Origin of the sequence: Microbulbifer sp. A4B17 (assembly GCF_003076275.1) — a bacterium.
In the GTDB taxonomy this organism is placed as follows: Bacteria; Pseudomonadota; Gammaproteobacteria; order Pseudomonadales; family Cellvibrionaceae; genus Microbulbifer.
Window position 1 is genome coordinate 692,501 of sequence record NZ_CP029064.1, and the last position, 230,686, is coordinate 923,186.

A 230,686-nucleotide genomic window follows, 5' to 3' on the forward strand; every position below is an offset into this window, starting at 1 on the left:
CGCCGGAAGACCAAGGGTTCCTGTCCAACGCTAATCGGGACAGGGTTAGTCGACCCCTAAGGCGAGGGCGAAAGCCGTAGTCGATGGGAAACAGGTTAATATTCCTGTACTCGCTATTACTGCGACGGAGTGACGGAGAAGGCTAGGCCAGCATGGCGATTGGTTGTCCATGTTTAAGGTTGTAGGCTGGGGACTTAGGCAAATCCGGGTCCCTAAGGCTGAGAACTGATGACGAAGCCCACTTAGTGGGTGAAGTGGTTGATGCCCTGCTTCCAGGAAAAACTTCTAAGCTTCAGGTAATAGTGAATCGTACTCTAAACCGACACAGGTGGTCAGGTAGAGAATACCAAGGCGCTTGAGAGAACTCTGGTGAAGGAACTAGGCAAAATGGTACCGTAACTTCGGGAGAAGGTACGCCGGTTTTGGTGATGGGACTTGCTCCCTAAGCTGAGGCCGGTCGAAGTGACCAGGTGGCTGCGACTGTTTATTAAAAACATAGCACTCTGCAAACTCGTAAGAGGACGTATAGGGTGTGACGCCTGCCCGGTGCCGGAAGGTTAATTGATGGGGTTAGCTTCGGCGAAGCTCTTGATCGAAGCCCCGGTAAACGGCGGCCGTAACTATAACGGTCCTAAGGTAGCGAAATTCCTTGTCGGGTAAGTTCCGACCTGCACGAATGGCGTAACGATGGCCACGCTGTCTCCACCAGAGACTCAGTGAAATTGAAATCGCTGTTAAGATGCAGTGTACCCGCGGCTAGACGGAAAGACCCCGTGAACCTTTACTACAGCTTTGCACTGAACTTTGAGCCTATTTGTGTAGGATAGGTGGGAGGCTTTGAAGCAGCGACGCTAGTTGTTGTGGAGCCGTCCTTGAAATACCACCCTGGTATGTTTGAGGTTCTAACTCTGGTCCGTTATCCGGATCGAGGACAGTGTATGGTGGGTAGTTTGACTGGGGCGGTCTCCTCCCAAAGAGTAACGGAGGAGTACGAAGGTGCACTCAGCATGGTCGGAAATCATGCAATGAGCATAATGGTATAAGTGCGCTTGACTGCGAGACAGACATGTCGAGCAGGTACGAAAGTAGGTCATAGTGATCCGGTGGTTCTGTATGGAAGGGCCATCGCTCAACGGATAAAAGGTACTCCGGGGATAACAGGCTGATACCGCCCAAGAGTTCACATCGACGGCGGTGTTTGGCACCTCGATGTCGGCTCATCACATCCTGGGGCTGAAGCCGGTCCCAAGGGTATGGCTGTTCGCCATTTAAAGTGGTACGCGAGCTGGGTTTAGAACGTCGTGAGACAGTTCGGTCCCTATCTGCCGTGGGCGTTGGAGATTTGAGAAGAGTTGCTCCTAGTACGAGAGGACCGGAGTGAACGAACCTCTGGTGTTCCGGTTGTCACGCCAGTGGCATTGCCGGGTAGCTATGTTCGGACGGGATAACCGCTGAAAGCATCTAAGCGGGAAGCCTCCTTCAAGATAAGATCTCCCTGAGGCCTTGAGCCTCCTGAAGGGCCGTGGAAGACTACCACGTTGATAGGCTGGGTGTGGAAGCGTTGTGAGGCGTTGAGCTAACCAGTACTAATTGCCCGTGCGGCTTGACCATACAACAGAGATGGTTACTAACGACTAGCGAAGCTAGCGGATTGTGAGTTAGAGACATATGATCGCTTGCGGTGTATTACTACAGATTGTTTTACCGACTTATTTGGGGTTATCGCCGGTCAACAACATGACCGAGGCAAACAGCGATAACGCGGCAGGCCAAGCACATTGCTTATAAGACCAACGCCAACCCAAGCCAGTTTGCCTGACGACAATAGAGTTGTGGAACCACCTGATCCCTTGCCGAACTCAGAAGTGAAACGCAACATCGCCGATGGTAGTGTGGGGCTTCCCCATGTGAGAGTAGGTCATCGTCAGGCTTCTAATCCGAAAGGGCCACCCAACAGGGTGGCCCTTTTTTTATGGCTGAAAAAAATGATTAAAAAAATAAAGCCCTCAACAAAAACACAAATAGAAAAATAATTAAAAATTAATTTTTGCGGTCTGATTTGAATTTGAAAAAATCAGATAAATTAAAAATAAATAAGAAAAAAACAAAAAATAATCCCAGCTGATTTAACCGGTCTGCCACTCGAAAAAATAAACCGCTAAAAATAGGTATTTAAGCTGACTTCCAGCCAACTCTTCCAGGCTTTACTCAAAAAATGACTCAGTAAAAAGCAAATTAAAAACAAGAAAAAGTACCGCTACCACTCCCGCCAAAAATTAGAATTAGCCCAAAAAACTATCGGTGATTTTTTAGTCGTTATATTAAATCCCTGTAACCACGGGCCCTGTAGCCCATTTATTAAAGTTATACACAAGTCTATCCAGCCTTTCTGTTAATAACGCAAAGCTGTGGAAATCCACGCAAAAAGTGCTGCTTTTTTACTCGCCTCTACTGCAGCCAAGGAAACATGGGGCTGGCAAGGGATATCCCGGAGTTATACACAGCTCTATCCATGGTTTCTGTTGGTAACAAAGGCGCCATAAAACAGCCATCAGTTATTAACAGAGTCATGGGCGATAAATCTGTGGATTACTGTGGCTGATTGGTACGCCAGTGTGTGGGAGATAAACCGTTGGGGATAAAAAAGCCCCACTGGGTGGGGCTTTTAAATATATCTGGATGACTTATTTAGTCAGTGGCTGTAGGTACCCGGCCCAAGTCCCCTTCCATCTCTGTGGTCAGGAAAGACATTACAACCCAGGCTGCAACATTCTGGCGCAGGTTCTCGGGGTCGACTTTGTCCAGGGTATCGTTGGGCGTATGGTGATAATCGAAGTAATCGCTACCGTCCTGGTAAAGGCCGAAGGCTGGAACACCACGCGCAACAAAGACACTGCTGTCTGGGCCACCGTAGGACTGGTTATTACCACGCTCTATGCCCAGTGGCGCCAGGAGTTGCATCATCTGGTCTGCAATATCAAACTTACTTTCCGGAAGACGGGTATCGAAACGCCAGATTTTTCCAGCTCCAAAGTCGGACTCGGAAATAGCAATAATATTGTCGAGTTCGTTTGAGTGAGCCTCAAGATATTGTTTGGCGCCCACGAGTCCAATTTCCTCCGCACCAAAAAGAACAACGCGCAGAGTACGTCGAGGGCGCTGGGGCAGTTCTCCAATTAGGCGTGCGGTTTCCATGACAATAGCGACACCGGCACCATCATCAAGTGCACCGGTGCCCTCATCCCATGAATCCAGATGTGCCCCGATAATCATGACTTCTTCCGGCTTTTCGCGACCGGTAATTTCGCCGATGACATTAAAGGAAGGACCATCAGCCAGGCGTTCTGCTTCCACGTCAAGTTTTACCTGGACAGGCTTACCACGCTTGAGCATAGCCTCGAGAAGGTTTGCATCAGGGGCTGAGAGCGCGAGCGCAGGAACTGGGTTTTCTACACCATCAATAGACATCATGCCGGTATGGGCGAATCGATCTGAGTCGGTGCCGACAGAGCGCAACAGCATGGCTGCAGCTCCTTTCTCAGCAGCTGCGCGCATACCCATTTTTCGACCTTGTGCCGCAGGGCCGTAACCGTCTCCGGTACGGGCTCTTTCCATACGCTTATTAATGAAAGCGATTTTTCCTTTTACTTTCTCGACTGGGGCCTTTAACAAGGCTTTCACATCGGGGAACTCGATAATTTCCGCCGTTAATCCACCTTCAGGAGTTGCAGCGCCATAGCCGAGAGAGGAGACTACCAATGGCTGGGGGAAAGGGGCTATCACTTCGGCGTGTGCATGGCCACGAATCCATCGGGGTACTTCAATTTGCTCGGTATAGACTCTATCGAAACCAAATGCTTTCATTTTCTCCTGTGCCCAGGTAACGGCTCTTTCATCCCCCTCAGTGCCTGTCCGACGAGGTCCAACCTCGACAGTGAGTGACTCGACAATACTGTAGGCGTCGGAGCTTTCCAGTGCCCGGTCACGGAGCACTTCTGCCACCGAGAGGTCCTCTTGGGTCAGCGGAGCTGCCTGGGCTATGCTCAATGCCATGGTAGTGATCAGTCCCCCGGTCAGGGAAAGCAGTGGTTTCAACATCGGTCTATCCTTTGTTAACACTTTTCGGTCTTAAGCTTTTGGCTCGTTATTTGGGGAGGATGCAATTAGTTGCTCGCGAATACCACGTAATTTTTGCAGGCCTTTCTCCGTAAATAAATAGGGGGGGTCACCAGTATATTCGCTGTCCTCAATACTGAGGCAGAGTTGCCGCATCTCTTCGAGTTTTGGATCGTGCCGCATTGGGCAGGCGAGGAGCGCTCGCCATTCACTATCGCTGGCTTGTCCGGTGATTACGTCTTCGAGGCCCTTAACAAAACTGCCTCTATCCATTCTAAATCTAGGTCTGCGCAGGTGCATTAACACCCAAACGACAATGACAAAGGCAATAAAAGAAAGAAAGAGCGTTGCCAGCCAGGTCACAATATCACTCCTCCATTAACAGTTTTATCGCCACAGCAATGGTGGCAATAATGATTACTGGTTTGATAATACTGGCTCCTCTCGCGATGACGAGGTTAGAGCCGAGTCGGGCTCCCCCAACCTGAGCGAAAGACATAGCGACAGCGAGCAATAGAAAAATATGTCCCCCAGCAATAAAAATAAGCATCGAGGTTACGTTGGTAGCGAGCACAATGGGTTTCGTTGACGCTGTGGCTGCCCGCATATTGTAGCCGAGCAGGGCTGCGAAGGCGGCTGCACAGATAGAGCCCATACCAGGGCCAAAGAAGCCTCCATAATAGCCGAGTCCACCACCGACAATCAGGTTGAAGGCAAAATTACTGATTCTGGGTTTGGAATCAATGTCGGAAATACGAGGAGACAGGACAAAGTAGAGGGCTATGGCAATAAGTAGAACTGGCAGAATGATATCGAGTCCGGCCTCCCCCAGGGAAGCGACTGTCAAAGTACCTAGGCAAGAACCGATAACTGCGGCAATCAGTCCCGGCCAGATAGGGCGTAAGTTAAGCTGGCCTTTTTGAAGGAAATTGATGGTGGATGACAGTGTGCCAAAAACACTTTGAAATTTGTTGGTACCGAGTGCATCAAGCGGGGGGATGCCGGCCCAGAGCAAAGCAGGGAGGGTGATTATTCCCCCTCCCCCGGCAATCGCACTGACAAAGCCTGCAGTAAAAGCGATTGCTGTCAGTATCAGGTAAGTATAAGTAGGAAGATCGCTACTTAGCTGTATCACGAGTGGACTGGTTACCCCCTTCGAGATTATCTTGGTTGTCGTGATGATATCCCTGGTACTTGTTAAAGCGCTTTTTAATCTCAGCCATATCCTGATCCAGATTCCCGGTAGGCTGGTAAAGGGAATCAATGCAAATACGCTTATTGGGAAAGTCCCAGGCAACAAGTAAAATGGGAACTTCGGCGGTATAGGCAATTCTCAAAAATCCATTTTTCCATCGCCCTACTTTTTTGCGGGTACCTTCTGGAGTAATTCCCACCCACATTTTTTCATTTTCCCGATAACTCGAGGCAACTTGTAAAGCGATATTACTCGCTGCGCGTCTATCGGTAGGGATGCCTCCAAGCCACATAAATAGTCGTTTGAACGGAAAGAAAAAAGCTTCCTTTTTCATAAGCCAGGAAATCTTAATGCCCAGGGCCAAAATAAATGGCATGGCAACCACAAAATCCCAATTGGATGTGTGAGGAGCCAAAGCTACCATTACTCTCCTTTCTGAAGGAATTTCACCATCCATCCGCCAGCCGAGCATCTTGATCATCAATTTGCCAATGGCTTTGGTAACGCGATTGCCTAAGCGAGGTACTTCAGTTGGTACTTCAGTAGGTATTTCTACAAACTGACTCATTATTTGCCTCTTTCTTACTGCTGCAACACTAAGGTTCCAGCACAAGTATTTAACCTTGTCGCTTTAGTGTTCCCGCGTGGCATAAAAGCGAATATCTGGGTAACGCTCTTCTGCCAGTTGTAAATTAACACGTGTCGGTGCCAGGTAGGTCAGGTGCCCGCTGCCATCAAGAGCCAGGTTGGTACTGGCTTTGCGCTTAAAATTATCCAACTCCTTGGCACTTTCACTATCTACCCAGCGAGCGGTATTCACATTAACGTTTTCGTAGATGGCCTCTACCTTGTATTCGTCTTTTAATCGATAGGCGACTACTTCGAACTGTAGTACACCAACCGCGCCTACGATAATGTCGTTGTTATCCAGTGGAAAAAATACCTGTGTAGATCCCTCTTCAGAAAGTTGCTGAAGCCCTTTCTGTAATTGTTTTAATTTGAGAGGGTCTTTCAAGCGTATACGACGGAATAGTTCCGGGGCGAAATTGGGTATCCCAGTAAATTTCAGTGCTTCACCTTCGGTAAATGTATCGCCGATCTGGATAGTACCGTGATTGTGTAATCCGATAATATCGCCGGCAATAGCCTCTTCCACATGAGTGCGGTCGCCAGCCATAAATGTTACTGCATCAGCAATTTTCACATCTTTGCCAATACGAACATGCTTCATTTTCATACCGCGATTGTAGGTGCCAGAGCAGACACGCATAAAGGCAATCCTATCGCGGTGTTTGGGGTCCATATTGGCTTGGATTTTAAAAACAAAACCAGAGAATTTGTCTTCGTTGGGCTCCACCTTCCTCTCTTTGGTTTCCCGAGACTGGGGGGATGGTGCCCACTCAACGAAACCATCGAGCATCTCTCTTACGCCAAAATTGCCCAGAGCCGTGCCAAAAAATACCGGGGTCAATTCACCTGCAAGGTAAGCTTTCAGGTCAAATTCATGAGTGGCCCCGCGAACCAGCTCAATTTCTTCCCGAATATCTTCGGCGTACTCGCCAAGTAGTACGTCAGCCTCAGCAGAGTCCAGATCTTTAATTTGAATATCATCGGGAATTCTGTGGCCCTGACCTTGGGAGAATACATGGATAGTATCTGTATAGAGGTTATAGACCCCCTTGAAATCTTTCCCGGAACTCAGAGGCCAATTAATAGGGGCAGCCTGGATATTCAGAACTTCTTCAATCTCATCCATTACCTCGATCGGGTCGCGAATATCCCGGTCGAGCTTGTTGATAAATGAGAGAATCGGTGTGGTTCGCAAGCGACACACATTCATCAATTTGATGGTGCGGTCCTCCACACCTTTGGCCCCGTCAATCACCATCAGTGCTGAGTCGACAGCAGTGAGTACGCGGTAAGTATCTTCAGAGAAGTCTTCGTGTCCCGGTGTGTCCAGCAGGTTTACGGTTCTCTCTTTGTAGGGGAACTGCATGACGGAAGAGGTAACGGAAATTCCGCGCTCCTGCTCCATTGTCATCCAGTCGGAGCGTGCATGGGGACCTTTTTTCCCCTTCACGGAACCTGCTTGCTGGATGGCATTTCCGAACAAAAGCAGTTTTTCGGTCACGGTAGTTTTACCGGCATCCGGGTGGGAAATGATAGCGAAGGTGCGGCGGCCGGCAAAGCCTGCCAGGGAAGAACTTTGACCCATACTTTAAGATTCGATCACTGGATATTCGAGAAAAATAGGGGCGTATTATACACGCAGGCGCTGTTCCGAGGGTGGGGTATACTGCGAAATTGGACTTACCAGTTTACCAGCTTGACGAATAGAGTCATGTCAATGGGCTGAGTTGCCAGCCAAGCTGGCACACCTGGACAATTTGCTCAAATCCATTCGGATTCGATCTATCGAGACCACCCGCCATTAGGGTGCGCTAAGCGATGTAGTCGCAAACTCAGTAAATGAAAGGGGAGAGGTTATGAGCCGTGAGCGTTTACAGGCATTGCGGGAAGAGTTGCAGCGGCAGGATGTCGATGCTTTTTTGGTGCCCCGTGCCGATGAATATCAGAATGAAAGTGTACCTGCGGCAGATGAACGGCTTCCCTGGCTCACGGGCTTTACTGGCTCTGCGGGAATGGCCGCAGTAGGCAGTCGGGAAGCGGCGTTATTTGTGGATGGGCGCTATACCCTACAGGCACAACAGCAACTCGGTGACCAGCCCATTGAGTTAATGAGTCTCAGCTACACAGCAATTATAGAGTGGCTGTGTAGTCAGTTAGATGCCGGGCAGTGTCTGGGGTATGACCCGCGACTCCATACTGAGCCCGGATTGGCACTGATAAAGAAGCGACTGGCTGAGAGGGACATTCAATTACAGCCGCTAGAGCAGAGTCCTATTGATGCTATATGGGATGACCGCCCTGCGCCGCCTTGTGGACCCGCTCGTCCACACCCCTTTACCTTTACTGGTGAGCATTCCAAAGAAAAACGTCAAAGGGTTGCGAGATGTCTCACGGAAAAACGAGCTGATGCATTATGGCTGCCAAATCCCGAAAGTTGCGCCTGGCTTTTTAATATACGTGGAGGGGATATTCCACACTTACCAGTAGCCTTGGCTAACGGGATACTTTACCGGGATGGCAGTGCCACTCTCTATCTGGGTGAGGGTGCTGTGGGGGAGGCGCTGATTGAGCACTTGGACAAGGATGTAAGTCTAGTAGTGAGTAAAGTGGAGTTATTTGAAAAGATTAAGCGCCACCACGTCAACAAAATATGGGTAGATCCATTGATCAGCAATTGCTGGACCTTGCAGCAACTGCGGGCATTGGATATAGAGCTTTTGTTGGAGGGAGACCCGGTTACTGAAGCCAAGGCCTGCAAGAATGCGGTTGAGCTGGCGGGTAGCCAGGCCGCCCATGAAAGGGATGGTGCCGCGGTTTGCGAATTCCTGTCAGAAATACCTGACCAGGTTGCAACAGGGAATTTTGATGAGCTCTCGGCGGTAAAGCTGCTGCGGAGCAAGCGGGAAGCGCGCGAGGGGTTTCAGGGCAATAGCTTTGAGACAATTTCCGGCTATGGGCCGAATGGGGCCATTGTACACTACAGGGTAAGCCCTGAATCCAGTTTGCCAATAAAGTCAGAGGGTCTGTACCTGTGCGATTCTGGTGGCCAATATCCAGATGGCACCACTGATATTACTCGAACTGTTGCACTGGGTGAGTTTCCGCACTCAGCAAAAGAAAACTTTACCCGGGTTTTAAAGGGACATATTGCGATAGCGACTTTGCGTTTCCCCAGAGGTACTTGTGGAGAGCAGATTGATGCGATTGCACGACGCGCGCTGTGGGATGTGGGGTTGGATTATGCCCATGGTACCGGTCACGGTGTCGGTAGTTTTTTAAGTGTCCACGAGGGACCGCAACGGATCGGTAAAGTGACAACCGGCGTTTCGCTTCAGCCAGGTATGATCGTTTCAAATGAACCGGGCTTTTATCTCACGGGTCAGTACGGTATTCGTATTGAAAATCTGGTGTTCGTTAAAAAGAGCGAAAACTACCCAGGTTTTCTTGAGTTTAAAGAGCTTACCTTGGCACCGATTGACCGCAACCTGATTGATGTAGAGCTACTTACTAAAGCTGAGAGGGAGTGGTTAAATCGCTACCATCAAAGAGTGCGGAACGTGATTACTCCGCTGGTGAGCGAAAAAACTGCTGAGTGGTTAAAGTTGGCCACCGAGGCTTTGTGAGATCAAGCCTGGGGGCTTTGCCCCCAGGCTCCCTAAACTTAATTTATTTCAAACTTATAACCTGCTCCGTATACGGAGTGAATCAATTCTTTCTCGGGCATAAGTACTGATATTTTCTTGCGTACTTTTTTGATATGGCTATCAATAGTGCGATCACTGATTACGCGGTAATCGGAATAAATACGGTCCATTATTTGTTCGCGGGAAAAAATTCGGCCAGGCTCGCTGTAGAGGAGATCAAATAAGTGGAACTCCAGTGCTGTGAGATTGGCGTCTTTGCCTCCGATTCGCAATTGTCCAGTATTTCTGTCTAGTTCTATTCCGTTGGTTTCGACACTATCCTGTTGTGGTCGACGGCGCAATACCGCCTTTACCCGAGCGACAAGTTCCCTGGGGCTATAGGGTTTACAAACGTAATCATCGGCTCCAGACTCGAGACCACGTAAACGATCGGGCTCCTCAATTTGTGCAGTCATAATAATAATCGGGACATCGTTACCTTTCTGGCGAATGTCTTCGCAAATTTCCATTCCATGTTTTCCGGGTAACATCAGGTCGAGAAGGATCAAATCCGGTTTCATCGACTCTACTTTTTGAATGACCTGATTGCCATCAGAAATGATCTCGGCCTGATAGTCGGCAGCATGAAGATAATCCAGTAGTAGGTGTGCAAGCTCGGTTTCATCTTCGACTATTAATATTTTGGCGCTCATAACTTCCTACCATTTAATCCTTTGGCTTAGGGGTAAAAAAATACTGATCTCGAGACCGCCCATGGTGGACGGAGTTGCAGAAATGCTACCCTCGTGTGCTGTAACAATGTTTTGGCAAATTGACAGCCCCAATCCCGCACCGCCGGTTTCCCGGCTGCGCGAACTGTCTGCCCTGTAGAGGCGCTCAAACAGGTGAGGTATATCAGCACTGGCAACACCGGGTGCGGAGTCGGCCAAAGTGATAATGGCTGTTCGGGCTTCACAGCGCGCGGCTATTTTAAGTTGACCATCACTATCGGTGTAGCGCAGGCTGTTGGTTAACAGATTGCTAAATAACTGGTTGAGGCGCGCTTCATCTGCGTAGACCAGCTTGTCTTCCGATAGCTGGAGGTCACTGCTTAAGTGAATATTTTTCTGGTCGAATGGAATTTCAAAGTCTTCGATAACACCTCGCAGAACTTTTACCAGAGAAATGTCAGATTTGCAGTAACTCAATGCCCCGGCGTCTGAGAGCGACAACTCATAGAGGTCATCTATCAGGCGACTCAACTGCTGAATTTTGCTGTGCAGTATGCGCAGGTTCTCTGGTGAGGCTGATCTGACACCATCCTGAATGGCTTCAATCTGCCCCTTTAATACCGCTAGAGGTGTTCGCAGTTCATGTGAAATATCTGCCATCCATCGGTTTCGAGCGTGCTCATTCGCCTCCAAAGTTGCGGCGAGACGGTTAAAGTCAGCACTTAACTGGCCCAGCTCATCTCTTTGCTCTATATCGATGCGGGTTTTGAAATTGCCTGATGTCAGCTGGGATGTCGCTTCAGTCAGCTTGCGGATAGGTCTTACCAACTGCCAGGCAAGTGGCAGAGCGATTGCCAGTGCCAGAATAAAGGTGGCAATAGAAATAAGTGCAAAGGTTCTCGATTGCTCTTTTACAAATCCTACTGCCAAGTCATCATCCAGCACCGGTAGCGGATTGATGGCCAAGTAGCCAACGGTTTCTCCATTCACCACCAGTGGTTGCATGGCTATATTCTCAGATCCTGAATAGTAGCCAATTACAGACCTTTTCTCCTTGTCCAACAGGACTAGGCGACCGATGAGTGACTTGCCCACGCTGTGCTCGGGCGGATGCTCAGGTGGATGGCGGGGGCCCCTCATACCGGGTGGTGGAAAAGGTGGGGGTGGCAAATTCTCGAAGTAGCTGGGCATCACGCGCCTGTGCATTCTTTGCCAGCGCATACTATTGCCACGCATGGATTTCCAGCTTCCCTCACTGGCGTAGATATCCTGCAACTCCTCGACCAGGTCGTCCACCTCGCGCAGCTCCTGGGACTGAATATAGTTCATAAAGCCCTGGTCAAAGCTCCACTGAAAGAATACGAACATTCCGCCAACGGTAATAGCCGTAGTCAATAAGAAAGCGAGGCTGAGTTTATAGCGAATATTTAACGACATAGCCGATAGCTTGGACTCCAGTAGCCTGATTTCACAGTGGTCTTTGGGTGCATCTTACTGTGCCAGCGTTCAGGAAATGCCGGCCAGAAGAATAAGCCTACACTTAGTGCAAATATCAGGGCAAACTTTTGACGCTCAAGGCGCTTGGTTACATGAGGGTGGGGAGCGGATTGAGCCGGATTATCCAAAGCTGTCTGTTGGGGCCCCATGGCTTTAGTGGGTAATTCCTGTAGCTTTTTACCTATTGCAGCTAACTGGGTTTCAGAGAAGGAACTACTATCGGATCTCTATAGTAGTTTGAGAGATATTATAAACGATAGCGTTTGAAGGGGGTTGATAGGGCATTCCGATCAAAAATTTTTATTATTTTATATAACAGCGAAGTATAAGGAATGATCTGTCCCCGAAGGTAGCGCACAAAAGTGCATGAAATGTGGATGACTGGTTGGAGATATTTTAGATCACATATATTTTTCTGACTTTTTCATGTGTTTGTGCTGAGTTCAAAGGCTTTAGTCTATGGCTATGGTGAGCCGGATAAAGATTAACACCACTACTTTTTAGTGAAAAATCTGGTAAGCCTTCAATAGAGCGGTAGCCAATTAGAAATTTATCCTTCTCGATAGTGATTCGAGGGGGGGCTGACTAATTCCGTATTATCTTTGAGCCTCCTGAAGACTGCAGATGTCAGGCACAGCTCGCACGAATGGCCAGCCCTTTGCTGGAGCGGCAATACGCAGCTGAGATCTTCGACCCCCACTCTGTGAGGATATCAGAGCGATCCAGGCTGTGTGTTGCTGCTCTGAAATTTCTGGATATTCCTGCGATGTCACGCTCACGCCTTGACTGTGAATCGCTCTGAAAGCCAGAAGCATCATGAAATTATTCAGAGGCTCCTGAAATAGTCTGTTTGCAATAATTCCCGTTTTTAACTAGTTGTTTGGCCCACTAACTTTGGCAATTGCTTTGTTGCCTCCGATAGGTGATGTTGAAAAGCGGTGAAGAACCAGTTCTTTCTTGTCGAGTTGTACAAATAAAGTTGCCAATATCCGTTTTCCACCACGACTCCAGGTACTGTGATCATGGGCATTGAGTGTTACTGTTACCTGGTTAAAGCCGGGTTTTAGTAATTTTCCGGGAATATGTAAATCCGGGCCATAAAGCCGCTGGATCTTTTCGCCATTGATATAGAGGTGGGCGTGTCCTTCCAAAAACTGCTCAGAATCATCATTGGCATAGCGAGGTGATTCCAGTTCAAATCGATCGTAGTCTATATGGAGGTTATAGCCCGACATATCGTCGCGACTCATATCCAGTTCGATTCTGGGTGCGGCAATATGCAGAGGTATCTCTATCACCGGATGCTGATCGCCGTTGTGACCCGCGTGGGGATTCGGCTGTGCCGCCTGCGCGACCATAGAGGCTGAAACAATCCAGGCCAAAGACCCAACGATAAAGAACCTATGCATTTTCATTTAACACTTACTCCCAGGTTTGGATATGAGCTAGCGGCCAACGGTGGTTGAGCACCGGTTAACGATAGTTTGGTCATCCAGTTTGCCGGCAAAACGCGGCCCGAATGTATATGGGAAAACAGGAATCAACTGACCGCTACTGTCTTGTGTTACGGTCAAGTGATAGTGGTAGCCTCGCTCACTGTCAGTGTGTCCATTAAACTGATCCAGGTATTCACCACCTTGCGCAGTCAGATTCTCATCCCAGTAGTAATCCTCATAGAAAAAGCCAGCCGGAGTATCGAACTCGTTGCCGGATTGAGAAGTGTAACTACCACTGGTAGTAGGGCCGGTGTTATTGGTATCGGTGACACCACGATCAATATCGTATTCATCCACAAGCAGGCAGCTGCGCTGACCGGCAACACCACATCCGCTGTCTGAGCGGGGGTCATCGTAGTCCCGGATTGCCCAGCTGCTTTTAGCCAGCACACCTATGTCCTCCCAGGGGCCATAAATCGCGTAGCCATCGGCAGTATAGCCGTAGATAGGGGAGTGGCCATCGGCGTTATCACCTGCAATTTCTGCCAGGCAGTCACTGTAAAAGTGGTGGTGGTAGTCACCGTTAGCCGCATGGCCGCCACAGATGTCTACGTCGTAAACCTCCGCTACAGGAGCTAAAGTGTGCCATGTATTATTGACGGACTGCCCATCGCTCCATTGGTAAATTGAAGTCCCGTTAACCCAATAACCCTGTACTCCCAGTCCGGTTTCACAGGTTTCCGTGGAGGCCTCCGGTTCTGTAGGAATATAGCCAACATGAGAGACATTTTCGGGGCAGACTGGGCCTGGGGGCCAGAAACCGTAGCCAGCTTCTGAGCCGCAACTGGAATTACTGCGATAGCCAATGTCCTGGCCAAAGCTAACAATTTCTCCGGTCTGCACCAGGGGGTAGCCATTGACAAAATCAGAAGAGGCTTTTGGACGATTAACGAGAGAGTCCAATATCTCCTGGGTTATTTCAATTTGATAATCTGGAATACCGGTTGCAGATACACGGGTATATTCCTTTCCGGAAACTGTAACGGACTCGACACTCTGCACATTTACCAATACCTGCTGGTTGCTATTAGTCTCATAAATGTAAGGTGCACGTTCGTCGTTTGAATTGATGATCCAGGTTGTATCAGAGGTTTCTGTTGTTAAGCTATCTTCTTCATCAGAAGCTGTGGAGTTATCTTCGCCAACTTCTGAAGTGGCGTTTTCACCATTATCCGATGTGTTATTGGTTTCATCGATAGTAGTTTCTGTTGAAGTATCTACTGTAGTATCTGATTCTGCTGCGTTTTCATCTTCAACCGTATTGTCGTTTGAATTGGCAGTGGCATTCGCAGAGTTGTTTCTGGTATTTCCTGAATCTGTTGAATTATCGTTTTGCCAATTTCTTCCGTCGTTATTACGAACAGGTACTTCCCTAACCGAACGTTGATCGTTGTTATATCCCGAGTTGGGGCTAGGTTGAGCGACAACACTTGCTGCAGTTAGCAAGGTTATTGAGCCAGCAAGAAAGTACCTGTTAATTTTCACGAGAAGGTTACCTCAATTTATCTTTATTGGTTACCGCCCCACTGTTGTTGAACATCTGTTGACAACAGTTTGGTCATCCAATTTTCCGTAAAAGCGCGGTCCAAAAGTGAAGGGGAAGGCGGGGATTAATTGTCCATCGCTGTCGACAGTGACCGTAAGGTGATAATGGTATCCTCTTTCATCATCCGAATGGCCATTGTACTGATCTAAATAGACTCCTCCTTGAGCGGTAAGTTCTTCATCCCAGTAATAATCTTCGTAGAAAAAACCAGCGCTTGTTTCAAATTCATTTCCTGAGGGCGATGTATATGAATCACTGGTAGTTGGGCCTGTATTAGAAGTGGTTTCCATCCCTTGGGAAATATCGTATTCATCGACTAATAAACAGCTTCGTTCACCAGCAACACCGCAGCCGCTTTCGGATGAGGCATCATCGTAATCTCGAATTGCCCAACTACTTTCTGCTAATTCAGCTTCGCTCTCCCAGGGGCCATAAATTGCATAGCCATCGGCGGTGTAGCCGTAAATTGGAGAGTGGTTGTCACCAATATCGCCAACCATTTCTGCAAGACATTCACTATAAAAATGGTGGTGATAATCGCCGTTTGCCGCGTGGCCACCGCAAATGTCAACATCGTAGACTTCGGCGAGAGGAGCGAGAGTATGCCAAGTATCATCGACACTCATCCCGTCACTCCACTGATAAATAGAGGTTCCGTTTACCCAGTAACCCTGTACTCCTAAACCGGTTTCGCAGCTATCGGTTGCAGGTTCAGGTTCAACGGGAAAATAGCCGACATGGGAAACGTTTTCAGGGCAAACGGGCCCAGGTGGCCAAAAGCCATAGCCGGCCTCTGCACCACATGAAGAATTACTTTGATATCCAATATCCTGTCCAAAGCTGACAATATCACCAACACTTACATAGGGACTGCCGGTTAAAAAATCAGACGATGCTTTTGGGCGCTCCAAGAGTGCATCGAGAATAGTTTGTGTAATTTCGATGGTGTAATTTGGGATGCCCGTTGCAGATACAACAGTGTACTCTTTACCGTCGACAGTTTCCGAGTCAACGCTTTGAACATTTACCAGTACTTGTTCATTACTGTTATCTTCATAGATGTAAGGCGCTCGTTCATCGTCAGTATTTAGAATCCACACTCCGCTGTCGGTGCTTGAGCCTGAGCTGTCATCTGCTGAGTCGTCATCATCACCGGAATCTGAGCTGCTATCGCTAGTATCCTCAGTTGTCGTATCTGATGAGTCAGATGAAGAGCTGCTGCCTCCACCGCATGCCTGTAGTACACCAGAGAGCAATACCAGTGATATTGCATAAGGCAAAATGGACTTTCGGTCCGTGTCAAAAATTTCCGTTAATTTCATAGCACACCGTGAATTAGGAGGTGGGATTAGATCTGAAACTAGCGTACAAAAGTGGAGAAAATGTGGATAAATATTGACCTGATTCGCAGTGGGATTAATTTGTTTGACCTTTTTGTTTGCTTTGTGCGTAAGTTCAATGGGATGGATTTTTTTTCAATATCAAAAGTTAAACATTCAGTTGTTGAAAAACTTTTTATTTTGTTACGGATTCTTAGCTTATTTAAATTCGGTGAAATACTATTCTTTCGATAATGGCTGGTGACTGAAAAGTCCGGCAGTCGGAAGGTAATATTTTTGAAGTCAGCTATTTGAAAATAGAGGTTTGGTTTCCATGGTCGTATTCGCAAGAGCAGCCAGTCGGGAAATTACAATCGGTCCCAGACTGGGTTGGGGCTCATAAGTGATTACTTTTTTGCGTGCTACATAGGCGGTGGGCCAGGGGGAAAACCCCCGCCGACTTCATCGGAGCAAACATTCACAATTGTCTGGTCATCAAGCTTGCCGTAAAAGCGTGGCCCAAAGGTGTATGGAAATGATGGGGTCAGCTGCCCCTCACTATTTAATTCCACGGTTAGGTGATAGTGATAACCCCGCTCACTGTCACTGTGTCCATTGTATTGATCCAGATAAGCGTCCTCCTGGCTGGTCAAATTGGAGTCCCAGTAAAAGTCTTCGTAAAAAAATCCGCTGATGGTTTGAAAAAGGTTGCCTGATGGGGAGGTGAAAGTATCGCTGGTACCAGGCCCAGGTTCGGTAATTGGCGTTGTGCCCTTTGATAGATCGTATTCATCGACCAGTAAACAGCTGCGCTCGCCGGCAACCCCGCAGCCACTAAAAGAGTCGGCATCCTCATAATCTCTAGTGACCCAGCTGCTTATTGCAAGTACGCCATCGGCCTCCCAAGGGCCATAAATGGGGTAGCCATCGGCGGTAAACCCATAGATGGGGGAGTGGCTATCTCCAGTGTCTCCAACCAAGTCGGCCAGGCAATCGCTGTAGAAGTGATGGTGATAGTCTCCCCGAGCAGCGTGTCCACCACAAATATCAACATCGTACATCTCAGCGACCGGTGCCAGAGTGTGCCAGGTGCCATCGACAGACTGCCCATCGCTCCACTGGTAAATAGAAGTGCCATTGACCCAATAGCCCTGTGACCCGAGTCCACTCTCACAGGTTTCTTCTGACTCTTCGGGCTCGGCTGGGAAATAGCCGCTGTGGGAAACATTTTCCGGGCAGACCGGACCCGGTGGCCAGAATCCAAAACCTGCTTCGGCATAGCAGGTATGTGGATTGCTGCTAAAGCCGATATCCTGGCCAAAACTCACGATATCACCAATTTGTACCGTGGGGCTGCCATAGACAAAGTCGGTGTTCGCCTTGGGACGATTGATTAGCTCGTCGTAGACAGCGGTGGTGATTTCAATTTCATAATCCGGGATGCCGGATGCAGTGACTTGAGTGTATTCCCTGCCGTCGACAGTGACAGTTTCGACAGTTTGTACATTGACCAGTACCTGCTCATTACTATTACTTTCGTAGATGTAGGGCGCGCGCTCACCGTCGGTGTTTAGTACCCAGGGGCTGCTGTCATCGTCAGTATCGTCGTCAGAAGGGGGTGGATCTGAATCGTCATTGTCACAACCTGTTAAAGGCGTACAAGCCAGAAATATTGTCAGTGCACTGATTAATAGGGTGCGGGTTTGAAGGGGGGAAGTCTCCTGAATCCTCATCGAATCACCATCCATGTTTCGCAGTAAGAGAAGAAGGCGGGCTATGCTGCTGTCTGCCGGGGTTTGGAGGAATTTGAAGTTATCGGCAAAAATGGGAAGTAATGTGTACGCTGCCCGTTAAGGCACTGATTTCCTTGTGTTGTGTTTTTGGGGGTGGTGGATAGATATGGGCCGAGTCAGGAGTGATTCGGCCCACAGATCGATCAGTTGGTTGACAGCTCGGGGCTGGTTGTTGTCTCTGCTGTGCGCTGGTGCGTATCGCGGCGCAGCCACCACCAGGAAACAAAGCCGAGAATCAGGTTGGATGCTGCTGTAGCGACAAACAGGCCGGTCATGCCCCACAGGCTGTTTCCAATCCAGGCCAGGGGGAGGTATAGGCCCAGTACCCGCAGGAAAGAAATGACGGTTGCAGGCAGCGGTTTTCCTAGCCCATTGAATGCGGCATTGGCAGACATCACAAAGCCGTACCCGGCATAGCTGAGAGGTACCAGGGTCAGGTAGGCAACAGCGACGGCGAGAACTTCGGTGGAATCACTGAACAGACTTACGATAGGTTCTGCAACAAAGTAGAGAAGCACAGCCAGTCCCGCTCCAAATACCAGGCAGAATCTTGCCAGTACGCTCACGGTTTCCCGCAGGCGGTCGGTCTTTTCCGCCCCGGCATTCTGTCCCATAAAGGGGCCAACCACGGAGGAAAGCGCGTAAAACACAATGAGTGCCAGGGGTTCTACCCGGAGTGCTACCCCCAGGCCCGCGACGGCGTCTTCGCCGTGCACGGCAACGAGTGCAACCACAACACCGCCCGATACGGGAATAATGACATTGGTAAGCACAGCCGGAAGCCCGACAGCCAACACTTTGCGCCAGGATGCGAGGAGGCCGCTCAGCCGCCATTGTGGGGTTGTCATCAGGTGTTCTTTTTTGATGACGAAGTAGAGTGCAGCAATAAAGCTCAGGGCACGCACGATAATCGTAGCGATAGCTGCTCCCTGGAGCTCAAGTCGGGGAAAGCCGAAAAGCCCAAAAATCAAAATGGGGTCCAGAATCAGGTTCAGCAGGGCTACCGCCACCATAATACGGCCGGTTACCGCACTGTTACCAATGGCGCGAAGAGCGGCGAGCGCGACGGTCGGGACAATGACAAAGATGGTTCCCAGATACCAGGGGATCATGTAATCGGCAATAAGCGGAAGCATATCGGGGCCGGCGCCCAGCAGCTCAAATAGAGGGCGCATGGTGGCCAGGCCGATTGCAGTAATCACAATAGCAATCAGCAGTGCCAGTACAGATGCGTCGGTTACCAGGCGGCGAACGTTCTTTATATCCCCAGCGCCGTAAACCCGGGCCACAGCCGAAGAGGTACCTGCGCCGAGACCGATAGCAAAGCTGTTTATGGCCATCACTACAGGGAAGGTAAAACTCATCGCCGCCAGGGGGCCATCGCCCAGCTGGGAGACAAAATAGGTATCGGCGATATTAAAGGACATGGCAGCGAGAATGCCCCAGACCATGGGTAGCGCCAGTCTCTGTAAGTGACTTGAAACTGAGCCTTCCAGCAGTGAGGGGCTGCTTTTTGATAGAGACATGTATAACTCTTGTCAATCCAACGAGGGGTTGGGAAGTCGGGAATAGTGTTACAGGGCAGGAGTGGCTGCCTGCCGTTCAAGGCCTTGCCGGTAAGGCGGGAATTCTGAACGAGAGACTCATTCTACGACTGAGTGTCATTCAGAGCGAGACTCATGAGTACAGCGTCCTCGCGCATGCCATTTTGCGCGGGGTAATAATTTTTGCGTATCCCGTCTTCAGAGAAACCCAGTTTGCGATAGAGGGAGCGCGCAGCGAGATTGGATACCCGCACCTCGAGCAAAACTCGCTCAATTTCGCTGGGCAATTCCGTTTTCACGCTGCTCAATAATGCCTCGGCGAGGCCCTGTCGGCGTCGCGCTGGGGATACGGCAATATCCAGGATTTCTGCCTGGTCAAACAGGCTAATGATCACGCAACAGGCGATAATGTCATCGCCTTGGATCAGGACCCAGCAGTAGTGGCCGGCGCTGAGACTCTGCTGGTATTGGGCTTCACTCCACGGATGACTGTGGGCACTTTTTGCCAGCTGGGCCAGAGAGGCACAGTCGTCGGCAACGGCGGAGCGCAACTGTAGCTCAGTGTAATGTAAACAGGTCATTCTGCGCGGGTTTCAGTCGGGTAACTAGTGCGCAACAGATTCCACAGGGGGCGTTTTAGTTCGGGGGCTCGCAGTAGTTGCGAGAGGCTGGGCATACTAATTAAGCGGGCCTTCTGCCATTCGACAACCTGGCTTTCCAATGGGATCGGAGTGCAAAAGTCTTGAGCTTCACTGCCCATCAGCCAGATGGATTTAACCGGCATACGGGAATAAGAGGCCTCCAACCAGCTGGAGAATGTATCGCGAGCCTGTGAGGCGTCTTCGGCAGGACCAAAGCGATTTTCTGTTAAAGGCCATTGCAGGCGCTCCTGTTGCCGGGGGAGCTGGTGCCAGTGCAAGGCGCGGAGAATATTGTTGAATAGGGCTTCCAGGGGAAGAGCTGCACCGGGCTCGTGGCTGTCCACGGCCAGGAGTTCCTCCCCAATACGCCAGCAGTTCAAAACAAAAGGTTTAACACTGTGCTGGGGGGGGGCAACAGGAGACGGTGTGACTGCAACCGTCTCTTGTGGGCGTTTTGTCTGGTCGGTGAGAGCGCTTATTTCATCTAGCACACGGGCGTTGTGCTCTGGATTCTGCACCGGCTGGGTAATTATTTGATCTGCAGAGTGGGGCAGCGGGTTGTGAGCTATTCCACTTGCAGTTGGAGGCTGCTGGGGCCCAGCAGCCTCTTCGGCGGGAGGCAGTTCTGCCTGGCGAGGATCGGGTGCGAGTGGCAATACGAATCGGGGCACATAGCTTGGAACCCCAAGTACTGATAAATATTCCGCTCGCTGAAGCTCGTTCACTTATACGCCCTGTTTCTTACTCTCACTGCTGGCGAGCAAGTTTAACGCATCCATGTAGGCTTGTGCTGAGGCAATCAGGATGTCTGTATCCGCGCCAACGCCGTTGACCAGGCGGCCGTCCTTCTCCAGGCGCACTGTGACGGACCCTTGGGAGTCTGTGCCCTGGGTGACCGCATTTACAGAATAGAGTTTTAAATCGGCGCCGCTGTTTACCAGCTGTTCAATAGCTTTAAAGGTGGCGTCTACGGGTCCGCCGCCACTGGCTTCAGTCTGCCGGGGCTCTCCGTCAATAGTGAGGCTGACAAAGGCCTGGGGGGCTGAGCCGATTTTGGTGCGCACATCCAGGTCGCTCAGTTGGAATCGCTCCACCGGAGACTCACCTCCGCTCACCAGAGAGTGCAGGTCTTCGTCAAAGATCTCATGTTTCTTGTCGGCGAGGTCTTTAAAGCGGGCAAACACCTGCTGGAATTCTTCGGTATCGGCGAAATCTACCCCCAGATCTTCGTAGCGGGCGCGGACGGCAGCTCGGCCGGAGTGTTTACCGAGAACCAGCCGGTTTTGACCCCAGCCGACATCTTCAGCGCGCATGATTTCGTAGGTCTCGCGGTGCTTCAGAACACCGTCCTGGTGAATACCGGACTCATGGGCAAATGCATTAGCGCCGACAATGGCCTTGTTGGGTTGCACCGGGAATCCGGTAATCGAGGACACCATTCTCGAAGTGGGCACGATGTGGCTGGTATCCAGCCCTGTTTCTACCGGGTAGAGATCCTGGCGGGTTTGTACCGCCATAACGATTTCTTCCAGGGAGGCATTACCGGCGCGTTCTCCCAGGCCATTGATGGTGCACTCCACTTGGCGCACACCATTCATCACGGCCGACAGGGAGTTGGCAACGGCGAGGCCCAGGTCGTTGTGACAGTGAGTTGAAAAGATAGCTTTGTCGGAGTTGGGAACGTTTTCGATAACGCGGCGGAACATAGCCCCATATTCTTCCGGTTCTCCGTAACCAACGGTGTCGGGAATATTGATAGTGCCGGCCCCTGCTGCGATAACCGCTTCGATGATGCGATACATAAATTCCGGTTCAGAGCGGCTGCCATCCTCGAGGGAGAATTCCACATCGTCGGTAAAGTTGCGCGCTGTTTGAACCGCTTTCACTGCCTGCTGCAACACCGCTTCCGGTTCCATTTGCAGCTTGTATTTCATATGGATTGGAGAAGTGGCAATAAATGTGTGGATACGCGAGGCGTTGGCATTCTTCAGGGCTTCGCCAGCACGCACGATATCGGCATTGATCGCTCGGGCAAGGCTGCAAACCCGTGATTCGGTAACGGCTTCAGCGACAGCCTTGACCGACTCGAAGTCTCCGGGACTGGCAATCGCGAATCCAGCCTCAATGACATCGACACGCATTCTCTCGAGCATGCGGGCGATACGAATTTTTTCCTCTCTCGTCATAGAGGCGCCAGGACTCTGCTCACCATCGCGCAGAGTGGTATCAAAAATGACTAACTTATCTTTTTTAGTGCTCATTTTCGTTTGTTCTCCTTATTTGCTTTGAGGCTAAACAGGGGGCCTTGCCGCTGTCTATGCATCGCTCAAATAAAGTTTGGAATTCTGTTGGGGGTGGGGGGGAGAAAAATTATATGCCGCGCAGGGGCAGTCGCAGCGAGAAAGCTAGGGCAAGAAAAGACTGGTGCTGAGTGATAAATGGAATCTTCATATACAACAGTTTCCGCGTTAGGTCGGATTTAGGGCATTATGAAGCGGAATTAACTTAAAGGTCAATGTGCATCCTAATATTGGCGTATAATTTTTCTGTTTTGTTATATTGTTTTCGATTTGGCCGGTTTTATGGTGTTTTTATCCTGGTTTTTAAGGGCGGCCCCACTGAAGCTTTCAATGGGGCCCGCTATTAAGGGGTGGTATCGGTCAATTTATGCAGAAACTGCCACAGGTCTCCGTGAAGTTGCTCCACCTCGCTGCGGCTGATACGGCTGCTGTCCAGCTGTGATTTCACCCACTCTCTGGCTCTTGGTTTAAGGGCAAGGCCTTCCTCTGTCACAGTGATCAGGGTTATCCGTTCATCCAGATTGCTGCGGCGACGTTTGACCAGGCCGTTTTGCTCCATTCGCTTAAGCAGCGGGGTCAAGGTGCCGGAATCCAGCATCAGCCTCTGCCCCAGTGCACTGACGCTCTGCTCTTCTTCCGATGGCGCTTGAGTGTTGGACCACTCCCACAACACCATTAAAACCAGATATTGCGGATAGGTGATTCCCAACTCTTTTAGCATCGGCTGGTAGGCGCGGGTCATGGCTCGCGATGCGGCGTAGAGGGCAAAACACAGCTGACGGTTCAGTGCCAGCTCGCCGGAATCGTCATCACAGACAACCATCAGAGCATTTGCTCGATTTCTGCTTCCAGGGATGCCGGTGCATCCTTTGGTGCGTAGCGTTTAACATCCTCGCCATTCTTGCCGATCAAGAACTTAGTGAAATTCCACTTAATGCCTTCGGTTCCCAATAGGCCCGGCGCACGTTTCTTGAGCTCCACAAACAGTGGGTGAGCTTCATCGCCATTGACGTCCAGCTTGGCGTAGACGGGAAAGCTGACTCCAAAGTTCAGTTCACAAAACTCCTGAATCTCCTCATCGCTACCGGGTTCCTGCTTGCCAAATTGATTGCAGGGAAAGCCCAGGACGGTAAATCCACGGTCTTTGTATTTTTTGTATAAATCCTCCAGACCCGCGTATTGCTTGGTAAAGCCACACTTGCTGGCTGTATTAACAACTAGCACCACCTTGTCTTTGTAATCGGCAAGAGTGGTCTTTTGCCCATCAGCGGTTTGCACGGGGATTGAGTAGAGATCGGTCATTGGGAGAGCCTCGACGGTTTGTATTTTGCTAAATTTAGTTGTGCGCAATCTTTTTTGCAACCGCTTTATTTGGGAGTAGCCCTTTTGCAGGCTTTATTATGAGAATGATTACCAATTATATTATGCGCCAGATTGATAAAACCCTTTTGCAATAACAGTAAAGGATTCTCCATGCGCCTCACCCTACACTTGGCCCGCCTGCTAGTGGCGCTATTGGCCATTACGGTTCTACCCGTCCAAGCCCAGGCCTCCGGCCTATCTGAGCAGGAATTGCGCCAGCTGATGCAGATGGCAGAGTACATCGGTGTGGATTACCCGGAAGCGGTGGCAGACGGGGAGATCATTAGTGACGATGAGTTTGCAGAGATGCAGGAGTTTGCTGAGGTGCTGATCGATCGCGGCGCCCAACTGCAAGAATCGCCCGAAGCGGCGATGATCCGCACCGAGGCGGATGAGCTGCAAGCGGCGATTCTTCGCAAGGCCAATGTGCAGGAAGTGCAAACGCATACCGCCAAGTTGCGTCAGGGACTCCTGTCTATCGCCCCCGCGCTGTCTCTGCCCACTGCATTGTCGAGTGTGGATGAAAGTCGCGCTATCTACCAGGCGCAGTGTGTCACCTGCCATGGTATCGAGGGTAAAGGGGATGGCCCCTTGGCAGCACAGTTGGAGCCGGCGCCGACAAACTTCTACGAGTTGGAGCGCGCTGAAAATCGCTCCCTGCTGGGCCTTTACGATGCTATCAGTAACGGTATCGATGGCACTGCAATGACCGCCTTCAAAAACCTGAATGAGCAGCAACGTTGGTCCCTGGCATTTTATGTTGGCGGCCTGGCTTTCCAAGGTGAAGTGGGGGAGGGCGAAGGCGCTGAGCCGAGCTTGCAGGATATCGTGATGTACAGTCCCAATGTGCTGCAGAGTGATCGCCCGGAACTGTCCGGCGCGGCAGTTGCTTCCCTGCGTGCCGACCCCACACCCTTCTTTGCTGGTGAAGAGAGCCTCGGCGCCCAGCCGATTGAGATAGCCCGTGCGCAACTGGAAAAGTCCTTGGTGGCCTACCAGGAAGGTAACTACGATCACGCTCGCACCCTGGCTATTAGTGCCTACCTGGACGGTTTTGAGATGGCGGAGAGCTCTCTGGATTCCCTCGACGCCGATCTACGTAAAGCCACTGAACGGGAGCTGCTCGGGCTGCGCAGTCAGCTGAATGTCGATAGTAACCCTGAGCAAGTCAGGGCTCAGGTACAGGTAATTCTTGAGCAACTGGGGCGCGCCGAATCTTTAATGCAGGAGACAACTCTCTCTGCGGGTGCACTATTTATTGCCAGCTTGGTGATTCTTCTGCGCGAAGGTCTCGAGGCGCTGCTGGTTGTGATTGCACTGACAACGATCCTGGTAAAAACCGGTCGTCGCGATGCGTTGAAATTTGTTCACTTCGGTTGGATCAGCGCCGCGGTCGCAGGTGTTGTTACTTGGGTTGCCGCACAGAGTTTGGTTTCCATCAGTGGCGCCAGCCGGGAGGTTATGGAAGGGGTCGCAGCGCTTCTGGCCGCAGTTGTGCTCTTCTATGTAGGTTTCTGGATGCACAGTAAGACCCAGGCCGATCAGTGGCAGCAATATATCCATAACAGCATCAACCGCAGCCTTAGCGCTGGCGCCCTGTGGGGCATCGCCGGTCTCGCTTTTGTCGCTGTGTACCGCGAAATTTTTGAAACCATCCTCTTCTACCAAGCTCTACTGGTGCAAACAGCTTCCAGTCAGTACAGCGCCCTGTGGGGTGGTCTCGCTGCCGGTGCGATATTGCTGGTTGTGTTGGGCATTGCTTTTGTGCGCTTCTCTGCTCGCTTGCCTATTGGCAAGTTCTTCTCCATGACGACCTATTTATTGTTGGCGTTGTCATTTGTTCTTGCGGGCAAGGCAGTCGCGGCACTGCAAGAAGCGGCGTGGATTGCGATTTCCCCGCTGCCGGTAAATCTCAGCTTCGACTGGTTGGGTATCTACCCGACTTGGCAAGGTGTTGGCGTTCAGGGGGCGATACTGCTTGTCGCTCTGTGGTTGCTACTGAAAGGCGGCCGCTCAGATTCCAGTTCCGCTAAAGCAGCCTAAATGGCCTTCGGGTACCCGCAACTCTGTGGGTACCCTATTTTTAATAGCCTGCCCCTGATTATTCCCTCTTTATTCGGCACCCTTCAGGTTATCGGATAGCAATTCTGGAGAAATTTCTGAAAGTGGTATTGGGTTGCCAGCCTGAACTATTGTCTTTAGATTTCGTTTATAGCCAAACGAACCTTGGATCGATAGAGGGATAAGTGGCAATGATGTGCTTTGAAAATTTTCCTTGAGCAGCGTGACAAGCTCTGTAATTTCTTTCCTGCTATTTTCTTCGATCAGGATGCACAGAATATCCCTGTTTGCCTCTGCCTCATGAATCGCATTGTGCTTTCTCTTGAGTTCTGAAGCTTCGACTTCATAGTAGTTTTTGGGGAAATAGTCACTTTTGCGTAAAAGTGCATGAAGCCTAGGGCTGTTAGTAATGGCGTCGCTGGGGATAAAGCGAACCTTGCGTTGCGTTGCCCCGCTAACAATAAATGGGGTTAGCAGGTTAGAGTAGCGAGCAATTAGAAGTGCTGAACCTTCGCTAGGGATTTGCTCAATCCCCTCGTATTTCGTGCGCCTGGGCAGGATATAGGTAAGCCAAGAAAGGGTATCAAATAACATTTCCGGCATTCGAAGAAGCAGGAGTACTAAAAGGGCGAAATTTAGTACGGCCAGCAGGGTAAATACCTGGGGAATTGTCATTCCCACAGGTCCGAGTAGCCCAATAATAGCAAAAGAAATAATGACTACAAATACGGCATTAAGGACATTATTGACAGAAATAACCTGCGCGCGAATTTGTTCTGCTGTTCTTTCTTGAATAACAGTGTATAGCGGAACGATAAATATACCGCCGGCTATACCGAGAAAAGTTGTGATAAATAGGATGATAAATCCACCATCACTCTGTAGAAACTGGATGAGGGATGCGTTGGAGAGCATTTGATAATCGCCCGATAGGATACCCAACCAAAGTCCTGCCACAGTCATACCCAGCCCACCGACTGTAACCAATCCCAGCTCAATACGCCCGCGGGACAGGCTTTCACACATCAGTGAGCCAGTTGCAACGCCAACTGTCAGGCAGCAGAGGAGTATCGTGATTATTGGCTCACTGGCGCCAAGTACATTTCTTACATAACTGGGAACCTGGGTTAGGTATGCAGTGCTAAATAACCAGAACCAGGAGTTTGCAATAATTGCGTAAAACACCGTGGGCGTTTTAATCACTTCCCGCATGATTCTCAGAGTTTGGCTAATGGGGTTCCAATCTATTTTCAAGTTGGGAGCTGAGGAAGGAGCTAGGGGAATTGCCCTACTGGCGAGATAGCCAAGTATGGCGACAGTGACCATCACCAGGCTCAGATATAAAAGCCCAGGTTTTCCCTGGCCCACATCACCGGCTAGGAGGGTGCCGACAATTGTTCCAACCAGTACTCCGGAAAAGGATGCAACCTGAGCTAAACCATTTCCTCCGAGTAATTCTGATTGCTTTAGGTGCTGAGGTAAGATGGCATACCTGACGGGGCTAAAGAAGGCTGTGTGGGTGGCAAAAAGTATCAATACAATGAAGCTTAAAACCCGGTCATCAGTGAGTAGTGCAATGGCCCCGAGGACACCGATTAGTATTTCGGCGGCTTTAATAATTCTAATGACACGACCCTTTTCATACTTGTCAGCCAATTGTCCAGCGGCTAGTGAAAATAGAAAATACGGTATGACATAGAGGCTACTGGCGAGGTTAATCAGTGTATTGGCTTCTGCTTTGGCTAAATGAAATGCCAGTATGACTAGCAGGGAGTTTTTAAACAGGTTGTCATTAAAAACACTGCTTAAAAGTGAGAGAAACAGTGGCATAAAGCGGCGACTGGCGAGGAGCTTGAACTGGTTGCTTTGAGCCATGGTTAGGCCTTCGTCCCTGTGCCGCCCTGGAGTGATTGAAGTATTTACCGATTCATTATCGGAAATGATACGTGCCGCTCTTAGCAGCTATGTATTTCGATTCTCGCTATCAGAATAGGTGATAGGAATGATTTAAGGAGGGGCTGACGTCGTGAGACAGGTGAAGAATTTATGTGCCTACCAGTGAAGTAGGCACATATCCTTGTCGGTTAAGAAAATGGTAACTAACGTCTCTCTCCGCGCAGGCCTAATACCTGGCGGTATAGAGCTTCTGCTTTGGCACTGGCTGCTTCAACAGGCCTGCCGGCAACGACGCTGACCCGCGACCAAAAGCGCTTAGGCAATGTGGTGAAGGCATGGCCGTCTTTATGACTGAAAAAGCTTCCCCAGAGACCCTGGAGGGCCATAGGAATAACGGGTACAGGGGTTCTTTCCAAAATCTTTTCTATACCAGCTTTAAATGGCTGTAGCTCGCCATCTTTGGTCAATTGCCCTTCGGGGAATATGCAGAGAAGGTCTCCGTTTTTTAGTCCCTCCTCAATCGCTTTAAAAGCCTGTTCATACCCCTCAGGGTCTTTCTGCTTGGAGCAAATTGGAATTGCCCGGCCAGTTTTGAAGACGAAGTGCAAAATTGGGATTTCATAGATGGGCTTGTACATAATAAAGCGGATAGGGCGGCGGACAGCGCCAGCGAGCAGTAGTGCGTCGACATAACTCACATGATTACAAGCGATTAGGGCTGGTCCCTCAGCAGGTATCTGTTCAAGCCCTTGGTGCTTTACCCGGTACATAGTGTGGGAAAGAGCCCAGATCAAAAAGCGCATCGCAAACTCTGGTACTTTGGCGAACACAAAAATGGCGACTGCCGCATTCATCAGTGCAATAACAAGAAAGAACTGCGGTATGGTCGCACCCAGCATATTGAGGAACAGAATTCCAAGTAGAGCCGAAACCACCATGAAGAGGGCGTTCAAAATATTGTTTACGGAGATAATTTGTGCACGAATTGTCGGGTCGGATCGGTCCTGGATCATGGTGTACAGAGGAACGATGTAAAGCCCCCCAAACATCCCCAGTAGCACCAGACAACTGAGAAGAGAGTATGCCCCGTCAGTACTTAGAAATGCAGTAAAGCTGGCTTCATGGAGTTCAGTGAAGTTCCCTCCGACAATACCCAGGGCGATGCCACTTATGGTTAGTCCAGCAGCGCCAACAGGCACCAGGCCAAGTTCAATAAATCCACTGGAGAGGCGCTCGCAGATTAAGGACCCAATGGCAATACCAATGGTAAAACTGCACAGCAGCAATGTAACCACTGACTCACTGCCACCTAGGACATTCTTGGTAAAACTGGGAATTTGTGTCAGATAGGCTGCTCCCATTAACCAAAACCAAGATATTCCAATAATGGAGTAGAAAATTGAGGGAGTATCCGCGCTGGCACGGAGTATTTTATGGGTTTGAGTAATGGGGTTAGGGTTTATTTCAAGGTTGGGTGTGGGGGCTGGTGCTGCAGGGATTGAGCGGCTGGCCATGTATCCCAGGGTAGCCGCTCCCATAATTACCAGGCCTAAGTAGAGGATTCCCTGTTGCCCCTGGCCTGTGAGGCCAGCGAGTAGGCTGCCGACAATCGTTCCCGTCAAAATGGCCACAAATGTCCCCATTTCTACCAAAGCATTGCCGCCTATCAATTCAGAGCGCTTTAAGTGTTGCGGGATAATCGCGTACTTCACCGGGCCAAAAAAGGCGGACTGTATGCCCAGAAGAAAGAGAACGGTCAAACAGAGTGAGTTGCTGCCGCTAAATAGGGCAAAAACACCAAGTGCACCTATACAGATCTCTCCCAGTTTAATCCAACGTATTAACCTTCCCTTGTCGTATTTGTCTGCGATCTGACCGGCTGAGGCAGAAAATAAGAAAAAGGGAAGAATAAACAAACCAGCAGCCAGGTTAATTAATGCATTCGCTTCGCTTTCCATCAGGCGAAAGGCGATCATGACAATTAGAGCATTTTTATAAACATTGTCGTTGAAGGCGCCCAGGAACTGGGTGCAGAAGAACGGCAAAAAGCGGCGGCTAGTGAGAAGATGAAACTGAGACTGGTTAGCCATTGGCAACTCTCTTCTTATTTAAGTGGGCTAATGGTAAGTCATAGTGCCGGCGGGAGGTATCCCCTGTTAGAGATGGGTAAATCTGTGTAATGCGGGGGGATGGAGAGTGGAGGCAGGAATGATTCAGGGGAAACCTGGCCGCATGGGCGGCCAAGTGGAGGGTACCGGTTTACCAGACAGTTACTCTTTCCTCTTCAGGCAGGTACATGCCGTCGCCTTCCTTAATATCGAATGCTTCGTAGAAGGCATCGATATTAGGTAAAACCCCTTTTACTCGATACTCAGCGGGAGAGTGGCTATCCACCTTCAAACGGCCACTGAGGGCTTTATCACGCATCTTGCTGCGCCATACTTGAGCCCAGCCCATAAATACCCTCTGATCGCCGGTAAAGCCATCAATGACAGGTGCTTCCTCACCGTTTAAGGACATTTTGTAAGCCTTGTAGGCGATACCAAGGCCGGACAGGTCCCCGATATTTTCACCGAGGGTAAGCTCTCCATTGATGTGCTCACCTTCCAGCGGCTCATAAGCGTTATATTGAGAGACTAATCTGCTGGTTAGCTTTTCAAAATTGTTGCGATCGGAGTCGGTCCACCAGTTGTTCAGGTAGCCGCGTCCATCAAATTTACTGCCCTTGTCATCGAATCCGTGCCCAATTTCGTGTCCGATAACACCGCCGATACCGCCGTAATTAACCGCATCATCTGCGTTCATATTGAAGAATGGAGGCTGCAGGATAGCCGCAGGGAACACGATTTCGTTCATGGCAGGGTTGTAGTAAGCATTCACCGTCTGAGGGCTCATACCCCACTCGCCGCGATCAATCGGCTTGCCCAGCTTACTGCGATCATAGGAGGACTGAAACAGGTTGGCCGCCAGTACGTTTCCTACTAAATCGTCGGCTTTAACAGTTAAATCGCTGTAATCACGCCACTTGTCCGGATAACCGATTTTGGTAGAGAAATTACTTAGCTTGAATAGAGCTTGCTTTTTGGTGTCTTCGCCCATCCATTCGAGGGACTCAATAGAGTCGCGGTATGCGGCCTTGAGGTTGTCGACCAGTACAATCATGCGCTCTTTAGCTTCGGGCGGGAAGTGCTTTTCTACATAACGCTTGCCTACCAGTTCGCCGACAGAGCCATTAACGAATTCCACTCCGCGTTTCCAGCGAGGTTCCATCTGCTCTATACCGTGAACAATGGTGCCGTAAAAGCCGAAACGCAGTTGTGCAATTTCGTCGTGCATGTAGGGCGCCATTGCATTGAGTACTTTGACTTTCAGGTAGCGCTTCCAGGTTTCGATATCAGTATCGGCAATAATCTTATTGACTGCTTCCAGGTACTCAGGTTGGCCAACAATAAAGCTATCGGCCTTTTTCAGTTGTGCTTTGGCCAGGTAGCTGTCCCAGTCCACAACGGGCATCAGCTCTTTAAGTTCGGCAACAGTTTTCTTGTTGTAGTACTTTTCTGGGTCCCGGTTGTCTACTCGGCTTCGGTGGTGTTTTGCCAGACTCTCTTCGAGTTTAAAGATTTTGTCAGCGAAGTCGCCGCTCTCTTTGAGACCCGCCAGGTTTTGCAGGTCAGTTAGGTAAGTAATATAGGCTTCGCGGAGCTTCTTGCTTTTTTCTGTATCTTCGAAGTAATAGTCGCGGTCAGGGAGTCCGAGGCCTGCCTGCCACAGGAAGGTCATGTAGTTTTCTACTTGCTTGAGATCCTGCCAGATACTCCCACCAAATGGCACATCATAGCCGGCGATATCTGCGTAGGCGAAGTAATCGGTGAGATCTTTGCGGGTTTTAATCGCATCGACTTTAGCGAGCTCACCAGAAACTGCCGAAAGGCCTTTCTTCTCGATCAGCTTTTCATTCATAAAGCTGTTGTAGAGGTCGCCAATCTGCTTGGCATCGGCGTTCTTGGCCTCTTCTCCAGCCTCCATAATCAGAGCTTTTACCCTTTCGGTACTTTGATCTCTGAGAATAGAGAAACCGCCCCAGAGGGACTTGTCTGCAGGGATCTCAGTATTCTTTAGCCAGGTGCCGTTTACATAAGCAAAGAAGTCGTCTTGAGGCCGCACACTGGTATCCATTGCGCTCAGGTCTATGCCTGAGGAAAGCTGCACCTGCTCAGCAGTCGCTTTACTGCTGGAGGAGTGGTCATGAGCTACTGCAGCAAGGGGAATCTGGGTTCCGATCAGGGTGCCAGCGATAGCCATTGGTAATATTAATTTTTTCATCTTTGCTCTTTTGGCTGAATGTCCGCAGAGCATACTAAAAGCAGCGGGTGAGTGGGGGCAAGAGGACTGCGCCTAGCAGGGGATGGTGTGCGTTGGGGCGAGTTAAACCAAGCCCCGCAAGGCGGGGCTTGGGGCAATGTGTCTTGCTAGTCTGGCAAGCGAAATGTAATAGGAACAGAAAAGTTATAGCTATCGGCACCCAATTGTGAAGGAACACCAGGGTAGGGGCCAGCTCTGCGAACGGCAGCCTGGGCTTCCCGGTTAAGGCTTGAGAAACGGGACTCCTGAACTGGCTGGATATCTATCACCTCACCTCGTGAATTAATAGTCACATTAAGACGCACACTGCCTTCCTGGCCGCGCTCTTGGGCCCGCTGAGGGTAGCGGATATAGCGGAAGGTGTGGCGCAGCAAGCTGGAGTGATAGATCTGGCGTGCCAGGATCATGTCAGCAGTCAGAGGGGCCTCTTCTTCCTCTTCCATCATACTTTCTGTATCCGCAGCTATCATGGTCCCGTCTTCCGGGGGTACCGTAATCAGCTCGATTTCTTCCTCTGCTTGCACAACAGCGGTTGTGCTCTCCTCACTAGCTCCCTGAATGCCATCAGTTTCAGTTACAACTGCTGCAGGGGCAGTTGCGGCAAGAGCTAGAGTGGGAGGGGGTAGGTCGGCAATTTCAAGAGTCGGCTTTGGTGTTGCAGCAGGTGATTCGGCCGGTGCCTCTTCAGCAGCGATAGCTTCCTCCTGATTGATTTTCTTGAGCTGCAACTCTGCGATACGCTCGCTGGTTGGAGCCAGGGACTCGAACGTGGTTACCAGGCTACCTGAGACCTGACCGGCGGACAGCAATCCATCTTTAAAATCTGTGGAGGGGGGGACGGAACCAATCCAAGCACGTAGCAAGGTATTGAAAAAGTCCGGGTCGGCAATCTCCCCTAATTGAATACTGTTGAGAGAGATAGTTGTCGAGCCCGTGTCTTCGGCAAACTCAATACTCAACTGATCACCATGAGTAAAGCGGCCCTTAAACAGGTTGGCAAAGGTCACCATATTTTCTGCCTGGCTGCTCAGCGTATCTCCGCGGTTGTTAATCGCAATGGCTTCCATCCACTGATTGCGGAATCGGCGTGCGGGGAGGCTTTTGGTAACAACACGGACCTCCAACCGCCTGGGAATGTTGTTATCTAGTAGTGTCGAAGGCTCTCGGGTCAGGTTTTCCGAGTAGATTGCAGCGATATAAATGTCTTTATTAAATTGTTTTTCTAGTGCAAGACCGTTTAAAAGTGGTGCAGCTTTTGCAGTGAGAGCAAATGTAAACACCCAAAGAGAGAGGACAATTTTTATCGATTTCATTGTTCTACGGTGTCTGAGTAGCAGGAGCAAAATGTTCTGCTAAGTAAGAATTCCGGGGCCCCAACCCCAATGCACACAAGTCAGATTAAAAAGTGCGCGCCCAAAGCTTGTGGGAGTACAATGTGCTACCCACTACGCCTAACTCTACTGTAACTGGAACGGAGTTCAACCCTGATAGGGTCAGACTGTCCCCATTCGTCCAAGATAAAGGCTTGGTAAAGAAACGATTGTCACACTTAGAAACAGGTGTGATAGGTCGATATCGTTTAGAATGGCGATTTGCAGAGTTGCTTAGGCCACGCTTTGCGAGAAAATGGAATAGTTTTCACTAAATTTGAATTGTGCATGGAAATCAAACCCCTTAGTGAGTATCCACGGGATGCTGTGGATCGTCTTCTCAATGTCATCCATCTGTTTCGAGATATTCGTGCATCCAGTGAGTGGCAGTACGATGTGTTGCTCAAACGCTCCCGGTTGGTCAGTCTTCAACCGGGAGAACAGCTGTTGCGTGCTGGTGATGTGGATCAGTGGGTCTACTTTTTACTGCGTGGAGAGTTGCATGTGAAAGTAGACAATTCGGCTTCTGAAGAGGTGCCGGGGAACGAGCGCCCCCTTGCCGTGATACGCCCGGGTGAGCTATTTGGCGATTTGTCGATGCTGTTGGCGGAGCCGCGCAGTGCCGATGTTTTCGCTGCGCACGGTAGTCTGGACACTCAGGTGCTCGGCGTTGATTGTACGCTGTTTGGCGATTTGGAGAACTTATCACTGTTGCAGCTGCCGGCAAAACTGGTGTTCTACCGCAATATGGTGCATTCATTGCGCTGGAAGCTCGAGGTCTATCGCTCCAAGTACCCCGCACACCAGTTGGCAAATAGTCATCGAAAATTGAAGCTCTACACCGGTCCCAAAAATTGCCGGGAGGAGCTGCTGGCCCTGGCGCAGCAGGCAAAGGCACTGGCTCAAATCCTTCTCGACTGGAATGCGGAATTTGGTTCTGGAGAGCTGGTTGATGATGAGTCCGATATGCTTGGATTTCTGGAGTCGATGTTGTCGTAACGACTCTCCTCAAATTGAAAAGGGCGGGAAAGTTATCTTCTCGCCCATGACCGTTTCCCTCTCTCATTCTACATATGCTTTTTTGGTACAAATGTGCTCATTTTCTATGAATGTGTGAATTATCTGCGTGTTTCAGTCTAAATCTGTAGATCGCTCATATACTCCATTTACTCCATAGCAGCCGCGTGTTTTTAGGTGAAATGTGGATAGAGCACGGCGTAGCATTTTTAGAAACAGGTGTGCTGTGTAAAAATCACACTGATTTAAACGATTATCGCAGATCCCTCCAGCAGGATTTCAAAACTCTTTTCGCGATAGTGCACCACTGCCCAACAGGTTTAGAAAGTTATGAATGTATTGGCATCGATCTGGTCTCGGCGCAATTATCGAATGGCAATTATTGTTTCGGTGATCGCTGTCTTGTGGCTGCTGAGCGGGCAGTTGTTTTCTGGTGCGGAGGATAAGCAGCCAGAACCGAAAGTTGGATCTGCCACCAAGCCTGAGTCAGAACTCAGAATTCAGGCGCAGGTTATTGAATCGAGGTCCTACCCCACTCAGGTGCTTGTGAATGGACGTACTGAGGCAAATCGGAGTGTACGTTTGCGCGCTGAGCTGGACGGTATTATTGCAGCGCTCCCGGTTGCAGAGGGACAGACAGTCACGGAAGGCCAGATTATCTGTGAAATCGAAGCCGAGGATCGTATCGAGCAACTGGACTTGGCCGAAGCCGCGAAACACAAAGCAGAGTTGGATTTTGTCGGTGCTGAGCGACTCAAGAAAAAAGGACTGCAGTCGGATACAGCCATGGCTCAGCAACAAGTGGAACTGGCTCGAACCAAAGCGGAATACACTCGCGCCAAGGTGACGGTGGATAAACTGAAAATTCGCGCACCATTTGATGGTGTAGTGAATAGCCGAGCGGTGGAATTGGGAGATTTTATTCGCCGGGGAGAAGAGTGTGCGACCATTCTCGACCTGGACCCTATCTTGATTGTTGGAGAGGTGTCCGAGGACCAAGTGGGGAGCCTTGTTGCGGGTGGGCCGGCCCGAGCCCAGTTACAAAGAGGGCTATCGGTAGACGGATACCTCCGTTATATCAGTCAACAGGCACAGGAAATTACCCGGGCTTACCGAGTGGAGGTGGCAGTAGATAATCCAGGAAATCAACTTCCCGGGGGATTGAGCGGCCAGCTGGCACTCCCAACCGGCGAAGTTACAGCCCACCATATTAATGCCTCCCTGCTCACACTGGATGATAGCGGCGAGTTAGGAGTGCGGACTCTCAACGATGAAAACCGGGTGCAATTTATCAATGTCTCACTGGTAGGGGATGGCGATGGGGGTGTCTGGGTTTCCGGACTGCCCAATTCCGTAACCCTGATTACAGTGGGGCAGGAATATGTCACTGCAGGGGACTTGGTTCGAGTGGAAATGCTGAAAACCGGGGAAGAATTCTCCCGGGAGAGCCAGCCGGCGGAGAGTTTTCCAACAGAGCCGGTTGAGATGACTCCGGCATCCGAAACCGTTGTGAGTCCCGAGGGTGGGTCACGATGAGCTTACTTGAGAGTGCGATTCAAAGAAATCGCAGCACTATTTGCCTGATGTTGCTGATTGTTTTAGTCGGCATTGTCGCGCGCGCAGCGATGACCATTGAGTCTAGCCCCGAGGTGAACCCCCCCTTTGTTATTGTGCAGGTTACTCACGAGGGAATTTCTCCGGAGGATGGTGTACGCCTGCTGGTTCGCCCTCTGGAAAAAGAAATTCGCGCGGTGGAGGGGGTAGTCGAGGTCATTGCAGTCGCCCGGGAGTCCCTTGTTTATATCGTGGTTGAATTTGATTCTGCCATTGGTGTGGATGATGCTGTCGATGACATTCGCAATGCGGTGGAGCGAGCCAGGGCGGAGTTGCCTCGGGACGCCGATGAACCCACTGTGGAAGAAGTATCGGCACAACCTTTCCCAACCATTGTGGTTACCTTATCCGGCGAGCAGGCCAAAGAACGGGTTTTATTACGCACTGCCGAATTACTGAAGCGGAAGATCGAGAGTATTCCCGAAGTGCTTAGCGCTGACCTCCATGGCAATAGGGAGGAAGTGGTTGAGGCGGTGATTGATCCGGTGCGATTGGAGCACTATCAAATCACCAGTGCAGAGCTTATCAATGCGGTGTTGGGTAATAACTTATTAATTCCCGCAGGGGAGCTGGAAACCAATAGAGGCCGCTTTTCAGTAAAAGTACCGGGGTTGATTGAAACCGCTCAGGATGTCTATGACATCCCGCTCAAGAAATCCCGTGATGGCGTTGTGACTCTGGGTGCCGTCACTGATATTCGCAGAACCTTTAAGGATGCTGTGAGTTATACCAGCATCAATGGCCGCCCGGGGCTCGCGATTAATGTAGAAAAACGCAACGATGCCAGCTCTGTCGATGTAGCGGATAAGGTTCGGGAGGTTGTACAGGCTGAAATCGGTGTACTGCCACAGGGTATTACTGTCGAGTTTGTCTTTGACCAGTCCGGCTTTGCACGGGATATGGTCAGTGAGATGCAGGGAAATATTCTGACAGCAATGCTGCTGATAATGATTATTGTCGTTGCCGCTCTCGGTTTCCGATCGGGAATTCTGGTGGGGCTGGGAGTGCCCTTCTCTTTGCTGTTTGGCTCCATCATCACCTGGTATCTGGGTTACTCCTTTAACTTTATGGTGATGTTCGGGATGCTGCTGGCTCTCGGTATGTTAATTGATGGGTCCATTGTAATTACCGAGTTTGCCGATCGAAAAATGGCCGAGGGATTATCAGCAAGGGAGGCCTATATTGCATCCGTTAGCCGGATGTTCTGGCCGGTGGTTGCTTCAACGGCGACTACCCTCGCAGCATTTTTGCCGATCATGTTGTGGCCCGGGGTAGTGGGGGATTTCATGCGCTACCTGCCCGTTACAGTATTTGCTGTATTGGCGGGCTCGCTTCTCTACGCTCTATTTTTTGCCCCTGTCCTGGGCTCTCTGTTTGGCAAGAGCGCAATGGATGCCTCTACCCGTAACTATTTGAGCCAGCTGGAAGATGGGTTGCCTCGGGCTCTGCCCGGAGTTACCGGATGGTATGCCCGACTTATTGAGACGGTACTAAAGCGCCCACTAAGCGGGTTCCTCACGACCATCGCCATACTGGTAGCTATCTTTATCGGTTTTATCAATTTTGGTGCGGGAGTTGAGTTTTTCACCGACACAGAAGAGCAATACGGTAATGTGGAAATTAGGGCCCAGGGCAATCTGTCCATGGAGGAGAAAAAAGCCCTGGTGGTGCAGGTTGAAAGAGCCGTTCTCAGTGTTCCCGAAGTCAGGATAGCTCATACCACAATTGGTTCTGGGGGAATTTCTGGTAACACTGACCGCTCTCCTGACCAGATTGCCAATATGTTGGTCGAGCTTTATCCCGCGGAAGAGCGTGAACGGCGCAGCCGCGATATTTTTGAAGATATCCGTACGCGCACCGCAGATTTTGCCGGAATTAAAGTAACGGCAAATGTGATGGAGGGTGGGCCGCCGGTAGGAAAGGATATTGTTCTGGAGTTGCGCAGCCAGAATTACGAGCAACTATTGCTGGAAACCTGGCGACTACACCGCGCAATGGAGGAAATTGGTGGGTTGAGAGATATTGTAAACACCGCTCCACTACCCGGTATTGAATGGGAAGTGAAAGTTGATCGTGCCAAGGCCGCACTGTATGGCGCCGACCTCACTGAAGTTGGTAGAGCGGTGCAGTTGGTTACCAATGGCGTTCGAGTTGCAGAGTATCGACCCGATGATACCGATGAAGAAGTAGATATACGTATCAGATACCCAAGAAGTGCCAGAGGTATAGCTGCACTCGATCAGCTAAAAGTGAATACTGCGCAGGGTACGGTTCCCATCAGCAGTTTTGTGCACACAGAAGCCATGCCCAAAGTCGATAAGATTGAACGAATCGATGGAATTACCCGTATGCAAATTAAGGCTGATGCACAAGAGGGGGTTCTGCCGGATGACAAAGTGAAAGAGATAAGGAAATGGCTGCAGAGTAACCCGGTAGATAACAGAGTTGAGCTGTTATTCCGTGGAGCCGATGAGGAGCAGAGTGAGTCTTTTCAATTCCTGGGGATAGCCTTTATTCTGGCCTTGTTTTTAATGTTTATTTTGCTAGTGACCCAGTTTAATAGCTTTTATCAGTCCTTGTTAGTTCTCTCCTCTGTGATCATGTCCACCTTGGGGGTGATGTTTGGCCTGCTCATAACACAGAGTACTTTTAGTGTGATTATGACTGGGGTAGGTATTGTGGCCTTGGCTGGGATTGTGGTGAACAACAACATCGTACTGATAGATACTTATAACTTTGTGCGAAAAAATGAACCGAGTCTCACGCCAGCTGAGGCTGTGGTAAAGGCATCGACGCAGAGGTTGCGTCCGGTCTTTTTGACAACGGCGACGACGATCCTCGGTTTGTTACCTCTAGCATTGGGAGTCAGTGTGGATATGGTTGGGCGTAATGTCGTTGTCGATGGGGTGATAGCCTCTTTTTGGGTGAAGCTTGCCAGTGCTATCGTTTACGGACTTACCTTTTCCACCTTACTGACTTTATTGGTCACTCCCATTATGTTGGTGCTACCGGGTCGTTCCAACAAGAAGGTGAATCCAGAGGGAGCTATTAAACCGATAGGAAGTTAGTAATCGATGAAGGAGTACCCTAGCACATAATTAGTGATCACATTTTCCGGGGGCTTAAGCCCCCGTTTTTATAGCGGGGGGGTTATGAATAAGGATCAATGGCCCGTTGAGGTTTTAGAGCGCTGCGGACAGCTACAGTCGAGCCTCAAGGGTCCTTTCAGGGATTTATTACGAGAGCATCAATTACCGGACGATTTCTTTCCTGTACTCGGTCAAACTTTTCTTCCACTGGCTGTTTGGTTACTAAATCGCTTTAAGCGCAGTAATCCGTTAGTGATTGGCATTAGTGGGGGGCAGGGCACCGGTAAATCTACATTGGCTGATGTGTGGCAGCGTATTTACCAGGAAATGGGTTATCGCTGCTGTACTTTGTCTCTGGATGATATCTATTTAACCATGGAGCAGCGCCGGGACCTGGCCGCAAAGATACACCCTTTACTGGAGACTCGTGGTGTGCCCGGAACTCATGATATTGACTTGGGAATCAATACTCTCAAGGCTCTGTGTTCAGCTGGCAAAGACTCGGCTATTACTTTGCCTAGATTTGATAAGGGGTGTGATGATCGCATAGCTGAGCGTTTGTGGCCCGTATCCAAAGGGGAAATGGATATTGTTTTATTCGAAGGTTGGTGTCTCGGCGCTAAACCTTCATTTGCTTCTGAAGTTCCATTAAATGAAATGGAATACAGAGAGGATCTTTCTGGTGAGTGGCGAAACTATGTAAATCAGCAGCTCGCAGGTGCTTACCAAGACCTTTTTTCACTCATTGATGTATGGGTTATGCTCAAAGCGCCGAGCATGCAATGCATTGTTGAGTGGCGCAAGTTGCAGGAGCACAAACTCAGGGCTCGTTCGGGAATGGGAATGACAGATCAGCAGGTTATGCGGTTCGTACAACACTATGAAAGAGTGACGCGGAATTTACTAAAGGATATGCCAAGCTGGGCTGATTGCGTTATTGAGTTGGGGGAAGATCATCAGGTAAAGGATGTGAAACTGAGAGCAGAGCGCTCCCGGTGAGTTTAAACCCTGGCTTCGCCAGGGTTTAAACTGGCTGAATAAATCAGCTTTGATTGAGCGCTGGCTTACTTAGCCTTGGGCGGACGACCGCGACCACGCTTCACAGGAGCAGCTTCAGTTGTTGCTGCGGCTGCGGTTTCTGCTTTTTTGGGGCGCCCTGGCTTTTTCTTTGCGGTTTCCGCTTTTGCTGGGCGACCGGGCTTCTTTTGTGCGGATTCTGCCTTTGGTGGGCGACCGCGACCGCGTTTTACAGGAGAAGCTTCAGTTGCTGCGGCTGCGGTCTCTGCTTTTTTGGGCCGACCTGGCTTTTTCTTTGCGGTTTCCGCTTTTGCTGGACGACCGGGCTTCTTTTTGGTTTCAGTGGTATCTTTTTTGGGGCGGCCAGGCTTTTTCTTAACTTCTTCGGTCTTAGCTGGACGACCGGGCTTCTTCTTAGCAGCGGTAGCTTTCTTCTTATCAGCAGCAGCGGCTTTTTTAGTGGCAGCGGCAGCTTTCTTCGCTTCGGTAGCGGCTTTCTTCTTCTCGACAGCTGCCAGTTTCTTGGCTACAGCAGCTTCTTCTTTAGCAACGATCTTAGCTACTTGAGAAGCCAGCTTGTTGGCAGCTTTGATTTCAGCCAGTTCATTCTTGGCTTCAGTTGCTGCAGTTTTGGCTTCAGTTGCAGCAGTTTTAGCTGCGGCAGCGGCTTCACGCGCTTTTTTCAGCTGCTGCTGTTGAGCAGCAGTTTTTTTCTTAGCTCTAACAGTCGCTACTTTATCCTGAGTAGTTTTTGCTTTAGCAGCAGCCTTCTTGGCACTGTTTGCCAATTTCTCGGCATTGGCAGTTGCGTCCTTTTCCTGTTTGAGGCGGGCGCTTTCCAGTTTAGCGGTAAGGGAGCGCAGCTCCGCTTCCAGTTTTGCGACGTCGCTGGTAGCGACTTGTGTAGCTTTTTTAGTAGCCATTTAAATATCCCTGCAAAATGAATTGTTTTAGTAAGTGGGGGCATTCCTATCAATTATTCTCAGCCATCTTTAACGGAAATTTGCACCGTTTAAGATGTTTGTTTTCGGCAGAAAACAATTGATAGTGAGTCCCCCCAAGCTAGCGGCGCTAATTGCAGCTTATTTGTATACCTAATTGCAAGTCCTTTGGATGGTTTTTTTCTATTTAATGTAAAAAAAATGTCTTTTTTTTACATATTTTTCAGTTAAGGGCCATTCGAACTGTGTTTTTGATCTTTCGGGGAACTTGAAAGCGCTCACTACAAGTGATTCTTTATTGCCAATATTCGCTGTATCAAATCAGGATCTATGGCGTTAAATAGTTGAGTAAATTTGTAAGTTTTATGAACCTGTTGGTTTAGTTGTTTTGACTTTTGCACTTGGAGTTTGTTTGCTGATGATAGTTTCGCGTGGTTGGTTATCAGCGGGCTTGATTAACAAAACTTAACTGCATGCTTTCACTCTCACGAGTTCACAAGCAGTTATCCAATAGCTGGTTTTGTTATCCAATGTATACGTGATATTCGCATTGGGGAAGCTGAATGGTGTCAAGTTGTTAGCGATAGCGTGAATCCTTTTTTGGTACCTCTGGTCTCTATAAGGAATTAAAACTGCGTACATACATCCATTTAGTGTAAGTAAAGCGCCGTATTTAAGTACTAACCACTCGTAGGTTGCTTCACGCTTGATAGTTGGTTATAGGCCTATTCCAATACTGCGGCCAGGTTTACTTTTGTACGATGACCAGTGGATCAGTGACAAACCATGTTACATCCAAGTGCTTATGAGGATGGGCTTGTGTTTGTTTCTGGTTTCCACTTTGAGGTCTTTTAAAGTATTGCGAAAGCGAGCGCTTGGTCCCAATTCTTGTAGTTTTGCTATAGCGTGACATCGCTGGTTGCTATTACCTGTGTTGGCGAGGTGTAGCTGGCCAGATGAATGTGTTATCAGAAGTAATTTGGATGAAGATTCACTTATAACCAGGCTTATTGATATTTTTATGGGCAATAGTTCTGTTTGAGTTTGATTTGTAATTGAAGGCAGCTTTTAAAAAGACTAGCGATGGGGCTTTAGTTGAGCCCAGTAACAGGGTACACCTGCTACTGGGGATGTATAGAAGTTGTCTATAAGGTTTATAGTGGGCCGTAGGGCAAGTAGCGATTATTGGAATTCTGGCGAATCCATAACAGCTGCTCTTTCGTTAATGGGGTAGAGCGTTTCTTGAGTACTTTGGCTAGAGGGATCACTGCGGACTCAGCGCCAGCATCCCAGCCGGGTAGTTTCATCTCTGCCTGGGTAAAGAAACGGATCAGTTGCCATAGTTGGGTGCTGCTCCAATTCTCACTTTCCTCAATCCAGTGTTGAGCGGGGAGGCGAATAAGTGTTGAGGGCACCGTTTTAATAACTTCTATTGATTCATTGAAAGGTTTATCTGATTCAGCAATTTCGATAAGTCTGAGTAACTGCTCCCGGTTGAACTCGTCTTTGGTTTCATTTTGTGGGCCACTTACCTGTGGCTCCCAGGCTCCTACGCTCATACTTACTCCTTATAAGGGTCCAGTTTCTTCTTGCATTATAGCGAGGAGGAAAACGTTCTGGGGGAACATACCGTAGATAACAATGCATAAAGGGGGTCTAAGTTGGTCGGTAATATCACAGTGAATCTACATGGTTTGCCCCTGAGGGATTTTAGAGTCCCGAGCTGCGATAACAGGGACTAAACATGCGGGAAAATCAAATATATAGGTTTTCATTTGAGATACTATAGAGGAGACTCTTAATGTTGAGGTCCAAATGGAATTTATAGCTAAAGCGCTGCCGGCGACTAAGCGTGTGGCTCTGGTAGCCCACGATAACCGCAAAGATGCCATGATCCAGTGGTGCCTTAGGCACCGCAATTTGCTCAAACAACACCAGTTAATAGCTACGGGTACCACTGGTGGGAAAATAGAGGATGCAACGGGTTTAAGTGTTGAGAAGCTCTTAAGTGGTCCCTTGGGTGGGGATCAGCAACTTGGGGCGAGGATCAGCGAGGGGCAGGTGGATATACTGATATTCTTCTGGGATCCCTTTGAACCCATGCCTCATGACCCGGACGTCAAGGCATTGCTACGTATTGCTGCAGCTTGGAATATCCCTGTGGCTTGTAACCAGAGCAGTGCGGACATGATGGTACAGTCACCATTAATGAACCAGGCTTTTGAGCATGAAGTGCCTGACTATCACAGCTATCTAGCAGGGCGTTAGTCGGAATTTCTGCTTAAAATTTGATCTTTCTTGCTGGTTCAATTCTGTAACTTATTGATTTTTAAGGTTTATTTATCTGGATTGATGCTCGCACTTGCAATGCTTGCGAAATCGCGGCAATCTTGCCCACCAGATTAGACCGGTCAATCCGGCACCCATGATATTTGAAAATTGCACGGTGTTTTATGAGTAGACGACGCGGAAAGGCCGTAGAAGAAGAAAAGGCGGATATCGACCTGACGCCCATGTTGGACGTTGTGTTTATCATGTTGATCTTCTTTATCGTGACTGCTTCATTTGTTAAAGAGAAGGCGTTGGACGTAAATGTGCCTGATCCCAATGATACTAACGAAGCTCCGCCAAATGATGATATGCAGAATATTCTGTTGATCGTTAGTGCAAATGATGAAATTACCCTTGCGGATGGTAGCCGTATCGACAGCCGTGCAGTTCGAGCTCGTATCGCTCAGATGTATGCTGAGAACCCGCAGGCAATGGTAATTGTACGTGCGCACAACAAGTCCAGTGCGGACACTTACGTACAGATTGCAGACGCAGCGAAGGAAGTGAGCCTGGGTATTCAGGTGTCCCTGGTACCTTACGAGGACTAAGTTTCCCGGTGAGTTACGCACGCTTAAAAAGCCAGCAATATGCTGGCTTTTTTCGTTTGTGAATTATGATTTTGAACTGGTCATAAATTGGGGTATTTAAGTACCCCTCAAATGGAATCTGATATCAGAATTCTGAACGAATTGCCCAGAGATCGGGGAAAACGGGTCTAAATAGGGTTCCCTGTAAATAACCTACCCCGCTTGAGCCACCAGTCCCCATTTTCCTACCAATTGTTCGCTCGACCATTTTTACATGTCGGTAACGCCACTGTTGTAACGAAGTATCGATGTCCACCAGAGCCTCACAGATTTCACTTACCAGTGGATCATTCCGATAGACATCGATCAGTATTTTCTGGACGGCTGAAGAAGGCTCCGCAACTTGGCTAAAATCCCTTTCAAGCTCAGTAGTGGGTACCTTATGCCCCTCGTGAACCAAAAAGTTTAGGAAAGCGTCCCAAAGGGTCGGCGCCTCAAGGCGCTTCATCAAGCGCTGGTAGTGCTCTGAGCCAGGGGTATAGTTTTCCAGTTTTTTCGGGTCCTTGGCTCCGTAGAGAAATTCCAACTCGCGAAACTGGTACGACTGAAAACCACTAGCTGTGGATAGTCGATCGCGGAAAGACATAAACTCCAGTGGGGTGAGGGTTTCCAGGATATCGACCTGTTGAATTAATGTACGATAAATTGTGTCGACACGTTTTAGCGTATGCAAAGCGCGATTGCGATCCCCTGCGTTGAACAGTCGCACCAGGAAGTCCAGTTCATGCAGCATTTGCTTGAACCAGAGCTCGTAGCTTTGATGAATAGTAATGAAAAGTAGTTCGTCGTGCTCGGGGCCATCGGAAAGGGGTTTCTGGCACTGCAAAAGCTCGTCTACTTTTAGGTAAGAGCTATAAGTTATTGTCATAGTCAGCTGCTTCCTGAGTGTGTTTTGACCAGTTACAAAATAATGCTCTCTTTAGCCGGTATGGATCAAAACAAAAGTTACGGCAAAGTGATTAATATTGGACCCATTATAAAGCCCGGAGCTCTTTGAATGGAAAACCCTGCACAAAACTTACGTGTCAATGGTTCTCGCCTTTGGAATAGCCTGATGGAAATCGCTGAGATAGGTGCGACTCCTGCGGGCGGGTGCAATCGCCAGGCCCTAACTGACGAAGATGGCGAAGGGCGTGACCTTTTCGTACGCTGGTGTCGAGATATAGGCTGCGAAGTCAGGGTGGACCGGATGGGTAATATTTTTGCCCGTCGCCCAGGAGCAGATAACAGTTTGCCTGCTGTGGTGACCGGCTCCCACCTGGATACGCAACCAACGGGTGGCAAATTTGACGGTGTATATGGCGTACTTGCCGGGCTGGAAGTTCTGCGCACATTAGAAGACCAGAGTATCAGGACCAAGGCTCCCTTAGAGGTGGTCGTATGGACCAATGAGGAGGGGGCACGTTTCTCTCCTGCAATGGTGGGCTCAGGTGTTTGGGCTGGGGAATTCAGTCTGGAGTATGGACACAGCCGTGCGGATAAATCCGGTATCACTATCGGAGAAGAACTGGAGCGGATAGGCTATCTCGGTACTGAGCCAGCTCAGCCGAGAGCGATCAAGGCATCATTTGAAGCCCATATTGAGCAGGGCCCAATTCTAGAGAAACAGGACCAGGTAATTGGTGTTGTAACGGGAGTTCAGGGCATTCGTTGGTATGACGTTACTTTTTACGGGATGCCCTGCCATGCCGGCCCAACCCCGATGGAGGATCGCCGCGATCCCGTTCAGGCAATGTCTATTCTGTGCGAACGTCTGTATCGCGAAACCCGGGAATACTCAGGAGATGCGCGTATGACTTGTGGGGACTTAAAGGCGGCGCCGGGTAGTCGCAACACAGTTCCTGAAGAGGTTGTACTGGCACTGGACCTCCGTCACCCCTTACCTGAAGGGTTAAACCATCTGCACGAATCTCTGTATAAAGCGGCTGAAAAAGTGCAGGAAGAAACAGGAACCAGAATCGATATTCGCGAAGAGTGGTATTCGCCCCCTGTAGCTTTTGATAAACATTGCATCAATGCAGTCAGCAGTGCTGTGCAGACTCTGGGGTATAGCAACCGCAAGATGGTCTCTGGTGCTGGGCACGATTCCGTCTACGTATCTCGGGTTGCCCCTGCGTCTATGATTTTTGTGCCTTGTGAAGGAGGTCTTTCACACAATGAGGCAGAGTCGGCCGAACCGGATCATCTGGAGGCGGGTTGCAATGTGTTGCTCCATGCAATGTTGAATAGTGCGGAATTGGCTTAGGTAGTGAAAGAGACGGTGTTTCTGCCACTTGCCGGCGTCGCACTGTCTTTGCTTTGGCATAGTTGATAATAAGTTGGAATTGAGACGAATGGGTAATTTTAGTTTGAAGCACCGTCAAGATAACGGTGGCACGGTACCCCTGACAGAGTGGGGGATGGATTCTGAATACGGTGTACTTCGGGATGTTTTGATCGGTCCTGTGGATAACTTCAGTTGGCGTACCGGTAATGCCAGTGCACGACGCGCTGAGCGTCTTGGAATGAAGTTTGATCACAAGGTAGCCGCAGCACAACATGGAGAAATGCTCGATGCTTATCGCCATGCAGGAGTGAATACACATTTAATTCCAGCTGACAGCACTTTGCCCTATCAAATTTATGGACGTGACTCTTCGGTGATGACTCCCTGGGGTCCTATAGTGACTCAGATGTTCAGTCCTTGGCGCCGTGGTGAGTGGGCGCCCATTGTGAAGAAGTATGCAGAGCTGGATATTCCGATCTACGACATTATTACAGCGGGTTCCCTGGAGGGAGGGGATTTTATGGTGCTAGAGCCCGGCGTCATTCTGTGCGGATATTCCGGCGAACGCACCAGTCCGCAGGGGTTTGAGCAGATGAAAAGCTGGGTGGAAAAAGAGGGTTGGGAGGTTAAAGGTTATCAATTCGATCCATTCTTCCTTCATATCGATGTGATGGTTGCCATGCTTGCGGAAAAATTGGCGGCAATTTGCGTCGATGCTGTTGAACCAGAGCTGGTTCAATGGTTTAAGAGCCGCAATATAGAAATCATCGATATCCCATTCCCGCAGGTACTGGAACTTGGGGTGAATGTTGTTGCCCTGGGTAATGATCGGGTGATGTTGCCCAAGGCGAATACCGGCCTGGCAGAGAAGTGTCGCGCCCATGGCCTGGAAGTGATCGATCCAGATATATCGATGATTACCCCCGGTGGTGGTGGTGTTCATTGTATGTGTCAGCCACTGCGTCGGGATTCAGCCAACAAAGGCTGAGTAACTGTTACAGGCGATCGGTAGAGACCGGCCGCCGGTGGTCGGGTTAATCCCGTCAACGAAAGTGGTTGATTAGGGACTCGCGCCTCTTGCAGTAGCGGTTAATATGAATCGCCTGAAATAGGTGGCTTGCAGCTAATGAAACAGTAATTTTCGCTGAAGCCCCAAAATTAGGCTGCAGTGAGTGGCCCGACCTACTTCTTACCCCGGAGAACATTATGCAAAGCGAATGTGCGGAGATTCAGGCTCAGCTCAAGGACCGTATCCTCGAAATTACGATAAACCGGCCCGGGCGCAAAAATGCCCTGACTATGGCCATGTATACCGAGATGGCAGGGTTGCTGAATAGTGCAGCTTCTAATCCAGACGTTCGTGTTGCGATCATTACTGGAGCAGAAGGTATATTTACCAGCGGCAATGATCTGACAGATTTCCTTGGCGGCTCTGCTGAAGGGGAAGAGTCTCCCGTATTCCAGTTTATGAGTGCTCTTTACCATTTTCCCAAGCCGGTGGTTGCTGCAGTGAACGGTCCGGCGGTAGGTATTGGCACTACGATGCTTTTACATTGTGACCTGTCTTTTGCAGGAAACGATGCCATGTTCCAGATGCCTTTTGTGGATCTGGGGTTGTGCCCAGAATACGGTTCCAGCTATTTGCTTCCGCGTATTGCCGGTCATGCCAAGGCTTCAGAATTACTGCTACTAAGTAAGCGTTTTAGCGCCCAGGAAGCGGTTGAAATCGGTATTTGTAATGCAGCGGTCGCACCTGAGGAGGCGATAGTGCGAGCCCGTGAAGCTGCAGCTGAGCTGGCCAAAAAAGCCCCGGCAGCTGTTCGCTTAACCAAGCAGTTACTGCGTAGAGCGACCCAAGAGAAAGGGTTGGAGTTTATTCAGGATGAAGGTCGTTACTTTAAGGAACGCCTTGCTTCTGATGAATTTAAGGAGGCTGCTACAGCCTTTATGGAAAAGAGGCCGGCAGATTTTTCCAAGTTTAATTGAATAAAAAAGGCCGCATCATGCGGCCTTTTTTATTGGAATCAACTTTTTAGTGACTCCTGCGCCCTCGGGAAAGGTAGTCGACGGCTTTATCCGGGTGATCGGTAAAGAGGCCGTCAATACGCAGCTGGTATACGGCGAAATGAAGGAAATGCTCGAAGCTATCAAACTCTTCGGGGACCTTGCCTTTATCGGCTCGGAAAGTATAGGGATGAACTTCTAGTTGTCTGCGGTGTGCTCGGCGGACAACACCATTGGCCCTCGGTTGACCATCTTCTACTTCCATCAGCATAGGATACCAGGGGCCAATCCCATTTGCGTAGGTGGCGATTTTACGCAATCCGCCCTGCTCCAACATCCAGTCGTAATTGTATTTTTCGATATTTCCATTGACTTCAATCAGTTTTTCACCCCAGTCAGTGGCTGCAATTAACTGAACTAGCGATAGATCCATTCCCATGGAGGGCATCAGTTCATATTTAACACGTTGGAGTTCTTCCGCATCAAAGCACTGAAAGAAAACCTTTTGATTGCGGTTGGTATAGCCGTATTTCTTTAACGTTTGCAGAGCTATTGAGGCAATATCTTTACCTTCCCAGTGGTGGAAGTAGGGCTTTTTAATTTCTGGATAGATACCAATATCGTAGCCCAGAGAACGGTTAAGTCCCTGGATCAATTCCAGTTCCTCTTCAAAGGTGGACAGCCTGAAACTGGACTTCCATATTGGAAACCTTTCAGGGTATTTTGCTTGTAGTCCATCCTCACTATCTACAAAGGGTTCTGATACCTGAAGCTGCTTCAGCTCAGCGAGAGTAAAATCAATGGTATAGAAGTGGCCGTCAGTACGAGCACGCTCTGGAAAAACCTCAGCGACATTAGTTACGCTGTCGAGGTAAATATCGTGCATTACGATCAAGTGGTCATCTTTACTGAGTACCAGATCTTGCTCGATATAGTCTGGACGCATACCGTAAGCCAGAGCTTTGGATTCTAGGGTGTGCTCAGGCAGATAGGCAGAGGCACCTCTATGAGCCACCACAATAGTTTGTTTATTTCTGTGATCAATATTGTCAGCGCAGGTTAGTGTCGCAGCTACAGAAAAGCCAATCAACACTAATGAGAGAAGCTTTTTAAACATATAGAAAACGCCCTTGATGAGTTGTGGGCACTTTCTAGCAAATAAATGTGACAGGGAGATAAAGGGATACAATAGCTTGGCCGAGTCGGGATTTGAGGAGCTCAACTATTGCAGCCTTTAAGTCCCTTTGAGTGATCGCAGAATTATTCAGAGACTTTTTCGTTTATCTAATCGATATCATGTATGGCTAAGTGCTTTAATTTCTACCTTCTTGAAGCTTAGCTCTGAAGGCTGCACTGCTTTCTTCTTGAATTTTCTTGAATTCTGATAATTGTTGGTCAGTTAGTATGGCAGACATTTTATTAAGAACAGACTCTTTGATAGCGGCCATTTCTTTGGCCATTTGACGCTTTTCGCGAAAACTCATCTTTTGAAGAGCGCCTCCGGGACTTTCTATATTGATGCCATACTTTGCAAGTACTTGACCGCGTTCTTTATAGCTTGCTTCCAGAATCGGCGTGATTTTTTCTACCTGCTCTTCAGAAAGGTTGAGTCTGGCTTTGGTTGTCTCCAGGCGCTCCGTAAGTTGGACGTCGCGATCATTCTCTGCCCAAACTGCAGTGTTTGTGGAAATAGCAATTATTGCAGTGATTACCAAACTGAATAACTTCTTCATTGTGACTTCCTCGTTAATGATTAAATACCGTTACTGTGAGGGGTATGGTAGTGGTTACATTGTAAACAAGTGCCATTCGGTGTAAAAAAGTGTTAATTTCCTGTTAACCCCCTCACATGAACTGAAGCATTTCTGGGTATCCATAGACAGATGTTTCTACACATGATGATTCTAGACAATTCTGGATGTTCTGGTGCCGAGAAAAGTCGATAAAAGACTGGAGATGAAGGCCTGATACTCAGTAAGGCCTAACGAGCAAGCGGACCTCGGATCAACCGGTGACAAGGAGTCAGTCAAGTTAGTCGGTACGGTAGAACGAAGAAGGTTAATGAAAAATGGCGCTCTGTGTCGGGCTTGGCTTTGACTTATAGTGTAGCCCGGAACTGTTGGCCAAAGCACTTGTCTGGAGCCTTGGTGAAGAAGGTAATCTGCAATATAGCCTGGGCGTTCCAGCACTGCTCGGGTGCTGAGCATTTGTAGGCAATAATTTTTCAGTGCTGTGCAAAATTGGGGGTAGCTCAATGCATGTAAACGCTGACTGTTTATGTCTTGTCGCTTTACTATGAGTGCCCCCTTTGCTTGCCAGGTTTTATACGGTTGCTTCGTGAGGCCATAGGTAGTCAGAGTAAGCTTCCCTAAGGTCTTTTTTACTGACTTTACCTGTGGCCGTATGGGGGATCTCTTGAACAATGACACAATCGTCGGGGATCCACCAGTTGGCAAAATGCCCTTTAAAGGATGCCAGTATCTCCTCAGTTTTTACCATTTTCCCCTCGGAGGGAACAACGATAAGGAGAGGGCGCTCAGCCCATTTTTCATGAGCAACCCCAATGACGGCAGCTTCTGCCACTCCCGCCTGTGTCATGGCAAAATTTTCCAGCTCAATAGAGGAAATCCACTCGCCGCCTGACTTGATTACGTCCTTGGTACGATCGGTGATAGTCAGGTAGCCGTCAGCATCAATCGTAGCAACGTCTCCAGTATCAAACCAGCCGTCCTCAGTAAGCGCCGACTCATTGGATCGGTAATAGCGCTCACAGACCCAGGGGCCACGTACCTGTAGAGCGCCAAAAGCCAGTCCGTCTTGTGCCAGCGTATTCCCCTCGGGATCTACAATTCGCATCTCAACCCCAAAACCCGGTCGGCCTTGCTTGAGTCTGAGGGCCTGTGCCTCTTCTTTGGGGAGCTTTCCAGGTATGCGGGCATTGTAGGTTCCCAGTGGGCTCATTTCCGTCATGCCCCAGGCGTGATGGGTGTAAACCTCATGCTTTTGTTCGAACTCCTCCATGATACTCCAGGGGCATGCCGATCCACCGACAACTACTCTATTAAGGCTGGGTAGGGTCTCTTCACTCTCTCGAAGGTATTTAAGCAGTGCAAGCCAAACCGTTGGAACGCCGGCAGCGATAGTAACGGATTCCTTTTTGATTAATTTACTCAGTGTTTCTCCGCATCCCATTTTGGGACCAGGCAATACGAGCTTTGCTCCAACGGCCGGCGCCGCATAGGGTATCGACCAGGCGTTGACATGAAACATGGGAACAACGGGCAATATGGCTTCATCTCTCCTGATCGCAAAGACATCAGGCATCAGTACGCCGTAGGTATGCAGCATAAGTGAGCGGTGGGAATAGAGTACTCCTTTGGGATTGCCTGTAGTACCGGACGTGTAACAGAGTGCTGCTGCAGATTCTTCTTCTAACTCCGGCCAGTGGAATTCAGAAGGCTCTGCTGCAATCAATGTTTCATAGCAGTAAACATTGCTCAAAGTAGTGTTGGGCATATGTGCTTTATCAGTCAGCACAACGATACCTTGTATGGACCCCAGGTGTGTTGCCAGGGATTCGATTAGGGGCATAAATAGTGGATCAATAAACAACCATCGGTCTGCGGCGTGCTCAATAATATAAGATATTTGTTCAGGAAAGAGCCTGGGGTTAATGGTGTGGCAAACAAGACCGCTACAGGAAGTTGCGTAATAGAGTTCAAAATGCCGGTGATCATTCCAGGCGAGAGTACCAATTCGATCCCCTTTATTGGCGCCAAGCTTTTGTAGTGCATATGCCAACTGTGAAGCTCGTTCGAAAGCCTGTTGATAGCTATAACGGAAATCGGGATTATCCAGCGTAATTGAAACAATTTCACCATCCGGTGAGTTGTTCAGTGCATGCTTCATAATACCAGTTAGGATGAGCTGGGATTGCATCATCATACCATTCATCGCTTGCTCCTTATTATTATCTTTTATTTGTAGATAGACACTAGCTCTCCAGAGTTTCAGGAGGGCAGAAGAAAAAGGATAAGAGGCTGATTCTTATAAAACTACTGAATGATCTTTATCCATTCCCCGGGTTCGGGTTCTCCTCGGGGGTAGTAGCCATTTAGCAGGCGTAATTGTTCCTCTGCATATTCGCCGATTTCCATATGTTTTGCCAGAGAGGAAAAGGTGGTTTTTTCATTTGCTTGCACGTAGCGCAAGCGCTTAATGTCCTTTTCTTCTACGATGTCTGATTGTCGCAGCGGCCTAAAACTCCTAATACTAGTTAGGAATAAATTGTCATATTTATCAAGAGCTTCCGAGTCAGAGTCTTCATTGCTTGTGATCTTTCCCTGCAGGACGAATTGCCGGCTTCCATAGAAAATTACTGCAATTCTGTCTGGATCTGCTGCCTCTTTTTCCAGGGGCGAAATTTTTCCGGTATGGCCCTCAAGCCGATATTGATTGAGTTTCTCATCTTGTTCCAGTTTGCGGAGATCGAATTCTGAGCGTAGCGCCATATCGGCGGGTTGGTTGCCATCCCGTTGGTTAACCGTAATGGTAATTTTTGCACTTTTATCTGGTGCTGAACCTACGATGGCTGAGCGTTGGTTTTCTACCTGCCAGCCATCGGGAAATAGAAGGGAGAAGCCCAGTCGTTTGTGGTTGTAGCGATTTTTAGTGGACTGCTGTGTATTTTGTCCATACACCAGCCCATCTGTCTTTTCCCGATAGTATTCAACCTTGGTCTCTTTGTTTTCTTGGGGAAGTTGACCGGCCGCGTTGACGACCTCCTGCAGGCGAAGGTCGTTTCTGGGATGCGAAGCAAAAACACCGTGATATGTTTGAGGCTTTTTGCCCTCGATACGGGCCCGGCGACGGGCAAAAGTTTCCTGGTCCTTTAGTAGGCCAATAACATTGATCATGGCTTGTGGGTCGTAACCCGCGTTAAACATATACTGGGCCCCGAAGCGATCAGCTTCCAGTTCCATCTCCCGGCCGTAGCCCTTCACTGCGGCAGTGCTGTAAAGGTTTGCAACATCCCCAACCACGCCACTACCGGTAACTAAAACTGACAGAACAGATACAACACTGGCTCCGGTAGCAGCTGTTTTTTGCCTAACTGCATGACGGGCAGTAACGTGGCCAATTTCATGGGCAAGTACGGCTGCCATTTCAGCTTCAGAGTGCAGGTAAGTCAGAAGGCCCCGGTTGATATAGATATACCCACCGGGAAGAGCGAATGCGTTGATATCCTGGCTGTCAATGATTGTGAAATGGTACTTGATATCAGGCCTGTCGCTGCCAGCGGCAACTTTTTGACCGACATGATTAACGTAGGCGGTGAGGACTGGGTCTTTATAAATTGGAGTGCTCTCTATAAGTTTCTCATGCATCTCCTTACCAATGGAAATTTCCCTATCTTCAGACATTAAAACCAGGTCTGGCTTATTGGTAGCAGGATTAAATGCACATCCTGCGATGAGTACCAGGATTATGCTGGCAAAAATCTGTTCGATCAGTTTCATTACCCCTGGCCTCCCGTAGCGTTATTTTTTACGAACTGGGTGTTCCCGATGGCATTAGAAATTGCTGGAGCTGTAACGCCATTCCTTTACAGGCATTATTCTGGACTCTCGCGATAAGCGGAATTGGAACCACGATTGCGGGCATATAGGAGGTGCCTTTGGCATCTGCACTAAGCTTTCCGGAGAGTTCGCGGTCCCTGAAGTCCCATACCGCGGCTTCGTAGTCTGATTCTTTATCCCAGGTTCCAAAACCAAAGCAACCTGCGCCCCCGGTGCTAATGGTACAACTGATAGAGCCGGCACTGTCGGTGGTTTCTGTTGAGCCGTCGATCCATACAATATATTTCACTCCGTAGGTTTCCATGCGCTCACGTACCTTCTCATTCTCCATCAGTCGATCGAGAGAGCGAACGTGCATCGGCGCTGTCCTGGGTTCAAACCAGGGGTACATAAGATCGACGAAGTCTTGCTCTGGAATAATATTGACGCCGAGTTCTGGATTGTGTAATTCCCTCCCAACACAGGCAATTAAATCCGGTTCTGTCTCGTACTCACTGGAGTGGCGACGGCCAAGGATTACGACGGAATCTCCTTCGGCAAGCTCTCCGTCAGAGCGCCGATATTCATCGATTACGACAGTGGTACAACCGCTAATAAAGATTATCGTTGCAACTAACAGTGGCTTGAACACGGTCTACTCCTCCTATTCAGCCTTTTTAGCTTTCACCTTGATTTCTCGCAGTGATAGCGACCGGCGTTTCCCCGAGAGAAAAGCCTGTAGTTCAGGGACATTTCCGAATCCGGTATAGAGGTTTGCTCCGGCATCACGCAAGGCGATATTGATGGCCTGTGTCAATGCCTGTTCTTGCGATTGTAGAAACGCAGTGGGTGTTTTTCCGTAGGCGGTTATTACCCAGTTGGCAACTTGCCCCCCGTTGGGATCAAATGCAGTCATGTTGTATTTAATCCACACCTCAAAGATATTGACACGTGTTTCTCTAGGCATGGTGAACTGTAGCTCACGCACTTCCGGAACTATCACCAGCTCGATATTTGCGGGGAGCTCCTGTGGGTAACTTGATAGAGATACGGTATCGGTAAACATGGAGCCCAATACTGTTTCAAAAAGATTTTTCTGAGCTCTGCCTGTGCTTATATTCCATTCTTCGCGATCTTCACTATCTTCTTTGTAAGTGAAACTTTTGAAATCCTCACTGAGGTAAAATCCCACAGTTAATGGTAATTGATCGCCTATCGGGGCTGGGTAATTGCCGTCCACTTGTACGGTATGACTGCAGGCACCCAGGAATAGGCTTACTAGAATTAGTGCCTTGAGATGTCGAAAGGAAGTCGCCCTATACCTCATATGTTCCTCCATGAATCGGTCAACTAGCGAAAATCATTCAACCCCACGAAAGTACCGCCATTTCGGTAGGTGAGTTCGCGCATAAGGGCCGCAAAGCGCAAGCCTGTAGTTTGCAGGTGTGGAGGGCGTGAGAACTGTACCGGGAATCCCACTGCGTGGATTCTGATGTTTCGCTTTCCCTCTCCGTGCTTGGCATTCACCCGCTCGACAGCCAACATAACCCTTCGGATTGACTTTCCGGTGAATTCATCGCCTAGCACATAAATACTTATTTTCTTGCTGGGATCATAAAAGCTGCGGACGGCTTTCTGAATACCTTCAACAGGGCTGGAATTGCTAAACGGGTTCCAGGATTTTAGTCGCTTAAGTATTGCCTGTCGGCGTCCTGGAGTATCCGGTATCCACTTATTTCGATAATTGAAGAACATATAGTCCCCCATATCATTCATGACCTGGATACCTTTAACATTGGGGTATAGGTCCAGGGTGTTGACCATTTCCGCCATCATGCGGTCCCAGCCGTAATTAAACATACTGCCGGAGGTATCGATAATGAAGAGGATATATTCACTGTCGACAGGGATTCCGCCAATAACATTATTTTTGCGCTGGTAGTTCTCACCCAGTAAGCGCCGCATTTCATCTGTGATGGTTTGCAGTGCAATGGTCAGCTCACCTCTAAGTTTCCCATCCTCACTTTGCCCTTCGGTTTTACTGGCAAATTCTGCTTGTAGTGCTTCCAGCTCACCGCGGAGATTGGCAATTCTTTTGCGCTCGATATCGATTTGCTCTCGCTTGGCGTTGAGGTCCCGGTTGATGATAGTGGTTTCACCACGGATTTCCGCCAGCTGTTGCTGCAGTTCCAAAACCTGCCCTTCGAGGTCTACTTCAGCTTCCTCAAGTACAATTGGCTCTGCGGTTTTGGCAATCATTAGCAGCAAAACGATTGCGCCAAATCCGCAGCAGATAACATCCAAGAAGGAAATACTGAACTCTTCCTGGCGACGCTTCTTCTGCGCTCCTATCATGGCCAGTCCCTCGAAGGTGCGAGGAAAGAACCCTGGGTTTGCATCGCCAGCTTCCAAAATTCACTGGCTGCAAAGGGGTCTCCCTCCATAGGGGCAAGGATTACATTGATGGGGATATTCTTGGGTAGTACTTTGACAGCCCGCTTGAACAGGGTGCGCCTGTCTCTACCTGAAATGGTAGGTTTTCTTGGCGCATTCATCCCTTGGGTGGGTAACCCGTCGGTGATGAGGATAATGTTGTCGGGCGGTGGTGTCATAGCGTTAACAGCGTTAAATACTCTCTCCAGGCTGGTGCCATTTTCTGGCACAACCTCATCAAGCTCCTTGATAGCCTGGTCTAACTGGTCGCGATCATCCACATTGAGCCAGCGATCTTCAGTTCCGGCGATTACGGCACGAAAAGAGGTATTAAAAGTATAGATCTGGTATTGGCTATCTCTGGGAAACTGTGCGGTAAGCCAGGAGACGGTACTAACGGCCCTGCGCCACTTTTCGGTTTTTCGCTTGACGGGGGAAGACATATTGCGGGCGCGTATTATTTTAATCAGCTTATCACCGAGCATGGATGCGGATGAATCCAATAAAATCAGGATACGATTACCGCCCAGACGCAAACCGGTGAGGTATTGGCGGTCACCGTCGCCGACGAATTTGCGGACATTATTGCCAAGTTTTTTATTTTCCTCTTCAAGGTTCTTTTTTGCCTGTTCCAGTTTCTTGAGTTTGTCTTGAAGTCTCTTTATATCCTCTTCTTCATCAATACTGTCGATTTCAGCAATATTGCCTTTTGTTTCCTCAATTTGCTCTAAAATGCGCCGTGCAAGTCCCTGTGCCTCAACCAGTTCATCGCTGACAATATCCAGGGTATTTCTGGCTTGGACCAGGTGTTCCTGCCCAAACTCCACCTCCTCCTCAAGAAGATTCACCTCGGCACTGAGATCTTCAGTCTCTACCTCAATCTGGTGGTCGGAGCCGTGCTTGATGATAAGAAAAATTAATGCAACAGCCCCAAAACCACAGGACATAATGTCGAGAAATGAAAGGCTGAATGTGGAAAAACGACGTTTTTTACGCCCCATATCGCTCCACGCTGATCGCAGTTATCACATCCTGATAATCTGCAACTCCAATTATATCGCCGGCGTTGAGATTAACGGGTGACTCAATCTCTTTGCCATTGAGTGTGAGCTGAATTCCGGCATCCACCCGCAAAGCCAGTCTGCCGGCATGGTTAGTGACTGTAGCGGCTGGGTGGTCTGGTGGGGTTGGGGTGACCTGGAATTTCTCGTCGTGCCAGAAAACAAATAGCGGTTCCTGGGCCGCCAGCGCCTTGTGGCCAAAAAGCAAGTGAGTGGCCACTGTCTCTGAGGACTTTTCTACACGTACCTTGACTTCACCTGGGGGGAGTGCACTGACAGAATTTATCAGTTTTAAGGCGTTGCTATCACTGCGCAGCTCTCTCCAACGACGATTGATTGCGTGGGCAATGGAATCTCTCGAGAGTAAATGTACACGTTGGGCCAACTGAATCCCCCCAGGAATATCAGCCCAGCGATGTGAAATAAAACTCACGCTATGGCCTTCCTCCAGGTTTTCGATCATTGACCGAATGCGGGAGAGAAGAGGAGTTGTTGCATCCTGAAGCTGGCGCAGACTGACTTTTGCCGTTCGATCATCGAGTTCGGCTAAAACCTCTCCCTGGCGCATGGCTCGATCAGTCCACTGGGGCATCAAATCATAGAGTTGCTGCTCTGACTCGGCCGAATGGAGAGGGTCAAATCGGCACTGCATAATAAATGCATCGGTAAACACACGAGCCCAGGACTCCTGGAAGTTGTGTAATCCTGTGTCGGCGACGGTTTCCACCGTTTTCACCGTGGCTTGCTTGTCGACTGCGACTTTTGTCACCAATGTCTGGTGAAGTTGCAGGTCGATATGAAGCTGGGTTCCGGCGGGGGCCAGGTTGCCCAGACAAGCTGTTGCCGCATCAACAATTCCTACGATATTGATGTTACTGACTTTGATAACCCCTAAGAGCAGAGCCAGTTGTTCGTGGGTGAAATTACCGGGGACGGCGAGAACAATTTCATCGGGCAGGTCGCAGTGCTCTGCAATCTCCTGGAGATGGCAGTAGACCAGATCCGCGTGATGGCGACAGCGTTGGTTTTCAGATTTCAGAGATTCCAGGCTCAATCTTCTCCAGAACTGGTTGTTTACCTGGGTAGGATGACTCCTTGCGCGCATTTGGGCTGAGGTGCCAATATGAATTTTATTGGGCTCAATAACAGCAATTCCGGGACTTTCCAGTACTTCATTCGTATTGGAAAACACGCGTAGTCCACAGTCGTTTATTTCCAGGACGCCTTGTCCCATGGGTTATTCCTCGCTACGACTTATTCAGATTAAACCGCTAGCTGATTTTAAGAAAACGCAACAGGCGATTATCACAGTAGTTTTGTGTATCCAACACCAGGCGCTCCTGCATGAGCTGTAGCTGGTGAGTGAAAAACATGATGACGATACTAATCACCAGCGCGATAAAGGTAGAGTTAAAGGCGACCCCCAGGCTAACTGTCACCCCAGCTATATCTCCCTCCACTGCGCGATGCGCCTGGGATAATGCCTCGCCGATACCGCGTACCGTGCCAATAAAGCCGATAGATGGGATGGCCCAGGTAATATAGCGAACCATAGCCAGTTCGGAATCGAGTCTGTCCCCCTCGGTTTCACAGACTTCTTTTACAGAGTTTGAAACAGCGGCCACATTTTTGGTGGAGCCGAATCGCTGAAGTGCTGTGAGAAGTGCTCTGGGTACTAAATATCGTCGCTCTTCTTCTGGAAGTGCCTGAATCGGGCGGGATAAATCACGAGTATCCTCGGGTAGAATAGGTGTGCCTTCACTTATGTTAAGTAGCGCTTTATCCAGTAACTTTCTTTCGCGAATACTTCTGTGTGCTTTCAGCCCCATAATTGCCATTGCCCACAGCATGAGAACAAAGCAGGCCTCTTGTTCATAGTCACGCATCACAATATAAATGGAGCGCTGTTGAACATAGGTTTCACCCGCGGCTTCTCTTGCCAGCTGCTCTTCAATCAGCGCGTCTGCATTGGGACGAATAATGGCGACATAAATCGCATGGACCAGAATAATAGATCCCAGCAGAGCAAAGACTTGGAAGACAAAATCCGATGATTTAAATTTCATGGTGATAATCTCAAGAAACTATCTCTATATATCCACAGGGAAGGAAACTGATAAGTCCTCGGAAATCTCTTCCGATGCCTTATAGTCATCTGAATTACTTTTACCCTTTGTATTTGGTGCTTCTTTTTTGGGAATTATTGCTGCCGTTTGTTGATTTTCCTCAGGCTGCTCTTCTTCCTCGGCATGTGTGGGGTTAAATAATAGAACCGAGAAAGCCAGTAACAAAAATTTCATCCTAGTCTCCTAATTCACCCAGCGAGCCAGTCGGAAGCCAATATCGTTTCGAGCGGATTCCCCGTAATCACGGTAGGACAGGCGCAACTCGGTTAGTCCTGAGTGGCGCCAGCTGGAACCTCTAATTACATGGAAATCCCCATCTTGTGGGCCCACGGGATTCTCTTCGATACGACTGGATAAGCCGGTTCCTATTGTGTATAGGTCATGAATCCACTCAGAGACATTTCCGCCCAAGTCATAGATACCAAAAGCATTGGGACTGTAGCTGGCAACCGGTGAGGTGGCTGCGTAACGATCACTGTAGGTGCGAAGGACTGCAGGAACTAGTTTTGTGGCGGTGGTATCTGCGTAGTTTCCCGAATTGCTTTTTATGGGTAGTTCATTGCCCCAAGGAAATTTCTTCATGGTGCCCTGGTCGTAGCGAGCCACCCAGGCCCACTCGGCTTCAGTGGGTAATCGATAGCCGTTGGCTGCGCCATCAAAGCCAACAACACGATCGGCTTCGGTCAAGTAGACAGGAGTGAGGCCGTCTCTTTCACTGAGCCAGTTGCAAAAAAGCACTGCCTCTACCCAGCTGACATTTACAACAGGCAGGTTGTCATTATCGAGGCTGACACCATTAACATGGCTCGAAGTATGTAAACGTTTGAAGCGTCGGTACTCCCGGTTGGTAACTTCAGTGGTTCCAATATAAAAGGGCCGGTTTAAAGATACCTGACGCATAACCTCATTTGCTCGTCGACCTTGTTCTCGGCGGGATGATCCCATGGTAAATACGGCGTTGGGGCGCATAAGTTTCATAGTGCCGCCAGCAGCGTGGCGCAGAGTTGAGGGGATTTCTCTCCAGCGAGCCTGCTCGGAAGTCAGCAGTACCGCTCTGACAGTTTGCTCCAGTTTGGTACTGGGAATGACGCGAGTATCAAATTCCTGGTAGCCTTGTTTGCGCACGACAATATTGTGGCTGCGGGCAGGTAGGTTAAATGTTTGCCCACTGTTCCCGGCGTATTGGCCGTCGATATAGACCTCCGCGTCCGGTGGCACACTGCTCACGTGAACCCTGCCGTACACAGCATTGAGGTTAATATTCAGGTCTCGCTGTGTTCCAGCACCAAGGTCAATGGTGTGCTCAATAGAAGCGTAGCCGTCTTTGAAGAAGCGGAGTCTATGTCTTAGGCCGGAAGCCAGTTCCAGTTCTAGTGGGGTATGACCGCGAAATTCTCCATTGACCGTAACTCCGGCCCCCGAAGGTGTGGTAACCACACGTAAAAGTCCATCAGCGGGTCCCAGGCTGACGGTTGCCAATGTTTGATCAACACCGGCTGTAACAGCAACAGGAACATCGACAGTTTTATGTTCCGGAAGAGAGATGGATACGGTTCTGTCCCCCTGAACCAACTCTGTGGTCAGGGGCGTTCTGCCGAGGACTTTTCCCTCGACGGCGACTGTGGCTCCAGAAGGGTTGCTGCTGATGGTGATATTGGCCCAGGCCGGTCTAAGAGTGGCCTCCAGTGTATGAGTGTTGTCGAGACCTTCGATATTAATTTCGCGAGTAAATGGCAGGTACCGGTCCGATAAGATGGTCACGCGCATTGGTCCGGCATTAATAGTTTCCACCAGACCGTCTTTATTGGGTACTTCTCGGCCATTAATCAGGATTTTTACTGGCACAGGAGGAGTTGTGTTCACCTGCAAGTGGCCGGGCAGTTTTTCCAGGGAAATAGAGTGGCGACTGTGTCCCTCAGATTTTACTTCAACTTCTCCACTCTGGGGTAAATAACCTTCGGCGCTGATAGTGAACCGGTAGTTACCGGGCAAAACCAAATGTCCATCGCCCAGAGGAATAGCGAACCCGCTGATCTTAATTCGGGCATCAAGTGGGTTGGTATCAAATATTAATGATCGGGCGAAAATAAGGTAGGTGAGTGCAAAAATAGCTAATAAAAGGCAACCAGCGACAATCAATGCTCGCTTGGAAAGAAAGAGTCGCGCGCGGGTAGACTTTATTTGTACCGGAGTAAAGCCAACTGGTTCAATAAGGCTTTGCTTTTGTACCGGTGGTTTTTCACCCTGGACAGGGACTGCTTCCTTCACTGTCATTTATGTTTCCCTATTGCTGGTACTTATAGATTTTTCGCAACGGTATTGGTTTTGGCACATTAAGCTTTTACGCGATAGCGGCCTGGCCAAAGGCGGGTACACAATTTCCTATCTGCAGAAAGCTTAGCTTGTTGGCGCAATCTGCATGGGGATTTAGGAGGTGTTTGTCACAGAACACCTCGTTTCGCTCGGCTCAACGAGGTGTCTGTTCTAAACCGCAGATCATTACGAAAATCTAAGTTTTAGAGTTTGCGTTACTGACCGGGTTCTCTCATTTAACTATTATTGGCACTGTTTATTTTTTCGGCACACTGGATGACGACTTCTATTGTGGATTTACCTGGCTTCACGATAAATTCACGACGCACATCCCGATACCCCTCTCTAGTACCAATAGCGATATACCGCCCTGGTTTAAGTGCGATTTCTCTTTGATCAAAATTACCTAGTTTTCCCACATGGTATATGGTGACACTGGTACTGCGATCCGACTTGAATTTAACTGGTAGTGGGATCAACGCTTGTGTCAGTGCATTTTCAAGATCTTCAATTTGTCTTTGCAGCCTGGGGGTTTGAGTACCGAGTTTGCGGGCGTCAGTAAGCACCTGGCGGGCAAAATAGTTTCTCTTGCCCTCACCAAGGGTCAGTGGATCTTGGATTAGGTCTTGCAGCTGATCATCCAGTTTGGCTCTGGCAGCAGCTCTCGCTTTGCCGGTTATGGCCGCTACTAAGCTAGAGTCCTTTTTGATGAGATCTGTATAACTTTTAAGGGCACTGTGCCACTCTTCCTTGGTCTCTTCAGTGCGGGCTTGCTGAAGCAGTTTTTCAATTTGTACTCTGTCGGCTTCATTTTGCGCCTGTGCCAGGCCAATATCTGGAGCTTTTGCCGTAGGCTTTAATTTTTTTGCTCGGTGGAAATAAGATTTTGCAGACTCAAACTTTTCCTCGGCAATTGCACTGTAGCCAGATGACATTGCACTTTGATAATCCCTTTCTGTAATTGCGCTTTCAACTTTTGCTAATAGATCTTGTGCAGCAGTTATCTCTGAATCTATTGAGAGAGATTTTTTGAGTTGCTCCTGGGCATAATCCAGTTTGGATTCGTTAAATGCCCTAGACCCTTGGGTAAAATGCCACCAGGATAGTGGAAGCTTGTCGGCTCGCTCAATGCCTTTTAGACCCCTGGGATGGTTATCTGATATGGTTAATACCATTTTGAATGCATCATTGGCAGAGTCTTTATCTCCATGACTCAAAGCTCGATTGCCTTCACTGACATGCCTTTCTATACGTTCGGGAATACTATTTTTTAGGTACTCCAAGGCTTGTAGTGACTCCCGATATTTTTCAAGGGCTGCCATAAAATTGCGTTTTCGATAGATTTCATCGGCTTTAAGTGCCAGATCCTCAGCAGAGTAAAACTCTTCAAAAGCCCATATCTCTACCTTTCTATCTTTAAGCTCTTCTTTTATTTCAAGAATCTCTTGAAGAACCTTTTGAACCTCCCGGCGCTGTTGCATTATCTCTGCATCGGTATAAGGTGATGCTTGGGTACTCTCATCTGGAGCACCGCTGCTGGTTGCTATTGTGGCGACTTTATTGGGAGAGCGCTTCGGTGGCTCCACGACTTGAGGGAGCCCCCAAAAAACGCCGACTAGAGCGATTAGCATAAAGACACCGAGAAAAGCTGGCCAATAGGAATTTCGCTTGTCTTGGGCTAGTGCGCTGGCAGTAGCTTGTTTGGGGGATCTAGAGCTGTCCTCTCCGCCGAATGTAAATTCTGCGGGCTCTATATGAACTGTATCTTCCTTGGAATTATCGCGGTGCTGCATAGTGATTCCGCCGTGTTATTCAGTGACCCAGTGAAGATGTTGGGTATTCTGTAATAACTAATCACATTGATTAGTGTGTGTTTGGGTACCTCTGAAGTAATTTAAATACTGTTACTGACTGCACCGGTCTCGGCTTCGTAGATTTCTTTCAAAATTTCCCGCCACTGCCGATACTGATTCTCAACTGTCCCTGTAAGGGTGATAGTACGATCTTCCAGCTCAACAATTTGAGGTTCTACCTCTGCTTCAATAGAGTCTCCCAGTTCCTGTAATGCTTCCAGGTGCATTTTTGCATCTGATTGCCGGTCAAATGCGCTCTTAACAAGATAGCCTCCGGCACCGATTCCAACTTGTCCCGCAGCTCTGGCACTTCCAGCGCCGGCTCCAGCTGCGGCAATACCTCCAATAATTGCAGCGGCTCCCACAATGGTGTGATTACGAGCTTTGCGTTTTAGCTCGCGCATTTCCCTGACTTCTTCATAGCTCCGAGCGCGCCATTCCTGGTAGGGAACCTCCATACTTTTGGCAAAAGTGCCGTAATACTCTTGCAGGGTGTCGACATACAGGTAATCTCTTTCCCGGATTTTTCTCACTCTCTGTAGCATGGGGTCATCTTCGGCGGGCAGGGCACTCAAAAAGTAGACACCTTCAGCACTTTGAGTTAAGTATCGATTAAATGCCTGAGGAGAAAAATCCTGCGCAAAACGCATTTCGGAAATTGTGCGCAGTTCTAATATCTGCTGATTTGTAAGGTTTTTTCGATAATTCAACATATCGTTGGAGATACGATTGTAGATTCCCTGAAAGGCATCACCCTCTGTAGGGTGCTTTCGATCATAGGCGTAGTGGGACGCGTTTTCTGAATACTCCTTGGTAAACCATAGCTGTCCGCGGGAATCGGAAACAGTGATTTCCACCGTTAGCTTTTCCCCGTCGGATTGAAGAATACGTCCAGATACGGTGACATCAATGTTAGTGCGCTCTGAAGGTATAACTCTGACTGCCCCCCAGCCAAGGCTGGATTGCAATGAATCTGCGAGGGTGACGGCCATATAGCGGGATTCAGCCTGACGAAGTTCTGGAAAAACAAGCTCATCTTCATCGGCTTGTGCTGTGTCGAGTCCGGGATTGAATTGTATGACTCCCACATCCAATAGCCTTTCTTCCGGAACATTGTTGTCTTCGATCGTCAGGGGAGTGAAGGCGGTGGTTCTGACCTCAGTGGTGGTACATCCATTGATTGCAACGAGGGTGAGTAAAAATACGAGGGTTCGTAATATGAACTGATCCTTAACAGGGGGAGCGCTTTGATTGGTCGACATATCGGCGTTCTCCAAGGCTACTGCGTTGCACTTTTATACTTGCGATACTCTTCCCAAAGTTTCTCGCGCAGTTCGGGGTCAGTTTCACGTGTGGCAGCCTCACGAATCTGTCGAGCTACGACGTCATCATCTGTGCCACTGGGTATATCAGCGGGTACAACCGTCTGTGAACTGCTGTGGTCAAATTCACCTTTACGGCCAGGGGCAGGCAGGCCGGGGCCGGTAATTTGACCGCTGGAATTATTGTTCTTCGGTCCATTGCCAGATGTAGGGCCGGCGTTGGGAGGCGGTGGAATTTCGGCTTCAGCAGATTGAATCAGGTCTTCCAGTGATTCTCCTGCCGGGGGTGCTTCATCCATTGCCTCTTCTTCCTTCTCGCCTGAGGCCGATCCCGGTCTGCTTTTTACAAAGTCACGCTCTCTCAAAATCATGCCGTCATAGCTGACCATAGTGGACTCAAACTGGCCCTCTAATTCAGCAACGCGATCAGCTGATGAAGCGGGAGCTTCATTGGGGGCACTGCCGGAGCGAGGCGAGCCACCACCGGGTTGCCCCGAAGCCGAACTGCTGGCGGGAGCGCCGCTAGCTGCCGACTTACTACTGCTACTAGATGCGCTGCTGCTGGAAGAGGAATTACTGGATGATGCACTGGAGGATGACTGCTCTTCCTCTGAAAAATCAATTTCCTCGGGAGGAGTTCCATCTTCGCCGGATGATGGATCAGAAGGCATTTCCCGATTTTGGCTGGTTTGCTTAGGATCAGTATAAATTGGCGATGAGGAATCACTGGCGCCATTTGGGTCCGGCATCTGATCACCAGGTGAACTCTGATCCCTCGACTCTGATCCACTACTTCCGCTGCTGCTGGATTGGCTCTGTTCTGATCTGGCTGTTGGCATATTCGCACTGGGTTGCCTGGAGGAGCTACTGCTTGGCTGTCCACTGGCCGAAGACGCGGATTGGCTTGACCGTTGTGAGCTGCTACTGCTGCTCGATTGTGATTGCGATTGCGATTGCGATGCAGAACTGGAAGATGAACTGGGTGATGGCAGAGATGGCAATGCCGGTGGCTGAGACTGGGTTTGTTGGCTCTTACATCCACTGGTTAAAACTGCCGCCAAAGCAATAGGCACCAGTACTTTCGACAAACAGCTGTGGCGGTGAATGTTTTCTACCACTGCTCGAGGTGTCATCTCTTTCTCTCCTAGGCTGTTTGCCGATAAGGCTGGATTCCTGTGGGGATACTGAAACCCCACTGGTATTTTTCCGGTATCAGCAAATGCTCAATGTAGAACTTTAAAAATAGTTGTTATTTGATTATTTGCGTAGGTTCCACAGCGAGCTTGTATCAGTGGTGATAGGTTTTTCAGTCGAATACAAAGCGCTGAACGATTCCGCGAGTTTCCACCGGCTCTCCATCTTCAAACCGCGGCCTGAATTTGGCGCGTTTTAGAATATTTCTGACTTTTGAGCGGAACTTCACTTTGTCGGATGGGTAAGCCCTTAAGATCTTTATATTCCTCGCCTTACCAAAAGCGGTGACATCGTATGAAACAGTGATTCGTGAATTGGCCAGGGCCTTGCTGTCTGACTCCAGAACGGGTAGGGCGGGGAGAGCTACCGGCCTTCCAAAAATGTCCTCTATTTCATCATTAGTCGCACCGTTATCCCAAAGTGACTTATAGGCTTCACCATAAGTTTGGCGTGCAGAATGCCACTTATTAAACATCATGTACCAGTCGCCGAGTTCAACTTTGGCTTTTGCTGAAGCTGCTGGTGGAGATTTGGGATTTCTTTGGTAAACATCAACAATACGGGTAATGGCTTTTTTCCCAGTATTAAAACTTTTCATTCGGTAGTGATCCAACTTTGTGCGCTGGTGCGAGTTGGGACCACTACCGCCAAAGCTGGCATTGATAATAACTGGAGCGTTGGGTTCGCCTTTGTAGGTGGCGAGATAGTAATTAGTTGCTTTTAGTCCGCGCAGGGCATCTACAAGGCGCAGGTCGGAGGAACCGAAATTCTTGGTAATAATATCTACCGCCAAGCTGTAGAGGTTGGTTGCACTAATCAAGTGTTCAAATAGCGTATCCCCTTTTTCCTCTACGTAGGCTTGTAAATGCCAGCGACTCAGGTTGTTAATGACAGGCAGCATGCGGGGGTCTTTTTCCCCATAATTCTTCTGGTACAGCCAGTAAAGGTATTGCTGGTTGTCGTTCGCTTCCTCCCATTGGTTGAGCGCTATTTGACTCTCGATTAAGCGCTTGATCATGGGGATTTGATTCAGGGAGTAGAGCCCTTCATTTACCCTGTTAATTAGCATTGCACGGCGAAATTCACTCACTGCCTGCTCGTGAGCGCCTGCTTTTTGTAAGGCGGTCGCCAGCCCTAATAGCTGTTCGTCAATACCCGCGCCATAGGCGCCATATTGGGCTTCAAGCTCTTCAATGCGCTCGCGGTAATTCTCTACAGCTTCGGAAGGCCTCAATTGTCGTGGAGTTTTCTTTAGTGGTTTGGAGGCGGCTTCAATAAAGGCCTTGGGGGGCGCGTTAGTTTGGGCTGCCACAGGTGCGCCATCGTCGGCAAAGGCGCCATTACACAGCAGTGCTGTGGCCATAAACATCAAGCCGATAGCAAAGGAATTGCTGGTATCTATCTGTGTCACGATTGAACCACTTCCGTTTCATATTTGGCATTACCCAAAACTAAACAGCAGAGGCTTGGGCCTCCATCTGACAGTTTTTGGGTCTCTTTTCCGCTCGCTCACTACAACAGCGAGTACCGCGGAAGTTCTCTCCTGGATGTGGTTCTCTCGACCCTGGGCGCATTGAGGGGATATCCTCAAGCTCACAGTGACGGCGCGACTGGATGCTTATGAGTGCGTACCTGGCCGCGTATTAGTCAGTATAGCTAGCACTAAGTGCCAACAAGGGAGACGCGGCGGGTGCTTCAGCCACCTAATGCTCGTTGCGCCAGCGTGCCTGTGACCACCCTTTTGGTTTAGCAGTTGGAAGTGCAAAGCAGGGTTTGAGGACTGTAAGCAGATGCCAAAAATTTGTTGACTAGGTTTGATATGACGACTTGCCAGGAGTGTGAGGTGAGTGCACCGGTAGGAGACAGCACCATATCAGCATAGCTATAGAGAAAAACGGTGGATTATTATCCTAACAAGTGCGCTGAATTTGGGTGTAGATTACTGCTACTGGGGTATCAGAGGTTCATCCATTTGGATTGTAGCGTAACAAGCGCCATAATCAGCTGATTGGAATTCAGAGGAGAGTTCAGTGAGTATCTATATCGATCCAGAGATCGCAGTGAGCCTTCGAGGCTATGAAGTCCCCGAGAAGCTGGGCTTTGGAACCGCCATGGCACCAGTAATGTTTCGCGCCATTTGGCAGGATGGTTGCTGGAGTAGTGGAGAGTTGATCCCCTATGCGCCTCTGACAGTCGACCCTGCCGCTAAGGTACTTCACTACGCCCAGTCGTGCTTTGAGGGAATGAAAGCCTATCGCACTGCTAAAGGTGGGACTGCATTATTCCGACCCGAAATGAATGCTGCACGAATGGCATATTCAGCTAAGCGCTTGTGTATGCCTCCGGTTCCTGAGTCCCTGTTCCTGGATGGTGTCCGCGTTGTCACGGCATACTGCGCGGGTCTGGTCCCCAACAATAGTGGTGAGTCTCTCTACTTGCGCCCTTTCTTAATGGGAACCCAGCCGGACTTAACTGTTTCAGCGAGTAATGCCTATGAGTTTTATGTGATCGCCAGTCCCTCTGAGGCCTACCACTCCGGCAATATGCGCTTGTGGGTTGAGCGGGAAGACGCCAGGGCAGCTGTGGGAGGAACCGGGGATGCCAAAGTTGGTGGAAACTACGCCAGCTCCCTACTGAGCATTGGCCGCCTAAAAGAGCGTGGTTATGACCAGTCGCTTTGGTTGAGCCCATCCAACCGGCAGAGTATCGATGAACTGTCCGGTATGAACTTTTTTGCTGTCATTGATGGCAGCGTATATACCCCAGCTGTTAATGGCTCAATTCTAGAGGGAATTACCCGTTATTCTCTTATCCAGCTGGCAGAGGGGTTGGGTTACAAGGTTGTTGAGCGAGCCATCCCCATTGATGAGCTGTTGGAGCAAATAGCCTCTGGTGACTGTAGCGAGGCATTTGCTTGCGGCACTGCGGCAATTATCAGTCCTATCAGTGTCATTGGTGATGGTGACAGGGAGTACGAACTATCACATGCCTCCGGCCCGGTAGCTGGACATTTACGACGAGCGCTATTGGATATTCAGGAAGGGCGTTCTGAAGATATTTATGGGTGGATGCACTCTGTTGAACCCATTGTCTAAGTATTAAACTTTCTTCCCCAGGCAGTTTCTGCGATTGCCTGGGTTTATAGCTTAGAATTTTCCTGCCACAGTTTCTGCTTTATCCTTCACGGGTTTTTTTGTAGCAGTATCCTTTATTTATCTGTTTCCAAGCGAAACGTTCGCGTAAACATTTCCGCCAATTTTATTAGGTTTGTTGACTTGAGCGACCTTAACACCTAAAAGTGATGTGGTTAAATAAGAAATAAATTGGAGCTTGAGAGTGGCCTTCTTGCGGTACACCTCATTTTGACCAGCAGTTCCAAGATCAATTTGAGCTAACAGGTCTCGCTTACGGTTCCTTGCACAGTTGAGGATAACGAGATGTTGACCCATATGCTTGGCCTTATGCTGCAACCACGTAGACAGTGGCAGCTTATTGGCAGTCTCTCTGAACGTAATCTGCGAAGACAAGTCCCTTATGTCATCGTTCTGGCATTACTGCCAGCCGCTGCCTGGTATTTTGGTACGACACAGGTCGGCTGGACGATTGGCAGCGGCGACCCGGTGAGAATTACTGCCCAAAGTGCTTTGGAATTGGTCGCTGTATTTTATTGCACAATGGTCTTGGCTGTAACTGCTATCGGCTATTTTATCCATTGGATGGCGAAGACTTACGGGGCTGAAACTCACCCGCTTAAAGGCGTTGTTGTGGCAGGTTTTACTGCGACACCGATTTTTATTGTGGGAGTTGCAGGGATCTATCCTGTATTGTGGTTGGACATATTGCTTGCAACGCTTGCCGTTGCTTATGCTGTCTACCTGCTTTATCTGGGAATTCCTATTGTTATGGGAGTTTCTGAAGAGCGTGGCTTTCTATTTGCCAGTGCAATTATTACGGTGTCGCTCGTCATGGCAGTCATTGTTATGGTTGCTACAGTTCTATTCTGGAGCTATGTATCTGCACCTGTCTTTTACTCCTCCTGAGTGGCTTGGGCTTCGTTGCTGTCGAAGGAGTTAGCGTCGGTTTAGACGTTTCATAGTGAGCCATCCAAGCCCGTTTTCGCGGTGGGATACAAGCTGTCAAAGTCGTACCCGATGAATTAGTTTTGTTCTTGGGTACGGCGAAGCCTCTTCTATCCTGGTTGTAGCGAAAATGCGTAAAGTTAATGACCGCCTTTCCGAGTTTCTTGATGAATACAACAGCTCTATGAAGGAGCTTTACTCTAAGGGCTTCGAATTCAGCCCCATCAATGTTCGAGAGTCAACGGCAAAGCTGATCGCCAAGTATGTGACGGATATACCTGAGGTGGCGTCGGTAGGTGATGGCATTATTTATGCCTCTGGGTACGATGTACCTGTAAGAGTTTTTGTGCCTTATCCCGATGAGGTTTTACCTGTTCTCGTCTATTTCCACGGTGGTGGCCATGTAGCGGGTAATGTTTATTCATTTGACCCCATTTGCCGAAAAATTGCCCGTGAGACCCGACATATTGTTGTTGCGCCAGAGTATCGATTGGCTCCTGAGAATCGTTATCCAAATGCGGTAGCCGATTGCTATGCAGCAATTATGGGAGTTTGGGCGGCACTGGACAGGCTGGGTTTGTATTATCAACCCAGCTTGTCGGTAGCTGGAGACTCTGCAGGTGGAGCATTGGCAGCCACAATATCTCACTTAGCCCAATTTGATTACAGCGTGAAGATTAAAAAGCAGGTTTTAATCTATCCGGTTCTCGATTACACAATGCATTTGAGATCTCATGAAGAGAATGCTGTGGGTTATTTTCTTGAGGCAAGGAAATCTGTTTGGTATCTGGGGCAGTACTTCAATGAAGCGCAGTGTAGGAAAAAAGCATCCCCTCTATTTATGGATTTTACTGCAGCGCTTCCTGAAACATTGGTTTTTACTGTAGAATTTTGCCCGCACCGGGATACTGGAGATATTTACTACCGAAAAATTGAGGAGGTTGGAGTTAGATCCGAAAATGTTCATTTTTCCGATATGATCCATCCGTTTCTTATTCTCGAAGATATGGTGAAGAGTGAGTGTGCAAAAGTATATTCAAGTATGAACAGTTTCTTGAATGACTAATTTTTATTGTCTTTTTCAATAATGAAATACTGGTAAGATAATTTGTAGCCATTATCAAAAACCAATGTTTCCTCCGAGCTTATTGATCGTTCGATTACTATCTCTGCTATTGAGTTAATTGTCTGTTTAGGCTCAGTGTCAATGCATTGAATGTCCATGGAATTAATCACTATGTCGGCACTAATAACTCTATGCTCAATTACTTGGATGATCAGCTGTTGATCATTTTGGTAGAGCTTGAAACCTGGCCCTTCAATCATGGGTTTTTTGTACTTTATCGCCCCCCAGGGACCTTCACATTTTATCGCTTGAAATTGATTTGGTGCCATTTTTATATAAATAGCCTCATTCCCATCACTGAGTGCATTTTCTTTGAGAGCCTGTTTTGTGTGGATGGTTGACCCGTTATCCGCGGATACTTGTATGGATATTGTTTCGGAGGCGGCGTTTGGTATGCAGAGTAGGTAGGTTAGGAACAGCAGTTCTGGAGACTTTTTAATTAAAGTGTTTGCCATTTTGAATTCATTGCTGTATTTGCGTTTTTGAGGTTTTGGCGTTTAAGTCAACCTTTAGAATAATCTTTTGTATCAATAATAGTGCCTTGATGCCAGGTTGTTGGTTGGATAGTATCAAAGAGTGTTTTTAGTCCAGTTTTTACCTTTAAATTGGTACATATGTGCCAATTTAAAGGCTAGATAGCGCTGTTTACAATAATTTATATAAAAGGTGTGGCTATGAAGACTTTGGCGTTTATGGGAGTGATTCTGGTTTTAGCGATGTTTTACGGGTGTTCAGAAGGGCATGAATCCAGAGGTGATAGTAAGTTCAGCGATGGTGACTTTCAAAAGCAGCTGTTGAAAAAAATGATATCTGCAAAAGCTGGAGATGTTATCACTATTCCTGAAGGGAGGTTTCAAATAAATCGCAGCTTGTCCCTGAATGTCGATGGAGTAACGCTGCGTGGTGCGGGTATGAATAAAAGTATCCTCTCTTTTAAAGGGCAGATCCAGGGTGCTGAGGGGATTTTGGTTAATGCCAGTGACTTTACTATTGAAAGTCTGGCTATTGAGGACACCGTAGGAGATGCTCTAAAAGTTAATGAAGGCGAGAATATTATTATCAGGGAAGTGCGGGTCGAGTGGACTAATGGTCCGTCGACCAAAAATGGGGCTTATGGCATTTACCCGGTTCAGACTAAAAATACTTTAATAGATGGTGTCGTAGCTATTGGGGCTTCTGACGCGGGTATTTATGTCGGTCAATCGCAGAATGTTATTGTTCGCAATAGCCGTGCAGAATTTAACGTAGCGGGCATTGAGGTAGAAAATACAATTGGTGCGGACGTTTACAATAATATTGCCATTAATAATACCGGAGGGGTTCTTGTTTTTAATATGCCGAACCTCCCTCAGCCGGGTCATAGTACACGCATCTACAATAACCAGATAAAGAATAATAATACTGATAATTTTGGCCATGAGGGAACGCCTGTTGCAGCAGTGCCTGCAGGTTCTGGGATAGTAATAAATTCGAATGATCGGGTGGAGATATTTGGAAATGATATTTCCGATAACAATACCGCTAATATACTAATTAGCAGCTATTTCACGGCAGGTTACTATAGTGATAAATCCACGCAGGCAGATTTTGATCCCTATCCTGAGGGAATTTATATTTATGATAATAGTTTTACCGGTGGTGGCACTTCACCAGATCATCTACAGTTGAAAGCTCTTAAATTGGCTATGTTTGGTATCTCAGGTGCGCTACCTGATATTCTATGGGATGGTGTTGTCAATCAAAATAAGCTTGTTGATGGTGAAATTCCTCAGGATTTAAAGGTTTGTATTGATAACGGAACAGCCGGTATTATAAATGTAGATTTTGGTAATGATTATAAGAATATATCTACTGATATAGCCCCTCACCTTTGTCATTTAGATAAGTTAAGCAAGGTAGTTTTGGACTTTGATATAGAGCGAAATGGCGCAGACCATTTGGCCGTATTAGAGGCTGATAATGAAGAGTAACAAGCAGATAGTTATGAAGTTTGCCCTGAGAGTTTTTGGATCTTTATTATTGGTTATCCTCTCGGGTTGTGATCCGTATAAAAAAGATGTTCAGTTATTCCCGGCAGAGGCGATACCTGAGAACCTTAGTGCCTGGAATATATTGAAATCGGATAAAGGTGCACTTTACCCCACTGAAAGGGCATTACCCTACGACCTCAATACAGGTTTGTTCTCAGATTACGCGCATAAATTTAGGACAGTTTGGGTGCCTGAGGGTACTTCTGTTGCTTATGGTGAAGATCATTTTGATTATCCGGTGGGTACTGTTTTAAGTAAGACATTCTATTATCCGCTAGATAGCAGTGGCGCGATTCTTCGCACTAATGATTTCTCTGGCGACTATGTCGAAGGGCGCTTTGGTGAGGCTCTCGACCTTAATCGAGTTCGCCTTGTTGAAACGCGTCTTCTAGTTCGCAGGGAAGATAATTGGCAGGCCATGCCGTATGTTTGGAATGAGGAACAAACTGAGGCAACCCTGGAGATTGCTGGAGAGGCAAAAGGCTTTCAATTGGTCAGCCTGAACGGCCATCGAGAAGAATTAACCTATGTTGTGCCTGATGCCAATCAGTGTGCTGGCTGCCATGCAGAAAAGTTTACCGATAAAGCCATTTCCCCTTTGGGACCAAAAGCCCGTCATTTGAATAAGGATTATCCCTACTTCAGTGGTGTAGAGAATCAGCTGCTCTTTTGGCAAAAGAAAGGCTATTTACATGGTGTACCTGAACTGGATAGTTTGCCAAAAAATGCCAGTATTTACGATCACTCTGCGCCACTGGAGGACCGTGCCAGAGCTTATTTGGATATTAACTGTGGCCATTGCCATAACCCCACGGGGCCGGCAGATACTTCAGGGTTAATGCTTCACTATGGGGAAACTGACTGGCGCAAGCTGGGACTTTGCAAGCCACCTATCGCTGCTGGTACAGGCAGCGGAGGTCATCTGTTTGCAATAGTGCCGGGAAAGCCTGAAAGTTCGATTCTGAACTTTCGTGTAGAGTCCACGGCTCCTGGGGCTATGATGCCGGAGTTGGGGAGAAGTATCGTGCATGCAGAAGGCGCTGAACTGCTAGAGAAGTGGGTGAGCTCTTTATCGGGGAGCTGCACTTAATTACTGGGAGAGAATAATAGAAGGCTTGCTGGTGTGAGGAGTCGGGTATGGAGGGGACAGCTCCATACCCATTCCTGGAGACGAGTAATTCGATTTAAATCAGCCGTATGCTGCAGTTTCAGCAACTGCTGTTGCCGCTGGAATTAATCCATTGACCATCAAGGTGACGGTGCGCTCCAGCAGCGGTGAGTCGATGGCAATAGCACCACTTAAAATTTCAAACTCAAGATTCAGGATCGTACCGTGTGCAATTTGAGCTGCCGCTTCAGAATCTTCTAATCCCAGTAACTGGAAGAATTCCTTAATCATGGATTCTCTGGCGTGATTCGCCATTCGAACTGCTCGGGTCAGTTGCTCATTGCGAAGCGCTTCATTGCGGAATGCCAGCTCAACCAATCTGCGATCCCGGTCTTCAGCCTGGGTGCGAACATGAGTGAGAATAAAGCGAGTCAATTGCTGGATTAGCAGCTTGCGGCTGCTGTGTGAGGCTCGTTCCTGTGCTGATAAATTCCGTGCAGCACTAAAGCTCTCTTCTTGCAGTTGACGTGTACTCTCAAGACCTTGCTCAACAAAATAAGTAAATGAATCGCTGATCAGGTCATTTAGGTCTTTGAAGTAATAAGTTGTAGCCGCGAGAGGAACGTTAGCTTCGCGGGCTACGGCACGGTGTCTGATTCCGCGGATACCTTCTTTAACGATCAGTCTCAGGGTGGCCTCTAGAATCGCCTTGCGACGCAGACGGCTATCTGCGCGTTGGGCCCGGCGGCCGTGGTAGACCAATTCAGACTTTCCAGTGTCTACAGTCATAGCATTATCCCTGTCTTATTGCATTGGCGCCGATAGCAAGGTGAAGCTGGTCGGCCGTGCCATTCTAGCCAAACAAAATTAAAAAAAGGGAATAATGCTATTACATTCGATTACACGGAAATTGCACCAGAACAATGCAATCTGTGTAAGAAAATAGAGGTTAGTTGATGTGTGACATCATACTGAAAAATTGAAGGATGAAAAATACGCAATAAGCAGATTAGTGAGAGCGGTCACATTGTGGCTTTTGGTGAAAAATGAGGGCTCTGCAATCGATTGGAGGGTTAGACTACTATTCGATTGCAGAATTTAGTTGATTATCAGAAGATTTTTCTTAAGAAATTTTTCCGGTAACACGGACGCGTTTGGAGCCTGGAATAATTTTAATTTTCCGACTTTTACGTCTCTCAATACCGATATCAATAGAATTTTTTGCCGCAATCAATAAACCTGTGACAAGAAATGCACCGGGAGGCAGCACTGCGACAAGAACGCCTGGGTAATCACCGCCAAAAATAGAGATACTCCAATCCTTGGCCAATGAGCCAAACAACAAATCCATATCTGAAAATAGTGTGCCTTGCCCAAGAATCTCTCTGACGGCACCGATGACGATCAGTACCGCTGTGAAACCCATGCCCATCATAAATCCATCGACAAGGGAGGGAAGCGCTGGGTTTTTACTGGCGAAGGCATCTGCTCGCCCAAGGATTGCACAGTTGGTTACGATCAGCGGAATAAAAATACCCAGAACCAAATAAAGTTCGTAGGTGTAGGCCTTCATTAACAGCTCAATGCAGGTAACAAAGGTGGCAATAATCATTACAGAGGCAGGCAATCGAACAGTATCCGGGATTTGTTGCCGGATGAGGGACACCACTAAATTGGAGCTGGTGAGAACACCGGTAGTAGCAAGGCCCAGGCCGATGCCATTAACCACTGAACCGGTGACTGCAAGCAGCGGACAGAGCCCAAGCAGTTGCACTAATGCGGGATTATTTTTCCACAACCCATTTTGGGCGATTTCTGTATAGCTGGAAATTGCCATCAGTTCTGCTCCTCAACCGCCGCAGGCTCTTTTTCAGCATCGATTTCAGAGCTTTCAATTTCCACGGCCCGTTTGGAAATTGGCGCATTAAATATCTGCTCGTGATTCTGAGCTACAAACTCGAGTACCTGGTGAACTTCATTGACCACCGCACGGGGTGTGATTGTCGCGCCAGTGAATTCGTCAAAAACACCGCCATCCTTTTGCACTTTCCATTCGTTGGAGGGCGGATTCTCTAAAGACAGGCCGTCAAACTGAAGTACCCAGTCACTTTTTTTCAATTCAACTTTATCGCCTAATCCGGGGGTTTCTGTGTGGCTCGTTACCCTGACACCAGCGATAGTGCCATCGCGGTTGACCCCTACCAGCATTTTTATCGGGCCGGAATATCCATCGGGTGCTACAGCGGGAATAATCACTGCAGAAATTTTTCCGTCCTCTTCCCGTGCCAGGTTGATATCGCCGCCTTGCTTTAGGCCCAACTGGTTCCAGTAAGGCCTTGGAATCGGGTAAGTGTCTACCAGCATATCGTTGCTGTGGCGTTCCAATGGGATAATTTCCAACAAAGCTTTTGCGGAAGCTTCGCGAATGGCTCTCTCAATCGGTTCTTTGGTGGTAATTTGGGTGACAGCCAGTGTGCCGGCCGTGACAAGGGCGATGAGAGTGAGTACGGCGGCGTTGGAGGCCATTGACTGCTTAAGCATCACTGCTCCTCCAGGTCAGTAGCCCGACGCGGGCGTTTGTGGCCGTAGGTGCGTGGGAGCGTGTAGTTATCAATTGTGGGCGTAGCAAAGTTCATTAGCAACACAGCAAAAGCCACCGCGTCGGGGTAGGTACCCCAGGCCCGGATGATATAAGTGAGCAGACCGACACCGGCGCCAAAAATCAGTCGGCCCCGGTTACTGGTGGCACCACTGACAGGGTCGGTAATAATAAAGAAGGCCCCAAACATGGTGGCGCCGGAAAATAAATGCAGTACTGGGGAGCCCTCTGATAAGGAGCTGCCGCTGTCGTAGAAAAACAGGGAAATCAGAGTGAGGGTGGCGAGCATGGCAACCGGTGCATGCCAGGTAATAATGCCGCGAAATAATAAAAACAGCCCACCTAACAGGAATCCGAAGCTAACTGTTTCCCAACCGACTCCAGCAAATGTGCCTTTATTGAGGACCGGCTCCATTTCATAGAGTTGGGAGAGAAGTACGGACTCGTTTAGCCGCACGATTTCCAGCGGTGTAGCGCGGGTAAAACCATCGACGTTGTAGGTGCCGATAACCAGGGAAAAGGCCTCTTCCAGGCCGGGAGTTCCACCGATAACCTCTGCGGCTCCTACCCAGCGGGTCATATCTACGGGAAAACTGATAAGCAGGACTACATAGCCCACCATGGCGGGGTTAAAGGGGTTATATCCCATGCCGCCATACAAGTGTTTGGCCAGTATGATCGCCACTGCAGTGCCGACTATCGGCAGCCACCAGGCACAGTAAGGTGGAAGCGAGATGCCGAGGAGTAATGCGGTCACAAAAGCACTGCAATCCCGCAGGTAGAATGCCGCTGGCCTGCGGCGCAGTCTCATTACCGCCGCTTCGCATAATAAGGCTGTGATAGTGCACAGAACAATATTGATCAGTACACCAATGCCAAAATAAATCACCATTGCCAGTACACCGGGAATGGTCGCGGCAGCGACCTGCAGCATGACTTTGGTGGTGTCATTTCCGGAGCGGGCATGAGGAGAGGTGGCGCGCATCAGAGACATTATTGTTTTCCGTCCTGTGCTGCTTGGTGTTCGCGCATTTTATCTTCCAATTTTTGTTGCAGCTTCTCTAGTGCGCTTTCAAATGCGCCCAGATTGGCATCGTTTTCATTCAGAGCTTTTTGTAGGCGGGTTTCCGCCTTGGCGACGCGTTTACGCAGTGCTTCAACATCTGCAGCGAGCTTATCGGCATCACTCATCTGGGCCCGCGCCTCCGCTGCGGCACGGGCTTTGGTTATTGCCCGTACAGCTGCATTGGTTTCTTCCTGGTTGGGCTCCCGGGTGGTATCCCTGTCAGCGCGCCGCTCTGCGAGGGTTAATTTTTGTTGCGCCTCCTGCAATTTGACTTCTGCAGCCTTGAGTTGCGCCGCCAGTTGGTCGCGCTGACTCTCATCGGCAGCCTCAAGTTTATTGCGCATTCGCTCCACACGGCTCTCGGCACTGGAGAAAGTACGCTGGGCGCGAGCCAAAAGCTGCTTGGGGTCCTCCTGACGGGACTTGACTCGCGCCAGAGCGGCGGCGACAACGTCTGCTTCCTGTTTTTCGGTCTTGGCTGCTGGAGATTCAGGGTTTTTCTCCCTCTGCTGACGGGCTTGTTCTGCAGCTTTGCGCCTGGCTTCGCGTTTCGCCTCTTTTTCTTTCTCAGCCTTCTCTAGACGTAACTTGCGGAATTCGAAGCGATCGCGGGCGCGGTCGGACTTTTCCTTTTCCGCCTCTGCGGTGCGAATTGCACCCTTGGCTGCGCGATAGTACTGCACCAGTGGAATTGTACTGGGGCAGACATAGGAGCAGGCACCGCACTCTATACAGTCAAACAGGTTATAGGCCTGCAGCTTTTCCCGTTCGTCGGCGCGGGCATACCAGTAAAGTTGTTGCGGCAACAGGGAGGCGGGGCATACCTCGGCGCAAAAACCGCAGCGAATACAGGCTTGGGCCACCGGTGCTGGGGGCAACTCCTCACGGGTAGGTACCAGCAGACAGTTAGTAGTTTTCACGACTGGTGCTCGCTCATCGTCAATCGTGTAGCCCATCATCGGTCCGCCGATGATCACTTTTTGCATCAGGCCACGGTGGATACCGTGGTAGTTGAGAATATGCTCTATCGGAGTACCGATCGGTACTTCAATATTGCGCTGCTGCTCCAGGGCTTTGCCAACGACAGTTGTTACCCGGCTGATCAATGGCTCCCCAAACCGAATTGCGCGATACACTGCTCGGGCAGTGCCGACGTTCTGGCACACAATGCCCACATTGGCCGGCAATCCCTCGTTCGGCACTTCGCGGCCGGTTAGGATTTGAATGAGCTGCTTCTCCCCGCCGGAAGGGTATTTCGTGGGGAACACAACGATATCGAAACGGGTGCCTTTTACGGCATTGCGCATCGCGCGTATAGCCTTGGGCTTGTTGTCTTCTATACCAATTAATACCCGTTCGGGCTGGTCGAGGATATGGGCGATAATCTCAATTCCGGCGATAATCTCATCGGCGTGTTCACGCATGAGCATATCGTCGGCAGTGATATAGGGTTCGCACTCGGTGCCATTAATAATTAATGTGTCTATTTCGGCGCCGCCGTGGGGATCCAACTTGACTGCGGTGGGGAAGCCTGCGCCGCCCATACCGGCGATACCGCAATCGCGGATCTTATCCAGAAGTTCAACTGGTGAAAGCTGGCTGAAATCCTCGCAGGGCGTGAGGTCACACCAGGCGTCCTCACCATCGGTGCGAATTACGACACAGTCCTCAAACAGTCCCGAAGGGTGGGGCACAGGGTAGGGCTCTATGGCCATGACCCTGCCGGAGCTGGGGGCGTGCACTGGGCAGCTGATGAAACCGTCCGCCTCAGCAATTTTCTGCCCCTTCAATACCTGGTCGCCGAGTTTAACCAGTGGCAGTGCAGTGGTGCCGGAGTGCTGGAGCAGCGGCACAATCAAATCCTCGGCGAGAGGGATTACGCCTATCGGCTCACCGGTACTCTGATGCTTGTTCTCTGGAGGGTGCACCCCACCGGGGAAGTCGTTGGGGCGCAACTGCCGGGCCTTTTCACTGGCGATCAGCTGTGCTTCGCGGGCCGCGCGCCTCTCCTGAGCGGACTCATGTTGATTCTTGGTATCTACGGGGTTCAAACAGCACCTCCCCCGGGGCCTTCTTGAATAGTGCGGCGGTCACTGGCGATCAGTACCGAGCTGTCACTGGGTTTATCAGGGTGCCAGTCCTGTAAAAGTGTCTCTATGGGAACCATATCAATACAATCTACCGGGCAAGGTTCGACACAGAGGTCGCACCCCGTGCACTCATCGGTGATCACTGTGTGCATATATTTGGCGGCGCCGGCAATGGCATCTACCGGACAGGCCTGGATGCACTTGGTACAGCCAATACACTCCGCTTCACGGATAAAGGCTACCTTTTTGACATCTTCAACGCCGTGTTCAGCGTCCAAAGGCATTGGCTCAATATCCAAAAGGTTGGCCAGTTCGTTAATAGTGGCCTGGCCCCCGGGTGGACATTTATTGATGGTATCCCCGTGCACTATCGCTTCTGCGTAGGGGCGACAGCCAGGGTAGCCGCATTGGCCGCACTGGGTCTGAGGTAGCAGAGCATCGACCTGCTCCACCAGGGGATCTCCCTCCACGCGAAAGCGGACAGCGGCAAAGCCCAGCAGGGCGCCGAATATTAATGCCATGCCACCGAGTATCAGCAGTGGGGGAGATAATTGCGAAATCCAGTCCAGCATTACAAAACCCTATACCAGACCGCTAAAGCCCATAAATGCCAGTGACATCAGCCCGGCAGTGACCATACCGATCGCGGCGCCGCGAAATGGCAGCGGGACATCGGCGGCAAAGAGGCGCTCGCGCATCGAGGAAAACAATATTAACACCAGGGAGAAACCCACTGCTGCGCCAAATCCGTAAAGAGTGGATTGTATAAAAGTATGCGCCTTCATAGTGTTCTGCAGGGCGACACCCAACACGGCACAGTTGGTAGTAATCAGCGGCAGAAAAACACCTAGCACCTTGTACATCAACGGGCTGGTCTTCTGGATAAACATCTGCGTGAACTGTACGACGACAGCAATCACCAGAATAAAAGAGATGGTGCGAAGATCTTCAATACCAAAGGGGGCCAACAGATAGGTGTTGACCAGGTATGAACAAATAGAGGCCAAAGTAAGTACAAAGGTGGTAGCGCCGGCCATACCCACAGCGGTCTCCAGTTTATTGGAAACTCCCATAAACGGGCACAGGCCGAGAAACTGCACTAACACATAATTATTGACCAGGATGGTGCTTAGCAGAATGACGGCAAATTCGGTCATAACAGGTCCGGTTAAAGCCCGAGGGCGGAATGCGCGAACGGCGGCAATGGCGTCGGCAGACTTTAGCTGAGACTAGCATCTTCCATGTGAGCACCGTCGAATGCCGCGCAGGGCGGCTATTATGGTTGAGTCGCTTGGGGGCTTCAACTCGTGAGGAGGGTGGCAGGGGAAAAGGGCCGACAAAGGGCCTCCTCAGGATCAAAAGGGCTCCACTTGGAGTAAAGATGGGGGCCTTTGCTGGTGCTATTTGCAGTACCTTCACCAACTTGAAACGATAGGTACAAGATAGGTGATCCAGTTTGGTACTTGGTGTTAAGCGTGGAGTAGAGGCAATACAGTATATTGACTGGGCATGTGTGCTTTTGCTTGAGAGCAACTTTAAATTCAGTTGGAGCAATTTAATGTCGAACGAAACCTACACTCCCCCCAAAGTTTGGCAGTGGGATAAGGAAAGCGGGGGCGCTTTTGCCAGTATCAATCGGCCAGTGGCGGGTGCGACCCATGATAAAGCGCTGCCGCAGGGGCAGCACCCGATACAGCTTTATTCTTTGGCCACGCCGAACGGGGTTAAGGCGACGGTGATGTTAGAGGAGTTATTGGAACTTGGGTTTGAGGGAGCAGAATACGATGCCCATTTAGTTCGTATCACTGAAGGAGAGCAGTTTGGCAGTGGTTTTGTTGAGGCAAATCCAAATTCCAAGATTCCGGTCTTAGTAGATCACAGCACTACGCCACCAATCCGGGTATTTGAGAGTGGCTCCATACTACTTTACCTGGCGGAAAAGTTTAATGTCCTCTTGCCCCATACGCCCGAGCAGCGCACGGAGGCTTTAAATTGGCTCTTCTGGCAGATGAGCTCGGCCCCCTACCTAGGGGGAGGCTTTGGACATTTTTATGCTTATGCACCGGAAAAATATGAATACCCGATCAACCGATTTGCTATGGAAGTAAAGCGCCAGTTGGACGTATTGGACCAACAGTTGGCGAAGCATCCGTATGTGGCGGGAAGGACTTATACCATCGCTGATATTGCGATTTGGCCATGGTATGGCTCTTTGGTACGCAACGAAGCTTATAGCGCGGCTGAGTTTCTCGATACCCAGAGTTACAAAAATCTCAATCGCTGGGTGGGGGAAATAGCTGAACGGCCAGCGGTAAAGCGCGGACGAATGGTCAATCGAACCTGGGGGGAGCCCAGCGAACAATTACACGAGCGCCACAATGCCGGTGATTTTGACAATAGTACTCAGGATAAAATTGCCGACGAGGATATGGATTAAACCGGAATCTTAGTGGGTCAACTTGGCATATGGATGTGCCAGTACTTTTCAAGCGAGCGCTATTTGCTGGTCAGGGTTTTGTAAAAAATATTGCCCGCTAAAAGGCGCGCATACTCAGAATAAATTGAACCACTTGCGATGTGCGGGGCAACTGCCATAACTTTTCTGCTGTAAATCCGGCGACTAAAGCCAGGCCTAAAATCAGTGGCAGGGGAATTGCTTGCAAACGCTGCTGAACGTCTTGCTGCTGTCGATTTACAATTGCCAGTACGCAGAGCCGTTGCTGCTCGGTATCCAGGCTACATTGTTCGATCTGCTTATTTAAAGACTTCAGTAACATCGTTTAAAGCCTCTTTCACTTGCCGTTTGGTCTCTTCAAAGCCCAGTAGTGGCACCAGTCTCTTTTGATAAATAACAGCTCCCGCCAAAATAGCGATTTGCATGAGGATAAAGATTAAAAACGCGAGATAAATGGATTGGGAAAAATAATAGGCAATCAGTCCAACGCCTCCACAGAGACTGATAACTAGAGCAGCACCCAATGGCAACAGCATCAGCTGCAGGGCAATAATACGCTTGCCGGCAGCGAGAGTTCTATCCAGCTCCAGCTGGAATAGCTTTTGGATGTTAGCCAACCAGGCAGTCAGCAAGGTGAGTGTTGCCTCTGCACGGGCGAGGGTCGTTTCCAGGCTGTTTTCACCTTCTCCGTCAGAGCCCTCCCCTGAGGGAGAAGGTGAAGATTGATCCGGGCTGCGCTCCTGCGCAGCGGGATCGGCATCTGCGCCAGACGCTTGAGACTTTTTTTCATTGCCCATAAGGGGGTGTCCTTCCCAGTCGAAAAAAAGAAAGAAGCGTTACTTGAAGAGCTTCGCAATGGCCCAGCCAACGACAAATGCACAACCAACGGCGAGAATGGGGCGCTCTCGAAGTGAGGACTCCGCCTTTTCCATTACATCGGTGGCGCGTTGTCTCTGGGACTCTACAGAAGATCTGGCTCTCTCTTTCAAGCTGCCAGCAGCTTGTGTAGCGGCCTCTCCTGCAAGATTATAGGCCTGTTGCAGCTTCTCCCTACTGGAGTTCGTATGTGGAGATCTTGCGGTTGCCATCAGGTTTCTCCTCTCGGGGTTTAATTGCCGAGGAAGTCTATAGTGGCGCCGGGGGATTCCCACTTGAAAAACAGGTTTTTTTTACTCAATTCTTGCGGAAAATTGTGGTTTTTCCTGCTAGGGGACTCAGGTAAGCAAAGGGTAAGTGCTCCTTCTGCTTTGGTATAGAGTCACTTTGTTCTTTGGCTGGGAGGTTTTGCGTCGCCTGGGGCCGGCCAGTGGCCGGCGGACAGGCAGGACTCGGTGGAGTGACGGCTCAGTTGCGACTGGAATTTTCCCGTTTCCAGCTCTCAATATTATCTACCACACCATTAAGCAGGCGCTGGCGTGACTCGCGGCTTATCCATGCATTGTGGGGAGTGATAATCAGGTTGGGAATATTCTTGTCCAACAGCGGGTGACTGATGGGTGGTGGCTCTTGACTGAGGACATCCAGAGCCGCACCACCCAGATGGCCACTGCGCAATGCGTCAGCCAATGCCTGCTCGTTCACCAATCCACCTCTTGCGGTGTTAACCAATAGCGCTCCAGGTTTCATTGAGGCGATAAATTGCTCGTCAACCAGCTGCTCAGTTTCCTGTGTGAGGGGGCAGTGCAGACTGATGACGTCAGACTCTGCACACAATTGTTGCAGGGAGGTCCTGCCCTCGGCGGGTGAGCCACTAAATGATTCAGCGATGAGCACTCGCATATCCAGGGCCTCTCCCAGTTTTGCGACTTTTTGTCCTAGAGTACCAAAGCCAATAATGCCGAGGGTTTTCCCCGCAAGTTCAACGACCGGGTGATCGAGCAGACAAAAAATTGCAGACTGGCTCCAGCGACCGGCAAGAACGTCGCTGTGGTAACGGTGCCACTGAGAGGCGAGAGCCAGGATCAGAGCAAGGGTATGTTGTGGTACCGAAGCCCCCGCGTAATCCTTGACGTTGTATACAGGAATATTTAATTCTTGGGCAGCGCTGAGATCAATATTGTTCGTGCCCGTTGCACAAACACAAATTATTTTTAATTGGCGGGTCTGCTCCAACAATGTGCGATTAAGTATGACTTTGTTGGTTATTACTACTTCGGCTTCGGCGATTCGCTCCGCGACTTTTTCAGAGGGAGTGGTTTCATAGAAGTCCCACTGGTCTAGACTATTTGTTAAGGCCGAGGTATCCAGCTCCTCAAGCTTCATTGTCAAAGTGTCCAGAAATACGCCGCGCATAGCATCTCCTCGATAGGTTTGCAGTGTGGCTGACATGCTACGGCAGTGAAGAGCGAATGCAAAATTTTGCTGGTGAGCGGTCTTATCTGCGCATACACGTGGCTACGGTTGGTTTGTCGGGGCCTTTCTGTCGCAATTGAAGAGGGCCTTTATGGGAATATCGTTTACCGCTGCCAGTCTTGTTTTAATTTCTGCATTCCTCCATGCGGGTTGGAATTTACTGGGGAAATCCCGCACACCGACTCCTGCATTTTTCTGTATCGCAACCCTCAGTGTTGGAATATTTTTCTTACCGCTAAATTTTTGGCTGCTGGCTCAGGTTGATTCGCTTCCGCGAAGTTTTTGGCTGCTTCTTATCGGCAGTGGTTTTTTTCAAATGATTTATATGGGGGGGTTATCCCTCGCTTACCAGCGTGCCAATATGGGATTGGTCTATCCCATAGCACGGGCCTTACCGGTACTTTTGGTTGCATTGGCAACGGTTTTACTGGGGCAGTCACTGCCCTTACTCGCCTGGGTGGGAATGCTGCTGGTAACGATTGGTTGCCTGCTGGTGCCCCTGGTGTATTTCCGCGAGTGGCACTGGCGAGCCTATTGGCGCGCCGACTGTGCCTGGGCGCTGGTAGCAGCCATAGGTACCGTGGGTTATTCCTTGGCAGATAAGGGAGCGCTGGTTTATCTGGGGGATGCTGTGGAAGGGGCGGTCCCATCGCTTGTGCTGGCCTACAGCTATTTAGGGATGCAGTTTCTCGCCTGTGGTTTGTGGCTACTTCTAGGCTGCTTGGGCCAGAGTGGCACAGCGCCATTAATCCAGAGCTTCCGGGATTTGAAAGTCGGGGCTCTGACCGGCGCCATGATGGGTGCTACCTATGGCCTGGTACTACTGGCGATGACAATGACGGAGAATGTGAGCTATGTGGTAGCCCTGAGGCAACTTAGTATTCCACTGGGAGTTGGGTTTGCGGTCTGGTTGCTGAAGGAGCCGGCACACAGGCCCCAACTATTGGGAGTGGGGCTGGTGTGTGCTGGCTTGATTGCGGTCTCCCTGCGCTAGCGCAGAAAAATCACATTACACGCATGCCGGGCTTGGCACCCTCGTGAGGCTCCAGTATCCACAGGTCCTTACCACCGGGACCCGCTGCCAGCACCATGCCCTCACTGATACCAAAGCGCATTTTGCGCGGCGCCAGGTTAGCGACCATAACGGTGTGCTTACCTTCCAGGTCTTCAGGGGCGTAGGCGCTTTTAATACCGGCAAATACCTGGCGGGTTTCTCCGCCCAGGTCCAGGGTTAAGCGCAGCAGTTTACCGGCGCCTTCAACATGTTCAGCTTTGGCGATCAGGGCGATCCGCAGGTCGACTTTGGCGAAGTCATCAAACTGGATTTCCTCAGCAATGGGGTCCTCCGCCAGAGGGCCGGTAGCAGCTTTGGTTTCCGCCTGCAGTTGGGCCAGGGATTCCGCAGCCGCATCCATAACCGCATCCACCTGGGTTTTCTCCACCCGTTGCAGCAGCGGCTTGAACTTCTTGATTTCGTGATCTGTCAGCGGGTTGGTTGCGCTGTTCCAATCCAGCTCACTGTTGAGGAACTCCGCCGCTTTTTGTGCAGTGTTGGGCAATACGGGGGCTAGCCAGGTGATCAGGGCGCGGAACATATTCACACCCTGGGAGCAAATAGCCAGAACCTCAGCTTCGGTGCCCTCCTGCTTGGCCAGGGACCAGGGAGCCTTGTCGGCGATCCAGGCATTGGCGGCGTCGGCCAGAGCCATAATGTCGCGCATGGCGCGGGCGTATTCCCGCTGCTCGTAGTAATCAGCAATGCGTGGAGCCGCTTCTACAAACTGCTTCCACAGCTGCTCGTCGGCCAGCTCGCAGGCCAGCTTACCACCGGACTTGCTGACAAACTTGGCGGTGCGAGAGGCGATATTGACCACTTTACCCACCAGGTCAGAGTTCACCTTGGCGATAAAGTCATCCAGGTTCAGATCCAGGTCATCGACGCCACCGGTCAGTTTGGCCGCGAAGTAGTAGCGCAAATACTCAGGGCTCAAGTGGTCCAGGTAGTTGCGGGCATTGATAAAAGTGCCACGGGACTTGGACATCTTCTTGCCGTTAACGGTAAGGAAGCCGTGTACGCAAACTTTGTTGGGGGTGCGGAAGTCCGCCGAGTCCAGCATGGCGGGCCAGAAGAGTGCGTGGAAGTTGACGATATCCTTGCCGATAAAGTGGTAGACCTCGGCGTCGCTGTCTTTTTTCCAGTACTCCTGCCAGTCCAGCCCCTGACTGTCGCAGTAGTTCTTGAGACTGGCCATATAGCCAATGGGAGCGTCGAGCCACACGTAGAAATATTTGCCCGGAGCATCGGGGATTTCGAAACCGAAATAGGGGGCATCGCGGGAGATGTCCCACTCCTGCAGGCCCTCTTCCAGCCATTCGGCCAGTTTATTGGCAACTTCATCCTGGAGGGTGCCGGAACGAGTCCACTCGCGCAGGTATTCGGTAAAGGCCGGCAGGGTAAAGAAGAAGTGCTCGGACTCTTTTTCCACTGGGGTCGCGCCGGATATGGCTGATATGGGATCGATCAATTCTGTGGGGCTGTAAGTAGCGCCACAGGCTTCACAGTTATCGCCGTACTGGTCGGGTGTGCTGCAGCGGGGGCAGGTGCCCTTGATATAACGATCTGCCAGGAAAAGCTGTTTCTCTGGGTCGAATGCCTGGGTGATCGTGCGCGATGCGATGTGGCCGTTCTCGCTGAGGCGGCGGTAGATCATGGCCGAGAGCTCGCGGTTCTCATCGGAGTGGGTAGAGTGGTAGTTGTCCACACCAATCAGGAAGTCGGCGAAGTCGCGCTCGTGTTCTGCCTGCATATTGGCGATATGCTGTTCCGGGGTCAGGCCCAGTTGTTCCGCCTTCAGCATAATTGCAGTGCCGTGTGCATCGTCGGCACAGATATACAGGCAGTTATTACCGCGCGCACGCTGGAAGCGGGCCCAAATATCGGTTTGGATATATTCGAGCACATGGCCCAGGTGCAGGGAGCCATTGGCGTAGGGCAGTGCGCTGGTGACGAGAATGTTGCGCGTATCGGACATCGGTTTTTCCATCGCTGTGGGGTTGCGGCCGGGAACTCACGGGGAGTGGGCCGAAGATCGTCAAAAGACCGCGGAATATAGCAGATTTGCACTATGCCGTGGAGGGATCAAGTGGGCTTATATGAATCCTTGTTGGGTCGCTGTGGCTGGTGTTAGGCCGCGTCATCCGACACAATGCGAGCCAATCTAGAAGCGCTGAGAGGGAGATACCGTGAGCGATAACCATCACGATCATCAAGAGCTGTCACAGGAAGTTCAGGCTGAACTGGAGCGACTGGCGGAGTGCCTTGGCCAGTTGCATGATCCTGCCAGTGGCTTGCCATTGGATGATTTGGACGCAGAAATTGAAGTGGGGTTTGAGAGCGGCACCGTGTTTGTCGGGATTACCCTCGGGTATCCGTGTGCCAGCCAGGAGACACACTGGCACCGGCGAGTGGAAGAGAGCTGCCAACCGCTGTTGAAAGCGGGGCCTCTCAAAGGCTCCACCTTGCAGTTCGAGTTGTTCAGCGATATCCCTGCTACACCGACTTCCGGGACGCCGGAGTCTCTGGCGAAGGTTAAAAATATAGTTGCAGTAGCGTCCGGCAAAGGCGGAGTGGGCAAATCCACCACTGCGGTTAATTTAGCCCTGGCCCTGGCGGCTGAAGGTGCCCGGGTTGGCCTGCTGGATGCCGATATTTACGGCCCGAGCCTACCCACTATGTTGGGGACTGAAGATCAGCGCCCTCATGTTAAAGCGCAGAAGTTCTTTGTGCCGGTAGAGGCCCACGATATCGAGACAATGTCGCTGGGATACCTGATGACAGAGGAAACCCCTGCGGTGTGGCGCGGCCCAATGGCCAGCGGCGCGCTCAACCAGATTCTCAGCCAAACCCTGTGGGGGGAAAGCCGGGACGGATTGGATTACCTGATTGTGGATATGCCCCCAGGCACCGGAGATATCCAGTTAACCCTGGCACAAAAAACTACCTTGGCCGGTGCAGTGATTGTAACTACTCCCCAGGACCTGGCACTGAAAGATGCCATCAAGGGGGTGGAGATGTTCCGCAAGGTATCGGTGCCGGTGCTGGGTATTGTGGAAAATATGGCACTGCATACTTGTTCCAAGTGTGGCCACAGCGAGCCAATTTTCGGTACCGGTGGCGGTGAGCGAATTGCCGCAGAGTACGATACCCATTTACTGGGAGAGCTTCCTCTGGCCCAGAAAATCCGTGCGGATGTGGACAGTGGGCAGCCCAGTGTTGTCGCTGACCCCGCTAGTGAAATTGCCGGTTTTTATTGCGAAATTGCCCGTAAGGCTGCCGCCCAGATCTGGCTTAACAGCAGTGATGACAGCGATATGCCGGAAATCGAAATAAGTTGAACCCGTTCGCGATATTGATCACAAAGAAATAATTTTCTTTGTTTTGCTGTTTTTACCGGGCTCCAATATTTCTATATTGATGCGGCCCGGTGTCCCTCATTGAAATAAACCGTACTAGTTTGTTTCTTGTTTTACGGTACAGATTTCTTTTCAGTGATAGTTCGCTTCTATTACGCCCTGGGTACATTAGTAGTTTCAAAATATTTCACAGAATTACCCGGTAAAAAACAGGGTTATTTTGATCGTACTAGTTACTTATTGTTTTAAAAATCATAAAGCCGATATTTTTTTGCGATATAGCCCGCTTATGATTTTGAAGTGGCAGTAATTGCTGGTTTTTCGTCAGTTGCTAAATGTATTTGGGGTTGAGGGTATTAAAACGGGTTTACGGGTGCAGTATTTTCGCCGACAAACGTCAAACCCTTTATACGGATGTTGGATTGCCGTTGAGGTATAAGTAAATATCAGGAGTGTACGAGAAAAAAGTCTGCCTTATTTGGGGATTTCAATACAGGTAAGACAATAAAAAGAGGCATTGCGGAAGCTGTAGTCGATAAAAATAAAAAAGACAAGCGCACGGGTGCTGTTATCAATGAATTTTCATATTAGCTATCGGCCGGCGGGTGGAATAGCGCGTGTGCTTTTTTTTGGTCCGGTGGGGTATAAGGACAAAATAGAAGCCACTGCACTACTGGTGGAAAAGTATCGCCACCGAAAACCCCTACGTGTACTACTCGACCTGCGCTATGCGCGCAGTAAAACCACACTGGAGGAACACCAGAAGTTTATTCACTTTATTGCTGAGAACCCCGTACTGAGACGGGCATTTATCGCGGTGTTACACCCGCGAGGGCGCTGGACCTGTCCTCTGCCCAGCCATGGCTCCTGCCTGTGCAGGCTCAGTTCGAGGGAGTTCGTTGTGGAGGCTGAGGCAGAGGCCTGGCTCGCCCAGATAAAGAGCGTACCTCAGCCTCTGGCTCTCTAGGGGGAGGCTAAGCCTGCTGGCTGCGCGACTGTTGCGCTTCAGCCTGGCGGCGACGCTCTTCTCTCTTTTGCTCGCGGCGGGAGACAGTTTGCTCACGGGCGTCCTGGCCAAGGTGTACTTCACCGCGCTGCCTGGCCAGCTGGATTTGTTTTTCGCGCTCTCGGAAACGGGCTCGATCAGCTTCCGGCACCTTATCGTGGCAGTGTGGACAGCTGACGCCCTGTTCAAACAATGGGGACTTCTGGTCCTCCTTAGTGATGGGCATGCGACAGGCATTACATTGGTCGTACTTGCCACGTTCCAGGCTGTGGTTGACGGTCACTCGTTCGTCGAAAACGAAGCACTCGCCTTCCCATAGGGATTCTTCCGCGGGGACTTCTTCCAGGTACTTCAAGATGCCTCCGTGGAGGTGATACACCTCTTCGAAGCCCTGTTCTTTCATATAGGCGGTGGATTTCTCACAGCGGATACCGCCGGTACAGAACATGGCGACTTTCTTGTGTTTGGCCGGGTCCATATTCTCTTTTACGTACTGCGGGAACTCGCGGAAAGTCTCTGTTTCCGGGTTGATGGAATTTTTGAAAGTACCAACCTGGAATTCATAGTCATTGCGGGTGTCCACAACAACCACTTCAGGGTCGCTGATCAGGACATTCCAGTCCTTGGGTTTTACATAGGTGCCGACGGTTCGCCTTGGGTCTATGCCTTCTACGCCCATGGTGACGATTTCCTTTTTCAGCTTCACTTTGCTGCGCAGGAAGGGCATTGCCTGGGTGATGGACTCCTTGTAGTCCAGGTCGGCGAGGCGCTCGTCTGACTTCAGGTGGGCTAATACCGCGTCGATACCTTCACGGGAGCCGGCTACGGTGCCGTTGATGCCCTCTTGGGCCAACAGCAGGGTGCCGCGAACACTGTTTTCCTGCATCACATCCAGTAGTGGGGTGCGCAGGGACTCGAAGTTCTCCAGAGTAACGAACTTATACAATGCACAGACAACAAATTGATTCATGGTACTTCCTCAGTTGCGGGCCGGATCGCAAATCCGGAGCAGAAAAAATCGCCGCGCATTTTATCGCAAAAAAAGTAGCTTGTCGTACAGTAAGCAGGCGGTCCGCATCTGCAAGAATAGGGATTTGTAGTTGACCGCCGGGCCGCAAGTTGTCAAAGTTCTGGCCGAAATTTCAAGGTCACAGCGAGGCGAATCCCATGGGCGAAGAGTTTGCACCGAAAGAGTCGGAGTTGAGCCAGATCTATCGGGAGGGCGAGGTTTCCGTCCAGATCGATATATATGAAGATGGTGAGGGCGGCTGGCTGCTTGAAATCGTCGATGAACACAACAACTCAACCGTTTGGGAAGACGCGTTTGAGACTGAGCGGGAAGCGCTGGACGAAGCGCTCGATGCACTCAAAGAGGAGGGTATCGCTACCTTTGTCGGGCCGGTTCAGGAAGCCGACGGCAGTTGGTAAATCCTTTTAGAGTAAATCGGCTGACTGGCAATTCTCGCAGACAATTGCACCGAAAGTCTGCTGACGCTAATTCAAACTGCTATGGTTAAAGTGAGAAGGGAATCGCGACTGTGTAACAGCACACCCAATCACAGTGCCGCCGCGAGACAATGGTGGAATCCAGGTCTCCGGCGGTACTATCTAACCTGCGGTCCCCCTCCCCATGAATCTGCGCTACCTCATTTTGCTGGTGACTGTTTTAAGTCAGCTGGTATTCGCAGAGAGCATCCGCCTTTCCAATCGACAACTGCTAACAACTGACTTGAAAGAAGCACGGCTTATTTCCGAATTGAGTGGTTATGCCATTGTTGCAGGGCGTCACTGCCTCGATTGCGACGAGAACCTGGCAATTTACCTGCAGAGAATTGGACGTGCCGATATGGGAATAAATCCTGAAAAAATCGGAATAGAGACAGATCGCTACACTTATCCCGGCCGTTATCTCGACTATATGACCAAGAAGCTGGTGGAAAAAACCCGTATGTTTTATGGCCTCTGCCATGAAGGGCAGCCTTCGCTTTTATGGCTAACGGAATATAGAGACGGCGAGCGCTGGGTGAAATCAGAGTATTTAATATTAATCAGCGATGACGGATTAAAACATCGCTACACCGAGAATCAGCAGCCGAGTCTGTTTTATATCGGAAATTCAGACTGTAAAGAATTAAAAGGGTTTTTAATGGAGATGGAGCCCTGATTACCAGAGGTTGTTTGATATTTGCATTAGTGATGCGGTTACAATAAAAAAACCCCGCTGGAGGGCGGGGTCACAAGCTCTGTTGAAATCAGTTCTGCTTACTTTACAGGTTCAAAAACAATCTTCAGTTTTTTCTTGCCCCAGGCGCGGGCTTTCTTGATGTCTTTTTCCATCCAAACATCGATACGGTTTGTAAAACGCTTGTTCATACGATCGCGCACGGTATAGGTGCCAGGCAGACCTTCAATTTTAACTTTGGCGCCGTTGGTCAGACCGTGCTTTTCCAGGTCACGGGATACGGCGATAATTTTGTCACCGGGGCGCAGGCGGTTGTTCCAGGCTGCAACCCAGGGGTCGCTGTCAGTTTGTCCAGGTACAGAGTTGTAAGCAGTTGCGTCAACAATCATGGTTTTCTTAAGTGCTGCCGAGGCATTAACGCTTACACCGATAGCGAGCAAGGCAGCAATAAAAAAGGCAGTATTTCGCAGAGTCTGTTTCATCATGTCCCATTACCTCCAGGTCATAAATGGTCACAAGCCAAAGGCTGCTTGTGAAATTTCCAAGTTTGTTTGGAAATCGTTGATCAATATTTAATCAACGCTGGCTATATTACCGGCGATTCCTGAGGTATCAACTTTTTCCTGCAAAGCGCAAAAAAGCCGTATGAATTGGCAGGTTATTTCCAGAAAATAAAAAAATAACTTAATTTTTAGGTGTAGTTAAAAACAAAATAGCGCTGTATATATTTTGTACAGGCGAGATAGACCGATTGGAACCGAGCTCTTTGGTAAATGGTTTCAAAAGAGAAAAATTGCGTGACAGCGATGTCATTCTAAGGAGCTGTTCTATAGGTGGGGGAAGGCTTTGCTCTACCTGACTGAAAAAGTAAAAAATTCCCTATAAATTATTTGTGACCAGTTCTCCATATGTCGCTGATTTAGCAAAAATTAGCTGGTTTTAATGGAAAAACCAGGGCGTCACAGGAAAAATTGCAGGGAATCGGCAGTACTCATAGGGCGGTTTCGGGGTTTTCCAGTATCGGTTCCACCTGGCTGCGCAATGCGGATAGGTAGTCACTATCTTCTTGAAGGTCCGGCAGCTTGTGCAGCATATCCAGCTGTACTGTTTTCTCCAGCCAGGAGATGGCTTCCTCCAGATTTCCCTGCCATTCACAAACTTGCCCCAGGTTGAAATAGGTGATGGCAAGGTTCTGCCATTCCGCCTGTTCGCGCAGACCCTGGATTGCACTCTTATATAGAAGGTAAGCCGAGCGTAAAAGATGAGCTCGCTGGGTGGGCTCCTTTTCTGTTGCCGCCTGCTGGTGGTAAGTGTGTGCCATTGCCGACCGTACCCTAGCGGTAGACTGGGGTAGCACCGCGCCGGCATCAAGGTAATTGAGGACCGACTCGAACTGAGCGCGGGCAAGGGGGTAAAGGTCAGGTCGCGCTTGGGCGCTGAATGCATTCAGCACGATGCCGTAGCGGTAGCGTAAGGACTGCTGTTGGTCCGGATAGTCGGACAGTGAAGAGATGGCCTTTTCGTAAAGCGGCAGTGCGTCGGCGTAGTTGCCTGTGCGGGCGTAGGTTTCAGCCTCGGTCACCAGTGCCAGGGAGTGCCGGGCGTGTGGCAGGTGGTGTCCCAATTGTTGTTGCCGGGAGATTGAACTCACTGAAATTGCTGCCAGCAATACCGCAACTCCCAGCAGTGCGTAAAACAGCATGAGCAGGCTTGAGAGATGTTTGGGCATAGGCACTTCCCGCAGGCTACTTTGGGTGGACGGTAAGAGGTCCCGAGATATGGACCTCTTACGTCAGTAAATGCCTAATTATCCAGTTGTGCCAGTAGCCCCTGTAGCGGATGGCGCAGGGATACGCCTGCAAAGCGACTGGCCTGGCAACGGCAGGAATAGCCGGTAGCCAGCTGGTTTTTGCCACTGTTTAATCGGGGCGCCCAGGATTGCTGGAAAATTACCCGCGAGGTCTCTTTGTGGTCTGCTTCGTGGCCATAGGTGCCGGCCATGCCACAGCAACCGAGGCTTTCGGTAGCGAGTTCCAGGCCCAGGGCAGTAAATACATTTTGCCAGTCTTTCACTGAGGCGGTGGCATTGGTTTGCTCACTGCAGTGGGGCAGAAGCTGGAAGCTGGCGGGTTCCAGGCGGTGGCGCTGTTGTTTCAGGTGTTCCTGCTGGGAAGCCAGCCACTCCTGCAACAACTGGACCTTGGGTGCCTTATCGCCCATCAGCTTTTTATATTCCGAGCGATAAGTCAGGGTCATTGAGGGATCGATGCCCACAAGGGGGATGTCGCTGGCGGCAAGGTCATTCAGCATCTGGCTGTTTGATTCAGCGACCCGTTGGAACTGGCGCAGGAAACCGTGCACATGCAGGGGTTTGCCGTTGGCGCGGTAGGGCGCCAGCATGGGGACAAAATCGAGCTGCTTTAGCAAGCGCACGATATCTGCAACCACTTGTGCATCGAAGTAACTGGTGAAAGCATCCTGCACTATCACCACTGCACGACTGCGTTGTGCAGGGCCAAGGGATTCCAGGCATGCGGCACTGGCGACAGGCACACCCAGCTCCGCCATCGTCGCTTTCAAGGTTTTTTCCGATAACAGTGGGCTGTCCACCATGCCGAAAAGGCGCTCCATCAGGAAGGAAACTGGCTTGAGTTTTAGTGGCCAGTTGTATAGCTGAGGTAGCTTGGCCAGGTGTGGCATCAGGAATTCCAGCCCACCGACGGCGTAATCTTTTAGCGGACGCAAATAGCGGCTGTAGTAGAGTTCAAGGAATTTGCTGCGAAACTCCGGCACATCCACTTTTATCGGGCACTGTCCAACACAGGATTTACACGCCAGGCAGCCTTGCATCGCCTCGTTAACTTCGTGGTTGAAATCGTACTCGCCACGGGTTTTTGCCAGGGAATTGATAATGCGCTTGGGGAGTCCGACGAAAAAGGAGCGCTCCCGCAGGCGCTGGGCACTGGAGACCGCATCAACATTTTTTTCGCTGAGCAACCGCAGCCATTCGCGCATTAAAGAGGCGCGTCCTTTGGGAGAGTGAATACGATTGCGCGTGGCCTTGTAGGAAGGGCACATGGCATCGTCGGGGTTCCAGTTAAAACAGGCACCATTGCCGTTGCAGTGCACACCCTCCTCGTAGCCCTCCCAGACCTGGGCGGGAATTTGCCTGTCCCGCTCGCCTCGGGTGGATACCTCATCGATTTTCAGCAGCTGGCTGTCATCACTGGGGGTAGCTATTTTCCCCGGATTGAGTTGGTTGCGAGGATCGAAGGCGGCTTTGATTTTTTGTAGCTCTGGGTAGAGCTCGCCAAAAAATTCCGGTGCATACTCTGATCTGACACCTTTCCCATGCTCCCCCCACAAAAGGCCCTTATATTTCTGTGTGAGGGCGACCACCTGATCGGTGATCGGGCGAATTTGTGCGGCTTGTTGGGGATCTTTCATATCGATTGCCGGACGCACGTGCAGCACGCCCGCATCGACATGGCCAAACATGCCGTAGTCCAGATTGGCCTCATCCAGTACCGCGCGGAATTCAGCGATAAAATCCGCCAGGTTTTCCGGTGGTACTGCCGTGTCCTCGACAAAGGGAATTGGGCGTTTTTCTCCCTGGGCATTCCCCAGTAAGCCCACGGCCCGTTTGCGCATGGCCCAGATTCGATTGACCTCGGCGTGGCCTCGGGCAATGGAGTAACCGAAACTTTTACCTTCTTGGCCAATAGCTTCATCAATATGAGCAGTAAATTGGGCTAGTGCCTGCTCCAATTCCTCTTCGCTATCGGCGGCGTATTCGACTAAATTAATGCCCTTGACCGGGCGATCATCTGATGGAAAAAACTCACTGACGCTGTGCCAGACAATATCCTCCATCGCCAGCTGCAACACTTTGCTGTCCACCGTCTCGATTGACATGGGACCGGCCAGCATCAGGTCTTTGGCGTCGCGTAGCGCCTCCTGAAAATGGTCGTATTTTAAATTGACCAAGGCGACACATTTGGGAATTGGCAGCAGGTTGAGTTTTGCCTCGGCGATAAAACCCAGGGTTCCCTCTGAACCACAGAGAACACTATTGAGGTTAAAGCTTTTATCGTCGCGAATATGAGCCAGGTCGTAGCCGGTGAGGCAGCGGTTGAGTTTGGGAAACTTTGCTGCGATTAATTCTGCTTTTGTATGCGCGATAGAATCACAGACTTGGTGAACCTGTGCAGAGCGCTTATCCCCGATACTGACTTGTGCCAGCTCTTCATCGTCGATCGGGGCCGAGTGCCAAATCTCACCGCCCAATAATACGGTGTGTAACTCCAGCACGTGATCGCGGGTTTTGCCGTAGACACATGAACCCTGGCCCGAGGCATCGGTATTGATCATGCCGCCAATGGTGGCCCGGTTACTGGTGGAAAGCTCCGGGGCAAAAAAGAGGCCGTGGGGTTTGAGTGCTGCATTCAGTTGGTCTTTGACCACACCGGCCTGTACCCGGACCCAGCGCTCCTCAACATTGATTTCGAGGATCTGGTTCATATGGCGGGAGATATCCACAACCAGTCCATCGGTCAGGGACTGGCCGTTTGTACCGGTACCACCGCCACGGGGGGATAGCACTACCGAGTGAAACTCCTCCCTGTCAGCCAGCTCGGCGAGCAGCTGCAGGTCGCGACTGTCGCGGGGATAAACAACGGCCTGGGGGAGGACCTGGTATATCGAATTATCGGTAGCCAGGACCGTGCGGCTGGCATAACTGGGGGTGGTATCGCCACGGAAACCTGCGTCCTTCAGTTCCTGCAAGAACTGCAAATAGAGCGCCTGAACCTCGTCGACTTCGCGCAATGCTGGAATCATGAGCTAATCCGTACTTTCCGGGAGGTATGGGCCGCATCGCAGACCGGGGACTGGCGATAATAGTGCGCACAGCGCTAAATCTCGGAATGAACGCGGCTTTGCATTGTAGCTTTGGTTTGCATTTGCGCAAGCCACGGCGACCTTGCAAGAGATTTCCAAAAAATTATACAAAGGCAGAGCTTGTATAAGTTTTAGTGGCAGGCTATAAAAAAGGTAGGCCATTACCTGCTCACCTTGTGACTATGAATATTCAATTCCTGCCGCATAAGATTCCCGTTGGTATCAGCCGCTGTGCCGTGGGTGATCCAGTTCGATATAACGGTAGCCATAAGCACAGCAAAGTCTGCACTCAGCTGCTGGGTAATTGCTTTGATCTGCAAGCTTACTGCCCGGAAGTGGCAATAGGCTTGGGAGTGCCCCGCCCGCCAATTCACCTGATTGTCAGTGATCGCCTGCGCGCAGTTGGGCGCGATGACACCAATATCGATGTGACAGAGGACCTTGAAGCTTATGCAGACGAGATAAGTCCGGAGGTCGAGCAGTTGCGCGGTTTTATCCTGATGCAAAAGTCTCCCAGCTGCGGTGTGCGTACTACCCCCCATTACAAAGAAGATGGTCGCGGTGTACTGGCGCATTCGGCAGGTCTATTTGCTGCGCGTGTGAGAGAGAATTTTCCCCACCTCCCTATGGAGGAAGTAGGGCGACTGAATGCCAGCGATATTCGCGAGAACTTTTTAACCCGAGTATTTGCTTACGATGCCTGGCATCGCTATGTATCGCCGGATCCTCGACCCGCTAAAGTTATTGAGTTTTACACCGCTTATAAGTACCTCTTGTTAGCCCATAGCCAGCCTCTGACCCGTGCCTTGGGTCAGTTTGTTTCCAACTCTCGTGCGGTGACCCCCGAAGAGTTCGCTTATGAAATTCGTGGGCGGATTATGGATATTCTCTCCCAACATGCATCGCGCAAGGATCGAACCAATGCACTGATGCACAGCCAGGGGCATTTAAAGGGCTATTTAAGCCGGGAGGAGCGGGCTGAATTGGCCCAGCTTATCGAGGAGTACCGGCAAGGGCATAAACCGATTTCGGCGGTGCTTACTATGCTCCGTCATTACTTGCCGAGAAGCCCACACCACTTTATCCACAGCCAGGTCTTGCTCGCTGCCGAGCCGGCTGAATTAGGTTTATGTGAATTTCGTTAATGATCGCCATGTCCGACCCAGAAGTTGTTGAAAAAAACTATTTTCCGATTCGTGAGATAGCTCGGAGGACTGGGGTGCACCCCGTGACCTTACGGGCCTGGGAGCGCCGCTATGGTCTACTAAAACCCATGCGTACCAGCAAAGGGCATCGCCTTTATAGTGAAGAGGAGGTCGAGCAGATCGAAAAAGTCCTGCAATGCCTCGCCAGGGGCGTCTCCATTGGTCAAGTGCGAGACCTGTTGGCGCGAGAGCAGGACAAATTGGGGATGCCAGCGACTGCAGGCGATGGAAAAAACAATTGGCAGGCGATGCTGGATGAAACCTCCAGTCTTCTCAGAGACTTTGCAGAACCCCAGCTGCGCCGCCGTCTCGATCAGTGGTTCTCCTCATTCCCTGCCGCTTTGCTGTTGGAGCACTGGCTGAAACCTTTGCATGTGCGGCTTGAGCGATTTCGCCTACCTGAAGCCCATGGAGCGCAGACATTTTTCTGGCCCCTGTTAAAGGAACAGCTACTTCTGGCTAATGGTATGGCCAGGAAAAACCTGGACAAAGACAAGTCCCAGGCGAAGCCCCGTGTTCTTTTACTGGAAATTGGCGTTCAGGGCCAACAGGCATTTATACAGATGTTTATTGCAGTACTCCTTGGCGCAGGAATAGAGGTCGTTACCCTGGCTTATCCTGCAGGATTATTGGAGCTGGGAAGTACAGTCAAAAAACTGGGTGCTCAGGGAGTGCTTTGCTATAGCCACAAGGCTCTGCCGAAAAATATTCTTGAACGTGAGCTACCAAGTGCTGTTCAGGGGATGACTGATCCTCTGTGGCTTGCGGGTGATTTTATTGAGGTGCAGCGTTTGGCTTTGACTGAACTGAACCAACTCCCTTTAACAAAGGTACTTGCCGGAAATACAGAGAGTGCAGTTACACAATTGCGGGAGTCTTTTAAGCTATGAGTCGCCCAGTGACTTTGCCGCGCGGCCTGGTATGGCTACGCAATGACTTACGCCTCAATGATAATTCAGCACTTTACCAAGCCAGTGTGCAATGTCAGGAGGTGGCTGCTGTATTTATTGCCTGTCCGGGTACCTGGCAGAGCCATGATGAAGGCAACCCATTGGTGACTTTTCGTATCGCCTGTTTGCGTGAATTACAAGATGGATTAGAGGAGCGAAATATACCGCTGTACTTCATTGAAGTTCCTACTTTTGCTCAGGTTCCAGGGGTTCTTCAGCAAATAGTTGAGCGCCTGAATATCAATGCTCTCTATGCGAATGCTGAATATCCTCTCAATGAGCTGCGCCGTGATAATGCAGTAAAAGATTTACTGACAAAAGAGGGGGTTCAGGTTCAATTCTACAGTGACCGCACCCTGCTTCCACCAGGGGCAGTAAGAACCGGCGGAGGGGAACCCTACAAGGTGTTTACCCCCTTCAAGCGCGCACTGATTCAATTGTGTGCCGATAGTGAGATAAAAACCTTACCTAAGCCGCGGAAAATTTCTACATCGGAAAATGGGGCACATTGGCCAAAGTGGCTTTCCTTACCTGAAGGGCAGAAATTAAGCCAAAAGATTCCAACGCAACTGTCGACATATTCGATAGATAAGATCGACGATGCAGGCCTGATTAAAGGTTGGCGGGCAGGAGAGAGGGCGGCGCTGAATCGGCTCAAGAAGTTCAGTGGAAAATTACCCGTTTATCAGGCAGAGAGAGATTTCCCCGCACTCGATAGTACCTCCTGTTTGTCCCCCTACCTAAATAGTGGTGCTGTTTCGATTCGCCAATGTATAGCAATGGCGTTGGATATGAATGAGGGGCGTTGGCTGGGTGGAGATGATGGGGCGGCCTGTTGGATTAGCGAATTAATCTGGCGGGAGTTTTATACCCATTTGTTGGTGGACTTTCCCCGTCTGAGTAAAGGGAGGCCATTCAAGCAGGAAACTGACCAAATCCCCTGGTCCTACAATAAGGATCAGTTTGAGCGTTGGACTTTGGGGGAGACTGGGGTTCCGATAGTTGATGCAGCGATGCGACAGTTAAATGAGACTGCCTGGATGCATAATCGATTGCGTATGATAGTAGCTTCATTTCTCAGTAAAAATATGCTGATAGATTGGCGCTGGGGTGAGCGCTACTTTATGCAGCGCTTAATTGATGCAGACTTTGCTTCCAACAATGGGGGCTGGCAGTGGACTGCCTCCACGGGTACTGATGCTGCACCCTATTTCCGTGTATTTAATCCTTATAGTCAGTCGCAACGTTTTGATCCCAATGGAGATTTTATCCGAAAATTTGTACCTGAGCTAAAGGAGCTGAGCGACAAAGCCATACACGATCCACCGCCGACTCAAGGCTATCCTCAAGTGATTTGCGATGTGGGGGCTGGACGGAAGCGAGCCATTGAAGTTTTTGCCAATTTGAAGTGAATTTGAGTGCGACAATGCGACTTAGAACGCTTCATCCTCAGTATGAGCCACGATAGATAGCTCGCCATTTAAATCGAGTTCCACAAAGAAAACGATAGGTCTACAGCAAACTTGGCAGTCCTCAGTGTACTGTTGAGGCAAAACTGATGAATCAACCAGTATTTTTATGATTTCACCGCAATAAGGGCAGTAAATACTTCTCTCCACTATTACCTCTGGCACAGGATAACTCCGTCTGGTGATTGTCAGATTCCCTTCTTTAGTCCATGCGAATTAATAGCATAACTATACTTCAACCTTTAGTCAGTCCCCTCTAATTGCAGAGTTACTCAGAAACTCCTTAAAATAGGAAGTGGTAGCCATGAAAATTGCTATGGCGCTGTTGGTTGTCGTATTTATTGTCTTTTCATCTGAGATTTATGCAAGCTCGCGCAGTGAAGTCTCTGATCTTATTAAAAATTTTTACAGCACATTTAATAGTTCATCTCCGCCGAGTAGTTTGAAGAAGTACTTTGCTCAATCCCCTTTATTTTTTATCGGTGAGCAGCCGGGGTTGTCTAATCATCCCGATTTAATCCCCGTAATTATCGGCCAGCTGCGTAAAACTATGGATCTAGAGACATATCCATTTTCTGGATTATATATAGAGAAAATTTATGTTTCAGAAGATGGCTCAGCAACATCGCTTGTTGTTTTTCAGCGATCCAAATCAAAAGAAAGGAGTAGGAAAGCTGCCTGCAATATCTTGTCGATAGCAAAACTGAAAGGTGGCTGGAGGATTATGGGGTGGACACTGATTTCGACTTCGGATGAGCGGGTCTGTACTTGGGCCTAAGTAAGTCTGGGTAAGGTTATGAATTCTAAAATGTGTTAACAAGGGTGAATATAAAAAGTAGAGGCTTGTGACTAGTATCGCTAACCCTGATGAGGGGGGTTGTTGGGATGTCCCCTTTTTTCGATTATAGTGGCGCAATTATAAGTATAGATAGAAGGAATGCCGAGTTTAGCTAGGCATGAGTCGTCATTATGGGGTACTTTCTTGAGTTTGGATTTTTGGGGCTTTTCGTATCAGCATTCCTGGCAGCGACCATTCTGCCGCTAAGCTCAGAAATTGTAATGACTGGTCTATTGCTCCAGGGCCTCTCCCCTTGGGCCCTGATAATAGTCGCCACTACTGGGAATGTAGCGGGCTCTCTTCTCAATTATGCATTAGGCTACTGGGCCAGCTTGGGCGTGATCAAGAAATGGTTGAGAATGTCTGAAGAGGAATTTGTAAAGGCTGAACAGAGATTTAAAAAATATGGGGTATTCTCCCTGTTTTTTTCCTGGGTGCCTATTATTGGTGATCCCCTTACTGTAATGGCTGGTATTCTAAGAATTCGCTTGGTTTGGTTTTTGTTATTGGTTGCCACGGGTAAATGTCTACGCTATCTGGTGGTTTACTATATGGTCCTGCAAGCATCTTGATGTGGATATTAAGTTAATAAGAGATTTTGTTTGAGTGTTTTCACAAAAATTTGAAATACGAAGAAAAGACATATTTAAAATGAAGTCAGGCTCTCCTTCAGAGCGGCAGCCAATCGATAGTAGCTATATACTTGATTTGGCAGAAGTGGAACCGGGTATCTACTTGGTTGAGTATCCTAATGCATTTGGTACCTGGTTAACCTCGTTTCAAGGAAACTCCCATTTCCTGTCGAAAGTGGATTTTCTAAATCAGTTTAGTTTCTCCTTTTCTATTCAAGTGGGGAATGATGGAGAACTGTCTTTAATCCATAAAGAAGAGGCTGCGAAGTTTTGCTCAGTAATTGAGTATGGGCTTGTTACACAAGGGGTTGATAAGAATGAATTAGATTTATTGCCTCTAATAGAACACAATATTTGTAATGAGGTTAAACTAATTTTTGGTGATTACAAACAGTTTTTAGATATGGAGGAGGGGTTTTACGATATCGAGAATGGGGCCATTAAATGTAGCTCCCTATATATTGGCCAGTATGATGAAGGTACCTATATTGTAACTCTCTCAGGGGTACGAATGGCCCAGAGTATTTCAAATTCAGATTTAAAGAGAGCCTTTTCTGATTTTGAGCGTGGGGTTTTTCAATCTGCTGATGATTATAAGAATGTAAATCTAAGAGTAAAAAGGATTTTTGTAAGTACTCTAGGGGAGTTGATAGAATATACTAACCATCTGAGAGCTGATTCTAAGGTGTATGATAAAAGTCAACTGCTTGTGATTGAGAGGTGTAAGCCTTGATGGGTTTATACAGTTATGGCTTTAGATAGTGAAAGTGGTGTTTAAGGTTAACCTTGATAGCTATTTTTTTGTAAATAACATTGCTTAAGAATTTCCTTTCTCTGTTGTGGTGAAAATAGGTTTAAATCAACATGGGCTGAGTGGTTGTGTCCTGTTATGGAAATGGACTTAGGTGGATTGCCGTGTGTTTTAATTGAAAGTTTATCTGACATTGGAATGATTATATTGCCATAGAGTGATCTATAAATGATGTGAGTATCTGTAAACTCAAGGCTATACTCATCTACCTTTCCTTTTCCTGAGTTAAATATTATAAGCCAGAGTGTGGTCAGGACTGGGATTAGGCATAATCCTAGTAGGTACATTTCTAGGACTTCCGTTTTTTGAGGGGCTTTAAATATATAAGCTAGTGCTAGGTATAGAGATAAAGGTAGACTGACTTGGATGGCCAGCCTTTTGAGTCTAAAAATAACCCCTTGTAATCTGGTTTGGATAAACTTCATATTTTATATAAGTCCTATCGCTATGTAATGTGGGTACTACAAAATCTCTGAAATTTTCTCCTCAAAAGAGGAGTGGTGGTACTTGCGTAGTATTTGAGTGAATTGTCTTATATTAATACAGTTCGTCGATTAATAGTCAAACCCTCCTTGATGAAAATTCTCAGGGAAAGGTAAGAGCTGAGTTTATCTGAAGTTCTAGTTTTATCCGGTAGCACATGGGTTGATATTAATTTGCTAGTTTATATTGCTGAGAAGCTAAATCTCGTATAATGCCCTGAAAAAATACTTGTGCATTTGGTTCTGGTTAGAAGTGGCGGCATTCTACTTTCTCAAGGCATTTGTCAATAGCTTTACTCTGTATGAAAATGGCAGTATTGCTCCATTTGGTTGGTGCACCAGGATATAGACTAAAACTATATATTCGATATGGGCTTTAGATGCTCATCTGTGGGGGTTAAAGCGTTCCGAGAAGTCCTCAGATATGTATAAGATTTAAACAAATTGTGATATCTCATTCGTATTTTATTTTATTGATTGTTGATTCTATCAGGGAAGAAATACTTGGTAATTACTTGTCTTCCCTGATAAATATATCAATTTGATTTGGTGAGGACTGCAGGTAATCTAGAGAGTTCCGAGATCCTGCAGTTTTTGTTGAATTTCTTTTAAATGTTCCGGGTGTGCAGTAGAGGCTTTGGTTTCTTGTAAGACGAGTCTATAGGCTGTTGGAAATGCTTTCTCCCGGGATGTCTCGATATCTGGTTTTACACCAGTCCCCTCCCAGTTAGCTTTGGTAATCGGATTAACTGCCTTGGCGATAGGGATTGCTATTTTATCTAATGAAGAGTGAATCGCTTCCAGGTTTTCTTGCAGGACATAGTTGGAGGCAATCTTTTTCTCGATAGAATTAATAAGCTCCAACTTCCTTTCCTGAGAAATTTCAGTGCCGATTGCCGTAAGTGAACAGGAGAGCAAAAGTAAGGTTAGTAATTGTTTCATCTTATCCATGATTTAAATTTACTTATTGGTTTTTAGGTGTTAACGATAACACGCAATCAAGCCGTAATAGATAGTCTCGGAAGATCAAAGCTGGTTAACACTAAGTATATCCAGAGGCGCTAAGGGGCCAGTTTTGCACCTATACCGGGATTGGAGTTTGCCCTCTATCTTTGAAGATTAAAGTTAATCTAAATACAGCGAAAACTTGAGGGAGATTGCTGCGAGTCAGGTGAAAGGGGCATGGGGAGCGGACGGGATGTCAAAAAAGAACATCGTAATGAAGCTTTGTCCATAGCCCTGGGATTTTCCTGGCTCCGGTTAATAGTGTTCAAATGCAGTGGGATGGGGTGATACCTTGCTTAAGTTTTACTCATTACTCGCTCTCTCTGGGGCGCCAGGATCGACCTGAGTAACTGAGACTAAAAATCTATTTCTAGTCGCGATCCACGCGAACACACTGGCCCCCGCATTATCTGCGGGAATACCTGAGAAAAGCTCCCTCTAATGCGAAATTGACGGTCATATAGCGGCACCGATTACTCCGATGGTTGTTACCTTAGCCCCTATAAATGGCTGCTAAATAGTGAAAAACGTGACAAATTTTACCCCCAGGTTCAGCTTGCAAAGTGAGGCCTTGAATGGTGAGGATGCAAATGTTTGGGCTGTGAGTGACCGGGCTCATGAGCTTGCCAATAAAGGGGAGGATGTCATCTTTCTCTGTGTAGGTGATCCCAACTTTGACACCCCCGAGCCGATCCTCGACTTTGCCCGCGCTCGCCTGGGAGTGGGGCGCACCCACTATTCCCCTGCGGCCGGGGAGCCAATGTTGCGCAGGGCTATCGCGGATATCGAGAGCAAGGTCTCTCCCCACCCCTGTAATCCGGATGATGTTGTTGTTTTCCCCGGTGGAACCAACGCTATCTACGCAGTACTTGCCTGCCTGCTAAACCCCGGTGAGGAGATTGTAATTCCCGAGCCGATGTATATCGGCTATGTCCCCATTTGTGATGCCTTGCGCCTCTCGGTAAAGCGAGTGACTTGCCCGGCGGAGACCAATTTCGCTTTTGATGTCGACGCTATCAAGGCCTCCATCAGTGAGCAGACCAAGGTCGTTATGATCAACACGCCGGTAAACCCGACTGGCGCGATGGCTACCCCTGAACAATTGCGCGAGTTGGCGGCATACTGCCGCGAGCGCAATATTTGGCTGGTGTGTGATGAAGTTTATTCAATGATCACCTTTGCCCGCCGCCACACCTCTCTGCGTACGGCAGCAGAGTCGCTGGATAATATTGTTGTGGTTGATGGCTTGTCCAAATCCCACGCCATGAGTGGCTGGCGCCTGGGGTGGGCCGTGGCTCGTGGTCCCCTGGTAGATCGTTTGATTGCTTTTGCAGGGGCGACAATTTTTGGATGCCCGCAGTTCATCCAGGAGGCTGCAGCCTTTGCCCTGGAGTTTGATAGCTACTTCGTGAAGCAGATGCGGGATGCCTATCAGCAGCGTCGAGACCTGATTGTTGAGAGGATTGGCCAGATACCAGGCTTGAGTTGCTACAGCCCTGAGGCTGGGATGTTTGTAATGGTGGATGTCTCCAAGGTATCCAGCTCCGGGCAATCCTTCGCTGAAGCCCTTTTGGATGCTGAGCGGGTCTCGGTACTACCTGGCGCGCCCTTTGGTAGTAGTTCAGTCAATCATGTTCGCCTCACCCTGGCGGCTGATGAGGCCGAGTTGTCGCGGGCCTTGGATCGTATTGAACAGTTCGTCACCAGCGGTAACCGCCAGGCCGGTTAGGCCTTTGCCGGGAGGCTGGTTGTCGCCAAATTCGCCTTTGAAGTGATGACAAGTTTCCCATGCCGGTGGCTGTAATGTTTATGCCACCGGCGAATACCGCTATCCTTGCCCCCTTTCAGATTCAAAAGAAAATAGCTCCGTGAAAATTGACCGGCATAATTTGCGTATTTTGCAGGCCCTGCAATCAAACGCACGTACAAGTAACCTGAATTTGAGTGAAAAAATTGGATTATCGGAAAGTGCCTGCCTGGCCCGGGTTAAACGCCTGACCAGTGAGCGCTATATCCGCGAGTTCTTTGCCGAGATAAACCTGGATAAAGTTCGGCATGCAGAGTTTTATGTAAACGTTGCGCTTAAGCGGCAGGATGCCCGTACCAGTGAGAACTTTCGCCGCATTATTAGTGATATTCCACAGATTGTTTCCTGTGTGAAGATGTCTGGTGAGTTCGACTATATGCTGCATTTCGTCTGCCCAGACGCAGCAGATTTTAATCGAGTCTCAGAGCAGTTGTTGGCCAATGAAGAGGCGGCGATTTCCCGTATGACTTCTCATTTGGTGATTGAGAAAACCAAGCCTTTTACCGGCTACCCACTGGAACTCTTGTTTCAGGACTGACCGTTAAATTAACCGGTGTCCGTGATTTGCAGGGCACCGGTTAATGTTCTCTGTTATGGGAAAACAATAAGCAGGCTGCGCTCAATCACCCAGTAGTAGGCAATGCCCCCCAGCGTATACGCGACCACCGTAGCGACTGGTATTCCGATACCTCCACCTTCCCCGAAAGAGTATTGTTCGCGGTTCCGAATGGCATACCCTGGCCAGTGTTTAAGGAACTTTTGATACAAGTTGATTGCTGCAAGAACAGCAGAGATAAATACTAATTGCCCCACTTCCACACCGAGATTAAAAGTCAGTAATGCCTGGGGAAGCCCAATTTCGCCCAGTACACCGGCAAAACCCAAACCGTGTAAAAGTCCAAAAGCAAAGGCAATTGCCCATGGGTAGCGACTGGTCAAACTGAAAACACCATGCCTCTGGCGTACAGACTCTCTGGCTGCCAGTAAAATACTGAGGGCGATAATCGCCTCCACTGGCGCTGATGGCAGATGGATATAGCCCAGTACGGCAGCTGCTAAGGTAATACTGTGGGCGATAGTGAAAGCAGTGATAGTGCCGATCAGCTGGCGAAGGCTTTGTTTGAGCAAGATCAGGGCCAAAACGAACAACAAGTGATCGACACCGAAAAGAATATGTTCAACGCCCAGCACAAAGTAAGTTTGAGCGACTTGGAGCTCGCTGGTGGGTTGGTCAAGGGTCCATTCTGGCTGGTCTGGTGTCAGTCGGATAACTTGCTCACGCCCATCTAACCAGGAGATCCGCACTAGCGCATCGGTCATAGTGCTCTGTAGGCCATTGATATGAATAGATAGCTGTTGTAGCTCCCTGGGGTGATGGATGGTCCAGTGCTCTGTGTAGTAGCCCTTACTTATTTGCGCTCTGGGTTGGCTTAGGGGGGGAGGCAGCTTGGTCCAAATGGGCATTCAGAGCGAGGCGAAGATCGCCTTGTGCGGGCAATCGCCAAAGTACTTTAAATAACTGTGCATCAACTTGAGTGATGCCCAGGTAAGCCGGGCGCAGTTCGTGGGCAGATAGTATTGGAGTAAAGCTGAGGAGCAGAATGAACAGGAGTGGCCGGATGTGCATCACTTGACGGCAACCTCGGCTGAGAAGTTATCCGGCTTGTGGACAGTGACCTCGTAGTTTTTACGGTACTGGAGATACTGCTCCTGCAGAATCTTCTTTTGCGCCTGGGATTGCCAATCATTTAGTACGCGGCTGCGTATTTCAGCCAATGCCGGTAGCTGGGTGGACTTGATTTCCTCAAGGAGGACCAGGTGATTGCCGAAGGTCGAGCGGACTGGACCACTCCACTTGCCAATAGGCAGCTTGGACAATTGAGCGGAAAATCCCAGCCCAAATTACCTGTCTATTCGTGGCTCTGAAGTGCCGATAAAAGCAGCTGGCAGTAGGGTTGAGTCTCCAATCATTGGTGAAGCCTGACCGCTGTTTAGCTGCATGAGTAAGTCGTTAAAATCACGTGAATCTGATGAGGCCAGATCCACTGAGAAAAATCGTTGTTGGAAAGATAGGGTGGGGGGAAGCTGGTATTTATCGGCCTGGCCTTGAAGGAATTTCTCCAATACTTGATCGCCTGGGCCTTGAGTGTCAGCGAAATTACGTGCCGTAAGTTCCATTTTCATTTGTAGGCGGCGGATTACCGTGTCGTTCTCGGCTAATCCCAGGGCAAGCGCTTCCCTGTAAAGTATTTCCTCTCTTAGGTAATTCTCAATAAGTTGCTCCAGCTCGCTATCTGAGGGGTACCTGTGCCACTTGCGCTCAAAAACCGAACGTAGATGTTCGACGCGCCCCTCGCTGATAACAATCTCTTGTGCAGGCGGTTCCAGGATTTCTCCCAATCCCAATAGGATTAGGGCGATCGCAATAAAATACAGCAGGGGCTCTTTCGCCAATGACTTGAGGAAGGTAGTGGTATTCAAAAGCGCGGCCCTTATTTTGGAGTGGGTCGGAGTTGCGCTGTGGATTCTAATTATGGAAAGACATTCTCAGTTTGCCAGCAAGAAAATATTGATAAATCCATCGCTTTGTACCAAATTGGTGAATTGTTCCGGCGTATGGCGGGGTGTGGCTCATATATACTGTGACAGTACTCCAAAGCGGTGTTCCCCTTGTATAGGGGTGAGTAACAGAAATTAGAGGGGAGAATCGATTGAAATATTTGGGAAGAGTCTACTTGACACTCAATCTATTGATTTTTGCTTCTATTGGCCTCTGGGCCCTGTTTAAACCGCAGAGCCTTGCGAATGAAGTGGATTTTTCATTTGATACCCCCGAAGCCATGCCCGAGTTTATGGCCACTTATGGCGGGTTTATGTTGGCCATCGCGGTGATTCTACTGGTGGCTTTGGCTATGCGCCCGCACCGCAGGGTTGCTTACGCTGCGATGTCTATTGCCTATATCGGCTTCGCTCTTGGGCGCCTCTACGGAATGTTATTTATCAGTGGTTTTGACCAGCGCAATTTAGTGCTTTTTGCTATCGAAGTCGTCTTTGTGATCTGGGGACTTTACTGTTACCGAGAATCCCGCTGGTTGCCTTTGCAACATGGCCATTAACACGGTTGTTACAGCTAGCGGAAAGGAGCCGGGGGAACCCCGGCACCCATTTAAGTAATTTGAGTGGGTTAAGCGTGAGCTTTTACGCCTTCTGCTGCGCTGTTGTCTATTTCCACCTCTTTTTCTCCCCCGTGTAATTGCCCATCCACTGCTTGCCGGAAGACTTGCTTGTAGTCCTTAAATTCTGTGCCCATCCAGCGATCCCACCAAGTGAAGTAAAAGCCGTAGTTGCCCTGGAAGCGCTGGTGGTGCAAGTCGTGGTGAGTCGTGGTGGTGAGCCTGTCCATAGGGCCGTCGACCCAGCTGCGGGGATGGAACTCGCGGCCAGTGTGCAGCATGGCGTTGCGGAAGATGCTGATAAATAAAAAGGTGAACCAAATAGTTGGATTAAGCGGCAGTATCAGGGCAATCAGGGGAGAGAAAGCGCCCATCAGGACCGCTTCACCTACAGAGAAACTGTATGCCGTCCAGGGGGTGGGTGTTCTGGACTGATGGTGCAGGCGGTGGAAGTGTTTAAACACCTTGGGGTGGTGCATACCTCGGTGGGTCCAGTAAAAATAAGCGTCGTGGATCAAAATCACTACTGGCAGGCTGGCAATACTCCACCAGAGTGGATAATCGCTCCACTGCCAGTAAAATTTGGTCATTCCCAGATCGTGCATCATGGTAGTAATAACCCCTACCAGGGTAAAGATACACACCGTTAATAGTGAATAACTCACCTCCCGCCGAATATCTTTCCACTCGGCACGACGCTTTTGGATACGGCGCCGGTTCATCCAGGTGCGAAATAGCCAGCCGGCCAAAATACTCATTACTGAAGCGGCCAGCACATAGCGAAATAAACTCAACTGGAAATGTTTGGCTCCGTCCTGGGATATGTCGACTAAAAAATCCATATTCTCACCATCATTATTCTTCTATTGAAGGGAGACTCACCGGTGTTAAAACGGGTCTCGGTGAGCCGGGCACGCAGCGGGAAAATCACTTTCACCGCGCTCCCAGTCTGGGAGCCTTTTACTTTGCGGGCTTACGGAATATGAAAAAATGCTGACGGATTCTTTCAGGAGAGGAGATTCAGGCGGGCAGCTTTTCCCGGCGGTACTCAGTGGGAGTTTGGCTGTGACGGCGCTTGAAAGCAGCGTTAAACGGGCTCAAGGAGCGATAGCCGATGTCCAGAGCAATGGTGAGTACTGGCAAATGGGCCTGCTCCGGATCTGCCAACCGGTTGCTGGCCTCATCGATACGAAACTGATTTAGGTATTCGTTAAAATTGCGATAACCCAGGTGGCGATTAATCAACACACGCAGCACATGTTCGCGAATATCCAACTGCTCCGCAAGCTCTCTGATGGTGAGTCCGGTATGGCGATAACCACCGTTGTGCATATGTTCCTGTAATTTTTGCAGCTGGGTTTGCTGTTGTTCATCCAGTTCAGGTGGCGGAGCTAAAGGCTGTTCTTCCTCCTCTGGCTCGCTGCTCTTCGGGCGCGGCAGGGATTCTCCCAGAGCGCTGGGGGATAGGGCCAGCAACCATAGGCAGGCCACCAGTGACAACAGGCTGGCAAATAGCGCGTGCAGTGTCGGTACACCGTTGGGAAGCGGGCGGTAGGCAAAGATAGATTCTGCGCCAATTACCACCAGCATATAGGCGCCGACGGCGATAAGCAGGGTTGTGCGCAGGCGTCGGCGCTCTGCGACCAAGTCCAGGTGAAACTGCCGTTGTAGTGTCAGTAGGCCGAGGCTGATTAAACCGAGTTTGAGTAGCTGCGAAAGGGTAAATAGTGGGGATTGCTGATCTGACGTTAATGGCAATGGTGCGTGGTAGGCCACTATGCCGATGACCAGGGTAATACCAATCGGGATCCAGCCCCACAGGGGAAAAGGCTCTTCCTCGCGGCATAACAGGTGAGTAAACAGCCAAAAAATTGCGGGAATCAGAGTAATTGGCAAGTTAAGCAAGAGCGCAGTAGGTCCACTCAATTGTGGCAGGATGGGCCAGAGTAAATAGCAGATCACGGCTATCAGCAGGGCCAATAAGCAGCGCCCGGCAACAAGCCGGTAATGATGTATAGCAACCTTGGTTGCTGCCAATAAAAGAAGAGCGCATGCACCGCCGGAGAAAAATAAGTAGCCGGCGGTCATCGTTTATCTCCAGCGCTCGGCCCAGGCATCCAGGACCTTGCTGCTATAAGTATGGCGGCCGTAGCTACCATTGTAATAGGCGAGGGCGTTGGCCAGGTTGCCTTTGGCTTTTTTGATGTAGTGTTTAAGAATGGTACATCCGTACCTTAGGTTGGTGTCCATATCGATCAGGTTATCGTCGGGTCGACCGATTTCATTTTTCCAGAATGGCATTACCTGCATCATACCCAGAGCGCCAACGCGGGATATCGCATAGGGGTCAAAAGCACTCTCAATCTGGATAACCGCCAATACAATTTCCGGGCGCAGCCCGGCCCGAGTTGCCTCCCGGTGGACGGCTTTCAGTACGTGCATCCGCCGCTTGGGATCTTTGATATAGCGGGACAGAGGCTGGGATTTAGACATTAGCCACACTTCCGCATCGAAGCGGTCCACAAAGCTGTCGGCCTGGGTAACTGCGTCCTGCAGGGCGAGGCGCAACTCCGGGTCGATCTCGGCTCTACTGCTTTGAGCCTGGGCGGCACAGCAGGTAAGGCAGAGCAACAAGAGGGCGGTGGCTTTTTTTATCATGGGGTGATTCTACGAAAAGCCCGGCAAAATGGGCAGCGTGATTTTGTGACGCCGCCGATAAAAAGCACTTTTGCCGTGAGAGGTCCCGGCCCGCTTGGGGGCAGACCGGGCGGCTCGACAATTATTGATTAAATTTTTCCAATAACACTTCTTCGAGCTGGGATACGGCAAACTCCTGGCTTTCCGCGTCGCCGCGACCTTTATATTCCACGACACCTTTTTCCAGGCCTCGATCGCCGATAACAATACGATGGGGAATGCCGATCAGCTCCACATCGGCGAGCATAGCGCCCAGTCGTGCTTTGGCTTCGTCCATCAGCAGTACATCAATGCCTTTGCTACACAAGGACTCATACAGGTGCTCGCACTTCTCCCTTACCACATCGCTTTTGTGCATATTGATCGGCACAATGGCGAGCTGGAAAGGTGCGATAGCAGTTGGCCAGATAATGCCGGAGTCATCGTGGTTTTGTTCGATCGCTGCAGCAACGATGCGGGAAACGCCGATGCCATAGCAGCCCATGGACATAACCTGCTCTTTTCCGTTTTCATCCAGTACTGTGGCATTCATAGCGCGGCTGTACTTATCGCCCAACTGGAAAATGTGGCCGACCTCGATACCCCGTTTGATTTCCAGGGTGCCCTGGCCATCGGGGCTGGCGTCGCCTGCCACTACATTACGCAGGTCTTCGACGCGGCCCAATTCCACATCGCGACCCCAGTTCACACCGGTTAAGTGGTAGTCATCGCGATTGGCGCCGCAGATAAAGTCTGCCAGGTGCGCCGCAGAGCGATCCACAACAGTCTCGATCTTCATGCCCACCGGGCCCAGGGAGCCAATGTTGCAGCTGAGTTCTTCGGCAATGCGCTCTTCTGGGGCGAACTGAATGGGGCTGGCGATTCCAGCCAGTTTCTCTGCCTTTAATTCGTTCAGCTCGTGATCGCCGCGCAGTATCAGGGCAATTAATGGAGCGGTTTCACCCTCTTCACACTCGCCCAGAACAATCAGGGTTTTTACTGAGTGGGCGGGATCACTTTTCAAAAACTCGCTGACATCGGCGATGGTTTTTTGGTTCGGCGTATGAACTTCCTGCATCTCCTGCGACGGAGCAGGGCGCCCGCCAGCTGGGGCAACCGCTTCAGCCAATTCGATATTGGCGGCGTAGCGGGATTCTGTGGAAAAGGCGATATCGTCTTCGCCGCTCTGCGCCAGCACGTGGAATTCGTGGGAGCTGGAACCACCGATTGAACCGGTGTCTGCCAGTACCGGACGGTAGTCCAGGCCGATGCGCTCAAAAATTCGGCAGTAGGCACCGTGCATAATATCGTAGGTTTCCTGCAGGGAATCCTCGTTCACGTGGAAGGAGTAGGCATCCTTCATGGTGAATTCGCGAGCGCGCATTACGCCAAAGCGCGGACGGATTTCATCGCGGAATTTAGTCTGCACCTGGTAGAAGTTGGCGGGCAACTGCTTATAGCTATTGATTTCACCGCGGATCAGGTCGGTGATGACTTCCTCGTGGGTCGGGCCCAGACAGAAGTCATTGTTGTGGCGATCCTTGATGCGCAGGAGTTCGGGGCCGTACTGCTGCCAGCGGCCGGACTCTTCCCAAAGCTCTGCCGGCTGCACGACCGGCATCAATACTTCCAGGGAGCCAGCACGGTCCATCTCTTCACGAACAATGCGCTCGACCTTGCGCAAAACCCGCAACCCGGTGGGCAGCCAGGTGTAGAGACCTGAAGACAGGCGACGGATCATACCGGCACGCAGCATCAGCTGATGGCTGATTACCACTGCGTCGTTGGGAGTTTCTTTTTGGGTTGCAATGAGATAACGAGATGCGCGCATAGGACTTATATGGATTCTATTACGGGTAAGCAGGCTATTTTACGCTATTCGCCGGGCAATAAATATTGCCTGGGGGCGGTATTGCCCCGAAGCGGATTGCCTTTAGCTATACCGGGGTATCTGTTTAATGGGTGCCTGGGTACCGCTCTGGGATCTATTCACAGAGGGTGAATAAAAAACCCCGCATAAGCGGGGTTTTTAAGCTGAGGTTTTACAGAGTGTATTAGTTCTCTGCCATTTCCTTCAGCTTCTTCAGTGGGCGGACTTTAACCTGGATGCTGGCAGGCTTCGCCTTGAAGGTAGTCTCTTCACCGGTGAAGGGGTTGATACCTTTACGAGCTTTCTTAGCTGGCTTTTTCACGGTGGTGATTTTCATCAGGCCCGGCAGGGTGAATTCGCCAATTGCGCGCTTCTTGATGTGGCCTTCGATGATATCGTTCAGCTCGTCCAGTACAGATTGAACCTGCTTGCGGGACAGCTCGGTGTTCTCAGCAATCTGATTCAGTACTTGAGTCTTGGTGTACTTTTCCTTGATTGCTTTTACTTTCTTGGCCGGTGCAGCTTTGGCCGCAGCTTTCTTTGCCGGGGCCTTTTTGGTAGCAGCTTTCTTGGAGACAGCCATGGCTTACTTCCTTCTTTGTTGTTCGGTATATATCCGGTAAAAGTGTGTTTTTTCTCCCGCTGCGCTGCATCCGTAGCGGGTGTCTCAGCGGGTGATGGGGGAAGTATATATAGTTTTTGTTCGGCCGCACGGAGAAATACTAGAAAAATAGTGCTTTTTTTACATTTTTTAGCCTTTAGTCGCCTTTATGGGACGCTTTACCCAGTGAAAAGACCCGTGCAGCTTCTTACCTCTGTAGGCCTCATGTATACTCTCTCCCCCTTTTTTTAAGCACCAGGTACTGTGTAATGCCGATCTATGAATACCAGTGCAATGCCTGCGGCCATGAAATGGAAGTTTTGCAGCGGATGAGTGATGACCCGCTCAAAGACTGTCCAGCTTGCGAGAAGGCCGAGCTGCGCAAGAAAATCTCAGCGGCTGGGTTTCGCCTGAAGGGCGCCGGCTGGTATGAGACCGACTTTAAAACTGGTAGCAAGAAAAACCTCGCTGGCGGTGACTCAGCCAATAGCGGCAAGGCCAAAAGCGACAAGTCTGGCACAGCGGCGGCAAAGACGGCCTAGGCGAGCTGTGCGGAGCTGTCCGCGCGGTGTACCCTCTAACTAATCTTTTACCTATCGATAACGGGAATTTTCATCCATGCGCAGCGATTACTGTGGCGTCCTTCGTTCCGCGGACATTGACCGCGTAGTAACCCTCTGTGGCTGGGTCGACCGCCGCCGCGATCACGGCGGAGTGATTTTTATCGACCTGCGCGACCGAGAGGGCATTGTTCAGGTGGTATTCGACCCGGATGCGGCCGAGCACTTCGAAATGGCCGATCGCGTGCGCAGCGAATATGTGCTTAAAGTGACAGGTCGTGTGCGCGCCCGCGCCCCAGAGGCCGTGAATCCCAATATGGTGACCGGTGAAGTAGAGGTTTACGGCACCGAACTGGAAATTCTGAATACCGCTGAGACAGTGCCTTTCCAGCTGGATGAGCACACCGATGTGGGTGAAGATATCCGCTTGAAATACCGCTACCTGGACCTGCGTCGCAACGAAATGCAGAACAACCTGTATTTCCGTTCCAAGCTGACTACCGCGATCCGCAATTACCTGGATGAGCACGGTTTTCTCGATATCGAGACTCCAATCCTGACTCGCGCCACTCCAGAGGGTGCCCGGGATTACCTGGTGCCGAGCCGCACCCACGAGGGCAAATTCTTCGCCCTGCCGCAGTCTCCGCAATTATTTAAGCAGTTGCTGATGGTTTCTGGTTTCGATCGCTATTACCAGATCGCCAAGTGTTTCCGCGATGAGGATTTACGCGCTGATCGCCAGCCCGAATTTACTCAGATCGATATTGAGACCTCCTTCCTCAATGAAGAGGAAATCATGTCGATCACCGAGAATATGGTTCGTAAACTGTTTAAAGAGTTGAAGGGTGTTGATCTGGGTGAATTCCCGCGCATGACCCACTACCAGGCAATGCTGCGCTACGGCTCCGATAAGCCGGACCTGCGTATTCCGCTGGAGATGGTAGAGATCAAGGACCTGATGACCGAGGTGGACTTCAAGGTATTCTCCGGACCTGCCAACGATCCAAAAGGCCGTGTTGCCGCGATCAAGGTACCCGGCGGTTGTAAGAAACTGACCCGCAAGCAGCTGGACGATTACGGCAAGTTTGTCGGTATTTATGGTGCCAAGGGCCTGGCGTATATCAAGGTTAACGACCGCTCTGACCTGGAAAATGGTCTGCAGTCGCCAATCGTTAAATTCCTGCCGATTGAAACCCGCGCAGCCATTCTCGATCGCCTGCAAGCGGAAGACGGTGATGTTCTTTTCTTCGGTTCGGACAAGGCCAAGATTGTCTCCGAAGCCCTGGGTGCATTGCGTTGCAAGCTGGGTGAAGATTTGGATCTGTACACCAGCGAGTGGGCGCCTTTGTGGGTTGTCGCCTTCCCGATGTTTGAAGAAAATGACGATGGCAGCCTGACTGCGTTGCACCACCCGTTCACTGCACCTTCCTGTACTCCGGAAGAACTGGAGAAGAATCCGCTCGAAGCTCTGTCCCGTGCTTACGATATGGTACTTAACGGCACTGAGTTGGGTGGTGGTTCTGTTCGTATCCACGACCAGTTGATGCAGGAAGCGGTATTCCGCATCCTGGGTATCGATGCACAAGAGCAGCGCGAGAAGTTCGGCTTCCTGCTGGATGCACTCAAATACGGTGCTCCGCCCCATGGTGGCCTGGCCTTTGGTCTGGATCGCCTGGTGATGCTGATGACCGGTAGCGATTCTATTCGCGATGTGATCGCTTTCCCGAAAACCCAGAGCGCTGCCTGTGTGATGACAGATGCCCCGGGTGCTGTGGATGCGAAACAGCTGCGTGAGCTGAGCATTCGCCTGCGACAAAAAGAAGAAAAAATCAGCTGATTTTTCCCCGATGGGCCGAGCGAAGCGGGCCCATCCAATCGTGGTGATGGGCGATTCGCTTCGCTCTTTGGCCCATCCTACGCACTGACTGAAGAGAGACGGAAAATGGCCGGACATAGTAAATGGGCCAATATTAAGCACCGCAAAGCAGCTCAGGATGCCAAGCGGGGCAAGGTCTTTACCAAGATCATTCGCGAGCTGACGGTAGCCGCCAAATCGGGTCCAAACCCGGACGATAACCCAGCGCTGCGCGCCACTATCGATAAGGCGCTGGGTGCCAATATGAAGCGCGACACCATCGACAAGGCCATCGCCCGTGGCGCCGGCAATGCTGAGGGTGAAAACTATGAAGCCGTAGTTTACGAAGGCTACGGCGTTGGCGGTGTAGCGGTTTTAGTGGAGTGCCTCACAGACAACCGCAACCGCACCGTTGCTGAAGTGCGCCACGCTTTTACCAAGCGCGGTGGCAACCTGGGTACCGACGGCTCGGTGAGCTACCTGTTCACCCGCAAAGGTCAGATGTATTACGAGACCGGTGTGGATGAAGATACTTTGATGGAAGCGGCCCTCGAAGCCGGAGCTGAGGATATCGAATCCAACGATGACGGCAGCGTTGAAGTTACCACTGAATTCCAGGACTACCTGACGGTCAAGGACGCCTTGGTTGCAGCCGGTTTTAAGCCGGACAATGCTGAAATTGCCATGATTCCGTCCACTACCATTCCGCTCGATAAAGACGGTGCTGAAAAAGTGCTCGCTCTGATCGAGATGCTGGAAGACCTGGACGATGTGCAAAATGTTTACACCAATGCGGATATCCCGGCAGAGGTGATGGAGGAGTTGGGCTAAGGTCCGCTCCTCAACTGGAGGTGGGCTCAGTCCCGCCTCTGGTTTTTATCTTTTCAGACCCTTCTTACACTCCTTCCCTTGACGCTACCTGCCCGCCTTGGGACACTCCCACCACTATATAAACATACAGATATTTGGAGAGCTGCCTTTTGACCCGAATCCTGGGTATTGACCCCGGCTCGCGAAAAACGGGCTATGGAATTATCGATGTGGAGCGGGGCAAGGCCCGCTATGTGGCCAGTGGAGTGATTCGCATTCCAGAGGGACCCCTGCCAGAGCGCCTCAAACTGATTTTTGATGCTGTGAGCCAAATCGCTCAACAATACCGTCCAGCCCAGATGGCGATTGAAAATGTCTTTATGTCCAAGAGCGCCGGCTCCGCCCTGAAACTGGGCCAGGCCCGGGGGGCAGCTATTGTGGCTGGGGCAAACATTGGTCTGGAAGTAGCTGAGTATGAAGCCCGCAAAGTGAAGCAGGCGGTGGTCGGTAACGGTGCTGCGGATAAATTGCAGGTACAGCATATGGTTAAAACACTGCTGTCCCTGCCGGCATCGCCACAAGAGGATGCCGCCGATGCACTCGCCGTGGCACTGTGCCATATGCATACCGAGCAGACTCTGGTAGTTACCGCTGGCGGAGCGCGCAGTCGTTTTCGTCGTGGCCGTCTCAGTGTGTGATCGGCTGATAGAATTGGCTCCTATGTAGGGCGCAGACAAAATAAACCTGGAATAACACATGATTGGAAGATTGACTGGTACTCTGGCCGCTGTGCAGCCCCCCCTGTTACTGGTGGATGTACAGGGAGTAGGTTATGAAGTACTCGCACCCATGACCACGATTTTCGAACTGCCAGCCCTGGGCCAGTCGGTGCAGCTGCACACCCATTTGGCGGTATCCGAAACCGCCCAGCAGCTGTATGGCTTTATCCGCGATGGGGATCGCAAACTGTTTCGGACCTTGATCAAGGTAAGTGGAGTAGGCCCCAAGATGGCCCTGGCTATTTTATCCGGGCTGGACGGTACGGCCCTGGCCCGTTGTGTGTCGGAGGATAATGTAGCGGCGCTGGTTAAGGTTCCCGGTGTGGGTAAAAAGACCGCTGAGCGCCTGATCGTAGAGTTGCGGGATAAATTGACCCCGGACTTTGGCGACGCCAATGATATCCCTCTGATGGCCGCAGCTGCCGAACCCAAGGTGGATCACACCGGCGAGGCGGAGAGCGCTTTGGCTGCTCTGGGCTACAAGCCCTCTGAAGCCAGTAAAATGGTGGCCCGGGCCAGCAAGGAGCAGCCGGGTGCCGATAGTGCGGCCTTGATTCGCCTGGCCCTTAAGGGAATGGCCCCCGCTTAATCTGAGTGCCCTGGAGTTGTTGCAATGATTGAAGCCGACCGTTTGGTGGCACCGGGACCTGCGGGCCCCTCGGGCCAGGAAGAGCAGTACGACCGCGCTGTGCGCCCCAAAACCCTGGACGATTATGTGGGTCAGCCGGTGGTGCGGGAACAGATGGAGATTTTTATTCAGGCCGCCAAGTTGCGCAAAGAGGCCCTGGATCACACCCTGGTATTCGGCCCGCCGGGACTGGGGAAAACCACCCTGGCAAATATTATCGCCGCCGAAATGGGGGTGGCCATTAAGACCACCTCAGGCCCGGTACTGGAAAAAGCTGGCGACCTGGCGGCATTAATGACCAATCTGGAACCGGGGGATGTGCTGTTTATCGATGAGATCCACCGCCTCAGCCCCCATGTGGAAGAGGTCCTGTATCCAGCGATGGAAGACTACCAGCTGGATATTATGATCGGCGAAGGGCCAGCGGCGCGCTCTATCAAGCTCGACCTGCCACCCTTTACCCTGGTGGGGGCTACCACAAGGGCGGGTCTGCTCACCTCGCCACTGAGGGATCGCTTCGGCATTGTCCAGCGCCTTGAGTTCTATAACGTCGAGGATCTCACCAGTATCGTGCGCCGCTCAGCCGGTTTGATGGGGGTGGATATGGATGAGGGCGGTGCCTTGGAAGTTGCCCGTCGAGCCCGCGGTACTCCCCGAATTGCCAACCGCTTATTGCGCCGTGTGCGTGACTACGCGGAAGTTAAAGGTGATGGTGCCGTAGATTCCGCCATTGCCGATGCAGCCCTCAATATGCTCAATGTGGATTCCCGTGGCTTCGACCAGTTGGATCGCCGTATGCTATTGGCCATGATCGAGAAGTTCGATGGTGGACCGGTGGGAGTGGACAGTCTCGCTGCAGCGGTCAGTGAGGAGCGGGATACCCTGGAAGATGTGTTGGAGCCCTACCTGATTCAGCAGGGTTATATCGCCCGCACACCGCGGGGGCGAGTGGCAACTGGCCTGGCTTATGAACACTTCGGCCTGCCGAAGCCCGATAATAAGTAGTGAGAGAGGATGGAGTGAAGGAAGTTTTCAGTATTCCGCTGCGAGTTTATATAGAAGATACCGACGCGGGCGGTATCGTCTATTACGTGAATTATTTGAAGTATATGGAGCGCGCGCGCACAGAACTGCTGCGCTCCCTCGGGTATGATAAGCCGGCGATGCCGGAACAGGGGCTGTTGCTGGTGGTGCACTCCGCTGAGATCCAGTATCGAAGGTCAGCTCTCCTCGATGATGCATTGCGCGCTACGGCCTCGATTGGCAAACTGGGGCGGGCCGCAGTGACTTTTGAACAAAAAATCTGGCGCGGCGATGAGCTAATTTGCGAAGGCGTGGTCAAAGTTGCTTGTGTCGCTGACGACAGCCGCAGGCCCTGTGCCCTGCCGGAACCTATTTATTCAGCATTAAAGGCAGTTATTTAAGAAGATGAACGCCGGTGAACAACTTTCTCTTTGGGGGCTAATCCAGAACGCCAGCCTGTTGGTACAGTTAGTAATGCTGCTGCTGTTACTGGCCTCTGTGGTGTCCTGGGTCATGATTATCCAGCGCGGACTCTACCTGTCCCAGGCCAAGCGCTCCCTGAACAATTTCGAACGTCGCTTTTGGTCCGGTGCCGACCTGAACAAACTCTTCCGCGAAGGTAACGAGCGCGCAGAAAAAGGCCGGACCGATGGTGTTGAATCCCTTTTTCGCGCTGGTTTTACCGAGTTTACCCGCCTGCGCCAGCAAGGCAGCAGTGGCCCCGAAGCGGTAATGGAAGGCACTGAACGGGCCATGCGTGTGGCTATGTCCCGAGAGCAGGAAAAGGTGGAAATGAACCTGCCGTTCCTGGCAACCGTAGGCTCTGTCAGTCCCTATATCGGCCTGTTTGGCACCGTGTGGGGGATTATGAATTCCTTCCGTGGCCTCGCCACCATGCACCAGGCCACCATTGCCACGGTCGCACCCGGTATCAGTGAGGCGTTGGTGGCTACTGCTATGGGTTTGTTCGCAGCAATTCCTGCGGTGATGGCTTTTAACCGCTATTCCGCCAAGGCGGAGTCGCTGTTGTCCAGCTACGAAACTTTCGCCGAGGAGTTTTCCTCTATCCTGCACCGCAAAGTGCATTCCGGCTGAGTAGTGAGTAGGCGAGCCCTATGAGTGTGTTTCGCAAAGGAACCAAGAAGAAGCTGGTCTCCGAGATCAATGTGGTGCCCTACATTGACGTAATGCTGGTGCTGTTGATTGTCTTTATGGTCACGGCACCATTGTTGATGCAGGGGGTCAAAGTCGACCTTCCAAATGCGCCCTCGGCGCCGATGGAGGAAACCGATGAGGAGCCGCTGATTATTTCTGTGCGTTCCGATGGCACCTATTACCTGAATCTGGGGACTGACGAGCAGAGCGCCAAGTCGCTCGAAGAAATTAAACAAACGGTCGCTAAGGTATTGCGCCAAAAGCCGGGAACCCCGGTTTTGGTGTGGGGTGACACCGAGGCTCGCTATGGCCTGATCGTCAATGCCATGACCGAACTGCAGCAGGCGGGAGCGCCCAGCGTCGGCCTGGTGACAGAGCCACCTCAGGGGTAGGGTGCCGGTGAATAAAGGCTTTTATGCATTGGCGATTATCATCAGCCTCGTTTTGCACGGGGCGCTGATAGCTGCCATGACCTACGGCTGGGAAGCCAGCAGTATGCCCGAGCACAAACCGATGCCAAAGTTTGTGCAGGCAAAGCTGGTGACTATTGAAGCGGCAACACCGAAGAAGAAACTGCCGAAAAAGGTCGATAAAATAAAACAGCGTGCTGAGCGCGAAGCGGAGCAAAAACGCAAGGCTGAGGTCGAACGTAAGCGCCGTGCAGCCCTGGAGCAGAAGAAAAAACTCGAGGCGGAAAAGAAACGCAAGGCAAAAGCCGAAGCAGATCGCAAAGCGCAGGCAGAAAAGGCCCGCCGCGAGAAAGAACAGCAAGAGAAGGCGCGCAAAGAAAAAGAGCTGAAGGAGAAGCTGGCTCAAGAGCGCCAGAGTTCTTTTGATGAGGCACTTCAGGATGAAGAGGACCTGCTGGATGCGAATGAGGCCGAGCAAGCGGTGATGTCCGTTGGCCAGGCGATTCAGCAGCAGATTGAGGCGGTATGGAGTCGCCCGCCCAGTGCCCGAAACGGTATGCTTACCAAGGTAAAAATAAACTTTGTCCCCACCGGTCGGGTGGTGGCAGCTAATATCGTCGAGGGCAGTGGTAATGCCGCCCTGGATCGCTCGGTACTGACCGCCATTAAAAAGGTGGAAGTATTTCCCGAAGTGGCCGAGCTGGCCCAAAAGGAACCGGTGATATTCGAGCGGGAAGTCCGCACAACCATTTTGAACTTTAAAGTCGAAGATCTGCGCCAATGATCAAGAGTTTACTGAAGACAGTCGTTATTATTGCAATCGCCTCGGTGAGTCTGGGGGCCCGAGCCCAGCTGGTGGTGGATATTACCAGTGGTATCGATGACCCCACGCCGATCGCTGTATCCCCATTCAGCTGGTCTGGTGGCGGGGTACTGGCGGAAGATGTTTCCGGGATTATTTCCGCAGACCTGCGACGCAGTGGCCTTTTCTCCCCGGTGCCCAAGGAGGACATGCTGTCTTTCCCCAAGGCCCCGGAAGACGTGGTATTCCGGGACTGGCGAATTCTCGGCACCGAGTACATAGTGACCGGCCGCATTGAGCCGCAGGCCACCGGTTACCTGCTTACTTTTGATCTGGTCAATGTTTTCGGCCAGCACAAGATGTTTACCAAGCAGGTGCGTGGCGGCCAGACCCAGCTGCGGGATATTGCCCACCGCGCCGCCGATGAGATCTTTGAGGCTATCACCGGTATTCGCGGTGCCTTCTCCACCGAAATGGTGTACGTGCAGGAAGAGACCCGTGGCGGCAAGCCCAGCTATCTGTTGATGCGTGCCGATATCGATGGTGCTCGCGCCAAGCAGATCCGCCGTTTCAGCGCGCCGGTGATGTCTCCCATGTGGTCCCCCAATGGCCAGGAACTCGCCTACGTCTCCTTTGAAACCGGTCGCCCGGCAATTTTCCGCGAGAACCTGCGCACCGGTGCGCGCAAGCAATTAACCAACTTCAAGGGCATCAACAGCTCGCCGACCTGGTCCCCGGATGGAACCAAACTGGCGATGGTGCTCTCCAAGGACGGCAACCCGGAGATCTATGTGCTGGATCTGGTCAGTAATAAGCTGACAAGAATGACAAGGCACTTCTCCATTGATACCGAGCCGAACTGGATGCCAGATGGTAAATCACTGATTTTCACCTCCGATAGGGGAGGGAAGCCACAAATTTACCAATTGACTCTTGCCACTGGTCAAGTCGACCGCTTAACCTTCGATGGCGATTACAATGCGCGGCCCCGTGTTTCTCCAGATGGAAAGACACTGGTTATGGTGCATCGTAATAGGGGTGTGTTTACTATCGCTACGATGGATATCAACTCGGGCAGAATGCGTGTCCTTACGGAGACCACTCTGGATGAGTCCCCTAGTATCGCACCGAACGGGGCCATGTTGATGTACGCTACCAAACGTGGGGATAAAGGTATTCTGGCAGCGGTGTCGCTGGATGCCGGGGTGAAGTATAACCTGCCCTCTCAGAGGGGTGATGTCCGTGAACCGGCCTGGTCGCCGTACTTTGAATAAGGCGGGGGTGCCCGACGCGCTTCAGCGAAGGGTGTGAATTAGAGCAAGTAGAAATCTTTCAGGATTTTCGATAACACTATATATAAAGCGGAGTAGCTTATGTTGAAATCAGTAAAAACAGGTCTTGGGTTAGCCTGTGTATTAGCAGTTATGGCTGGTTGTAGCAGCAATGACACCAAGACTGGCGGGGAGACCATGGTAGATGAAACCGCAAATAATACCGCGGTTGAAACCACCGAATTTGATACTACCCCTGAGCCCGTAGCACCTCTTGAAAACGTAGTTTACTTCGATTTCGACCAGTCCCTGCTGAAGCCCGAAACCCGTGAACTGCTGATCCGTCACGCTGACCGCATGCGCGGCAACGCCGGTTCCGTTCGCCTGGAAGGCCACGCTGACGAACTGGGTACTCGCGAGTACAACCTGGCTCTGGGTGAGCGTCGTGCCAATGCCGTTCGCGACTTTTTGGTACTGCAAGGCGTAGACGCAGCTAACCTGGAAGTAATCAGCTACGGTGAAGAGCGTCCGGCTCAAATGGGTTCTAACGAATCTGCCCGTGCGATGAACCGTCGCGTTGTTATTAACTAATCGTAAAAATGGATGCCAATGGCTTTAACGATTAGAAAACTAGCGATCGCCGCAGCAGTTATGGCTGCGGCATCGCCGGTATTTTCCCAGGCCCCGATTGTAGACCTGTCTTCTAAAAGCCAGGACCAGTCGGCCACTATTTATACCGATGAAGCGGATAGCAGTGCTCCGACACAGCTCGCCCGTGCCGGTATGTCACCACCCCGAGCACAGGGTAATCCTCAGGCCGAAGCCTACTATCAGATGCAGGTTTTGCAGCAGGAAGTGCGGGAGTTGCGTGGCACAGTTGAAGAATTGCGCCATGAGATAAAGCGTCTCAAGCAGCAGCGCACTGAAGATTATATGGATCTGGACCGGCGTATTGCGCGCCTGAGTGGTACAGAGCCAGCGGCTCAACCGCCGTCAACCGCTGAAGGCGGTGCTTCGTCCATGCAAGGGCAGGGGGGCTCAGCAATGCCGCCTAAACCCCAAGGGCCGAAAGACGGCAAGAGTGAGCGCGACCGCTACCAGGCCAGCTTTGGTTTGGCCCGCAATGGCGATTACGGTGGCGCCAGTGAAGAGTTCAAAAGCCTGTTGCAGGACTTCCCCAATGGTCAGTACGCTCCGAACGCGAATTACTGGCTGGGTGAGATTGCACTGGTTCAGGGCAACCTGGAAGAGGCGCGAGAGTGGTTCGTAGCCTTACTTGACGGTTACCCCAATTCCAGCAAAGTCTGGGATGGCCGCTACAAGCTGGGTACTGTTTACCACCAGCTGGGCGACCAACAAAAAGCCCGCAACCTGCTGGAGCAGGTGGCAGCCAGTGACGCCAGAGCGTCCAATCTGGCGAAGAAGTATCTGCAGGAGAACTTCCAGTAGCCACCAGTCGCTACTGACTGTCATCGCTGGTTTTTTGAGCAGAAAAAGCCTATGATCCCGCGCCCGGGTGGCATGTGCCACTCGGGCGTTTTTGTGTTGGGTGTGTATGACCGATCTTTCCAAAGAATCACTCAGAATCAGTGAAATTTTCTACTCCCTGCAAGGAGAGGCGCGAGAAAGTGGCCTTCCTACGGTGTTTGTGCGCCTGACGGGCTGCCCGTTGCGCTGTACCTATTGCGACTCCGAGTATGCCTTTTATGGCGGCGAGCGCATGACGCTGGAGCAGATTTTGCAGCAGGTACAGAGCCATCCCGCTCGCCATGTGTGCGTTACCGGTGGTGAGCCCCTGGCCCAGCCCAATTGTTTTCCCCTGATGAAGGCGCTTTGCGATGCGGGCTATGCGGTGTCCCTCGAGACCAGTGGCGCCATGCCTGTGGATAAAGTGGATGAACGGGTATCGAGAGTGGTCGACCTGAAAACGCCGGCCTCCGGGGAGCAGCACCGCAACCGTATGGAGAATATGCAAGTACTCACCCGCCAGGACCAGATCAAGTTTGTTATCTGTGATCGCGGGGATTACGACTGGGCTCGATTTACCCTGGATCAGTACCGCATACCTGAGCGGGTTGGAGAGGTGCTTTTCTCCCCCAGCTACGAGCAGCTGCAGCCGCGCCAGCTAGCTGAATGGATACTGGAAGATGGGTTACCGGTGCGTATGCAGATGCAAATGCACAAGCTGTTGTGGGGCGACATCCCAGGCGTATAAAGCGCCGCTGCGCCACATCAAGAAAAGAGGAAAAAATGACAGCAAAGAAAGCAGTAATCTTGCTATCCGGTGGCCTGGACTCAGCCACCGTACTGGCCATGGCTCGCTCTGAGGGCTACGAGTGTTACGCCCTGGGCTTCGATTATGGTCAGCGTCACGAGGCGGAACTATTGGCTGCGCAAAAGGTGGCGAAGGACTTGGGGGCCGTTGAGCACAAGGTGGTTAAGCTCGACCTGCGCTCAATCGGCGGATCAGCGCTGACCGATGACTCTATCGAAGTACCCGAAGAGGAAACCACCGGCATTCCGGTAACCTATGTACCGGCGCGAAACACGGTGTTTCTATCTATTGCCCTGGGTTGGGCAGAGGTATTGGGCGCTCAGGATATTTTTGTGGGTGTGAATGCCGTGGATTACTCCGGTTATCCAGACTGCCGCCCGGAATATATTGAGGCCTACGAGAAGATGGCCAACCTGGCTACCAGAGCCGGTGTCGAGGGCAAGAAGTTGTCTATACGTGCGCCACTGATGGATATGAGTAAGGCGGATATTGTCACCGAAGGGGCCCGTTTAGGGGTGGACTACAGTTTAACAGTGTCCTGCTATCAAGCTCTGCCGGATGGTGCTGCCTGTCGCCGCTGCGATAGTTGTCGACTGAGGGCTGCGGGCTTCGCCAAGGCCGGCCTGGAGGACCCTACGGTTTACGCTTCCTGATTGGCCGTTGGCGTCAACTTTTTGAGCAAATACCTAACTCCTTAAATTTGTTAGATTTTTTTTCGAGTTAGGTATTGTCTTTTCGAAATAGATCCGTAAGATACGCAGCTCCTCACAACGAGGCATCGAAAAGGGTCGTTAGCTCAGTCGGTAGAGCAGTTGGCTTTTAACCAATTGGTCGCTGGTTCGAATCCAGCACGACCCACCATTTTCGACAGGGATGCCCAAGGCAGCCCACCTGGCTTTTACATATTTTGCGCGAATGTAAAAGCATCCCAAGTTGGACCATTACCAAGTTCGTCCAACCACCCTGGGGGTCGTTAGCTCAGTTGGTAGAGCAGTTGGCTTTTAACCAATTGGTCGCTGGTTCGAATCCAGCACGACCCACCATCTCTCTTATTTTCCCAATATTTATTTTTTTAGATATTACTCAAATACAAAGATCTTGTGTTTCTGTTTTTCTACAAACCTTTTACCCAGTTCTTGGGCACTTTCTTCCTATAGATGGCTTAGCTTTTGCCGATAATAATTAATGAGCCTTTGACTTGCGTCTCGGTACAGTGGCCAGGGATCTCCAGCTAACTGATGTTAAAGGTTCTGCCGCTGAGAGTGGCGTTGCGCTTTTTGAAGGTGATATCTCCTCAAGTTTTCCGTGTCACCAGTTAAGGTGAATGGTACTTGCCTCGATGTTATGGGTTTGATTTCTGAGTAGTGCGGTTCGATCTGTATAGGTAAGGGAGCTGATTTTAACGAGAAATATTTTCTACCAGATAAGGACTGCCGAGATGAAAACCGTAACCCCCATAACTGCCGCAATCTGTTTGGTGGCATTCAGTCATTCCTCTTTTGCGGATAATAATTCCACCATTGTTGAACAAAATGGGATTGGAAATAGCGCTATGGCAGATCAGTCCGATAGCGCGGTCAATTTTAGTCAGGTGATACAGTCCCAGACTGGTAACGGTAATCAGGTTGTCGCTGAGCAATACACAGATGTAACGGCGGCGACGGTAATTCAGACCCAGATTGGGGATGGGAATATTGCTACTGCGGAACAGTTCAACAATATTGCTTTAGCCAGTCTAACTAATGTTCAACTTGAACAGTTCCAGTCAGGTAATGCCAATACTGTGATGAGTACCCAGCTGGGCACTGTGACGAATAGTAGTTTGACTGTTAATCAAGTAGGTAACATGAACCTGGTTGATAATAATGTGCAGAGTTTCAGTGTTGATGCGAGCACTATGACGATAAATCAGCAGGGAGATATGAACATTGTCGGCCCCAGCTTTGCTCTACAGCAGCAGACGGTCAATTCTACTTTGTTGGCCACACAAATTGGCCAGATGAACCAGATGGACGTTAATCAAAACTTAAATACCAGCTCAAGTTCGATGGTTGGTATTCAAGATGGCGTTGGAAATATTGCGGCCTTGGATCAGTTCGGTGGAGTCAGCTTCCTTACGATGAACTTGTTGCAAATGGGTAATGATAATATGGCGACCCTGGAACAGGAGTTTACTGTTGAAAATTCAAGTATGCTTGTCGACCAGTTTGGCGATATGAATGTAGCTACGCTGGATCAAGGAAGTGCCTTTTTCACCAGTGCTACAGTGTTGCAGGTCGGCGATTTCAATGATGCGGATATCAATCAGTCAAATATCACTACCGGAGTAGCCTCAATATCTCAATCGGGTACCTCCAATGTATATGCCACTTCGCAAGCTGGCACCGCAGAGACGGCAATAGCGACACAGTCTGGGGTGAGTAATACCGGCACAATTTTACAGTGACAGTCAGTTCTTTAATTTCTGCGCTGCTAAGCACTTCTTCTGGTGGCGCAGATAATTAACTCTAAACTTTATTCCTAATTTTTCCCCACTTCCTTCTTATAGCGGTATTGCTGCTTATCGTTAACTCTTACCCAGTAGTTGGTCGGCCCTTGATCAGAGATTTGAGAATAGTTTCTAAATATTCAGTCGTTCAGTATCGCAAGTGACCCAGTGCCAGTACATGTGAATCCCTTTTTGGGGGTTTTTGCATAAATATTTACGCCTGTCTCAATATCACGGTATTCGATTTTGGCGGAATTTAGTGTTCCGTTTAATGAGTGCTGTTGTTCGATATTGGGATGGCGCTGAATTGGATTTTTTCAGGTTTTATGCGGACATATGTATTGGTGTTGGTGCTATCTATGAGGCCCTCTAGATTGAGTCCCGAGAAAAGCTTGAATAGTTAATTAAGGATTGAATTATGAGGAAGTTTAAGCCAGTAGCTCTAGTGATATTGACTGCAGTGAGTGGTGGCGCTATAGCCAGTAATAATACGACAATAGTGGGTCAGTAGGGTATTGGTAACACAGCTAATGCCAATCAGGTTGATCCTACGGCCATTGGGAACCTGATAGATGTTACCCAGATTGGTAATGCTAATACTTCATCGTCGACCCAGGCCAGCGATGCTGTTAGCAATACCATGACCCACTATCAAGAGGGCGATGGCAATATGGCTGAATCCTTTCAGCAGTTTATTACTGAGGCCAGTTCGCTGGAGATCAATCAGGTCGGAAATAATAACGACACGACAGCTGAGCAACTTGAGTCAATTGGTTCTACTCAGGAGTTAAATCAAACGGGTGAAATGAACTTTATGACTATCACCCAGACTGATACGGAAGCTTCCAATATTGCAGTAACCCAAACTGGTAATATGAATGATGCGATTCTAATGGGACAGGTTTTTGATATATTGGCGAGCAATATTACTCTGAACCAAATTGGCGACGATAATATGGCTCAAATTGGGCAGCAGAGTATTGTTGAGAACAGCTCTATTTCTGTTGACCAAGTTGGCAATCAAAATCTCTTTGTCAGTGAGCAAATAATGGGAGTATTTTCCTCTTCCATTAATGTCCTTCAGTCTGGTGATATGAATGAGGTTGATTCCGACCAAGAAAATGGGGTTACCGCAAACACTGTTCTAATTGCCCAAATAGGTAATGGGCATTTTGGAGGGGCTCTACAGGACGATGGAGTTACTAATAGTACTGTAAATGTGAGTCAGTCGGAAGATGGAAACTTCGGTGGTGGTGTTCAGCAAGCTGTAGTCGATTCTACTGTTGGCAGTGTAAACCAGTCAGGTACCATGAATATGGGAATTACCCAGCAAGCAGGGGGTACCTCTTTCGCCACCGCCACACTTACTCAGTTGGGCACTACGAATAATGCAATGCTCGGACAGTTTGGTATGACATCAGTTACGGGTTTTATATTGCAAAATGGTACAAGTAATATGGCGGAGATAGAACAGGTTGGTAATATGTTAAGCAATGCAACAATTACTCAGTTAGGTGATCTAAATCAACATATGACTCAACAAATGCTGGATTCTAAAACCACAGTTGCTACACAAAACGGCACTTCAAATATTGGATTTATTTTCCAATAAAATTTATTGGGGTTTTGCACCTGTGTTTGGAGAAGTAATACTTATTAAGTAGATGTAAGCCCCCCCTTTTTTTTCTTTTCGCTCAATTTTGTGCCTGGGTGATGGTTTTTTGAAGACTAAGTTGTTATTTCTATTGATTTCGCACTACTAATTTACGTCTCTAGCACTAATCTTCTAGGGGGATATAGAATCTGTTATAGAATTTTTTTGTTTCAGAGTTTAAGTAAAAGGATTGAGATTTGTTACAGGGAATTGATTAAGTGAATACTTGGATTTCACTGACTGCAGTCGCTTCGCTTACCATTAGTGTCCATGCTGTCGGCAGCAATAATATGACAGACATTGAGCAGGAGGGAGTTGGGCATCTGGCAACAGTGGATCAGTCAAATCCTACCAGTACCAGCAATACAGTTTCGATAACCCAAAGCGGGGATTCCCACCAGGTATCCGTTTTACAGGGGGCTCTCACGGATTTGAATACGGGTACGGTAGAGCAAGCTGGTTTGATGAACCAGGCAATTCTTGAGCAGATTGCAGAAGTATCTGAGAGTATTGCTCTGATTAGTCAATCTGGCGATGGCAATCTGGGTTGGGTGGTACAAGATGATTTTGTTGTCGCCGGCAGTGCCATTGTTATTCAGTCGGGCTCTAATAATGAGGCCGTTGCTGCGCAGGTGGACGTGGGGGGGAATACAGGGAACGGTCGCTGTTACGCAGTCAGGAACGATGAATTTTGCACAGGCTGTTCATGAAGATTTTGCTCTTGATAGCACTGGATTAATTGACCAGTTTGGGAGTGAGAATAGTGCTGAGTTATTCCAGGGTGACCTGACTGAATCGAGCGTTATAAGTGTTGTACAAGACGGAACGCTAAATGAGGCATTGGTGGGGCAGAGCTTTGCAGTTTCCTCCAATATTACCACCTTCCAGAGTGGGGATATGAATTATGCAGAGGTTTCTCAACTGGGGTTGAGTACTGGATCGGCCACCACTACCCAATTAGGATCTTCCAATATTCATGTTACTGTTCAAATGAATGATAACCAGGTGGCGGTAGCAACTCAGATAGGGAGTAGTAACCAGGGAGATATAATACAATAGTTGACTTTATTTTCTGTATCTTGAAAGTGTCGTCAATATATTCGGTCTTTACTGATAATCGAAAGTGTATTGAGATTGCTGTTGCTTGAAAATTCATTTTTTCGGCACTTTTCCGATAATTTCTGCCGCAATTTTTCCCAGATATAGTGACGAGGTAAGCCCGGGGGATTCAATACCAAAGAAAGCGATTAATTGCGTTTTGCCAGAGAATTTTTTGTGGTAGAGCTGGAAATCTCCGGCGGGGGCTCCTTGGGAAACTATTTTGGGGCGAATGCCGGCATAACCAGGCTGCAATGTATTTTCTATTACACCGGGCCAGTAACGACGGATACTATTATAGAATTTTTGTTGCTTGCCTGGGTCTACTTTGTAATTAATGGTGTCGACCCACTCTACATCCGGCCCAAAGCGCGCCCCTCCGGCTAAATCTAGAGTGAGGTGAATACCCAGGCCGGCTTTTTCTGGCAGTGGGTAAATTAAGTGGGAGAAGGGCGCTTTGCCCGATTGAGTGAAATAGCTGCCTTTGACAAAGTAAGTGTTGGGAATTTCTTTTTTTACTGCTTTGCTATCAATGGTTTGCATTAGCAAACTGGTGTGAAGGCCGGCGGCCAGAATCAGGTTGTTGGTTTTCAGTCTGTAGCCATCCGCCATCACCAACTGGCATATACCTGTAGAGACTTCAATTCGGGCAATTTTGGTTTCGAGTACCACTTCACCACCCTTGGATTCCAGGGCACCCTCAAGGGCCAGCATTAAGCCGTGGCTATCGATTATGCCTGTCGTCGGTGAGTGGATTGCACTAACACATCGTAATTCCGGCTCCATAGATTGGGCATCAGTGGCGCTGAGTAAACGAAGTCCCCCTGCGTTGTTAATATCCCCCTGGGTTTTGAGGGCGTGCAGCTTTGCGAGCTGTGATTTATCGGTGGCGACAACCAGCTTGCCGATTTTTTTATGGGGAACATCGTATTCCCGACAAAATTGATAAAGCATGGATTTACCGGCGACACAGGCTCGGGCTTTCAAGCTTCCGGTCGGGTAGTAGAGTCCGGCATGAATGACTTCACTATTGCGCGCACTGGTTTCAGTCCCAATGGCGCTGTGTTGTTCCAGTACCATCACATTGCGGCCAGTCAGGCTCAATTGGTAGGCACAGGCCAGCCCCAATATGCCAGCGCCGACTACTACGGTATCCAGTGTTTCCATAGCGGTCCTGTTGATTAACTGAGAACTTTGAAGGGGCATCCATGATAAAACCCCAGAGCTTATTTTGCCTGTAACAACAGATAAATATCACTGTCAAAAGGGTGCGTGGTGGTGTCGTTCCATTGCGCTATAATACGCGCTTTTCCGCGACTGGAAGTTAGTCATGACTCAGAAGTCCATTGCCGCAGACAATGTAGATTCTCGCTCTTTGGTGCAGGCGCACCTGGCGGAGCCGGTAATGTCACAATATAGCGAAGAAGAGCTGCAAGAATGGCGTGAGCGTATTAAGCGCTTACTAAAGGAACAGAATGCAGTATTGGTCGCACACTACTATACCGATCCCTTGATCCAGGCCCTGGCTGAAGAGACTGGGGGTTGTGTTTCTGATTCGTTGGAAATGGCTCGTTTTGGTGCCCAGCATTCAGCGGATACCCTGGTGGTGGCTGGTGTTAAGTTCATGGGGGAGACTGCCAAAATCCTTACCCCCAACAAAAAAGTATTGATGCCGACACTTGAGGCAACCTGCTCCCTGGATCTCGGCTGTCCCCCGCAAGAATTCTCTGACTTTTGCGACCAGCATCCGGACCGCACTGTGGTAGTTTATGCCAATACCTCGGCGGCAGTGAAAGCACGGGCTGACTGGGTTGTAACCTCCAGTATTGCCTTGGATGTAGTGGATCACCTTGATGCCAACGGGGAAAAAATCCTCTGGGCACCGGACAAGCATCTTGGCGGCTATGTGGAGCGTGAAACAGGTGCCGACGTCCTGCTTTGGGATGGCTCCTGTATCGTCCATGAGGAATTTAAGGCGAAGGGTGTCGAGGACTTAAAGGCCCTCTATCCCGATGCTGTGGTTTTGGTACATCCGGAGTCCCCCGCCTCTGTGGTAGCCCTGGCTGATGTGGTGGGGTCTACTTCGCAGATTATTAACGCAGCCAAGACCCGCCCGGAGAAGCGATTTATTGTGGCAACCGACCAGGGCATTTTCTACAAAATGCAGCAGGAGTGCCCGGATAAGGAGTTGATGGTGGCGCCGACAGCCGGTGCTGGGGCGACTTGCCGCAGCTGTGCTAACTGCCCCTGGATGGCGATGAATTCTCTGGAGAATCTGTGTGGGGTATTGGAGCGCGGTGATAATGAGATTTTTGTAGATCCAGAGCTGGGTCGCAAGGCGATGATCCCACTGCAGAGAATGCTGGATTTCCGCAAAGGCTAAGGCTTGAGGAAATAGCGCTAAGAAAACAAAAAGAGCGGCCATTGGCCGCTCTTTTTCGTTAGAGAGAGGGATTACAGCTCCTCGATTCTCTCCTGCATTTTCAGGACGTCCTTGAGGCGCTGTTCCAGGATCGCGTGGGTCTGGTAGTCGTCCTGAGACATGCGAATACCGTGACGCAGGTGCTGTAAGGCCTTGTCGAATATGCCGTTTAGGATGTAGTACTCAGCACGGGCTTCATGCACACCGACGATATCCCCGGCCAGGCCGTGAGTTTCCGCGAGCAAGTACCAAACTGCCGGATCTTTTTTCCGTGTGCGGCTGTATTTGGCCAGCAGGCGCTCGGCGGCCAAATAGTTGCCAGCTTTAAAGTGGGCATTGGCGAGCCCCATGATTAAGGCATGGTCTCCGGGATTGCGATCCAGGGCCCACTGCAGGCGCTTGGTGGCGCTGCTGTAGTCTTCTCGCACCAGATCGATATCTGCCCTTGCCAGTACATAAGCGGCTTTGGAGGGCTTCTTGTCCAGCAGGGGTTGCAGGGTGTCCAGAGCAGAGTCGGGCTTACCTGCGGCAACCTGGGCCAGGGCCAGGCCGTAACGGGCAGCATCCTCGTTGTCATTGATACCGTTGAGTTCTGCACTAAAGCGCTTAACGGCTTGCTGAGGTGTTGGCTCGGTGGTGAGGCGCACCCGCGAGCGCATCAGGTGATAGTCGAGATTTTCTTTGGGGGCAACCTTTTCCATACGCTGTGCCCGTAACTTGGCATCAGCAATACGCTTTTCTGTAACGGGGTGAGTCAGGAGAAATTCCGGTGGGCGCTGGTAGTAGCGTGTGGCCTTGAGCATTTGCTCAAACATTTCTCCTGCAGCCTCTGGGTCGCGCCCGGACTTGGCCAGGGTTTCAATGCCGACCCTGTCTGCCTCTTGCTCATTCTTGCGGCTGAAGCGCAGCTGGTTATCCAGGGCTGCGGCCTGGGTAACACTCATGGCTGCAATCCCCGCTTCACCGCCGGCGGTAGCTGCCAGAACCAGGGCGCCAAGCATGCCGGCTAAGGTGGGAATTGTGCTGTTGCGCTGTGCTTCCAGGGAGCGGGCGTAGTGCCGCTGGCTGAGGTGGCCCAATTCGTGGGCAACCACCGATGCAAACTGGTCCTCACGCTCTGCAAATAGAAACAGGCCGGTATGAATACCCATGACTCCGCCGGGTACCGCAAAGGCGTTCATGGTTTTGTTGCTTACAACGACAACATCAATCTCTTTGTCTTCCAGCGGGCTGTACTCTACCAATTCCTTGACCATGCCCTCGACATATTGCTGGATCAGCGCGTCACTGGAAGTGCGAACCTGGCTGCGGAATATGCGCAGCCACATCTGTCCCAGTTCTTTTTCCTGGGTGTGGGAGACGACGCCGCTGGTCCTGTCACCAAGTTCGGGGAGGCGTATCTCATCGCTGTCCGCTACAGCGGCGATCGGCACAGTGCCGAGTAATAAGCCAATACTGAGAGTGCGCAGTCCAGCGCGAATTCGATGGAGGATAGCTGGGGAGCGTGTCCGGTGAAGCAGGCTATTTTGGGTATCAGTCATCTTGATTACTGCTCGGTCTGTCCATGAAGGATCTATAGTCCAACTCTATACGCTACCCCGTTGGACTGTCGAGGATTGGACTTAGTGGACCATAAAAGGTTCACACTTACGCCAGGTGGAAAGTTAAAAAGCGTAAAGTCTGTGCGGGTTATGGCGTCTGGTTCGCGCTATAATCCCCGGCAATTCTGGTTTGTGACTGAAAAGGCAATGTCAGTAACTTCTTCTATCAATGAGCCCGACGCTCCGACTCCGGATTGGGACGCGGCCGCTATTGTGGATGCAAGAAATCTGCCCTGCCCACAACCGTTACTGGCCATGCGTCGCGCACTGCGTGAGCACCCTGAGGGAACACTGCTTTGCATACTCGCCACAGATGAGGGTTCCTGGCGAGATTTCCACAGTTTTTCCTCTTTAAGTGGTAGACCTCTGCTCCGTGCCGAGCGGCGTAATAATACCTTTCAATATTGGCTGTACGCTGGCAAATGAATAAAGACAAACCCCGAGAGTCTATGTTATCGATTGTAAAAGGCTGGGTTAACCGCTACTTCAGTCAGGAAGAAGTGGTGCTTCTGGTTTTGATATTAACGCTGGCACTGGTAGTTCTGGCGACACTGGGGGCGGTGCTGGCCCCGGTATTCACTGCGCTGGTGATCGCTTTCCTGATGCAGGGCATGGTGCAAAAGCTGAAGTCCTGGCATGTACCCCATTGGCTGGCCGTTACCCTGTCCTGTGTTGTGCTGGTGGGCACCATTGTGGCCCTGCTATTTGTGGTTCTACCAATTATCTGGCGCCAGCTGGTGCGCCTCGGGGCGGAGTTGCCCAATATGGTACAGCGCGGCCAGGAGCTTTTACTGTTACTTCCAGAGCGTTATCCGCGTTTAATTTCTGCCGGACAGATCGATGAAATCTTCAACACCCTCGGCAGCGAGCTGGGCGGCCTTGGGCAGACATTATTGGCCTTTTCCCTTACCAACCTGCCTATTTTTGCCGGATTGCTGATCTACGTTGTGGTGGTGCCGATTCTGGTGTTCTTCTTCCTCAAGGATGCGGAGCAGCTGATTCGCTGGTGCACTTCTTTTCTGCCGAAAGAGCGGCCTATGCTCCACCAGATCTGGCATGAGATGAACGACCAGGTGGCTAACTATGTACGTGGCAAGGTGATAGAGATTGGTATTGTCGCTGCTGTCAGCTATGCCGCTTTCCTGCTGTTGGGGGTGAACTATGCCCTGCTGCTCGCGGTAGCTGTGGGCTTTAGTGTTTTGATTCCCTATATCGGTGCAGCCGTTGTCACTATACCCGTTGCGGCCATTGGGCTATTCCAGTGGGGTTGGAGCAATGAGTTTTTCTACCTGATGATGACCTACGGCATTATCCAGCTGCTTGATGGAAATGTACTGGTGCCACTACTGTTCTCCGAGGCAGTTAACCTGCACCCGGTTGCTATTATTCTCGCGGTGCTGTTCTTTGGCGGCATCTGGGGGTTCTGGGGGGTCTTCTTTGCAATTCCCCTGGCGACCTTGCTCAAGGCCATTATGAGTGCCTGGCCCACCCATGAGCACCAGGTCGAATGGGAGGCTAGGCGAAGCTCTGAGTAATTGCCCGATATCTTTCTTTGTCTGCAGGCCGCGGCATTTGCTAGAATGCCGCGCTTTCTTTTATTTGGTCCCTTCAAATAGGTGAGAGCCCATGAGCCTGGCTGACAAAGTTCTAGCAGTCAATAATGACCTGCCGATCCGCACCGACAAGCCTATCCACAGTGGCAAGGTCCGTTCCGTTTACTGGCTGAGCGAAGAGGATAGCCGTCGCCTGATTAAGGAAAAAGGCTACCCGGTTTCCCCAGACACCCCCCTTGCAGTGATGGTGATTTCCGACCGAATCTCCGCGTTTGACTGTATCTGGACTGGCGAAGGTGGTATGCGTGGCGTACCTGGCAAGGGCGCGGCACTAAATGCCATTTCCAACCACTGGTTCAAGCTGTTTAAAGAGCAGGGCCTGGCTGATAGCCATATTCTGGATATCCCGCATCCGCTGGTCTGGATTGTACAGAAGGCGCGCCCAGTTATGATTGAAGCAATCGCCCGCCAGTACATCACAGGCTCCATGTGGCGTTCCTACCAGAAGGGCGAGCGCGAGTTCTGCGGAATCGAGATTGCCGATGGCTTGCAGAAAGACCAGAAGTTGCCTGAGCTGCTCATTACCCCCTCCAGCAAAGGCATTCTCAGGGGTATCCCCGGCGTGCCGGAAGCGGACGATGTCAATGTCACCCGCAAGAATATCGAAGACAATTTCGAAGCCTTCGGCTTCCGCAAGGAAGGCGATATCGACCTGTACGAGAAGCTACTGAAAGAAGGTTTCGATTTGATTTCTGCGGAGCTGGGAACGCTCGACCAAGTCTTTGTCGATACTAAATTTGAATTCGGCTATGTCACCGATGCCAATGGTGTAGAGAAGCTGATCTATATGGACGAGGTGGGCACTCCGGACTCCTCCCGAATCTGGGACGGTGAACAATACAGCGCTGGCAAGGTTGTGGAAAACTCCAAAGAAGGTTTCCGTCAGGCCCTGCTCGACCACTTCCCGGATTCCGATATCCTGTTAAATAAAGACCGCATGGATGAGCGCCAGGCTTTGGCCCGTGATAACGAGTTGCCCCAATCCATGTTGATGGATCTCAGCAATACCTATGTGGGTATTGCTGAGAAGATTATCGGTAAGAAACTGGAGATATCTGATAATCCTAAAGCGGAGCTGCTCGAAGTGCTGCGCAAGGATTATGGTTTGGTCGATTGATCCGGGCCTGATTGAAACAACCGGCGCTTGCGCAGTTTTTTGCCTGACAATTATTTGGTTCAGTTCCTGAATATAACGGGCAAAAAACTGTGGGTATATACCAAGGTAAACCCTTAAGTAGAAGATAACCTAAAAGTGAACTTTCCCTATGGTATGTATCTAAGATCGCTGCTTGAATTAGGCTAAATCAAATAAAGATAAAGGGAGTTGAAATGAAAAAAATTATCGTAATTGTCCTAGCTTTGACTATGGTTGGCTGCGGTACAGTTAAAACTGTTGGTCGCGACAACTATGCGGTGGGTAGTGCTTTAATGAGGGAAGGTTCATACTGCAATAATATGCCGCGCGTATATAGTGGCGTGGCTTACAATGTATGTAAAATGAACTCCAAACCTAAGAACTTTGGTAACATCATTTTGGCTTGTACTGTAGTTGACTCAATGTTCTCTGTAGTGCTGGATACAGCTGTGCTTCCGATTACTCTTTACACCCAAAGCAAATATGGAAACTTTGAATTGCGAGAACATATCCGTTCGTAGTATCCATTTGAGATCGTAGCAATTTTATGCACATTAATTGAAAGTACAGGATTGCTTATCAGGCATTCTACGCGAATGTGGGGGGCTTGAATTATTATCCTGAAGGGCCAGTAAAAGCCGGCGAGAGCGCCGGTCTTTTGTAGCTGCCACAATTTGCCATAATTCCCTTTCCTTTTTGCCCAATTTCCTGCCCGTTTTCGCCCGCTTCTCCCGTTTTAATAACTTCAACATCCAATTTAAAAGTGGAGGGAAGTTAGTGAACAGGGTGATGTTATTTGGGCAGCGGTTTCATAAAGACGATCTGATGTTGCCGACAGAGGAGTATTATCGTCGCCGCCAGAAGACCGGTGGGGTGGGGCGCTGGTTGTTATTTGTCGTTGTGGTATTGGCGGTAGTTATTGCGGCAATCGGTGCAGAGGTCAATGCCCAGGAGATTCCCTCTGTGGGTGATGCGATCCAGCAGGAGTTCACCGAGACAGTTACCCTGGACGATGTAAAGGGCGGGGACTTACTTTTTACTGGCAATGAGTCCGGAAAGTATATTCCAGCGGTGCACCTGAAAAGTCGGGTCAGTATTTCCGTGCGGGGTCTGGTAGCGGAAGTAGAGCTTCAGCAGCAATTTAAGAATACCACCGACGGCTGGCAGGAAGCAGTTTATGCATTACCACTGCCTGAGCACGCTGCGGTGGCGGGGCTTGAAATTCAGGTGGGGGAGCGCCGCATTGTCGGTAAGGTACGCGAGCGAAAAGAGGCCGCTAAAATATACAAGGCTGCTCGTGCGGCGGGTAAGCGTGCAGCTCTTCTTGAGCAGCAGCGCCCAAATTTGTTCACTAATAAAGTGGCCAATATTGCCCCCGATGAGATGGTACAAATAAATATCCGCTACTTGCAGCCGGTGAATTATGACAGCGGCGTTTTTTCACTGCGTATGCCCACTACATTGACCCCGCGTTATATCCCTGGCAAGCCAATACCTCCCCAGGTATTGAACGGCGATGAGCTGGAGCTGGTGACAGAGAGTAGCGGCTGGGCTCTGCCCACTGACCAGGTGTCGGATGCTGCGTCGATAACTCCGTTTATGCAGTCAGCGCGGGAGTTACAGAGATTGGGTAGCCATAATATTTCTATCGATGTGGATCTGCACGGCGGTCTGCCGTTAGAAAAAATCGATAGCCCCTACCACCAGATTGATATAGATAACCGGGGTGACGGTCGCTATCGGATACAGCTGCGCGATGGAACTGCGGTGATGGATCGGGATTTTCTGCTGAATTGGCAGCCGCGCTCTTCTGCTATGCCGCGTGCAGCGCTGTTTAGCGAGAAAATTGCAGCGCAAGAGGGAGAAGAGCAGGCTGGGGCTTATTTACAAGTTATGTTGCTACCGCCCAATAATGGCACTGGCGCCCAGCGTTTGCCGAGGGAAGTGATTTATGTAATCGATACTTCCGGCTCCATGTCTGGAAACTCTATTCGCCAGGCGAAGGAGAGCCTTACCCTGGCGCTTGCTCGTTTGCACAGCAATGACCGATTTAATGTTATTGAATTTAACAGTGCGACCCGCGCATTTTTCCCGCGCCCGATAGCGGCGAGTGCTGAGAATATTCGCCGTGCACGCCAGGAAATAGAAAACCTGAATGCTGAAGGGGGCACAGAAATGGCACCCGCCCTGAGGATGGCATTCGGTCAGCAGATGCAGGACGATACCAGCACCGTTCAGCAGGTGGTATTTATCACTGATGGCGCCGTGGGCAATGAACGGGCTCTGTTCGAGTTAATTAGTCAATCCCTGCATAACGCTCGGCTGTTTACTGTGGGTATTGGTTCGGCCCCCAATAGCCACTTTATGCGCAAAGCCGCTCAGTTTGGTCGCGGTACTTTCGTCACCATCGGTGATATTTCCGAAGTTCGCGAGCGTATGCAGGCCCTGTTTGCCAAGTTGGAAAATCCTATGGCTACAGACCTGCAGCTCAATTGGCCCCAGGGAGTCGTAGCGGATGCCTACCCCAAGCGTATTCCCGATCTCTATAACGGTGAGCCTATGCAGTTGGTGGCAAAGGTGCAGGGTGACCTGTTGCAGGGAGATATCCAGCTGCGGGGCCGAATGGCAGGTAAACAGTTCGTACGCAAACTAGCTCTCAAAGTAGAGAGTGGTAGCGATACTTCAGGCATCGGCAGTGTTTGGGCGCGCAGCAAGATAGATTCTCTGCGGGACCGGCAGCTTCAGTCTGGAGAGCATTCGGATGCAGGCCTGGCTCTGCGCGAACAGATTTTACAGATTGCCCTGAGGCATCAACTTGCCAGCCCCTACACCAGTTTTGTTGCAGTCGAAGAGGAAGTTGTACGCAGTGCTGAAGAGAAGTTATCTCGCAGCTCGGTCACCAATATGGTGGCTAAAGGGCAAGTGCTACAGCGCCAGGCCTATCCGCAAACAGCTACAGGTCTCTACGGGCAGTTATTGGCCGCGGCGGTATTGTTGATGTTTGCGGCGATCTTCCAGCGCGGTCGGGCCTTGCGCAGCAACTTGACCCGAGCCCTGCGCTCCTTCCTGCGCAGGATTTTACCGGACCCCCGTCAATCCAGCGGCGCTAATCCTCTGCAACGGGGAGGTGTGTAAGCGTGGCTCGCTCACTGCTCTTTATGCTTTGCTTGGGAACGGGGTTGTGGCAGCTGGGTTCCGCCAGCTGGCTCCTGGCCAAGGCCGAATTGGCCCAAGTGTTGATTAATAGTGCTTGGGAAGAACAGCTACAGGGCGGGGCTCTGCAAAAGCCCTGGCCCTGGGCGGACACCTGGCCAGTGGCCAAGTTAAAGTTGGAAGGGCAGTCGCCATTAGTTGTTCTGGCGGGGGGGAGTGGGCAGGCGCTGGCCTTTGGACCCGGCCTCTTGTCTGGATCCGGCAGTCCCGGTGAGTCTCGCACTACAGTTATCGCCGCTCATCGAGATACTCACTTTGCGGGATTGGAGCATGTCGGGCGGGGTACCTCCATTTACCTGCAGGACAAGCGCGGACGCTGGCATACTTACCGGGTTGTGGAAATGCGGATTGTGGATAGTGAGCGCGAGCGCCTGCCCATCTTTGCCGAGCGCGGATTGTTGTTGGTGACCTGTTACCCATTCAACGCCCTGGCCGCTGGCGGCTCCCTGCGTTACTTGGTCTACGCTGAATATCAGCCCGGTGGGGAGCTGGTTCAGCTGTGACCAATATCTTTATTTGAGACTCGATTTTGTAGTTCGTTTTCTCAAAAAATCCACTAAATGTTCCGGTGAAACGGCCAAACGGCAAATAATTGTTTTGCTCTTTTGTTTTATTTGTTACTAACCGTCCTATCTGGAAAATTTTTTGTAGTAATACTACAATCCCTTCCGCTAACAACCGGGATGGGGTTTTGTCCGCCAGTCTGCGCGGGCCCCGGAACAGATAATCACAGTCAAACTAGGCACTTGCGGCAATCAATTGCGCCGCTTTCCTCTCCGTCATATTCGAGTAAAGATTCACAAACTTTGCATTTACGCCAACAAAGTTGGTGAATTGGCGGAACCAAGAAAAAAAGGAAGCTTTTTTTTGCCTGCGCTGTAGTTTGCCCGCGTACCGATTTTTGAGAAATAGACCGACTCGACGTCGCCTAATTCGCCGAGGAGCACTTGATGCACGAAGATACCGATAACCTCGAAACGCAGGAGTGGCTGGATGCGCTGCAAGCGGTTATCCGCTACAGCGGCAAAGAACGCGCAGCCTTCCTTCTGAAGCAGTTGTCTGACCGCGCTACCGATGTAGGCGTACAGCTGCCTGCGGCAATCACCACTCCCTATCGCAATACCATTCCGCCCAATGCGGAAAAGCGTATGCCTGGCGACCTGTTTATGGAGCGTCGAATTCGCTCCCTGATTCGCTGGAATGCCCTGGCGATGGTGGTACGTGCCAACCAGAATAATGATGGCCTCGGCGGCCATATCTCCAGCTTCTCCTCTGCGGCCACACTCTACGATGTGGGCTTCAACTACTTCTTCCGTGGTAATGAAGGCGAGGAACGCGGCGACCTGATTTTCTTCCAGGGCCACAGCGCACCGGGCATTTATGCCCGTTCCTACCTGGAAGGGCGTTTCGATGAAGAGCAGCTGGACAATTTCCGCCGCGAAGTGAACGGCAATGGCCTGTCTTCCTACCCGCATCCCTGGCTGATGCCGGAATACTGGCAGTTCCCCACAGTTTCCATGGGATTGGGGCCGATCCAGGCAATTTACCAGGCGCACATTATGCGCTACCTATCTGCCCGCGGCCTGTCCCCGCGCGGCGATCGCAAAGTGTGGGCTTTCCTTGGTGACGGTGAGTGTGACGAGCCGGAAACCCTGGGCGCAATCTCCCTGGCTGGCCGCGAGCAACTGGAAAACCTGGTGTTCGTGGTTAACTGTAACCTGCAGCGTCTGGACGGCCCGGTACGCGGCAACGGCAAGATCGTGCAGGAGCTGGAAGGCGTATTCCGCGGTGCCGGTTGGAATGTTGTCAAAGTACTCTGGGGTCGCCTATGGGATCCGCTGCTGGAGAAAGATGACAAGGGCCTGTTGCAGAAAGTCATGGACGAAGTGGTCGATGGCGAGATGCAGAACTTCAAGGCCAACGGCGGCGCTTATACCCGCGAGCATTTCTTCGGCAAATACCCGGAGTTGCTGGAGCTGGTTAAGGATATGTCCGACGATGAGATTATGAAGCTCAATCGCGGCGGCCACGACCCCTACAAAGTTTACGCAGCCTACGCGGCGGCAATGGCCCACAAAGGCCAGCCCACCGTGATCCTGGCCCAGACCGTTAAAGGTTACGGCTTGGGCTCCGCCGGTGAAGCGGCGATGGACACCCACTCTGTGAAGAAGCTGGATCTGGATTCCCTCAAGCGTTTCCGCGATCGCTTTGCCATTCCGCTCACCGATAAAGAGCTGGAAGAAGTTCCTTACTACCGCCCATCTCCGGACAGCCCGGAAATGAAATATATGGCGGAGCGCCGCAAGGCCCTGGGTGGTCCGGTTCCCCGTCGCCCGGTTGAGTGCCCGAAACTGGAAGTCCCCGACCTCGATGCGTTCAGCGCACTGACCAAGGGCTCCGGTGAGCGCGAAATCTCCACCACCATGGCATTTGTTCGCGCGATTGCTGCGTTGGTGAAAGACAAGAATATCGGCAAAAACATCGCGCCGATTGTTCCCGATGAAGCCCGTACCTTTGGTATGGAAGGTCTGTTCCGTCAGTTGGGTATCTATTCCTCCCAAGGGCAGCGTTACACCCCGGTGGATCACGGCCAGATCATGTATTACAAGGAAGATAAGAAAGGCCAGGTGCTGGAAGAGGGCATCAACGAAGCGGGTGCTATGTCCACCTGGATGGCGTTGGCCACGGCCTATAGCAACCACGGCGTGCCGATGGTGCCTTTCTATATCTACTACTCAATGTTCGGCTTCCAGCGTATCGGCGACCTGGCCTGGGCCGCTGGCGATATGCAGGCGCGCGGCTTCCTGATCGGCGCTACCGCCGGCCGTACCACCTTGAATGGTGAAGGTCTGCAGCACCAGGATGGCCACAGTCACGTACTGTCCTCCACTATCCCCAACTGCCGCAGCTATGATCCTGCCTATGGTTACGAGCTGGCAGTGGTTATGCAGCGCGGCTTGAAAGAAATGTACGAAGAGCAGAAGAACCTCTTCTACTACATCACCATCGAGAACGAGAACTACCTGCAGCCGGAAATGCCTCAGGGCGTGGAAGAGGGCATTATTCGCGGTATCTACAAGTTGCAGTCCAACGTCAAGAAAGGCGCTAAGGGCAAAGCGGCGAAGAAACATGTACAGCTGATTGGTGGCGGTACTATTTTGCGCGAAGTGCTGGCAGCGGCGGATATCCTCGCCGACCAGTTCGGTGTGACCTCCGATGTCTGGAGCCTCACCTCCGCTGTGGAATCGGCCCGTGAAGGCCAGGACGTGGCACGCTGGAATATGCTGCACCCGGAAGCCGAGCCGCGCAAAGCCTGGATCACTGAGCAGTTCGAAGGCAATACCTCCCCGGTTATCGCCTCCACCGACTACATCCGTTCCTATGTGGAGCCACTGCGCGAATTTATCGACGGTGAGCTGACCACCCTGGGTACCGATGGTTTCGGCCGCAGTGACAGCCGCGAGCAGCTGCGTCGCTTCTTCGAAGTGGATCGCAACTACGTGGTAATCGCTGCACTGAACGGCTTGGCCAAGCAGGGTGTTATTGATGCTAAAGAGGTTGCGGAAGCAATCGTGAAGCTCAATATCGACGCCGAAAAAGTTAACCCGCGCATCAGCTAAGAGAAGGCAGAACTCCTATGGCAAAACAAGTCATTAAAGTGCCTGATCTCGGCGGTGCCGATCAGGTGGATGTGATTGAAATTACGGTTGCCGTCGGTGATACCGTCGCGCAAGAGGATTCTCTGATTGTGGTGGAGGGCGATAAAGCCTCCATGGATGTGCCGGCCCCGGTGGCTGGTAAAATCCTCAGCATCAGCGTGCAAGAGGGCGATAAGGTCTCCGAAGGCGATGTGATTGGGGAGATCGAAACCGATGTGGCGGAAGCACCGGCAGAGGAGCCCGCTGCGGCCCCTGCCAAGCAAGAAGCTGCACCGGTTGCAGAGCCTGTGGCTGAAGCCCCTGCGGCAACGCCGAGCGGTGAGCCGAAAGAGGAAACGATCCAGATCCCGGATCTGGGTGGTGCCGATGCGGTTGATGTTATCGAGATCAGTGTGCAGCCCGGTGATGTAGTCGAAGAGGGCGACTCCCTGATTGTGGTGGAAGGTGATAAAGCCTCTATGGATGTGCCTTCCCCCAGCGCCGGTACCGTGGTTTCTATCGCGGTTAAAGAAGGCGATAAGGTTTCCACGGGTGACATCCTGGGCGTGTTGAAAGTAGTTGCCGCAGGCGCCGCCGCGCCCGCTGCAGCCCCTGCAGCGACAGCGCCTGCCGAGAGCGCGCCACAGCAGGCATCTGCGTCTGTTGAGCCCCCGGCAGTGCCGCAGAAAGACTATCAGCTGGAGCGCAACCTCACCGCAGCAGCCCAGGTTTACGCCGGCCCGGCCGTGCGCAAACTGGCCCGCGAGTTGGGTGTTACCTTGAATAAGGTGAAGCCTACCGGCCCGCGCAACCGGGTCTCCAAGGACGATCTGCATAATTACATCCGTGAGCAGGTGAAGAAAGCTGAAAGCGGCGCGGTTGGTGTCGGCGGTGGAATCGGTATCGCCAAGATGCCGGATATCGACTTCAGCCAGTTTGGCCCGGTGAATGTGGAGCCGATGAGCAAGATCCACAAGATCACCGCAGCTAACATGTCGCGCAACTGGCTCAACGTGCCTCACGTCACCCAGTTTGACGATGCGGATATCACAGAGCTGGAAACCTTCCGCAAGTCCATGAAGGCCGAGGCTGAGAAGCGCGGAGTAAAGCTCACTCCAGTGCCTTTCCTGCTGAAAGCGGTAGCCGCAGCCCTGCGTGCAGAGCCTAGCTTTAATGTGTCTCTGCACAACGATGGCGAGCACATTGTGCGCAAGGACTATGTACATGTGGGTATGGCAGTAGATACACCCAAAGGCTTAATGGTGCCGGTTATCCGCGATGTGGATAAGAAAGGCTTGTACGAGTTGGCGGCCGAGGCCACTGAAATGGCCCTGAAAGCCCGCGATGGCAAGCTGAAGCCCAACGAGATGCAGGGCGCCTGCTTTACCATTTCCAGTTTGGGGGCTATCGGCGGCACCGGATTTACCCCGATCGTCAATTCCCCGGAAGTTGGTATCCTCGGTGTTTCCAAGTTGGCGATGAAGCCGGTGTGGAACGGCAAGGACTTTGAGCCTCGGCAGATGTTGCCCTTGGCGCTATCCTACGATCACCGCGCGGTAAATGGCGGAGATGCCGGACGCTTTATGACTTACTTGGTCAGCGTGCTGGCGGATGTGCGCAGACTGTTGCTGTAATTGCCAGCGAGTTAAAGTCAGTAAAAAAAGCGGCCAATCGGCCGCTTTTTTTATAGTCAGGACTAAGGAGCCTCTGAATAACTCCGTAATGCCTCTGCGGGTCTTGAAAGCTGCAGATGTTACCGCGAAAAACATCAATAAGATGATTTACGCGCAAATCGATTCTGGGTTGCTGGCTGCTAATGCCTCGGCAGCTAGACTCACAGAGAGGCTACTATCATCGCAGCACTGAAAATGTGAGGTGTCGGATTATGGGACCTACAAGGAAATTCGCGTTGCCGCTTGTGGCGGTATTTGCGATGCAGGGCTGCTTGTTTTTGCCTGCGGACGAAGTGGAGGGTGAAGACCCTTTCTTTTATGAGGCAGAGGCTGCCGGACAAAGCGCCAGCTTTGTGGAAGTCGGCAGCAACCACACAAAATACCCACAACCCCTTCCCGCCAATAGCGAATGCGAGGCGGCGGATTGCGTAGATAGTTTGCAGGACTCCATGGCCTGGTTTTTCCCTATATTGCGGGTTTACTAACGATAGTAGCCGAGCCCAGTGTGGAGCTGTTGCGAAATAGCCGGATCTAAAAGTGCGTGGATTTTGTCCGCGCGGTGCTGATACGGAGCGCTACCATGCAAAAACTTGCGATATTTATTTCCGCCTTGTCGATGGGTGTATTCCTTGAGGGTTGCGGAACCCATGATACGCGCAATCAAGTGGTTTATCCCGCAAGCCCGCCCATTCCCCGCCATGCGGAGTACCGGGGTTATCCATCTTCTCACTCTTCTCATTCCTCCCATGTACCAGATGCACCTGCGTCTCCAACAAGCTGCCCGGGGGAATCTGAGGAGTTGGCGCCGGGTTCTATTTGCCCGCCCAGTGCCCGATGTTTTGATATTTCCGGTGGAAGGCGTTGTATATCCTATGAAAGGTAGAATTGTTCTTTTTCTTATTTTTGTAGCGCAGTCCCTGGCGGGCTGCGTGGCCGACGGTTTTGGTTATGACCTTACTGGTACGGCAACTTATTACACTTACAAGACCACTCCGGTGCCGCCGGATGAGCTCACCGCATTCCCGCGTTTTTGCCTGGCTGGTGATCCCTATATGGGAAGTCTAGATAACTGTATTGCCGAGGGTGTGCACTGTTACCAGCTGGATACAGGAGACTGGTGTGCAGGGGCTTACTCTCCATTTGAGCTGAGTTACAGTTTCTACTGAACGGCGTGATTACCGATGGTGTTACTTAGCTTGCCATTTGATATGGTGGTTGGGGTAACCCCAACCCTTTTTACTCCATTATTATTTTGTGGAGAGAGTGAAATTAAAACTGAAATACATTATTCAGGTGCCAGTTTAAGCAGGTTTAATAATGAGAGGTGCCAATAAAAGCTGGCTTCGAAATGTTATTGTTGCCGTGGATCAGTTGGGGAATGCCATTGCTGGTGGCAACCCCGATGCAACTATATCTGCGCGTTGTGGTTATTTCTCAAGGGTGACAGAGACACGTTTTCGACGCTATTGGAGGTTTCTGGAGCGGGTTATTAATTACACCTTGATGCCGGTGGATGGCCCTGATCACTGCTATCAATCTTATTTGTGGGATCGTGCTGAGAAACACGAAGAGGGTAGCGATTATATGCGCGCAATTTTAGGGATTATTGTGATTTTAATTTGTGTGCCGATGGGGTTGTTAATTCGACTGTATGTAATGGTCTTTCCCGGTGCTCGTTGGAAGAAAGAGAGAAAATAGTAAAAATAAAAATTCCCGGGCGCATGGGCACGCCCGGGAAAAGCGGGGTTAAGTGTTAGCCGCTTGCTCCAAAGGCAAATTACTCTCCTGGCCATCTGTATCACGGGCTGCTGATAATTTACCGCCGGCAATCTTGCGCAGGGCAACATAAAATACCGGGGTGAGGAACAGACCAAACAGGGTGACACCGATCATGCCGGTAAATACGGTAATGCCCATGGCATTGCGCACCTCAGCGCCAGCGCCGCCGGCCAATACCAGTGGAACAACACCGGCAATAAAGGCGACTGAAGTCATAATGATCGGGCGCAGACGCAGGCGGCAGGCTTCCAGTGCAGCCTCGACAGTGCCTTTGCCTTCCATTTCCAGTTCGCGAGCAAATTCCACGATTAAAATAGCGTTCTTACAAGCGAGCCCCATCAGTACAACCAGCCCGACTTGAACAAATACATTGTTGTCGCCGCCAGTAGCCCAGACACCGAATAGTGCAGCCAGCAGACACATGGGCACGATCAGGATCACCGCCAGTGGCATCACCCAGCTTTCATAAAGGGCGGCCAGCACCAGGAATACCAGTAGTACTGCGAGAGGGAAAACCACCATAGCGGCATTGCCCTGGTTGACCTGCTGGAAGCTGAGGTCGGTCCACTGGATTTGCATACCTGGAGGCAGGGCTTGGCTAGCCACTTGCTCAACCGCAGCCAGTGCTTCAGAAGAAGACAGCATGCTGGGATCGGACTGTCCCATCAGGTCGGCCGCTGGGTAGCCGTTGTAACGGATCACCGGATCGGGTCCGTAACTCTGGCGCAGGGTCACCATGGTGCTGATGGGCACCATCTCCCCATTCATATTGCGAGTGTAGAGATTGTCCAGATCCTGCACTTCATCGCGGAAGGGTGCATCAGCCTGGGCAACGACCTGGTAGGTGCGGCCGAAAAGATTGAAGTCGTTGATATACATAGAGCCGAAGTAGAGCTGCAGGGTGCCGAACAAGTCGTCCATGCGCACACCCTGGGCCTTGGCCTGAAGGCGATCTACCTCCGCATCCATCTGTGGCACATTGGCCTGGTAGGAGCTGAAGGGGTAGCTGAGGCCGCTGGCCTGGCTCAGGGCACCAGCCAACATATTGGTGGCGTTTTGCAACTCACCGTAGCCGGCACCGCGACGGTCCTGAACATAGAGGGAGTAGCCGGAGCCGGCACCCAGACCGAAGATGGGCGGCGGCATAAAGGTCATCGCAAAGCCTTCCTTGATCTGTGAGATCTTGCCATTTAGCTCCGCAGCGATTTCCTGGGCACTGCGCTCACGTTCATCGAAATCGTCGAACAGGATAAATACAGTGCCTACGTTGGGGGTGTTGGTACTTTGCAGGGCATTGAAGCCGACAAAGGCCGCGGCGTTGGCAACACCTTCTGTTTCCAGAGCCAATTCACTCACGCGGCGAGCAACTTCCTCGGTGCGGTCCAGGGAGGCACCTTCCGGCAGGCGGATACTGCCCACCAGGTATGTCTTATCCTGAACCGGAATAAAGCCGCCTGGGACCTGCTGGAACAGGGCAAAAGTACCGCCGAGCAATATCAGGTAAACACCAAATACGATACCGCGACGCTTGAGGCTGCTACCCACGACCCGCTGGTAGCGCTCGGAGTTGCGCTGGAAGAAACGGTTGAACGGGCGGAATATCCAGCCGAACAAACGCTCAATAATACGAGCAGGCATATCCGGTTTGGCGCCGTGAGGCTTCAGCAGGGTTGCCGCCAGAGCCGGAGATAAAGTCAGCGAGTTGATCGCGGAGATAATGGTGGCGATAGCAATGGTGGTGGCGAACTGGCGGTAGAACTGGCCGGTGATACCATCCAGGAATGCCATGGGTACAAACACCGCGCAGAGCACCAGGCTGATAGCGACAATCGGACCGCTCACCTCGCGCATGGCCTGGTGAGCAGCGGCTAAAGGTGTCAGTCCCTCCTCAATATTCCGCTCGACGTTTTCCACCACCACAATGGCGTCATCCACCACAATACCGATGGCCAGCACCATAGCGAACAGGGTCAGGGTGTTGATTGAGAAGCCCAACATCAACAGCACCGCAAAGGTGCCGACAATAGATACCGGCACGGCCAGCAGCGGGATCAATGAGGCGCGCCAGGTTTGCAGGAACAGGATAACCACCAGAACCACGAGCAGTACGGCTTCCAGTAGGGTCTTGATCACTGAGCTGATGGAGGTGCTAACAAAAACCGTGGGGTCGTAAGCGACTTCCCACTTGAGGCCTTCCGGGAACTGGTCATCCAGTTCAGCCATTTTCTCCCGTACCGCCGCAGAAACTTCCAGTGAGTTGGAGCCTGGGGATTGGAAAATAGGAATGGCGACAGCCTGGCGGCCGTTGAGCAGGGCGCGCAGGGAGTCCTGGGAAGAGGCCAGCTCCACACGGGCCACATCTCTCAGGCGGGTGATCTCACCATTATTGCCGGTCTTGAGTACAACATCGCCAAACTCCTCTTCACTTTCCAGGCGGCCTTTGGCGTTGATGGAAATCAGGAAGTCTGAGCCGTTCGGCATTGGGGAGGCGCCGATCTGGCCGGCGGAAACCTGTACGTTCTGCTCGCGCACGGCGCTGACAATATCGGCAGCAGTAATGCCTACAGCGGCGGCTTTCTGCGGGTCCACCCACAAGCGCATGGCGTAGTCACCGGAACCGAATACGGCGGCGAGGCCCACGCCGGGAATGCGCGATAGCTCATCGCGAATATGCAGTACGGCATAGTTGCGAATATAGGTAGCGTCGAGGCTGTCGTCCGGGGAAATCAGGTGCACCGCCATCATCAGGTTTGGCGACTGCTTCTGGGTGGTAACACCTTGCAGGCGGACATCTTCGGGCAGGCGCGGCAGGGCCTGGGACACCCGGTTTTGCACCTGTACCTGGGCTTGGTCCGGGTCGGTGCCCAATTCAAAGGTTACGTTCAAAGTCAGGGTGCCGTCACTACCTGCCACTGACTTCATGTAAATCATATTTTCCACGCCGTTAATCGCTTCTTCCAGCGGCGTGGCAACAGTTTCTGAAATCGTCTTAGGGTTGGCACCGGGATAGCGGGCACTCACTTGCACGCTGGGAGGCACAACTTCGGGATATTCGCTGACCGGCAGTGAGGGAATACTGATCAGGCCGACGACGAAAATAATGATCGACAACACGGATGCAAATATCGGTCTGTCGACAAAGAAACGGGAAAAATTCATATACTGCTACTCCGAGAGCGACTTAGTCAGCCGCTCGGATTCCATTGATAGGATTAGCTGAATGTATGGGCTCACTTCGGCAAGCCCCTTGCTCTTTGTTTAGTGGCCAGCGACTTGGGTCGCCTTTACCTGCTCCTGCATGGCCACCATTTCCGGTGCGACGGGCATGCCCGGGAAGAAAATCTTTTGCAGGCCATTCACCACAATTTTCTCGCCGGGCTCCAGGCCGCTGCGGATAACCACAAGATCACCTTGGCGTTGGCCAGCGACCACGGGGCGTTTTTCGGTGACATTACTGTCGTTGACGATGTAGACATAGCGGCGGTCCTGATCGGTAAGAACCGCTTTGCTATTGATTAAAACTGCCTGTGAAACCTCTTCAATCGGCATTTCCACCCGGGCAAATTGCCCCGGCCTGAAAAAGCCGTCCCTGTTGTTAACCACAGCGCGGAACTGAATAGTGCCGGTATGGCTGTTCAGGCGGTTATCAATAAAGTCCAACTCTCCACTGTGTGGATACCCTTGCTCACCGGCGAGGCCTATACGCACAGCAGGCTTTTGCACTCTATTGAGTAAGCTGCGGCCCTTAGCAAAAGTCTGTTCGTCACTTTCGAAATACACGTACATTGGGTCGACAGAGACCAGCGTTGTCAGCAGAGTACTGTCGGCATTGGCGAGATTGCCTTGAGTGACCAGGGCGCGGCTTACTCGGCCACTTATAGGTGCTTTAACTTCGGTGTATTGAAGGTCTAACCGGGCATTTTCCAGTGCCGCCTCGGCAGCGCTAAGGGCCGCTCGGGCCGAATCTCGTGAAGCGATACGTCGATCGTATTCCTCACGGGAGATTGCCTTGCTGTTGAGCAGTTGTTTGGCTCGGCCGGCTTGCTTTTCGCTGTAGGAGAGGTCACTGCGAACTCGGGCCAGGTCAGCCCGGGCTGCGCGCTCGCGAGCCTTGTAAGGGCGGGGGTCGATAGTGAACAGGACATCGCCCTGCTTAACCAGGGTTCCCTCAACAAAGGAAACTTTATCGATATAGCCGCTGACCCGAGGGCGCAGTTCGACGGTTTCAGGCGCTGCCACTCGGCCGGTAAAGCTGCGCCACAAGGTCGTGGCTCCTGCGGATACCTGGGCTACCTCAACAGCGGGAGGAGGGGGCTGCTGACCGCTCGGCTCATCACTATTGCAGCCGGCGAGCACCAGTGCGGATACGCCGAATAGAACTGTCGTTAATTTTCTTACCATAACGCGTGTACTCCCTTTGCTACGGAGGGGAAGGGCTATTGGGTGCTTCTCCCAGTAAGGGCGTAACTCTAGCGGTGGCCAAGGTGTCGGCGGTATTCAGGAACTGTTAATTGATTGCCTATTTCTGCGTTAAGAGTGCTTTTAAGTTAGATGAGGCGCATTCAAGAGGATACTTAAAGAACTGGATATATAACTAGTTGTCTCAATTGCTGACTAAGATATTACATTGATTTTAAGGGGCGCATCGGTCACTGTTACCTATTACTGCAGAGTGATTGCCTAATCCTGCAAAACTGGCCTGAAATTGCCTAAAACTCCGTATACTGTGTGCCACTTCGTTTTAAGGCGTGAACATGGTAGCGGGCACGAGGGGAGCATATGAGCATTGAAAACAGAGCGGAACCCAATTCAGTCGCTGTGGATATGGAGTCTATAAGGCAGAAACTGATTGGCTCTGTGATGCGTCAGGCGCCGGAGCAGGGATTAAATGAAACAGCACTGGGAGGTCTCTCCCTGATCCGCTGCAATGAACCGGGTGCCTGTGCGGCAACCGTGTATACACCTTCCCTGAATTTTATTATTCAGGGGCGAAAGACTCTGGAGTTGGGGGACCGGGAAATCTCCTATATGCCTTTGAGTTATGTGGCCACCTCTGTACATTTACCGATTCTGGGCCGTGTTGAAGACGCCTCTCTGGAAACGCCATTTCTCGGCGTAAAGATAACCATTGACCCACAAGAAGTCGCCGATCTGGTTATGGAGCTTGGGGATAAGGCGCCGGGTGTGGAGGCCGGATATGACTGCCCTGAAGTGAGCTGCGGCCTGTGCCTGACCAAAATGGACTACGGTATGCTCGACGCACTAAACCGGCTGGTGTCTTTACTGGATAGCCCCAAAGATGTCCCCATACTGGCACCATTGGCACGGCGTGAGATTATCTATCGAGCTTTGATGGGGGAAATCGGAGCGCGAATGCGTAAATTCGCAATGGCTGATAGCCAGGCAAATCGCGTGTCCCGGGTGATTGAGGTGCTCAAAGATCGCTTTTCGGAGCCTCTGCGGATCAGTGACTTGGCGGATCAAGCCAATATGAGTGAGTCATCTCTGTACCACAGTTTCAAGCAGATCACCCGTATGTCTCCGCTGCAGTTTCAGAAAAAGCTGCGTTTACACGAGGCGCGCCGACTGATGCTGACTGAGGGGCTGGAAGCGGCTTCCGCCAGTTACCGTGTTGGTTATGAGAGCCCCTCTCATTTCAGTCGTGAGTACAGCCGCATGTTTGGCCTGCCGCCCCGTGCAGATGTGATTAAGTTGCGCGGTGAACAGCGGGTACCGGCTTAATTTGAAACGGGGTTACCCTGTTTTAGTACAAATAAGCTGCACCATCCTTCGGGACTGATATCGCCCTCCACAACCAGGCAGGCATTGGGGGGCTCAAACAGCTGACAGTCCGCGCACTTTTTCCCGTCCTTGGGGGTATCTTGGTAATTTACTTTGTCCTTCTGCGCTTTGATTTGGGCCTGTGCAGAGGATGCTGCAATAAATGTGGCAGGAATTAAAAGTAGTGATGTCCCTGAAAGCTTAAGAAAGTGGCGACGGGAATTGTCTAGAGGCTTTTTCATAAATGAATGCCTGAATGATTAAAAAGGTTTCTGGCATTCAGGTTAGTTGGAGACGGGAGTTTTGCTCGAATTAAAGGCTTTGTTTTGAGCGGTGATTTTATTCTATTTTGTTAAATTGGAGACGGCGCCATAAAGGCGCCGCCTGATTTTTCTTCTTTTATTTGGTTACGCGTATTTTGGCTACAGATTTATCTCCACTGCGAGATACGACCCGAACCTTTAAGCCGTAAGGTGTGATAGCGCGGCCGGCGTCTGGTATTTCTTCACTGCTATAGCTCCGTGTGTCGTTAAACAACGGGTAGCGGCGGTTGTGAATGTCACTTAGGAGTATGCCGTAGTCCTCGAGTAAATCCAGAACCATATCGTCGGCTCTTTCGATGTTAAATGTGGCATCGTGAACCTGATAACGGGTACTGGCAACGGAATCATCACTCCATCTCAATACATTCTGGTCAGCATCAACAACTCCAAGGAAGCCGTTTCCTGGGTGTACGCCAACCCAGTTATTATCGTAGCTGGAATCTACGTACCAAACCAAGAGGCCTTCTGTGAAAGTGAGCATCTTGCCAGCTACATTCACGTGCGCCAATCCGGCATCAACGCCGCGATGCGTGCGCCATTCGAGTAAGTAGTAGTGATCGTGCTCGAGATAGCCTGGGTTTCGGCTAAAGCCTGCAAGGCTGAAGTTGCCATCAGTTTCAGCATCATCGAAAAGGAACGTTGTGTCATCAATTTCGATGGTGATGTCATCGGCAAAAAGACCTGAATTCGCTACGGCGCCATCAGTAATATAGGCAAGCGAAAGGCTAATTTCTTGCCCGCTGTAAGCACTTAAGTCGAAGTCAATATCAATCCAGCCTTCAGAGCTGCCAGTAATGCCGTGGCCAGGATTAGTGCCATTAGGGTTGGTATCTGTAGTTATTGAACCAGGAATGGAGACAAAGCCATCACCGGAATCTACCATGATCGCTGCGTAATCCCAATCCAGCTCAATGTCGTACCAGGCTTTGAAAGAGAGGCTTGCTGTTTCTGCATTGCTCAGATCAACAGATATTGTCATAGAGTTTTGCAGGTTGTTGCCGCTACCACTGAAGTAGGCGTATTCCCCACTGCTGGGTTCGGTAACTATCTCTTGTTTTGCGGGCAGGTCAATTCGGATTGCATCGTTATTGGTACCCTTATGAACTGCTTCATCGAGTAGCAACTCGATACCGCGGCGAGGAATTTCATCCAGGGCAATAGTTTCACCGTGAAGCCAGTTTCCGCCATGGTTGTGTTGCAGGTACTCCTTGGCATATGCGGAAAAGCCTGTGGGTTCTGCACCCGGAGTTACACCAGCCCAGCTACCGCTGGACATAATGGACCAGTAGGAGACTGGTTCTCCACGACCGCTTCCATCGGTATCGTATTCATCGGGCAGGCCCAGGTCATGGCCATATTCATGGCTGACAACCCCTGCAGCGGCGTCCGCCGGCTGAATGGTGTAATCATAAGCAGCCATAGTGCCGCCCCAGTAATCTACCTCCGCAGTAGTCCCTTCAAGTGAATAGACTCCGCCAAGATTCCAACGGTGAGACCAAATGGCGTCTTCACCCAGTTGCCCGCCACCAGCTTCTTCACCAACCGAGGAGTGGAAGATCATGATGTGGTCTACTAAACCATCTGCTTCCCAAAAATCGCCATCACCATCCAAGTCGTAACGGTCTTCAATATCAAAATCTGACAGGTCTACTGTGGGGTCGGCAGCTGCAGCTTCCAGGGCCTCACGAATTAGGGAGCGAGCATCTCCATCGGTGTTATTGCCGTAATAAGCTGCTGGTTGGCTGGCCATATACCAACCTGCTACAGAGCCTTCAACTGAGTAGCTGTTACCGGATTGCTGCCAGTAAAACTGCTGCATGGATAGCATGTTTTCCCCACTGGGACCTTCAAAGCCGTTTTGGGAGAAAAGCAAGTCAGCGTAATGTTCAGCGGCGTAATCCGCGTAGTACATATCACTTTCCCCGGGCTCGATGCTGTTATGGGGAAAATCTGGAAATTCCATCAAAATAGCGAGAACCCGTGCAGTTTGGGCTTCACCGTCGTAGCTCTCAAGTTGAATGTTTCTAGGGTGGCGGCTGCCATGGTTGCGATGAAGCGATCCTTTTCCCCTTTGCAACCGAGGATGTTTATGTCCTCCACGGGCTTCGCTCATCATTCTTACGGTATCACTGGAGAGGTCCTGAGCCGGATTAATGCTATGTGTAGCTCGCTCCTTTAAATAGTTACGCAAAGTACTTTCAGCTTCCGCAATAGTTGCATCTTGGCTGATACGTCCAGAGCGCTTGAGCATATCAATTAATTTGGCTTCATTAGCAATGACCAGGTCGACTTGATCACCACCTTTTTGATGTGAATTAATAGCCTGGGCATTGGCTGCCATCAGGCTCAGAGCGAGCGTGCCGGCGGACAGCAAATTGTTTATTTTTAGCATGATCCCTTCTTGTGCATTCCGAAATAAATTTAAGGCAGCTTTCGAAGCCCAACACAAATAAAGAATATTAAAATAGTTGGGTTTCGAGCTATGGCAGCTTAGGTTTTTTATTATCAGCTACAGAGGAATGACGTTTATAGATGAATAGGCCGCAATAAATTCATGAAATTTTTGTGTGAATTTAAACTAAAGTGTGACGCTTATTTAATCTTTTGGAAGTTTTCAAAAAAACAATTGAAATAGATTTTCCAGCACGCTGACTTTTTGAGTTTTTCGTTCCGCCAAGTTTAGTTTTTTCTTTTTTTCCATGGTAGCCAGAGACAGATTTGTAAGCCTCCACCGGAACGGTTCAAAAGTTGGATCTGCCCGTCATGTGCGTCAATAATTTCCCGGCATAGTGCCAACCCCAAGCCCACCCCTTGTTCTTTCGTTGAAAAGAACGGAAGTAGTGCCTGTTCAAGCACTTTCTCACTCATACCGCAGCCGCGATCGGAGAGTACCAGTTTCTGGCCGAAGCTATCGATGCTAACTTCAAGTTCAATATCGTCAACATCGCTGCCTGCTTCTCGTGAATTCTTAATTAAGTTCAGTAGTGCCTGCTCTATTTGGATCGGGTCAAAATAACCGGCCTCGTCAGGCAGAGAGCCTTTCAGTGAAAAAGGTTGAATTGGCATTATTCGATTAATTAACTCTTGCCAGGTCACTGTCTCGCAGCTTGGGGCTGGTAGCTTAGCAAAAGAAGCGTAGCCTTGAGTGAATTCTGTCAGGTGTTTGCAGCGATCTGCAATAATATCGAATACCTTTTCCAGAGCCTGTTCTTTGCCAGGCTTTGTTATCAGCATTTTTCCTGAGTGTGCGAGAGATGAAATGGGAGCTAGAGAGTTATTTAACTCATGACTGATCAGACGGATAACTTTTTTCCAAACTTCTACTTCCGCACGGGTCAGCTCGCGAGTCATTTCACGCAAGACAATTAGACGATGCTTTTGTGTATTAAGTACAAAAGTACTGTTTCCGATGTGCATGGAGTGTGAGCCATTAGCATCGGAGTAATTAAAAAGCCCATTTTTCCAGCTTTTAATGGCACTAGCTATTTCTTTAGGGCTGTTAGGTAGAAGTTTTTGTAAAAGTAGCCCTTGTAAAGGCTTTCCGTTATTGAGTAGCTGCTTGGCACTACTGTTTGAATAAATAATACGATCGCTTTGGTCCACCAGTAAGAGCGCTTGCGGAGAGGTTTGGATAACGGTGTCTAAAAGCAATTCTCGTTGATAAATATGGGCACGTTCTTTACGTAAGTGCTCGCCAATTTCATTGTATAGCAGCGTTATTTGACGAAGATCGTTGTCTTTGGGGTGTACAAGGGAGATTGAGAAGTCGCCATCACGAAAATTTAGCAGACCATTTTGTAGTGATTTGAGGGTGTTAGTCAGAGGGGCAAGTGTTTGGCGCATGAGTCCAATTAATAATGGTATTGAAACTATAAGTCCAGCTGACCAAGAGAGTGATGGACTAAAGCCTGCCCGGGTACCGAGCCAGGAAATGGTGATACCGACAACTAAAGGAAGGGCCGCTGTTACGATAAGGCGGCCTTCAAGAGAAAAGTATTTCGACATCAATAGGGTATACCGTGTTTTTCCAGACGGCGGTACAAAGCTTGACGGCTCATACCGAGTTCTCGTGCGGCCTGGGCAATAATGCCATTACAATTGGAGAGAGTCTCCTGTAGCAACTCACGGCTGGGCTCAAAACTCACTTCCACTTTATCGGTTGGCGTTTGCTCAGGAAGTGCCAGGACGGCTTCATCGATAGTGTCCTCTTGGCTTAAGACGGCTGCTCGCTGCATAACATTTTGAAGTTCTCGCACATTGCCGGGCCAATGATAGCGAGTAAGGGCGTTTAACGCTTGAGGAGATAGCTTTTTTGAGTTGCCACTTTCCGCGAGGAAGCTCATTGCGAGGGGGGGGATGTCCTCAGGGCGTTCATGCAGTGGCGGAAGGCGCAGTTCTATAACATTGAGTCGATAAAATAAATCCTGGCGAAATTTGCCTTCCTCAATAGCCTTGTGGAGATCCCTATTGGTAGCACTGATTACCCGAACTTTGGTTTTGCGGGTTTGGCTGCTGCCTAAACGTTGGAATTCTCCGGTTTGTAGTACGCGTAGTAGTTTCACCTGGCCGCTAGGTGAGAGCTCGCCAATTTCATCGAGAAATAAGGTGCCGCCATCGGCGGCTTCAAACCTACCCTCCCGTGCCCGATTGCCGGCGCCGGTATAGGCACCGGGTTCGGCACCGAACAGCTCTGCTTCCATCAGATCTTCTGGTAGTGCACCTACATTAACTTTAATAAAAGGCCCTTCTCTCGATGAAGAGTTCGCTTGAACGATCTCAGCAATCTTTTCTTTACCGGCTCCATTTGGTCCGGTGATCAGGATGGGAACTTCAGATTTCGCTACTTGAGTGGCCATCTCCAGCAGCTTTTGCATTTTATCGCTGCGGTAAATTATGCCTTGTAGTAGAAAGTCTTCCCGTAATTGGCGTCGAGCATTCAAAGCCTGTTGCTGGGATGCCTGCTGGCGCTTTTGTAATTCTCCCAGCTCCAATAAATTGTTAATTGTGGATATTAGTTTATTGTCATCCCAGGGTTTGCTCAGGTAATCAGCGGCCCCAGCTCTGACTAACTCGACTGCCATTTCCAGTTGGGTCCAAGCGGTCAGCAGGATAATTGGAAGGTCCGGATTTATTTCCCGAATCGCAAAGAACAGCTCTTTGCCTTCTTCCCCAGAGGTTGTATCAGCGGTGAAATTCATATCCTGGATAACCAGGCTTATATCGCTGTTCTCTCGTAGCAATTGTAATCCGGCTTGAGGAGTAATCGCACAAAGTGGCTGCAAGTCATGCAGGGACAACAGGATCTCCAGAGCGGAAACGATACTGCTGTTGTCGTCAATAATAAGTACTTTGTCCATAGTTTCTAAGACACGCTATTAAGGCGCCTATTATGCAATGTGTTGGTGGCGAGGGGGAATGCTTGTGGCAGGTTTTCCCTGCCACAAATAGATCTGGGAGAGTTAGTGGCCGATATGTTACTCAGCGGGTTTATGGTCGAAGCTGAGTACCCTTGCGAGCTGCCACTTACCATCAACCTGTTTCCAGAGATGAGTAAACTGAGAACTTTCTCGTAAGACTTCAGAATTGTCGTCATTGATGCCATAAAATCGATGGGTACCGGACTGAATAGCACCATAATGGTTAACGGGGTAGACTTTAGAGCTCTCGATTACCAATTCACGACGTGCACGAATGCCACTTCCATTTTCACGCTGTTTACACATATTGGTAATGGCCTTGACAAACTCTTCTCCAGACTTCGCCGTTTGACCCCACTTGTCATGGTACATTTCAAAGTCATCGGTCACCAGGTTTTGTGCTTCACTTAGATCACAATTATTGAATAACGCATCAAATAAGCGTTGGTCAGCTCTTGTGATTTGTTGTACTAGTTCTTCAGTTGCTATTGGGCCAGCAATAACCGGATGCTTTTCCGCTTGTGAGTTTGGGCTTAGGAAGGTTAGCCCCATAAAAAAGAAAGAAGATATTTTTTTAAACAAGATGAATGTCCTTATTATTTATTTTGATGGGGGCTGGGCATATCCGTTGAGCGCGATGGATAAACAATGAAAAATGAATGAAAAAAATTGACCCTTGCTAGGGGGTGAGTAAGTAGGTCACCCCCTCAAGGTTGTTATTTAAATACTTCGGGTGGCTGTTGCCGGTGATATATTCGCTGCTCGTAACGCTGGGGCAAGTGCAGCTGCAAGACTGACTAAAAGTACCAGTAATGCACAAACAACTAGGGGTGCAATTGTTAAAGTGGGCTGTGAGTAATCGCGAACCATATATTGATTGGCAATTAGTGCTGCTGCACTGCCAACTGTGATACCCAGGCTCGCTATCATTCCGTTTTCTATAAGGAAATATCGGCTGATATTGGTACGGGTGGCCCCTAATGCACGTCTAACACCAATTTGCTTGGCCCTTTGATTAATCCAGAATATGGTTAGGCCTACAATGCCAAGAGCTACAATAAAACTCAACATGGCTGCAACAATAGTTAGGACTTTAACCATTAAATTATCGCGGGCATAACTGCGGGCGACATACTCTGTAAGCACTTTTGTTTTTATTACTCTTTGTGGGTCACGTTCAGATAACTTATCCTCTAATACCCTCAATACGTCATTCAACTTTCCTGGTTCAGTCCGAACTAAATAGTTTATATCTTGTGTGTTTCTAACGACGGGAAAAAAGGCTACATTACCTGCATTTGACCATCCCACCCAGGCTCCCAGGTGTCTCTCGACAACACCAATGATTTCTATTGGATGGTTGTTACCATCATATAAAGGTTTACCTATAGGGTCCTGGTTAGGGTACAGTTTTTCAGCGAACTGCTTAGTGATAATGGCAACTGACATTTCCCTAATTTCATTAGGGTCAAAATACTGCATTTCCACATCTGTAAAATTTCGACCCGCAATTAAATTAAGACCTAGAGTATTAATAAAGTGTGGATCTGTATTGTAACGGTTGGAGACGACCCCACCGATTTCCTGATTTGGCTGCGTGTAAAATACGCCAGCAGATCCTGATTGTGATAAGGGTACTTGCTGTGTAACAGATGCATCCTTGACATGGGGAAGTTCGCGTAGCAATTTTAAATCAGAAGGTACTGCACTGATCATGTCATAATCCTGGGGGATTGCCATAACATTTATAGCAATAATTTCTTCCACGGCAATACCTGTCGGTCGTGTTATCTTGCCAATGCGATCCTGTACAATAACCACAATATTACTGATGATCGCCAGTGTTAATGCTAGTTGCATAGCGATTAACATTGCTGAGATTTTGTTGCGCCAGAGGGCAGACAACATAGGTTTCAATTCCAACATGATTCGGCCTTACTGGGTTTTCAGATAAATAGAGGGGTTGGTACGGCTGATACGCCAAGCGGGATAGATTCCTGCGAGTAGGCTTGCAATCAAAGCGAGGCCTATGGCTGCAATCATCATTACCCAATCCATCGTAGCTACAGTATCCATTTGGCCCATGGCTAGGTAGCGGATTCCACTAATACCCATGACCGCAATAAATATTCCGGCGATACCACCGATCACTCCAATGGCAGAACTTTCAATTAAGTGTTGGGTAAATATAGCGCCTCTGCTCGCTCCCAGGGCACGACGGACACCTGCTTCGGGTGCTTTACGCAAAAACTTAGCGAGCAATAAAGCTACAGCATTGATGACGCAAACTAATAAAAAAGCCAGAGATATCCAGCCCAATACACGGTTATCATCTCTGAGGACTTCGTTAAGAACCAGCCATTCAGAGGGCTTGCTCAGGGCGAATTTTAATGGTCGTTCAAAGCGCCCTTGTGTTTTTTCACCATTAATATATGCAGTCAGGAAATCTTCATATTGAGCTTTTTGGTCACTACTATTTATCTCGACCCAATACTGTATCCAAATATCCTCACTTTGTAGGAACCCCTCGTAACCATGGCCTTCACCATTTTTCCACCCATTGGTGTTTCCCCAGCTGTATATTTCCAGTTTCCTGTGTAGTCCGAAAGGCACAAACAGTTTTTCGGCGCTGCCAAAGGCACTGTTGTTAAGGTCATAAACTTTAGGAGCAGGCTCCCAGTGATCAATAACGCCAACAACGATAAAGGGCTCGCCATTTAGGATGATAGTTTTGCCTACACTATCTTCGCCAGAAAACAATTTGTCATTCGTCGACCTGGATAGAACAACAACTGCTACGTGAGAAGTGTCCGCTTCATTTTCCCAGGTACCACCGTAAATAAAAGGCACATCAAAAAGGGAGAAAAAATCGCGCGTAGTGACGCGGGTAGATGCGGTAAAAGGGCGCATCGAGGAATTTTCAAGTTGAACCGTAAACCCGAAGCGATGCATGGCAACCTGGCGAGTTGGAATATCTGAGCGCAGAAGCGCTTGTGTATCCTGGTAAGTCAGTTGCCAGGGTATCTCATTGGCTGTATTGGCAGTTTCCTTGGGGTTCCAACCATCCAACTGCACAGCGAAAAGAACGTCATCTTTATGCTTGAGTGCATTTTGCGACATCATATAGTTGAGGGTGAGTACAGTCATGGAGGCTCCGACGCCCACTGCAATAGCAGAGATCATCAAGCCGCTTAAAATTGGCGTACCGCGCAGGCTGCGTAAAGCCAGGGAAATATAGTATCCAAACATGTTGCGACTCCTTAAGCAGTAACGGCAGCAGGCTGCTCGGGGACTGCACGTAAATCACAAACCTGTCCATCCACAATCTGGATGTTACGATGAGCACGGCGAGCGAGTTCTGGATCGTGGGTAACCATCACGATGGTGGTTCCCCACTCGTTAATAAACTCCAGTAGCTCCATTACCTGGCGGGCCATTAGGGAGTCGAGGTTGCCGGTGGGCTCGTCCGCAAGCAGAAAGCGGGGTTCGCCAGCTAAAGCGCGGGCGATAGCGATACGTTGCTGCTGTCCACCGGAGAGCTGTGCCGGCAGGTGTTTGGCGCGTGCAGAAAGACCTACCTGCTCGAGCACTTTTTCAATACGCTTGCGGCGTTCTTTTGCATTGAAACCACGATAGCGCAGGGGAACGTCGATATTGTCAAATAAGGTCAGGTCGGGAATCAGGTTAAACCCCTGGAAAATAAAGCCTATCTTTTCGTTACGCAGATGTGAGCGCTGGCGATCATTGAGATTACTGACATTCTCACCGTCGAGCAGGTATTCTCCACTGGTGGGCGTTTCTAGCAGGCCGGCGATATTGAGAAAGGTGGTTTTACCGGAGCCACTGGGACCGGTTACAGAAACAAACTCACCCTCTTTAACTTCAAGGCTGAAATCGCGCAGCGCATGAGTTTCGATAGTATCGGTACGGAAACTTTTACGGATATTGTTCATTTTCAACATTGCGATATTCCCTTTTTCTTAAACTTTAAATTCTTGATTGATTTATTAAGGAGCTATACCGAGCTCCAATTTGAATTCGGGGTTAATCTGTTAGCGCAACCAGCTGGGCATTTTCGAGTTCCTCCGAAGAGGAGATAATGATTCTGTCTCCCTCTTGTAGGCCTGAGACAATCTCCACCTGTTTTAAACCAAAGGCGCCTATCTGGATGGAAACTCGCTCCGCCTGTTGTTCGCTGTTCAAACGAAAGGCATGGTTGCCACCGCTTTGATCGAGAAAGCTACCGCGTTTGACCAGCAGTACGTTATTGCGGTTTTCCAGCAGTATGCGGGCGGTGAGACGGAGATTTTGTCGCAGCTTTTTCGGCTGGCCCTCAGTAAAACGGACCCGAGCAACCACTTGGCCGTTTATGACTTCAGGGGAGATTGCGGTAATTTCCCCGGGTAATTCTTTTCCACTGAGATTGATTGCCACAGCCATGCTGATGCCCAGGTCATCGGCATAGTTTTCCGGCACCTTGGCCTCCAGCTCGAAACTGGTGAGATCGACGACTGTAATAAGCGGCGTATTGGCGCCCACAGCGCTGCGCTGCGCCACAGCTAAGCTACCAACGGTGCCGTTGACCGGTGAGATAATGTTCAGCTCGCGCACTCGGCGCTCAGTTTCTTCTACCTGAAGGCGTTGTTGTGAAACCTGGAGTTCCAGATTCTGGGTTTCAAAGGTCAGTGATTCTTTTTCCAGTCCCGCATTTTGTACGGCTTGTTCGTATTCCAGCTGGGCGCGGGCCATATCGTCCTTGGTTTTTTCAAAGTCCAGCCGCGAGATAATCTGCTTTTCCATCGACAACTCAGCGCGTCTCATCTCCCGCTTGGCAGCGGTGAGGTTGACTTTGGCCAGGTCGGCCTTTTGCTGGTTTTCCATATGCTGGCGTTTGGCCTGGATTTTTTGGCGCTGTAAGTTCACCGTCAGCTGGTTGAGTTGGGCGTTTTCCTGGGCCAGCTGATTGGATAGTTCCGGGCTGTCGACGGTGGCCAGCAATTGCCCTTCGTCAACGGTATCCCCAGCTTTCACTGCAAACTTCACAATGCCCTGGGCCGGGCTGAAAAGCGTGGGGCTATTTGCGGCGACCACTTGGCCCTGAACCACCAGATCCCGCACCAGGTCTCCTCGCTGGACCTGGGCGATATTGATTTGATGCAGGGAGAGGGTGCTGTCGACGGAGCTATTGCTGTGCCAGGAGCTGATACCCCAGGTCAGGAATGCCACTGTCAAACCGGCAAATACTGAGGCTTTGACGACCTTTTTGTTCTTCCAAACCGGCACGGCTTCTATCTTGGTATCTTGTCCGGAAGTATCTCTAATCATTGCGGCTTTCCGTTTCTCTTACTGTTTTGCCTGTCATTGCTATTTGGATGCAGGCTTTTGGAAATTTGGATTCAGAGTTAAGAATCTGCTTGTTAGGAGGGGTATCGCAATAAGCATGCCAATAGCTAAATGTTATTTAACTTATTGAAATAAATGGATTTTTTTATATTTTTGTATTTTCTTGTTTTCTTGAGGGTGTCCGCAAAAAGTGTCCGGTGTCCGCCTTGTCTGCGGTCGGACGGCAGTGGACAGTTCCACTATTTGTTAGAGGAAAAGTGGGGGGAGGGAGGCTGCGCCATGCGGGGTTGCTGCCGTTTATGGTAGAGTGCGCGGCCTTTTTTTGATCAATCTCAATTTAATTAGCTGTCTCCTATGTTTCCTTCGCTGCTCTCATCGACCAAAGCCGACTGGTTCGGCAACATACGTCGGGATATTCTCGCCGGCCTGGTAGTGGCCCTGGCTTTGATACCCGAAGCCATTGCTTTCTCGATTATCGCGGGCGTTGACCCCAGGGTCGGACTCTACGCCTCTTTCTGTATCGCCGTTGTGATTGCATTTGTCGGCGGTCGCCCGGGAATGATCTCCGCTGCCACCGGGGCCATGGCTCTGCTGATGGTGACCCTGGTGAAAGAACACGGGTTGCAATATCTGCTTGCGGCAACCTTATTGACGGGGGTGCTGCAGATTATTGCGGGTTACCTGAAGCTGGGCAGCTTAATGAGTTTTGTCTCCCGGGCTGTGGTGACAGGGTTCGTCAATGCCCTGGCAATATTGATATTCCTGGCGCAAATGCCGGAATTGATCGGCGGCACCTGGGAAGTCTATGCAATGACTGCGGCCGGTCTGGGGATTATTTACCTGTTCCCTTATATTCCCGTGATCGGCAAAGCTGTGCCATCACCGCTGGTGTGTATTCTGCTCCTCACCGCAGTGGCAGTGACTATGGGATTGGATATTCGCACTGTCGGCGATATGGGTGAGCTGCCGGATACTCTGCCTGTTTTCCTCTGGCCAGAAGTTCCGCTTAACTTTGAAACCTTACAGATTATCTTTCCCTACTCCGCAGGTCTGGCCGTTGTGGGCTTGCTGGAATCCCTGATGACGGCGACGATTGTCGACGACCTGACCGATACTACCAGTGACAAAAACCGAGAGTGTAAAGGTCAGGGTATTGCCAATATTGCTGCGGGTACCCTGGGCGGTATGGCTGGCTGTGCCATGATCGGCCAGTCTGTTATTAATGTAAAATCCGGTGGCCGCGGCCGTCTTTCCACTCTGGTGGCCGGTATCGGTCTGCTGACCCTGGTAGTGTTTATCAGTGACTGGGTTGCGGTGATCCCCATGGCGGCGCTGGTGGCAGTCATGATTATGGTTTCTATCGGCACCTTTGACTGGAGTTCCATCCGCAACCTGAAGCACTACCCACTCTCTACAAATTTGGTAATGCTGGCGACTGTGGTTGTGGTAGTGTGGACTCACAACCTGGCCTATGGTGTATTTGTCGGTGTGCTGTTGGCATCGCTCTTCTTTGCCAACAAAGTCAGTCACTTTATGTATGTGAGCAGCTCCCTGGATGAAAAGCAGAGTCGCCGCACTTACAAGGTCATTGGGCAGGTATTTTTCAATTCAGCCGATAAGTTTACCGCTTCATTTGATTTCAAAGAGGTGGTGGATACGGTGGTGATCGACCTCAATCGCGCGCACTTCTGGGATGTTTCCGGGGTTAATGCGCTGGATAAGGTGGTGCTTAAGTTCCGCCGCGAGGGAGCACAAGTTGAGCTGGTAGGACTGAATGAAGCCAGTGAAACGATCGTCGACCGTTTCGGCGTACACGATAAGCCCGAGGAAATAGAGCGGGTTCTTGGAGGACATTGATGGCCGTCAGCAACAGCGAAAATAACAACGAGAACACTCCCTTGATACTCTCTTGTATCGATGGCTCTCATTACACTGGAGCGGTGTGTGATTACTCGGCCTGGCTGGCCAGGAGCCTGCAAGCACCGTTAAAGCTGTTGCACAACATCGAAAGAAGCAGTGTCCCTGCTGTAACCGATTTTACCGGTAGTATCGGCCTGGGAAGCCAGGAAGAATTGCTGGAAGAGTTAACTGCGCTGGAGCAGCAGCGGGCGCAGTTGATGGTGCAGCAGGGCAAACTGATGCTACAGGCCGCCCGCAGTCGCGCCGAAGATGCCGGTGTGCAAAATATCAAAGCCTGCCAGCGTCACGATAGCCTGACAGAATCAGTGGTGGAAATGGAAGACTCCATTCGCGCACTGGTGTTGGGAATTCGCGGTGAAGAGCACGGGGATTCCGAGCGGGGACTCGGTGCTCACCTGGAGACAGTGGTGCGCTCACTACACAGGCCGATTCTCGTGGTCAATCGGGACTTCAAAGAGCCCAGCAAGGTGATGCTTGCCTACGATGGCAGTGAGGCCTCGCGCAAGGCTTTGTCGATGGTTGCAGAGAGCCCACTGTTTCGCGAACTCTCCTGTCATCTTGTCTATGTAGGACCTGCCGAAACTGCGGAGAAATTGTTGGCTGAGGCCTCGGAAATACTGGATTCTGCGGGGCTCGCCTGTACTGCCAGCAATCTTACCGGCAATACAGTTGAAGCATTGGTGGCCTACCAAACCGAGCACCAGATTGATCTAACCATAATGGGGGCTTTCAGCCACAACCGCTTGCATGACCTTCTTATGGGAAGCATCACCGTTAAAATGTTGTTGAAAACTCGTCAGCCCCTGTTGCTGTTGCGGTAGTAGCCCCTTCGCCTTCCACCTAAAGTGCCTGGGCCGCTTCCCGGGGACTGGCAAACCAGCGTAAGGATTCTGCCTCATCGGGTAGCCTTAAATCGTAGAAATGGGCTTCGCGACCAGCCTTGCGAAGCTCTTTTTCCCCTATCGCTAAATAGTCATTAAGATCTAAGTTGCACAGGTTTTCCTGTCCTCGTTTTGTATCTGCCTCGGTAAATGTCAGCTGAGAGATATCAAGCGATGTGCTCATTTTCTTATCCTGATATCGCCATACGCCGGTGAGTGGGTCAAAATAATAAAACGGCAATAACCTCCAACCGTATTTAGCAACCAAGGCTACTGCCTCCAATAAGTATTTAAAGACTTCCTCGCTGATAAAATAGTTAAAATTGAGCCTTATCCAGCCGGGCCTCAGTACCTTGTGACCTTGCAGGATTTGCTCTTCCAGGGATTTACTGTGTGCCATATTGATGCCCAATAAAGCGTGCCCATAGGGACCGGCACAGGAGCAGCCTCCGCGAACCTGAATACCAAACAGGTCATTGAGCAATGCCACCACAAAACCGTAGTGAAGGTCCTTATTGTTCCATTTAATTCGCAGGGAGATGATGGATAGTCGCGCGGAGTCAGTATTGCCGAGTATCTCAATGGCCTTCTCCTTCGACCAGCGTTGCAGTGCCCGCTGTAAAAATTGGGTTTCACGTCGACCAATCTCTTTTGTGCCCACCGTCTGTTGAAGTTTGAAGACCATTCCGGCCCTGATCGACTCGATAATGGCTGGGGTGCCGCCCTCTTCACTGCGCTCGGCGTCTTCCAGATAGCGGTGATCTTCCGGCGTGACATAAAGGACGGTACCGCCTCCCGGTGTAGCAGGTACCGAATTTTTCAGCAGATCTTCGTGTACAACCAGAATACCTGGGGTGCCAGGTCCCCCGATGAATTTGTGCGGGGAGATAAACACGGCATCCTTTTGGTAGTGGCTATCCGGCGTTGCTGGCCCTTGCATATTAATTTGCACATAGGGTGCTGCGGCGGCGTAGTCCCAAAAAGATAAAGCTCCGTGTTTTTTAAGGAGTGCAGTCACTGCATCTACATCTGTTTTGATTCCAGTTACGTTAGAGGCCGCAGAAAAACTGCCGATTTTAAGTGGTCTATGGGCATGGGCACGCAGTTCTGATTCCAGCACTTCAAGGTCAAGTCTGCCACTTTGATCCAGTGGAATAGCGATCAAGTCGGCAATGCTCTCTCGCCAGGGGAGTTCATTGGAATGGTGCTCGTATGGGCCGATAAAAATAACCGGGCGATCATGTTCGGGAATTCTACTTAAGAGCTGGTGTTGCCTATCCAGGTCTGCGGGCAGGCGCAAGTTGAGAATATCGATCAATTTGTTGATCGCGGCTGTTGCACCAGAACCACAAAAAATCACTTTATGGTTATCGCTGGCGTTGACTGCCTGACGAATTTCTTCACGGGCCTGCTCCCGTAGCGCGGTGGTATGGGCACCTGTATAGGAGCTCTCGCTGTGGGTATTGGCATAGAAGGGCAGTACCTGCTGGCGGATAGTCTCTTCGATAAATATCAGCGCACGACCGGAAGCTGTGTAATCGGCGTACACCAGAGGACGTTTTCCAAATGGCGTTACGATTGCTTGCATATCGCCGATTACCGAGTCGCGGATGTGCTTTATCAGGTCTGTCATGATTTCCTTTCCCCTGTTTTGTGGAGCTCACTTTAGTCCCGAATGCTTGACACAATGTCTCTAAATGTATCTGTTATTATAAGATTTATGAATTCTTGTACCGAAATTTAGATATAAATCGTAAAACTGTGCCAGAGCGCTTCATTGTGAGTGATTGGACGAGGCGGGGACTGAGTGATGACTGAAGGATTAAGCAAACTGGACAGGGCAATACTCGAGCTGTTGCAGGCTGATGCGACCCTGTCAGTGGGGGATATTGCCGAGCGGGTTGGGATGTCCAAGTCGGCGTGCTGGCGCCGCATTCACCGTCTTGAGGATGAGGGGGTGATTTGTGACAGAGTTACCCTCCTTGATCAGCAAAAACTGAACTTGCCGCTGACAGTCTATATCTCAATTCGTACCAATCAGCACAACGATCAGTGGGCCGCCCGTTTTGGCGAATTGGTACAGGGGGTGGCTGAAATTCTTGAGGTTCATCGCATGAGTGGAGATCTGGACTATCTGATCAAAGCGGTAGTCACCGATATGCCTGGCTACGATCGTCTCTATAAGGAACTGATCAAGGCCGACCTGTTTGATGTCAGCTCCAGTTTTGTTATGGAGACGATGAAGCAGACAACCCGTTTACCGCTAAATCATGCATTGTCCAAATAAGGTTGGACTCTAGCCGCGTCGATTACTCCACCAGTGGCGCAATCGGGTTTCTCCCAGGGCGCTGTCACCCGGGGGGGCCTTAAGACTGTTGCGAATCTCACTCCAGGCGTTGGAGTTCAACCACAAGTTCAGGGCGAGTACCACCAGCATAGTGGTGATAGAGCCGAGCCCCGCCAGCAACATGTCTTTTTGCGCATCCCAGATATCTCCTTGAGAACCGAGGAAGGCTGCGCCCAATTCTGGAGAGACAGCTTTCGCCGCTTGCCACTCGATGATTTCGTAGATTGAAGAGAGCGCAAAAGTCACGTCTACCGGGAAGAAATAGGCCCAGAATCCACGCAGCTGAGCCAGGCGCACAAGAATCTCTCGCACCGGATACGCCAGGAGAAGGCCAAAGCTGAAATGCACCAGGCGGTCGTACATATTGCGATCGGAGCCCAGCCATTCCTGCAAGGTGTAGCCAAAAGGCGTTTCGGCATAGGTGTAGTGAGAGCCGATCACATGAAGGCACATGAAGATGGTGATCAATGTATAGGAGATATTCGATAAGGGAAAATTCCGTGCACTGATCAAAATGACCGGTAGAGCGGCAAATACCAGGTAGTTCTCCAGCAACCAGTCATCGGGGTGCAGGGGTTCCCAGGCAGACCAGGCCCAGGTAATGGCAAATGTGGTCAATAAGAACAGGCGGAACCAGTGTTGGCGAAGGAAAGTCTGCATATGTTTGGCGCCTCTACGTCGGGCTAGAGATTGGCGCCAGGATACACCATTGGAGGGGAATAGGAATTGCGTTGAATTACGGTCCGCTAATGCAATGCCGCGCGGTGTGGGAGTGCGGCAGTAATCGCGGCTTCCTCGTCGAGTAATTCAGATAGCCTCGCTTCCACTTTTTCGCGGGGAAAGTACTCCAGCGCGAGTTCGACAAATAGTTCGTGGTGGCGAGCTTCACTATCGGTGATGACCCGGTAGAAGGTCTTCAGGGGGCCAGCTGGCAGTGCCTCAGCCACCAGTCCAAAGCGCTCGTACCCCCGCGCTTCAATGATCGCTGCGGTGAGCAGGCGGTCCATCAAGTATTCATCTGGCCCCCGGCGAATCAGTTGGCGCAGGGCGTTGATATACGGATCTTTCGCATCCGGTGCCTGGTAGATCCCTCGATCATGCATAATCCTGATAACCTGGCGGAAGTGGTTCATTTCTTCCAGTGCCAGGTTGATCATGGCTTCCACTAAAACGGGCTTGTCGGGGTAGTGGGAGAACATGGATACCGCCATGCCGGAGGCCTTTTTCTCTGCGGCAGCATGGTCCTGCAGGAATCGATCAAAGTCGGCGAGCACTACTTGAGCCCAGGATTTGGGGGTGTGAAATCGCAGTTCAAACATAGTCGATGGCGGTTAGTGCAAAGCGTCAGTATACCGCCACCGGTTCACTGCTCTAGAGCGTTATTGCTCCGGGGTAGAGTCAGCTGGCAATTCTGCGTTCGCGAACCTCCCGCTCTTGTTGAGTAACAATTCGGGCCTGTTCCAGGGACATGCCGGCCTTTGCATGAGGGGTGGGCTTGCCATTTGCGTCCAGCGCGACAAAAACAATTTGGTCCACTTGCACAATCAGCTGTTGTGACTGTTTGTTGCGAACCTCGCAATGGACTGTGAGCGAGGTTTGGCCGATACCAACCACCTCGAATCCAAACTCCACCACATCACCGCAGCAAGCGGAGCTGACGAAGTCAATTTCCGACATCAGTTTGGTGACCAGCATCGGAGTACCCATCTGGCAGCCGGCAAAGATTGCCGCTTCCTCATCAATCCAGGACAGTAGCTGTCCGCCGAACAGGCGCTGAGCGGGATTGAGGTCTCCGGGTTTCACACAGTGTCGCGAATAGTATTTCACTCTGACCTTCCTAAGTTACTTCAGGTTGAACAACGCTTGAGCCACCCCTGGCTCGACCGTATTGCAGCAGTGGGCTGCTTACTGGGGATACTGCATACCGCGTGCCAAGCTAGAAAAATCCCAGTCAATGAATTCTTCCGAAAAAATGTGTCAATAAACCCATTAGCAGCACCGACTTGGCGCAACATTAATCACTGTAGCCCCTTTTATGTGCAGAAAAGTCAGGAAATATCGCTTTATCGATTGGATTTTTAATGGGGAGTGGCCGCTTTGGCCGGGATAGCAGATATTTTGGACGCCAGATGTGGATTGTGGGAAATACCGCTATGGGACTCCTCGGCGACAGAGATTAGAATGGCCCACGAACCTGACCCAGGCGTCGCACTCACGACCTCGGGTTGAGAGTTCTCCGGAGCGCCACCAGCGTATCTGTAATCAGGTAACAACGATTCCCAAAAGACGAAGGGAGAGACTGTAAGGATGATCATCCAGCCGAAAGTACGCGGTTTTATTTGTACCAATGCCCACCCGCAGGGCTGCGCTGCTAACGTACGCGAGCAGATTGAGTATATTCAGTCCCAGCCAGCGGTCGAAAATGGGCCCAAAAAGGTGCTGGTGATAGGTGCCTCCACAGGTTATGGCCTGGCATCACGAATTACAGCTGCTTTTGGTTGCGGCGCAAGTACCCTTGGTGTGTTCTTCGAGAAGCCGCCTACTGAAAAGCGCACAGCTTCTGCGGGTTATTACAATTCCGCAGCTTTTGAGCAGGAGGCCCACAAAGCGGGGCTTTACGCAAAGAGTATCAATGGCGATGCCTTTTCAGATGAGGTGAAAGCCCAGACTGTAGAGATGATCAAAGAAGACCTCGGTCAGGTTGATCTCGTGGTTTACAGCTTGGCATCCCCGCGTCGCACAGACCCGAAAAGCGGTGAGCTGTATAGCTCTGTACTCAAGCCCATTAACAAATCTTACACTGCCAAGAATCTGAACACTGACAAGCTGGAGATCTCCGATATTACTTTGGAGCCGGCGAGTGACGAAGAGATCGCAAATACCGTCAAGGTTATGGGTGGTGAAGACTGGGAACTATGGATGCAGGCCCTTGGCGATGCGGGAGTCCTGGCTGATAACTGCAAAACAGTGGCCTACACCTATATTGGTGAAAAGTTGACCTGGCCGATTTATGGTCATGCGACTATCGGTAAAGCTAAAGAAGACCTCGATCGCGCGGCAAAAGCGATCACCGATAGCGGTAAGGCTGCGGCTAACGTTGCCGTTTTGAAGGCGTTAGTTACCCAGTCCAGTTCTGCCATTCCGGTGATGCCGCTCTATATTTCCCTTGTCTACAAAATCATGAAAGAAGAGGGGACTCATGAGGGCTGTATCGAACAGCTCTACCGCCTCTACACCGAGGGACTCTATACCGATACTCCGCGTCTTGATGATGTGAGCCGATTGCGTATGGATGAGAAAGAGTTGCGCCCTGAGACCCAGGCTAAGATTGAAAAGCTGTGGCCTGAGGTAACTGCTGAGAACCTGTTCGACCTGACTGACTTTAAAGGTTATCAGGCGGACTTTCTCAAGTTGTTTGGGTTTGGTGTGAATGGCATTGATTACGATGCCGATACCTCTCCTCTGGTTGATGCCAACTTCAAATGATTTCTAGCGGGGCTCTATTTAGGGGCCCGCTTCTCCCTTTCTTTACTCTCTTCCTACAACTCTTCTTCTCAAAACCGCATAATTCGCTTTTTCGGCTTATGGGGGCTTTTCAATGGAGTATCGCCAACTCGGCACCACCAGCCTGAAGGTCAGCAAGATCTGCCTGGGCACCATGACCTATGGTGAACAGAATAGTGAGAATGAAGCTGCTGAGCAGCTCGACTATGCGCTGGCGCAGGGAGTTAATTTTATTGATTGTGCAGAAATGTACCCAGTACCGCCACGGCCAGAAACCCAGGGGCGAACGGAGGAATATATCGGCAATTGGTTGGCCGCACGTGGAGGTCGGCAGCAGGTTGTTCTCGCCACCAAAGTAGCCGGTCGCAGTGCAGCTAACTCGGGCGTTGGCCATATCCGCTCGGGCCCCCGTTTGAATCGCGAGCAGATTTTGCAGGCTTGTGATGATTCCCTAAAGCGTCTCCGCACCGACTATATCGATCTCTATCAAGTCCACTGGCCGGAGAGACAGACTAATTTCTTTGGACGCTTGGACTATTCCCACGGCAGCGATGATGGTGTATCCATTGCTGAAACACTGGGTGCGCTGGAGGAGTTGGTGGAGCAGGGGAAAGTTCGCCATATTGGCATTTCCAATGAGACCCCTTGGGGCATGTTTGAATATCTGCAGCAGGCAATTGCCTATGGAAAGCCTCGGGTCGTGTCGATTCAAAACCCCTACAACCTTTTGAACAGGGCTTTTGAAGTTGGTTGTGCGGAAATTGCCATTCGCGAAAGGTGTGGCTTGTTAGCTTATTCCCCTCTGGCATTCGGGGTCTTGTCTGGCAAGTACCTGGGTGGGAAAAAGCCTGAGGGGGCGCGACTCACCCGTTATGAACGTTTCCAGCGCTATGCTGGTGAGCGTACTCTGGCGGCGACCCAGGCCTATGTAGATTTAGCCCGACAGTTTGGCCTGGATCCGGCACAGATGGCGCTGGCATTTGTGAATCATCAGCCATTTGTTACTTCGAATATTATTGGTGCCACAACTATGGAGCAGTTGCGTTCCAATATTTCCAGCGCTGAGATCACTTTGGATGATGAGCAATTGGTCGCTATCGATGCTATTCACCAAGATAACCCCAACCCGGCGCCTTAAAGGGCTGGGCGCCTAACTATAATTGGGGTACGCGCCTTGAAAGTATGGCGCGAGAGTAGTTAGTGGAAATTGTTATGGAAATCACCGGGCACCACACTCTGAAGGACCTGTTTTCCCAGTTGGGACTGGCGTCTGAAGATGCGCAAATCCATGAATTCCTGGTCACGCACTACCTGCATCGCCATGAAAAGCTCTCTGCAGCCTCGTTTTGGACCGAAAACCAGCGGGAGTTTCTGGAGAGCGCTATTTTGGATGATTCGGATTGGTGTGTCGCAGTGGATGAGCTGGATACTTTGTTGCGGCACTGATGCTTAGTTAGTGGCAGGGGTGCGGGCCCCGCCACCTCTTCATAGGGTATACTACGTCGTTTTCAACCGACTTAGTTGGTGCCCCGGCGCCATACCCTGAATAGATCTGATGGAAAAACCCCGATTTCGCGCGGCGCTGCTGCATCCTCGCTACTGGCTGACCTGGCTGCTTTTCGCACTTTGGTTTTTGATTGCCCAATTGCCTTATCGTTGGCAGTTGGCTATAGGTCGTGGATTTGGGCGCTTGATGCTCAGGGTGGCTACCAGCCGCCGAACCATTGCCGAGCGCAATCTTGCGCTGTGCTTCCCCGAACTGGGAGAGAGGGAACGGACAGAATTGTTACGGCGCAATTTTGAGTCCAGTGGTATCGCTTTAATGGAAACCGGGATGGCCTGGTTTCGCTCTGCTACTTGGTTAAGGAAACGGTTTACCTTCGAGGGACTGGAGGCACTGCAAGCTATCCAGGCTGAGGGGCAAGGCGTCCTGTTGATGGCTATGCACTTTACCACTCTGGAACTCGGCGCCGCCATGATGGGGATGAGTATCACTCTCGATGGTATGTACAGACCGCACAAAAACCCAGTGTATGACTATATGCAGCGCAAGGGGCGTGAACGTCATACGGAGAATGGCAGTGTTTACCAGCGCAAAGATGTACGCGGAGTTCTGCGAGCCCTGCAGCGGGGGCGTGCAGTCTGGTATGCTCCAGACCAGGATTACGGGATTAAACAGGGGATATTTGCCCCGTTCTTTGGTGTTCCCGCGGCAACAGTGACAGGAACTTCGCGGTTTGCCCGGGTCGGGAAGGCCAAGGTAGTGCCCTATGTGGTGACTCGACTCGAAGATGGTTCAGGTTATCGTCTTAAAATCTACGATCCCATAGAGCAGATCCCTTCCGGGGATGAACTGCAGGATGCCATCTTGGTGAACCAGTTTATCGAAGCCCGTATTCGTGAGATGCCTGAGCAATATATGTGGGTGCACCGCCGTTTTAAGACTCGCCCGGAGGGCGCTGAAAACGTCTACCTCGGAGTACGTAAAAAGAAAAAGAAGCGCAGAAGAGTGGCGAGTTAACCACACTGGCATAGATACCCTGGCCTAAGTAACATACTGAGCTGGCTCTGGCGGTGCTATTCCGGGTGGAGTGCAAAAGATAAGGAGTGAGGATGTTAACCGGTAGTATGGTGGCCCTGGCCACCCCAATGTATGCAGACGGAAGCCCGGACTGGGACAGCCTGCACAACCTTGTTGAGTGGCATATTGAGCAGGGTACCCGCGCATTAGTAGCTGTGGGTACTACAGGTGAATCCGCGACTTTGGACTTTAATGAGCATATTGAGGTTATTCGTCGGGTTGTGGATCAGGTTGCTGGTCGCATCCCGGTTATTGCCGGAACAGGTGCCAACTCTACGGCTGAAGCGATTGATTTAACGGAAAATGCCGCCAGATGCGGTGCGGATGCTTGCCTGCTGGTTACACCTTATTACAACAAACCCACCCAGGAAGGCCTCTACCAACACTATCGTGCGGTCGCTAAGGCGGTTTCTATACCCCAGATTCTCTACAATGTGCCCGGTCGCACGGCGGTCGATATGCTGCCAGAGACGGTGCAGCGCCTGGCTCTTATCGGCAATATAGTGGGCATCAAGGAAGCTACTGGTGACCTGGAGCGGGCTAAAGTTTTAATAGATACTTTGCCGGAAGGGTTTGCTGTTTACTCTGGCGATGACTGTACGGCCGTAGAGTTAATGCTCCTGGGCGGCCATGGCGATATCAGTGTAACAGCCAATGTAGCCCCTGCCGCTGTAGCTCAAATGTGTGAAGCAGCATTGGCCGGCGATGCGGTGACTGCGAGGGCAATTGATCAGCGAATACAAATATTGCACAAAGTCCTGTTTTTGGAGTCCAACCCGATACCGGTGAAATGGGCTCTTCGGGAGATGGGTCGTGTCGATGGCGGAATACGCCTGCCACTGACAACTTTATCTCCGGAACATCACGGAACAGTGCGCGAAGCTCTGCGCAGTGCCGGTGTACTCTAAACCCGCGAACTGAGAATTAACCAGGATAGCTTTAATGAAAAAATTGACCGTTGGAGCCGGGCTCTTTATCTCCAGTGTTACGCTGGCTGGGTGCGGTGTGTTCGGCAACGATGGCTATTTCCGCGATCGCAGTAATGACTACCAGCATGCCGATAGCCTGACTCCCCTGAGGATACCCGAAGGTGTGAACACTAAGCATCAGGAGGAGCTCTATGAGATCCCTCAGATTGCTGGAGAGCAGTTGGCACAAGGTGACTTTGAGGTTCCGCGTCCCCAGGCAATCTCGGTTAATGCGGGTTTGGACAAAGTAAAAATTCAAAAGCTCGGCGGAAACCGCTGGGTGCTGGTAACTCAGCCTCCTGAAGAGGTTTGGCCCCAATTGCATCAATTCTTGCGCAGTTCGGGCTTGACGCTAGAAATGTCGGATGCCAGCGCTGGTGTTCTAGAAACTGCCTGGATGACGTTTAAAGAGAGCCCTGACACTAAAGATAAATACCGTTTGCAAGTAGAGACCGGTGTACAGCCAGATACTACAGAAGTTCATGTGCGCCACCTCTCTGTACCTTCAGCGGCCCAGGTTGGTGGTAGTGTTAATTGGCCGAAGCAATCATCCAGCCCTGAGCGGGAGGGCTGGATGATCGATGAGATGTCCACTGCCCTGGCCTCTGAGACAGCTGCTGCTACTGCATCTTTGGTTGCACAAGCTATCGGCAGCAGCACTCTGAAAGTGCAACTGCGAGAACCTGCCGGCAATGAGCCGTATATTGCGATGGGGCTGGAAATGGACAGAGCTTGGGCAACAGTCGCTCATGCGGTTAACTCCGGCGCCTATCGGTTGCACCGTGAAGATGCTGATATCGGCCTTTTTTATGTTACTTACGATGAAGAGCGAGAGCTTGCCACTGATGAAGAGGATGATGGAGGTTGGTTCTCTTGGGGCGGCAAGAGTGATGAGGATGAGCTGGCTGAGAGTGCTGATCAGGTAAGCCTGCAGCAGATTCTGGCTGGAATTGACCTGACTGAAGGTGCTGAGCCAGTCCTTTTCAAGGAAATTAAAGGCCTGGGAGTTGGCTCTACTACGAGTGAAGCTTACCCCGGTTACTTGATTGTTATCCGTGGCAATGACGATGAGATCGAAGTCCGCGTGCGCAACACCCGGGGACAGCCGCTATCCAGGAATGAAGCTGCCCAGCTGCTTCAATCTATCCAGCAGAATCTCATTTAATGGGTCTTCGCTTCGCCTCTTTGGGAAGCGGCAGTAAAGGCAATGGAACAGTGGTCGCCAGTGGCGACCACTTTCTTTTGGTCGACTGCGGTTTTACCATCAAGGAAACCGAGCGCCGTATGGCGCGGCTCGGTATGTCTCCTGCTGATATTTCTGCGATTGTGGTTACCCACGAACACAGTGATCACCTTTCCGGTGTGGGCCCGCTTGCGCGCAGGTATGGCCTGCCTGTTTACCTGACGCCCGGTACTTTTAAGGCGCGTGATATTGGCAAGTTACCGGAGTTGCACTTAATTGAGGGGCACCAGCCTTTTGTTGTCGCTGATATTCAAGTAACCCCGGTCGCGGTTCCCCACGATGCCCGTGAGGCGGCGCAGTTTGTCTTTCGCTATCGCGGTAGCAGTCTGGGCTTGTTGACGGACTTGGGGACTATCACCCCTCATGTTGAAACGCATTTTGGCGATTGTGATGCCTTGGTTTTAGAAGCAAATCACGACCCTCTGATGCTCGCTCAAGGACCCTATCCACCTTCGTTGAAGCGACGCGTTGGAGGTGCCTATGGCCATCTGAGTAATCAGCAGGCTGCTGGCTTTCTACAGCGCGTTGGCTATGAACAGCTACAGCACTTGGTAGTAGCCCATATCAGTGAAAAAAATAACAGTCTTGCTCTGGCAAAGGAGGCCCTGGCAGAGGTTGCCGAAACAGTGGAGAGCTGTATTTTTGCCTGTCAGCAGGAAGGGTTTGACTGGCTTACAGTGGAAAGCCGAAGCTAAGGTCGCTAACTATCCCCAGCTTATATCTGTTTAAATGCGACAAAATTGTTTGTCGTATTTAAATGGGGTGGGCTATGGAAGTACTACTGGTTTATTTGTTGGTCGGTGCCGCTGCTGGAACTATCGCCGGATTATTTGGCGTAGGTGGTGGCCTGATCATTGTTCCTGCCTTGGTTTTTGTTTTCACCGCCATGGGGATATCCCCTGAAATCCTCACCCACATGGCTGTGGGTACCTCCCTGGCAACAATCATTGTCACTTCAATCAGTTCAGTGCGCGCCCACAACAAGAAAAGGGCGGTGGACTGGAAGATCTTTGGGATTATGGCTCCAGGCATTTTAATCGGCTCCTGGGCCGGTGGTGTCACTGCTGAATTACTTCCCGGTGCTTGGCTGCAGCTGTTGATCGGTGTCTTTGCTATCGTGATTGCGGTGAGGATGTGGCTTAGTGGTGCCCGGCACGATCAATTAACGGAGGGGGCCGGCAACTTGCCAAGGTCATCTTTACTGCTATCTGCTGGGGGCGTTATAGGCTGGGTATCCGCGATTTTTGGTATCGGTGGGGGCTCATTAACCGTTCCATTTTTATCCCGCTGTCGGGTGAAGATGCAGCGTGCGGTTGCTACGTCGGCGGCTTGTGGTCTTCCCATTGCGGTTGCGGGTGCACTGAGCTTTGGTTTCCAGGGCTGGAACAACCAGCTTCTTCCAGAATGGAGTAGTGGCTATGTGTACTGGCCTGCGTTTTTTGGAATTGTTATCACCAGCACGTTTTTTGCCCGCTTTGGTGCCAATCTCGCCCATCGCCTTTCTCCCAAAATGCTTAAGCATTGCTTTGCCGTTTTGCTGTTTATTATTGGGGCGCGCTTTATCTGGCTGAATGTCGGTCTATTACAAGGCTTGCTTTAGGCGAGGGAAAATAAAAAAGGCCACTGCATGCAGTGGCCTTTTTTTGGGAGTACAGCTAAGTATTAGGCCGTTTTAGTAGAGCCTTCAGCTGTCGCAGTATTCTGTGGTGCTTCTGAGTCACTTTCCCAGTACTTGGACTTGAGACTGATCAGGGCCAGGATGATACCCACTCCAATTGTGAACAAGCTGATTTGCAGGAACAGGTTTGGCATTTCAGCAACATTGTTCGGATCAAAGTTACCTGACAGAAGACCGGCAAAGAGGTTGCCGATAGAGTAAGTCAGAACAAAGACACCCATCATCTGGCCAGCAAAGCGGCGAGGAGAAAGTTTACTTACTGCACTCAGGGCCACTGGGCTCAGGCAGAGTTCACCGACAGTGTGCAGGAAGTAAGTGGCTACCAGCCAGTAAGGAGCAACTTTCAGGCCCGCTGCTGCATATTGAGCGGCAAAGAACATTACCAGGAAGCCACTGGCCATGATGATCAGGCCAAGTGCACATTTCAGCCCATAGGATGGGGTGATCATGCGTTTGCCCAGGTTAATCCACAGTGCGGCAAAGAACGGGGACAGGGTAATGATAAAGATGGAGTTAAAGCTTTGTAGCCAGGAGGTTGGCATTTCAAAGCTGCCAATCAGGCGATCCGTGTAGTCGCGGCCGAATAGGTTCAGTGAGGAGCCCGCTTGCTCGAAGCCCGACCAGAAAAAGGTAGAGGCTACACAGACTAGGAATAGCGCCCACATTTTCTTTTTCTCTGGCCCGCTCAGCTGGCCGCCAAAGTAGATAAAGCCAAAGTAGGCAAGGAAAGTCAGGGTGAAGGCTACAGCTACGTACTTGGCTATTTCTACCGGGTTGATGGTGATAGTGCCATTCATCACCAAGCCAGTAATCACTGCAACACCGACTACGACAGCACCAATTATGCGCCAAGCTAGTTTTGCCTTTTCTGGCGAAAGTGGGTTCTCGGGATTGAGGCTTGCGCCCCCCAGATTGTGGATAGTGCGGCGATACTGGATCAGGCCAATAGCCATCCCCACTGCAGCGGCACCAAAGCCCCAATGCCAACCGACATTTTCACCAAAGTAACCGCAGACGGCATAGCCAATAATTGAGCCCATATTGATGCCCATATAGTACAGAGCGTATCCACTGTCGCGGCGAACATCATCTGGTTGGTACAAATGTCCAACTGCTGCACTGATGTTGGGCTTGAGGAGGCCGGTGCCGGTAGCAACAAGGATCAAGCCAATAAAGAAGCTCCAACTGGTTGGGATGGCGAGCACAATATGGCCACACATAATGATGATGCCGCCGTACCAAATGGTGCGTTGTCCTCCTAGCAGTCGGTCTGCAATCCAGCCACCGGGCAGGCCGAGGAAGTACACGGCGCCAGTGTAGAGCCCATAGATAGCTCCCGCCGCGGCAACAGTAAAGGCCAAGCCCTCTTCCTGAAGACTGGCTGTCATAAACAGCACAAGCAGGGCTCGCATACCGTAGTAACTCATCCGCTCCCACATTTCGGTGAAGAAAAGCGTGGAGAGCCCCTTGGGGTGGCCAAAAAAGCCGGCGTCATTTTGATGTGTATTTGACGACATAAGCTGAAATTCCAGTTGTTATAGCTCTAGTGCAATATGCTGGTGCATATCAGGAAGGCAGCCTGGCCAGGGAATTGAATTTTCGGTGCCCTTTGGTTAGCCAGGTAATTCATCCATGTTTCAGAGTACTATTTATTTCCTGTATTGCTCTTGTTTAAGGAGGTCGCGACCGATCTGGGTTTGGGGCGGATGTTTCCGGCCAGCTCAAAGTCCCAAATGTTTGGAGCACCTACCTCCTGCGTAACTTGGAAAGTTTACCAGCTGTCTATTTAACAGGCGAACTGTTGTGGGGCGTTTTAAGCAAATGGTACCAGGGCACTTTATTTGGCCTTAAATTGGTGATAAATCCTGTTACAGTTCAAAATTTGGGGAGGGAAACGCTGTGAAGGCACTATTTATAGTCGCTGTGGTACTGGTCATTGGTGGTTGTTCCCAGTACCCAAATATCCATACTAAACAAGTAGATACTGATTCTGTTTTGAGTGGACGGGCTGTTTTTAATCGATCTGTTCGAACAAATGAGCTGCCAGATGAAGAACTTTTAGAACTTGATACGGAAATTCGCTCATATCTAAATACACTTTCTCCTGATGCGATACCTGATAGCCGCCTTCAGGCACTGACGAACGCGGTGAGTAAGAGGGAGCTTTTCTTTGAGTACGATGCGAACAGTACCCTCTCTGCTAGGGAAGCCTTTTATCAGCAGCGGGGTAATTGCTTAACTTTTACACTGATGATGGTTGCTATGGCGAGGGAGTTAGGGGTTGAGGCCTTCTTTAATGAAGTCGATGTCCCCCCTGTCTGGAGTCAGGAAGAGGCGGAGACTTTTGTTATTTATCGTCACGTGAATATGGTATCTGAGCACCCAAGCGGTCAGCGAATTATCGATCTCAATCTCGAAGTTTACGATCCTATTTATCAGCAGAGAACCCTGGACGATATTACTGCATTCGCTCTTTATTACAGTAATAGAGGTGTGGAGTTCCTTCGTGAAGGAGATGAGGAGCAAGCATTTCTATATTTACGTAAAGCCTTGCAATTACGTCCTGAAAGAAGTGATTTCTGGTCTAACATGGGGGCTTTCTATAGTCGTTTTGACCATCTTTATGAGGCTGAGCAAAGCTATCTCCAATCCCTCGTTTTACAGGAGGATAACCTGGTTGCCAGCAGCAACTTAGAGTGGTTATATCGCGGCACGGGACGTGATGAGTTAGCCAGCGTCTATGCTGGTAGGGTGAAATTTCACCGGGAACGTAATCCTTACTACCTCTATTACCAGGCTCGCGAATCCTATGAAAACAAAAATTACCTGGATGCAGAAAAACGTCTAAGACGAGCTATAAAGGCCAATGATGATGATCACCGATTCCACTTTTTACTTGGGCTAACTCAATATAACCTTGGTGATTTACTGGCTTCCAGGAATAGCTTTGAGAGAGCATTTTCGCTGGTGAGTAGCTTGGACGTGAAAAATATATATCAGCAAAAACTGGATCGCTTGTTGAATAGTGGTGCTTAATTTTAGTCATTAATAGAAAGGGTGCCATAGGCACCCTTTCTACATTGGCTTTCGGAGTCTGGCTTTAGAATTGGTAGCTAACACCAGCCCAAGCGTAGCGGCCTTGGTAGTCATAGCTGCTGTTCACGTCATACCAGCTGGAGGTGTACGACGGCTCGCGGTCAGCGATATTGTCGATACCAGCAGTAAGACGCATATTGTCATTTACGTCCCAGCCCGCTTTCAGGTTCAAGTAGGTGTGGGAGGGCACATCAACGTAGGGGCTTTGGCCATCGCTCAAGTATTGTACGTCTACACCAAAGTCCCAGTTATCGGCATACCAGGTTGCATTGGCAAGGCCGCGCCACTTCACGTAGAGGCTGCTGTTTGTGCCAACGTAATCCAGGTAGTCGGAAGTTTGCTCAGTTTCTGTGTTGTAGATTTCATACTCAAGTAGGCGAGTAGCCTGTGCTCGCAGAGCAAGTTTACCTGTGTCGAAGTAAAGATTCTGAACTATATCAAGGTCGATACCTTTAGTTCTAATCTCACCGATATTCAGCAGAGAGCCTTCCAAGTAAGTGATCTGGCCACTGTCACCACGCTCAATCAGGGCACAAGCATCGGCAATGCCATCACGGTAGCAGTCGTCCAGAATCTGTTGAAGGTCGGCACTGTCGATCGCGTTAGTGATTTCCACGTCATAGTAGTCAACAGTGATGGACAGGTCTTCAACAAAAGAGGGAGTCCAAACGATGCCGGCGGTGAATGTACGCGCCTCTTCAGCTTCCAGGTCCTCATTACCCCCAATATTGGTAGCGATTTGAGAGCCAGCCTGGGTGAAGCTTGAGCCCACTTCACTACAGTAAGCACCTTGGCCATCTGAGTTGGAGCTACTGGTATCACAGGGGTCTAGAAGGTATTCGTAGCTCTGCGAAGTGCCGCTGTAGAGTTCGTAGATGCCCGGTGCGCGGAAAGAGGTCGAGTAGCTGGTACGGAAACGGAAGTTCTCGGTCGGGGCATAAACAATGCCAAGTTTACCTGTGCTCTGACCACCGAAGGTATCGAAGTCGGAATAGCGCAGGGCGACATCCATAGACAGTTCGTCAGCGTATTTTTCACCGGCGAGAATCGGCAGATTAAATTCTGTGAACAATTCGGTCACCGAATAGTCGCCAGCAGTGGCATCCTGCTGATTACCGAAAGTATCACCGTTCTGAGTTTCTTCACTGGGGTTGAACTCACCGGACTCTTTACGGTATTCAACACCGGCTGCGAAGCCTAGGGGGCCGCCCGGAAGCTGAACAGCGTCGATATCGCCGGTTAAGCTGGCACCAAAGTTAACCAGCTCGTATTCATTGTCTTCGCGATCTGTATAGCTGATGTAATCTATAACTTCATCGCTCATGCCGCCGAGAAAAGAAATATCCTCATCAGCAAGAGAGCTGCCTCCATCGATAACTTCCTGCAATAAGGTCTTGTTGTAGGAGTTGCCAATAGTGTTCTCGCCTTCGTTACGACCAAAGCTCAGGAAGGTATCCCAGCCCCAGCCATTGGCCAGGTCACCGCGGGCGCCACCTAGCAGACGGAAGGTCTCAGTCTTTTGCTCGTAATCACGGGTGCCTCCAGCAACTGGACGCAGGCGGATATCAGTGATGCCATCTTCCCAGCTATCGCCGTGGGTCGCTTCTGGAGCAGAGGGTTCCAAACCATCGGGACTGCCCTGAGATTCCCACTCATCATAAGCGGCCTCATAGGCAGCGAGTTCGATTTGATACTGATCCTCCGCTTCTTGCCAGGCTTCTTCCAACTGAGCGGCGATTTCATTTGATACATTGTCAGAGGTCAGGTTTAGGCCATTACCACTGTACATTGGCTGGGCTGCCAACTGCTGGCTAGTGGTTTTTACGGTGTAAGAGCCTTCGCCGTAGAGTTCAACGGCATCGGTGATTGAGTAGCTACCGCTAGCCATCAGGCTGGTGCGCTCCATGGCTCCAGACAGCCACATGAATTGGCCGATATCGTATGAGGAATAGTCGGTAAGAGATTCACCGTCATCAGAAACACCGAAAGTTCCGTAGTTGGTGAAGATGTTGCCGGTGGGGGACATTGAGCTGTATAGCTGCGCCCAGTCGCGATCGTTATAGGTGATTTCGTCACGCTTGCTGTGGCTGACATTCGCGATAAATTTACCGCGATCGCTTTCCCCACCGAAGGTGATAGAAATTTCTCCATTCTCGCCGCCTCCAGCTTCGGTGGCGCCTGCACGAGCATTGATTCGAACTCCCTCGAAAGAGTCCTTCATCACGATGTTAATAACACCTGCAACCGCATCAGAACCGTATACAGCTGAAGCGCCATCGGTCAGGACTTCAATACGGTCAATCATATCTACTGGGATATTGTTCATATCCACAGCAGAGCTGACACCAGAGCTGGAGGATACAAAGCGTCGACCATTAACCAAAACCAAGGTGCGAGCGGAGCCCAGGTTACGTAGCTCAACGAAAGACAAGCCGGCGCCGCCATTGTTGTCGTTGGAGTTGATTCCTGTGGTGCCCATAGATGGCAGCTGGTTCAGAAGCTCATCAATAGTTCCAACGCCAGAGCGCGCAATGGTTTCGGAGTCAACCAGAGTGATTGGACCTGTCGTGGATAGTGGGTCACGTGCGATGCGTGATCCGGTAACAATTACTTCTTCTACTTCTGCGCCAATATCCGAGGATTCCTGGGCGAGAATGCCAGTGCTGGCCAATGTGCCCAGAGCAGCTATGGCAATGCTCAGTTTGGTCTTGATCATAATGGAACCTTCTTATAGTTAAGGTACTTATAATGCTTTTTATGATATGTGTTAAAAGCTGTCAGACCTGACTTTAATGCATTCCATGTCGATATGGAACTATTGCGATAACTTGAAACTTATGTGCGGTAAGATCTATTGAGATGTATCGTCTTACAAAAAGTAAATCTCTAGATTTTTCAATCTAAGAAGACTAAATATTTAATATACATATTTCGTATTTTTCTTTTTTTTCGAAAAAGGCTTTTTGTTTGATTTAATTTTCAGCGACGGGGGGGTAATGGCCAGCTAGGTCGCTAAGGTTGCTTTACCTTATGCTGACTTCTTGTCGAGACTGGATAGTCGGGGTGGGAATGGTCGTTAGAAAAGGCAGTAGTTATAGTCAAAAGGGTACTTAGGCCTGCCTATTGGCATAAAAAAAGGGACCCTGAAAGGGTCCCTTTAATTTCTGTATCTGTAACAGTGGCTAGGCCACAATTATAGACTTAGAAGTCAACGGCGTACTCGGCGAAGTACACACGACCGAAGTTGTTGTACAGGTCGTAGTGATCGCGAGAGAACTCACCATTCTTATCGAGTACTGGGTCCTCATTGAATACGTTGCGAACACCAAGCTTGAAGTTATGAGTGTTCTGGAAGGTGTAGTTGTAGGACAGGTTGTGTACCAACCAGTCATCCAGTTTACCATTGGATTCCAGAGCGGGCAGCAAGCTGTCATCGCTGTCGTCGATAATGTTCTCTGCGGCATGGGAGCCGGTGTAGGACATATACCAATCAACGCGGTGCTCATCTTTGGTCCAGCTCAGGCCCAGAGTTCCTTTCCACTCAGGGAACAGGTTCCAACCGGCGTGGTCTTGAACGTCAGCGCCGAAGTAGGCTTGCTGGCTGTACTCCATCAGGTGGCTGAGCATAAAGTTGAAGCCAAGCACACCGTAAGCGGTATCGAAGTCACCTTTAGCGCTGAAGTCTAAAGTTTGCAGTTCGAAGCCCGGCCCATTGACGTATCCAGCGTAGATTTCGTCAATTTCACCATTACCCAGACGTACTACAGTGTGCTCCTGACCTGCATACTCAGCAAAGATCATGTCCTGAGCGCCAACAGTCTGGATAACATTATCTACGGTCAGGTTGAAGTAATCGAGACCGAGGGTGATGTTATCGGTAGCATCGTAAACAACGCCAAGAGTGTATGCTTCAGATTCTTCTGCATCCAGATCTGGGTTGGAACCGTAGTAGGTGTTGTACTGTTGCTCAACACAGTCGCCTGACGCGATGCCGTTTGCTGCACAGTAAACGTAGTCAGTAGCATCCTCTGCAGAGAAAGAGGTTACGCCGTAGAGGTCGGAAAGGGCAGGAGCCTTAAAGCCTTGGCCCCAGGATGCTTTCAGGGTGACATTATCGAGAGGACGATAATTTACACCAACCTTCGGAGAAGTGGCTCCACCGAAATCTGAGTAGTCATCGTAGCGAACTGCAAGGTTAACTTCGATTTGATCAGTAACGGGCAGCAGGAACTCAGAGAAGAGTGCAGTTACATCGCGAGAGCCGCTGGCGCTGTTACCGGAGCTGCCGCCAACCCAGCCAGCTTCGGACTGCGCGTCAACGATAGAAGTATATTCAACTTCCATGCGCTCTAAACCAACGTAGGCAGAGGCAGTACCGCCAGCCAGTTCCAGCATATCAATCTGGGAGCCAGCGAAGAAGCGACGGGTATCCATCTGCTCATCAGTGATAGTGGTGGCTCGCAAGTTAGCGATAGCCTCATCGCTGTCCATGATCAGGTCGCCGTACCACTCGTTGTTGATGGCCAGACCACCATAGCTCAAGTAGTTGGAGCCAACGCCGGTAGAAGTATATTTGGAAAACTGTGCATATACTTCGAGGGAGATCGCGTCATTGATCTGACCGCTAACACCGATAGTGCCATCCATCATCAGGTCTTCAACGGTGTTGTCACGCGGACCAATAGCGTCCCAACGCCAAGTGGCATAGGTCTCTTCGCCAGTGGGGTTATCCGGGTGATCGGCAGGCATTGGATCAAATACGGCAGCGGGAGGAGCATAACGGCCGAACGACTCTACACGAGAGAAAAGCACGTCAGTGAAGGCTTTCCAGTCATCGTTGATATTGAACTCGGCACTGGTGAAGCTGTTTGCTTTCTTCAGGGATGCTCTGTTAGCAGAGATCAGGCTGTATGCGTAACCACATACGTTGCCGCCACTGTACTGTGCATTGATAAAGCCTTCGCCAATGCTCTCACAGTCACCGCCTTCCCACAGTCCGGTGGTTTCGTTGTAGGTGCTGCCGGGAGCGGCCCAGGTCGAGTGTTCATCATCCCAGATGGCGCGGCCGTAGCGGCTTACACCAACAGTTTCGGTGTTGATGTCAATGTAACCGTCACCGTCTGAATCGGCCCAGCGGGCTGAGGTGTAATCGCGGTCTCGGTCGTAAACTTCATCGCGGCTGCTGAATTCAATAGCGGAGGTGATGGAAACGCGATCACCGGAAGTACCGAATACCAAGCTAACGGATTCTTCGTCACCGCCTTCTTGTGATGGACGACCCATACGGGACTTGAAGCTTACGCCTTCAAAGTTTTTGCGCATGATCAGGTTTACAACACCTGCTACAGCGTCAGAACCGTAGGTGGAAGAAGCGCCATCCGCAAGAATTTCAATACGCTCAACGGCATCCATTGGGATCATGTTGAGGTTTACGGAGCCGCCACCGCCAAGAGAAGGGGAGGCAGATACACGGCGACCGTTGATCAGTACCAGAGTGCGGTCTGAGCCAGCGCCGCGAAGGTTAACGGTGGCGTTAGATTGGGCAGAGCTACCGGAGCGCTCACTGAAAGAACCCAGAGAGTTTACTGAGGTCTCACGAAGAACATCCGCAACGGACATGTTGCCACTCAGATCGATGTCTGAGCGATCAATGGTTACAGTTTGGCCGGAAACGTTAAGTGTATCCCGCTTGATTCGGGAACCTGTAACAACTACTTCCTCAACAATTGCTGCGTCTTCTTGTGCAAAAGCTGGCATAGCAGGAATCATAATCGCGGCTGCAGTCAGGCCCAGGGCCCCTTTGACTGCTGCGGACAGGAGATTCTTTTTCATTGTCAATCCTCTCTTGATCGTTGGATTTATAGTCTTTTGCCATAAGTGGCGATCGTTAAAAGTGACTACCCCCAAGTGGTCACTTTCCTCCCAACATGATCAAGACGATTGGCGGGCAGAACCCCTCATAAGAATCGTATTTTTTTTCTAAAACTACGTATTGTCAGGTCTGATAGGTAACTAGTGGGCGTTTTTTTGCTCGGTTGGATTGATTTTTAAGCTGGTGAGTGTGTTAAAGCTTAAAGGAAAGGCTTCCGTAAAAGAACCGACCGGTCAGATCGTAAGTCTGGTAGTCGTAATTATCACTGACAGCAGTTGTGGCGAGTGGTGGTGAGCGATCAAAGAGATTGTTTATGCCAAGAGCCACCTTCAATCGATCTGTTGCTGTATAGCTCAGTTGGATATCCTGAGACGACCAGTCACTGATTTTGCGCGTGCTGCTCACCCCATTTTGATTGGTATAGGTCTCTTTAAGGCTTCCTACATAGTGTACGGTATAACCGGCATTCCATGGGCCGGTTTTCCAGTAGACCCCGGCATTTGCCTTCCATTTGGGGAGTGAGCCGATTCCCCCGCTCAATGTGTCAGTGAAGGTTCCGGTAAGATCCTCTTTTGCGGAATCAGGTGAGCTTTGGTTGAGGTAGTGCAGCATTCGGCTAATATTCAGCGCCAGTTGGACTTGGTTGTTTTGATTTGGCTGAAGCTCATAGAGAAAGGCTGTATCGTAGCCGCGGACTTCGCGGCTACCCTGGTTTATGCGCGATGCATAAATTTGGGTGACATCGCCATTGCTGTCGCGGATGACTAGGTCGTTAAAGAGATTGAAGTAAGCGTTTTGCTCTAATAGAAATTGGGGATTGCTCCCAATAACCTGGTCTTCTTCAATGTCATAAAGATCGAATCTCCCGATTAACCCTTTGATATTTAGTGGATGCCATGTAACCCCTAGGGAGAGGGCGCGGGATGTTTCTGGTTTCAGGTCTGGGTTGCCACTAAACTCTGTGAGGTATTGGACTCGTGAGTTGTCAGCCTGTCCTAGGCAGCCAAGCAAACTACTGGCGTTTGCGCTTGTGCAAGGATCAAATAAAAATGCCTGGGTCTGGTAACCTTGCTGGTTCATATCAGTCAGTGTTGGCGCCCTGAATCCAGTACTAAAGCTGCCGCGAACAAGCATTGATTTGACTGGCTTCCATCTCAGGGCAAGTTTTGGGTTGCTGGTACTTCCAAAATCGTCGTAATGGGAGGTGCGAATGGCTCCATCCAGCCATAATTTTTCTGATGCAATCGGGATTGATACCTCGGCAAATGCTTCTTTTATATTCCGGGAACCTTTGGTGGAGCCTGGGGCAAGGCCGCCAATGTACGACAGTCCTGAGCTGGCATTTGAGTAAAGATTAACGCTTTCTCGCCTGAATTCGATTCCAGCCGCCGCAAGAATGTCTCCTGCTGCAATCCTCTTGACAGTGCCATCGGTAATAAATGTGAGCGATGTCATCCGAGAATTACTAGTTGTAATACTTGTTCCTCGAATGAAATCCAATTGCTCGGGGTCGATACTGCCGCTGGGACCGAGCAGGTTGATGGGGGTGCAGGAGATTGTAGGGTTACAGATGTCTGGTCCTTTAAGGCCCAGGGATAAAGCGTATGGATCTATAACATTACTCAACGTCTCCTTTCGATGAGTTCGGTGAGTTGAAGCGTTCAGTTCCCATTGCCATTCGTCTCGGAAGCCTTTTAGGCCAGTGCTAAAGCGCCAAGTGTTAGCACGGTTTTTCTGTACTCTGGGGCCGAGTTCGACGAAACGTCGTCGGACATCATAAATATCTTCACCGAAAGTGTTGTAAATGTTGTCGGCAGATATCGTCAAATCACCATTGTCGAACCGCGTGAATACTGGAGCGGGAGCCGCTGTTGACTCACCACTAGAGCGTATTCCCATAAGCTCGGAGAAGGCAGTAGCGCTCTCTCCAATATCCAAATTTCCCACCATATAAATGGCGTCGCTCTGTGTCTGGGGAATGGCTGAGGAGTAGTCGCTATAGTCAAACTTGTCCTCAGGCGACCAGTCCTGATATGTGCCGGCTGATATGCTGGTTACTACATCATTTTTACCGACCGCAATGAAACCCTCTGGAATGGCTGATGAGCGCTGATCAGAGCCGCCGGCGGCTCGGCTATCCGCAGACTGAGATATACTGCGGTCGCGACTCATTACCGCTCCCTGCTTAATCTGTGAGAGGTTGAGCATGACGTGGGTTTTATCGCCTCTCCAGCCCCAAGTTAACTGGTGGGATTGGCTTTCTCGATCTCCTTGAGGGGTTTGTCCCGCATAGCTTTTGGTTGAGAGCCCTTCAAAATCCCTTTGCAGGATAATATTGACTACCCCCGCAATTGCGTCGGAGCCATAAACTGCTGAAGCCCCATCTTTTAATATTTCCACTCTCTCGACAATGGCGAGGGGTATTGTATTTAGGTCTGTTGCCTCTCCATTAAATCCATCGCTGATGACTCGTCGCCCATTAATTAGTACCAGGGTACTATTTGCGGGAAGATTACGCAGGGAAACGGTGGCTGTTCCGTCACTCTGTTGGCTGACTGAGGTGCTAGTCGAGTTGCCGGATATGGCTGGTAGGAACTGGAGTAGGTCTGCGACAGTTTGGGCTCCAGACATTTCAAGTTGATCACGTGACAGGCTGTCGACGGGCAAATACCCATCTGATTGAAAGTGGCGTAAGTGGCTACCGGTCAAGACTTTTCCGGTAACGGTTACTTCTTCTGTGCGTGTTATATCGGTGTTTTTATCTAGGGTGATGCTTGTTGTAGCTGATTCAATAACGGCAACCGAAGAAGGGCTTAGTATTTTATAAGAGAGTGGAATCCCTTTCAGGAGTTCTTTCAGTGCTGGTTCAAATTGGCCTTTGGGGCTGAGAAGTGTTTGCTGGTCTACACGGTAATTGGCTGCATAAGATGTTCTAACAACTAATGATATATTGCATTGTTGACCTAGTGATATTAAAGCTTGGGATAGGCTTCCTTTAGGTATTTGGATGCCAGACTCTGGGCACACGGCAAATGTAGCGCTGGGAACTGTGAGCGCTAAGGCAAGGGATATTGTTATCCAGTGCTTGAGAGTCAAAGAGTGGCCCATTGTTTTTATGGCTGCTCGTAGTGAGCAGCGCTAACATTTCTGTTCTTGGTTCTATGGGCGGATCTGTCGAGCTGGGTAATAAACAACCGCCATGGTTGACGGTTATAACCTAGTTATGGGAGGGAGACAAGATAGTCAGGTTGGTATCGCTGTGGTCTTGCTGTAAGTCCAGAGCGGTAGCAATTGCTTTTAGGGTATTGTCGGGGTCAGAAACCTCAAAAGTTCCAGATACCAGCCTGTTCTCGACTTGGGGGGAAGCGACAGCAGGTGTGTTGAGGTAACGATTCAACTCTACCAAGGCGTCTTTAAGCGGGGTTCTTTCAAAGACCAGAAGTCCTCGGGTCCAATCGGTAGCTTCTTCTGGTGAGGTCTGGCCGATTGGGCTCAGGCCCCTATCGGATACGCTGACCTTTTCGTTCTTAACCAGCTGTACCGATTCGGGTTTCAGGCCGGGAGCGCTATCTGTTTCGCTGACTGAAACCGTGCCTTCGGTCACTGATACTTTGGTGCTCTCTGGATTGAGTTCAACATTAAACTCCGTACCTAATACACGAATATTGGCGCTACCGGCGGCAACGGTAAAGGGGCGAGAGGTTTGTCTAGCCACTTCAAAGAAAGCCTCTCCCCGTACTAACTCCGTACGACGCTCATTACGGTTATAGATAACCCGTAACTCACTATTTGAATTCAGCTTTACTTCTGAGCCATCGGAAAGGCTAATGGTTTGTATCTGTCCACGCTCGGTAGCGTATACCTGAGCTTTAAGCTCACCGCCCATGCCTTGATAGCCAACCCAAAGAGCAACTATTGCTCCGCAGGTAGCCAGTCCCCCGCCAATGAGCCACTTGGGCAGTGCCCATTGAGAGTTGTGCTTCTGAAATCCGTGGTTTGATGCTCGCTTAGCGGATTTTGTGGTCGTCCTTGTGTCTCGGGACGGGATGCTTTCTGGGAATAGAGTATCAACCGGCAGGTGGGATATAGCACCAAGATCCCCCCAGAGTTCTGTGATTTCTGCAAAGGCTCGCTGGTTTTCTTCCCGGGAGAGCCACTGGCTGAACTGGTGGCGGTCACTAGAGCTGACTGAGTCGGAGCGCAAACGGGCAACCCAAGCACAAGCCTGATCCAGGCTATCTTCGCTTACTATTTGCTCTGGGTTGGTTTTCATGGCTGCTCTAGCACCTAGGGTTATAAAAATCTTACTTAGTACTTTGATACTAAAAGTTGCATATTACTCAAAGTTTCTTAATTTGTGCGACCTTTACGGTGCGGGCCTCTGAGCAAAAAAATAATTCGAACGCATTTGCAATGTATAACAGTAAAAAGTTCTGTTAGACGGTGAGTCTTAAGTTTTACTCAATATCGCCCTTCGAAGCTGAGACGGCTGAACAGGTTTCTCCCTCAATTAATTTTAAAGGAGGAGTGGTAGGCTGTGAAAAATTGTACTTCATCTTCATTTTTATCATTGTAATTTCAGGGATGACTGCCACAAAGTGACTGAGCTAACTCTCTTAACTTACAGGTCATGGCCCGGGATTTACCTTCTTACGGCACGCTTTCAAAGCCTGCAAAATATACTTCTCAACACTGCTAACCGAGATATTCATCTCCTGGGCGATTTCACTATAGGAGAGGCCTCGGGTCCTGTGCAGTAGAAAGGCTTGGCGACACTTTAGGGGTAGCCTGTCCATGGTGTCGTAGATTGATTGCAGCTGCTGGCGGGCTGCAAGCAGTCTTTCCGGTGACTGGTGGTCAGCATGATCGTCTGTGTAGGGCTCACCCTCCATGGGAAGCTGCTGACTCACGTACTCCACATGGAGTTTGCCTCGGCGCAGCTGGTCCACGGCCAGGTTATTGGCAATCTGGTAGAGGTAGGCCCGTGGGTTCTCGAGTTCCTTTTCATCGCTGAGCTTTTGCAGGCGCAAATAGGCGTGTTGGGCGATATCCTCGGCATCGTCAGGGCTTTTGACAATGCGAGAGACAAAGCGTACCAAGGCCTGTCCGTGCTCGGTAAACAGCCTTTCGAGAAGCGTCTTCCTGGCCTTATTCATTACTGATCGTGATCCCCGTACCCGGCTCGCTGTAGTTATGGACTGATTGTTCTTAGTGCGAGTTGGCGCACAGTTATATCACAAGCATTGGTTTCGCTACGAGAGGTACGATCGAACTTGACTGGTCACGCTCTCCGATTCTCTATGCCTGACGGTGGATGCCGGTATAATGGCGGCCGCGCCACAGGCGCAGACAATAAGACTTTGCAGAGGTGTGTCGAGCACCGGAGATTGAATGAGTTATCAAGTACTGGCACGGAAGTGGCGGCCGAAGCTGTTTCGCGAGATGGTGGGACAGGAGCATGTTCTCCAGGCGTTGATCAACGCCCTGGATAATGGTCGCTTGCATCACGCCTACCTCTTTGCCGGTACTCGTGGTGTGGGTAAAACCACGATTGCACGAATCCTGGCTAAGTGTCTGAATTGTGAAGAGGGAGTCAGTTCTGAACCCTGTGGCCATTGTCATACTTGCAATGAGATTGCCGATGGCCGATTTGTCGACCTGATCGAAGTCGATGCAGCCTCGCGTACCAAGGTCGAAGATACTCGTGAACTGCTTGAGAACGTGCAGTACGCACCGACCCGGGGTCGCTTCAAGGTTTACCTGATCGATGAAGTCCATATGTTGTCGAACAGCTCGTTTAACGCGCTGTTAAAAACCCTCGAAGAACCGCCTCCCCATGTGAAGTTTCTACTGGCAACGACTGATCCGCAGAAGTTGCCGGTTACCGTGCTGTCCCGCTGTCTCCAGTTCAAGCTGAAGAATATGAGCCCCGAGCGGGTTGTGGGGCACTTGAAGTTTGTGTTGGAGCAGGAACAGGTTCCGTTTGAAGAGGGCGCCCTGTGGCATCTTGGTCGCGCGGCAGATGGCAGTATGCGCGATGGGATGAGTCTTACCGACCAGGCCATCGCATTTGGTGGAGGGCAAATTACCGAGGCAGAAGTGCGCGGTATGCTGGGCAGTATCGATACCGGCTTGGTGTGGAAACTGCTGCAAGCCTTGTCCGAAGAGGATGCGCCGGCCTTATTTGCCACAGTTGCTGAGTTGTCCCAGCAGGCCCCTGATTACAGTGCTGCGCTGGCAGAACTCGCCGATAACCTGCACCGTATTGCAGTGGCTCAGGTGTTGCCTCAATCTATCGATAATTCCCTGGGTGATGGTGAGCGACTGAGAAATTTAGCTGGGCGTATCGCCCCGGAAAATGTGCAGCTGTATTACCAGATGGCCCTGCTGGCCCGGCGTGACCTGCCCTTGGCCCCGGATCAGCGCAGTGGCTTTGAAATGGCTCTACTGCGGATGTTGGCTTTCCGCCCCCAGGGTGTTGCGGATATTCCCCGTTCGCCACTGCCATCGGCTTCCGAACCCGTTTCACCAGCACCGGCTCCAGAAGCGCTACAGCCACAGGCTCCTGTAGCGCCAGAAGTACCGGGGGGCAGCCCGCTAAAAAAGCCTGAAGCGGCACAGCCGCAGGCTGTAGCAACGGTTGATCTAGCTCCCTCGCAGGCAGTGCAGGGCCTACAGCCGTCGCAGAATCAGGTAGAGCAGCAAGAGGCAGAGCCGGCGGTCCCAGCTGAATTGATCAGTGAGCCAGCGACGGGGGCTCAGCCGGAGCAAATTACAAGCCCGTCCCCTGTCCAGGGAGTGGCAGAAGAGCGTCCCCAGCGTAAAGATGTCCTGGCCGAGCTGCGCCAGCGAGTTGCGGAAGTGGAGTCGGCGCCGGCACCACAGCAACCAGTACCACAAAATACAGTGAATACCTCGCGGGAGGCTCCGGTAGAAAGCCGCGGTCAGGAAGTGCCAAAAGGGCGTTTGGAAGCATTAACGCCTGGCAGTTGGCCGGTAATGTATGGACAGCTGGGTATTACCGGTATTTTGCACTCCATTGCCCAGCATTTGGAGATGGTGGGCAGGCAGGACAATATACTCTCGTTCACCCTGGATGAATCCTACAGCAGCCTCTACGACGAAGTTCACCAGCGGCGCCTGGGGGACTCTCTGGCAGACTTCTTCCAGCAGCCTGTGGTGGCGCAGATACAAGTAGGGCAGGTACATGGGAGTACCCCCGCCCGGTTAGTCGCAGCTACCCGCCAAGCGCGGCTTGAAGCTGCCCTGGATGCACTGGTCGCTGACCCGCTGGTTCAAGAATTACAGACAGAATTGAGTGCGGAACTGGTGCCGGGCTCCGTAGAATCACTAGTAGTAGAAGATTAATGACAATTAGGGCCCGGTTTATTCAGGGACCACATGCACAAGATAGAGGTTACCTATGAAAGGTTTGGGCGATTTGATGCAGCAGGCCCAGAAAATGCAGGCCGATATGCAGGAAAAAATGCAGAAGATGCAGCAGGAGCTGACGGAACTGCGTATCTGCGGTGAGTCTGGGGCGGGTATGGTCAAGGTGACGATGAATGGTCGCCACGATGTGATATCTGTGGAAATTGATCCCTCCCTGATGACCGAAGAGAAGGAAATGCTGGAAGACCTGCTGGCCGCTGCGGTCAACGACGCTGTGCGCCGTGTAGAGGAAAAAACACAGGAACTGCAAAAGCAGGGGATGGGAGACCTGACTTCAGGTATCAATTTGCCTGAAGGCTTTAAGTTCCCCTTTTAAGAAGTGGCCATCCACTGGTTTTGAGTTTGTATGTTTAGTCCCCTGATTGAAGAGCTGATCCGCGCGCTCCGCTGTCTGCCCAGTGTGGGCCCCAAGTCCGCGCAGCGCATGGCGATGTACCTGTTGGAAAAAGACCGGGAAGCTGCCTCCCTGCTGGCCCAGAGTTTGGCGCGAGCGGTGGAACAAGTGGGGCGCTGTGGGCAGTGTCGCACCCTCACAGAGGAGCCCGTTTGCTCATTGTGTAGCAATAGCCGGCGCGAGCAGGACTCACTTTGCGTGGTTGAGACGCCCGCTGATGTTCTGGCTATTGAGCAGGCCGGTAATTACCACGGTCGCTACTTTGTCCTGCATGGGCATCTCTCGCCCATTGATGGCATTGGCCCGGGGGACCTGGGGATCGACTTGCTGGAGCAGAGGCTCGCTACTGAGCAGTTGCGCGAACTTATTGTCGCCACTAACCCTACGGTAGAAGGTGAAGCTACCGCGCAGTACATCGCGGAGAGAGCTCGTGCCCAGGGGGTGGCGGTGAGCCGGATTGCCCACGGTGTGCCCATCGGCGGAGAGCTGGAATATATCGATGGCGGCACTCTTGCCCATGCATTTAATAGTCGAACCGCATTTTTCTCTGGCAGTTGAGTGATATCGATGACAGAAATAGATACCACTCCACGCTGGGTCGACAGTTACGAGCAGCTGGTAGAGTTGTGTGCAGAGTGGCGCAAGCAGAGTGCGGTAGCCTTGGATACCGAGTTCATGCGCAGCCGTACTTTTTATCCCCAACCGGCCCTGGTCCAGGTAGGTGATGGAAAACATTGCTACCTGATCGACAATTTGGCTATCGAGGAGTTACAGCCGCTTCGCGACCTCTTACTCAATACCGCTGTCACTAAAATTATGCACAGTTGTAGTGAGGACCTGGAAACCCTGGAGCGCTTGCTGGGGGTGATTCCCGAGCCCATTTTTGATACCCAAGTTGCCGCTGCGATCTGTGGTATGGGAGCGGGCTTAGGTTATGCAGCGACAGTTAACCAGCTACTGCATATTGAATTGCCCAAGAGTGAAACCCGCTCGGACTGGCTGCAGAGACCTCTCAGTGATGCACAGAAAACCTATGCGGCCCTCGATGTCGCTTGGTTGCCGGTACTCTACGGCGTACTGGTAAAAGGCCTCAATGCGAAGGGGCGCCTGGAGTGGTTGCAGGAAGACTGTGCATCATTGGTGGTCACGGCTCGAAACCCGAACCCACCTGAGGTTTACTACCAAAAAGTGAAAGGTGCTTGGCGCCTGCGCAGTAAACAACTGGCAGTGCTTCAGGATGTGTGTGCCTGGCGCGAAAAGCAGGCCAGGGCGCTGAATATGCCGCGCAATCACTTGTTGAAAGAGAATATCTGTATCGGCCTGGCCCAACAGTTGCCCCGGCATAGAGGTGCCTTGAGCCAACTGGGTATGGAAGGGCGAGCTCTGCGTGAGCACGGCGAGACCTTGTTAAAAATCGTTGCCCAAGCCTGCGAGAGAAGCGATCCACCTGCGCGAATGCAGCAGCCCCTCAACCGGCAGCAGGGAGAAATCCTCAAGCAACTGCGGCTTGAGATGGTGTCTATTGCCGAGCGGGCCGGGTTGCCTGCCGAAATATTAATTCGCAAAAAAGAGCTGGAAGCGTTGGTCCAGGCCCGTCAACCAGAGTTGGAGGGCCGGCTCAGAGGATGGCGGGCCGATGTGATTGGCCACCCTTTGCTCGAAGCTCTGAAACAATTGCGTAAAGAGGAATTGAAGTGAAAGTTTTATGCGATATTTATCGCAGCCCGAATAAAGACGAAATGTATCTGTACGTGGATAAGCGCGAGGGCACTGCGAGGGTTCCCAAAAATCTACTGGAGCTTTTCGGCAAGCCGCAGCATGTCACTACGATGTTGATGACGCCGGACAAAAAGCTGGCCCGTGCAGAGGCGGACAAGTTACTCAAAGAGGTGCGCACTCGCGGCTATTACTTACAGATGCCGCCAGTAGCCGACTCCGAAATGAGTGAAATCGCCCTGAAGAACAGCAAGTTGCAACGCTGAGTCGAGCTAAATGGCACAGGAGCCTTTTTGGCGGCGGAAAACGCTGGAGCAAATGAATCGGTCCGAGTGGGAGCAGCTTTGTGACGGTTGTGGTCGCTGCTGTCTGCACAGCTTGGAAGATGAGGATACGGGTGAGGTCTACCTCACTAATGTGGCCTGTCGCTTGTTGGATACCCATTCCTGCCAGTGCAGCAAGTACAGCCAGCGCAAAGCCCATGTTCCCGGATGCATTCAGTTGCGTATAGAGGATATTGCCGAATTCGATTGGTTGCCGCTCACCTGCGCATACCGCAGTCTTGCGGAAGGGCGCCCTCTTGCGGACTGGCACCCATTGGTGTCGGGGGACCCGGAATCCGTGCATCGGGCGGGGATATCGGTGCATGGGCGCGTTGTCAGTGAAGAGTCGGTTCATCCAGACGATATGGAGGATCATATTGTCTCTTGGGTTGAACAGGGTTGATCGCAAACGGGAACTGCGACCTGTGAACGCCTTTGGATATTGCGCATAATTAAGGAGCCTCTGAATAACTCCTTCTTCGGATCGATTTATGGCTGGCAGTGCTTGTCTGCGAAGCGGCGTAAATATGCCGGTTCCGAGCGAGTGACGATGTAAAGGACCCTGGCATATATGCCCGATATTAAATCGGTGTGCCAGAAAGTAGAGTGAGAGAATGACAGAAGATTTCCAATTTGCCTGGATGGTATACGCCGCTTCAACACTGGTTATGCTGTTGGCGGGCTGGTGGTTTATGCGCAATTGGCGCTGGAGTTGGGTGCGCCAGACTCTACTGTTAGTGGCTGCGGCGGTGTTGTTGGCGCCGGCAAAGACCTCTGTAGCGGAATCAGTTGCTGTGCCTGTGTTGCCGCTATTTGTTTATCAAACGCTGTTTGAAGAAAATGGAGCTGCGCCGGAGGTCACTACCAATTTGATATTCGCTTCAGGTGGGGCCCTGGCGATCATGGTTGTTTGGGGGGTTGTCAGCTTGCTGATGAGATTTCGCCGGGACAGGCGTCGTCGCTTTGATGAAGATCCCTACTTTAACGAACAATAACCCAAGATATGGCTGTCATGCCTGAGGGCAGGGTAGCCATTCACCCAGTATTTTTTGTTGCACTTTAATTCACTTGCGCAGCCATCGTCCCTCCTCGACGCCTATATCCAGGCCTTCACTCGGTTGCTCGTATCAAAGGCGCTAAAACCCTTTAGACCGACAACCCCAGTCAATGACAGCTGCTATATCTATTAAGCTGGTTCCCGCTGTGGCGCAATGCAAAACAATGTAAAAGCAGTGTCACTTTTCTGCCAGGTATCCAGTAACAACAAGAGGCGCCTGTATCCGGCATGTGGGAAATACCTCGCACCTAATAGGGGAAGAGGGCAAGGGCAGTCGTGAATAGAGTGAAATATTCAGTTCAATACCCACTTGCCCGGATTGGCAGTGAGAGCCGAATGGCTGAGGAATACTGATGCTCGATCACCTGCTTATATTGACTGCAGTAATGCTGGTTTCGGGCATTTTGGGTGGGTTGGTCAATTACTATCAAATGCTGTTTACCGAAGAAGATCCAGCGGGGCTCGCACGTTGCCTGATTATGGGGCTGTGTGGCGCCTTGATGGTGCCGATATTCCTTAAATTCACCCAGAGTGACTTGTTGATAGAAATCCAGGGTGACCCCTCGCGTTTATTGATTTTTACCGGTTACTGCCTGCTCGCTGCAATTGCGTCCCGTATGTTCGTGTTTAACGCCGCGCGGCGCCAGTTGCGCGACGCCAGTATTGCCCGCGCCCGGGTAGAGAATATGGAGCAGGAACTGCGCACCATGCAGTTGGAAATGATGCCCCTATTGGAGCATGAAATTGAGGGCGATCCCGAGCAGGGGCCGACCATCGATTTCAATCAGATCCGTAAATTGGATGACAATGCCCTACAGGTGCTGCATTTGTTAAATACCGGGGAGTGTGTATTTCGATCTCTTTCCGGCATGGTGCAGGACAGCGGTATGGAAACCAATTCTATAGCTCGTGCCTTGAACAGCTTGCTGGTGCTGGAGATGGTCGGGAAAATTCACAGTCACCTGGGCATCCGCTGGTATATCACCGGCAAAGGTCGCCAGGTTGTACACCGCCGCAGTACCCAGATGGCCTAGGCTGCTTCGGAAAGCCCACGCGGGCTTTCAAGACTCGCCCTGCGGGACTGGCAAATTTCCCCAGCGCAAGCTGGTCATCCAAATTGAGCGTTACCGCCTCGCCCCCAACCTGTTGTTCAATTATCATTCGCTAAAAGAGATAGTTAGCCTCGACGACAGGATTGGAGCAGTTATGAAGTTTACCGGTACCGAAAGCTATGTAGCGACCGAAGACTTGCAGATGGCGGTGAATGCGGCCGTTACCCTGCAGCGCCCACTATTGATCAAGGGTGAGCCCGGCACCGGCAAAACACTGCTCGCCGAGCAGGTAGCAGAGAGCCTCGGACTAAAGCTGATCCAGTGGCATATTAAATCCACCACCAAAGCTCAGCAGGGCCTGTACGAGTACGATGCGGTATCCCGCCTGCGGGACTCCCAACTGGGGGTGGATAAGGTTCACGATATTGGCAACTACATTAAGCGCGGTAAGCTTTGGGAGGCCTTTGCGGCGGATGAGCGCGTGGTGCTGCTGATTGATGAAATCGATAAAGCGGATATCGAATTCCCCAACGACCTGCTGGTTGAACTGGATCGCATGGAGTTCTTTGTCTATGAGACTGGCGAAACCATCAAGGCCAAGCAGCGCCCCATCGTAATTATCACTTCCAATAACGAAAAAGAACTGCCGGACGCCTTTTTGCGCCGCTGCTTTTTCCATTACATCAGCTTCCCCGATCGTGACACCATGCGCAAAATTGTCGATGTGCACTATCCAGGGATCAAAGGGCAGCTGGTGGCCGAGGCAATGGATATTTTCTTCCAGCTGCGCGAGGTTCCAGGCCTGAAGAAAAAGCCTTCGACCTCTGAGCTGATCGATTGGCTCAAGCTGTTGATGGCTGATGATATTCCCGGGGAGATTTTGAAAAACAGCGATAGCAGCAATGCCATTCCGCCGCTCTACGGTGCCCTGCTGAAAAACGAGCAGGATGTCCATATGCTGGAGCGCCTGGCGTTTATGGCCCGTCGCGATAATCGCTAAACTGTGTTGGTTAATGTCACCGAGGGCATAGGTTGTCCTCGGTGACTTCGGCCCGGTTTTACCGGGTGTTATTTTTTCCCTGTGCTGACTGCGAATTATTATGCTGATTGGCTTTTTCCAGAATTTACGCCGCTATAAATTACCGGTAACCATCACCGAACTGCTGGCCCTGCTTGAGGCATTACAGCAGCGCCTGGTATTTGCCGACCTTGAGGAATTTTACTTCCTTGCCCGCGTTTGCCTCGTCAAGGACGAGAAGCACTTCGATAAATTTGATCGCGCTTTCGACGCCTATTTTAAGGACCTTGAGACCCTCGACGACATTGTCGAGCAAATGATTCCCGAGGACTGGCTGCGTGCAGAATTTATGAAGCAGCTGACCGAAGAGGAAAAGGCCCAGGTGCAAAGCCTCGGTGGCTTGGAAAAACTACTGGAGGAATTTAAAAAGCGTCTAGAGGAGCAGAAGAAGCGTCACAGCGGTGGTAATCGCTGGATTGGTACTGGCGGCACCAGCCCGTTTGGCAATAGTGGTTATCATCCCGGTGGTATCCGTGTGGGCGGTAAGGGGCGCAATCGCTCGGCGTCAAAAGTGTGGGAGAAGCGTCAGTTTAAAAATCTGGATGACAGTATCAGTCTGGGCACCCGCAATATCCAGGTGGCTCTGCGCAAGCTGCGCAAATTTGCCCGCACCGGTGCCGCCGAAGAACTGGATCTGGATAACACCATTTCCTCTACTGCACGCAACGCCGGGTTACTGGATATTCAAATGGTGCCGGAGCGACATAATGCGATTAAGGTGCTGATCTTCTTCGATGTAGGGGGCTCTATGGACCCCTATGTGCGCGTCTGTGAAGAACTGTTCTCCGCCTGTCGTTCCGAGTTCAAGCATCTCGAATATTTTTATTTCCACAATTTTGTTTACGAACATGTGTGGAAAGACAACCAGCGGCGCTATAGCGAGAATACCTCGCTGCTGGAAATACTGCGCACCTATGGCAAGGACTACAAAGTAATTTTTGTCGGCGATGCGTCTATGGCGCCCTACGAAATTACCAGTCGTTTCGGCAGTGTCGAACATATGAATGAAGAGCCCGGTGCGGCCTGGATGGAGCGTGTTACCGATACCTACAGTAACCTGATCTGGTTGAACCCTGTAGGAGAGGAGTACTGGCAGTATACTCCCAGTATCGGTATGACCCAGAGACTGGTGGACGGGCATATGTATCCGATGACCCTGGAGGGGTTGGATCGAGCCATCGCTTATTTGGTTAAAGGGCGTTAAAAGGCTGATTGCTTTTTCAGGTAGCACCTTGGGTGCTACCTGCTATTCCTTCGAGGGATTTCGTTAGTTGCTCCACTAGAGCCAAAAGCGAAAAATCGCTTCGTGGAGTCATTATCAATGAGAAGCCAGAGGGTTTCTCTATCTCTTTTCCCCCAGTATTAATCCCATTTTCTACGATAGAAAACAACGGCAGATGACACTGGGGGGCGCCCCAAAGCCCTGCAATAGCGGTTAAACCCAATAGTCGCTGGCGATTTGTTTGTACTTTGCTAGATTCACTATCGGTCCCTTTCTTAATTGCAGTTGTGGGGGTGGTTGGTACTAGTAAAACGCTACTGTTGTCCGGTAGTAACGTTTCCATCAACTTGCACCACTGTTGTCGTTTTTCGTTGGCCCAGGATATCTCATCGTCGGTAATTGATAGGGCCATAGTAATTCTTGTGGCTATGTCCTTTGAAAATACCGGCCGGTATTTTCGCAACCAGTCTCCGTGAGTATTGGCGATGGCGCGGCCCTGCAAAATTCGGAATACATTAGCCAGTTCGCCCAGTAATTCAATGTCAGGCAGGTGTTTAATCTCGCAGATAGGAAATTGATTATTTAATGTGGGAATAAATTCCTGGATTGCTGCTTGAATGGGCGTATCTGCCAGTTGACTGATCTCGGGGCAAATAACCAGGTGGGTTACTTTATTTGTGGATAAGTGCTGTGACGGGATTAGAATTTTGCCGACGTCTACAAGTAGTGAAGGAGTTTGACTAAACCAACCGACAGTATCAAAGCAGGGTGCTAAACCGATAACACCGTCAGTAGGAATAAGTGAGTGACTGGTTCGAATGCCGAATAAACCACAATAGCTTGCAGGCACCCTCACCGATCCGCCGGTGTCGGTGCCTAAGCCAATATCGGCTGTTCCTGAGGCCACGGCGGCGGCCGATCCCATAGAGGAACCCCCACAAAAATAGCCAGGCAGTTTAGGGTTGTCGGCAGAACCGTAATGTAAATTACTCCCCTGCATGCTGTAGGCGAGTTCATCAAGGTGAGTAAACCCAGTAAAGGTTGAGCCGGCCTCCAGTAATTGCTGCAAGCTAAGTGCGGTTTTATTGGCAGGAGGGTGAGTATTGAACCACTCGGGGCTGCCTGCCGTATTTTTCTCCCCTTTCAATTGAAAGATATCTTTGACCGCTAAACGTACGCCTGTTAGCGGTCCGGAATCTGATAACGTTAAATAGCGAGGTCCGTGCTCGCAAAATACGCCTTTTATGGGTTGGCTCCCTTATTTGTCATTACCGCTAAAATGCTTCGGCGGTACACCGTCGTGATCGGCGGTGATGCTCAGTTCCTCCTTGGTGGTTTCGCCCACCTTTACGTGAACCTCTTCTGCACCGTGCATCCAGTCCACCAGTTTCTCGCGAATAAAGTACAGGATAATGCCGGCAATAATTGCGGCCAGGGCTACTCCGCCAAAGGTTGCGAGTGGACCGGATACACCAACGAGTTTACCGATCTCTGCGGCTCCTTTGTTGGCAATACCAATAAAGGCAAACCAAAGCCCCATCATCAGGGATAAATAGCGCAGCGGAGATAATTTAGTTACGACAGAGAGCCCAATTGGCGATAGGCAAAGTTCGCCAATGGTGTGGAAAATATAGGCAAATACCAGCCACCAAATACTCGCTTTAATGGTCTCTGAATCGCCAATTTGCAGGGCGGCACCGCACATGGATAAGAATCCCACGCCGAGAAAAACCAGTCCCAAACTGAATTTGGCCGGTGAGCTGGGTTCCCGGTCTCCCATGCCTACCCAGATACTGGCCATAATCGGCGCGAGGATAATAATAAACAGAGGGTTTACCATCTGCAGCCAACTGGCGGGAATCTCCCACCCCAGCACATTCAGGTCGGTTCGATATTTGGCGAATAAGTTCATTGAGCCGGCAGCTTGCTCAAAGCCAGCCCAAAAAATCACGATAAACACACCCAGCACCAAAATAACTTTGATGCGGTCGCGCTCCTCTTGAGTCAGTGGGCGGCGCTTATCGACGTCCTCATCTTTCTTGTCTTTCAGTTCCAGGTGCGCAGAAGGTTCTACACCGATTTCTCCCAGGTAGCGTTTGGCTTGGGTCAACTGCAGGATTAGGCCGGCTAACATGCCAAGGCCAGCGACGATAAAGGCCAGCTGGTAATCCACCTTTTCTCCAATCCAGCCCACCAGCAGGTAACCGAGGATAGAGCCCAGGTTGATGCCCATATAAAAAATGGTAAAAGCGGTATCCCGGCGGTGGTCACCTTCCTCGTAAAGGTCCCCGACCATGGTAGAGATATTTGGTTTGAAGAAACCGTTGCCGATAATCAGCAAGGCCAACCCGATCCACAGCATGTAAATTTGGCTGCCATTTGGCAACCAACCGTGGGGAAATCCCAGGGCGAACTGTCCCAGCATCATCAAGGTGCCGCCGAACATAATACAGCGGCGCTGGCCCCAGCGGTTATCCGCCATCCAACCGCCGATAATGGGGGTCAGGTAGACCAGCATTGCATACCAGCCCAGGTAGCTGAGGGCTTTGGATTGCAATTCGGTATCGGTCAGTTGTTCCCAGCCGAAGACTGCGGCAGTCGCTGTGGAGGTCAGGTAGAAGACAAAAATACCGCGCATGCCGTAGTAGCTGAGACGTTCCCACATCTCAGTACCAAACAACAGGAAGAGTCCTTTGGGGTGGCCAAACAGCTGGCCTGCGCTGGCGGGGGGCTTGGGCTTGATCTCTTGCATAGTACTGCTCGCAAGGTATGACCCTGAGGAATTGCACCAGCAGTAAAGGCCGTGCCCCTCAGTAGAAGTGCTATTCGCACCAGTATAGATGAGCGCCAGAATAAGGTTTGATAGCCCTGCGGTGCTCAGGGGGTATAATCCCGCGTTTGCCATTGCTGTACGAATTATGAGTCACACCGAAGCAGAAAAAGTACTGGGGGCGCTGCAGGCCCGAATCTCCGCGACCATGGGGCGTGACCGCTATGGATTGCGCAGGACTGTCAAAAATGTACGCCGGCGCCAGAAAGAGGGCAAGCCGGTAGATCGCATGTTGGTCCAATTGGAGCAACAGCTCCAAGCGTCTGAGACCCTGGTGGAGGAGCGCCGGCGCAAGTTGCCAGAAGTGCAGTGGCCGGAGGCGTTGCCAGTGGTAGCGCGGCGGGAGGAAATCGCTGAGCAGATCGAGAAAAATCAGGTTGTAGTGATTGCCGGCGAAACCGGTTCTGGTAAAACCACTCAGTTGCCAAAAATTTGCCTGTCACTGGGCCGGGGAATTTACGGCCAGATCGGCCACACCCAGCCGCGCAGGATTGCCGCGCGCACTGTGGCCAATCGAATTGCTGAGGAGCTGGGGCAGCCCCTGGGAGAGTCCGTCGGCTACCAGGTGCGATTTACCGACCACAGCACCGAGCATACCCACGTCAAACTGATGACAGACGGTATTCTGCTGGCTGAAATTCAGCGCGATCCCCTGTTAAATAAATACGATACGCTGATTATCGATGAGGCCCATGAGCGCAGCCTTAACATTGATTTTCTGTTGGGCTATTTGAAAACCATACTGCCCAAGCGTCCTGACCTGAAACTGATAATTACCTCGGCCACCATCGACCTGGAGAAATTTTCCCGGCACTTTGACGATGCGCCGATTATCGAGGTTTCCGGTCGTACTTACCCGGTGGAAGTTCACTATCGCCCCGCAGCGGATACGGATGCAGATCTCAACGAGCAGGTGGTCACTGCTGTGGAGGAGTTGCTGCACGAGGAAAAGTCCAGCAGTCGGCGCGGTGGGGATATCCTGGTATTTATGAGCGGCGAGCGGGAAATCCGCGAGTGCGCCAAGGCTTTGCGGGATGCGCAGATAGCGCAATTGGAAGTGCTGCCCCTGTATGCACGCTTGAGCCTTGCGGAGCAAGCCAAAGTTTTCCACGGCCATAAAGGCCGCCGCATTGTACTCGCTACCAATGTGGCAGAGACCTCTATTACCGTGCCCGGTATCCGTTATGTGATCGACCCGGGTACTGCACGAGTGAGCCGCTACAGCTATCGCAGTAAAATTCAGCGGCTGCCTATAGAGCCGGTTTCCCAGGCCAGCGCCAACCAGCGTGCCGGTCGCTGTGGCCGTGTCAGCGCCGGTGTTTGTGTGCGCTTGTATGAAGAGCGGGATTTTGAGCAGCGCCCGGAATTTACCGATGCGGAAATTCTGCGCACGAATCTGGCCGCAGTCATTCTGCAAATGTTGCAGTTGCGTATCGGTGATATCCGCGAGTTTCCATTTGTCGATCCGCCGGACCCACGATTGATTAATGACGGCTATAAATTGCTGCAGGAATTACAGGCGGTAGATGAGCAGGGCCGGGTCACTAAATTGGGGCGATCCCTGTCAAGGTTGCCTTTAGACCCGCGCCTGAGCCGCATGTTGTTGGCGGGGGCAGAGAATGGCAGTGCGCGGGAACTCTTGATTATTGTCGCCGCTCTGGCCGTGCAGGACCCGCGCGAGCGCCCGGCAGAAAAACGCCAGGCTGCGGATGAAAAGCATCGCCAGTGGCAGCATGAACAATCGGATTTTTTATCTTTCGTCCAGCTATGGGATGCCTTTGAGGTCCAGCGTCAGGAACTGAGTCAAAACCAGTTGCGTAAGTGGTGCCAGAAAAACTTCCTGTCCTGGCTGCGTATGCGCGAGTGGAGAGATATCCACCACCAGCTGCGTGTGGCTTGTCGCGATCTCGACGTTAAAGAAAACAAAGAGCCGGCGGAATACGAAGCGATACACCGAGCCATCGTGGTGGGATTGCTGGGCAATATTGGCGCGCGGGATGAAAACAAGGAGTTTAACGGCTGCCGCAATCGTCGTTTCCATATTTTCCCAGGCTCCGGTCAATTTAAAAAACCTCCCCGCTGGGTGGTGTCTGCCCAGTTACTGGAGACCAGCCGCCTGTTTGCCCATACCGTAGCCAAGGTCGAGCCCGAGTGGATATTGGCCGCCGCGCAGCACCTGGTTAAGCGCAATTATTTTGAACCCCATTTTGACGCTCGCTCCGGGCAGGTGATGGCCTTTGAGAAGGTCTCCCTTTACGGTTTGGTACTGGTGGAAAAACGCCGAATTCCCTATGGCAAACTGGACCCGCAAACTTCGCGGGAAGTTTTTATTCGCCAGGCACTGGTGGAGCAACGCTATCGCGGTAAGGGGCGATTTTATAAGCACTATCTCGACCTGTTGAAGTCCCTGGAAGAGCTGGAAGCCAAATCCCGTCGTCGGGATATTCTGGTGGATGATGAAGTGGTGTACCGTTTCTTCGATGAGCGTATTCCAGCGGATATCGTCAACCTGGCTGGATTTGAGCACTGGCGCAAGAAAGCGGAATCCAGCGATACACAGCTGCTGTTTATTCCCCGCGACTTATTGATGCAGCAGAGTGCCGATCATGTGGGAGAGGCCCAATTCCCCAATGAGTTGCAGGCGGGCGGTATTGTCTATCCGCTCAGCTATCACTTTGAGCCTGGCAGTGTGGATGATGGCGTCAGTATACAGGTGCCGGTTGCAGCGCTGCACCAGGTGCCGGCAGCTCGCCTCTCCTGGTTGGTGCCGGGCATCTTACGGGACAAGTGCATCGCTCTGGTAAAAGCCCTGCCCAAGCAGTGGCGTAAATATTTTGTGCCAGTGCCGGCTGCAATAGATAAGGCTTTGCCCCGACTGCGTGCAGACAATACCCCGTTGTGGCAGTTGTTGGCCCTGGAGCTGAAACGCCAAACAGCGCAGCAGCTGCCAGATGAGGTATGGGAGTCTGCGGAACAGGCCCTGGAAGATTATTACCGTTTTAATATCCAGGTAATGGATGAAGGCGGTAAATTGCTGGATCAAGATCGGGATTTGGCCCTATTGCAGGCGCGCTACCGGGATCGGGTACAGCAGGGGCTGGCAACGGCTGGCGACAGTTTTGAGCGGGAGGGCATTACCCGCTGGGACTTCGGTGATCTTCCAGAGACCCATACCCTCAACCAGGGCGGACTCAAGGTGCGGGCTTACCCCGCGCTGGTTGAAGGAAAAGACAGTGTCTCCCTGAAGCTACTGGATAACCCCAGTGAGGCTCGCAGGCTTACTCGCGCCGGTATTTGCCGTTTGGCTCTGCTGCACTTGCCAGAGAAGGTGAAGTATCTGCGAAAAGAGCTGTTGCGAGGCAAGGAGCTGGGGCTTTCTGCAGCAGATCTGGGGCGCCGTGAGGAGGTAGCTGACGACATCCTGATGGCAGCTGTCCGCGAAGTTTTCTGGCCCAAAGAGGAGTTGCCGAGCACCGAAGCTGAATTCCTGGCCGCTTTGGAAAATGACGGTGACTTGGTGGGGGTGGCCCAGGAGATTGGTGATCTGTTGGTCAAGGCCCTGGCTCAGCTGGTGCCACTGCGCAAACAAATCAAGCAGCAGAAAAACCTGGCGGTCGCAATGGCGGTGGGGGATATCCAGCAGCAACTGGCTGGGCTCTTCTACCGAGGCTGCTTGTTTGATACTCCGCTGTCATGGCTGCGCCAGTACGGCCGCTATCTGAAGGCGATCGCAATGCGATTGGAAAAGGCCGCTCTCGACCCTAACCGTGACCGAAAACTGCAAGTTGAATACCAGAAGGCGGCGGAGCCTTACTTGGCGCAAGTGGAGAAATATTCACCCAGAGAACTCTCTGCAGAGGCAGAATTGCGTGAGTTTCGCTGGATGTTGGAGGAATTTCGTGTTTCCTTATTCGCGCAGACTCTAAAAACCCTGATGCCGGTGTCATCCAAGCGCTTAAGCAAGTCATGGGCAGAAATTGATGGGAAAGGTTTGCTTGGTTGATTTTCTCTATGGAAAAGAGATCACAAAAAAAATTTTGATCAAGTGTAAGAATTTGATGGAGAGCCCGACAGAAGTACTGAAAGCAGGCCTGGAGCCCAGAATGACCCCTTGATACCGGTTATTTTGTGGCGGGTTCTATTCAATGACTGATTTTTGTTTCGCAGCATTATACTTCTGCGGAGTGGAAAAAAGTCTCTTGTACTTTTTATTGCTAAGGACACCTAGTTAGGAGATTCACTATGAACAAGAAGCACCTTTCCCCTGTAGCCGCCGCAGTTGGCGCAGCGTTTATCGCAACTGCCGCTATGAATGTATCTGCTGCTAACAGCAATGCTAACCCCTTTGCCGCAGCAGACCTGAGTTCAGGCTACAACGTGGCGCTGGCTGATCACGACGGTGATGATAAAAAGAAAGAGGGTAAGTGCGGCGAAGGCAAGTGTGGCGAAGGTAAGAAAAAAGAAGGCAAATGCGGCGAAGGTAAGTGCGGCGAAGGCAAGAAAAAAGAAGGTAAGTGCGGCGAAGGTAAGTGTGGCGGGTAATTTTTCGCTGTACTCAAAGAGGGTGGATACGCTTTAGCGATCCACCTTGTTTTTTATTTATCGCTGAAAAAAGTGAGACCTGAAAGTGTTGCGCGAGTTTTCCGTAGAAGGCGCTGGGTTTGGATTGCGCCGCTCAATGATGGGTGAAAACCTTGATACAGATGCCGTAGATTTTCTGGAGGTAGCACCTGAGAATTGGATTGGTGTTGGCGGTCGCTATGGGCGCTGGTTTAAGGAATATACAGAGCGTTTTCCCTTTTTACTTCACGGTTTATCTCTCTCGATTGGTGCACCAGAACCATTGGATATGGAATTGGTTGCAGCCATTAAAAAATTTATCAAGCAACACAATATTCGCGGTTACAGTGAGCACTTGAGTTATTGCTCAGATCACGGCCATCTGTACGATTTATTGCCCATTCCCTTTACGCAAGAAGCGGTGATGTATGTTGCCGAGCGAATCCGTATGGTCCAGGACGCACTGGAAGAACGGATTGCAATGGAGAATGTCTCCTACTATGCGGCGCCGGGCCAGGAGATGACTGAACTGGCTTTTTTAAATACGGTGCTGGAAGAGGCCGATTGTGATTTGCTTCTGGACGTGAACAATATTTATGTAAATTCGATTAACCATCGCTACGATGCGCTGGACTTTCTATCTGCACTACCTACTGAAAGAATTCGCTACGTACATATTGCCGGGCACTATGATGAGGCAGAGGATTTAAAGGTGGACACCCATGGTGCACCGGTTATTGATCCTGTGTGGGAACTACTCGATCGCGCCTACGATATTCACGGTGTGATGCCGACGCTACTTGAGCGGGATTTTAATATTCCGCCAATTCCCAAATTACTTGAAGAAGTAGGACATATTAAAACCATTCAGGCCAGTCACCAGGTGGAAGAGAATTATGTCCTCAGTCGTCGATAAGCCCGAGACATTCAAAAGTGTGCAGCGGGACTTTGCTGCCCATTTGCGCGCACCGGATCAAGTTGCGCCGCCGGCAGAAATTGAGGACCGGCGTGTCGCTATTTATCGAGATTTGATTTACAACAATATTGAATCCTTTGTTGCCAGTGGATTCCCGGTATTGCGCAGTCTTTATAGCGACGAAAACTGGCATCAACTGGTGCGTGATTTTGTCCACAAACACACATCCGTTAGCCCGTATTTTTTGCAGATCAGTGAAGAGTTTCTCTCATATTTACAGAATGAACGGGGAGAACAACCACAAGATCCCCCCTTTTTGTTGGAACTTGCCCACTACGAGTGGGTAGAGTTGGCTTTAGATGTCAGTGATGTGGAATTACCGGAAGGGCTGGCAATAGAGGGGGAGGTTTTACAGCAAGTTCCTGTAGTTTCCCCCCTGGTCTGGTGCCTCAGTTATCGCTACCCAGTGCATCGGTTGGGGCTGGATTTTCAGCCCCAAGAGCCGCCGGAGGTACCGACGTTCCTTTTCGTTTACCGGGATCGTTCCGACAAAGTGAATTTTATGGAGATCAATGCCGTCACCGCCAGATTGTTGCAGTTGGTCTCTGCTGGCGATTACACCGGCTTACAAATTTTGGAACAGATGGCTCAGGAATTACCCAATATCAGTCGTGACTCCCTATTTGCTTTTGGTGCTGATTTATTAGAAAAACTACTGAATAAAGGGGTTATTGCCGGCTTAAAGGCTTAGCTAGTGCTTGCCTGAAACTCCTTTATCTTTGGCAAATCCCAGCTGCTATGCTGCCGAGGGTAGCTTACGAATTACTAGGGCGTTAGAATCCTTGGTCTTACTAGTTTGATAAAAGAGGAGCAGGGTTGTGCTTGGAAGCAAAACTTTATCGCCCTGGTTAATGGCAACTCTGATAGCTGTTACTCCAGTAGGGGCGTTAGCGCAACAAGATCCGTTTGGTGGTGCAGCTCAAGACCCGGCTGCGGTAGATATCAGCGGAGCAGAGGATGCCAGTGTCGATGACGGGGGCCTGTCTCTCGAGGACGAGTATGGCTTTGATCCTGCCGATGAATTTGGTGGTGCCGAGGGCGAAGATTTATCACTTCGCGACCCCTGGGAAGGTTTTAATCGGGCCATATTCTCTTTCAACGATGGTGCCGACCGCTATGTGTTGAAACCTGCCGCTGTCAGCTATCGCCAAATTACCCCAATTTTCGTTCAGCACGGTGTCAGTAACTTTTTTGACAACCTGCGTGAAGTCACCAATACCTTTAATGATGTTTTGCAGGGTAAGTGGGGCCAGGCGGGCAACGATGCCGGTCGTTTCCTGGTGAACTCCACCGTGGGCATTGCCGGTGTGTTGGATGTTGCCCAACATATGGGCCTGGAACAGGGGGAAGGTGAAGACTTCGGCCAGACCCTGGCTGTTTGGGGTGTGCCTTCCGGTCCCTACTTGGTTTTACCGCTACTGGGTCCGTCTACCGTGCGGGATACCCCAGCCAAGGTGGTGGATTATTATACCGATCCACTAAGCTACATAGATGACGACGCCACTAGATATGCTTTGAAGGGGACGGATATTATTCAAAGCCGTGCCAGCCTGCTTCAAGCGGAATCTCTCCTGCAAGGTGATCGCTATGTACTCTTGCGAGATGCTTACCTGCAGCGCCGCGACTATTTGATTGTCGATGGTGAAATGGATGTTCAAACGGAAGAAGAAGCCGCGGAGGCAATTGACGAGGGTGAAGTGGAAGAGGCTCCTGACTATTGAGTTGTCGCCTGAGGCGAATAAAATCTTAGAGCCTTTATATGGCCGGCCCCAGTAGCCTGGTGCTAACCGACGACGAGCGCTCCCGCAGTTTCTTGCGAGGGGCGCTTTCGCGTTTTGGCTTCCAGGTAAGTGTCGCCAGCAGCGGCAAAGATGGCATCGACCAGTTTACTCCCGGTGCATTCCGTATCGTATTGATTGATCGCTATTTGCCGGATATGAGTGGTCTGGAGGTACTGCGCCGGATCAAGCGCATAGCTCCAGAGGTGGCTGCTGTGATGATTGCCCCAGACATTGCTTCCGATGACGTACTCCAAGCGATGCGCCTTGGCGCCAAAGACTACCTGATTAAACCCTTGGAAGAAGCGGCCGCCATTGATCGCATGATCTGCCGTATCAGTGGTGAAGAAAACCTCGCCAAGCAGAACCGTGAATATAAAGTGACCCTGGAGCGTCGCAATAGTGAGCTGCGGGATCATGTGGAGTTACTGCGTAGGGACCAGGAAGCTGGTCGTTTGTTGCAGCAACATTTACTGCCCCGAACGCCCTACCACTACCCCAGTGGTGTGGAAGCGTCCTACCGGCTGGTTCCCTCCCTATACCTCAGCGGTGATTTTGTCGATTACGGTCTGTTTGGTGAGCGCTTCGTTGCCTTTTACCTGGTCGATGTATCGGGCCACGGTGTTTCCTCGGCCCTGGTAACCGCACTGATTAAGCACAGCATTATGCATCGCTTGCGAGAGCGCCCTCTGTTTGCGCAGCTGGACTCCCTCAGTGACGACTTGCTGGATGTTCTCAACCTGGTCAATAGCGAGCTGTTATCCACAAATCTGGGCAAGCACGCCAGTATGTTTGTCGGGGTTGTGGACAGTGGTGCCAGGCAATTGCACTACGCTGTTGCCGGACAAATACCCATGCCTGCCCTGGTCAGTGAGGCAGGTGCAGACTGGTTGCCAGGTAAGGGACGCCCCCTGGGCATTTTTGAGCGAGGCGATTGGCAGGTATTGCGTGCCGAACTTCCCTCCAATTGGCGTTTGGTTGCCTGCTCCGACGGCGTACTTGAATTGCTGCAAGGTGATCTGCTCGATAAAGAGGCCCAGCTTTTGCAAGCCATTTCAGAGAGTGGAGGAGAGCTCGAAGGGCTCTGTCAGTCTTTAAAAATAGATACTTTTGGCGCTCTGCCGGACGATATTACGATTCTCACTTTAGGTTGCCAGTAATACCTAAAATCTCTAGCGGTAGACTTCGACTATGAAGTCGAATTTTGTGCTTTATCGCTCTTGTCAGTCTGCATAGTCAGGAGTAAGCTCCGCCCACTTTATGCACAAAATTGCACTAGGCGCCAAAAACGCCAAATGCTATTGTGTTCTCTACCAGTGAACTTTTGCCATCCGCCTGCACTTATAACAAAAGGTGTAACCGGGTGAGCCAGGGGTTGTTATGCAGTCCGGGCAAATTATGGTTGGGGCCCACCAGGGCATTTATGTCATCAAGTTAGTGGGTGATGTTCGTCTCAACCTTTGTACCTCATTTGATAGTTTTATCGACAATATGTTTGCGCGAGGGGACTTTGCCGGAGTGGCATTTGATCTCGGTGGGGCAGAAGGTGTCGATAGCACGACCCTGGGCTTGATGGCGAAGATTGCTATTCGTGCCCTGGAGCGGGGCTGTGAAAAACCGCTGGTATTTTCTGCGGGCAAAGGTATCCGCCACCTGTTGGACGCCATGGGCTTTGATTCGTTGGTTGAAATCAGCGATACGGTCCATGACTTGAGCGTACCCACAACGCCACTGGTATGTCATAGCCCCGATGAGTGTGCGGCACGGGAAAAGGTACTGGAAGCTCACCGGGTACTGATGAGCATGAACGAACAAAACGCCGAGACTTTTCGAGACTTGGTACATACCCTCGAGAGCGAGTGTTCCCCGGTTGCCAAATCTTCGGCGCATTATCACTAGCACTCATTCAAGCCTAATCTCCAGTTCTGGGAATCTCCCTTTAATTAGCAACGCTTCATATCTCTTGCTTCGGCGCGAGCCTTGGTGAAGAGTCCGTGTGGCAGGTAAATTAACTCTGCCACCCTGCGAATCAGGTGCTCTTCAAATGCTTCGATAACATCATCGGAAAAAGCTACCTGCCACATCTGCCGAATCAACAAGTATTTGTCTCTCTCGCTGAATTGTTCATTCACCGCCTGGGTAAATTCGAACAGGGATGTAGCCCTGTCCCGCTGGCCAATGGCTTCGCTGACTATCTCTGTGGCGCTGGTCAGGTCGAGAGAGTAGTGCTGACACAAAAGATGTGTGAGCGTATCCCGCTCACACTTATCAAGTTTTTGATCGACAGTGGCGACTTCAACTAAAAGTGCTGCGCTGATCATCCGCACGTCTTTTTCATTACGTGCTTCAACATCAGCGCTGTTACCTATCTGTTCAAACAGTTTACGAATTTGTTGCAGCATGGATGTCCTGCTGTCCTTTTACTCGATTCTGTAACAATAGCTCCAAGCGCTCCTGGTCCTTCACAAAATTTCGGATGCCATCGGCGAGTTTCTCGGTGGCCATGGCGTCGCTATTTAGCTGGAAGCGGAACTCCGCTTCGGCCAGGTCTTGGGCTGGGCGGGCTTTGGATGTGGACACCGGCGGTATTCCGTCAGCCAGTGGGCCCTCGCTGTCCTCCAGGGCTTGCAATAACTGTGGACTGATAGTCAGTCGGTCGCAGCCCGCCAGGGCCTCGATTTCGCCAGTATTGCGGAAGCTGGCGCCCATCACGATGGTTTTGTAGTCCCGGGACTTGTAGTACTCATAGATATTGCGCACCGAGATTACGCCGGGATCCTCTTCCGCAGGGATTGATTCGCGGTCGCTGTTGGCGATATGCCAGTCGAGGATTCGACCGACAAATGGGGAGATCAATGTCACCCCGGCTTCAGCACAGGAAATCGCCTGAGTTTGGCTGAACAACAGGGTCAGGTTGCAGTGGATTCCCTCGCGTTCCAGCACAGCTGCTGCGGCAATTCCCTCCCACGTCGATGCTATCTTGATCAGTACCCGCTCTTTGGCAACGCCCGCGCGCTCGTAGAGTGCAATCAGATGGCGTGCATAGTCGATTGTGGCGCGGGTATCAAAGGAAAGACGGGCATCGACTTCTGTGGATACCACCCCGGGCACCAGCTGCAAAATCTCAGAGCCGATACTGACGGCCAACTTAATGGCCGCCAGGCGCGCAATATTACCCGGGTTTGAACCGCCCTGGTGATCCTCTGCCCACTGCAGGGCCTCGGCGATATGATCGTCATACTGGGGGAGTTGAGCGGCCTTAAACAGCAGGGAGGGGTTGGTGGTCGCATCCTGAGGGCAATATCGGCGAATCGCTTCAATATCACCTGTATCGGCCACAACCTGGCTGCGCAGCTTGAGTTGATTCAACTTGTTCATGGTTCCTCCCTTAATGATTCACTGTCTACGTAGTAATTGCGGTCTAAGCGGCCTGGGTGACCTGTGCCAGTGCCTGTTCAAGCACCTCGGGACCCGCCCCTGGTTTGTGGGCATTTTCGCTCAGGTGGCGGCGAAAGCGCCGTGCCCCGGGGAGTCCCTGGAATAAACCGAGCATATGCCGAGTTATGTGATTCAAACGCTGTCCGCGCTGCATTTCCTGCTCGATATAGGGCAGCATCCGTTCTACCACCTGGATGGCATCCGGGCCGGCTTCGCCGTCAAATAACTGGCTGTCCACCTGGGCCAGAATTGTTGGGGTTTGGTAAGCCGCGCGACCCAGCATAACACCATCTACCTGGCGCAAATGTTGCTGGCATTCCTCAATTGAATTAATGCCACCGTTAATCACGATTTGCAGCTGGGGGTAATCTCGCTTGAGCTGGTAAACCATGTCGTAATTAAGTGGTGGAATTTCACGGTTTTCCTTGGGGCTCAGTCCTTTTAGCCAGGCCTTGCGCGCGTGCACGATAAAGGTATCCACACCGGCACTGGCCTGCGCCTCTACGAAACGAGTCAGGCCAGGATAGTCTTCCATATCGTCAATGCCGATGCGGTGCTTGACCGTAACCGGGATCGATACCGCACCGCGCATGGCACTGAGCCCTGCGGCAACCACGTCAGGCTCCGCCATGAGGCAGGCGCCGAAACGCCCGGATTGGACCCGGTCACTGGGGCAGCCACAGTTGAGATTGATTTCGGCATAGCCCCACTCTTCGGCAATACGGGCACATTCAGCCAGTTTTTGTGGGTCACTGCCTCCCAGCTGCAGAGCGACAGGTTGCTCTGCAGCATCGAACTGCAAATGCCGCTGGCGGTCCCCGTGGAGTATTGCCCCGGTGGTCACCATTTCCGAATAGAGGCGTGCACGCTTGCTCAATAGACGCCACATATAGCGGCAGTGCCGGTCACTCCAATCGAGTAGAGGCGCGGTGCAGAAACGGTGGGTATTAAATTCGGACATAAACTGCGGAGTAAAACACTAATAAAAACAGAGTAGCCCGCCATTATATGGGATGCCTATGGTGATGTGCGGCTTTATTGTGAAACTTTCAGGCACCTTTCTAGGTGTAAGAGCCTGTGGAACAGCAAGTGGGGCTCGAATAATGGTTGGCGGGCTTTATAAGGGATGCTCTAATTCAACCGGTTGCTTGTGTAACTAATAATGCGAGATATCTGCGGTGGACCTAAAAGCTGGAACGGGTTGATATACCAGGAGCTTCTCACTCGATTCTTGATGGCTGATGTATGCAGGGTAAAGAGAGATTAGGTTTTATGCAGATTGTGCTTGGTGGTAATTTGAATTATCCACATTGGCAAAATATATAGTGAGTGAACCGTGTTCTCCTGCTGACAGATTTCCGTGATGAAAGATACAATTGCTCCGTTCTTATTACTGAGCCAATTATTTTGAGTGCAGTCTTTTATTTGATGGCAGTGCACTTTTAACTTTTTGGCCAGGCTCAAAAAAAATTGATAAAAGGAATTTAGTATGAAGTTTAAATTAATCAGTGTGGGAGCTGCGGTGCTGGTTCTGGGTGGATGCGCTTCATTAATGAAAGAAACCGTATCTAAAAGAGCGCCTTTTGATCTGAACTGTGATGCGGGCTCAATAACGATCCAGCAACTGGGATACAGAACCTATGGGGTTTCAGGGTGTGATAAGCGTGCCACTTATGTATTGCAGGGACCTTGTTCAGGTCCTGGAAGTCAGTGTTTAGCAGTAATGAATTCCAATGTGGATGAAGGTTAATAGCAAAATCCGGGGGCAGGGAGTTTTTCTTGTTTCCCGTTTTTCAGGCTTCCAAAGTAATTGGGGGTTGTTGCGGGGGGAAATTTTAGATATTTCGCTCGCGTTCAGAAGAGTTTTTTGCAGTTTCTGAAGGTTGGATATTGGGTGGGGTAGGTGGCTCCTCACATAAAGTGGGTTCAAGTTTATTTAATAATTTACGCGCAGTGGCGCGATAGCTGGTCAGCTTACCGCCTGCCACAGCTAGAATTCTAGGCCTCTTGTTATCGTCACAACAAATAATAGTTTCCCGGGAGCGCGCAAAAGGGCTCTTTTCCATTTCCGGAAGTACCCGTAGTCCTGAATAACTCTCACAAATATCCTCCCCATTAAGCCCCCGAGCTTGAGAGAAATATTTCTGTACTGTCTGCAGGAGGTAGCTCTCCTCTTCTAGAGTGGGAGTGACATCCCGAGGGTCACCAAAATAGGGGCGCTCTGTAGTTCCAACCAGTGTTTTATCCTGCCAGGGCATCACGAAAATTGCACGGCCATCCTCGGCCTCCACATAGTAGATTTTATCGCCAAGGGAGAGGGGCAATAAAATATGGGTACCTGCGACCAGGTCGATAGGGGGAAGGGCCACTGGCGGTGAACAGCGTGCATTGGTGTTGGCTACCCAGGGGCCGCTGCAATTGATGAGTGCCCGGGTGCGCAGCGTGCTGAGCTTGCCGTTAGCGACATAGTCCACGCGGACACCATCTCCAGTGACTTCTGCACCTACCAGGCTACCGGGACAGATAATCTGCGCTCCTTGGGCAACAGCTGAGGCAACTACGTCACGGGTAAGGGCTGCGTCATCGGTCTGCGCATCGTTATAGCGGAAGACCTCTTTTAGGCCCTCCCTATTCAGGCCAGGAAGACTGTCCCACTGGGATTTGGGTACCCTGCGAAAATATGAATCGGTGTTACTCAGTCCAGACAGAAGGCTGTACAGGCTCAGGCCCAGGCGCACCAACCAGGCCGGTCTTTTACTGTGCTGGTAGATGGGTATATAGAAAGGGACCATGCGCACAAGTTCTGGTTTGTTTTCCAGCAACCACTTTCTCTCCCGCAGACATTCATACACCAGTCGAAACTGGCCGCTTTCCAGGTAGCGCAAACCGCCGTGAATTAGCTTGGAAGACCGGGAGGAGGTAGCAGCTGCAATACCCAGTTGCTCGATTATGACCACTGAATAGTGATTGGCGGCCAGGGCTTCAGCTGCTCCCGCACCCTGTATACCCGCGCCGACTACCAGGACATCAAAATCCGTAGACATCACTCGCTTCCCGGGAGCGCATCAGCAGTGGCAGGTTGCCGGTGAGAATATGGTGTGCGCCGCGCTTGCGCCAGAGAACCGCCTCTTCCGTGGAGTTAATCTCATAGACAACCCACTGCCATGGCCCAGGCGGCAACTCCTCACATTCAACCTGACTATCTCGAATCAGGAGGTAATCCGGTGCCAAAGTTACAATGTCCGCAGAAAGGCAGCGGGAGACACTATTGATCTCAAGGGCTACCCGGTGCCAGCCCATATTGCGGGCGGCTCTAAGGCTGCGGCAGTCTGCGGTGAGAAGTGCGAAAGACTCATTCTCACTGCGCATCAGGTCCATCAACGTTTTCACTGCTGTGACAAATCCGATGGCAGCAATATTGGCCGGTGAGATACCGATAAACCAATCCAGGTGACGGTGGCAGCTGGCCCAATCCACCAGCTCGATAAAGCGATTGATCGACTGGCGATGTAGCTGCGAGTCCACCAGGGCGTGGAAGGCCTGAGACTGGTCATTGCCGGGAATATGCAGGCTATCCTCGTGGAAGCACCACGGGGTGCCGTCAGCGCTGAAGCGTATATCGCACTGAATAGCGCAGGCCCCCAGATTATGGGCCGCCTCGAAAGCGGCAATCGTATTCTCTGGTTGGCGGGTCTTGTCGCCGCGATGTGCAATTAACATGAGAATCTGGTCCGAAAAGCGGGTGTTATTGTCGTCTGGAATTGGGCTTGATTTGGCCTTTGCCCCAGAGATGAACCGGACCCTGGCTGGAGCCGGGTCATACAGGAAAAATAGACGGTGCCACCGCTGTTGCAAGGTTCACTGGGAGGAAATATAGGACCAGTGAGCTGTCTGTGGGCGACCAGGGCTTACACATTATGGTGAAATTGGATCGCTTGCATATTGTACGCGTGGATTTAGTGCCAGATTGCCGTTAAGTGGCTTATGCTGCCAGCAATAATCCTACTGTTGGCAGTAGTTTCCTTGTTGGATAGAGTGAGGCTATGAGTAATGGCTGTTATTTACCGGCGGGCCAGGTGTTATTTATCAGAAGCGACTCAGTGCTCTTGATTTGACTTGAAAATAAAACAGCCTGATATTGCGTTTACTATAAGAAGCTCTAAGACTGTCCATTCTTTATGAAGAAATTACTGATTCCAATTCTATTCCTGATCGCTCAGCCGGCACTGGCTTCTATGTCCGTGGATAAAATTGTCCTTTACCTGGAAGATGGTCCCAGTGCACGGGATGATGTCGTCGTCAGCAACCCTGATCATGAAACTTTATATGTCCAGACTGAAATCTTTCGTGTGGATAATCCCGGGCGTGATAATGAGAGTCGGGTCAGGGTGATAAATCCCGATGAATTTAAACTCCTGGTGAGCCCCGCCAAAGCAGTGCTGGCCCCTGGTGAGAGAAAGCGCTTTCGTTTAATGGCCCTCGACCGAGACCTTGAGGAGGAAAAAGTCTACCGGGTGACCTTCAAACCTGTCGTGGGTGATATTCAGGGTGAGAAAACTGCACTAAAAATCCTTGTGGCCTATCAGGCCCTGGTGTTTGTGCAGCCAGAGGGTGGAGCCTATAATGTCGATTTGATTACAGAAGGGAATAATTACCGGCTTTCCAACAGTGGCAATATCAATGTAGAAATTGTTGAGGTCCGTCACTGCCTAGCCGAAGGGGAATGTGAAAAACTTGAGACCTCTGGCCGGCTCTACTCAGGCACCAGTATAGAGGTAGCCGGCAATCCCAGTGGTGGCGAACTGGAAGTTTTACTGCGCGGGCAACAGAGTGAGCGGGTTCGTTTTCCCCTCGATAGCTGAGATTATTAGCCCAAGTCAATGCGACAATATCTATGCGGCTTTTAGTTTACTGACTGCTGACGGTGACGGTTAGCACGTCGGTATAAAAGGGTTCACTTGCATTTTCCCAGTCGGATGGGGCAACAGAAATATAAATTCGTGCATTGTCAGACAGGCAACTTTCATCTTCAGTCCGACTAAAGCTACCGGGGACGTCTCCCAGGCTTCCTGGTGAGACTCCTGAGGTAGCGCCAAGGTTGTCAGAGAAGGCGACGCTATAAGGGATTTGCTCACTGCTCCCGCCTAATTCGTAGGCATTACTTCCTCCACCCCCGGTACTGCCGTTGGCGCTGGACAGGTTCACTGTGTAGCTGCTAAATCCAATTCCCCCAACACAGAAATCTTCGCTGCCCTCAATAGATTGTCCAAACAAGGTTCCACTGTTGCTGAGATCAACATCACCGAGGTTGCGAATGGTAATACTTGGCTCCACTTCCAGCTCAATATCAAATTGAACAGTTTCGGTTCCGGCAGTCCAAATGAAGAAATAATTATTCAGTGTCATCTCAAAGCTGGCGGAGTAGCGACTGGAAGAGGGCACCTGGTTGCTATCCAGTTCGATTACCAAGTAGGTATCAGCGTCGTCACTGGTGCCCGCAAAAGTATTGGATTGATTTCCCGGAGTGAGTGTTTCTGTGGAGCCGTTGTTTGCCCGGAAGGATAAATCTATATCCAATTGTTCGCCGCTGTCTGCAAAAAGGGAAAAAGTAGAGCCGCTGAGCGGAGTCACTTCTACATCGTAGCGTAGGGTCCAGCTCCCCAATAGGCTGCGGGTTGTAAACTGAATTTCTTTAGGGTCTGATTCGTAATCTAAAGTGTGAGAGTCCTCCAGGCCGCAAACCCGCAAATCGTTATTGCTTGAGCAATTCACCTGGGCCTGTAATGGCATATTGAGCAATAGCAATAGCAATAGCAATAGCAGTGCAGGGAAGAGGCCAAACTTTTGCAACTTCTTAATTGTGGGCATGGCTTACCTCCGCGGTCTGTTCAGTTTGGCAGTTTGCTGTGGACTCTTCTACGGTTCCCAGGTTGAGCCAGCTATCGCCAGAGGATGAAACTCTAAGTGAAGTTTTACAACTTCCCCAGCTGATTTCTGCATTCTGAAGGGCGCTCTGATCGCCACGGAACTCCAGTTGGAAGACACCGTATAGATCGGTTTTGGTTGAGTGTTCGCCGATTACAATTTCTGTATCTGCGAGCCCCTGCCCAAAGCTGGTTAGTCGCCCAAGAACCAGTATTTGCGGCAGTATCCGATAGCTGGTAGAACCCACATTACCTGGATACAGGGTTATCGTTTCTGAGATTTCCCGGTAATCAAAGAAGCCCTCTTCAAGCGGGCGTAGGGAAAGATCGTAGCTGCGAAATGCCGGTAAGTTAATTACAGACGTCATTCCACCTTTGGCGTATCCACGACGATTGCCATTGACCAGCACTTCGAAGTCTTTGTCCTCGCTGCCTTCGATATTCACAATAACTGCACTTTCCAGGCTCTGTTCACCACCCCAGTTGAAGGAGTTTTTTGTAGCAACCAAATTGGTGCTAAAGCCACCCAGATAATTGACTGCACTGCCTTCGTTATCATCGTAAAGTCCAACCGCAGCATTCAAATAGCCGTAATGTCCCGCCAAGCGTGTGCGGCTTTCCAGGTAGTGGGCCTCTGGAGATTGTTCCAGGGATAACTGCTGCTCAAATTCTGCCGCCCATAAATCGCGGTCGTACCAGCGGCTTTCAAGCGCGAATCGCTCGCCGCTATTGTGTTGTTCGCTACGATCACTGTAGAGGTTTGCGGTGTGCTGCCAGTGTTTGGAGCGCCTGCGAAACTGGATTTCCAGGCTGGTGTATTGATCACCATCTGCATCACTGTGAGAAAGGGTAGCATTGCCCAGCCAGTGAGCACTCTTAAAAATCGGGTGGCGAAATTCCAGGGTTTTTAATTTTCGTGCGCCGCCCTGGGAGTCATTGAGTTCAAAACTGCCGGGGAGCAGGTCCTGAGGTTCGTCCCGCTCACTGAACCTCAGGGATAGTTGCCCACCAAATACCACTGTGCGCAAATTCAAACTGGTTTGGGAATAGCTGCCCGGCAACAGTGGATATGTATCAGAATTTATGGTGGTTTTATCGGCATCCAGTTTGGTTTTAATTGCGCTGAGCGTGCCATAGGGCATTTTAAGTAATGCCTGCAACCGATATCCGCTACGTCCATCATTTGATGCCACCAGACTTGGAGATAACTCAAAACCTCCTCCGATCCAGCGACTACCGAGTTCAAATAATTGCTGTTCCTCTGCAGCGGCACCGGAGGCAAAAATACCAAGTCCGGTAGTTAAGCGGCGTGCGACAGACGAAGTAACAATACCTTCGTTGTAGTAGTCTGGCAGGACCCCATCGCTAAAGTTTCGAGTTGGTAAACCGGCCTGGAAACTCCAAAACCACTCACCGGCAGCGGGTAGCAATGAATCCTTGGCGAAGAATTCAATATGTCGACTCAAAACCCGCCCGGCTTCATCATAGGTGCGCACCTCAATATCGTAGGCACCCTGGGGCAGGGTGGAGGTATTTAAGAGGCGGTTGCCGGCTTCCAGCAGTTCGGTGTGGATAAGTCGCTCATCCCGGTAAATCTCGACCCTTCCACGTACTGGCATATTAATTTCTACCGGCGCCCCCTGTTGATAACTGATGTCCGTCCGCGTGCGCTGGGAAGTGCGCAATTCCAGTCCGTATATGTTCTCCTGAGGCCGGAAATAACCAAAGCCACCCTGGGGTTGTAAAAGTCCCACTGAATAAGCTCGCCCGCGAAAATCTCGGCTCCAGTAGAGGTTATTGATCTGACTGTCCTGCTCAGTCGCTACAGACCACTGTGAGTGCAGGCCACTCTCCCCAAAGCTGACAATGGTGTTGCCACTTAATGCGGCGTTATAGCTGTCGGGGCTCCAGTCGCTCTCAACCCCACTCCAGGAACCACTCAGGTTTTGCACTACAGAAAAGTTGGAGCTCGCTTCTGGCAAGTAGGGATCATTGATCGCCGGCTTCTGTGGCAACAGTTCTTGCGAGAAAAAAAGATCGAGCCGGTAATGCTCTTCATCGTAAATAACCGCAAATTCAGAGGGCATTAAATAGCCGCAGCCAATTTGTCGACTCGAGCGGCACACATGGTGGCTGTTTCTGGTTTGGGGGCGTTCGAGAATGGCGAGAATTCGCTCGGCATTGCGAACTTCTGGTAGCAGTTCGAGTACCGCAGATGGGAAATTAAAATGGATAAAGCGGGGGTCTACAGTAACCTGCGCAGCACCAATCTCCCGGCCGCCGTAGTAGAGGTCCACCACGAGTTGCTGGGGTTGGGTGAGATCATCAAACCCTTCAGGAGCAGAGGTTTCCAATAGGAAAGTGGCTGCGGTCGCTGCAAGGGCATCGGGGCAGGAACCCAGCACCAGGCAAAAAGCCAGTGCAAGGCGCCCCAGGTGACGTCCTGCCATAGTGAGCTATGGCTGGCGGGGCCAGCCATTTTTCACTTTTTATTCGGAGGCGACAGTGATCGTCAAGGTATCGGAATAGCTGGTGCCGTTTAGCACGGTTGCAGTTTCCCAGTCGCTGTTATTGATAGTGACCTGGAATCTGGCGTTGTCGTCGGAAGCGCAGGCGGCAACATTGCGCGATTGACCTGTCAGGGGAGTGCCTTCCGTAACAGTGGTAAAGCTACCGGAAGTGCTGTTATCAAAACCAACACTGTAGGGGATGCTGGTTGTACCGCCGTCAGTCAATTTAAACGGATCAGTGGCATCCCCATTAGTACTTTCGAAAGTAACACTGTATGTAGAGAAACCAATACCGCCAACACAGAAGTCTTCAATACCCTCAGCGCTAGTACCGGAAGCAGGGTCTTCAATCTCGAGGTCGTCTACGCGAGTGATCTCAATAGAGGTAGTGAAAGAGAGGGTGATAACACTGTCTTCGCTAGCTTCCGCCGCTAGAGAGCTGGCGGAGAAACTGAAAAGGGTGCCCGCTGCGATAGCGGAAAACAGTGAGCGAACTAGTTTTTTTTGCATGGTATGCCATCCTGAGCGATTAATTTATCGTTCTTAGGGGGAAGCTGCTCGCGAATACCCCTGCAAAATCTGGGGTGATACGTTAGTCCAGCTATTCCTTTTTATGGTCGCAATAATACTTTTTTTGCAAAGTATGTCACGCTATTCCCCAAGAATATTCGGTTTATGGCGTGTAAATATTCTTATTGAAGAGAAAACCCCGCCTGTGCCCAGCGGCCGGCCAGCGCTATAATCCTGCGGTTTAACGAGTCCTCCATTTATCAATCAGGTTTATCATGACCGTAAGAACCCGAATCGCACCGTCTCCAACCGGTGATCCCCACGTTGGTACCGCCTATATTGCCCTCTTCAACCAGTGCTTTGCCCGCGCTCAAGGCGGCCAGTTTGTATTGCGCATTGAAGACACCGACCAGCAGCGCAGTACCCCGGAATCGGAGAAAGCCATTCTCGACAGCCTGCGTTGGCTCGGGCTGGACTGGCAGGAAGGACCGGATGTCGGTGGCCCCCACGGCCCCTATCGCCAGAGTGAGCGTGGCGATATCTACAAAACTTACTGCGATGAGCTGGTACAAAAAGGGCACGCCTTCCACTGCTACCGTACTGCGGAAGAACTGGAGCAACTCCGTGAAGGATTGCGCGAAGCGGGCCGCACTTCACTGAAGCCCAGTGACCTGGCTCTGCCGGAAGAGGAAGTTGAAAAGCGTCGCGCTGCCGGAGCACCTTATGTAGTGCGTATGAATGTGCCTGAGAGCGGCACTTGTGTGGTGGAAGATCTGCTGCGCGGTACTATTGAAATCGACTGGGCCCAGGTAGACGCACAAATTCTGCTCAAGTCCGATGGTATGCCCACTTACCACCTTGCGAATGTGGTGGATGATCACCTGATGGAGATCACCCATGTTCTTCGCGGTGAGGAGTGGATCAACTCCGCACCCAAGCACAAGTTGCTGTACGAATACTTCGGTTGGGAAATGCCGGTGCTCTGCCACCTGCCGCTGTTGCGCAACCCGGACAAGACCAAGCTATCCAAGCGTAAAAACCCCACCTCTATCCTGTATTACCAGCGTGCCGGTTTTATGCCCGAAGCACTGCTTAACTACCTTGGCCGTATGGGTTGGTCCATGCCGGACGAGCGCGAGAAGTTCTCCCTCGATGAGATGCTGGAGCATTTCGATATCCAACGTGTCTCCCTGGGCGGCCCGGTATTCGATGTAGAGAAGCTGTCCTGGTTGAACGGTCTGTGGATTCGCGAACTGGAAAACGAGCAACTCGCCGATCGCCTCACCGAGTGGATGTTTAACCGGGACAACCTGCTTAAGGTTCTGCCCCAGGCGAAAGAGCGTATGGAAACCTTCGGTGACTTTGCCCCGCTGGTTAGCTTCCTCGCCTCTGGCAAATTGCCCCTGACCGAAGACAGCTTCAGCGGTAACAAGCTGCCCTTGGATGACCAGAAAAAGCTGCTTCAATTTGCCCTGTGGCGTTTGGAAGCCCTGCGCGCCTGGGACAAGGACAGTATCTTCCAGGCAGTGAAAGCTCTGTCTACGGCCATGGAAATCAAGCTGAAAGACTTTAATGCCCCTCTGTTTGTCGCCATTAGCGGCACCACTGCGTCCTTCTCCGTGATGGAAGCCATGGTGCTCCTGGGCCCCGACCTCAGCCGCGCCCGCCTGCGTCAGGCGATCGACGTACTGGGCGGTGCCGGGAAGAAGGTGCTGAAGCGCTGGGAAAAAGAGTACGCTGGACTCAATTAAGGCTGATCCGCATCGGTGAACCCCCGGGAGCGGCAGCCTCTGGGGGCCTGTGATGTCAGCAGCTAACTAATTGATTAAAAAGTTATTTTTTCTGTTGACAGGCGCCTAAACCTTGCTAAAATGCGCCCCGCTTTCGACGAAAACGTCAAGCAACAAAATTTGGGGCTATAGCTCAGCTGGGAGAGCGCAACACTGGCAGTGTTGAGGTCAGCGGTTCGATCCCGCTTAGCTCCACCAAATTTCCCTTGTACTTCAAGGGGTTGCGAGAAGGGGGTTCACGGCCTCTTATCCAGTGAACAAAAACTGGACAAAAACTCGCAAGAATGAAAAAAGGGCCTCTAGGGCCCTTTTTTTTCACCTGAAATTCCCATCGTTGTAGCTTCCTTCGAGCATTTTGCCTGCTTGGCTGAATGTTGATTTCTTTGCGATTACCTTCGCTCGTTTCTGCCTAACACGCTTTGATAAGAAGATAAAGCGGTACTGTCTATTCATTGATAATTTGTTATGAACAGTAGGTAGCTTTGGGCATGCAGGGTAAGGTGGTATAAAGAATCTTTTCTTGAGTCAACCGTTGCCATTTAAAAGTCAGGGAGAAATACGATCAGAAAGCAATCTCCAACAATTGATGTCTTGTATCGGATAAAGCGAGGCCTTGCTGGTTATATTAGTTATCTAGCGGCATGTGAAATGAATGAGGCCTTTAGTGAGTGCGTGCTATATGAGCCAGCTTTAAGGATTCTTACTGCGAGAGGTTTTTCCGTAAAGTGTGAATACTCTTGCCCAGGCTTTCCTAAAAACGGTCCTGGTGATTACAAGAAAATTGATTTTCTAGCAAGCAGAGGCTCGGATTCATTCGCAGTTGAAATGAAGTGGGCAAAAAACAAGAATGTCAAAATTAATGGAGATATAGCGAAGCTACAAAAATTTTTAGAAAATACAGCTAATTCCAAAGCTTTCCTTTGCGTATTTGGTCGTAAAAGCCATCTCAAAAATCTAAGCGTTTCTACTGAAAACTTAAGAGAGCAGGGAAGAGCTGTTTATGCAGAGTTTGGCGTTACAAAATATGGTTGTAGAGTATATGAACTAAGTTTAGGTTAACACATTGATGGCGGTGTCTTCTTTATAACTACTTAATTCAGGATGAGGTCCATGGCTAGACCATATGGAAATGATAAGGTACGATTGATGATAGAAAAATAAGGATATCTAGTGAATTGTTATAGATTTATATCTCTGTTTGTTATTGGATTCCTGGCGTCTAATATTTATGCAGAGGAAGTTATCTATCTTTGTGTGTCTGAGGAAGCAACCGGGTTTTACTACGAAAAAGGGGCTTGGGGACGGGCACATTTTAATGTCTCTAACGATAAGTGCATCCTTCGAAAAATCAAAAAAAACAGAATTTTGGTACAAAGATAAAAAGCATCCTTATGGGGTGTTTGAACTAGGTGCTAAAAGCCCCGTATACAGATGTCTTATAAGCGAGTATGCAAATGATTTTATTTGTCATGTTGGGGTTGGGGAGTTTTTCTTTTCGCCAGAATCCGGGAGATTTATAAAAACGTATACCGCAGGATATTGGAATGGTGAGAATAATAATGAAAATACTCCAAATGTTACTCGCGGGCGGTGCTCAAAAATTTAATTTTACCTTAAAAGATAATTTGTAAGGATCAAAAATTCCTTACTGTCTTGTATTAAGGCTCTTAATGACAGTGTTGGAAATTGCAAGGGGGTTGTGAATATGGTTGTGGTGCTTGATAAATTTTTATCGATGCCCACTCCTTGGAGAGTGGTATTAAGTGCCATCATGGGGTTTCTTGCTGGCCCAGCTCTGATTGGGGTTTTTAGTGAATATGCAGCTTATTGGTACGCGCTTGAAATGCATGTGCGCCCCCCAGTTGAGGGAATCCCTTACCTTTCAGCAACTGTAACATTTACTAGTTTTATAATAGTGGTTATGGTAAGTGCCGTTTTTTTGTTAACTCGAATGGTGGTTGGTTATTTTATAGGTAATGTGGTTCTTTCTATTGAAATTTACCCCAAATTATTATCAAAATTTTTTGTGACTCTAACGGGTCGCCTTCGCTCTGAAATTAATATTGCTGCAATTGAAGGGTTCTTTGCAGCGGGTAGTGAGGGGGTGA

199 protein-coding genes, 3 tRNA genes and 2 rRNA genes (2 of these 204 cut by a window edge) are annotated in these 230,686 nt (G+C 50.6%); 103 read left to right on the top strand and 101 right to left on the bottom strand.

The window, feature by feature from the left end; genetic code table 11:
- Window positions 1-1,611 (top strand): 23S ribosomal RNA (locus BTJ40_RS03120) (it extends 1,271 nt beyond the left edge of the window).
- A gap of 203 nt (window positions 1,612-1,814) precedes the next feature.
- Window positions 1,815-1,930 (top strand): 5S ribosomal RNA (gene rrf, locus BTJ40_RS03125).
- Window positions 1,931-2,688: 758 nt separating this feature from the next.
- Here the strand turns inward: rrf and BTJ40_RS03130 are convergent.
- From BTJ40_RS03130 to BTJ40_RS03150, 5 genes are all read right to left on the bottom strand, one after another.
- Window positions 2,689-4,098 carry a M20/M25/M40 family metallo-hydrolase gene (locus BTJ40_RS03130; RefSeq protein WP_108731723.1) on the bottom strand — a complete coding sequence of 470 codons (1,410 nt, stop codon included), beginning with the start codon at window positions 4,096-4,098 and terminating at the stop codon, window positions 2,689-2,691.
- A gap of 30 nt (window positions 4,099-4,128) precedes the next feature.
- Complete coding sequence (locus tag BTJ40_RS03135) at window positions 4,129-4,479, bottom strand: hypothetical protein (protein WP_108731724.1); 351 nt, start codon at window positions 4,477-4,479, stop codon at window positions 4,129-4,131.
- A gap of 4 nt (window positions 4,480-4,483) precedes the next feature.
- Complete coding sequence (locus BTJ40_RS03140) at window positions 4,484-5,251, bottom strand: TSUP family transporter (protein WP_108731725.1); 768 nt, start codon at window positions 5,249-5,251, stop codon at window positions 4,484-4,486.
- Window positions 5,235-5,879 carry a 1-acyl-sn-glycerol-3-phosphate acyltransferase gene (locus BTJ40_RS03145; RefSeq protein ID WP_108731726.1) on the bottom strand — a complete coding sequence of 215 codons (645 nt, stop codon included), beginning with the start codon at window positions 5,877-5,879 and terminating at the stop codon, window positions 5,235-5,237. The genes BTJ40_RS03140 and BTJ40_RS03145 overlap by 17 nt, the downstream gene beginning before the upstream one ends.
- A gap of 63 nt (window positions 5,880-5,942) precedes the next feature.
- Window positions 5,943-7,526 carry a peptide chain release factor 3 gene (locus tag BTJ40_RS03150; protein ID WP_108731727.1) on the bottom strand — a complete coding sequence of 528 codons (1,584 nt, stop codon included), beginning with the start codon at window positions 7,524-7,526 and terminating at the stop codon, window positions 5,943-5,945.
- Between the two features lie 271 nt (window positions 7,527-7,797).
- Here BTJ40_RS03150 and BTJ40_RS03155 point away from each other — a divergent pair, with 271 nt between their 5' ends.
- Window positions 7,798-9,564, top strand: a complete 1,767-nt coding sequence (locus tag BTJ40_RS03155; RefSeq protein ID WP_108731728.1) for an aminopeptidase P family protein — start codon at window positions 7,798-7,800, stop codon at window positions 9,562-9,564.
- 38 nt (window positions 9,565-9,602) lie between these two features.
- Here BTJ40_RS03155 and BTJ40_RS03160 read toward each other — a convergent pair whose 3' ends face one another.
- From BTJ40_RS03160 to BTJ40_RS03230, 12 genes are all read right to left on the bottom strand, one after another.
- Window positions 9,603-10,277, bottom strand: a complete 675-nt coding sequence (locus BTJ40_RS03160) for a response regulator (protein ID WP_108731729.1) — start codon at window positions 10,275-10,277, stop codon at window positions 9,603-9,605.
- A gap of 6 nt (window positions 10,278-10,283) precedes the next feature.
- Window positions 10,284-11,732, bottom strand: a complete 1,449-nt coding sequence (locus BTJ40_RS03165) for an ATP-binding protein (RefSeq protein WP_108731730.1) — start codon at window positions 11,730-11,732, stop codon at window positions 10,284-10,286.
- A 932-nt stretch (window positions 11,733-12,664) separates the two neighbouring features.
- Window positions 12,665-13,207, bottom strand: coding sequence for a hypothetical protein (locus tag BTJ40_RS03180; RefSeq protein ID WP_108731733.1), 543 nt, complete (start codon window positions 13,205-13,207; stop codon window positions 12,665-12,667).
- A 30-nt stretch (window positions 13,208-13,237) separates the two neighbouring features.
- The gene (locus BTJ40_RS03185) at window positions 13,238-14,773 is read right to left on the bottom strand and encodes a YHYH protein (protein WP_238152118.1); all 1,536 of its coding nucleotides are present in this window, start codon (window positions 14,771-14,773) and stop codon (window positions 13,238-13,240) included.
- Between the two features lie 30 nt (window positions 14,774-14,803).
- Complete coding sequence (locus tag BTJ40_RS03190; RefSeq protein WP_108731734.1) at window positions 14,804-16,156, bottom strand: YHYH protein; 1,353 nt, start codon at window positions 16,154-16,156, stop codon at window positions 14,804-14,806.
- A gap of 419 nt (window positions 16,157-16,575) precedes the next feature.
- Window positions 16,576-17,886, bottom strand: a complete 1,311-nt coding sequence (locus tag BTJ40_RS03200; RefSeq protein WP_238152119.1) for a YHYH protein — start codon at window positions 17,884-17,886, stop codon at window positions 16,576-16,578.
- Window positions 17,887-18,089: 203 nt separating this feature from the next.
- On the bottom strand, window positions 18,090-19,472 hold the full coding sequence (locus tag BTJ40_RS03205; protein WP_108731737.1) for an MATE family efflux transporter: 1,383 nt from the start codon (window positions 19,470-19,472) through the stop codon (window positions 18,090-18,092).
- A gap of 122 nt (window positions 19,473-19,594) precedes the next feature.
- On the bottom strand, window positions 19,595-20,071 hold the full coding sequence (gene rimI, locus BTJ40_RS03210) for a ribosomal protein S18-alanine N-acetyltransferase (protein WP_108731738.1): 477 nt from the start codon (window positions 20,069-20,071) through the stop codon (window positions 19,595-19,597).
- Entirely contained in the window at window positions 20,068-20,856 is a 789-nt protein-coding gene (locus BTJ40_RS03215; protein WP_108731739.1) for a hypothetical protein, read from the bottom strand. Before BTJ40_RS03215 ends, rimI begins: the two co-directional genes overlap by 4 nt.
- On the bottom strand, window positions 20,857-22,392 hold the full coding sequence (locus tag BTJ40_RS03220; protein ID WP_108731740.1) for a 2-isopropylmalate synthase: 1,536 nt from the start codon (window positions 22,390-22,392) through the stop codon (window positions 20,857-20,859). It lies immediately after the preceding gene.
- Window positions 22,393-22,774: 382 nt separating this feature from the next.
- Window positions 22,775-23,254, bottom strand: a complete 480-nt coding sequence (locus tag BTJ40_RS03225) for a MarR family winged helix-turn-helix transcriptional regulator (RefSeq protein WP_108731741.1) — start codon at window positions 23,252-23,254, stop codon at window positions 22,775-22,777.
- Window positions 23,254-23,733, bottom strand: coding sequence for a glutathione peroxidase (locus BTJ40_RS03230; RefSeq protein ID WP_108731742.1), 480 nt, complete (start codon window positions 23,731-23,733; stop codon window positions 23,254-23,256). The genes BTJ40_RS03225 and BTJ40_RS03230 overlap by 1 nt, the downstream gene beginning before the upstream one ends.
- 171 nt (window positions 23,734-23,904) lie before the next feature.
- On the opposite strand from BTJ40_RS03230, the gene BTJ40_RS03235 reads away from it, so the two are divergent.
- Entirely contained in the window at window positions 23,905-25,836 is a 1,932-nt protein-coding gene (locus tag BTJ40_RS03235) for a cytochrome c/FTR1 family iron permease (protein WP_108731743.1), read from the top strand.
- Between the two features lie 69 nt (window positions 25,837-25,905).
- Here the strand turns inward: BTJ40_RS03235 and BTJ40_RS03240 are convergent, their stop codons facing one another.
- The 4 genes from BTJ40_RS03240 to BTJ40_RS03255 form a co-directional block, all read right to left on the bottom strand.
- A complete protein-coding gene (locus BTJ40_RS03240) occupies window positions 25,906-27,729 on the bottom strand; it encodes an MFS transporter (RefSeq protein WP_108731744.1) in 1,824 nt (607 codons plus the stop codon).
- Between the two features lie 224 nt (window positions 27,730-27,953).
- On the bottom strand, window positions 27,954-29,840 hold the full coding sequence (locus BTJ40_RS03245; RefSeq protein ID WP_108731745.1) for an MFS transporter: 1,887 nt from the start codon (window positions 29,838-29,840) through the stop codon (window positions 27,954-27,956).
- 169 nt (window positions 29,841-30,009) lie between these two features.
- Window positions 30,010-32,073 carry a M13 family metallopeptidase gene (locus tag BTJ40_RS03250; RefSeq protein WP_108731746.1) on the bottom strand — a complete coding sequence of 688 codons (2,064 nt, stop codon included), beginning with the start codon at window positions 32,071-32,073 and terminating at the stop codon, window positions 30,010-30,012.
- Window positions 32,074-32,219: 146 nt separating this feature from the next.
- Window positions 32,220-33,425, bottom strand: a complete 1,206-nt coding sequence (locus BTJ40_RS03255; protein ID WP_108731747.1) for a TonB family protein — start codon at window positions 33,423-33,425, stop codon at window positions 32,220-32,222.
- A 345-nt stretch (window positions 33,426-33,770) separates the two neighbouring features.
- Between BTJ40_RS03255 and BTJ40_RS03260 the strand changes: the two genes are divergently transcribed.
- The 4 genes from BTJ40_RS03260 to BTJ40_RS03275 all read left to right on the top strand — a co-directional run bounded on the left by BTJ40_RS03260 (window position 33,771) and on the right by BTJ40_RS03275 (window position 40,201).
- The gene (locus BTJ40_RS03260; protein WP_108731748.1) at window positions 33,771-34,481 is read left to right on the top strand and encodes a cyclic nucleotide-binding domain-containing protein; all 711 of its coding nucleotides are present in this window, start codon (window positions 33,771-33,773) and stop codon (window positions 34,479-34,481) included.
- Between the two features lie 348 nt (window positions 34,482-34,829).
- Entirely contained in the window at window positions 34,830-36,035 is a 1,206-nt protein-coding gene (locus tag BTJ40_RS03265) for an efflux RND transporter periplasmic adaptor subunit (RefSeq protein WP_108731749.1), read from the top strand.
- Window positions 36,032-39,181: an efflux RND transporter permease subunit gene (locus BTJ40_RS03270; RefSeq protein ID WP_108731750.1), complete on the top strand. Its 3,150-nt coding sequence runs from the start codon at window positions 36,032-36,034 to the stop codon at window positions 39,179-39,181. Before BTJ40_RS03265 ends, BTJ40_RS03270 begins: the two co-directional genes overlap by 4 nt.
- Before the next feature lie 84 nt (window positions 39,182-39,265).
- Window positions 39,266-40,201 carry a kinase gene (locus BTJ40_RS03275; RefSeq protein ID WP_108731751.1) on the top strand — a complete coding sequence of 312 codons (936 nt, stop codon included), beginning with the start codon at window positions 39,266-39,268 and terminating at the stop codon, window positions 40,199-40,201.
- A gap of 65 nt (window positions 40,202-40,266) precedes the next feature.
- Here the strand turns inward: BTJ40_RS03275 and BTJ40_RS03280 are convergent, their stop codons facing one another.
- Window positions 40,267-41,142 (bottom strand): hypothetical protein, encoded by an 876-nt coding sequence (locus BTJ40_RS03280; protein WP_108731752.1) that lies wholly within the window; start codon window positions 41,140-41,142, stop codon window positions 40,267-40,269.
- A 1,172-nt stretch (window positions 41,143-42,314) separates the two neighbouring features.
- Window positions 42,315-42,719, bottom strand: a complete 405-nt coding sequence (locus BTJ40_RS03285) for a hypothetical protein (RefSeq protein WP_108731753.1) — start codon at window positions 42,717-42,719, stop codon at window positions 42,315-42,317.
- A gap of 256 nt (window positions 42,720-42,975) precedes the next feature.
- Between BTJ40_RS03285 and BTJ40_RS03290 the strand changes: the two genes are divergently transcribed.
- Together BTJ40_RS03290 and BTJ40_RS03295 are read left to right on the top strand one after the other, a co-directional pair.
- On the top strand, window positions 42,976-43,428 hold the full coding sequence (locus BTJ40_RS03290; RefSeq protein ID WP_108731754.1) for a methylglyoxal synthase: 453 nt from the start codon (window positions 42,976-42,978) through the stop codon (window positions 43,426-43,428).
- Window positions 43,429-43,613: 185 nt separating this feature from the next.
- Complete coding sequence (locus BTJ40_RS03295; protein ID WP_108731755.1) at window positions 43,614-44,039, top strand: biopolymer transporter ExbD; 426 nt, start codon at window positions 43,614-43,616, stop codon at window positions 44,037-44,039.
- A gap of 124 nt (window positions 44,040-44,163) precedes the next feature.
- Here BTJ40_RS03295 and BTJ40_RS03300 read toward each other — a convergent pair whose 3' ends face one another.
- Entirely contained in the window at window positions 44,164-44,946 is a 783-nt protein-coding gene (locus BTJ40_RS03300; RefSeq protein WP_108731756.1) for a tryptophan 2,3-dioxygenase, read from the bottom strand.
- Between the two features lie 129 nt (window positions 44,947-45,075).
- Here BTJ40_RS03300 and BTJ40_RS03305 point away from each other — a divergent pair, with 129 nt between their 5' ends.
- The 3 genes from BTJ40_RS03305 (at window position 45,076) to BTJ40_RS03315 (ending at window position 48,330) form a co-directional block, all read left to right on the top strand.
- Window positions 45,076-46,323, top strand: a complete 1,248-nt coding sequence (locus tag BTJ40_RS03305; protein ID WP_108731757.1) for a Zn-dependent hydrolase — start codon at window positions 45,076-45,078, stop codon at window positions 46,321-46,323.
- A gap of 88 nt (window positions 46,324-46,411) precedes the next feature.
- Window positions 46,412-47,332: a dimethylarginine dimethylaminohydrolase family protein gene (locus tag BTJ40_RS03310; protein WP_108731758.1), complete on the top strand. Its 921-nt coding sequence runs from the start codon at window positions 46,412-46,414 to the stop codon at window positions 47,330-47,332.
- Window positions 47,333-47,550: 218 nt separating this feature from the next.
- The gene (locus BTJ40_RS03315; protein WP_108731759.1) at window positions 47,551-48,330 is read left to right on the top strand and encodes an enoyl-CoA hydratase; all 780 of its coding nucleotides are present in this window, start codon (window positions 47,551-47,553) and stop codon (window positions 48,328-48,330) included.
- A 46-nt stretch (window positions 48,331-48,376) separates the two neighbouring features.
- On the opposite strand, the gene glpQ is transcribed toward BTJ40_RS03315, so the two are convergent.
- The 16 genes from glpQ to BTJ40_RS03400 form a co-directional block, all read right to left on the bottom strand.
- Window positions 48,377-49,465, bottom strand: coding sequence for a glycerophosphodiester phosphodiesterase (gene glpQ / locus BTJ40_RS03320; protein WP_108731760.1), 1,089 nt, complete (start codon window positions 49,463-49,465; stop codon window positions 48,377-48,379).
- 196 nt (window positions 49,466-49,661) lie between these two features.
- Window positions 49,662-50,081 (bottom strand): hypothetical protein, encoded by a 420-nt coding sequence (locus tag BTJ40_RS03325; protein ID WP_108731761.1) that lies wholly within the window; start codon window positions 50,079-50,081, stop codon window positions 49,662-49,664.
- A gap of 589 nt (window positions 50,082-50,670) precedes the next feature.
- Window positions 50,671-52,302 carry a long-chain fatty acid--CoA ligase gene (locus BTJ40_RS03330; RefSeq protein ID WP_108731762.1) on the bottom strand — a complete coding sequence of 544 codons (1,632 nt, stop codon included), beginning with the start codon at window positions 52,300-52,302 and terminating at the stop codon, window positions 50,671-50,673.
- Window positions 52,303-52,403: 101 nt separating this feature from the next.
- Entirely contained in the window at window positions 52,404-53,867 is a 1,464-nt protein-coding gene (locus BTJ40_RS03335) for a M48 family metalloprotease (RefSeq protein ID WP_108731763.1), read from the bottom strand.
- A 28-nt stretch (window positions 53,868-53,895) separates the two neighbouring features.
- Window positions 53,896-54,558: a hypothetical protein gene (locus tag BTJ40_RS03340; protein ID WP_108731764.1), complete on the bottom strand. Its 663-nt coding sequence runs from the start codon at window positions 54,556-54,558 to the stop codon at window positions 53,896-53,898.
- Between the two features lie 12 nt (window positions 54,559-54,570).
- Window positions 54,571-55,233 (bottom strand): hypothetical protein, encoded by a 663-nt coding sequence (locus BTJ40_RS03345; protein WP_108731765.1) that lies wholly within the window; start codon window positions 55,231-55,233, stop codon window positions 54,571-54,573.
- Window positions 55,234-55,256: 23 nt separating this feature from the next.
- Window positions 55,257-56,261: a VWA domain-containing protein gene (locus BTJ40_RS03350; RefSeq protein ID WP_108731766.1), complete on the bottom strand. Its 1,005-nt coding sequence runs from the start codon at window positions 56,259-56,261 to the stop codon at window positions 55,257-55,259.
- Entirely contained in the window at window positions 56,258-57,340 is a 1,083-nt protein-coding gene (locus BTJ40_RS03355; RefSeq protein ID WP_108731767.1) for a VWA domain-containing protein, read from the bottom strand. Before BTJ40_RS03355 ends, BTJ40_RS03350 begins: the two co-directional genes overlap by 4 nt.
- Window positions 57,330-58,634, bottom strand: coding sequence for a hypothetical protein (locus BTJ40_RS03360; RefSeq protein WP_108731768.1), 1,305 nt, complete (start codon window positions 58,632-58,634; stop codon window positions 57,330-57,332). Before BTJ40_RS03360 ends, BTJ40_RS03355 begins: the two co-directional genes overlap by 11 nt.
- A 37-nt stretch (window positions 58,635-58,671) precedes the next feature.
- Window positions 58,672-59,466: a MotA/TolQ/ExbB proton channel family protein gene (locus BTJ40_RS03365; protein ID WP_108731769.1), complete on the bottom strand. Its 795-nt coding sequence runs from the start codon at window positions 59,464-59,466 to the stop codon at window positions 58,672-58,674.
- 24 nt (window positions 59,467-59,490) lie between these two features.
- Entirely contained in the window at window positions 59,491-59,700 is a 210-nt protein-coding gene (locus tag BTJ40_RS03370; RefSeq protein ID WP_108731770.1) for a hypothetical protein, read from the bottom strand.
- A gap of 9 nt (window positions 59,701-59,709) precedes the next feature.
- A complete protein-coding gene (locus BTJ40_RS03375) occupies window positions 59,710-61,800 on the bottom strand; it encodes an SUMF1/EgtB/PvdO family nonheme iron enzyme (RefSeq protein ID WP_108731771.1) in 2,091 nt (696 codons plus the stop codon).
- Window positions 61,801-62,075: 275 nt separating this feature from the next.
- Window positions 62,076-63,632, bottom strand: a complete 1,557-nt coding sequence (locus tag BTJ40_RS03380) for a hypothetical protein (protein WP_108731772.1) — start codon at window positions 63,630-63,632, stop codon at window positions 62,076-62,078.
- Window positions 63,633-63,733: 101 nt separating this feature from the next.
- On the bottom strand, window positions 63,734-64,954 hold the full coding sequence (locus BTJ40_RS03385; RefSeq protein WP_238152120.1) for a hypothetical protein: 1,221 nt from the start codon (window positions 64,952-64,954) through the stop codon (window positions 63,734-63,736).
- 17 nt (window positions 64,955-64,971) lie between these two features.
- A complete protein-coding gene (locus BTJ40_RS03390) occupies window positions 64,972-66,147 on the bottom strand; it encodes a hypothetical protein (protein WP_157953868.1) in 1,176 nt (391 codons plus the stop codon).
- Between the two features lie 173 nt (window positions 66,148-66,320).
- Window positions 66,321-67,619: a tetratricopeptide repeat protein gene (locus BTJ40_RS03400; RefSeq protein WP_108731775.1), complete on the bottom strand. Its 1,299-nt coding sequence runs from the start codon at window positions 67,617-67,619 to the stop codon at window positions 66,321-66,323.
- Between the two features lie 619 nt (window positions 67,620-68,238).
- Between BTJ40_RS03400 and BTJ40_RS03405 the strand changes: the two genes are divergently transcribed.
- The 3 genes from BTJ40_RS03405 (at window position 68,239) to BTJ40_RS03420 (ending at window position 71,353) form a co-directional block, all read left to right on the top strand.
- A complete protein-coding gene (locus BTJ40_RS03405) occupies window positions 68,239-69,303 on the top strand; it encodes a branched-chain amino acid aminotransferase (protein WP_108731776.1) in 1,065 nt (354 codons plus the stop codon).
- 342 nt (window positions 69,304-69,645) lie between these two features.
- The gene (locus BTJ40_RS03415) at window positions 69,646-70,248 is read left to right on the top strand and encodes a Yip1 family protein (RefSeq protein ID WP_108731778.1); all 603 of its coding nucleotides are present in this window, start codon (window positions 69,646-69,648) and stop codon (window positions 70,246-70,248) included.
- Window positions 70,249-70,417: 169 nt separating this feature from the next.
- Window positions 70,418-71,353, top strand: coding sequence for an alpha/beta hydrolase (locus tag BTJ40_RS03420; RefSeq protein ID WP_108731779.1), 936 nt, complete (start codon window positions 70,418-70,420; stop codon window positions 71,351-71,353).
- Here the strand turns inward: BTJ40_RS03420 and BTJ40_RS03425 are convergent.
- Entirely contained in the window at window positions 71,350-71,868 is a 519-nt protein-coding gene (locus BTJ40_RS03425) for a hypothetical protein (protein WP_108731780.1), read from the bottom strand. The two genes, BTJ40_RS03420 and BTJ40_RS03425, sit on opposite strands and share 4 nt — an antisense overlap.
- Before the next feature lie 219 nt (window positions 71,869-72,087).
- On the opposite strand from BTJ40_RS03425, the gene BTJ40_RS03430 reads away from it, so the two are divergent.
- Together BTJ40_RS03430 and BTJ40_RS03435 are read left to right on the top strand one after the other, a co-directional pair.
- The gene (locus BTJ40_RS03430; RefSeq protein WP_108731781.1) at window positions 72,088-73,383 is read left to right on the top strand and encodes a parallel beta-helix domain-containing protein; all 1,296 of its coding nucleotides are present in this window, start codon (window positions 72,088-72,090) and stop codon (window positions 73,381-73,383) included.
- Window positions 73,373-74,533: an SO2930 family diheme c-type cytochrome gene (locus tag BTJ40_RS03435; protein WP_202862852.1), complete on the top strand. Its 1,161-nt coding sequence runs from the start codon at window positions 73,373-73,375 to the stop codon at window positions 74,531-74,533. Before BTJ40_RS03430 ends, BTJ40_RS03435 begins: the two co-directional genes overlap by 11 nt.
- Before the next feature lie 99 nt (window positions 74,534-74,632).
- On the opposite strand, the gene BTJ40_RS03440 is transcribed toward BTJ40_RS03435, so the two are convergent.
- From BTJ40_RS03440 to rsxA, 7 genes are all read right to left on the bottom strand, one after another.
- The gene (locus tag BTJ40_RS03440; RefSeq protein ID WP_108731782.1) at window positions 74,633-75,340 is read right to left on the bottom strand and encodes a TetR/AcrR family transcriptional regulator; all 708 of its coding nucleotides are present in this window, start codon (window positions 75,338-75,340) and stop codon (window positions 74,633-74,635) included.
- A gap of 334 nt (window positions 75,341-75,674) precedes the next feature.
- Entirely contained in the window at window positions 75,675-76,388 is a 714-nt protein-coding gene (locus BTJ40_RS03445; protein WP_108731783.1) for an electron transport complex subunit E, read from the bottom strand.
- Window positions 76,388-77,092, bottom strand: coding sequence for an electron transport complex subunit RsxG (gene rsxG / locus BTJ40_RS03450; protein WP_108731784.1), 705 nt, complete (start codon window positions 77,090-77,092; stop codon window positions 76,388-76,390). Before rsxG ends, BTJ40_RS03445 begins: the two co-directional genes overlap by 1 nt.
- Window positions 77,092-78,144 carry an electron transport complex subunit RsxD gene (rsxD, locus tag BTJ40_RS03455; protein ID WP_108731785.1) on the bottom strand — a complete coding sequence of 351 codons (1,053 nt, stop codon included), beginning with the start codon at window positions 78,142-78,144 and terminating at the stop codon, window positions 77,092-77,094. The genes rsxG and rsxD overlap by 1 nt, the downstream gene beginning before the upstream one ends.
- The gene (gene rsxC, locus BTJ40_RS03460; protein WP_369974278.1) at window positions 78,144-80,195 is read right to left on the bottom strand and encodes an electron transport complex subunit RsxC; all 2,052 of its coding nucleotides are present in this window, start codon (window positions 80,193-80,195) and stop codon (window positions 78,144-78,146) included. The genes rsxD and rsxC overlap by 1 nt, the downstream gene beginning before the upstream one ends.
- A gap of 68 nt (window positions 80,196-80,263) precedes the next feature.
- Window positions 80,264-80,878 carry an electron transport complex subunit RsxB gene (rsxB, locus tag BTJ40_RS03465; RefSeq protein ID WP_108731787.1) on the bottom strand — a complete coding sequence of 205 codons (615 nt, stop codon included), beginning with the start codon at window positions 80,876-80,878 and terminating at the stop codon, window positions 80,264-80,266.
- A 9-nt stretch (window positions 80,879-80,887) separates the two neighbouring features.
- Complete coding sequence (rsxA, locus tag BTJ40_RS03470) at window positions 80,888-81,463, bottom strand: electron transport complex subunit RsxA (protein WP_108731788.1); 576 nt, start codon at window positions 81,461-81,463, stop codon at window positions 80,888-80,890.
- Window positions 81,464-81,864: 401 nt separating this feature from the next.
- Here rsxA and yghU point away from each other — a divergent pair, with 401 nt between their 5' ends.
- A complete protein-coding gene (gene yghU / locus BTJ40_RS03475) occupies window positions 81,865-82,743 on the top strand; it encodes a glutathione-dependent disulfide-bond oxidoreductase (RefSeq protein WP_108735155.1) in 879 nt (292 codons plus the stop codon).
- A 97-nt stretch (window positions 82,744-82,840) separates the two neighbouring features.
- On the opposite strand, the gene BTJ40_RS03480 is transcribed toward yghU, so the two are convergent.
- The 4 genes from BTJ40_RS03480 to BTJ40_RS03495 all read right to left on the bottom strand — a co-directional run bounded on the left by BTJ40_RS03480 (window position 82,841) and on the right by BTJ40_RS03495 (window position 85,053).
- Window positions 82,841-83,083, bottom strand: coding sequence for a hypothetical protein (locus BTJ40_RS03480; RefSeq protein ID WP_108731789.1), 243 nt, complete (start codon window positions 83,081-83,083; stop codon window positions 82,841-82,843).
- A complete protein-coding gene (locus tag BTJ40_RS03485; protein WP_108731790.1) occupies window positions 83,061-83,558 on the bottom strand; it encodes a hypothetical protein in 498 nt (165 codons plus the stop codon). Before BTJ40_RS03485 ends, BTJ40_RS03480 begins: the two co-directional genes overlap by 23 nt.
- A 39-nt stretch (window positions 83,559-83,597) precedes the next feature.
- Window positions 83,598-83,849 carry a hypothetical protein gene (locus tag BTJ40_RS03490; RefSeq protein WP_108731791.1) on the bottom strand — a complete coding sequence of 84 codons (252 nt, stop codon included), beginning with the start codon at window positions 83,847-83,849 and terminating at the stop codon, window positions 83,598-83,600.
- Window positions 83,850-84,105: 256 nt separating this feature from the next.
- Complete coding sequence (locus tag BTJ40_RS03495; RefSeq protein ID WP_108731792.1) at window positions 84,106-85,053, bottom strand: D-2-hydroxyacid dehydrogenase; 948 nt, start codon at window positions 85,051-85,053, stop codon at window positions 84,106-84,108.
- A gap of 151 nt (window positions 85,054-85,204) precedes the next feature.
- Here BTJ40_RS03495 and BTJ40_RS03500 point away from each other — a divergent pair, with 151 nt between their 5' ends.
- The gene (locus BTJ40_RS03500; RefSeq protein WP_108731793.1) at window positions 85,205-86,107 is read left to right on the top strand and encodes an EamA family transporter; all 903 of its coding nucleotides are present in this window, start codon (window positions 85,205-85,207) and stop codon (window positions 86,105-86,107) included.
- A 10-nt stretch (window positions 86,108-86,117) separates the two neighbouring features.
- On the opposite strand, the gene metG is transcribed toward BTJ40_RS03500, so the two are convergent.
- The gene (gene metG / locus BTJ40_RS03505) at window positions 86,118-88,145 is read right to left on the bottom strand and encodes a methionine--tRNA ligase (protein ID WP_108731794.1); all 2,028 of its coding nucleotides are present in this window, start codon (window positions 88,143-88,145) and stop codon (window positions 86,118-86,120) included.
- A 211-nt stretch (window positions 88,146-88,356) separates the two neighbouring features.
- On the opposite strand from metG, the gene apbC reads away from it, so the two are divergent.
- Window positions 88,357-89,508: an iron-sulfur cluster carrier protein ApbC gene (gene apbC, locus BTJ40_RS03510; protein ID WP_108731795.1), complete on the top strand. Its 1,152-nt coding sequence runs from the start codon at window positions 88,357-88,359 to the stop codon at window positions 89,506-89,508.
- Window positions 89,509-90,100: 592 nt separating this feature from the next.
- Window positions 90,101-90,493 carry a hypothetical protein gene (locus tag BTJ40_RS03515; RefSeq protein WP_108731796.1) on the top strand — a complete coding sequence of 131 codons (393 nt, stop codon included), beginning with the start codon at window positions 90,101-90,103 and terminating at the stop codon, window positions 90,491-90,493.
- A gap of 7 nt (window positions 90,494-90,500) precedes the next feature.
- On the opposite strand, the gene BTJ40_RS03520 is transcribed toward BTJ40_RS03515, so the two are convergent.
- Window positions 90,501-91,502, bottom strand: coding sequence for a rhodanese-related sulfurtransferase (locus tag BTJ40_RS03520; RefSeq protein ID WP_108731797.1), 1,002 nt, complete (start codon window positions 91,500-91,502; stop codon window positions 90,501-90,503).
- A gap of 149 nt (window positions 91,503-91,651) precedes the next feature.
- Between BTJ40_RS03520 and BTJ40_RS03525 the strand changes: the two genes are divergently transcribed.
- Complete coding sequence (locus BTJ40_RS03525; protein WP_238152121.1) at window positions 91,652-91,960, top strand: hypothetical protein; 309 nt, start codon at window positions 91,652-91,654, stop codon at window positions 91,958-91,960.
- A gap of 202 nt (window positions 91,961-92,162) precedes the next feature.
- Window positions 92,163-92,696, top strand: coding sequence for a hypothetical protein (locus tag BTJ40_RS03530; RefSeq protein WP_108731799.1), 534 nt, complete (start codon window positions 92,163-92,165; stop codon window positions 92,694-92,696).
- Between the two features lie 98 nt (window positions 92,697-92,794).
- Here BTJ40_RS03530 and BTJ40_RS03535 read toward each other — a convergent pair whose 3' ends face one another.
- The 3 genes from BTJ40_RS03535 to BTJ40_RS03545 form a co-directional block, all read right to left on the bottom strand.
- Window positions 92,795-93,199: a 3D domain-containing protein gene (locus BTJ40_RS03535; RefSeq protein ID WP_238152122.1), complete on the bottom strand. Its 405-nt coding sequence runs from the start codon at window positions 93,197-93,199 to the stop codon at window positions 92,795-92,797.
- Between the two features lie 506 nt (window positions 93,200-93,705).
- Window positions 93,706-94,443 carry a tetratricopeptide repeat protein gene (locus BTJ40_RS03540; protein ID WP_108731800.1) on the bottom strand — a complete coding sequence of 246 codons (738 nt, stop codon included), beginning with the start codon at window positions 94,441-94,443 and terminating at the stop codon, window positions 93,706-93,708.
- A gap of 74 nt (window positions 94,444-94,517) precedes the next feature.
- Window positions 94,518-97,553: an FAD-binding and (Fe-S)-binding domain-containing protein gene (locus BTJ40_RS03545; protein WP_108731801.1), complete on the bottom strand. Its 3,036-nt coding sequence runs from the start codon at window positions 97,551-97,553 to the stop codon at window positions 94,518-94,520.
- Between the two features lie 242 nt (window positions 97,554-97,795).
- Here BTJ40_RS03545 and BTJ40_RS03550 point away from each other — a divergent pair, with 242 nt between their 5' ends.
- The 3 genes from BTJ40_RS03550 to BTJ40_RS03560 are packed head-to-tail and all read left to right on the top strand — an operon-like array spanning window position 97,796 to window position 101,180.
- Window positions 97,796-98,758 (top strand): DUF523 and DUF1722 domain-containing protein, encoded by a 963-nt coding sequence (locus BTJ40_RS03550; protein WP_108731802.1) that lies wholly within the window; start codon window positions 97,796-97,798, stop codon window positions 98,756-98,758.
- Between the two features lie 8 nt (window positions 98,759-98,766).
- Window positions 98,767-99,708: a MerR family transcriptional regulator gene (locus BTJ40_RS03555; protein WP_108735157.1), complete on the top strand. Its 942-nt coding sequence runs from the start codon at window positions 98,767-98,769 to the stop codon at window positions 99,706-99,708.
- A complete protein-coding gene (locus tag BTJ40_RS03560) occupies window positions 99,705-101,180 on the top strand; it encodes a deoxyribodipyrimidine photo-lyase (protein ID WP_108731803.1) in 1,476 nt (491 codons plus the stop codon). The genes BTJ40_RS03555 and BTJ40_RS03560 overlap by 4 nt, the downstream gene beginning before the upstream one ends.
- Window positions 101,181-101,201: 21 nt before the next feature.
- Here the strand turns inward: BTJ40_RS03560 and BTJ40_RS03565 are convergent, their stop codons facing one another.
- Window positions 101,202-101,402, bottom strand: a complete 201-nt coding sequence (locus BTJ40_RS03565; RefSeq protein ID WP_108731804.1) for a CPXCG motif-containing cysteine-rich protein — start codon at window positions 101,400-101,402, stop codon at window positions 101,202-101,204.
- Between the two features lie 139 nt (window positions 101,403-101,541).
- Between BTJ40_RS03565 and BTJ40_RS03570 the strand changes: the two genes are divergently transcribed.
- From BTJ40_RS03570 to BTJ40_RS03580, 3 genes are all read left to right on the top strand, one after another.
- Entirely contained in the window at window positions 101,542-102,015 is a 474-nt protein-coding gene (locus BTJ40_RS03570) for a hypothetical protein (RefSeq protein WP_108731805.1), read from the top strand.
- 191 nt (window positions 102,016-102,206) lie between these two features.
- Entirely contained in the window at window positions 102,207-102,647 is a 441-nt protein-coding gene (locus BTJ40_RS03575; RefSeq protein ID WP_108731806.1) for a YqaA family protein, read from the top strand.
- 34 nt (window positions 102,648-102,681) lie between these two features.
- Window positions 102,682-103,440, top strand: a complete 759-nt coding sequence (locus BTJ40_RS03580) for a hypothetical protein (protein WP_157953869.1) — start codon at window positions 102,682-102,684, stop codon at window positions 103,438-103,440.
- 47 nt (window positions 103,441-103,487) lie between these two features.
- Here BTJ40_RS03580 and BTJ40_RS03585 read toward each other — a convergent pair whose 3' ends face one another.
- A complete protein-coding gene (locus tag BTJ40_RS03585; protein ID WP_108731808.1) occupies window positions 103,488-103,943 on the bottom strand; it encodes a hypothetical protein in 456 nt (151 codons plus the stop codon).
- A 624-nt stretch (window positions 103,944-104,567) separates the two neighbouring features.
- Window positions 104,568-104,951 carry a hypothetical protein gene (locus BTJ40_RS03590; RefSeq protein WP_108731809.1) on the bottom strand — a complete coding sequence of 128 codons (384 nt, stop codon included), beginning with the start codon at window positions 104,949-104,951 and terminating at the stop codon, window positions 104,568-104,570.
- 583 nt (window positions 104,952-105,534) lie between these two features.
- Between BTJ40_RS03590 and BTJ40_RS03595 the strand changes: the two genes are divergently transcribed.
- Together BTJ40_RS03595 and BTJ40_RS03600 are read left to right on the top strand one after the other, a co-directional pair.
- Window positions 105,535-106,734, top strand: a complete 1,200-nt coding sequence (locus tag BTJ40_RS03595; protein WP_108731810.1) for a pyridoxal phosphate-dependent aminotransferase — start codon at window positions 105,535-105,537, stop codon at window positions 106,732-106,734.
- 139 nt (window positions 106,735-106,873) lie between these two features.
- Window positions 106,874-107,350, top strand: coding sequence for an Lrp/AsnC family transcriptional regulator (locus BTJ40_RS03600; RefSeq protein ID WP_108731811.1), 477 nt, complete (start codon window positions 106,874-106,876; stop codon window positions 107,348-107,350).
- Between the two features lie 53 nt (window positions 107,351-107,403).
- Here the strand turns inward: BTJ40_RS03600 and BTJ40_RS03605 are convergent, their stop codons facing one another.
- From BTJ40_RS03605 to BTJ40_RS03615, 3 genes are all read right to left on the bottom strand, one after another.
- Window positions 107,404-108,276, bottom strand: coding sequence for a HupE/UreJ family protein (locus tag BTJ40_RS03605; protein WP_238152123.1), 873 nt, complete (start codon window positions 108,274-108,276; stop codon window positions 107,404-107,406).
- A 162-nt stretch (window positions 108,277-108,438) separates the two neighbouring features.
- Entirely contained in the window at window positions 108,439-108,690 is a 252-nt protein-coding gene (locus BTJ40_RS03610; protein WP_108731812.1) for a peptidylprolyl isomerase, read from the bottom strand.
- Window positions 108,691-108,714: 24 nt separating this feature from the next.
- On the bottom strand, window positions 108,715-109,293 hold the full coding sequence (locus BTJ40_RS03615) for a hypothetical protein (protein ID WP_108731813.1): 579 nt from the start codon (window positions 109,291-109,293) through the stop codon (window positions 108,715-108,717).
- A gap of 230 nt (window positions 109,294-109,523) precedes the next feature.
- Here BTJ40_RS03615 and BTJ40_RS03620 point away from each other — a divergent pair, with 230 nt between their 5' ends.
- Window positions 109,524-109,928: a DUF4345 family protein gene (locus BTJ40_RS03620; protein WP_157953870.1), complete on the top strand. Its 405-nt coding sequence runs from the start codon at window positions 109,524-109,526 to the stop codon at window positions 109,926-109,928.
- A 68-nt stretch (window positions 109,929-109,996) separates the two neighbouring features.
- Here the strand turns inward: BTJ40_RS03620 and BTJ40_RS03625 are convergent, their stop codons facing one another.
- The 5 genes from BTJ40_RS03625 to BTJ40_RS03645 form a co-directional block, all read right to left on the bottom strand.
- Window positions 109,997-110,827 (bottom strand): sterol desaturase family protein, encoded by an 831-nt coding sequence (locus BTJ40_RS03625; RefSeq protein WP_108731815.1) that lies wholly within the window; start codon window positions 110,825-110,827, stop codon window positions 109,997-109,999.
- 178 nt (window positions 110,828-111,005) lie between these two features.
- Window positions 111,006-112,073 (bottom strand): helix-turn-helix transcriptional regulator, encoded by a 1,068-nt coding sequence (locus tag BTJ40_RS03630; protein ID WP_108731816.1) that lies wholly within the window; start codon window positions 112,071-112,073, stop codon window positions 111,006-111,008.
- A gap of 3 nt (window positions 112,074-112,076) precedes the next feature.
- A complete protein-coding gene (locus BTJ40_RS03635) occupies window positions 112,077-112,643 on the bottom strand; it encodes a lytic transglycosylase domain-containing protein (RefSeq protein ID WP_108731817.1) in 567 nt (188 codons plus the stop codon).
- A 121-nt stretch (window positions 112,644-112,764) separates the two neighbouring features.
- A complete protein-coding gene (locus BTJ40_RS03640) occupies window positions 112,765-114,492 on the bottom strand; it encodes a proline--tRNA ligase (RefSeq protein ID WP_108731818.1) in 1,728 nt (575 codons plus the stop codon).
- A 223-nt stretch (window positions 114,493-114,715) separates the two neighbouring features.
- Window positions 114,716-115,114, bottom strand: coding sequence for an HU family DNA-binding protein (locus tag BTJ40_RS03645; protein WP_108731819.1), 399 nt, complete (start codon window positions 115,112-115,114; stop codon window positions 114,716-114,718).
- A 287-nt stretch (window positions 115,115-115,401) separates the two neighbouring features.
- Here BTJ40_RS03645 and BTJ40_RS03650 point away from each other — a divergent pair, with 287 nt between their 5' ends.
- From BTJ40_RS03650 to BTJ40_RS03750, 21 genes are all read left to right on the top strand, one after another.
- Window positions 115,402-115,674: an FmdB family zinc ribbon protein gene (locus BTJ40_RS03650; RefSeq protein ID WP_108731820.1), complete on the top strand. Its 273-nt coding sequence runs from the start codon at window positions 115,402-115,404 to the stop codon at window positions 115,672-115,674.
- A 76-nt stretch (window positions 115,675-115,750) separates the two neighbouring features.
- Complete coding sequence (gene aspS / locus BTJ40_RS03655) at window positions 115,751-117,529, top strand: aspartate--tRNA ligase (protein WP_108731821.1); 1,779 nt, start codon at window positions 115,751-115,753, stop codon at window positions 117,527-117,529.
- 105 nt (window positions 117,530-117,634) lie between these two features.
- Window positions 117,635-118,378, top strand: coding sequence for a YebC/PmpR family DNA-binding transcriptional regulator (locus BTJ40_RS03660; protein ID WP_108731822.1), 744 nt, complete (start codon window positions 117,635-117,637; stop codon window positions 118,376-118,378).
- A 149-nt stretch (window positions 118,379-118,527) separates the two neighbouring features.
- Window positions 118,528-119,055, top strand: coding sequence for a crossover junction endodeoxyribonuclease RuvC (gene ruvC, locus BTJ40_RS03665; protein ID WP_108731823.1), 528 nt, complete (start codon window positions 118,528-118,530; stop codon window positions 119,053-119,055).
- 58 nt (window positions 119,056-119,113) lie between these two features.
- Window positions 119,114-119,725, top strand: a complete 612-nt coding sequence (ruvA, locus tag BTJ40_RS03670) for a Holliday junction branch migration protein RuvA (RefSeq protein WP_108731824.1) — start codon at window positions 119,114-119,116, stop codon at window positions 119,723-119,725.
- Window positions 119,726-119,749: 24 nt separating this feature from the next.
- Window positions 119,750-120,769 carry a Holliday junction branch migration DNA helicase RuvB gene (ruvB, locus tag BTJ40_RS03675; protein WP_108731825.1) on the top strand — a complete coding sequence of 340 codons (1,020 nt, stop codon included), beginning with the start codon at window positions 119,750-119,752 and terminating at the stop codon, window positions 120,767-120,769.
- A 14-nt stretch (window positions 120,770-120,783) separates the two neighbouring features.
- Window positions 120,784-121,188, top strand: coding sequence for a tol-pal system-associated acyl-CoA thioesterase (gene ybgC, locus BTJ40_RS03680; RefSeq protein ID WP_108731826.1), 405 nt, complete (start codon window positions 120,784-120,786; stop codon window positions 121,186-121,188).
- 4 nt (window positions 121,189-121,192) lie between these two features.
- Entirely contained in the window at window positions 121,193-121,882 is a 690-nt protein-coding gene (gene tolQ, locus BTJ40_RS03685; RefSeq protein WP_108731827.1) for a protein TolQ, read from the top strand.
- Window positions 121,883-121,902: 20 nt separating this feature from the next.
- A complete protein-coding gene (gene tolR, locus BTJ40_RS03690; RefSeq protein ID WP_108731828.1) occupies window positions 121,903-122,334 on the top strand; it encodes a protein TolR in 432 nt (143 codons plus the stop codon).
- A gap of 7 nt (window positions 122,335-122,341) precedes the next feature.
- A complete protein-coding gene (gene tolA / locus BTJ40_RS03695; protein ID WP_108735158.1) occupies window positions 122,342-123,136 on the top strand; it encodes a cell envelope integrity protein TolA in 795 nt (264 codons plus the stop codon).
- Window positions 123,133-124,428, top strand: coding sequence for a Tol-Pal system beta propeller repeat protein TolB (gene tolB, locus BTJ40_RS03700; RefSeq protein WP_108731829.1), 1,296 nt, complete (start codon window positions 123,133-123,135; stop codon window positions 124,426-124,428). Before tolA ends, tolB begins: the two co-directional genes overlap by 4 nt.
- 99 nt (window positions 124,429-124,527) lie before the next feature.
- Window positions 124,528-125,016, top strand: a complete 489-nt coding sequence (locus BTJ40_RS03705; RefSeq protein WP_108731830.1) for an OmpA family protein — start codon at window positions 124,528-124,530, stop codon at window positions 125,014-125,016.
- 18 nt (window positions 125,017-125,034) lie between these two features.
- A complete protein-coding gene (gene ybgF, locus BTJ40_RS03710; protein WP_108731831.1) occupies window positions 125,035-125,874 on the top strand; it encodes a tol-pal system protein YbgF in 840 nt (279 codons plus the stop codon).
- A 106-nt stretch (window positions 125,875-125,980) separates the two neighbouring features.
- Complete coding sequence (gene queE, locus BTJ40_RS03715; RefSeq protein WP_108731832.1) at window positions 125,981-126,640, top strand: 7-carboxy-7-deazaguanine synthase QueE; 660 nt, start codon at window positions 125,981-125,983, stop codon at window positions 126,638-126,640.
- A 35-nt stretch (window positions 126,641-126,675) separates the two neighbouring features.
- Window positions 126,676-127,353 carry a 7-cyano-7-deazaguanine synthase QueC gene (gene queC, locus BTJ40_RS03720; RefSeq protein ID WP_108731833.1) on the top strand — a complete coding sequence of 226 codons (678 nt, stop codon included), beginning with the start codon at window positions 126,676-126,678 and terminating at the stop codon, window positions 127,351-127,353.
- 132 nt (window positions 127,354-127,485) lie between these two features.
- Window positions 127,486-127,561: transfer RNA gene (locus tag BTJ40_RS03725), tRNA-Lys, on the top strand.
- Between the two features lie 106 nt (window positions 127,562-127,667).
- Window positions 127,668-127,743 (top strand) — tRNA-Lys (locus BTJ40_RS03730).
- 395 nt (window positions 127,744-128,138) lie between these two features.
- On the top strand, window positions 128,139-129,146 hold the full coding sequence (locus BTJ40_RS03735) for a hypothetical protein (protein WP_108731834.1): 1,008 nt from the start codon (window positions 128,139-128,141) through the stop codon (window positions 129,144-129,146).
- A gap of 682 nt (window positions 129,147-129,828) precedes the next feature.
- On the top strand, window positions 129,829-130,800 hold the full coding sequence (locus tag BTJ40_RS03740) for a hypothetical protein (RefSeq protein WP_108731835.1): 972 nt from the start codon (window positions 129,829-129,831) through the stop codon (window positions 130,798-130,800).
- Window positions 130,801-131,060: 260 nt separating this feature from the next.
- Window positions 131,061-131,552: a hypothetical protein gene (locus tag BTJ40_RS03745; RefSeq protein WP_108731836.1), complete on the top strand. Its 492-nt coding sequence runs from the start codon at window positions 131,061-131,063 to the stop codon at window positions 131,550-131,552.
- On the top strand, window positions 131,527-131,901 hold the full coding sequence (locus BTJ40_RS03750; RefSeq protein ID WP_108731837.1) for a hypothetical protein: 375 nt from the start codon (window positions 131,527-131,529) through the stop codon (window positions 131,899-131,901). The genes BTJ40_RS03745 and BTJ40_RS03750 overlap by 26 nt, the downstream gene beginning before the upstream one ends.
- A gap of 93 nt (window positions 131,902-131,994) precedes the next feature.
- On the opposite strand, the gene BTJ40_RS03755 is transcribed toward BTJ40_RS03750, so the two are convergent.
- Window positions 131,995-133,107, bottom strand: coding sequence for an NAD(P)/FAD-dependent oxidoreductase (locus tag BTJ40_RS03755; protein WP_108731838.1), 1,113 nt, complete (start codon window positions 133,105-133,107; stop codon window positions 131,995-131,997).
- Window positions 133,108-133,270: 163 nt separating this feature from the next.
- Here BTJ40_RS03755 and nadA point away from each other — a divergent pair, with 163 nt between their 5' ends.
- Window positions 133,271-134,323 carry a quinolinate synthase NadA gene (gene nadA / locus BTJ40_RS03760; RefSeq protein ID WP_108731839.1) on the top strand — a complete coding sequence of 351 codons (1,053 nt, stop codon included), beginning with the start codon at window positions 133,271-133,273 and terminating at the stop codon, window positions 134,321-134,323.
- Between the two features lie 71 nt (window positions 134,324-134,394).
- Here nadA and BTJ40_RS03765 read toward each other — a convergent pair whose 3' ends face one another.
- Window positions 134,395-135,903: a M48 family metalloprotease gene (locus BTJ40_RS03765; protein WP_108731840.1), complete on the bottom strand. Its 1,509-nt coding sequence runs from the start codon at window positions 135,901-135,903 to the stop codon at window positions 134,395-134,397.
- Window positions 135,904-136,110: 207 nt separating this feature from the next.
- On the opposite strand from BTJ40_RS03765, the gene BTJ40_RS03770 reads away from it, so the two are divergent.
- The 11 genes from BTJ40_RS03770 (at window position 136,111) to BTJ40_RS03825 (ending at window position 148,933) form a co-directional block, all read left to right on the top strand.
- Entirely contained in the window at window positions 136,111-136,389 is a 279-nt protein-coding gene (locus BTJ40_RS03770) for a sulfurtransferase TusA family protein (protein WP_108735159.1), read from the top strand.
- A gap of 23 nt (window positions 136,390-136,412) precedes the next feature.
- Complete coding sequence (locus tag BTJ40_RS03775; protein WP_108735160.1) at window positions 136,413-137,498, top strand: AI-2E family transporter; 1,086 nt, start codon at window positions 136,413-136,415, stop codon at window positions 137,496-137,498.
- A gap of 91 nt (window positions 137,499-137,589) precedes the next feature.
- The gene (locus BTJ40_RS03780; RefSeq protein ID WP_108731841.1) at window positions 137,590-138,693 is read left to right on the top strand and encodes a phosphoribosylaminoimidazolesuccinocarboxamide synthase; all 1,104 of its coding nucleotides are present in this window, start codon (window positions 137,590-137,592) and stop codon (window positions 138,691-138,693) included.
- Between the two features lie 212 nt (window positions 138,694-138,905).
- Complete coding sequence (locus BTJ40_RS03785; protein WP_108731842.1) at window positions 138,906-139,232, top strand: YceK/YidQ family lipoprotein; 327 nt, start codon at window positions 138,906-138,908, stop codon at window positions 139,230-139,232.
- A gap of 256 nt (window positions 139,233-139,488) precedes the next feature.
- Window positions 139,489-141,846, top strand: coding sequence for a marine proteobacterial sortase target protein (locus BTJ40_RS03790; RefSeq protein ID WP_238152124.1), 2,358 nt, complete (start codon window positions 139,489-139,491; stop codon window positions 141,844-141,846).
- Window positions 141,847-141,848: 2 nt separating this feature from the next.
- On the top strand, window positions 141,849-142,427 hold the full coding sequence (locus tag BTJ40_RS03795; RefSeq protein WP_108731844.1) for a class GN sortase: 579 nt from the start codon (window positions 141,849-141,851) through the stop codon (window positions 142,425-142,427).
- 447 nt (window positions 142,428-142,874) lie between these two features.
- Complete coding sequence (gene aceE, locus BTJ40_RS03800) at window positions 142,875-145,544, top strand: pyruvate dehydrogenase (acetyl-transferring), homodimeric type (RefSeq protein WP_108731845.1); 2,670 nt, start codon at window positions 142,875-142,877, stop codon at window positions 145,542-145,544.
- Window positions 145,545-145,561: 17 nt separating this feature from the next.
- Window positions 145,562-147,196 (top strand): dihydrolipoyllysine-residue acetyltransferase, encoded by a 1,635-nt coding sequence (aceF, locus tag BTJ40_RS03805; protein ID WP_108731846.1) that lies wholly within the window; start codon window positions 145,562-145,564, stop codon window positions 147,194-147,196.
- Between the two features lie 251 nt (window positions 147,197-147,447).
- The gene (locus BTJ40_RS03810; RefSeq protein ID WP_157953871.1) at window positions 147,448-147,720 is read left to right on the top strand and encodes a hypothetical protein; all 273 of its coding nucleotides are present in this window, start codon (window positions 147,448-147,450) and stop codon (window positions 147,718-147,720) included.
- A gap of 162 nt (window positions 147,721-147,882) precedes the next feature.
- A complete protein-coding gene (locus BTJ40_RS03820) occupies window positions 147,883-148,401 on the top strand; it encodes a hypothetical protein (protein WP_157953872.1) in 519 nt (172 codons plus the stop codon).
- 151 nt (window positions 148,402-148,552) lie between these two features.
- On the top strand, window positions 148,553-148,933 hold the full coding sequence (locus tag BTJ40_RS03825; protein WP_108731850.1) for a hypothetical protein: 381 nt from the start codon (window positions 148,553-148,555) through the stop codon (window positions 148,931-148,933).
- Window positions 148,934-148,981: 48 nt separating this feature from the next.
- Here the strand turns inward: BTJ40_RS03825 and BTJ40_RS03830 are convergent, their stop codons facing one another.
- Both BTJ40_RS03830 and BTJ40_RS03835 read right to left on the bottom strand, forming a co-directional pair.
- Window positions 148,982-152,173 (bottom strand): efflux RND transporter permease subunit, encoded by a 3,192-nt coding sequence (locus BTJ40_RS03830; protein WP_108731851.1) that lies wholly within the window; start codon window positions 152,171-152,173, stop codon window positions 148,982-148,984.
- A 99-nt stretch (window positions 152,174-152,272) separates the two neighbouring features.
- Window positions 152,273-153,415 (bottom strand): efflux RND transporter periplasmic adaptor subunit, encoded by a 1,143-nt coding sequence (locus BTJ40_RS03835; RefSeq protein WP_108731852.1) that lies wholly within the window; start codon window positions 153,413-153,415, stop codon window positions 152,273-152,275.
- A gap of 378 nt (window positions 153,416-153,793) precedes the next feature.
- Between BTJ40_RS03835 and BTJ40_RS03840 the strand changes: the two genes are divergently transcribed.
- Window positions 153,794-154,756 (top strand): AraC family transcriptional regulator, encoded by a 963-nt coding sequence (locus BTJ40_RS03840; RefSeq protein WP_202862855.1) that lies wholly within the window; start codon window positions 153,794-153,796, stop codon window positions 154,754-154,756.
- On the opposite strand, the gene BTJ40_RS03845 is transcribed toward BTJ40_RS03840, so the two are convergent.
- The 9 genes from BTJ40_RS03845 to BTJ40_RS03885 all read right to left on the bottom strand — a co-directional run bounded on the left by BTJ40_RS03845 (window position 154,753) and on the right by BTJ40_RS03885 (window position 165,860).
- Entirely contained in the window at window positions 154,753-155,037 is a 285-nt protein-coding gene (locus BTJ40_RS03845; RefSeq protein WP_108731853.1) for a high-potential iron-sulfur protein, read from the bottom strand. The genes BTJ40_RS03840 and BTJ40_RS03845 overlap by 4 nt on opposite strands.
- Window positions 155,038-155,194: 157 nt before the next feature.
- Window positions 155,195-157,510: an immune inhibitor A domain-containing protein gene (locus tag BTJ40_RS03850; RefSeq protein WP_108731854.1), complete on the bottom strand. Its 2,316-nt coding sequence runs from the start codon at window positions 157,508-157,510 to the stop codon at window positions 155,195-155,197.
- 287 nt (window positions 157,511-157,797) lie between these two features.
- On the bottom strand, window positions 157,798-159,123 hold the full coding sequence (locus BTJ40_RS03855; RefSeq protein WP_108731855.1) for a PAS domain-containing sensor histidine kinase: 1,326 nt from the start codon (window positions 159,121-159,123) through the stop codon (window positions 157,798-157,800).
- Complete coding sequence (locus BTJ40_RS03860; protein ID WP_108731856.1) at window positions 159,123-160,475, bottom strand: sigma-54 dependent transcriptional regulator; 1,353 nt, start codon at window positions 160,473-160,475, stop codon at window positions 159,123-159,125. The genes BTJ40_RS03855 and BTJ40_RS03860 overlap by 1 nt, the downstream gene beginning before the upstream one ends.
- Before the next feature lie 117 nt (window positions 160,476-160,592).
- Window positions 160,593-161,117 (bottom strand): nuclear transport factor 2 family protein, encoded by a 525-nt coding sequence (locus BTJ40_RS03865; RefSeq protein WP_108731857.1) that lies wholly within the window; start codon window positions 161,115-161,117, stop codon window positions 160,593-160,595.
- 138 nt (window positions 161,118-161,255) lie between these two features.
- Window positions 161,256-162,461: an ABC transporter permease gene (locus BTJ40_RS03870; protein WP_108731858.1), complete on the bottom strand. Its 1,206-nt coding sequence runs from the start codon at window positions 162,459-162,461 to the stop codon at window positions 161,256-161,258.
- A 9-nt stretch (window positions 162,462-162,470) separates the two neighbouring features.
- The gene (locus BTJ40_RS03875) at window positions 162,471-163,784 is read right to left on the bottom strand and encodes an ABC transporter permease (RefSeq protein ID WP_108731859.1); all 1,314 of its coding nucleotides are present in this window, start codon (window positions 163,782-163,784) and stop codon (window positions 162,471-162,473) included.
- Between the two features lie 11 nt (window positions 163,785-163,795).
- A complete protein-coding gene (locus BTJ40_RS03880; RefSeq protein WP_108731860.1) occupies window positions 163,796-164,497 on the bottom strand; it encodes an ABC transporter ATP-binding protein in 702 nt (233 codons plus the stop codon).
- A gap of 82 nt (window positions 164,498-164,579) precedes the next feature.
- Window positions 164,580-165,860 carry an efflux RND transporter periplasmic adaptor subunit gene (locus tag BTJ40_RS03885; protein ID WP_108731861.1) on the bottom strand — a complete coding sequence of 427 codons (1,281 nt, stop codon included), beginning with the start codon at window positions 165,858-165,860 and terminating at the stop codon, window positions 164,580-164,582.
- 372 nt (window positions 165,861-166,232) lie between these two features.
- Here BTJ40_RS03885 and BTJ40_RS03890 point away from each other — a divergent pair, with 372 nt between their 5' ends.
- Both BTJ40_RS03890 and BTJ40_RS03895 read left to right on the top strand, forming a co-directional pair.
- The gene (locus BTJ40_RS03890) at window positions 166,233-167,735 is read left to right on the top strand and encodes a SulP family inorganic anion transporter (RefSeq protein ID WP_108731862.1); all 1,503 of its coding nucleotides are present in this window, start codon (window positions 166,233-166,235) and stop codon (window positions 167,733-167,735) included.
- Window positions 167,735-168,619, top strand: coding sequence for a universal stress protein (locus BTJ40_RS03895; RefSeq protein WP_108731863.1), 885 nt, complete (start codon window positions 167,735-167,737; stop codon window positions 168,617-168,619). Before BTJ40_RS03890 ends, BTJ40_RS03895 begins: the two co-directional genes overlap by 1 nt.
- Before the next feature lie 19 nt (window positions 168,620-168,638).
- On the opposite strand, the gene BTJ40_RS03900 is transcribed toward BTJ40_RS03895, so the two are convergent.
- A complete protein-coding gene (locus BTJ40_RS03900) occupies window positions 168,639-170,312 on the bottom strand; it encodes an aminotransferase class V-fold PLP-dependent enzyme (RefSeq protein WP_108731864.1) in 1,674 nt (557 codons plus the stop codon).
- Window positions 170,313-170,489: 177 nt separating this feature from the next.
- Here BTJ40_RS03900 and BTJ40_RS03905 point away from each other — a divergent pair, with 177 nt between their 5' ends.
- Complete coding sequence (locus BTJ40_RS03905; protein WP_108731865.1) at window positions 170,490-170,966, top strand: Lrp/AsnC family transcriptional regulator; 477 nt, start codon at window positions 170,490-170,492, stop codon at window positions 170,964-170,966.
- A 9-nt stretch (window positions 170,967-170,975) separates the two neighbouring features.
- On the opposite strand, the gene BTJ40_RS03910 is transcribed toward BTJ40_RS03905, so the two are convergent.
- The 3 genes from BTJ40_RS03910 to BTJ40_RS03920 all read right to left on the bottom strand — a co-directional run bounded on the left by BTJ40_RS03910 (window position 170,976) and on the right by BTJ40_RS03920 (window position 172,853).
- Entirely contained in the window at window positions 170,976-171,686 is a 711-nt protein-coding gene (locus tag BTJ40_RS03910) for a DUF2238 domain-containing protein (protein ID WP_108731866.1), read from the bottom strand.
- An 86-nt stretch (window positions 171,687-171,772) separates the two neighbouring features.
- Window positions 171,773-172,345 carry a tRNA-(ms[2]io[6]A)-hydroxylase gene (locus tag BTJ40_RS03915; protein ID WP_108731867.1) on the bottom strand — a complete coding sequence of 191 codons (573 nt, stop codon included), beginning with the start codon at window positions 172,343-172,345 and terminating at the stop codon, window positions 171,773-171,775.
- Between the two features lie 79 nt (window positions 172,346-172,424).
- Window positions 172,425-172,853 carry an acyl-CoA thioesterase gene (locus tag BTJ40_RS03920; RefSeq protein ID WP_108731868.1) on the bottom strand — a complete coding sequence of 143 codons (429 nt, stop codon included), beginning with the start codon at window positions 172,851-172,853 and terminating at the stop codon, window positions 172,425-172,427.
- Between the two features lie 480 nt (window positions 172,854-173,333).
- Between BTJ40_RS03920 and fabV the strand changes: the two genes are divergently transcribed.
- The 8 genes from fabV to BTJ40_RS03960 all read left to right on the top strand — a co-directional run bounded on the left by fabV (window position 173,334) and on the right by BTJ40_RS03960 (window position 180,922).
- Complete coding sequence (fabV, locus tag BTJ40_RS03925) at window positions 173,334-174,512, top strand: enoyl-ACP reductase FabV (RefSeq protein WP_108731869.1); 1,179 nt, start codon at window positions 173,334-173,336, stop codon at window positions 174,510-174,512.
- 112 nt (window positions 174,513-174,624) lie between these two features.
- The gene (locus BTJ40_RS03930) at window positions 174,625-175,668 is read left to right on the top strand and encodes an NADP(H)-dependent aldo-keto reductase (RefSeq protein WP_108731870.1); all 1,044 of its coding nucleotides are present in this window, start codon (window positions 174,625-174,627) and stop codon (window positions 175,666-175,668) included.
- Between the two features lie 74 nt (window positions 175,669-175,742).
- The gene (locus BTJ40_RS03935) at window positions 175,743-175,976 is read left to right on the top strand and encodes a DUF2789 family protein (RefSeq protein WP_108731871.1); all 234 of its coding nucleotides are present in this window, start codon (window positions 175,743-175,745) and stop codon (window positions 175,974-175,976) included.
- A 109-nt stretch (window positions 175,977-176,085) separates the two neighbouring features.
- The gene (gene lpxL, locus BTJ40_RS03940) at window positions 176,086-177,051 is read left to right on the top strand and encodes an LpxL/LpxP family Kdo(2)-lipid IV(A) lauroyl/palmitoleoyl acyltransferase (RefSeq protein ID WP_108731872.1); all 966 of its coding nucleotides are present in this window, start codon (window positions 176,086-176,088) and stop codon (window positions 177,049-177,051) included.
- 92 nt (window positions 177,052-177,143) lie between these two features.
- Window positions 177,144-178,019: a 4-hydroxy-tetrahydrodipicolinate synthase gene (dapA, locus tag BTJ40_RS03945; protein ID WP_108731873.1), complete on the top strand. Its 876-nt coding sequence runs from the start codon at window positions 177,144-177,146 to the stop codon at window positions 178,017-178,019.
- 34 nt (window positions 178,020-178,053) lie between these two features.
- On the top strand, window positions 178,054-179,244 hold the full coding sequence (bamC, locus tag BTJ40_RS03950) for an outer membrane protein assembly factor BamC (RefSeq protein ID WP_108731874.1): 1,191 nt from the start codon (window positions 178,054-178,056) through the stop codon (window positions 179,242-179,244).
- Window positions 179,244-180,017 (top strand): MBL fold metallo-hydrolase, encoded by a 774-nt coding sequence (locus BTJ40_RS03955; protein ID WP_108731875.1) that lies wholly within the window; start codon window positions 179,244-179,246, stop codon window positions 180,015-180,017. Before bamC ends, BTJ40_RS03955 begins: the two co-directional genes overlap by 1 nt.
- A gap of 74 nt (window positions 180,018-180,091) precedes the next feature.
- Window positions 180,092-180,922: a sulfite exporter TauE/SafE family protein gene (locus BTJ40_RS03960; protein WP_108731876.1), complete on the top strand. Its 831-nt coding sequence runs from the start codon at window positions 180,092-180,094 to the stop codon at window positions 180,920-180,922.
- 62 nt (window positions 180,923-180,984) lie between these two features.
- On the opposite strand, the gene BTJ40_RS03965 is transcribed toward BTJ40_RS03960, so the two are convergent.
- Complete coding sequence (locus BTJ40_RS03965; RefSeq protein ID WP_108731877.1) at window positions 180,985-182,517, bottom strand: peptide MFS transporter; 1,533 nt, start codon at window positions 182,515-182,517, stop codon at window positions 180,985-180,987.
- Window positions 182,518-182,899: 382 nt separating this feature from the next.
- Between BTJ40_RS03965 and BTJ40_RS03970 the strand changes: the two genes are divergently transcribed.
- The gene (locus BTJ40_RS03970; RefSeq protein ID WP_108731878.1) at window positions 182,900-184,036 is read left to right on the top strand and encodes a transglutaminase-like domain-containing protein; all 1,137 of its coding nucleotides are present in this window, start codon (window positions 182,900-182,902) and stop codon (window positions 184,034-184,036) included.
- A gap of 64 nt (window positions 184,037-184,100) precedes the next feature.
- Here BTJ40_RS03970 and BTJ40_RS03975 read toward each other — a convergent pair whose 3' ends face one another.
- From BTJ40_RS03975 to BTJ40_RS03995, 5 genes are all read right to left on the bottom strand, one after another.
- Window positions 184,101-186,812, bottom strand: coding sequence for a TonB-dependent siderophore receptor (locus tag BTJ40_RS03975; protein ID WP_108731879.1), 2,712 nt, complete (start codon window positions 186,810-186,812; stop codon window positions 184,101-184,103).
- A gap of 485 nt (window positions 186,813-187,297) precedes the next feature.
- The gene (locus BTJ40_RS03980) at window positions 187,298-189,928 is read right to left on the bottom strand and encodes a TonB-dependent siderophore receptor (RefSeq protein ID WP_108731880.1); all 2,631 of its coding nucleotides are present in this window, start codon (window positions 189,926-189,928) and stop codon (window positions 187,298-187,300) included.
- A gap of 232 nt (window positions 189,929-190,160) precedes the next feature.
- Window positions 190,161-192,677 carry a TonB-dependent receptor gene (locus BTJ40_RS03985; RefSeq protein ID WP_238152125.1) on the bottom strand — a complete coding sequence of 839 codons (2,517 nt, stop codon included), beginning with the start codon at window positions 192,675-192,677 and terminating at the stop codon, window positions 190,161-190,163.
- Window positions 192,678-193,185: 508 nt separating this feature from the next.
- Window positions 193,186-194,241 carry a FecR domain-containing protein gene (locus BTJ40_RS03990; RefSeq protein WP_108731882.1) on the bottom strand — a complete coding sequence of 352 codons (1,056 nt, stop codon included), beginning with the start codon at window positions 194,239-194,241 and terminating at the stop codon, window positions 193,186-193,188.
- A 355-nt stretch (window positions 194,242-194,596) separates the two neighbouring features.
- On the bottom strand, window positions 194,597-195,124 hold the full coding sequence (locus BTJ40_RS03995; protein ID WP_108731883.1) for an RNA polymerase sigma factor: 528 nt from the start codon (window positions 195,122-195,124) through the stop codon (window positions 194,597-194,599).
- A gap of 235 nt (window positions 195,125-195,359) precedes the next feature.
- Between BTJ40_RS03995 and dnaX the strand changes: the two genes are divergently transcribed.
- The 10 genes from dnaX (at window position 195,360) to BTJ40_RS04045 (ending at window position 204,244) form a co-directional block, all read left to right on the top strand.
- Window positions 195,360-197,336 carry a DNA polymerase III subunit gamma/tau gene (gene dnaX / locus BTJ40_RS04000; RefSeq protein WP_108731884.1) on the top strand — a complete coding sequence of 659 codons (1,977 nt, stop codon included), beginning with the start codon at window positions 195,360-195,362 and terminating at the stop codon, window positions 197,334-197,336.
- A 55-nt stretch (window positions 197,337-197,391) separates the two neighbouring features.
- On the top strand, window positions 197,392-197,736 hold the full coding sequence (locus BTJ40_RS04005) for a YbaB/EbfC family nucleoid-associated protein (RefSeq protein WP_108731885.1): 345 nt from the start codon (window positions 197,392-197,394) through the stop codon (window positions 197,734-197,736).
- Window positions 197,737-197,766: 30 nt separating this feature from the next.
- Window positions 197,767-198,372, top strand: a complete 606-nt coding sequence (gene recR / locus BTJ40_RS04010) for a recombination mediator RecR (protein WP_108731886.1) — start codon at window positions 197,767-197,769, stop codon at window positions 198,370-198,372.
- 9 nt (window positions 198,373-198,381) lie between these two features.
- The gene (rnd, locus tag BTJ40_RS04015) at window positions 198,382-199,512 is read left to right on the top strand and encodes a ribonuclease D (protein WP_108731887.1); all 1,131 of its coding nucleotides are present in this window, start codon (window positions 198,382-198,384) and stop codon (window positions 199,510-199,512) included.
- Entirely contained in the window at window positions 199,509-199,796 is a 288-nt protein-coding gene (locus tag BTJ40_RS04020; protein ID WP_108731888.1) for a YcgL domain-containing protein, read from the top strand. Before rnd ends, BTJ40_RS04020 begins: the two co-directional genes overlap by 4 nt.
- Window positions 199,797-199,806: 10 nt before the next feature.
- Window positions 199,807-200,256 carry a YcgN family cysteine cluster protein gene (locus BTJ40_RS04025; protein ID WP_108731889.1) on the top strand — a complete coding sequence of 150 codons (450 nt, stop codon included), beginning with the start codon at window positions 199,807-199,809 and terminating at the stop codon, window positions 200,254-200,256.
- Window positions 200,257-200,467: 211 nt separating this feature from the next.
- Complete coding sequence (locus BTJ40_RS04030) at window positions 200,468-200,848, top strand: hypothetical protein (RefSeq protein ID WP_108731890.1); 381 nt, start codon at window positions 200,468-200,470, stop codon at window positions 200,846-200,848.
- 415 nt (window positions 200,849-201,263) lie between these two features.
- A complete protein-coding gene (locus tag BTJ40_RS04035; protein ID WP_108731891.1) occupies window positions 201,264-201,944 on the top strand; it encodes a YEATS-associated helix-containing protein in 681 nt (226 codons plus the stop codon).
- A 172-nt stretch (window positions 201,945-202,116) separates the two neighbouring features.
- Window positions 202,117-202,962, top strand: coding sequence for a MoxR family ATPase (locus BTJ40_RS04040; protein WP_108731892.1), 846 nt, complete (start codon window positions 202,117-202,119; stop codon window positions 202,960-202,962).
- Between the two features lie 100 nt (window positions 202,963-203,062).
- Window positions 203,063-204,244, top strand: a complete 1,182-nt coding sequence (locus BTJ40_RS04045; RefSeq protein WP_108731893.1) for a VWA domain-containing protein — start codon at window positions 203,063-203,065, stop codon at window positions 204,242-204,244.
- Between the two features lie 16 nt (window positions 204,245-204,260).
- On the opposite strand, the gene BTJ40_RS04050 is transcribed toward BTJ40_RS04045, so the two are convergent.
- Window positions 204,261-205,508, bottom strand: coding sequence for an amidase family protein (locus BTJ40_RS04050; RefSeq protein WP_108731894.1), 1,248 nt, complete (start codon window positions 205,506-205,508; stop codon window positions 204,261-204,263).
- Between the two features lie 12 nt (window positions 205,509-205,520).
- A complete protein-coding gene (locus tag BTJ40_RS04055; protein ID WP_108735162.1) occupies window positions 205,521-207,014 on the bottom strand; it encodes a peptide MFS transporter in 1,494 nt (497 codons plus the stop codon).
- A gap of 166 nt (window positions 207,015-207,180) precedes the next feature.
- Between BTJ40_RS04055 and hrpA the strand changes: the two genes are divergently transcribed.
- The 7 genes from hrpA to BTJ40_RS04090 all read left to right on the top strand — a co-directional run bounded on the left by hrpA (window position 207,181) and on the right by BTJ40_RS04090 (window position 216,305).
- The gene (gene hrpA, locus BTJ40_RS04060; protein WP_108731895.1) at window positions 207,181-211,095 is read left to right on the top strand and encodes an ATP-dependent RNA helicase HrpA; all 3,915 of its coding nucleotides are present in this window, start codon (window positions 207,181-207,183) and stop codon (window positions 211,093-211,095) included.
- A 239-nt stretch (window positions 211,096-211,334) separates the two neighbouring features.
- Entirely contained in the window at window positions 211,335-211,634 is a 300-nt protein-coding gene (locus BTJ40_RS04065) for a hypothetical protein (protein ID WP_108731896.1), read from the top strand.
- Between the two features lie 88 nt (window positions 211,635-211,722).
- Complete coding sequence (locus BTJ40_RS04070; protein ID WP_108735163.1) at window positions 211,723-212,568, top strand: DUF692 domain-containing protein; 846 nt, start codon at window positions 211,723-211,725, stop codon at window positions 212,566-212,568.
- Window positions 212,549-213,319 carry a DUF2063 domain-containing protein gene (locus BTJ40_RS04075; RefSeq protein ID WP_108731897.1) on the top strand — a complete coding sequence of 257 codons (771 nt, stop codon included), beginning with the start codon at window positions 212,549-212,551 and terminating at the stop codon, window positions 213,317-213,319. The genes BTJ40_RS04070 and BTJ40_RS04075 overlap by 20 nt, the downstream gene beginning before the upstream one ends.
- Before the next feature lie 127 nt (window positions 213,320-213,446).
- Window positions 213,447-214,349 carry a VacJ family lipoprotein gene (locus BTJ40_RS04080; RefSeq protein WP_238152127.1) on the top strand — a complete coding sequence of 301 codons (903 nt, stop codon included), beginning with the start codon at window positions 213,447-213,449 and terminating at the stop codon, window positions 214,347-214,349.
- A 38-nt stretch (window positions 214,350-214,387) separates the two neighbouring features.
- Complete coding sequence (locus BTJ40_RS04085) at window positions 214,388-215,566, top strand: PP2C family protein-serine/threonine phosphatase (RefSeq protein ID WP_108731899.1); 1,179 nt, start codon at window positions 214,388-214,390, stop codon at window positions 215,564-215,566.
- Between the two features lie 220 nt (window positions 215,567-215,786).
- A complete protein-coding gene (locus BTJ40_RS04090) occupies window positions 215,787-216,305 on the top strand; it encodes an STAS domain-containing protein (RefSeq protein WP_108731900.1) in 519 nt (172 codons plus the stop codon).
- 44 nt (window positions 216,306-216,349) lie between these two features.
- Here BTJ40_RS04090 and BTJ40_RS04095 read toward each other — a convergent pair whose 3' ends face one another.
- From BTJ40_RS04095 to dusA, 3 genes are read right to left on the bottom strand one after another with little or no spacing between them, the layout of a single operon-like run.
- Window positions 216,350-216,808, bottom strand: a complete 459-nt coding sequence (locus tag BTJ40_RS04095; protein WP_108731901.1) for a TerB family tellurite resistance protein — start codon at window positions 216,806-216,808, stop codon at window positions 216,350-216,352.
- The gene (tal, locus tag BTJ40_RS04100; RefSeq protein WP_108731902.1) at window positions 216,789-217,784 is read right to left on the bottom strand and encodes a transaldolase; all 996 of its coding nucleotides are present in this window, start codon (window positions 217,782-217,784) and stop codon (window positions 216,789-216,791) included. Before tal ends, BTJ40_RS04095 begins: the two co-directional genes overlap by 20 nt.
- A gap of 43 nt (window positions 217,785-217,827) precedes the next feature.
- Entirely contained in the window at window positions 217,828-218,805 is a 978-nt protein-coding gene (dusA, locus tag BTJ40_RS04105) for a tRNA dihydrouridine(20/20a) synthase DusA (protein WP_108731903.1), read from the bottom strand.
- 528 nt (window positions 218,806-219,333) lie between these two features.
- On the opposite strand from dusA, the gene BTJ40_RS04110 reads away from it, so the two are divergent.
- On the top strand, window positions 219,334-219,594 hold the full coding sequence (locus BTJ40_RS04110; protein WP_108731904.1) for a hypothetical protein: 261 nt from the start codon (window positions 219,334-219,336) through the stop codon (window positions 219,592-219,594).
- Between the two features lie 85 nt (window positions 219,595-219,679).
- Here BTJ40_RS04110 and BTJ40_RS04115 read toward each other — a convergent pair whose 3' ends face one another.
- Together BTJ40_RS04115 and BTJ40_RS04120 are read right to left on the bottom strand one after the other, a co-directional pair.
- Complete coding sequence (locus tag BTJ40_RS04115; RefSeq protein WP_108731905.1) at window positions 219,680-220,888, bottom strand: glycerol-3-phosphate dehydrogenase/oxidase; 1,209 nt, start codon at window positions 220,886-220,888, stop codon at window positions 219,680-219,682.
- Window positions 220,872-221,564, bottom strand: a complete 693-nt coding sequence (locus BTJ40_RS04120) for a glycerophosphodiester phosphodiesterase family protein (protein WP_108735164.1) — start codon at window positions 221,562-221,564, stop codon at window positions 220,872-220,874. Before BTJ40_RS04120 ends, BTJ40_RS04115 begins: the two co-directional genes overlap by 17 nt.
- 458 nt (window positions 221,565-222,022) lie before the next feature.
- Between BTJ40_RS04120 and BTJ40_RS04125 the strand changes: the two genes are divergently transcribed.
- The gene (locus BTJ40_RS04125) at window positions 222,023-222,706 is read left to right on the top strand and encodes a molecular chaperone (RefSeq protein WP_108731906.1); all 684 of its coding nucleotides are present in this window, start codon (window positions 222,023-222,025) and stop codon (window positions 222,704-222,706) included.
- A 46-nt stretch (window positions 222,707-222,752) separates the two neighbouring features.
- Here the strand turns inward: BTJ40_RS04125 and BTJ40_RS04130 are convergent, their stop codons facing one another.
- Genes BTJ40_RS04130 through BTJ40_RS04140 form a run of 3 tightly spaced genes read right to left on the bottom strand, consistent with a single transcriptional unit; the run spans window position 222,753 to window position 226,788 of the window.
- Complete coding sequence (locus BTJ40_RS04130; protein WP_108731907.1) at window positions 222,753-223,712, bottom strand: hypothetical protein; 960 nt, start codon at window positions 223,710-223,712, stop codon at window positions 222,753-222,755.
- Complete coding sequence (locus tag BTJ40_RS04135) at window positions 223,699-226,218, bottom strand: TcfC E-set like domain-containing protein (RefSeq protein ID WP_108731908.1); 2,520 nt, start codon at window positions 226,216-226,218, stop codon at window positions 223,699-223,701. Before BTJ40_RS04135 ends, BTJ40_RS04130 begins: the two co-directional genes overlap by 14 nt.
- A 39-nt stretch (window positions 226,219-226,257) precedes the next feature.
- Window positions 226,258-226,788 carry a hypothetical protein gene (locus BTJ40_RS04140; RefSeq protein WP_108731909.1) on the bottom strand — a complete coding sequence of 177 codons (531 nt, stop codon included), beginning with the start codon at window positions 226,786-226,788 and terminating at the stop codon, window positions 226,258-226,260.
- Between the two features lie 275 nt (window positions 226,789-227,063).
- On the opposite strand from BTJ40_RS04140, the gene gltX reads away from it, so the two are divergent.
- The 5 genes from gltX to BTJ40_RS04165 form a co-directional block, all read left to right on the top strand.
- Complete coding sequence (gene gltX / locus BTJ40_RS04145; protein WP_108731910.1) at window positions 227,064-228,539, top strand: glutamate--tRNA ligase; 1,476 nt, start codon at window positions 227,064-227,066, stop codon at window positions 228,537-228,539.
- A gap of 161 nt (window positions 228,540-228,700) precedes the next feature.
- Window positions 228,701-228,776 (top strand) — tRNA-Ala (locus tag BTJ40_RS04150).
- Window positions 228,777-229,226: 450 nt separating this feature from the next.
- Window positions 229,227-229,637, top strand: coding sequence for a hypothetical protein (locus tag BTJ40_RS04155; RefSeq protein WP_108731911.1), 411 nt, complete (start codon window positions 229,227-229,229; stop codon window positions 229,635-229,637).
- 256 nt (window positions 229,638-229,893) lie between these two features.
- On the top strand, window positions 229,894-230,184 hold the full coding sequence (locus BTJ40_RS04160) for a hypothetical protein (protein WP_157953873.1): 291 nt from the start codon (window positions 229,894-229,896) through the stop codon (window positions 230,182-230,184).
- Between the two features lie 99 nt (window positions 230,185-230,283).
- Window positions 230,284-230,686 carry the beginning of a hypothetical protein gene (locus BTJ40_RS04165; protein ID WP_108731913.1) on the top strand. 485 nt of this gene lie beyond the right edge of the window, so 403 of the gene's 888 nt are visible here — the first part of the coding sequence; the start codon lies at window positions 230,284-230,286; its stop codon lies beyond the right edge, outside the window.

Excerpts from the sequence above, each read along its gene's own strand:
- BTJ40_RS03130 (WP_108731723.1), bottom strand. The coding sequence starts at position 4,098 with ATGTTGAAACCACTGCTTTCCCTGACCGGGGGACTGATCACTACCATG.
- BTJ40_RS03145 (WP_108731726.1), bottom strand. The coding sequence starts at position 5,879 with ATGAGTCAGTTTGTAGAAATACCTACTGAAGTACCAACTGAAGTACCT.
- BTJ40_RS03150 (WP_108731727.1), bottom strand. The coding sequence starts at position 7,526 with ATGGGTCAAAGTTCTTCCCTGGCAGGCTTTGCCGGCCGCCGCACCTTC.
- BTJ40_RS03155 (WP_108731728.1), top strand. The coding sequence starts at position 7,798 with ATGAGCCGTGAGCGTTTACAGGCATTGCGGGAAGAGTTGCAGCGGCAG.
- BTJ40_RS03160 (WP_108731729.1), bottom strand. The coding sequence starts at position 10,277 with ATGAGCGCCAAAATATTAATAGTCGAAGATGAAACCGAGCTTGCACAC.
- BTJ40_RS03165 (WP_108731730.1), bottom strand. The coding sequence starts at position 11,732 with ATGTCGTTAAATATTCGCTATAAACTCAGCCTCGCTTTCTTATTGACT.
- BTJ40_RS03180 (WP_108731733.1), bottom strand. The coding sequence starts at position 13,207 with ATGAAAATGCATAGGTTCTTTATCGTTGGGTCTTTGGCCTGGATTGTT.
- BTJ40_RS03190 (WP_108731734.1), bottom strand. The coding sequence starts at position 16,156 with ATGAAATTAACGGAAATTTTTGACACGGACCGAAAGTCCATTTTGCCT.
- BTJ40_RS03200 (WP_238152119.1), bottom strand. The coding sequence starts at position 17,886 with ATGAGGATTCAGGAGACTTCCCCCCTTCAAACCCGCACCCTATTAATC.
- BTJ40_RS03205 (WP_108731737.1), bottom strand. The coding sequence starts at position 19,472 with ATGTCTCTATCAAAAAGCAGCCCCTCACTGCTGGAAGGCTCAGTTTCA.
- rimI (WP_108731738.1), bottom strand. The coding sequence starts at position 20,071 with ATGACCTGTTTACATTACACTGAGCTACAGTTGCGCTCCGCCGTTGCC.
- BTJ40_RS03220 (WP_108731740.1), bottom strand. The coding sequence starts at position 22,392 with ATGAGCACTAAAAAAGATAAGTTAGTCATTTTTGATACCACTCTGCGC.
- BTJ40_RS03225 (WP_108731741.1), bottom strand. The coding sequence starts at position 23,254 with ATGGTTGTCTGTGATGACGATTCCGGCGAGCTGGCACTGAACCGTCAG.
- BTJ40_RS03230 (WP_108731742.1), bottom strand. The coding sequence starts at position 23,733 with ATGACCGATCTCTACTCAATCCCCGTGCAAACCGCTGATGGGCAAAAG.
- BTJ40_RS03235 (WP_108731743.1), top strand. The coding sequence starts at position 23,905 with ATGCGCCTCACCCTACACTTGGCCCGCCTGCTAGTGGCGCTATTGGCC.
- BTJ40_RS03240 (WP_108731744.1), bottom strand. The coding sequence starts at position 27,729 with ATGGCTCAAAGCAACCAGTTCAAGCTCCTCGCCAGTCGCCGCTTTATG.
- BTJ40_RS03245 (WP_108731745.1), bottom strand. The coding sequence starts at position 29,840 with ATGGCTAACCAGTCTCAGTTTCATCTTCTCACTAGCCGCCGCTTTTTG.
- BTJ40_RS03250 (WP_108731746.1), bottom strand. The coding sequence starts at position 32,073 with ATGAAAAAATTAATATTACCAATGGCTATCGCTGGCACCCTGATCGGA.
- BTJ40_RS03255 (WP_108731747.1), bottom strand. The coding sequence starts at position 33,425 with ATGAAATCGATAAAAATTGTCCTCTCTCTTTGGGTGTTTACATTTGCT.
- BTJ40_RS03260 (WP_108731748.1), top strand. The coding sequence starts at position 33,771 with ATGGAAATCAAACCCCTTAGTGAGTATCCACGGGATGCTGTGGATCGT.
- BTJ40_RS03265 (WP_108731749.1), top strand. The coding sequence starts at position 34,830 with ATGAATGTATTGGCATCGATCTGGTCTCGGCGCAATTATCGAATGGCA.
- BTJ40_RS03270 (WP_108731750.1), top strand. The coding sequence starts at position 36,032 with ATGAGCTTACTTGAGAGTGCGATTCAAAGAAATCGCAGCACTATTTGC.
- BTJ40_RS03275 (WP_108731751.1), top strand. The coding sequence starts at position 39,266 with ATGAATAAGGATCAATGGCCCGTTGAGGTTTTAGAGCGCTGCGGACAG.
- BTJ40_RS03280 (WP_108731752.1), bottom strand. The coding sequence starts at position 41,142 with ATGGCTACTAAAAAAGCTACACAAGTCGCTACCAGCGACGTCGCAAAA.
- BTJ40_RS03285 (WP_108731753.1), bottom strand. The coding sequence starts at position 42,719 with ATGAGCGTAGGAGCCTGGGAGCCACAGGTAAGTGGCCCACAAAATGAA.
- BTJ40_RS03290 (WP_108731754.1), top strand. The coding sequence starts at position 42,976 with ATGGAATTTATAGCTAAAGCGCTGCCGGCGACTAAGCGTGTGGCTCTG.
- BTJ40_RS03295 (WP_108731755.1), top strand. The coding sequence starts at position 43,614 with ATGAGTAGACGACGCGGAAAGGCCGTAGAAGAAGAAAAGGCGGATATC.
- BTJ40_RS03300 (WP_108731756.1), bottom strand. The coding sequence starts at position 44,946 with ATGACAATAACTTATAGCTCTTACCTAAAAGTAGACGAGCTTTTGCAG.
- BTJ40_RS03305 (WP_108731757.1), top strand. The coding sequence starts at position 45,076 with ATGGAAAACCCTGCACAAAACTTACGTGTCAATGGTTCTCGCCTTTGG.
- BTJ40_RS03310 (WP_108731758.1), top strand. The coding sequence starts at position 46,412 with ATGGGTAATTTTAGTTTGAAGCACCGTCAAGATAACGGTGGCACGGTA.
- BTJ40_RS03315 (WP_108731759.1), top strand. The coding sequence starts at position 47,551 with ATGCAAAGCGAATGTGCGGAGATTCAGGCTCAGCTCAAGGACCGTATC.
- glpQ (WP_108731760.1), bottom strand. The coding sequence starts at position 49,465 with ATGTTTAAAAAGCTTCTCTCATTAGTGTTGATTGGCTTTTCTGTAGCT.
- BTJ40_RS03325 (WP_108731761.1), bottom strand. The coding sequence starts at position 50,081 with ATGAAGAAGTTATTCAGTTTGGTAATCACTGCAATAATTGCTATTTCC.
- BTJ40_RS03330 (WP_108731762.1), bottom strand. The coding sequence starts at position 52,302 with ATGAATGGTATGATGATGCAATCCCAGCTCATCCTAACTGGTATTATG.
- BTJ40_RS03335 (WP_108731763.1), bottom strand. The coding sequence starts at position 53,867 with ATGAAACTGATCGAACAGATTTTTGCCAGCATAATCCTGGTACTCATC.
- BTJ40_RS03345 (WP_108731765.1), bottom strand. The coding sequence starts at position 55,233 with ATGAGGTATAGGGCGACTTCCTTTCGACATCTCAAGGCACTAATTCTA.
- BTJ40_RS03350 (WP_108731766.1), bottom strand. The coding sequence starts at position 56,261 with ATGATAGGAGCGCAGAAGAAGCGTCGCCAGGAAGAGTTCAGTATTTCC.
- BTJ40_RS03355 (WP_108731767.1), bottom strand. The coding sequence starts at position 57,340 with ATGGGGCGTAAAAAACGTCGTTTTTCCACATTCAGCCTTTCATTTCTC.
- BTJ40_RS03360 (WP_108731768.1), bottom strand. The coding sequence starts at position 58,634 with ATGGGACAAGGCGTCCTGGAAATAAACGACTGTGGACTACGCGTGTTT.
- BTJ40_RS03365 (WP_108731769.1), bottom strand. The coding sequence starts at position 59,466 with ATGAAATTTAAATCATCGGATTTTGTCTTCCAAGTCTTTGCTCTGCTG.
- BTJ40_RS03370 (WP_108731770.1), bottom strand. The coding sequence starts at position 59,700 with ATGAAATTTTTGTTACTGGCTTTCTCGGTTCTATTATTTAACCCCACA.
- BTJ40_RS03375 (WP_108731771.1), bottom strand. The coding sequence starts at position 61,800 with ATGACAGTGAAGGAAGCAGTCCCTGTCCAGGGTGAAAAACCACCGGTA.
- BTJ40_RS03380 (WP_108731772.1), bottom strand. The coding sequence starts at position 63,632 with ATGCAGCACCGCGATAATTCCAAGGAAGATACAGTTCATATAGAGCCC.
- BTJ40_RS03385 (WP_238152120.1), bottom strand. The coding sequence starts at position 64,954 with ATGTCGACCAATCAAAGCGCTCCCCCTGTTAAGGATCAGTTCATATTA.
- BTJ40_RS03390 (WP_157953868.1), bottom strand. The coding sequence starts at position 66,147 with ATGACACCTCGAGCAGTGGTAGAAAACATTCACCGCCACAGCTGTTTG.
- BTJ40_RS03415 (WP_108731778.1), top strand. The coding sequence starts at position 69,646 with ATGTTGACCCATATGCTTGGCCTTATGCTGCAACCACGTAGACAGTGG.
- BTJ40_RS03420 (WP_108731779.1), top strand. The coding sequence starts at position 70,418 with ATGCGTAAAGTTAATGACCGCCTTTCCGAGTTTCTTGATGAATACAAC.
- BTJ40_RS03425 (WP_108731780.1), bottom strand. The coding sequence starts at position 71,868 with ATGGCAAACACTTTAATTAAAAAGTCTCCAGAACTGCTGTTCCTAACC.
- BTJ40_RS03430 (WP_108731781.1), top strand. The coding sequence starts at position 72,088 with ATGAAGACTTTGGCGTTTATGGGAGTGATTCTGGTTTTAGCGATGTTT.
- BTJ40_RS03435 (WP_202862852.1), top strand. The coding sequence starts at position 73,373 with ATGAAGAGTAACAAGCAGATAGTTATGAAGTTTGCCCTGAGAGTTTTT.
- BTJ40_RS03440 (WP_108731782.1), bottom strand. The coding sequence starts at position 75,340 with ATGACTGTAGACACTGGAAAGTCTGAATTGGTCTACCACGGCCGCCGG.
- BTJ40_RS03445 (WP_108731783.1), bottom strand. The coding sequence starts at position 76,388 with ATGGCAATTTCCAGCTATACAGAAATCGCCCAAAATGGGTTGTGGAAA.
- rsxG (WP_108731784.1), bottom strand. The coding sequence starts at position 77,092 with ATGCTTAAGCAGTCAATGGCCTCCAACGCCGCCGTACTCACTCTCATC.
- rsxD (WP_108731785.1), bottom strand. The coding sequence starts at position 78,144 with ATGTCTCTGATGCGCGCCACCTCTCCTCATGCCCGCTCCGGAAATGAC.
- rsxB (WP_108731787.1), bottom strand. The coding sequence starts at position 80,878 with ATGCTGGACTGGATTTCGCAATTATCTCCCCCACTGCTGATACTCGGT.
- rsxA (WP_108731788.1), bottom strand. The coding sequence starts at position 81,463 with ATGACCGAATTTGCCGTCATTCTGCTAAGCACCATCCTGGTCAATAAT.
- yghU (WP_108735155.1), top strand. The coding sequence starts at position 81,865 with ATGTCGAACGAAACCTACACTCCCCCCAAAGTTTGGCAGTGGGATAAG.
- BTJ40_RS03480 (WP_108731789.1), bottom strand. The coding sequence starts at position 83,083 with ATGTTACTGAAGTCTTTAAATAAGCAGATCGAACAATGTAGCCTGGAT.
- BTJ40_RS03485 (WP_108731790.1), bottom strand. The coding sequence starts at position 83,558 with ATGGGCAATGAAAAAAAGTCTCAAGCGTCTGGCGCAGATGCCGATCCC.
- BTJ40_RS03490 (WP_108731791.1), bottom strand. The coding sequence starts at position 83,849 with ATGGCAACCGCAAGATCTCCACATACGAACTCCAGTAGGGAGAAGCTG.
- BTJ40_RS03495 (WP_108731792.1), bottom strand. The coding sequence starts at position 85,053 with ATGCGCGGCGTATTTCTGGACACTTTGACAATGAAGCTTGAGGAGCTG.
- BTJ40_RS03500 (WP_108731793.1), top strand. The coding sequence starts at position 85,205 with ATGGGAATATCGTTTACCGCTGCCAGTCTTGTTTTAATTTCTGCATTC.
- metG (WP_108731794.1), bottom strand. The coding sequence starts at position 88,145 with ATGTCCGATACGCGCAACATTCTCGTCACCAGCGCACTGCCCTACGCC.
- BTJ40_RS03515 (WP_108731796.1), top strand. The coding sequence starts at position 90,101 with ATGAATTTTCATATTAGCTATCGGCCGGCGGGTGGAATAGCGCGTGTG.
- BTJ40_RS03520 (WP_108731797.1), bottom strand. The coding sequence starts at position 91,502 with ATGAATCAATTTGTTGTCTGTGCATTGTATAAGTTCGTTACTCTGGAG.
- BTJ40_RS03530 (WP_108731799.1), top strand. The coding sequence starts at position 92,163 with ATGAATCTGCGCTACCTCATTTTGCTGGTGACTGTTTTAAGTCAGCTG.
- BTJ40_RS03535 (WP_238152122.1), bottom strand. The coding sequence starts at position 93,199 with ATGATGAAACAGACTCTGCGAAATACTGCCTTTTTTATTGCTGCCTTG.
- BTJ40_RS03540 (WP_108731800.1), bottom strand. The coding sequence starts at position 94,443 with ATGCCCAAACATCTCTCAAGCCTGCTCATGCTGTTTTACGCACTGCTG.
- BTJ40_RS03545 (WP_108731801.1), bottom strand. The coding sequence starts at position 97,553 with ATGATTCCAGCATTGCGCGAAGTCGACGAGGTTCAGGCGCTCTATTTG.
- BTJ40_RS03550 (WP_108731802.1), top strand. The coding sequence starts at position 97,796 with ATGAATATTCAATTCCTGCCGCATAAGATTCCCGTTGGTATCAGCCGC.
- BTJ40_RS03555 (WP_108735157.1), top strand. The coding sequence starts at position 98,767 with ATGTCCGACCCAGAAGTTGTTGAAAAAAACTATTTTCCGATTCGTGAG.
- BTJ40_RS03560 (WP_108731803.1), top strand. The coding sequence starts at position 99,705 with ATGAGTCGCCCAGTGACTTTGCCGCGCGGCCTGGTATGGCTACGCAAT.
- BTJ40_RS03570 (WP_108731805.1), top strand. The coding sequence starts at position 101,542 with ATGAAAATTGCTATGGCGCTGTTGGTTGTCGTATTTATTGTCTTTTCA.
- BTJ40_RS03575 (WP_108731806.1), top strand. The coding sequence starts at position 102,207 with ATGGGGTACTTTCTTGAGTTTGGATTTTTGGGGCTTTTCGTATCAGCA.
- BTJ40_RS03585 (WP_108731808.1), bottom strand. The coding sequence starts at position 103,943 with ATGAAGTTTATCCAAACCAGATTACAAGGGGTTATTTTTAGACTCAAA.
- BTJ40_RS03590 (WP_108731809.1), bottom strand. The coding sequence starts at position 104,951 with ATGGATAAGATGAAACAATTACTAACCTTACTTTTGCTCTCCTGTTCA.
- BTJ40_RS03605 (WP_238152123.1), bottom strand. The coding sequence starts at position 108,276 with ATGCCCATTTGGACCAAGCTGCCTCCCCCCCTAAGCCAACCCAGAGCG.
- BTJ40_RS03625 (WP_108731815.1), bottom strand. The coding sequence starts at position 110,827 with ATGGATTTTTTAGTCGACATATCCCAGGACGGAGCCAAACATTTCCAG.
- BTJ40_RS03630 (WP_108731816.1), bottom strand. The coding sequence starts at position 112,073 with ATGACCGCCGGCTACTTATTTTTCTCCGGCGGTGCATGCGCTCTTCTT.
- BTJ40_RS03635 (WP_108731817.1), bottom strand. The coding sequence starts at position 112,643 with ATGATAAAAAAAGCCACCGCCCTCTTGTTGCTCTGCCTTACCTGCTGT.
- BTJ40_RS03640 (WP_108731818.1), bottom strand. The coding sequence starts at position 114,492 with ATGCGCGCATCTCGTTATCTCATTGCAACCCAAAAAGAAACTCCCAAC.
- BTJ40_RS03645 (WP_108731819.1), bottom strand. The coding sequence starts at position 115,114 with ATGGCTGTCTCCAAGAAAGCTGCTACCAAAAAGGCCCCGGCAAAGAAA.
- BTJ40_RS03650 (WP_108731820.1), top strand. The coding sequence starts at position 115,402 with ATGCCGATCTATGAATACCAGTGCAATGCCTGCGGCCATGAAATGGAA.
- aspS (WP_108731821.1), top strand. The coding sequence starts at position 115,751 with ATGCGCAGCGATTACTGTGGCGTCCTTCGTTCCGCGGACATTGACCGC.
- BTJ40_RS03660 (WP_108731822.1), top strand. The coding sequence starts at position 117,635 with ATGGCCGGACATAGTAAATGGGCCAATATTAAGCACCGCAAAGCAGCT.
- ruvA (WP_108731824.1), top strand. The coding sequence starts at position 119,114 with ATGATTGGAAGATTGACTGGTACTCTGGCCGCTGTGCAGCCCCCCCTG.
- ruvB (WP_108731825.1), top strand. The coding sequence starts at position 119,750 with ATGATTGAAGCCGACCGTTTGGTGGCACCGGGACCTGCGGGCCCCTCG.
- tolQ (WP_108731827.1), top strand. The coding sequence starts at position 121,193 with ATGAACGCCGGTGAACAACTTTCTCTTTGGGGGCTAATCCAGAACGCC.
- tolR (WP_108731828.1), top strand. The coding sequence starts at position 121,903 with ATGAGTGTGTTTCGCAAAGGAACCAAGAAGAAGCTGGTCTCCGAGATC.
- tolB (WP_108731829.1), top strand. The coding sequence starts at position 123,133 with ATGATCAAGAGTTTACTGAAGACAGTCGTTATTATTGCAATCGCCTCG.
- BTJ40_RS03705 (WP_108731830.1), top strand. The coding sequence starts at position 124,528 with ATGTTGAAATCAGTAAAAACAGGTCTTGGGTTAGCCTGTGTATTAGCA.
- ybgF (WP_108731831.1), top strand. The coding sequence starts at position 125,035 with ATGGCTTTAACGATTAGAAAACTAGCGATCGCCGCAGCAGTTATGGCT.
- queE (WP_108731832.1), top strand. The coding sequence starts at position 125,981 with ATGACCGATCTTTCCAAAGAATCACTCAGAATCAGTGAAATTTTCTAC.
- queC (WP_108731833.1), top strand. The coding sequence starts at position 126,676 with ATGACAGCAAAGAAAGCAGTAATCTTGCTATCCGGTGGCCTGGACTCA.
- BTJ40_RS03735 (WP_108731834.1), top strand. The coding sequence starts at position 128,139 with ATGAAAACCGTAACCCCCATAACTGCCGCAATCTGTTTGGTGGCATTC.
- BTJ40_RS03740 (WP_108731835.1), top strand. The coding sequence starts at position 129,829 with ATGACCCACTATCAAGAGGGCGATGGCAATATGGCTGAATCCTTTCAG.
- BTJ40_RS03750 (WP_108731837.1), top strand. The coding sequence starts at position 131,527 with ATGAATTTTGCACAGGCTGTTCATGAAGATTTTGCTCTTGATAGCACT.
- BTJ40_RS03755 (WP_108731838.1), bottom strand. The coding sequence starts at position 133,107 with ATGGAAACACTGGATACCGTAGTAGTCGGCGCTGGCATATTGGGGCTG.
- nadA (WP_108731839.1), top strand. The coding sequence starts at position 133,271 with ATGACTCAGAAGTCCATTGCCGCAGACAATGTAGATTCTCGCTCTTTG.
- BTJ40_RS03765 (WP_108731840.1), bottom strand. The coding sequence starts at position 135,903 with ATGACTGATACCCAAAATAGCCTGCTTCACCGGACACGCTCCCCAGCT.
- BTJ40_RS03770 (WP_108735159.1), top strand. The coding sequence starts at position 136,111 with ATGTCAGTAACTTCTTCTATCAATGAGCCCGACGCTCCGACTCCGGAT.
- BTJ40_RS03775 (WP_108735160.1), top strand. The coding sequence starts at position 136,413 with ATGTTATCGATTGTAAAAGGCTGGGTTAACCGCTACTTCAGTCAGGAA.
- BTJ40_RS03780 (WP_108731841.1), top strand. The coding sequence starts at position 137,590 with ATGAGCCTGGCTGACAAAGTTCTAGCAGTCAATAATGACCTGCCGATC.
- BTJ40_RS03785 (WP_108731842.1), top strand. The coding sequence starts at position 138,906 with ATGAAAAAAATTATCGTAATTGTCCTAGCTTTGACTATGGTTGGCTGC.
- aceE (WP_108731845.1), top strand. The coding sequence starts at position 142,875 with ATGCACGAAGATACCGATAACCTCGAAACGCAGGAGTGGCTGGATGCG.
- aceF (WP_108731846.1), top strand. The coding sequence starts at position 145,562 with ATGGCAAAACAAGTCATTAAAGTGCCTGATCTCGGCGGTGCCGATCAG.
- BTJ40_RS03810 (WP_157953871.1), top strand. The coding sequence starts at position 147,448 with ATGGGACCTACAAGGAAATTCGCGTTGCCGCTTGTGGCGGTATTTGCG.
- BTJ40_RS03820 (WP_157953872.1), top strand. The coding sequence starts at position 147,883 with ATGATACGCGCAATCAAGTGGTTTATCCCGCAAGCCCGCCCATTCCCC.
- BTJ40_RS03825 (WP_108731850.1), top strand. The coding sequence starts at position 148,553 with ATGAGAGGTGCCAATAAAAGCTGGCTTCGAAATGTTATTGTTGCCGTG.
- BTJ40_RS03830 (WP_108731851.1), bottom strand. The coding sequence starts at position 152,173 with ATGAATTTTTCCCGTTTCTTTGTCGACAGACCGATATTTGCATCCGTG.
- BTJ40_RS03835 (WP_108731852.1), bottom strand. The coding sequence starts at position 153,415 with ATGGTAAGAAAATTAACGACAGTTCTATTCGGCGTATCCGCACTGGTG.
- BTJ40_RS03840 (WP_202862855.1), top strand. The coding sequence starts at position 153,794 with ATGAGCATTGAAAACAGAGCGGAACCCAATTCAGTCGCTGTGGATATG.
- BTJ40_RS03845 (WP_108731853.1), bottom strand. The coding sequence starts at position 155,037 with ATGAAAAAGCCTCTAGACAATTCCCGTCGCCACTTTCTTAAGCTTTCA.
- BTJ40_RS03850 (WP_108731854.1), bottom strand. The coding sequence starts at position 157,510 with ATGCTAAAAATAAACAATTTGCTGTCCGCCGGCACGCTCGCTCTGAGC.
- BTJ40_RS03855 (WP_108731855.1), bottom strand. The coding sequence starts at position 159,123 with ATGTCGAAATACTTTTCTCTTGAAGGCCGCCTTATCGTAACAGCGGCC.
- BTJ40_RS03860 (WP_108731856.1), bottom strand. The coding sequence starts at position 160,475 with ATGGACAAAGTACTTATTATTGACGACAACAGCAGTATCGTTTCCGCT.
- BTJ40_RS03870 (WP_108731858.1), bottom strand. The coding sequence starts at position 162,461 with ATGTTGGAATTGAAACCTATGTTGTCTGCCCTCTGGCGCAACAAAATC.
- BTJ40_RS03875 (WP_108731859.1), bottom strand. The coding sequence starts at position 163,784 with ATGTTTGGATACTATATTTCCCTGGCTTTACGCAGCCTGCGCGGTACG.
- BTJ40_RS03880 (WP_108731860.1), bottom strand. The coding sequence starts at position 164,497 with ATGTTGAAAATGAACAATATCCGTAAAAGTTTCCGTACCGATACTATC.
- BTJ40_RS03885 (WP_108731861.1), bottom strand. The coding sequence starts at position 165,860 with ATGATTAGAGATACTTCCGGACAAGATACCAAGATAGAAGCCGTGCCG.
- BTJ40_RS03890 (WP_108731862.1), top strand. The coding sequence starts at position 166,233 with ATGTTTCCTTCGCTGCTCTCATCGACCAAAGCCGACTGGTTCGGCAAC.
- BTJ40_RS03895 (WP_108731863.1), top strand. The coding sequence starts at position 167,735 with ATGGCCGTCAGCAACAGCGAAAATAACAACGAGAACACTCCCTTGATA.
- BTJ40_RS03900 (WP_108731864.1), bottom strand. The coding sequence starts at position 170,312 with ATGACAGACCTGATAAAGCACATCCGCGACTCGGTAATCGGCGATATG.
- BTJ40_RS03905 (WP_108731865.1), top strand. The coding sequence starts at position 170,490 with ATGACTGAAGGATTAAGCAAACTGGACAGGGCAATACTCGAGCTGTTG.
- BTJ40_RS03910 (WP_108731866.1), bottom strand. The coding sequence starts at position 171,686 with ATGCAGACTTTCCTTCGCCAACACTGGTTCCGCCTGTTCTTATTGACC.
- BTJ40_RS03915 (WP_108731867.1), bottom strand. The coding sequence starts at position 172,345 with ATGTTTGAACTGCGATTTCACACCCCCAAATCCTGGGCTCAAGTAGTG.
- fabV (WP_108731869.1), top strand. The coding sequence starts at position 173,334 with ATGATCATCCAGCCGAAAGTACGCGGTTTTATTTGTACCAATGCCCAC.
- BTJ40_RS03930 (WP_108731870.1), top strand. The coding sequence starts at position 174,625 with ATGGAGTATCGCCAACTCGGCACCACCAGCCTGAAGGTCAGCAAGATC.
- BTJ40_RS03935 (WP_108731871.1), top strand. The coding sequence starts at position 175,743 with ATGGAAATCACCGGGCACCACACTCTGAAGGACCTGTTTTCCCAGTTG.
- lpxL (WP_108731872.1), top strand. The coding sequence starts at position 176,086 with ATGGAAAAACCCCGATTTCGCGCGGCGCTGCTGCATCCTCGCTACTGG.
- dapA (WP_108731873.1), top strand. The coding sequence starts at position 177,144 with ATGTTAACCGGTAGTATGGTGGCCCTGGCCACCCCAATGTATGCAGAC.
- bamC (WP_108731874.1), top strand. The coding sequence starts at position 178,054 with ATGAAAAAATTGACCGTTGGAGCCGGGCTCTTTATCTCCAGTGTTACG.
- BTJ40_RS03955 (WP_108731875.1), top strand. The coding sequence starts at position 179,244 with ATGGGTCTTCGCTTCGCCTCTTTGGGAAGCGGCAGTAAAGGCAATGGA.
- BTJ40_RS03960 (WP_108731876.1), top strand. The coding sequence starts at position 180,092 with ATGGAAGTACTACTGGTTTATTTGTTGGTCGGTGCCGCTGCTGGAACT.
- BTJ40_RS03965 (WP_108731877.1), bottom strand. The coding sequence starts at position 182,517 with ATGTCGTCAAATACACATCAAAATGACGCCGGCTTTTTTGGCCACCCC.
- BTJ40_RS03975 (WP_108731879.1), bottom strand. The coding sequence starts at position 186,812 with ATGATCAAGACCAAACTGAGCATTGCCATAGCTGCTCTGGGCACATTG.
- BTJ40_RS03980 (WP_108731880.1), bottom strand. The coding sequence starts at position 189,928 with ATGAAAAAGAATCTCCTGTCCGCAGCAGTCAAAGGGGCCCTGGGCCTG.
- BTJ40_RS03990 (WP_108731882.1), bottom strand. The coding sequence starts at position 194,241 with ATGAAAACCAACCCAGAGCAAATAGTAAGCGAAGATAGCCTGGATCAG.
- BTJ40_RS03995 (WP_108731883.1), bottom strand. The coding sequence starts at position 195,124 with ATGAATAAGGCCAGGAAGACGCTTCTCGAAAGGCTGTTTACCGAGCAC.
- dnaX (WP_108731884.1), top strand. The coding sequence starts at position 195,360 with ATGAGTTATCAAGTACTGGCACGGAAGTGGCGGCCGAAGCTGTTTCGC.
- BTJ40_RS04005 (WP_108731885.1), top strand. The coding sequence starts at position 197,392 with ATGAAAGGTTTGGGCGATTTGATGCAGCAGGCCCAGAAAATGCAGGCC.
- recR (WP_108731886.1), top strand. The coding sequence starts at position 197,767 with ATGTTTAGTCCCCTGATTGAAGAGCTGATCCGCGCGCTCCGCTGTCTG.
- rnd (WP_108731887.1), top strand. The coding sequence starts at position 198,382 with ATGACAGAAATAGATACCACTCCACGCTGGGTCGACAGTTACGAGCAG.
- BTJ40_RS04025 (WP_108731889.1), top strand. The coding sequence starts at position 199,807 with ATGGCACAGGAGCCTTTTTGGCGGCGGAAAACGCTGGAGCAAATGAAT.
- BTJ40_RS04030 (WP_108731890.1), top strand. The coding sequence starts at position 200,468 with ATGACAGAAGATTTCCAATTTGCCTGGATGGTATACGCCGCTTCAACA.
- BTJ40_RS04035 (WP_108731891.1), top strand. The coding sequence starts at position 201,264 with ATGCTCGATCACCTGCTTATATTGACTGCAGTAATGCTGGTTTCGGGC.
- BTJ40_RS04040 (WP_108731892.1), top strand. The coding sequence starts at position 202,117 with ATGAAGTTTACCGGTACCGAAAGCTATGTAGCGACCGAAGACTTGCAG.
- BTJ40_RS04045 (WP_108731893.1), top strand. The coding sequence starts at position 203,063 with ATGCTGATTGGCTTTTTCCAGAATTTACGCCGCTATAAATTACCGGTA.
- BTJ40_RS04055 (WP_108735162.1), bottom strand. The coding sequence starts at position 207,014 with ATGCAAGAGATCAAGCCCAAGCCCCCCGCCAGCGCAGGCCAGCTGTTT.
- hrpA (WP_108731895.1), top strand. The coding sequence starts at position 207,181 with ATGAGTCACACCGAAGCAGAAAAAGTACTGGGGGCGCTGCAGGCCCGA.
- BTJ40_RS04065 (WP_108731896.1), top strand. The coding sequence starts at position 211,335 with ATGAACAAGAAGCACCTTTCCCCTGTAGCCGCCGCAGTTGGCGCAGCG.
- BTJ40_RS04075 (WP_108731897.1), top strand. The coding sequence starts at position 212,549 with ATGTCCTCAGTCGTCGATAAGCCCGAGACATTCAAAAGTGTGCAGCGG.
- BTJ40_RS04085 (WP_108731899.1), top strand. The coding sequence starts at position 214,388 with ATGGCCGGCCCCAGTAGCCTGGTGCTAACCGACGACGAGCGCTCCCGC.
- BTJ40_RS04090 (WP_108731900.1), top strand. The coding sequence starts at position 215,787 with ATGCAGTCCGGGCAAATTATGGTTGGGGCCCACCAGGGCATTTATGTC.
- BTJ40_RS04095 (WP_108731901.1), bottom strand. The coding sequence starts at position 216,808 with ATGCTGCAACAAATTCGTAAACTGTTTGAACAGATAGGTAACAGCGCT.
- tal (WP_108731902.1), bottom strand. The coding sequence starts at position 217,784 with ATGAACAAGTTGAATCAACTCAAGCTGCGCAGCCAGGTTGTGGCCGAT.
- dusA (WP_108731903.1), bottom strand. The coding sequence starts at position 218,805 with ATGTCCGAATTTAATACCCACCGTTTCTGCACCGCGCCTCTACTCGAT.
- BTJ40_RS04110 (WP_108731904.1), top strand. The coding sequence starts at position 219,334 with ATGAAGTTTAAATTAATCAGTGTGGGAGCTGCGGTGCTGGTTCTGGGT.
- BTJ40_RS04115 (WP_108731905.1), bottom strand. The coding sequence starts at position 220,888 with ATGTCTACGGATTTTGATGTCCTGGTAGTCGGCGCGGGTATACAGGGT.
- BTJ40_RS04120 (WP_108735164.1), bottom strand. The coding sequence starts at position 221,564 with ATGTTAATTGCACATCGCGGCGACAAGACCCGCCAACCAGAGAATACG.
- BTJ40_RS04125 (WP_108731906.1), top strand. The coding sequence starts at position 222,023 with ATGAAGAAATTACTGATTCCAATTCTATTCCTGATCGCTCAGCCGGCA.
- BTJ40_RS04130 (WP_108731907.1), bottom strand. The coding sequence starts at position 223,712 with ATGCCCACAATTAAGAAGTTGCAAAAGTTTGGCCTCTTCCCTGCACTG.
- BTJ40_RS04135 (WP_108731908.1), bottom strand. The coding sequence starts at position 226,218 with ATGGCAGGACGTCACCTGGGGCGCCTTGCACTGGCTTTTTGCCTGGTG.
- BTJ40_RS04140 (WP_108731909.1), bottom strand. The coding sequence starts at position 226,788 with ATGCAAAAAAAACTAGTTCGCTCACTGTTTTCCGCTATCGCAGCGGGC.
- gltX (WP_108731910.1), top strand. The coding sequence starts at position 227,064 with ATGACCGTAAGAACCCGAATCGCACCGTCTCCAACCGGTGATCCCCAC.
- BTJ40_RS04155 (WP_108731911.1), top strand. The coding sequence starts at position 229,227 with ATGAATGAGGCCTTTAGTGAGTGCGTGCTATATGAGCCAGCTTTAAGG.
- BTJ40_RS04160 (WP_157953873.1), top strand. The coding sequence starts at position 229,894 with ATGTCTCTAACGATAAGTGCATCCTTCGAAAAATCAAAAAAAACAGAA.